Below are 170,448 nucleotides of genomic sequence, written 5' to 3' on the forward strand. Positions count from 1 at the left end.
TCCCACAGCGTGAGCATGGGCGGCACGCCGGCCGACACCACGTCCAGCGAACCGGCCAGCAGGGCCTCGTTCATCGCCGTGGCGCCCGAGATGGCGGCCCACTCCACCTGCACATCCAGGCCCTGTTGCTTGCCGTGCTTTTCGATGAGCTGCTGGTCGCGCACCACGTCCAGGATCAGGTAGCCGATGCCGAACTGCTGGGCAATGCGGATCTTGCCCTCGGCCTGCGCCATCAGCGGCACCAGGCCCAGCAGCGTTGCAGCCGCCAGGCTGCGCCAGCGCTGTCCCTTTTGACCATCCCGTCCTGCCATTCCTTTTTTCCCTTGCGTTCGTTGATCGTCACCGCAACCACCGGTGGTGGCGCAGTGCAGGGGACGAACTCTAGGGGGAAGGCCCGTGCGGGGGAACGAATCAATCGTGGGTTCCTAAGAACCAACTCATCTATGGGCGTGGCTGCGGGTGGTAGTGCAGGTGCAGCGCCCGCCAGCCCTGGGTTGAGCGCTGCCAGAGTTCGGTGAAAAGCACGGTGGGAAGTTCACCGCGCGGCGTGGCGATGCGGCCCAGGCCGCGCGCCGACACGATGCCGTCGCTGACCGCATGCAGCTCCAGTTGCGCGTCCAGTGTGCGGCTGCCCGCCGGGAACCAGCGGCCCGCACGGACGGCGCTGGCAATGCTGGCCAGGCGCTCAGCGCCGGCCTCAATGCCGGCTTCACTCACGACGAAGAAGGAGGCGTCTTCCAGTTCGGCCAGCCGCCTCGTGTCGCCGGCCACATAGGCTTCATACCATTGCGTGCGCGTTGCGCGCAGTTCTTCCAGATGCAGCACCGCTGTCCTCTCCCTTGGCCATTGTCCGGACGATGGTAGCGGTGAACATGGCACGCACCGCGCGCGTTACGTGGTGTTGCCGCTGGCGCCTTGCCGTGCGGCGGGGTGCACCGGCCGGGCCAGGCCCAGGTGCTCGCGCAGCGTGCGGCCCTGGTACGCGGTGCGGAACAGGCCGCGGCGCTGCAGTTCGGGGATCACCAGGTCGGCAAAGTCCGCAAGGCCATGCGGCAGGGTGGGCGCCAGCACGTTGAAGCCATCGGCGGCGCCGGTGGTGAACCAGTGCTCCAGCTCGTCGGCAATGGATTCGGGCGTGCCCACGAGGGTCCAGTGCCCGCGTGCGCCGGCGACCTTTTCATAGAGCTGGCGGATGGACAGGTTCTCGCGCCGGGCCATGCCTTCGAACAGCTCCTGGCGGCTTTTCCAGCCCTCGGTCACGGGAAGGTCCTGCGGAAACGGCCCGTCGATGTCGTAGCCCGACAGGTCCACGTTACCCAGGAAGGTGGAGAGCAGGCCCACGCCCAGCACCGGGTCGATCAGGCCCTGAAGCTGGTCGAACTTGTCCTGCGCCTCCTGCCGCGTGCGCCCCACGAAAGGCGAAATGCCGGGCAGGATCTTGAGCTGGTCGGGCGTGCGGCCGTGCGCGGGCAGCCGGGCCTTGAGGCCGCTGTAGAAGGCCCGCGCTTCGGCGGCACTCTGCTGCGCGGTGAACACCACCTCGGCCGTGGCGGCGGCCAGGTCCTGGCCATCGCCCGAAGATCCCGCCTGCACCAGCACCGGGTAGCCCTGCGGCGCGCGCGGCGTCTGCAGGCCTCCGTGCACCTGGTAGTGCTCGCCGGTGTGGGCCACGCGGTGCAGTCGGTCGGGGTCGAAGAAGCGGTTGGCAGCCTTGTCGTGGATGAAGGCCTCGTCCTCCCAGGTATCCCACAGGCCCTTGACGATCTTCACGTACTCGTGGGCGCGGGCATAGCGGTGGGCGTGCGCGAGCTGCTGTTCCAGCCCGAAAGCGCGTGCCTCGAAATCGCTGCCCGAGGTGACCAGGTTCCAGCCGCTGCGCCCGCCGCTCACCTGGTCCAGCGAGGCGTACTTGCGCGCCAGGTGGTAGGGCGGCAGGTAGGTCGACGACACCGTGGCCACCAGGCCGATGTGCGTGGTGGACTGCGACAGCGCCGCCAGGCTGATGAGTGGATCGAGCGGGTACCACAGGGCGTTCTTGGCCACCACCGCGTCCGGTGGGCCGGGCAGGCCCACGTTGTCGGCGAAGAAGATGGCATCGAACTTGGCGGCTTCGGCGATGCGTGTCCATTCCTTGAGCGATTCGATGCGGCTGGCGGCACCGGGGTCCACATCGGGGTGGCGCCAGGCGGCCAGGTGGTGGCCGACGCCGAAGAAAAAGGCACCGAGGTGCATCTGGGGGCGGGGAGAGGTCATGCGGATCGGAAGGCGGTGGGCGGTATCACCAGGAGTGCGCCAGCAGCGGGGTCGGCAACGGCACGCAGGCCCCCTGCAAGGCCCTGCGACGCACCCGTTGGCGCACGTAGCCGCGGGGCGCCCGCCGCACCAGGGCGGCCGGCGAGAGGGGGGTAATGCCCCAGGCCCTGGCCGTGCGTGCGAGGATGCGTTCGGCAGAGACCTTGTGCAGGGCGGTGGTGGCGGGGGTCTCTATCATGCGACCCCGCCCGCTGTGGCGGCCAGGAAACCTGCAATCAGTGCAATGGCGCAGGCCACGACCAGGCCCACGGCGAGCTTGCGCAGCACGGTCCAGAAAGCGCCATCGGGTGGGGCCAGGTCGAGGTCTTCGGTGGTCACGGGCAACAGCATGTCGGGGCTCCTTGGGATGTTCATGGGGCGGATCGCTGGATGGATGCCGGTGGCCGTGGAATGCCGCCATTGTCCCGAAGCAGGGGCTGGCGGAGAACGACTTTCGCGTCAGTTGCATATCACCAAAACAACCGAGGGTTCCGCAGGCCCCGTGGCGCATCCATCCATGACCGCGCCAGGCCATTGTGGGCAGGCGCTGCGCGCATTCCAACGAAGGAATGCGAGTTAGCAGATGCGCTTTCCGTCCGGACGGGCGCTGGCGCTCAGTGTGCGGCCGCAAGTGCCGGCAGGAACTCCACACCGGTGCGTTTGACCAGTTCCTGGTAGCTGATGGGCGGCCCGGCCCGCTCGTCCGGGCGGTTGGCCTGCCAGTGCGCCCAGGCGCGCTGGGTGGTGGCGTCGTACACCAGCTTGAACAGGTGCGTGGGCACATGGACCTGGTTGGCGCCGATGGTCGGGCCGCCTGCGGCGAAGACCGGGCCGGTGATCACGTACACATCACCGCGGGCGCGCTGCGCATAGCGCCGCGTGTCCTGCTCGATGCGGGCCCACGGGCCACCGTTCTGCCTGGGGTCTTGCGGCACCATGTTGGCCAGCGAGAAGCTTTGCGCCATGGCCGTGGGCGTGTCCATGTCCGCCGCCGGGGCCATGTGGCCGCGGCTGTAGCCCGAGCGCTTGTAGTCGTCGAGCTCGGCGCGCTCGCCGCGCGGCAGCCGTGCGTCGGCAAAGAACTTGTCGGAGCGCTTCTCGTTGGCCCCCTCCAGCACCTGGCGGTTCAGGCGCTGGGCCACGTAGACCGGGGTGCGCGTCTGGCCACTGTGCAGCACGGCAAAGGCTTCGTAGCACAGCTCGCGCTGCTGGGCGCGGCGCGGCACCGGCGGCGGCTTGCCGCCCACGAAGAACTGCGGGCAATGCACAAAGCCGGTGGGCGGTGTGCTGCGCAGGCCGGGCAGGCTGTCGAGAAAGGTGGAAGAGGGGTTGCGAGCGAAAGAGGGGGCGGCGCCCAGGGCCAATGCCATGGCCGCCGTGGCCACGCGCATGGCGCGCGGCCAGGAAGAATGCAGGTTCAAAACGCGGTGTCAAAAAGCGAAAAAAGGCGCTGATTGAACCACCGCTGCAGCCCTGTTTTGGCCTTACGGGCCACAATGCCGCAAGGTTTTTCTGCCGCTTGCAGCGTTTACGTTTGGAGGCAGGAAACCGGGCCCGTCAAAGCTCTTTCGCGTACACGATGAAGCCGTGGTGTTTTGCCACTTTGTCGTAGAGTACGCGCCCTGCGGCATTGCCCTCCTGCGTCTGCCAGTACACACGCGACGAGCCGGCCGCGCGCGCCTGCCCGTACACCGCTTCGATCAGCATGCGGCCCACGCCGCGGCCGCGTGCCGCTTCGCGGGTGAACAGGTCGCTCAGGTAGCACACGGGCTCGATGCGTGTCATGCTGCGGTGGTACAGGTAGTGGGTCAGGCCCAGCAAGGCGCCGCTGCCGTCGTCCTCCTCGGCCACCAGGCAGTGCACCGGCTCGGCAGGGTCGAGAAAGCGCTGCCAGGTGCTCGCGGTGATGTGCTCGGGCAGTGCGGTGGCGCCAAAGCGCCCGTAGAAGGCGTTGTAGCCGTCCCAGAGCGGGCGCCAGGCGGCATAGTCACTCGCTGTGACGGGACGGACGTTCACGGAGCTCACCATGCGGGATTCTCCTGTCAGTGCTTGAGCACGCGGCCGGGGTTCATGATGCCCTGCGGGTCCAGCGCCTGCTTGACGGCACGCATCATCGACAGGGCCACGGGCGATTGGTACTTTTCGAGCTTGTCGGCCTTGAGTTCGCCGATGCCATGCTCGGCCGAGAAGGAGCCGCCGAATTCGGCTACGGCGTCGTACACCAGCTGGTGCACATGCTCCTCGTGGTCGCGCAGAAAGGCCTTGGGGTCGCCCTGCTCGGGCGCCTGCACGTTGTAGTGCAGGTTGCCATCGCCCAGGTGGCCGAAGTTCACCAGGCGCACGCCCGGGATCTCGCGGCGCAGCACGGCGTCGGTGTGGGCCACGAAGGCGGGAATGCGCGAGATCTGCACCGAGATGTCGTGCTTGATGTTCAGGCCCTCTTCGGCCTGCGCGAGCGGAATGTTCTCGCGGATGTGCCACAGCTGCTGGGCCTGGGTGAGGTTCTCGGCCACCACGGCGTCGGTCACGCAGCTGGCTTCGAAGGCGGTCTCCAGCAGCGCCTCGAAGCGGCCGCGCGCATGCTCTTCGGATTCGCTGTCGGAGTTTTCGAGCAGCACGCACCAGGGCGCGTTCTCGTCGCCCAGGAAGGGCACGCGCAGCTGCGGCATGTGCTTGCCCACCAGGCTCAGCGCGAACTGGCCCATGACCTCGAAGCCCGTGAGCCCTGCGCCCAGGTGCTTGTGCGCCAGGCCCAGCAGGGCCACGGCATGCTCCATGGAGGGCACGGCGGCCCAGGCCGTGAGGCGCGCCGCAGGCTCGGGGTAGAGCTTGAGCGTGGCCGCGGTGATGATGCCCAGCGTGCCCTCGCTGCCGACGAACAGGTCGCGCAGGTCGTAGCCGGTGTTGTCCTTGCGCAGGCCCTTCAAGCCGTTCCACACCTCGCCCTGGGCGGTGACGACCTCCAGGCCCAGGCACAGGTCGCGTGCGTTGCCGTAGCGCACCACCTGCGTGCCGCCGGCATTGGTGCCCAGGTTGCCACCGATGGTGCAACTGCCTTCGGCCGCCAGCGACAAGGGGAACAGCAGGCCCGCGTTCTGCGCCACGTCCTGCAGGTTCTGCAGGATGCAGCCGGCCTCCACCGTCATGGTGAGGTTGTCGGTGTCGATGTTGCGCACCGCATTCAGGCGTGTGAGGCTGAGCACGATCTGCGTGCCGCTGTCGTCGGGCGTGGAGCCCACCGCCAGGCCGGTGTTGCCGCCCTGCGGCACGATGGCCGTGCCGGCCGCGGCGCAGGCCTTGATCACGGCGGCCACTTCCTGCGTGCTGGCCGGGCGCACCACGGCCAGGGCCTTGCCGCGCACGCGGCGGCGCCAGTCCTGCTCCCAGGCAGTCAGGTCGCCATCGGCCAGCACGTTGGCCGGGCCGACCAGGGTGCGCAGGGTATCGAGGAGGGTGTTGGTGGTCATGTCGGTGGCCTTTCGTCTACGGCGTCTGGGGCTGCCGCTGCTCTCGTCGGGGCAGCGCAGCGTGGAGGGTGGAGCGGTGGGCGTGGGGGAGAGGGCTTGTGGGTCGGCGTGCGCTATCGGTGTCGATCACGCCGCGGGGGCCTGTGCCGGCCCCTCGCTGGATGCTTGCGTGCGGGCCGCCATGGCCTTGGCGTTGCGCTGGCGCAGCCGCACGTGCAGCGTGCAGGCCGTGAAGAGCACCAGGCACAACAGGATCTCGATCCAGGCCAGCCATTGCGACGGGGGCTTGTCACCCCAGCCGCGCACCACGCCTTCGGTGAAGTACAGCCAGATCACCAGGCTGACCCAGCGGTAGGTGTACATGCGGTTCTTGAGCAGGCCGGCCAGCGGAATGCACAGCGGCAAGGCCTTCAGCGCAATCCACGAACCGCCGGGGCGCACGGGGGCCAGCACCAGCTCCCATGCCAGGCACAGCACGATCAGTGCCATCACGCTGCCGGTGGCGGCCCAGCGGGTGGCGGCAATGGCATGGTCGGAGACGGGAAGGGGAGCGGTCATCAGGGGCAGATCAGGTAACGAACGGAGGACATGGTGGCGCCGTGCATGCAAGAGGGGGGGCGCGGCCGTCCATTGTCGCTGCTGGCCCGTGCCGCGCTTGGGGCCACAATGCGTGCTGGATGCGCTGGGCGCATCCCTGCGATGCAGCCAGCGTTTTTACACCACCCTGTGGTCCTCTTGCGGACCTGGGATCATATCGGCCATGCCCTTGACCCTGCAGACTGTAGCCTTGCGCACCGAAGCGCTGATCACGCAGCTGTCGCATTTCCCCTGGAAAACGACGGCCCAGACCCTGCGCGAGCGCTTTCGCGAGGACCACCTGGGCCTGACGGCCAGCAGCCTGACCTTCACCACCACGCTGGCGCTGGTGCCCTTCTTCGTGGTGGCGCTGGCGGTGTTCACCGCGTTTCCCATCTTCGGCAAGGTGCAGGACGTGCTGCAGCGCTGGCTGGTGGACAGCCTGGTGCCTGACAGCATCTCGCGCCAGGTACTGGGCTACCTCACGCAGTTTGCGGCCAAGGCCAGCAGCCTGGGTGTGGCGGGATTCAGCATTCTGCTGGCCACGGCGCTGGCCCTGATCCTGACCATGGACCGCACGCTCAACGACATCTGGCGCGTGCGCCGCCTGCGCCCCCTGGGCCAGCGCGTGCTGATCTACTGGGCCGCCATCACCCTGGGCCCGTTGCTGCTGGGCGTGAGCCTGGCGGTGACTTCGTACGTCATGTCGGCCTCGGGCGGCCTGGTGCGGGCCCTGCCCAGCGGCGTGCAGCTGCTGTTCGATTCGATCCAGTTCTTCGTGCTGGCCGGCTGCATGGCAGCGCTCTACCACTATGTGCCCAACACCCCGGTGAAGTGGCGCCACGCCTGGGCCGGCGGCCTGTTCGTCTCGGTTTGCATCGAGCTGGCCAAGCGGGTGCTGGCGATCTACCTGAGCAACGTGCCCACCTACTCGGTGGTCTACGGCGCCTTCGCCACCCTGCCCATCCTGCTGGTCTGGATCTACGTGGCCTGGGTCATCGTGCTGCTGGGCGCGGTGGTGACTGCCTACCTGCCCAGCCTGCTGGCCGGTGTGGCGCGGCGCGGCACTGTGGCGGGCTGGCACTTCCAGCTGGCGGTGGAGGTGCTGCAGGAGCTGTACCTGGCGCGCCGCCATGCGCAAAAGGGGCTGCGCGCGAGCGAACTGGCACTGCTGCTGCGGCTTGACGTGCTGCAGCTGGAGCCGGTGCTCGATGCACTGGTTTCTCTGGATTGGGTGGGGCAGATCAACGACGCCACGAGCGACCCCGACGCGGCGGATGTGGCCGAGCCGCGGTACCTGCTGCTGGTGGATCCTCTGGCTACTCCGGCTGAGCCGTTGGTGGAGAAGTTGCTGTTGGAGCGGGTGGAGAGCCTGGGGTCGTTTTGGAGCAGTACGGGGTTGGAGAGGATGAAGGTGGCGGATTTGATTCGGGGGCGGTGATCTTTGGTTTTTTGGTGTGGTTGCTGCGTGCCTTGATTGAGGGCGGAGGCCGGGATGTGCGCCCGGCGGCGCAGTAACTTTCTCTTGCGTCGCCAAGAGAAAGTCACCAAAGAGAAGGCGACCCCGCTGCCCGTGTCCCCCTCGCCTGGGGCGAGGGGGCAGCCTGTGATGCTCGGTCCTGAGGTGTGCCGCAGAACTCGCTTCGTTCTTCGAACTCCGCTCAGACAGCTGCGGCAAGCCAGACAACGATGCGCGTGTCCTTCGGCACGCGCTCACCCCAGGCCCTGCGCTTCTCGGCACGGTCAGAAGGGGGTGGGAACGGGCCCCACACGGGCCATTGCTTCGCTCGGCCCGGTAGTCCTTCGCTGCGCTCGGCTCGCCAGGGCGATCGCGCCCAGCCCACCGGCAGCGCGCAGCGCGTAGCCGACACCCGGCGCGGCTGCCAAGGCAGCAGCCGAGTGGTACCCGCTCCCCACCCCAGTTCCGAGCACCGCAGGTTGCCCCCATCGCCCTCCGGGCGATGGGGGACGCAGACTGGGGGCCGCCTTCTCTTTGGTGACTTTCTCTTGGCGGCCCAAGAGAAAGTTACTGCGCCGCCGGGCGCACATCCCGGCTCCCGCACCGAACATAGGCATGTAGCTGAAACGACCCCGAAACTCAACGAGCCGGTGCCGCCACAGAAGCCGCCGGCCCCACTACGGCAGGAGCAGCCGCCGCACCACTGGCCCCAGCCGCCGGTGCCGCAACGGGCGGCGTCACCGTCACCTGCGGCACCCACCGATCCAACCAATGCGCCCGCCAGGCCACGAACCCCACCACCACAACAGCCACCAACACCCCCAGCGCCACCCATACAGGACTGCGCGACTCCGCAAACGGATCATCCAGCATGCGCCGCGCATTCACCGGCACCTTGGCCGTCTGCGACAGGGATCCGCCCAAACGCGTGTTCACCCGCATGCGCCCATTGATCGCCCAGCCGCTTGCATCGAGGATGGGCCCCAGGCTGCGCTGGCGCAGTTTGAGCCAGGCGATCAGCATGCTTGGCCCCGAGATCGCGAGCACGATGCCCAGGATCGCCAGGGGGATCCACATCCCCAGGTCCACGAACTTGCCGAAGATGCCCACCAGCACCGCGCTGATGCTGCCCAGCGCCACGCCGATGGCGGCCACGGTGCCCACGTCCGTGCGCCTCGCCGCGCCGGGGAGCGTGGTGAGGCTGCCGGCCGTGTTGCCCGCGGTCTTGGCGTCGGTGCCGGCCAGGGTGCCGGCCGTCGTGCCCAGGGATTTCTGCACGCGTGCGTCGCTGGCCGAGGCGCGCCTGGCGACCTGCTCTTCGATCATGCGCACAAACTTCTTGTACGGCGAAAAGAAGGCCTGGCGGATGCTCGTGGGGTTCTCGATGATGCGCGTGATGGTTGCGTCCCAGTCGTTGCCGTCGCGGTCGTAGAACACGCCGTTGCGGCCCACGAAGAGAAAATCCACGTCGCCCGCGGTGAAGGCCGCCACGATGCCCATCTTGTGGCCCTTGCGCGTGCAGTCGCAGTAGGCCAGGTAGGTCTTGGCCAGGCCGGCCAGCTTGGCGTGGCGCGCGGCGTCGGGTACCTGCACCACCAGGTCGCAGCTGCGCGCATCGAGGTACAGCGTGCCGGCCTGGAAGACGGCGCCGCGGCGCTGGTAGAAGGCGGAGAACGAGACGAAATTGTTGAGCAGCTCCAGCAGCCCTTGCTTGAAGCGCAGCAGCTTCTCCAGTGCCAGGGCCTGCTGGTTGTGCGCTTCCTCGGCTTCGTCCTCTGCGATCAGGGCCATCACGCGCTGCTCGGCATCCCCGGCGAGCAGGGCCTCGCGCACCTCTTCGTCCAGGGTGTCCAGGCGGGTGGCAGGCCGGTCGGCCAGCCACTGCTGGCAAGGGGCCAGGGCCTTCTGGATCAACTGCCATTCGTCCTGGGTCAGGCTCTCGGCATCGCTGCGGGCCAGCAGGGGCTCCACGGTGCGCTCGCGGAAATTGCGCAAGGCCTTGGCCCAGGCCGGGTTCACGCCGCGCGCGAGGGGCAGGGCGCCGCCGGGCGTGATGGGCGCCAGGGGCAGGGTGGTGATGGCGGGCGAGGCCAGGCCCAGGTTTTTGCCGGACATGGCGCTGTACTCCTCGAGCGAGGGGTTGAGTGCGGTGGCCGCGCGCGGGTCGTAGGTGGCCAGGCGCGTGCGGGCAAAAAAATCCTCGACCTTGGCGGCCACGGCATTCATGGCCTCGGTGGCGGCCAGCGTGCGCTCGCCCAGGGCCAGGCCCGTGGTGGCTTCGCGCGCTTTGGCGGCCCAGGCCTTGAGCTGGTTCAGGTCGGCAAAGAAGGCCTCGGCGCGCTGGCGGTCGATGCCGGGCAACTGTTTGTCGGTGGCGGGCGGAATGCTGCCGTGCACGGTGATGATGTGGCCGATGGCCTCGCGCGCCACGGTGTCGTCGCCGGCCGTCTCGGTGCTGATGATGCCGTCGCCATTGAAGCGCATCGCGCTGAGCTGCTTGCCACGCTCCACCACATCGGCCAGGGCAATCGCGGTCGCTTCGGGCCGGCCGGCCATGGCCAGCAGGCGCCGCGCCTCGGCGGCGAGGGCCGCGCCCTCCTCGGTGCCGCTGTCGATGGCGTCGATCTCCAGCACATCGCCGGGCCGGGCCAGTTCCCCGGGGTCGCGCAGGCGGGCACAGGCCCAGGCGCAGGCGGCGAGCAATTCGGGCGGGCGGATGCGGCCGTCCTGGTCGGTGTCGATCAGGTCCAGCGTGCGCTCGTCGAACTCGATGCCGCGCGTGGGGCAGGCCAGGGCCACCCAGAGCTTCTGGTCGAGTTCGGCGAGGTGGGCGATGTCGTCGCCGCTCTGGATGATGACCTGGTCCACGCCGCCGGCGCGAAAGAACTGCCAGGCGTGTTGCGGTGGGGGCTGCTCGGGTTGCAGGGGGGCTGGGTGGGCGGGAAGGGTTGCAGAGACGGTCGGGTGCGGCGGCTGGTCCATGCCCTTGATTGTCGGCAGGCGGCAGGGCGGGCCGCCCCGGACCTGGGCGAACGGCCCTGTAGGCCGCCTCCTACGATCTCTGGAGGCTCGCGCCCAGCCAGCGCAGCGGGTTGAAGCCCGTGACCAGCCCCGTGGCCACCAGCACCAGCAGGCCGCCCCAGAGCATGCCCGGGCCCAGTGCCTCGCCCAGGAACAAATGGCCCCAGGCCACGCCGAACAGCGGGATCATGAAGGCGCTGCTCATGGCGGCCACGGGCGACACCTGGGCCAGCAGGCGCAGGTTGAGCCAGTAGGCCAGGCCCGAGGTGACGATGCCCATCACCGCCACGGCCGCCAGCGCGCCGGGCGTGAACTGCGCCTCGGGCAGGCTCCAGGCGGCTCCTGGCGCCAGCATGAGCAGGGCTGTGCCGTGGATGCCGGCGGCAATCGCCAGCGGCGGCATGCGCGTGGTGGCGCGCTTCATCCAGGGCGTGGAGACGCCGTAGCAGGCCGAGGCCACCATGCAGGCCACGGCCGCGATGATGAGGGCTGGCGTGGGCGCGACCGGACCCAGTTGCACGATGAGCGCCACGCCCGCAAAGCCGCAGATGCAGCCCAGCCACTTGCGCGTGCTCAGCGTGTCCTCCTTGAGCCAGGCCGCGGCGATCACGCTGAAGGGCACGGCCATGGTGTTGAGCAGCGAGCTGTAGCCTGCGGGCAGGTGCAGCGCAGCCCAGGAATACAGCAGGAAGGGAATGGCCACCGTGAGCGCGCCCAGGCCCACCAGCTCGCGCCAGTGGCGCCAGGGCCAGCGCTCGCCAGCGAAGCGCATCAGCGCCATGAGCGTAAGCGTGGCCAGCCCGATGCGCAGGGCCGCCATGACATTGGGGCCGAGCACGGGGCTCGCGATGCGGATGAAAAGAAAGGAGGCGCCCCACAGGGCAGACAGCAGCACCAGCTGCAGGAAATGGCGGGTCTTCACCCGTGCATTGTCGGCCAGCCGCACAAAGTCTGCTGGCGGCTGCGCGGCGGCAGCCTGGCTACCTTACTTGCGCACCTCGTCCACCATGGCGCGGAAGTCGTCGATGTCCTCGAAGCTGCGGTACACGCTGGCAAAGCGGATGTAGGCGATCTTGTCGAGCTTCTTGAGCTCGCGCATCACCAGCTCGCCGATGCGGCTGGAGAGCACTTCGCGCTGGCCCAGGTTGAGCAGCTTTTCCTCGATGCGCTCGATGGCGCTGTCGATCTGCGTGGTGCTCACGGGGCGCTTTCGCAGCGCCAGGTTGAACGAGCCGAGCAGCTTGCCGCGTTCGTACTCGATGCGCCGGCCGTCCTTCTTGACGATGGCCGGGAAGTTCACTTCCGGCCGTTCGTAGGTGGTAAAGCGCTTGTCGCAGGCACCGCATTGGCGCCTGCGGCGGATGAAATCCCCTTCTTCAGACACCCGGGTCTCGACGACCTGCGTTTCCTGGTGGCTGCAAAAGGGGCATTTCATGGTCGTGCTGCGCCGCTGTCGATCAGCGGTAGACCGGGAAGCGGGCCGTCAGCGCATTGACCTTGGCACGCACGGCGGCGATGTTGGCCTCGTCGCGTGGGTTGTCCAGCACGTCGGCGATCAGGTTGGCCGTGGCGCGGGCTTCTTCTTCCTTGAAGCCGCGCGTGGTCATGGCGGGGGTGCCGATGCGCACGCCGCTGGTCACCATCGGCTTTTCAGGGTCGTTGGGGATGGCGTTCTTGTTGATGGTCATGTGGGCGGAGCCCAGCACGGCCTCGGCTTCCTTGCCGGTGATGCCCTTGGCGCGCAGGTCGACCAGCATGACGTGGCTTTGCGTGCCGCCGGAGACGATGCGCAGGCCGCGTGCGGTCAGCGTTTCGGCCACGACCTGGGCGTTCTTGATCACTTGTTCCTGGTAGGCCTTGAAGCTGGGCTCCAGCGCTTCCTTGAAGGCCACGGCCTTGGCTGCGATCACGTGCATCAGCGGGCCGCCTTGCAGGCCGGGGAAGATGGCGCTGTTGATGGCCTTCTCGTGCTCGGCCTTCATCAGGATGATGCCGCCGCGCGGGCCGCGCAGGCTCTTGTGCGTGGTGGAGGTGACCACGTCGGCATGGGGCACGGGGTTGGGGTACACGCCTGCGGCGATCAGGCCGGCGTAGTGGGCCATGTCCACCATGAAGATCGCGCCCACGTCCTTGGCCACCTTGGCAAAGCGAGCGAAGTCGATGTGCAGGCTGTAGGCCGAGGCACCGGCGATGATCAGCTTGGGCTTGGTCTCGTGCGCCTTCTTTTCCATGGCGTCGTAGTCCAGCACTTCGTTGGCGTCGAGGCCGTAGGAGACCACGTTGAACCACTTGCCCGACATGTTCAGCGGCATGCCATGCGTGAGGTGGCCGCCTTCGGCCAGGCTCATGCCCATGATGGTGTCGCCGGGCTTGAGGAAGGCCAGGAACACGGCCTCGTTGGCCGATGCGCCGCAGTGCGGCTGCACGTTGGCGGCTTCGGCGCCGAAGATCTTCTTGACGCGGTCGATGGCCAGCTGCTCGGCCACGTCCACATGCTCGCAGCCACCGTAGTAGCGCTTGCCGGGGTAGCCCTCGGCGTACTTGTTGGTCAGCTGGGTGCCCTGGGCCCACATCACAGCGGGCGAGGCGTAGTTCTCGCTGGCGATCAGCTCGATGTGGTGCTCTTGCCGGGCGTTCTCGGCCGTGATGGCGGCAAACAGTTCGGGGTCGGTCTGTTCGACAAGAATATTGCGGTCGTACATGGTGTGGCAGTCCTATGAACTTGTGTCCCTTGAAACAAGGGCTGCCCAGGCGAACGGCGGAACGCGGCAGGCATGGCACCCGCGCGGCACGCTCCCCAGTGGTTCACAAGGGGCCAGCCCTTGTCGGTTTCCACGTCAGCGGCAACCCGGTTGCGGGCTGCGCCTATCGCCAGTTGCGTACCCGCGTAGTGTATCCCAGGCAGCGCCCGGCTGCGCCGGGATGGCAGATCTCTCAGGAGGGCTGCGAGAGCAAGGCCACCTTGTCGCTGCCACCGCTGGCTGGCGAGGCGGATGCCGGCAGCTTGGCCGAGGCGGGCACCGATTGCACCGGGGCCTGCGTGGACAGGGTGGGCGGCGGGTTGGTGGGCATGGCGCGGCCGCCGGCCACCTGGCGCAGGCGGAAATGCTCGGCCAGCACCTTGGCGGTGTAGCCACCGTCGTCGGGCAGGTTGGCTGCGCCCACGTAGTAGCGCAGGCCGCCTTCGAGCGAGCCGGCGCGGGCAATGCATTCCTGCAGCACCTTCACGCCCACGCGCAGATTGGTCACGGGGTCGAAGGCCGCGAAGTGGCCGCCGAAGTTCTGGTACTTCTCGGTGTGCACGGTGGTCATCACCTGCATCAGGCCCTGGGCACCCACGGCGCTTTGTGCGAAGGGGTTGAAGTTCGACTCGATGGCCATGATGGCCAGGATCAGGGTCGGGTCGAGCCTGTTGCGCGCGCCCAGTTCATAGGCCTCGGCCACCAGCACGCTCAGGGGCTCGGGGGCCACGCGGTACTTCTTGCTCAGCCAGAAGGCCACGGCCGCCTGCTCCTTGGGCAGGTCCTTGGGGTTGCCTGCGGTGGCGCGTTCGCTCGCTTCGGGCTCGATGGGCATGCCCAGCACGGCGACCTGGCGCGCCTGCAGCCAGTTCATGAGTCTTTCTTCTCCAGCCTGGCGCAGGTCGGGCCGGGCGGTCAGTGCGATTGCGATGAATGCAACGGTCAGCCCGATGAGGGCGAAGCTGCTGTGGGTGATTTCAAGAAAACCTTCGGTCACGTCGGCGGCGAAGGTTCGCACGCCCGAGACCACTTTTCCTGACGCTGTCATAGCTCTTCCTTTCTGGGGCGCTTCCCTGAGGCCCTGCAACCACGGGTGGTTGGCAGGATCAGGCGTATCACCTGGATTGGTACGCCATCAATTTCAGGGCCTGCAAAAAGCAAGAGGGCCGTGAGTTGACTTAGCCGGGTTCGGCAGCGGGGTTGGGGTTTTTACTAGCCGTTTTTGAGGCTGGCGGATTCTAGGAGGTCACCAAATAGCTAGTCAATACTAACAAATTGCAATGTTAGATGAATTTGTAATGAAAAATCTGGTAATAAACACAGGTTTTGGGGTTTTTTCCCTCGGAAGGCCGGTGGTGTGCACCAGAGGGCCATGACACCGCTATGTCAAATTCAATCGGCTTTTTCCTACCCATTGCAAAACCGGCTTGAGGTCCCGAAGCGACTTTGGTAAGGTTCAGTGGCCTGTTGATTTCAGGCATCGCCAGACGAAGCGAACTCTCCCGCCGATGGGCATTCAGTGCCGCGGTGCAGCAGATGAAACTTCTATGGCACCCCCTGGAGGCAATACCTTGCCTCCTCGCTCAGCGGACCTTCATCTCCGCAGTGCGAAACGATGGCAAAAGACCGTTGTGTCAGCCGTCAAGCCCGGGAGACTGTCCACTTCGGAGAGTCCCCCGGGCTTTCTCGTTTGTGGGCGGGTGTTTTGCCTTGGGTGCTGGCGCCTGCCATGGCTGAAAGCTGCATGCCGGCGGCCTGCTGCCGTGCCTGTGGGCCGGCCTGGATGGGCCCGGGTTGAACTGCCTCAAGCCATTGAATGGGGGCTTGCCGCATATATATAGATAATGGGGGCAATTCCCAGAGCGGGCACAGGCCCCGGGGAGACACCGCAACCCTGCAAGGCAGGGTGCAGATGCCCGCGCACCGGGTGGCCCTGGACAGGACTTCCCCCGAGGAATCCCCTCGCCAGGACGGCTGGTGGCCCGCCTGCACGAACCCGGTGAAAATAGCCCGTTTTCTGCCATGCACCTGCTGGGGGTTGGCGCAAGCCCTGGGGGCTTTGCGCGTCCACCCGGATGCAGGGATGGCCGTTCGTAATCCTTTGGATCCATGTTTCCATTTTTTTCCCGCAGCAAAATGTCCGACGCACCTGAAGTGAATCCGGCCCCGGCCAAAACCCAAGAGGCGCATCCCCTGGATGCACTGACCGGCGGCGCCTTCTCTGCCGCCACCTCGGGTGAGCGCGCCTCCCGCATCCGCGACTGGCTGGCCACCCAGCCGGCGCCCGAGCAGCTGCAGGAAGTGTTCAAGGAGCTGAGCGGCCGCGACAAGGGCGCCGCCCGCGCCGTGCGCGAGCGCCTCGACGAAATCCGCCGCGCCAAGGGCCAGGAGGCCATTGCCGCCGAGTGGGCCGAAAAGGCCCAGGCCCTGCTGGCTGCGCCCAAGCTCAACATTGCCGATGCCCTGGCTTGGCAGCGCGACGCGGCCAAGGCCGGCGCGCCGCTGTCGCGCGAGCCGCTGTCCCTGCTCAAGGTGCAGGTAGCCGACCGCGTGAAGGTCATCGAGGACCTGCAGCACCGCGTGCAGGTGCAGCGCGAAGCCGCCGTGCTGCTGGCGCAGCGCATCGAAGTGCTGTCCACCAAGCCCTGGCGTGATGCACAGGCCGCACTGGAGCTGCTGCGCGGCGACGTGGCGCGCTGGCAGGAGCAGGCCCAGGAGCTGACCGGTGATGCCAGCTGGGCCAGCGTGGAGGCGCGCTTCCCGCCGCTGCTCGATGCCTCGCGCACCCAGCTGCTGGTGGTGTGGGACGCCTTCCAGCCCGCGGTGGCCCAGGCAGCCGCTGCGGCCGAAGACGCCAATGCCCCGCTGCCGCCCGTGCCCGTGTGGGCCGATGAGCTGCGCGTGGCGCGTGGTTTGCCCACCGAGGCAGCCGCCGCAGCCGCGGCGACTGCACCGGGTGCGGCGGCCAAGCCCGCTCGCGCGCAGAACAAGCCCAAGGTCGACCCCGAGGTGCGCGAAAAGGCCGTGCAGGCCGTGCGCGAGGCCCTGGTGGTGCTCGAGAAGGAAACCGCCGAAGGCCACGGCAAGGCCAGTGCCGGTGCAGCCGCCGCCCTGCGCGCCGTGCTCAAGAACCATGGCAAGCACATCGATGCCGCGCTGGAGCAGCAGGTGCACACGGCCCTGGTGGCCGCTGGCGAGCTCGAAGGCTGGCAGCGCTGGGGCGCCGACCAGGTGCGCGAAGACCTCGTGGCCAAGGCCGAGGGCCTGCTCAACCGCCCCGAGGGCCAGGCCCTGGGTGGTCGCAAGATGCAGGAAACCCTGCGTGCCCTGCGCGAGCAATGGAAGCAGGCCGACCAGGGCGGTGCGCCCAACCACGGCCTGTGGAAGAAATTCGACGAAGCCTGCAACGCCGCGCACAAGGTGGTGGAGGGCTGGCTCGACAAGATCCGCGCCGATGCCGCCGAGCACAAGGCCCAGCGCCTGGCACTGATCGAAGAGGTCAAGGCCTGGACGCAGGAGCACGCCAACTCGGGTGACTGGAAGGCCATCAACCGTGCGCTCTACCAGTTCGGCGACCGCTGGCGCGAAGGTGGCCATGTGGGCGAGAAGATCTTTGCCGAATTGCAGCCGCTGTGGAAGCAGGCCATCGCTGCGGCCGGTGCTCCGCTGGACGCCGCGCAGAAAGACAGCCTGGCGCGCCGCCACGCGATGATCGACGAGGCCGTGGCGCTGGGCGCTGCGCCCGCCTTGCGCATCGATGCCGTCAAGGCGCTGCAGCAGCGCTGGCAGGCCGAAGCGCAGACCGTGCCGCTGGACCGCAAGCACGAGCAAAAGCTCTGGGATGCCTTCCGCAAGCCCATCGACGAGGCCTTCAACCGCAAGTCGGCCGACCGCGAAAAGGCGGCGACCGAACTGAGCGCGCGCGACCGTGTGGTGCTCGACGCCTCCAAGGCGCTCGAAGCCGCCAACGCCACGGGCGATGCGCAGCAGATCCGCGCCGCCGTGCAGGCCCTTGAAGCGGCCCTGCGTGGCCAGGCCCAGGCGGCGGAGGCGGCTGCAGCATCGGCTCCGAAGAGCGAACCGGTCGCTGCCGCACAGGCTGCCGATGCCGGCAGCGAGGCGCCGGCCGATGGCACGGCCGCCGAGGGCGAGGCTGCTGCGGCGGCGCCCGCTCCCGTGGCCCCGCCCAAGCCGGCTCGCCCCGTGGTGGCCGTGCGCGGCGACGACCGCCCCGGCATGAAGAAGGATGCGCCTGCGGCCCCGGGCCGGGGTGCGCGTCCGGGTGAACGCCGCGACGGTGGCCGGGGCGATGCGGGCCGTGGTGGTCCGCGTGATGGCCGTCCCGGCGATCGTGGTGGTGAGCGCGGCGGCCGTTTTGGTGACCGCGAGCGTCCAGCCTACGAAGACCGCGGTCCGCGCCTGGGCGATACGGCCTTCCGTGCCCAGCGCGATGCCATGGAGCACGCCCAACTGGCGCTCAAGAAGCTGGCGGCCCAGGCCCATGGCGAGGCCCTCACGCAACTGCTCTCGGCCTGGGAAAAGCGCGATGCCGCGCAGGTTCCGAGCGCCCAGGAGCTGGGCGGCCGCGTGACACCGGCAGTGCGCACCGCGTGGACGCAGGCCCTGTCGGCTGCGCCCAAGGGCGATGCGGCCGAAGCGCTGCTGCGCCTGGAAATGGCGGCCGAGGTGCCCACGCCGGCCGAGCACATTGCTGCGCGCCGCCTGCTGCAGCTGCAGCTGCTCACGCGCCGCAACGACCCTGCGCCTGAGCAGACCTGGGGCCAGGATGCGGCCAAGGTGCTGGCCAGCGGCAGCGATGCGGCCACGGCCCGCCGTCTGCAGAACGTGCTGAAGAACCTGCTGCGCAAGTAAGGAGCGATGGGGTGCAGGGCTGCGGCCCTGTGCCGCATCTGCATGACAACGCGCCTTCGCGTGCGCGCCCCCGGGCGCGGCTGCGAAGGCGCGTTGTTTTTTGGGCGATGGGCGTGCAGGCTGTGTGTGCTGCAGTGGGCGCGGGCGCATGGCCGCACTGGCTGGTGGAGTCTGAGGGGAGGCCGAAAACAAAAAAGCCGTTGCGAATGCAACGGCTTTTTATGTGTTTGGTGCCCAGGAGAGGACTCGAACCTCCACGATGTTACTCGCTAGTACCTGAAACTAGTGCGTCTACCAATTCCGCCACCTGGGCTTTCAGATCAGATTTGAATTATAGAACGTTTTTTGGGGTCGCCAGGAAATTTGCCAACTTTTTTGAAAATTGTTGGAAGGCGGCACGGGATCGCCTGATGGCCGTGGCGCCGATCACGGGGATGCATGCGGTGCGTGGAGGGTGCCGGGAGGCAAGCGGTGTGGGGCGGTGTGTTGCCCGCTCCGGCGCACTGCGAAGATGTGGTGCGGCGCGTGTGCGGAAAACAAAAAAGCCGCTGTGGACACAGCGGCTTTTTCAATATTTCGAAAACCATCACTGGTTCTCGTTAAACTTGGTGCCCAGGAGAGGACTCGAACCTCCACGATGTTACTCGCTAGTACCTGAAACTAGTGCGTCTACCAATTCCGCCACCTGGGCATTTCAGGAAAGACTCAGATTGTATATCAAAAAAACCACCCCCAGCACTTCGTCTGCACATTTGTCGGATGAAATTGAAGGAAGCGTGCAGGGGCACCGTGATGGCCATGGTTTCGTCGTGCGTGATGACGGCGAAGGCGACATCTATATCCCCCCCAACGAAATGCGTGCCGTGCTGCACAAGGACCGTGTGCGCGTGCGCATCGTGCGCCAGGACCGCCGCGGCCGTCCCGAAGGCCGCGTGGTCGAGATCATCGAGCGCCCGCCCCAGCCCATCATCGGCCGGCTGCTGCAGGAAAGCGGTGTCTGGCTCGTCGCACCCGAAGACAAGCGCTACGGCCAGGACGTGCTGATCCCCAAGGGCGCCACCGGCGCTGCCAAGCCTGGCCAGGTGGTCGTGGTTGAACTCACCGAGCCGCCGGCCCTGTTCGGCCAGCCCGTGGGCCGCATCACCGAGGTGCTGGGCGAGGTCGACGACCCCGGCATGGAGATCGAGATCGCGGTGCGCAAGTACGGCGTGCCGCACGAGTTCTCGGCCGAGTGCCTGGCGCAGGCCAAGGCCCTGCCCGACAAGGTGCGTGCGCAGGACAAGAAGCGCCGCGTGGACTTGACCGACGTGCCCCTGGTCACCATCGATGGCGAGGACGCGCGCGACTTCGACGACGCCGTGTACTGCGAGCCCGCACGCGTGGGCCGCGGCAAGGGCTGGCGCCTGCTGGTGGCCATTGCCGACGTGAGCCACTATGTGGAGACTGGCAGCGCCATCGACATCGACGCCTACGACCGCGCCACCAGCGTGTACTTCCCGCGCCGCGTGATCCCCATGCTGCCCGAGAAGCTGTCCAACGGCCTGTGCTCGCTCAACCCCGAGGTGGAGCGCCTGTGCATGGTCTGCGACATGCTGGTCACGGCCAAGGGCGAGGTGCATGCCTACCAGTTCTACCCTGCCGTGATGTTCAGCCATGCGCGCTTCACCTACACCGAGGTGGCGGCCATCCTGGCCAATACGCGCGGGCCCGAGGCGAGCAAGCGCAAGGAGCGCGTCAAGGACCTGCTCAACCTGCACGACGTGTACCGCGCGCTGCTGGTGGCGCGCGGCCAGCGCGGCGCGGTGGACTTCGAGACCACCGAGACCCAGATCATCTGCGACGAGAACGGCCGCATCGAGAAGATCGTGCCGCGCACGCGCAACGACGCACACAAGCTCATCGAGGAGGCCATGCTGGCCGCCAACGTGTGCAGCGCCGACTTCATCGCCCAGGGCGGCCAGCCCGGCCTGTTCCGCGTGCACGAAGGCCCCACGCCCGAGAAACAGGAGATCCTGCGCAACTACCTCAAGGCCATGGGCGTGGGCATGAGCATTGGCGACGATCCCAAGCCCGGCGAGTTCCAGGCGATTGCCGAGGCCACCAAGGACCGGCCCGACGCCCAGCAGATCCACACCATGCTGCTGCGCTCCATGCAGCAGGCCATCTACACGCCCATCAACAGTGGCCACTTCGGCCTGGCGTTCGAAGCCTATACCCATTTCACCAGCCCCATCCGGCGCTATCCGGACCTGCTGGTGCACCGCGTGATCAAGGCCATCCTGGGTAAGACGCAGTACAAGCTGCCCTCGCTGCCCACGCCGGGCGAGGCCCACGCCAAGCTGGCCAAGCGCCTGGCCTCGCGCGTGGCGGCGCCCGGCATGAAGCCGCGCAAGGATGTCAAGCCGCCCAGCCGTGAGACCCAGGCCTGGGAGGCCGCAGGCCTGCACTGCAGCGCCAACGAACGCCGCGCCGACGAGGCCAGCCGCGACGTGGAGGCCTGGCTCAAGTGCAAGTACATGCGCGAACACCTGGGCGAGGAATACAGCGGCGTGGTCAGCGCTGCGACCAGCTTCGGCATCTTCGTCACGCTCGATGCCATGTACGTCGAGGGCCTGGTGCACATCACCGAACTGGGCGGCGAGTACTTCAAGTTTGACGAGGCGCGCCAGGAGCTGCGCGGCGAGCGCACGGGCATCCGCTACGCTATCGGCGCACGCGTGCGTGTGCAGGTGAGCCGCGTGGACCTCGACGGCCGCAGGATCGACTTCCGCCTGGTGCGCGAAGGCGAAGAGCTGGTGGGCCGGGCGCTCAAGGACAAGGGCGTGCCCCAGGATGGCCACGGGGGCTCCGGCAAGGGTCCGCGCAAAGGGGGCGGCGGCAGTGGCCGCTCCAAGGCGAAAGCGGCAGATGCATCGGCCACCGAGATGGCATCGCTCACGCGCGAGCGTGCGGCGCGCTCGCCGATCCAGGAGCTCAAGGCCTCGGTGAAAAAGGCCGCCGCCAAGGGCAAGGCGGGCAGCAAGGGGCGCAAGCCGCGCCGCGGCTGAGTCGTTCGCGGCCGAGCCCCGCCCTGGGGGGGGCTCGGCATGCCACCGCCGTCCGGTTGCGCGGGCGGGGTGGCTTTTCGCTTCATCCCGTGTGGGACCCTCCGACGGGTTCGAACGGCAAACCGGCATATTGCTCTGCCAGTGCCAGCTGTGCTGCGGGGCTGCTGCGCAGGTACTCCAGCTCGTGCTCCTGGGCCCGCTGGTCGAAGGCTGTGCTGTCGGGAAAACGGTGCAGCAGGTTGGTCAGGTACCAGGAGGTGCGCACCGAGGCCCAGACACGGCGCAAGGCCATGTCGCTGTAGCCATCGAGCAGGTCCGATGAGCCGGTGCCGTAGAAGTGGGCCAGCGCCCGCGAGAGGTAGAACACGTCCGACACGGCCAGGTTGAGCCCCTTGGCCCCGGTGGGCGGGACGATGTGCGCCGCATCGCCCGCGAGGAACAGCTGGCCGTGGCGCATCGGCTCGGCGACATAGCTGCGCAGGGGGGGCGAGCGATTTCTCGATCGACGGACCGGTGGCGATGCGCTCGGCCAGCTCGCGCGGGTAGCGGGCCTTGAGTTCGTTCCAGAAGCGCTCGTCCGGCCAGTCCTCGGTGCGCGTGTCCAGTGGCACCTGCAGGTAGTAGCGGCTCAGTGTGGGGCTGCGCATGGAGGCGAGCGCAAAACCGCGCGGATGGTTGGCGTAGACGATGTCCGGCAGCGGTGGTGTCTCCGAGAGAATGCCCAGCCAGCCAAAGGGATAGACCTTTTCGAATTCGCGCAGAACACTTGCCGGGATGGCCTTGCGCGATACGCCATGGAACCCGTCGCAACCCGCGATGAACTGGCAGTCCAGGCGCTGCGGTTGCCCCGCATGCACGAAGCTGACGTACGGGTGTGCGCTTGCCACGCCATGCAGTGCCACGTCCATCGCCTCGTGGACGACGCGGGCCGAACGGGCGTCGCAGGCCGCGTGCAGGTCTTCCTGGATCTGCGTCTGCCCATAGGCCACGAAGCGTTTGCCCAGGTGCTTGCGCACGTCGATGAAGAAGCTCTCACGGCCGGCCCAGGCGACCTGCATTCCGTCGTGCGCATGGCCCTCGCGGTCCATGCGTTCGCCCAGGCCGCAACGGCGCAGCAGATCGACCGTGCCCTGCTCCAGCACACCGGCGCGGATGCGCGACTGGACCTGCGCGCGGCTGCGGTGCTCCAGCACCACGCTGTCCACTCCCGCCTGGTGCAGCAGATGGGACAGGAGCAGGCCTGCGGGGCCGCCGCCGATGATGGCCACTTGTGTTTTCATGATGATTGGTTTTACAGAAGGGTTGCGGGGCGGCGACATGCACGCCTGCTGTGCAAATCTAAGAAAAGCACCGTCTGCGCAGAAGCCAGGGCAGGCTTATAGTGATCAGGATTTCTTATCAAATGACCCATGACGCTGCAGCAGTTGAAGGCCTTTTTGGCGGTGGTCGAATGCGGGAGCTTCCGGGCCGCGTCGCGCCGGCTCGGCATGTCCCAGGCGGGCTTGACCATGAGCCTGAAGGCGCTGGAGGCCGCGCTGGGCGTGCCCTTGCTGCGCCGGTCCGTGCAGGGCGCCGTGTTGACGGAGCAGGGCGAGCGGCTGCTGCCCCGCGCCCGGCTGATCACGCGCGAGGCCGGCAAGGCCCAGGAGGATGCCCTGCAGGCCCTGCATGCCGAGGCGGGCCACCTGGCGGTCGGCCTGGGGCCCACGCCGGCTGCCGTGCTGCTCCCCCTCGTGGTGCCGGAGTTCCATCGCCGGTTTCCGGCGGTGCAACTGCGCCTGTTCAGCGGCTTCTACGAGCAGTTGCTGCCCGAGCTGCAGCAGGCACGCATCCAGCTGGCGGTGACCGCTGTGCCCGATGGTGGCGTGGCTGCGGGCTTCGAAGTGCGACGGCTGTTCCGCAGTGCGCTGGTGGTGATCGCCCGGCGCGGCCATCCGCTGGCGCAGGCACGCAGCCTCCAGGCCCTGCAGGGGCAGGAGTGGGTGCTGCTGGGGCCGCCGGGCGGGCCCGGGGGCACCGTGCTGCGTTTCCATGCGGAGCAGGGCCTGCCCATGCCCCGGGTGGCGGCCACCTGCGAGTCCTTTTCGCACCTGGCGCCCTTGCTGGGCGGCACCAACTGGCTGGCCATGGTGCCCGCCGCCATGGTGGATGGCCAATTGCTGGGCGATGGCATGGTGGCCCTGGCCATTGACGAGCATCCCCCCAGCTTCGACAACTGCCTGATCTACCGCGCAGATACCCCGCTCGCGGGCGTGGCCGACACCTTTGCCGGGATGTGCCAGTCGTTCGCGCGCGTGCTGACCGGCGGTGCCAGCGATGCGGTCATCGGGCAGGCCAGGGGTGTGCGCCCCTGAGTCTGCTGCCGGCCCTTCTTCACGGCGCTGCCTGGGCCTGGGAGGCGCCCAGGGGCCTTTGCTGCGACAGGAAGCCCAGGTAGCGCTGTGCGGTATCGCCCGGGGCCTCCATCATGGGCAGGTGGCCGATGCCTGGCAGGGGCTCGATGCGTGCGCCCGGCAGCAGGCCGGCGAGCGTGCGGGCTCCCGAGATGTCGAAGACCCGGTCCTGTTCGCCCCACAGCGCCAGCGTGGGCTGCGGCAGGCCTTGGGCCAGGCGCCGCTGCAGCAGGTACCGGTCCTTGAGCTGCGCGTCCCACAGCCGCGCGTTGGAGGCCGCGTTGCGGGTGGCGGCCTGCTCGCTGGCGTGCAGGATGGGGTAGGGCAGGAACGGACGTTTCTCGAAGACCAGGCCCATCATGGCCTCGAACGCGGGGGCATCGGGGGCCACCAGCGGGCGCTGCCCGGCGTCGATGAGCTCGTCCATGCGGCTCGGCCGGGGCGAGCGCAGGCCGTGGGGCGCGCCAATGAAGGCCACGCTCGCCACCCGTTCGGGGTGCTCGCGCGCCAGCAGCGCGGCGATGGTGCCGCCCATGGAGTTGCCGGCCAGGTGGGCCTGCCCGATGCCCCAGGCGTCCATGAGTGCAAGCAGCCGCGCGGTATGGGCCGCATAGTCGTAGGGCAGGGAGTCGTCGCGCGTGCTCTCGCCAAAGCCGGGAATGTCCGGCACGATCACGCGGTGGGTGGCCGTGAGCGGGCGGGCAAAATCCGCCCAGTGGTCCTTCTCGGCAAAAATGCCGTGCAGCAGGATGACGGGAAGCCGGTTGCCGGCGGGCGCCGCGCTGTCCAGGTAGTGCACTTCGTGTCCGGGGATCCGGACCGTGTGGGCGGAGAGGCCCGACAACTGGCGGTTCAGTCCCAGCAGGGCTTGCTGGAACGGCTGGGGTGCAGCGTAGTAGAGGAGGGTGGTGGCCAAGGCGATGGCCGCTGCGGTGACAACAAGGATGCGCTTCAAGAACAGGTCTCCGGTGCGTGGGGATCGTTGAAGGCTACCGGGAGCATGGTGTGAAGACTTGCATGTTTGGGCTATGCCGGCGCACAGCAGGCTGACCCTGGGTGGGGACCGGGCCCTGTATGTCGGCAACCTGCCGCCCACGGGCTGGCATGGCCATGCGGCGCCGGTGCTGCTGATCGGCCTGTCGGGCCGCTTCGCCCTGCACCTTGCGGGCGGCCGGGTGGAACACTGCCACAGCGCCCTGGTCGATGCGGGCGTGCAGCACCTGCTGGACCCCTGTGGCGAACAGGTGGCGCTGATGTACCTGGAACCCGATTCGCGCGAGGCGCGCAGCCTGCGCCAGCCCTTTGCCGTGCACGGCGGCGTGATCCCGGACGTGGCCATCCCCGTGCGCGGGCGCAGCACCATGGAGGCCTACCTGCGCGAGTTCGATCTGCCCGCGCTGCTGCGGCTGCGCTGCGACCCCGGCAGGCCGCTTGATGCGCGTGTGCAGCGCAGCCTGCAACTGCTGCGCCAGCCGGGCGAGGCGCGGCTCGGGCGCGAGGCGCTGGCAGCGGGTGTGCAGTTGTCGGCCTCGCGCTTCAACCACCTGTTCAGCGCCGAGATGGGCGTCAGCCTGCGCAGCTACCGGGTCTGGTCGCAGGTGCGCTTGGCCATGGCCGGGCTGGCCACCAGCCCGCGCCTCACGGATGCGGCGCTGCATGGCGCGTTCTCGGATTCGGCCCACTTCAGCCGCATGTTCCGCCAGACCTTCGGCATGACGCCGTCGAGTGTGCTCAAGCCGCTGAAGGAGGTGGTGCTGGTGCGGTGAGCGTTCTGTCTCAGGCGCTCAGGCGCCGTGCCAGCGCACTGGCCGTGAGGGCCTGGCCCGCAGGCCAATGGTCCGCCGCCAGCCCGTGGGCGTAGACGGCTTCGCTGGCCGCACGCAGTGCGCTCGCGCCCGCGGCCAGGCGCGCGCCGACCATGCCGGCCAGCACATCGCCCGTGCCGGCCGTGGCCAGCAGGCCATTGCCCGTGGGGTTGATGGCGGGCACGCGGTCGGCGGCACTCACCACGGTGCCCGAGCCCTTGAGCACGGCCACACAGTTGAATTGCGCCGCCAGTTGCTGGGCCGCATCGAGCCGGTCGGCCTGCACCTCGGCGGTCGTCAGGCCCAGCAGGCGCGCCGCCTCCAGCGGGTGCGGTGTCAGCACCGTGGGCTGGCCATGCTGGCCACGCGCCACCACCAGCGCGTGCAGCGCGGCATCGCGCGCGATGAGGTTCAGGGCATCGGCATCGAGCACCAGGCGCGCGGCATGCGCGATCACCTCGCGCAGCACGCTGCCCACGGCTTCGCCGCCGCCGCAGCCGCACACCACGGTGAGCCCCTGCAGCTCCAGCGCGGCAAAGCGGCGCAGCATCAGCTCGGGTTGCTGCAGGTCCACCTCCAGGTGGCCGGCATCCAGCAGCGCCACCAGCACGCGGCCCGCGCCCTGGTGCAGCGCGGCCGAGGCCGCCAGCAGCGCCGCCCCGCCCATGCCCATGCCGCGCTGGGCCAGGCCTTCGCCGCCCACCACGGCCACATCGCCATGGCTGCCCTTGTGGCTGGCGTGCAGGCGCGCTGCAGCCAGGGGCGGGCCGCTGAGCCAGGCGTTCGGAGGCTCGTGGCCGGGCGACACGCCCAGGTCATCCAGCCAGACGCAGCCCGCCGCATCGCGGCCGGCAGCGGTGAACAGGCCGGGCTTGAGCGTGAGCAGGCTCAGCGTGTGGCGCGGCGAGGGGGCGAGGTGCAAAGGGGGCTCGGGCACCAGGCCTGCGCCGAACTGGCCGGTGTCCGCATCCAGGCCCGAGGGCAGGTCCACTGCCAGCACCGGGGCCGGGCTGGCCTGCAGCTGGCGCAGGCAGGCCAGCAGACGCTCGTTGGGTGCGCGCGGCGCTGTGCCTTGTGCCGCGGCGGTGATGCCGATGCCCAGCAGGGCATCGATGCACAGGTCCGCTGCGGTCAGGCCATCGGGCGCGGCGTCGGCCCATTCCACGCCAGCGGCCAGGGCCCGCTCCCACGACTGGCGCGCGTCGGGCGGCGCGCTCTCGGGCATGCCCAGCCAGGTCACCACCACGCGGCGCCCGGCCAGGCGCAGGTGCATGGCGGCCTCCAGCCCGTCGCCGCCGTTGTTGCCTGCGCCGCAGGCGATCCACACCGTGCGCGCATGGGGCGCCAGGGCCTGTGCTAACTGCGCCACGGCCAGGCCGGCGCGCCGCATCAGCGTGTGCGGCGGCAGGGCCGCGGCGGCCTCGCGCTCGATGCGGCGCGTGGCGGCGGTATGGTGCAGGGCATGGGGGCGCTCGGGGGTGATGCGGTGCATGCACCCATTGTGCGCCGTCAGCGCCTGCGCCGGGGGGCATGCGTGTCCGATGGCACCACGTGGCCGTACAGCTCCTCGCTGCGCTCGCGCAGCAGGCCGAGCACGCGCTGTGTGGCCGGTGACAGGTAGCCCGTGCGCCGGTGCGTCACGCCCAGCATGCGGCGCAGCGTGGTGGCGGGCAGGGCGACCTCGCGCAGCGCGGCGCCGCGCTCCAGTGCCAGGGTGTGGCGCGAGACGAAAGTCAGCAGTTCGGTGCGCGCCACCATGCGCGGCAGCAGCGCGATGGAGCCGCTTTCGAGCCGCACCTCGGGCGTGGGCAGCCCGCGTGCGCTGAAGGCCAGGTCCAGCCACTGGCGGCTGGGGATGTGGGCGCTGGGCAGGGCCCAGCCGTAGTCGAGCAGGGTGCGTTGCTCCAGTTTGCGCCGGCGGAACACCGGGTGCGTGCGTGCAGCGGCGACCACCACCACGTCTTCCACCAGGCCGTGCGATTCGAGCCCGGGGTCACCATCCACGGCCAGGCCCACCAGCAGGTCGAGCCGGCCCTGGCGCAGCTGGGCGCGCAGCTCGGCGCTCGGCCCCACCACCACGTCGATGCGCACGCGCGGCGCCTCGGCCAGCACGGCGCGGCACAGCTCGGGCACCAGGTGCTCGGCCGCGATAGGCCCGCTGCCCAGCGTGACCTGGCCGGCGGCGCCCTCGGCGAAATCGCGCACCTCGCGCACCAGCTCGTCGCTGGCCGAGCGCAGCAGGCTGCAGCGCGCCAGCAGCACCTCGCCCACGCGGGTGAGGCGGATGCCCCGGCCCGCGCGCTCGAACAGCGGGCTGCCGACCAGCTCTTCCAGCCGCTGGATGCATTTGGTCAGCGCGGGCTGCGAGCGGCCCACGGCCTCGGCCGCACGCCCCAGGTGGCCCAGCCGCGCCACGGTCTCGAAGAAGCGAAGGTCGCGCAGGTGCAGGTCCATCAATTCATATCCCAAAGTGATGATTCGATGATCATTATCGAATGGACGGAATGAATGGCGTTTTCCAGAATCGCGCTCCATGACCTTCCAGATCTTCGTGACCGCGCCCCGCCTGGCACCTGCCGGCCTGGCGCTGCTGCAGCAGCAGGGCTGCAGCGTGCACTTCCTCGACGACGCCAACAGCAGCGCCGAGGTACTGGCCCGCATGGCGGCCACGCCCTTCGATGCCGTGGTCTCGCGCACCGTGGACCTGCCGGCCGCCGCCATTGCCGCCTGCCCCAGCCTGCGCGTGATCTCCAAGCACGGCGTGGGCGTGAGCAACATCGCGGTGGAGGCGGCCACGCGCCAGGGCGTGCCGGTGTACGTGACCCCGGGCGCCAATGCCGCCTCGGTGGCGGAGCTCACCATCGGCCTCATGCTGTCCGCAGCCCGGCGCATCGTGCGTCTGGACGGCGAGCTGCGCGCCGGCCGCTGGACGCGCGCGCAGGACGGCCTGCAACTGGCCGGCCGCCGCCTGGGTCTGCTGGGCTTTGGCCAGGTGGGCCAGCGCGTGGCGCGCGTGGCCCAGGCCTTGGGCATGCAGGTGCATGCCTTCGACCCGGCGCTGCAGGGCCCATCGCCTGTGCCCGGCGTGCAATTGCATGGCGCGCTGGCGCCGCTGCTGGCGGTGAGCGATGTGCTCAGCCTGCATGTGCCTCTGAACGCTGCCACGCGCGGCCTGATCGATGGTGCGACGCTGGACCAACTGCCCCCTGGCGCGCTGCTGGTGAACACCGCGCGCGGCGAGGTGGTGGACGAGGCTGCCCTCATCGCCCGCCTGGCCGACGGCCGCCTGGCCGGGGCGGGCCTGGACACCATGGCCACCGAGCCGCTGCCTGCCGGCCACGCGCTGGCGCAATTGCCCACGGTGGTGCTCACCCCGCATGTGGGCGGCTCCACCGCCGCCGCGCTCGACGCCATGGCCGAAGGCGCTGCGCGCAACGTGCTGGGCTACCTGCAAGGCCAGCCGCCCGATGTGCGCAGCTGCGTCAATCCCCAAGTCCTTTCCACCCTTTCCCTTCCCGTGTGACCGACATGACTCTCGACTCCACCTCTCCCTGGCCTCCTGGCTATGCCGTGCGCCCCCGCGTCCAGGCCATCGACGCCGAACTCGTGGCCGCCTTCCGCTCCGTGCCCGCGGCCCATGCCAGCGACTGCCTGGGCCGCAGCGTGGGCGCGCTGGGCCTGGCGGCCTACCACGGCGACCTCAAGCTCACGCTGTGCGGGCCGGCCATCACGGTGCGCGTGCGCCCGGGTGACAACCTGATGATCCATGTGGCGCTGCAGATGGCGCAGCCCGGCGATGTGATCGTGATCGACGGCGCAGGCGACCCCACGCAGGCGCTGATCGGCGGGCTCATGCGCACCACGGCCGTGGCCCGCGGCATTGCCGGCTTCGTGGTGGATGGCGCCATCCGCGACCTGGTGGAGTGGGCCGAGGGCGGCTTGGCCGCCTATGCCCGCAGCCACACGCACCGCGGCCCCAGCAAGGACGGCCCGGGCGAGGTCAATGTGCCGATCGCCTGCGCGGGCATGAGCGTGGCGCCCGGCGACCTGATCCTGGGTGATGCCGACGGCGTGCTCTGCGTGCCCGCCGCCCAGGCCGTCGCCCTGCTGCCCCTGGTGCGTGCCCACGCGGCGCGCGAAGACAAGATCCGCGCCGGCAACCAGGCCGGAACGCCCGACCCCGAGCGCTTCAATGCCCTGCTGCGCCAGAAGGGTTGCCCGGTCTGAGATCCGATCCAACGACAACAAGGAGACAAAGCATGCAACGACGTGATTTCCTGGCAGCCACTGCGGCCGCCGCTGTTCTGGGCTCCGCCCGGGCCCAGGGCTACCCGGCGCGGCCGCTGCGCTTCGTGGTGCCGTTCCCGCCCGGAGGCGGCACCGACACCACGGCGCGCCTGATCGCCGAGAAATTCAGTTCCCTGTTGGGCTGGACGGTGGTGATCGACAACAAGCCCGGCGCGGGCGGCAACATCGGCCTGGACTTCGTGGCCAAAGCCCCCGCGGATGGCTACACCATTGGCATGGGACAGGCGGCCAATCTGGCCATCAACCCCTCGCTGTACCCGAAGATGCCGTTCGACCCGCTCAAGGACCTCACGCCCATTGTCTCGGTGGCCGACCAGCCCGTGGTGCTGGTAGTGCGCGCCGAGTCGCCGTTCAAGACCCTGGAGGACCTGGTGAAGGCTGCCAAGGCGCAGCCTGGCAAGGTCGGCGTGGCACAGGCCGGCAACGGCACGGTGGGCCATCTGGCCGGTGAACTGCTGGAGCGGCGCGCGGGCGTCGAGCTGCTGCAGGTGCCCTACAAGGGCGCGGGCCCGGCCATGACCGACCTGCTGGGCGGCCAGGTGCAGGCCTATTTCGGCAACACCGTCTCGGTGATGGGGCGGCTGGCGGACGGCAAGGCCCGCGCGCTGGCCGTGAGTTCGGCGCGTCGCATCGGCGCCTTGCCCAAGGTGCCGACGGTGGCCGAGCAGGGCTATGCGGGCTTTGACGCCACCACCTGGCTGGGCCTGGTGGGGCCGGCCGGCATGCCGGCCGATGCCGTGGCGCGCATCAATGCCGAGGCGCAGAAGATCCTGGCCCGCGCCGACGTGAAGGAAAAGCTCGCGCAGGAAGGCAGTGAACCCACGCCGGGCACGCCGCAGCAGTTTGCCGCCCACATCAAGGCCGAGCATGCCAAATGGGGCGCGTTGATCCGCGAAGCCAACATCCGCATCGAATGACGGGGCATCCATGACCGCCACCCAGACCCTGGCCGCGTCGGCGCCCTCGGGCGGTTCGCGCACGGTGGCGGCCGGCACGCCGCGCCGCCTGCGGCCCATTCTCTCGCTGGAGGATTTCGAGCCCGCTGCACGCTGTCTGCTGCCGCGCCCGGTGTTCGGCTACGTGGCCGGCGGATGCGAGACCGATGCCTCGCTGTCCGGCAACCGCAGCGCGTTTGCGGACTATGGCTTCGTGCCGCGCGTGCTGCAGGGCGTGGCCGGGCGCAGCCAGGCCACCACGCTGTGGGGGCACACCTGGGCCTCGCCCTTCGGCATCGCGCCCATGGGCATGTGCGCGCTGGCCGCCTACCAGGGCGACCTGGCACTGGCGCAGGCCGCGAAAGAGGCGGGCATTCCCATGGTCTGCAGCGGCACCGCGCTGACCACGCTGGAGGCGGTGCGCCAGGCCCATCCGGACGCCTGGTTCCAGGCCTATGTGCCGGGCGAGGTGGCGCGCATCGAGGCACTGCTCGAGCGCGTGGCGCGTGCGGGCTACGGCACGCTGGTGGTCACGGCCGATACCGCCGTGTCGGGCAACCGCGAGAACCATGTGCGTGTGGGCTTTTCCAGCCCGCTGCGGCCCAGCCTGTCGCTGGCCTGGCAGGGGGTGTCGCACCCGCGCTGGCTGTTGGGCAGCTTTGCGCGCACCTTGCTGCGCCACGGCATGCCGCATTTCGAGAACTCGCAGGCCACGCGCGGGGCTCCCATCCTCTCGCGCGATGCGGTGCGCGACTTCGGCGCGCGCGACCACCTGGGCTGGGAGCACCTGCGCCTGATCCGCCGGCGGTGGGCCGGGCGCCTGGTGGTCAAGGGCATCCTCAGCGTGCCCGATGCCCAGGCCGCGCGCGACTGCGGAGCCGATGGCATCATCGTCTCCAACCATGGTGGGCGCCAGCTCGATGGCGCGGTCTCGCCGCTGCGTGTGCTGCCGCAGATCGTGGCGGCCGTGCCCGAACTGCCGGTGATGATGGACAGCGGTGTGCGCCGGGGCAGCGATGTGCTCAAGGCCCTGGCTCTGGGCGCCCGCTTCGTGTTCGTGGGCCGGCCTTTTCTGTATGCGGCCGCGGTGGCAGGCCAGACCGGTGTGCGGCATGGCATCGACCTGCTGCAGCAGGAGATCCATCGCAACATGGCCTTGCTGGGTGCGCGGGGCCTGGAGGATCTGCGCGACGGGCGCGTGGTGCCGCTCTAGAACCTGCGCATGCCCAGCCCGGAAAGCTCCACGGCCGGGCTGCGTTGCGCCACCAGGTCGGCGATCACGCGCGCGCTGCCGCTGGCCAGTGCAAAGCCGCCGCTACCGTGGCCGGTGTTGAGCCACAGGCCCGGGATGCCGCTGGCGCCGATCATGGGCGCGCCATCGGGCAGCATGGTGCGCGCGCCGCGCCAGGCCTGAACGCCCGTGGAGAGCTGGGCACCGCCCGGGAACCAGTCGTTGAGCGTGCGGTACAGGCGTGCCAGCGTGGGGGCGTGGTGTTCGGCATCGGCGCTGCCCAGCTCGGCCCCGCCGGCCACGCGCACACGCAGGCCCAGGCGGGTGATGCTGATCTGCTGCTGCACGTCGACCACGCTGGCCTGCGGGGCGTGCGTGTCCTCGCGCAGCGGCGCGCTGATGGAGTAGCCGTACACCGCGGTCAGGGGCAGCGGCAGTCCGATGGCCGGCAGCAGTGCGGCCGAAGCCATGCCCGCGCACAGCACCACGGCATCGAAGCGGTGGGTGGCGGGGTCGCCCTGCAGCACCACACCCATGGGGCTGGCGGACAGGCGCTGCACGCGCGTGCCGAAGGCGAAGTGAACACCCCCGGCCTGCGTGCCCTGGCGCAGCAGTTGGGCGAACAGGCGGCAGTTGCCCGATGCGGCGCCGGGCAGCGCAATGGCGCCGGCCAGCGGCGTCTCGGGGCACAGGCCGGGTTCCATCTTCTGTGCGGCGGCGGCATCGATCTCTTGCACCGCCACGCCGGCATCGCGCAGGCATTGCAGCAGGGGCTGCAGCGGGGCGCGGTCTTGCTCGTTGCGCAGGAGCAGCAGGCGCCCGGGCGTGCCCTCGAAGTCGAGTTCGTGCTCGGCCGCGATCTCCAGCGTGCGCTCCAGGCTGTACTGGGCCAGGCGCTCCAGTGCGGTGGCGGGGCCGGGGCCGCGCCTGGCCAGGCGTTTCCAGTGCCACAGCCAGGCGACATCGGCCCGGCCGAAGCCCTGGGCCAGGCGCACGCTCGATTGGGCGCCCATGAGCCGCGGGGCGGGTGCCATGCCCGGCAGGGACCAGGGGGTGGGCAACACGGGGGCCAGCAGGCCGGCGGCGGCAAAGCTGGCATCTTCGGCGGCGGCGTTGCGCTGCTCGAAGACGGTGACCTCATGGCCGTCACGGGCCAGTTCATATGCAGTGGTGACGCCGATGATGCCGGCGCCCACGATGGCGATCTTCATGAATGGGAGTATGGATGGCGTTTGCTGCTTTGCAGCAAACGGCCACTGTTATTTTTCTTGCAGTGCCTTCTCGATGCACAGGCCGGCGTTCAGCACGCCATCGTCGTGCAGCGCTCCATGCCAGACCATCAGGCCGACCGGGAGTTCCCCTTGCACATGGCAGGGCAGTGACAGGGCGCAGCCGTCCAGCAGGTTCACCAGGCTGGTGTTGCGCAGCAGCAGGGTGTTGACGCGGAAGAATTCTTCATCGCGCTCGGCACCCGGCGCCACACTGGCGATGGTGGGTGCCGTGATCGGCACGGTGGGGGAGAGCAGGGCGTCGTAGCCGTCGATGGCCGCGTGCATGCGCTGCTGCCAGGCGCGGCGCATGCCGATGAGGGCGATGTACTCCCAGGCCGCGAGCGAGGCGCCCTTGTCGATGCGGGCGCGCACCCGGGGGTCGTACTGGGAGCCCTTGGCGGCCAGCAACTCGCGGTGCCAGGCATAGGCTTCGGGGGGCGAGAAGCCGTAGGACGGCTGCTCGGCCGCCTCGGGCAGGGCGATGGTGTCGATGCGCGCGCCGGCACGGCGCAAGCTCTCCACGGTACGCTCGAAGGCCTTGGCCACCGTGGCATCCATGCTATCCAGGAACAAGGTGGTGGGCACGGCGAGCCGGTAGCCGGCCAGCGGGGCGGGGCTGCGCGTGACGCGCGTGGCCGACAGCAGTTCGTGCACCACGATGGCATCGCGCACGCTGCGCGTCATGGCGCAGGCGGTGTCCAGGGTGGTCGACAGCGGCACGGCCCCCGTGGTGGGCACCAGGCGCTGGGTGCTCTTGAAGCCCACGATCCCATTGAGGGCCGCCGGGATGCGGATGGAGCCGCCCGTGTCCGAGCCCAGGCCCACGAAGGCGGCGCCTGTGGCCACCGAGACAGCTGCGCCCGACGAGGAGCCGCCCGGCACGCGGGCCTCCCCAGGCAGGGCGCCGAAGCGCCCGTCAAAGGCGGCGGGTGTGCCGAAGTGGGGGTTCACCCCCACGCCGGAGAAGGCGAACTCGACCATGTTCGTGCGGCCGATGAGGCTGGCGCCGGCCGCGCGCAGGCGGGCCACGGCCGGGCTGTCCTGCGCTGCCGGGGCGCTGCCGGCCAGCGCGGTGGAGCCCGCAGTGCTGGTCTGGCCCGCGATGTCGAACAGGTCCTTGACCGAGACCGCCAGGCCGGCCAGCGGGCTCTGGCCGATGCCGGGCTGCACCGCGGTGGTGCGCGCCTGGTCGAAATGGGTTTGCAGAAAAGCGTGGGTGTTCGCCGGCGCCTGGGCAGCAGCGATGCAGCGGTCGAGTTCTGCGGCCGGGGTGCTGGCGCCTGTCCGCACGGCCGAGCGGGTTTCCAGAAGGTCGGAGAGCATGGGTGTGCTAGAATCCTTGGGTTTTGCTGGGAGCAGTAGCGCTTTGTGCGTGGCCGCTTGGTGCAAAACCAATCGCAAACCAGCCCTGTCAAGGTGTTGCGGCGCTCGTGGGAAACACGGCGTTGCAAATTCAGGGGCTGATTTTAGACCTAACCTTTGGAGTATTTTTATGTCCGTTACCATGCGCGAAATGCTGGAAGCCGGTGTCCACTTCGGCCACCAAACCCGCTTCTGGAACCCCAAGATGGCCCCCTACATCTTCGGCCATCGCAACAAGATCCACATCATCAACCTGGAAAAGTCGCTGCCACTGTTCCAGGAAGCCCAGAAGTTCGCCAAGCAACTGGCTGCCAACCGCGGCACCATCCTGATGGTCGGCACGAAGCGCCAGGCCCGCGAAATCCTGGCCACCGAAGCGCAACGCGCTGGCGTGCCTTTCGTCGACCAGCGCTGGCTGGGCGGCATGCTGACGAACTTCAAGACCGTGAAGACCTCGATCAAGCGCCTGAAGGACATGAAGGCCCAGCTGGAAACCGGCCTGGACAGCCTGAGCAAGAAGGAACAGCTCACGTTCACCCGTGAGATCGAGAAGCTCGAGAAGGACATCGGCGGCATCCAGGACATGGCTGCCCTGCCCGACGCCATCTTCATCATCGACGTGGGCTTCCACAAGATCGCTGTTGCCGAAGCCAAGAAGCTCGGTATTCCGCTGATCGGCGTGGTCGACACGAACCACTCGCCCGAAGGCATCGACTACGTGATCCCCGGCAACGATGACTCGGCCAAGGCAGTGACGCTGTACGCCCGTGGCATCGCCGACGCGATCATCGAAGGCCGTGCCAACGCAGTGAACGAAGTCGTCAAGGCCGCCTCTGGCGAGAACAGCGACGAATTCGTGGAAGTGCAAGAAGCCGCTGCCTGATAGCCCGGCTGCGCGATCCGTCGCGAACAAAAGCGGGGCTCTGTTGGCCCCCTTTTTTTTAGCCCGAATCTGAACCACTGAACTGAACACCGAAGGAATAAAGATGGCTGCAATTACCGCAAGCATGGTTGCTGAACTGCGTGGCAAGACCGACGCTCCGATGATGGAATGCAAGAAGGCCCTGACGGAAGCCGACGGCGACATGGCCAAGGCCGAAGAGCTGCTGCGCGTCAAGCTGGGCACCAAGGCCGGCAAGGCCGCTTCGCGCATCACCGCCGAAGGCGTGGTTGCCAGCTTCATCAGCGGCACCACCGGCGCCCTGGTCGAAGTGAACAGCGAAACCGACTTCGTGAGCAAGAACGACAGCTTCATCGCACTGGCCAAGGCCGCTGCCGAGCTGGTCGCCAAGCACAACCCCGCCAGCGTGGAAGCCCTGGGTGCCCTGGCCTACGAGCAAGACGGCTTCGGCCCCACGCTGGAAGACGTGCGCAAGGGCCTGATCGGCAAGATCGGCGAGAACATGTCCTTCCGCCGCTTCAAGTACTTCGGCGGCAGCAACAAGCTGGCGGCCTACCTGCACGGCACGCGCATCGGCGTGGTCGTCGAGTTCGACGGCGACGAAACGGCTGCCAAGGACGTTGCCATGCACGTGGCCGCCATGAAGCCCGTGGCCCTGACCGCTGCCGACGTGCCTGCCGACCTGATCGAGAAGGAGCGTTCGGTCGCCGCTGCCAAGGCAGCCGAGGACAAGGCCAAGGCCGAAGCCGAAGGCAAGCCCGTGCAGTCCGACGAGATCGTGACCAAGCGCATCGAAGGCGGCGTGCAGAAGTACCTCAAGGAAGTCTCGCTGTTCAACCAGGTCTTCGTGAAGGCTGCAGACGGCAAGCAGACCGTCGAGCAGATGCTCAAGGCCACCAACACCACCGTCAAGGGCTTCACCCTGTACGTGGTGGGCGAAGGCATCGAGAAGAAGGTCGACGACTTCGCGGCCGAAGTGGCCGCCCAGGTGGCTGCCGCCAAGGCCGCCGCCTGATCGCCGCCGTTTCCTGCAACCACCCCACCAAAGCCCAGAACCACCTACCGGAGAAATTTCCCATGTCCCAAGCCGCACCAGCCCACAAGCGCATCCTGCTCAAGCTGTCTGGTGAGGCGCTGATGGGGGATGACGCCTTCGGTATCAACCGTGCCACCATCGTGCGCATGGTCGAGGAGATCGCCGAGGTCACGCGCCTGGGCGTGCAGGTGGCGGTGGTGATCGGTGGGGGCAATATTTTCCGTGGTGTCGCGGGCGGCTCGGTCGGCATGGACCGGGCCACCGCCGACTACATGGGCATGCTGGCCACCGTGATGAACGCCCTGGCCCTGGCCGATGCCATGGACAAGCAGGGCCTGGTGGCCCGCGTGATGTCCGCCATCGCCATCGAGCAGGTGGTCGAGCCCTATGTGCGCCCCAAGGCGCTGCAGTACCTCGAAGAGGGCAAGGTCGTGGTCTTCGCGGCCGGCACGGGCAACCCTTTCTTCACCACCGACACGGCCGCGGCCCTGCGCGGTGCCGAGATCGGTGCCGAGCTGGTGCTCAAGGCCACCAAGGTGGACGGCGTTTATACTGCCGACCCCCAGAAGGACCCCACGGCCACGCGCTACACGAAGCTCAGCTTCGACGAGGCCATGTCCCGCAACCTGGGCATCATGGACGCGACCGCGTTTGCCCTGTGCCGCGACCAGAAGCTGCCGGTGCGGGTGTTCTCCATCATCAAGCACGGCGCGCTCAAGCGCGTGGTGATGGGTGAGGACGAGGGCACGCTGGTTTACGCCTGACGACGAAGAAGCAGCGGGCTCTGTGCCTGCTGCTGCTGTTCTGCCCCGAGGAGAAAAACATGACGATTGCCGACATCAAGAAGAACGCAGAGACCAAGATGGACCAGTCCATCGCGGCCTTCAAGAACAACCTGCAGAAGATCCGCACCGGTCGCGCCAACCCTGCGTTGCTCGACTCCGTGCAGGTCGAGTACTACGGCTCCTTCGTGCCCCTCTCCCAGGTGGCCAATGTGGCGCTGATCGACTCGCGCACCATCAGCGTGCAGCCCTGGGAAAAGGGCATGGGCGCCAAGATCGAGAAGGCCATCCGCGAAAGCGACCTGGGCCTGAACCCGGCCTCCATGGGCGACCTGATCCGCGTGCCCATGCCTCCCATGAGCGAAGAGCGCCGCAAGGAAATGACCAAGCTGGCCCGTTCCGAGGGCGAGGGGGCCAAGATTGCCGTGCGCAACCTGCGCCGCGACGCCAATGAATCCGTGAAGAAGCTGGTCAAGGACAAGCTCGCTTCCGAGGACGACCAGAAGCGTGCCGAAACCGATGTGCAGAAGGTCACTGACCGCCACATCGCCGAGGTCGATGCGCTGGTGGCGGCCAAGGAACAGGAAATCATGGCGGTTTGAGCCCCCAGGGCTTGAACGTTTCCATGTCTGCATCTTTGGTGGTGCCACACCACATTGCCATCGTCATGGATGGCAACGGCCGCTGGGCCACGCGCCGCTTCCTGCCGCGCCTGGCCGGCCACAAGCAAGGGGTCGATTCGCTGCGCCGCTGCGCACGCGCCTGCGTGCAGCGCGGCGTGGGCGTGCTCACCGTCTTTGCCTTCTCTTCCGAAAACTGGAACCGCCCGGCCGAAGAGGTCTCGGGCCTCATGGAGCTCTTGGCCCTGGCGCTGGCGCGCGAGGTGCCCCAGCTCCTGAAGGACGGCGTGCGCCTGCATTTCGTGGGCGAGCGCGCAGGCCTGTCGGCCAAGGTGCAGGGTGGTCTGGCGCAGGCCGAGGTGGCCACCGCCCACAACACCCGCCTGGTGCTCAATGTCTGCTTCAACTATGGCGGGCGCTGGGACATTGCCCAGGCGGCGGCGGCGCTGGCCGCCAGGGGCGAGCCCATCACCGAAGCCAGCCTGAACGGGGCCATGGGCATGGCCCATGTGCCCGATCCGGATCTGGTCATCCGCACGGGCGGCGAGATGCGCATCAGCAACTTCCTGCTCTGGCAGATCGCCTATTCGGAGCTGGTCTTCAGCGACCGGCTGTGGCCCGACTTCGACGAATCCGCGCTGGACGAGGCGATTGCGGCTTACAGTGCGCGGGAGCGCCGCTTCGGTAAAACCTCTGAACAGATCACCCTGTCCGCGCATCCCGATCCGATGCCGGGCTGAAAGGCCCCATGCTCAAACAGCGCGTCATCACCGCACTCGTCCTGCTGGCCATCCTGCTGCCGGCCCTGTTCTACAGCTCGCCACTGCCCTTCACCGTGGTGGTGCTGGTGCTCATGGCGGGCGGCGCCTGGGAGTGGGGGCGGCTGTGTGGTTTCAAGCAGGCCGGCTCGCTGGCCGTGGGGGCTGTCTGTGTGGCACTGTGCCTGGGTTCCTGGGCGCTGGGCTGGCTCACGCAGCCGCTGACCATGCTGTGGACCGTGGGTGGCGCGCTCTGGGTGCTGGGCACGGCCTGGTTGCTGCGCGCCGGCGTGCCCGGTTGGCCGCGCATTCCCGCGGCCGTGCGCCTGGTCGCCGGTGTGCTGGCGCTGTGGCTGGCCTGGCTGGCCGTGGTGCAGGCGCGCCTTGTGGGCATCAACTTCCTGCTGTCGGTGCTGGTCCTCGTCTGGGTGGCCGACATCTTTGCCTACTTTGCGGGCCGCGCTTTCGGCCTGCGCTTCACCAAGGGCAAGCTGGCCCCCTCCATCAGCCCCGGCAAGAGCTGGGAGGGTGTCTGGGGCGGCTTGGCCGGCGTGCTGGTGCTGTCTTTCGCCTGGGTGGTGGCCGATGCCCACTGGCAGGCCGAGGTGCTCAGTTTCTACAGCCGCATGGCCCGCCAGGGCTGGTGGCTGCTGGTGGTGGCGGCGCTGTTCATGACGGCGATGAGTGTCAGCGGTGACCTGGTGGAATCGCTCATCAAGCGCAGCGCCGGCGTCAAGGACAGCAGCAACCTCTTGCCCGGCCATGGCGGCGTGCTCGACCGTGTCGATGCCCTGCTGCCCACCCTTCCCCTGGCGATGATGCTTACGAGCCTGACGACGATCCCTCTATGAAACAACGGCTTACCGTCCTCGGTTCCACCGGTTCCATCGGCACCAGCACCCTTGATGTGGTGGCGCGCCACCCGGAGCGCTACGAGATCTTTGCGCTGAGCGCGGCCACCCAGGTGGACCTGATGCTCGCGCAGTGCGCGCAGTTCAAGCCCCGCTTTGCCGTGATGGCCAGCGCGCCGCATGCGCGCCAGCTCGAAGACAGGCTGCGCCAGAGTGGCCTGGCCACGCGTGTGCTGTACGAGGCCGATGCGCTGGAAACCATTGCCGCCCACCCCGAGGTGGATGCCGTGATGGCGGCCATCGTCGGTGCGGCGGGCCTGGCCCCCTGCCTGGCCGCAGCACGCGCCGGCAAGCGCCTGCTGCTGGCCAACAAGGAGGCCCTGGTGGTGGGTGGCGAACTGTTCATGCAGACGGTGAAGGCCGGCGGGGCCACGCTGCTGCCCATCGACAGCGAGCACTCGGCCATCTTCCAGTGCCTGCCCGAAGACCCCGCCACCTGGCCCGACCGGGTGGACAGCATTCTGCTCACGGCCTCGGGCGGGCCTTTCCGCCAGCGCGACCCGGCCACGCTCTCGCAGATCACGCCCGAACAGGCCTGCGCGCACCCGAATTTTTCCATGGGGCGCAAGATCTCGGTCGACTCGGCCACCATGATGAACAAGGCGCTCGAGGTGATCGAGGCGCGCTGGCTGTTCGACCTGGCGCCCGACCAGATCAAGGTGGTGATCCACCCGCAGCAGATCATCCACTCCATGGTGCAGTTCAAGGACGCCTCCATCCTTGCGCAGCTGGGCACGCCCGACATGCGCGTGCCCATTGCCGTGGGCCTGGCCTGGCCCGAGCGCATCGCCAGCGGCGCCAGCCGGCTCGACTTCTCGACGCTGAGTGCGCTGGCCTTCGAGGATGCCGATGCGATCCGCTTCCCGGGTCTGCACCTGTCCTGGCAGGCGCTCAAGGCGGCCGAGGGCACGACGGCCGTGCTCAATGCCGCCAACGAGGTGGCGGTGGGGCAGTTCCTGTCGGGTCGATTGCGTTTCGACCACATTCATGCGGTCAATCTTGCAACTTTGGATGCGGTTTCGCCCTCCAAGCCGGATTCCCTGGCAGCGCTGCTCGATCTGGATGCCCAGTCGCGCAGGGCGGCAGAGCGGGCCGCGGGCCTGCTGGCCGCCTGAGGCGCGCAGCGTCGTTTTCTGGCGACTGCTGCAGCCACTGCCAAACCACGGAGCTTTCCATGCTGTTGACCGTCGTCGCGTTCATCGTTGCCCTGGGCCTCTTGATCGCCGTGCATGAATACGGCCACTACCGCGTGGCCGTGGCCTGCGGTGTCAAGGTGCTGCGCTTTTCGGTGGGTTTCGGCAAGCCCTTGTTCACCTGGCGGCCCAAGGGTTCGCCGACCGAGTTCGTGCTCGGCGCCTTTCCACTGGGCGGCTACGTGCGCATGCTCGATGAGCGCGAAGCGCCCGTGGCCCCCGAAGAGCGCCACCTGGCCTTCAACACCCAGCCGCTGCGCTCGCGCGCGGCCATCGTGGTCGCGGGCCCGCTGGCCAACCTGCTGCTGGCGGTGCTGCTGTACTCCATCGTCAACTGGAACGGTGTCGAGGAGCCCAAGGCCGTGCTGGCCAGCCCCGTGGCGGGCTCGGTGGCCCACAGCGCCGGCCTGCGCGGCGGCGAGCTGGTGCAGCGTGCGGCCCTGGGCTCCGAGGAGCTGGAGCCCGTGCGCTCATTCGAGGACCTGCGCTGGCTGCTGACCCGTGGCGCGCTGGAGGGCGAGTCCGTGCGCCTGGACGTGCAGCCGCAGACCGGTGCGCACCGCGAGATGGTGCTGGACATGTCGAAGATCGATTCGCGCGAGGCCGACGCCCAGCTGTTCCGCAAGATCGGCATCCTCGGGCCCTGGACGCGCCCGGTGCTGGGCGAGGTGATGCCCAAGGGCGCTGCAGAGCGCGCAGGCCTCCAGCAGGGCGATGTGGTGCTCAAGATCGGCACCACCGAGGTCGTCGATGGCCAGCAGCTGCGCGAGCTGATCCGCAAGTCCATGCAGGGCAACGAACCGCTGTCCCAGCCCTGGCTGATCGACCGTGCGGGGCACTCGCTCACGCTGGACGTGCTGCCCGATGCCCAGCCCGAGCTCGGTGCCACGGTCGGACGCATCGGTGCCTATGTGGGGGCTTCGCCCGAATTTGTAACCGTTGAATACGGCCTGTTCGAAGGTTTCTGGACCGGCGTGGTCAAGACCTGGGACGTTTCGCTGCTCACCCTGAAGATGATGGGGCGCATGGTGATCGGCGAGGCCTCGCTCAAGAACCTCAGCGGGCCCTTGACGATTGCGGACTATGCCGGCCGTTCGGCCAGCCTGGGGCTCACGCAGTACCTGGTGTTCCTGGCACTGATCAGCGTGAGCCTGGGCGTGCTGAACCTGCTGCCGCTGCCAGTTTTGGACGGTGGGCACCTGATGTATTATCTTTGGGAGGGCGTGACGGGCAAGCAAGTGTCGGACGCATGGCTGGAGCGTTTGCAGCGCGGTGGTGTCGCGGTGCTGCTTCTCATGATGTCCATTGCCCTGTTCAACGATATCACCCGGCTTTTTGGCTAACCATTTTTCTTTCCGCCCTTGCCCCGCAGGAGCGGCTCCAGTTCCATTCATGAAAAATCCAATCAATCGCCTGGGCGTGCGTACCGCATCGGCCATTGCAGCCATGGTCTTTGTCGCCAACGCGGCGTGGGCACTGGAGCCTTTCAAGGTGCAGGACATTCGCGTGGAGGGCCTGCAGCGCGTGGAGCCCGGCACCATCTTCGCATCCATGCCCCTGCGTGTGGGCGATGACTACAACGACGAGAAGGGCGCAGCCGCCATCCGCGCGCTGTTCGCTCTGGGCCTGTTCAAGGACGTGCGCCTGGAGGCTTCGGGCAATGTGCTGGTGGTGGTGGTCGAGGAGCGCCCCACCATTGCCGACGTGGACTTCGCGGGCACGCGCGAGTTCGACAAGGATGCGCTCAAGAAGAGCATGCGCGAAGTGGGCCTGACCGAGGGCCGCCCCTACGACAAGGCGCTGACCGACCGCGCCGAGCAGGAGCTCAAGCGCCAGTACATCAACAAGAGCCTGTACGGCGCCGAGGTGGTGACCACGGTGACGCCCATCGAGCGCAACCGTGTGAACCTCACGTTCTCGGTGGTCGAGGGCGAGCCTGCGCGCATCAACGAAGTGCGCATCGTCGGCAACAAGGCCTTCAGCGAATCCACGCTCAAGGGCCTGTTCGACCAGGACACGGGAGGCTGGCTCAGCTGGTACACCAAGTCCGACCGCTACTCGCGCGCCAAGCTCAATGCCGACCTGGAAACCCTGCGCACCTACTACCTGCAGCGCGGCTACCTGGAGTTCCGCGTGGAATCGACCCAGGTCGCGATTTCGCCCGACAAGCAGGGCATCTCGATCACGGTGAACGTGTTCGAGGGCGAGCGCTTCGTGGTCTCGGGCGTCAAGCTCGAAGGCAACTACCTGGAGCGCGAGGACGAATTCAAGTCGCTCATCACCATCCGCCCCGGCGAGCCCTACAACGCCGACCAGGTGACCGAGACCACCAAGGCCTTCTCCGAGTATTTCGGCCGCTTCGGCTTTGCCTTCGCGCGCGTGGAAGCCGTGCCCGAGATCGACCGCGAGAACAACCGCGTGGCGCTGGTGCTGCAGGTCGAGCCTTCGCGCCGCGCCTACGTGCGCCGCATCAACGTCAGCGGCAACAACCGCACGCGCGATGAAGTGATCCGCCGCGAGTTCCGCCAGTACGAAGCGTCCTGGTACGACGGCGAGCGCATCCGCCTGTCGCGCGACCGCGTGGACCGCCTGGGCTTTTTCACCGAGGTCAACGTCGAAACGCAGGAAGTGCCCGGCTCGCCCGACCAGGTGGACCTGGTGGTCAATGTGGCCGAAAAGCCCACGGGCTCGCTGCAGATGGGCGTGGGTTTCTCCAGCGCCGAGAAGGTGGCCCTGTCCTTCGGCATCAAGCAGGAGAACTTCTTCGGCTCCGGCAACTACCTGGGTGTGGACGTCAACACCAGCAAGTACCGCCGCACGCTGGTGTTCAGCACCACCAACCCGTATTTCACGGACGAAGGCATCTCGCGCACGCTGGACCTGTACTACCGCACTGACAAGCCTTACGAGGACCAGGGCGGCAACTACCAACTGGTGACCACCGGCGGCTCGGTGCGCTTTGGTGTGCCGTTCAGCGAGACCGACACGGTGTTCTTCGGTGGCGGCCTGGAGCAGACCACCATCAAGCCCGGCACCAACATCCCGGCCACCTACCTGGCCTATGCCGACAACTTCGGCTACAAGAGCACCTCGATCCCGCTGACCATCGGCTGGTCGCGCGACGACCGCGACAGCGCGCTGGCACCCAATTCGGGCCGCTACCAGCGCCTGAACTCCGAATGGTCGGTGGCCGGCGACGCCCGCTATGTGCGCGCCAACTACCAGTACCAGCAGTACGTGCCGCTGAACAAGCGCTTCACGCTGGCCTTCAACGGCGAACTGGGCATCGGCAAGGGCATGAACGGCCGCCCCTTCCCCGTGTTCAAGAACTACTATTCGGGCGGCCTGGGTTCGGTGCGTGGTTTCGACCAGGGCACCCTGGGTCCGCGCGATGTCACCGGCGCCTCGCTGGGCGGCCCGAAGAAGGTCACCCTCAATGCCGAGCTGATCGCTCCCTTCCCGGGGGCCGGCAACGACCGTACGCTGCGCGTCTTCACCTTCGTGGATGTAGGCAATGTGTATGGAGAGAATGAAAAGGTAACCGCCAGCACCATGCGCGCCTCCGCCGGGCTTGGTTTGAGCTGGATTTCCCCGCTGGGCCCCCTGCGCCTGGCCTTTGCACAACCGGTACGCAAGTTTGCTGGCGATAGAATCCAGAAACTGCAATTCCAGATTGGAACGTCTTTCTAATGAACTCCCTTTCCCGCCATTTCGCCCTGGTCATGTTGCTTGGCAGCTTTGCCATGGCGGTTCCCGCACAAGCGCAAGAGTCTTTCAAGGCCGGTTTCATCAATACCGACCGCATCTTGCGCGAGGCCAACTCGGCCAAGGCGGCATCGGCCAAGCTCGAGCAGGAATTCACGCGCCGCGAGAAGGACCTCGTGGACATGGGCAATGCCCTGAAGACCGCTTCCGAGAAGTTCGAGCGTGAAGCCCCTACGCTGGCCGAGAGCCAGCGCGCCATCCGCCAGCGCCAGCTGGTGGACCAGGACCGTGACTTCCAGCGCAAGCGCCGCGAGATCCAGGAAGACCTGAACGCCCGCCGCAACGAAGAGTACGCAGCCCTGCAGGAGCGCGCGAACCGTGTCGTCAAGCAGGTCGCCGAGGCCGAGAAGTACGACGTGATCCTGCAGGAAGTCGCCTACATCAACCCCAAGCACGACATCACCGACAAGGTGATCAAGGCGCTCAATGCAGCGCCTGCCAAGTAAGCCGCTGCACCAGCAGCGCGGAGCAGGTGGCCTGTGAGCTTGCGTCTCGGGCACATCGTCGATGCGCTGGGGGGCTCGCTGGAGGGGGGCACGGGTGATACCGTCATCTCCCGCATCGCGCCACTGGAGGTTGCAGGGCCGGGGGATCTCAGCTTCCTGAGCAACCCACGCTACCAGCAGCAACTGGCCGCCTCCCGGGCGGCCTGTGTCATTGTGGCCCCGGCGATGCGCGAGGCTGCGGTGGCGCGGGGCGCCTGCATCGTGGCGGACAACCCCTACGTCTACTTCGCGCGGGCCACCCAGCTGTGGCGCCAGCACACGGCGCCAGGAGGGCAGGGTGGGGTGCATGCCAGCGCGGTGGTCGATCCATCGGCACAGGTGCATCCTTCGGCCACCATTGGTCCGCTGTGCGTGGTCGAACGGGGCGCGCGCATTGGCGCGGGCACGGTGCTCAAGTCCCGCGTGACCGTGGGCGAAGATTGCTCCATCGGCGAGCGCTGCATCGTGCATGCCGGGGTGGTGATCGGTGCCGACGGCTTTGGCTTCGCGCCCGAGAAGGGCCAGTGGGTCAAGATCGAGCAGCTGGGTGCGGTGCGCATCGGCAACGACGTGGAAATCGGGGCCAACACCTGCATCGACCGCGGGGCGCTGGACGATACCGTCATCGAGGACGGCGTGAAGCTCGACAACCTGATCCAGATCGGCCACAACGTGCGCATCGGCAAGCATGCGGCCATGGCCGGCTGCGTCGGCGTGGCCGGCAGCGCGACCATCGGTGCCCACTGCACGGTGGGCGGCGGCGCCATCGTGCTGGGCCACCTCACGCTGGCCGACAACGTGCACATCTCGGCGGCCACCGTGGTCACCCGCTCATTGACCCAGCCGGGCCAGTACACCGGCATGTTCCCCATCGACGACAATGCGCGGTGGGAAAAAAACGCTGCAACACTCAAACAACTGCACAGCTTGCGCGAGCGCATCAAGGCGCTGGAGCAGGCTCTCAAGGCAGCATGAACGGAAGAACAACTCGATGATGGATATTCACGCGATTCTCAAGCAACTGCCGCACCGCTACCCCTTCCTGCTGGTGGACAAGGTGATCGAGTTGGAGAGCAACAAGCACATCAAGGCGATCAAGAACGTCACCTTCAACGAGCCGTACTTCATGGGGCACTTCCCGGGCCGCCCGGTGATGCCCGGTGTGCTGATCCTCGAAGCCCTGGCCCAGGCGGCCGGCTTGCTGGCCTTCGATGCCATGGGCAAGGTGCCTGATGAGAACAACATCTACTACTTCGTCGGCATCGACGGCGCGCGCTTCAAGCGCCCCGTGGAGCCGGGCGACCAGCTGGTGATGACCATCACCATCGACCGCGTGCGCGGCGGCATCTGGAAGTTCAAGGGCGTGGCCAGCGTGGGCGAGGAAGTCGCCTGCGAGGCCGAACTCATGTGCACCATGCGCCAGGTGGGCTGAACGCCGGCCTGCTGTCCAACGTGAGCAATATCCACCCCACCGCCCTTGTCGCCGACGGTGCCCGCCTGGACCCTTCGGTGCAGGTCGGGCCCTATGCCGTGATCGGCCCGAACGTGGCGATCGGTGCCGGCACCACGGTGGGTGCCCACTGCGTGATCGAGGGGCACACCACCATCGGCCAGGACAACCGCATCTTCCAGTTCGCCTCGCTGGGTGCCGACCCGCAGGACAAGAAGTACGCGGGCGAGGCCACGCGCCTGGTGATCGGCCACCGCAACACCATCCGCGAGTTCTGCACCTTCAACACCGGCACGGTGCAGGACCGTGGCGAGACCACGGTGGGCGACGACAACTGGATCATGGCCTACGTGCACGTCGCACACGACTGCGCCATCGGCGACCAGACCACCCTGGCCAACAACACCACGCTCGCGGGCCACGTCGAGGTGGGCGACTGGGCCACCGTGGGCGGGCTCACGGGCGTGCTGCAGCGCATGCGGGTGGGCGCTCACACCATGGTCGGCTTTTCCAGCCACGTCAACAAGGATGTGCCGCCCTACATGGTGGTGGACGGCAGTCCACTGGCCGTGCGCGGCGTGAACCTGGTGGGCCTGCGCCGGCGCGATTTCTCGGCCCCGCGCATCGCCGCGATCCGCGAGATGCACAAGCTGCTGTACCGCCAGGGCCTGTCGCTGGACGAGGCGCGCAAGGCCATTCTCGCACTGGCTGCCGATATGCCCGAGGCTGCTGCCGACGTGGCATTGATGGATGCTTTTCTGGAAAGCTCTGCCGCCGGCATTGCGCGGTGATCCCTTTTCGAGAGACGGCTGAATGACGGACAAGGCGCCCCGCGTGGCGATGGTCGCAGGCGAAGCCTCGGGCGACCTGCTGGCCGGCCTGCTGCTCGATGGCATGCAGGCCCGCTGGCCGGCCGCCACGGCGCATGGCATCGGCGGGCCACAGATGGCCCGGCGCGGCTTTGCCGCCTGGTGGCCCAGCGACAAGCTGGCCGTGCACGGCTACAGCGTGGAGGTGTTCCGCCGCCTGCGCGAGCTGCTTTCCATCCGCAAGCAGCTGCGCAACCGCTTGCTGGCCGACAGGCCCGATATCTTCATCGGGGTGGACGCGCCCGATTTCAACCTGGGGCTGGAGGCCGACCTGCGTGCCGCCGGCATCCGCACCGTGCACTTCGTCTGCCCATCGATCTGGGCCTGGCGCGCCGACCGCGTGGAGAAGATCCGCAAAAGCGCCGGCCATGTGCTGTGCATCTTCCCCTTCGAGCCCGAGCTGCTGGCGCGCCACGGCATCGCCGCCACCTACGTGGGCCACCCGCTGGCCAGCGTGATCCCCGAGGTGCCCGACCGCAGCGGCGCGCGGGCGCACCTGGGCCTGGCCGATGGCGACGAGGTGCTGGCCATTTTGCCGGGCAGCCGCTCGGCCGAGGTGCAGTACATCGCCCCAGCCTTTTTCCAGGCGGCGGCGCTGCTGCGCCAGGCGCGCCCGAATCTGCGCATGGTGGTGCCTGCCGTGCCTGCGCTGCAGGCGCGCATCGAGCAGGTGGCGCGCGAGCAGGGCGTGTCCGGCATGCTGCAGATCGTCACCGGCCAGTCGCACACCGTGCTGGCTGCCTGCGATGCCACGCTGATCGCCAGCGGCACCGCCACGCTGGAAGCCGCGCTGTTCAAGCGCCCCATGGTCATCGGCTACCACATGCACCCCTTGAGCTGGTGGCTCATGAAGCGCAAGCAGCTGCAGCCCTGGGTCGGGCTGCCCAACATCCTGTGTGGCGAATTTGTCGTGCCCGAACTGATACAGGGCGCGGCCACGCCGCAGGCCCTGTGCGACGCCACGCTGCAATGGCTGGATGCAAAAGTGCAGCATCCCGCTACCATCACGGCTTTGGAGCAGCGTTTTTCCGCGCTGCACGCGAGCCTGCGACGCGACACCTCCCAACTGGCTGCCGATGCGATCGAGAAAATCCTTGCCACCGCTGCTGTCTGAACAGGCGAGCCTGGACTGGCATCCGCCGGGCCTGGTGGCCGGTGTGGACGAGGCTGGCCGGGGCCCGCTGGCCGGGCCTGTGGTGGCGGCGGCCGTGATCCTCGACGACCTGCGGCCCATTGCCGGGCTCGATGATTCCAAGAAGCTCACCGCGCTGCGCCGCGAGGCGCTGTTCGATGAGATCCGTGCCAAGGCCCTGTGCTTTGCCATAGCCGAGGCCAGCGTGGAGGAGATCGACCAGCTCAACATCCTGCAGGCCACCCTGCTGGCCATGCGCCGTGCGGTGATGGGCCTGCGCCTCAAGCCCGTGCGCGTGCTGGTCGACGGCAACCAGCTGCCGCGCCTGGATGTGCCCGCCGAGGCCATCGTCAAGGGCGATGCGCTCGTCAAATCCATTTCTGCCGCCTCCATCCTCGCCAAGGTCCACCGCGACCGCTGGTGCGACGAAGTGCACACGCACTTTCCGCACTACGGCTTCTCGGCCCACAAGGGCTATGGCACGGCAGTGCACATGGAGGCCCTGCGCACCCATGGCGCCTGCATCCACCACCGCCGCTCCTTCGCCCCGGTAGCGCAGGCCCTGGTGGGGCAGCCTGCCATGCCCCGGGACATCCACATCGGCATCGGCGCATAGGGCGCCGCAGCCCTGGGGCTGTGTCTTTTTCCCTGCAGGCTTGCATCCCATGACCTCATCTTCGATCACCGCCATCCATTCGCGCGACAACGCCTGGGTCAAGGACCTGCGCCGCCTGGCGCAGGACAACGGCGCCTACCGCAAGCAGGGCCGTGTCTGGCTGGAGGGCGACCACCTGTGCCGCGCGGCGCTGGAGCGCGGCGTGCAGCCGGCCGTGGCCGTTTTTGCCGAATCGCTGTGGCCATCGGCCCAGGTCGAGTGGGGCCAGGCCGCGCCCAAGGTGGTGGTGCTGGCCGATGCACTGTTTGCCGACATCAGCGGCCTGGAGTCGCCCGCGAAGATGGGGTTTGTGCTCGGCCTGCCCGAGGGCCGGTCTCCGCAACCCGGCATGGCCGCCGTGGTGCTCGACAGGGTGCAGGACGCGGGCAATGTGGGCTCCATCCTGCGCAGTGCCTCGGCCTTCGGTTTCCGCCAGGTGCTGGCGCTCAAGGGCAGCGCCGCCCTGTGGTCACCCAAGGTGCTGCGCGCCGGCATGGGCGCACATTTCGCGCTGGACCTGGTCGAAGGCTTGGCGCCCGAGGATCTGGCGGGCCTCCACCTGCCCACGCTGGTCACCAGCTCCCACCAGGGCGACTACCTGCACCGCGCCGAGCTGCCCTGGCCCTGCGCCTGGGTCATGGGGCACGAAGGGCAGGGCGTGAGCGCCGTGCTGCAGGAGCGCGCCAGCCACCACATCCGCATTGCCCAGCCGGGTGGGGAAGAGTCGCTCAACGTGGGCGCGGCCGCCGCCATCTGTCTGCATGCGAGTGCGGCGCAGCGCGCGCTGCAGACGGGGCGCTGATCCAATTCCCTGTACGGGTTTGGATTCGGGCGTATAGCTAGGCGGGAAGCCGCAGACAGTGCTCTAGCACGGCAAGGCGAACCAACGACGCTAGACGCCCGAAGGCAAAGCCGTACTACTGGTTGCGCAGGAACTGCTGGACGAAGTCGCCCTGGTTGGGCGCATCCTGGTGCGTGGTGAACACCAGCTTCTGGCCTTCCACGCGCAGCTTCATCTCGGGGCCGAACTGGCACTGGATCTGGCCCAGGCTGGCGGCCTTGGCCTTGAAGCCGGCGTTGCTCCCGCACATGCTGCCCATCTGCGAGGCGACTTCGCCGCAGAAGCTGGCGATGCTGAGCTTCTTGAGCTTGTCATCGTCGATGGACTTCCAGTCCACCGCCGTCTTCACCGGGCTGCCGCAAGCGCTGCTGGCCGAGGTGTCGGTGCTGGAGAGATCCGCCTGTGCCGAGGCCAGGTGCTTGTCGCGGTCGAAGCGCGCCAGCTTTTCCTGCACGCCGTCCTTCTGCTGGCGCGCATAGGCCGTCTTGAGCTCGGCCGTGTTCAGGGCCTTGCTCTTCTTTTCGTCAAAGGCCAGGTCTACCGCGCCCTGGCGGCCCGGCAGGTAGGTCACGTAGCGCTCGCCACCGCCATAGCGGTTGGCCTGTTTTTGCACCAGACCCCAGTCGCGGCCGTCCAGGGTGGTCACATAGGCCTCGGTACCGCTGCCGCGCTGCTCCTGCTTGCCCAGAAAGACCACCTTGTCGATGGCGTGGTTGACGCCGCTCACGCGCATCAGGGCCGTCTTGCCGTCCGTGGTCGGGGCCAGCACCACCTCCAGGCCCTGCGGGCCGGTGAACACCTGCGGGTAGGCGGCCAGGTCCTGTGCACTGGCCAGGGTGGAAATGAGGGCGCACGCGAAAGCGATCGAAGTCTTGGTCATCCCATCTCTCTTGGTGGTGTCAAACGATGCGGGAAAGTCTAGCGGGAGGGGCCCGATCGGGCCTGTCCGTGAGGCTGCGAAGTTGTGTCGGTTCGTGAAAAGCTTCTCGAATCCGCGCCCGGTGCTGCGAACGTGCCCAAGCCGCGGTGCAGCCGGGTGGCTGCGGCGCAAGGGCATGCATCTGTTGTCGCTGCTTGTTACAATGAAATTTGCTATGCAAGTAATAGCGAGCTGCCCTGCTTGCGTGGCGGGATGGCGGCCGGCCCATGGCACGCAAGTTGCGGCAAATGCTGGGAAAGATGCCGGGTTAATACTTAAAGATGGGCCTCTCAGGCTACAATTGGAGGCTTTCCCGCAAACACGTCGCCCGGCCGCACCCAAAGCAAACTTCCCACAAACAGCAGTCCCAGGACCTCTTCCTGCGACTCCGGGCGACCGTAACCATTCGGAGAACCCAGTGCTTTTGTCTCTCAAGGGAACCTTCCCGCCCGCCATCCTGGCGCTCGCAGACGGCACGGTCTTTATCGGCAATTCGATCGGTGCCACCGGCACCACCGTCGGCGAGGTGGTGTTCAACACCTCCATCGTCGGCTACCAGGAAATCCTGACCGACCCGAGCTACTGCCAGCAGATCGTCACCCTGACGTATCCGCACATCGGCAACTACGGCGTCAATTCCGAGGACATCGAAGCCGACAAGGTCCATGCCGCAGGCCTGATCATCAAGGATCTGCCGCTCCTGGCCAGCAACTTCCGCTCCACCGAAACGCTGGCGCAGTACCTCGTGCGCGAGCGCACCGTGGCCATCGCCAACATCGACACCCGCAAGCTCACCCGCCTGCTGCGCGAAAAGGGCGCGCAGAACGGTGCCATCATCGGCCTCGCAGAAGGCCAGGATGTGACACAGGCGCTGATCGACCAGGCGCTGGCCGCTGCCAAGGCAGCTCCCAGCATGGCCGGGCTGGACCTGGCCAAGGTCGTCTCCACCAAGACCACCTACGAGTGGACCGAGACCGAGTGGGCCCTGGGCAAGGGCTACGGCAAGCTCGATGCCCCGCAGTTCCACGTGGTGGCCTACGACTACGGCGTGAAGAAGAACATCCTGCGCATGCTGGCCCAGCGCGGCTGCAAGGTCACCGTGGTGCCCGCGCAGACGCCTGCCGCCGACGTGCTGGCCATGAAGCCGGACGGTGTGTTCCTCTCCAATGGCCCTGGCGATCCAGAGCCTTGCGACTACGCGATCGCAGCCACGCGCACCATCGTCGAGAGCGGCGTGCCCACCTTCGGCATCTGCCTGGGCCACCAGATCATGGCCCTGGCCGCCGGCGCCAAGACCTTCAAGATGGCCAACAGCCACCACGGTGCCAACCACCCCGTGAAGGACCTCGATACCGGCCGTGTGAGCATCACCAGCCAGAACCACGGTTTTGCCGTGGAGATGGATTCGCTGCCCGCCAACCTGCGCGCCACGCACGTGAGCCTGTTCGACGGCACGCTGCAGGGCCTGGTGCACAAGGACAAGCCGGCGTTCTGCTTCCAGGGCCACCCCGAGGCATCGCCCGGTCCGCACGACATCGCCTACCTGTTCGACCGCTTCACCGACGCGATGCGGGCCGCGCGCACCCAATAAGCCCAGCCAAGGAACCGCGCCATGAAACTCTTCAGCTTCCCCCAGGCTTCCCTTGAAAAGGCCATCCACAAGCGTGTGCTGACCCTGCCGTCGCCGCACCGCGAGTGGTTCACCGAGCGATGGGCGCAAAAGCCTTACAAGAAGTCCTTCATCGAGAACAAGGCCATGCCGCTGGTCACCCTGGTGGCCAAGGGCAAGACCTGGGACGACGAGACCTTTGCGGAAGCCATGGCCGAGTGGGACGCGACGTTCTATGACGCGGAAACCGAAGTGCTGTTGCCCTTGGTGCAGGGCGATGGCCTGCTGCAGCTGATGCAGAAGAACCTGCCGCCCGAGCGCGCGCAGGCGCTCATCGCCAAGATCAACACGCGCCGCGATGCCGCAGCCGCCGCGCCCGCCAGCCTCAAGGCAGCCGAACCCACGATCGACTGATCGACGCAACATGCCAAAACGTACAGACATCAAAAGCATCCTCATCATTGGCGCTGGCCCGATCATCATCGGCCAGGCCTGCGAGTTCGACTACTCCGGCGTGCAGGCCTGCAAGGCCCTGCGCGAAGAGGGCTACAAGGTCATCCTGATCAACAGCAACCCCGCGACGATCATGACCGACCCGGCCACGGCCGACGTGACCTACATCGAGCCCATCACCTGGCAGACGGTCGAGAAGATCATCGCCAAGGAGCGTCCTGACGCCATCCTGCCCACCATGGGCGGCCAGACCGCGCTCAACTGCGCGCTGGACCTGTGGCACCAGGGCGTGCTCGACAAGTACAAGGTCGAGCTGATCGGTGCCACGCCCGAGGCCATCGACAAGGCCGAAGACCGCCTGAAGTTCAAGGACGCGATGACCAAGATCGGCCTGGGCTCGGCGCGATCGGGCATTGCCCACAGCATGGAAGAAGCCTGGGGCGTGCAAAAGCAGGTGGGCTTCCCCACCGTGATCCGCCCCAGCTTCACGCTGGGCGGCACGGGCGGCGGCATTGCCTACAACCCCGAAGAGTTCGAGACCATCTGCAAGCGCGGCCTGGAAGCCTCGCCCACCAACGAGTTGCTGATCGAGGAATCGCTGCTCGGCTGGAAGGAGTACGAGATGGAAGTGGTCCGCGACAAGGCGGACAACTGCATCATCATCTGCTCCATCGAGAACCTGGACCCGATGGGCGTGCACACCGGTGACTCCATCACCGTGGCCCCCGCGCAGACCCTGACCGACAAGGAATACCAGATCATGCGCAACGCCTCGCTGGCGGTGCTGCGCGAGATCGGTGTGGACACGGGCGGCTCCAACGTGCAGTTCTCGATCAACCCCAAGGACGGCCGCATGGTCGTGATCGAGATGAACCCGCGCGTCTCGCGTTCCTCGGCGCTGGCTTCCAAGGCCACAGGCTTCCCCATCGCCAAGGTCGCGGCCAAGCTGGCCGTGGGCTACACGCTCGATGAGCTGCGCAACGAGATCACGGGTGGCATCACGCCCGCCTCGTTCGAGCCCTCCATCGACTACGTGGTCACCAAGATCCCGCGTTTCGCGTTCGAGAAGTTCCCCACGGCCGACAGCCGCCTGACCACGCAGATGAAGTCCGTGGGCGAGGTCATGGCCATGGGCCGCACCTTCCAGGAGTCCTTCCAGAAGGCCTTGCGCGGCCTGGAAGTGGGCGTGGACGGCATGAACGAGAAGACCCAGGACCGTGAAGTGCTCGAGAAGGAACTGGGCGAGCCCGGCCCCGAGCGCATCTGGTACGTGGGCGATGCCTTCGCCATGGGCCTGTCGGTCGACGAGGTGTTCGAGCTGACCAAGATCGACAGGTGGTTCCTGGTGCAGATCGAGCAGATCGTGAAGATCGAGCTCGACATCGACCAGCTCGTCGCCGAGAAGGGCGAGGGCGCGCTGGCCGCCATCGATGCGACCACGCTGCGCACGCTCAAGCAAAAGGGCTTCTCCGACCGCCGCCTGGCCAAGCTGCTCAAGACCAGCGAGAAGGCGGTGCGCGAGGCGCGCCGCGCCCTCAACGTGCGCCCCGTGTACAAGCGCGTGGACACCTGCGCCGCTGAGTTCGCGACCAACACCGCCTACCTGTACTCCACCTATGACGAGGAGTGCGAGGCCGAGCCGACGAACAACAAGAAGATCATGGTGCTGGGCGGTGGCCCCAACCGCATCGGCCAGGGTATCGAGTTCGACTACTGCTGCGTGCACGCGGCGCTGGCGATGCGCGAGGACGGCTACGAGACCATCATGGTCAACTGCAACCCCGAGACCGTCTCCACCGACTACGACACCTCCGACCGCCTGTACTTCGAGCCCGTGACGCTCGAAGACGTGCTGGAGATCGTGGACAAGGAAAAGCCGGTCGGCGTGATCGTGCAGTACGGCGGCCAGACGCCTTTGAAGCTCGCCCTGGGCCTCGAAGCCGAAGGCGTGCCGATCATCGGCACCACGCCCGACATGATCGATGCGGCCGAAGACCGCGAGCGCTTCCAGAAGCTGCTGGGCGACCTGGGCCTGCGCCAGCCGCCCAACGCCACGGCCCGTACCGAGCCTGAAGCACTGGAAAAGGCTGCCGCCCTGGGCTACCCCCTGGTGGTGCGCCCCAGCTACGTGCTGGGCGGCCGTGCGATGGAAATCGTGCACGAGCAGCGCGACCTGGAGCGCTACATGCGCGAAGCCGTCAAGGTGAGCAACGACTCGCCTGTGCTGCTCGACCGCTTCCTGAGCAACGCCATCGAGTGCGACGTGGACTGCGTGCGCGACTCCACGGGCGTCACCTTCATCGGTGGCGTGATGGAGCACATCGAGCAGGCCGGCGTGCACAGCGGCGACTCCGCCTGCTCGCTGCCCCCGTACTACCTGTCGCAGGCCACGGTGGACGAGATCAAGCGCCAGACGGCGGCCATGGCCCAGGGCCTGAACGTGGTCGGCCTGATGAACGTGCAGTTCGCGATCCAGGAGACGGATGGCAAGGACGTGATCTACGTGCTCGAAGTGAACCCGCGCGCCTCGCGCACGGTGCCTTTCGTGAGCAAGGCCACGGGCATCCAGCTGGCCAAGGTGGCCGCGCGCTGCATGGCCGGCCAGACCCTGGCCTCTCAGGGCATCACCAAGGAGGTGACGCCGCCCTACTTCAGCGTGAAGGAGGCCGTTTTCCCCTTCGTGAAGTTCCCCGGTGTGGACACCATTCTCGGCCCCGAGATGAAGTCCACCGGCGAAGTCATGGGTGTGGGCAAGACCTTTGGCGAAGCCTTCGTGAAGAGCCAGATGGGTGCGGGCACCAAGCTGCCCACGGCCGGCAAGGTCTTCCTCACGGTGAAGAACGCCGACAAGCCCCGTGCCGTGGACATCGCGCGCCAGCTCGTGGCCATGGGCTTCGAGCTCATCGCCACCAAGGGCACGGCCGCGGCCATCGACGCGGCCGGCGTGCCGGTCCAGGTGGTCAACAAGGTGACCGAAGGCCGGCCGCACATCGTGGACATGATCAAGAACGACGAGATCGTGATGGTCATCAACACCGTGGAAGAGCGCCGCAACGCGATCGCCGACTCGCGCGCCATCCGCACCTCGTCGCTGCTGGCCCGTGTGACCACCTTCACCACCATCTTCGGCGCCGAAGCGGCCGTGGAGGGCATGAAGTACATGGACAAGCTGGACGTGTACTCGGTGCAGGAACTGCACGCGCAACTCGCGGCTGCCTGATCCTGTGGTTCGGGCCGGCAAACGGGCCGGCAATGGCTGCAAAGCCCCGTGGAGGTGACTCCACGGGGCTTTTTTCCTGGGGCGATGCGGAGTTGCCCTGTTGCCTGCCGCCAGGCCTTGGCGCTAGATTGGCGCCATGCCTGCAGCCCCTGCATCCGCCTCGCCCGCATTGCGCCAGTGGACCACCGATGTGGTCGCGCCTGCGGCGCGGCTGGACTACTGGGTGGGTGCCATCTGCGAGGCCTTCCTGGAGATGGACTGCAGCTCGCGCGAGGCCACCACCTTCGATGGCATGCTGCAAAGCCTGCCGGTGGCCAGCATCTCGGTCAACCAGGTGCGCGCCTCCACGCAGGATGTGTACCGCACGCCGGCCGGCATCGCCTGCAGCCGGCAACTGCCGTTCTACCTGATCGCCCAGGCCGAGGCCTCCTGGCATGTGCGCCAGGATGGCCGGGTGGCCCACCTGCGCCCCGGGGATGTGGCGCTGGTGGATTCGGCCCGGCCCTATGAGCTGCATTTCCCGGAGGGCGTGCACTGCGTCTCGCTGCAACTGCCGCGCGCCTGGGTGGGGCAGTGGTTGGCCCAGGCCGAGGCACTGGGGCCCCGAGTGGCCTGGCGCGACCAGGGCTGGGGCCAGAGCCTGGGTGCCCTGGCTGTGCAACTGGCGCGCGACCCGGGTTCGGCCCAGGCCTTGCCGCCCGCGCTGCTGTCGGACCATCTGGGGGCCTTGTTGTCGGCTGCGCTGGAGCAAACCCCGGCCGCTGCCCGTGCCACCCAGAGTCTGCATGCGCAGCTGGTGGCGCTGATGGCGGCGCGGATCGACCAGGGCGGCCTGTCAGCGCAGGCGCTGGCCGACGAAGCTGGTGTCTCGCTGCGCACCCTGCACCGCGCATTCGCGGCGCAGGGCGGCAGCTTTGCGGGCACGCTGCGCCAGATGCGCCTGGCGCGGGCCGGCGAGCTGCTGCGCCGCCCCCAACTGGCCCATGTCTCCGTGGCCGAGATCGGGAGGCGCTGCGGCTTTTCCGATGCCTCGCACTTTGCGCGTGCCTTCCAGCGCGCCATGGGCACCTCGCCGGCCGCATGGCGGCGGCGCTGAGGGCGCTGGCGCACACAGCACAGGGGCCTGGCACGCACAGGCCATCCAGGCACCCGCCCGCTTCTTAAGGTATTGCCAGGGCAGGGCATGACGCCTGGCCTGTCGCAACCACCCAAGGAGACAACGATGGCGGATACCTATGTCCTGGTCCATGGCGCATGGCACACCGGCGCCGAGATGGAGGCCACGGCCGGCCACCTGCGCGCACGCGGCCACACCGTGCACTGCCCCACACTGGCGGGCAACCGGCCCGGCGATGACCGTGCGGCCACGGGGCTGGCCCAGGCCGTGGACTCGCTCGCGGCCTTCATCGAAGCCCAGGACCTGCGCGACGTGCGCCTGGTGGGCCACAGCTACGGCGGCATGGTGATCAGCCACATGCCTGCCCGTGTGCCGGGGTGTATCCGCCGGCTGGTGTACTGGAATGCCTTCGTCCCGCAGGACGGGGAATGCCTCAACGACCTGGTGCCGCCGCACTACCGTGCGCTGTTCGACCAGGTCGCGGCGGCCAACGGCAATGCGGTGATGCTGCCCTACCCGATCTGGCGCGAGGCCTTCATCAACGACGCCGACGAGGCCTTGGCGAAAAGCAGCTATGCACTGCTCAACCCGCACCCCTACCGCACCTTCACCGAGCCCGCGCGCCTGCCCGTGCCGCTGGCCGCGCTGGAGATCGGCAAGAGCTACCTCAATGCCCAGCAGGACGTGGCCCTGCCCCACAGCCTGCCCTGGCACCCGCGCCTGTCGGAGCGGCTGGGCCTGTTCCGCCTCGTGGAGTGCCAGGGCAGCCACGAGATCTGTTTTTCTGATCCGGCGCTGGCCGCGGCCAGCATCGAGCGGGCGGGGCGGGACTGAGCCCCGGGGCCCTTGGGCCGGGTGGGGTTGGGCGCTTGGACCCGCGCCCAACACGCGGCATAATCATGTCCATGACACCGCCCGGCCCAGGCCCGGCGGTGTCGTTTTTTTGACAAACCCGAACGACAACGGACATGACCACCATTCCCATCACCAAGCGCGGCGCGGAGAAGCTGCGCGAAGAGCTGCACCGCCTGAAGACCGTGGACCGCCCCTGGGTGATCACGGCCATTTCCGACGCCCGCGCGCAGGGGGATCTGAGCGAAAACGCCGAGTACGAAGCCGCCAAGGACCGCCAGGGCTTCATCGAGGGCCGCATCCAGGAGGTGGAGGGCAAGCTGTCCGCAGCGCAGATCATCGATCCCAAGGAGCTGGATGCCGGCGGCCGCGTGGTCTTCGGCGCCACGGTGGAACTCGAGGACGAGGACACGGGCGATACCGTGACCTACCAGATCGTGGGCGAGGACGAGGCCGACCTCAAGCAGGGCCTGATCAACATCTCCAGCCCCATTGCGCGGGCACTGATCGGCAAGGAAGAGGGCGATACCGCCGAAGTCCAGGCGCCGGGCGGCATCCGCCGCTACGAGGTGGTGGCCGTCAGCTACATCTGAGGCCGGGGCCTGCCGATGCTGCCGCGCCTTCCGGCCCTGGCTGCTGCCCTGTGGTGGGGCAGCCTGACCACCGTGGGTTTCCTGGTGGTGCCCATGCTGTTCGCAAACCTGCCCTCGCCGGCGCTGGCCGGCCAGATGGCGGCGAAGCTGTTCGCCGCGCAGACCTGGGTCACGGTGGTCTGCTGCATGGTGCTGCTGCTGATTTCCCGGCGCCGGCACGAAGAGGTGCAGGAGCCCTGGGCCCAGGCGGCGCTGGGCTTCGTGCTGGGTGGCCTGTTGCTGGCCTTGCTGGTGCAGTACGGCGTGTCGCCGCGCATCGTGGCACGGCAGGACCTGCGCCTGTGGCACTCGGTGGGCACGGGCATGTACGTGCTGCAGTGGGTGTGCGCGCTGGTGGTGCTGTGGCGCACCGTGCAGGTCCAGGCTGCGCCCGGCGCACCGGTGGCAGCACCGCCCGCGCCCTGAGCGCGCTTACTCGTGCCAGTGCTCCGCCACCCAGGTGGCGGGGCGGATGTAGCGAAAACGCCGGTTGCGCCGGCCGGCCAGCGCATCGGGGGGATTGCATTCGCCGTGGAAGATCACGATGCGTGCATCCGCAGGCACGAAAGGCGCCTTCCAGTAGTTGCTGGGCCAGGCGGGGATGCCGTGGTACTTGAAGCTCGGGCACCAGGCCGCTGGCCAGTAGGTGAGCTTGCCCTGGCGGTGCAAAAAGTCCGACAGGTAGGCCTGCTCGTTGCGGAACTGCTCGCGGATCTCGGCAAAGTGGCCGCGAAAGTACTCCAGCACATCGGGGTGCGCGCCGAGCTCGAAGCGGTAGACCGACGAATTGCCGGTGATGCGCCAGGGCCGCTTGTAGTCGTGGATGATGAGAAATTCGCCCGGCTGGGTGAAGAAATCGTCCAGGGATCCGGTAACGACCACGTCCACGTCGAGAAAGAGCGCCGTGCCACGCAGGCCGTGCAGGTCGGCGCTGAAGGTCACGAGCTTGGTCCAGCCGCGCTCGGGAATGCCGGCCGGCAGGTCCAGGGGCGGGATGGGCAGGCACTGCACTTCGCGGCGGATGCCGGCACCGTTGTCCGTGAGGCAGACGAAATGGAAGTCGCCCGACAGGTGCCGGCGCACCATGGCATAGAGCCGGTTGACGTACTCGGGGCCGTATTTCGTGCCCCATTTCATGCAGATGACATGGCGCTGGCCCCCGGGGGCTGCAGCGCTGCCGGCAGGCGTGGCGGGGGCGACGACCATGCGGATCAGTCGGCCTGGCGCTTCTTGACGGACTTCTGCTTGGGCTTCTTGGCCCGCTTGATCTGGCCGCCGGGCGTCAGGCGCTGGTTGCCCAGCACGCGCAGCTGCTTGATCTCGGGGCGCTGGCCGCCGCGCTTGCTGAACTTGAGCACCTTGACATCGCGCGGGCCGGGCATGCGGTCTTCGTCAAGCACGCGCTCCTTCACCGGCTGCGGGCGCCACAGCACGAGGAGCTTGCCGATGTGCTGGATCGGGGCGGCGTTGAGGTCGGCCGTGAGCTGCTGGTACATCAGCTCGCGTGCGGCACGATCATCGCCGAAGACGCGCACCTTGATCAGCCCGTGGGCGTTCAGGGCAGCGTCGATTTCCTTCTGGACGGCGGGGGTAAGGCCGTCGCCGCCCACGAGGACCACGGGGTCGAGGTGGTGGGCGTTGGCGCGGTGTTCCCGGCGCTCAGCGGGAGTCAGTTGAATTTGGGGCATGGGCCGTATTATCGAGGCTGGAAGAAAATCGCAATGAAAGTTAAGACCCAAAGCAAGAAAGTCAACAAGGCGTGGCTCAACGACCACGTCAACGACACCTACGTCAAGTTGGCGCAAAAAGAGGGTTACCGGGCCCGTGCGGCCTACAAGCTCAAGGAGATCGACGAGCAGCTCGGCCTCATCAAGCCCGGCCATACCGTGGTGGACCTGGGCTCGACCCCGGGCGCCTGGAGCCAGTATGTGCGCCGGCGCCTGTCGCCCGGCGGCGCAGCCACCGGCGAGCTCAATGGCAACATCATCGCTCTCGATATCCTGCCCATGGAGCCCATCGAAGGCGTCACCTTCCTGAACGGCGATTTCCGCGAGGAATCGGTGCTGGCCCAGCTGGAGGCAGCGCTGGAGGGCCGGGTGGTGGACGTGGTGGTCTCCGACATGGCGCCCAATCTCTCGGGCATTGAATCGTCCGATGCCGCCCGCATTTCCCATCTGGTGGAGCTGGCGGTGGATTTCGCGACGGCCCATCTCAAGCCCGACGGGGCCCTGGTGGTCAAGCTGTTCCATGGCAGCGGCTACAGCGACCTGGTCACGCTGTTCAAGCAGACCTTCAAGGTGGTCAAGCCGCTCAAGCCCAAGGCCTCACGCGATAAATCCTCGGAAACCTTTCTGGTGGGCATGGGCCTCAAGAAGCCGGCCTGATGGGCCGAAACAGGGGAAAAGGCCGGGAAAACCCCGGCCAATGTGTGAAAAACCCCCGCAAATCCCGAGCGGTGCCCATGGCCGCTAGGGGGAATAGCCATGGCGCCCTGGCTTGAAAGACCTAAAATGCGCCACATATAGGCCGTGACGGCTCTGTGACCGTCGCCCTTCTCCCTTGCAACTGGAGCCCCGCTTGAACAATCAGTGGTTTTCAAAAATTGCCGTATGGCTGGTCATTGCCATGGTGCTGTTCACGGTATTCAAGCAGTTTGACACCCGTGGCGGCGCCAGCGCAGGACATATCGGGTACTCCGAATTCCTCGAGGAAGTTCGTAACAATCGTATCAAGAGCGCCACCATCCCCGAAGGTTTGTCTGGCGGCGAGATCGTGGCCGTCACCAACGACGACCGCAAGATCCGCACGAACGCTTCCGTGCTCGATCGTGGCCTCGTGGGCGACCTGATCAACCACAACGTCAAGTTCGACGTGAAGCCCCGCGAGGAAGGCTCCCTGCTCATGACCCTCTTGGTCAGCTGGGGCCCCATGCTGCTGCTCATCGGCGTGTGGGTGTACTTCATGCGCCAGATGCAGGGCGGCGGCAAGGGCGGCGCCTTCAGCTTCGGCAAGAGCAAGGCGCGCATGCTCGACGAGAACAACAACCAGGTCACGTTCGCGGACGTGGCCGGCTGCGACGAGGCCAAGGAAGAAGTCAAGGAAGTCGTGGACTTCCTGAAGGACCCGCAGAAGTTCCAGAAGCTCGGCGGCCGCATCCCGCGCGGCCTGCTGCTGGTCGGCCCGCCCGGTACCGGCAAGACCCTGCTGGCCAAGTCCATCGCGGGCGAAGCCAAGGTGCCGTTCTTCAGCATCTCGGGTTCGGACTTCGTGGAAATGTTCGTCGGCGTGGGCGCGGCCCGTGTGCGCGACATGTTCGACAACGCCAAGAAGAACGCCCCCTGCATCATCTTCATCGATGAAATCGACGCCGTGGGCCGCCAGCGTGGCGCAGGCCTGGGCGGCGGCAACGACGAGCGCGAGCAGACCTTGAACCAGATGCTGGTCGAGATGGACGGCTTCGAGACCAACCTGGGCGTGATCGTGGTGGCTGCCACCAACCGCCCCGACATCCTGGACGCCGCCCTGCTGCGCCCCGGCCGTTTCGACCGCCAGGTCTACGTGACGCTGCCCGACATCCGTGGCCGCGAGCAGATCCTGAACGTGCACATGCGCAAGATCCCGATCGGCCAGGACGTGGCCCCCGCGATCATCGCGCGCGGCACGCCCGGCATGAGCGGTGCCGACCTGGCCAACCTGTGCAACGAAGCGGCGCTGATGGCTGCGCGCCGCAACGCCCGCACCGTGGAGATGCAGGACTTCGAGAAGGCCAAGGACAAGATCCTCATGGGCCCCGAGCGCAAGAGCATGGTCATGCCCGAGGAAGAGCGCCGCAACACGGCCTACCACGAAGCCGGCCACGCCCTCATCGGCAAGCTGCTGCCCAAGTGCGACCCGGTGCACAAGGTCACCATCATCCCCCGTGGCCGTGCCCTGGGCGTGACCATGAGCCTGCCCGAGCAGGACCGCTACAGCTACGACCGCGAGTACATGCTCAACCAGATCAGCATGCTGTTCGGTGGCCGCATTGCCGAAGAAGTGTTCATGAACCAGATGACCACCGGCGCCAGCAACGACTTCGAGCGTGCAACGCACATCGCGCGCGACATGGTGACCCGCTATGGCATGACCACGGCCCTGGGCCCCATGGTCTACGCCGAGAACGAGGGCGAAGTGTTCCTGGGCCGCTCGGTCACCAAGACCACGAACATGAGCGAACAGACCATGGAGAAGGTCGACAGCGAAGTGCGCCGCATCATCGACGAGCAGTATGACCTGGCGCGCCGCCTGATCGAAGAGAACAGCGACAAGATGCACGCCATGGCCAAGGCCCTGCTCGAATGGGAAACCATCGACATGGAACAGCTCGACGACATCATGGCGGGCAAGCCGCCCCGTCCTCCCAAGGACTGGACGCCGCGCACGCCTTCGTCGGGTGGCGACACGCCTGGCGGCGGTACACCTGCCGTGGCGACGGACGCATCGCCCGCCGCACCTTCGGCTGCCTGACCGGTCCTGCAGGACGGCAGGCCACGGGCCCAGCGAGGTTCGATCGGACAAACGGGGCCCAGTGCCCCGTTTTTCGTGGCCGGGCCGTCCACTCACCCCTTTTTTTCCATTCTTCCCCTGCTGCCACCGCCTTCTCCGGTGGGCTCCTTCTCCCATGCCCTGGCAGACCTCCCGTTTCGCGATCGACCTGGCCCGCCCGCAGGTCATGGGCATCGTCAACGTCACGCCCGACTCCTTTTCCGATGGCGGCCAGCACGCCAGCACGGCCGCCGCCCTGCGCCACTGCGAGCAGCTGCTGAAGGAGGGGGCGCACATCCTGGACATCGGCGGTGAGTCCACGCGGCCGGGCAGCCCAGCGGTGCCGCTCGCAGAGGAGCTGGCGCGCGTCGTGCCCGTCGTGCGGGGGGCGGTCTCCCTGGGCGTGCCGGTTTCCGTGGACACCTACAAGCCCGAAGTCATGCAGGCCGTGCTTGATCTGGGGGCCGATATCGTCAATGACGTGTGGGCGCTGCGCCGCCCGGGGGCCCAGGCCGTGGTGGCGGCCCACCCGGGCTGCGGGATCTGCCTGATGCACATGCACCGCGATCCGCAGACCATGCAGGTGGCGCCCATGGAGGGCGATGTGGTGCGCGAGGTGCGCGTGTTCCTGGAAGCCGCATCCAGCCAGTTGCAGGCCCTGGGCGTGGACCGCAGCCGCATTGTGCTCGACCCTGGCATCGGCTTCGGCAAGACGGTGGAACAGAACTTTGCCCTGCTGGCACGCCAGCAGGAACTCGTGGCCACAGGCCATGCCGTGCTGGCCGGCTGGTCGCGCAAATCGTCCCTGGGTGCCGTGACCGGGCTGGCCGTGGCCGGTGAGCGCATGCTGCCCAGCGTGGCCGCAGCGCTGCTGGCGGTGGTCCACGGTGCGCGCATCGTGCGCGTGCACGACGTCGCCGAGACCGTGACCGCCCTGGCCGTGTGGCAGGCGATGGAGCAGCAGCAGGTACAGCCCTGAAGGCGGTGCGCCGGCGGCTGGCGCATGGCACACCCACAAAAACGACAGAACCCGAGGAGATCTTTCCCCATGACACGCCAGTATTTCGGCACCGACGGCATCCGCGGTACCGTGGGCCAGGCCCCCATCACCCCCGACTTCGTGCTGCGCCTGGCCCATGCCGTGGGCCGCGTGCTGCGCCGCACCGAAGAGCGCCCCACCGTCCTCATCGGCAAGGACACGCGCATCTCGGGCTACATGCTCGAAAGCGCGCTGGAATCGGGCTTCAACTCCGCCGGGGTCGACGTGGTGCTGCTCGGCCCGCTGCCCACGCCGGGCGTGGCCTACCTCACGCGCGCCCAGCGCGCCAGCCTGGGTGTGGTGATCAGCGCCAGCCACAATGCCTTCCCCGACAATGGCATCAAGTTCTTCAGCGCCCAAGGCACCAAGCTGCCCGACGCCTGGGAGCTCGCGGTGGAAGCGGCCCTGGCCGAAGCCCCGGTGTGGGCCGACTCGGCCAGCCTGGGCAAGGCGCGCCGGCTCGACGATGCGGCAGGCCGCTACATCGAGTTCTGCAAGAGCACCTTCCCGCAGGACCTCACGCTCAAGGGCCTGAAGATCGTGGTGGACGGTGCCCATGGCGCGGCCTACCAGGTGGCGCCCAAGGTGTTCCATGAGCTTGGTGCCGAGGTGCTGTCCATCGGCTGCGCACCCGACGGCCTGAACATCAACCACGAAGTGGGCGCCACCCACCCCGAGGCCCTGGTGCGCTCGGTGCGTGCCAACCGCGCTGACTACGGCATTGCGCTCGATGGCGACGCCGACCGCCTGCAGATGGTCGATGCCACGGGCCGCCTGTACAACGGCGACGAGTTGCTTTACCTCATGGCCGCAGACCGCCTGGGCCGGGGCGAAGAGGTGCCCGGCGTGGTCGGCACCCTCATGACCAACATGGCCGTGGAGGTGGCGCTGCAGGAGCGCGGTGTGCAGTTCGTGCGCGCCAAGGTGGGTGACCGCTATGTGCTGGAAGAACTGGCCCGCCACGGCTGGAACCTGGGCGGCGAGGGCTCGGGCCACCTGCTCGCGCTGGACCGCCACACCACGGGCGATGGCCTGGTCAGCGCCCTGCAGGTGCTGCAGGCCTGCGTGCGCAGTGGCCGCAAGCTGCCGGAGCTGCTCAGCGAAGTGACCCTGTACCCGCAGGTGCTGCTCAACGTGCGCCTGGCGCCGGGCCAGGACTGGAAGACCAACCCGTTGCTGGCCCGCGAGACCGAGGCCGTGAAGCAGGAGCTGGGCAACACGGGCCGGGTGCTGATCCGCGCCAGCGGCACCGAACCCCTGCTGCGCGTGATGGTGGAGGCGCGCGAAGCGCAACTGGCCAGCCGCTGCGCCCAGCGCCTGGTCGATGCCGCACGTGCCGGTTGAACCCATGGCTGCGGCAACGATCGATGTGCGCCGTGTGGACTACGGCGAGCCTGGCGACGCCCAGGCACTGGTGCAACTGCTCGATGGCTATGCACGCGATGCCGCCGGTGGCGGCCAGCCGCTGGCCGCGCAGGTGCTGCAGGGCCTGCCCGCTGCGCTCCAGCAGCGCTCCCAGGCCTTCAGCGTGATCGCCTGGGCGCAGCAAGAGGGTGGGGCCGTGCCAGTGGGCCTGGTCAATTGCTTCGAGGGCTTTTCCACCTTTGCCTGCCTGCCGCTGGTCAATGTGCACGACGTGGTGGTGGCGCCGGGCTGGCGCGGCCAGCGCATCGCGCAGCGCATGCTGGCGCTGGTGGAGACCATCGCGCGCGAGCGCGGGGCCTGCAAGCTCACGCTCGAAGTGCTCTCCGGCAACACCAGCGCCATGGCGCTCTACCTGCGCGAGGGCTTCGCCCCCTACGCGCTGGACCCGGCCATGGGCCAGGCCCAGTTCCTGCAGAAGAAGCTGCTGCCCTGAGCTCCCGGCGGTAGCCTGCCGCCCCGATCTTTGTAAGCAGCTGTTTTGCCCTTGGATGCGGGGGCGCGATCCGTGTAGCCTGTTGGCTGTTGGCACCCGCGTAAATCCCGATGCAGGCGCATGGCAGCTATCGTCCAGAATCTCGCACCCACAAGGTGGCGGCGCGCGGTGCACACCCTGCACCGCAGCCGCCTTTTTCAAGGAGCACGCCTTTCATGACCCTCACCTCCCTGCGCGCTGCAGCCACCTGCCTGCTCCTTGCCGCCAGTGCCGCGGCCTCCTTGCCGGCCCATGCCGGCAAGACGCTGGATGGCATCAAGGCCCGGGGCCTGGTGGTCTGCGGGGTGAACACGGCGCTGGCCGGCTTTTCGGTGGCCGATACCGGGGGCAAGTGGTCGGGTCTCGATGTGGACATCTGCCGCGCCGTGGCGGCCGCGGTGCTGGGCGATGGCGAGAAGGTCAAGTTCGTGCCGCTGAGCACTTCGCAGCGCTTCACGGCCTTGCAGTCGGGGGAGATCGATGTGCTCTCGCGCAACACCACGTTCTCGCTCGCCCGCGATGCCTCCATGGGCCTGCACCAGACCGCCGTGACCTACTACGACGGCCAGGGTGTGCTGGTGCTCAAGAAGAGCGGCATCAAGAGCATGAAGCAGCTCAAGGGACAGACCGTGTGCCTGCAGTCGGGCACTACCACCGAGAAGAACCTGCTCGACTACTCCAAGACCCACAATCTGGCCATCAAGCCCGCCGTGTTCGAGAAGGTCGAGGCCGCCACCGCCGCCTACTTTGCCGGGCGCTGCGCGGGTTACACCACGGATGCCTCCGGCCTGGCCTCGGTGCGCAACAAGGAGGCCAAGGATCCCTCGGAACACGTGGTGCTGCCCGAGCTGATTTCCAAGGAGCCGCTGGGCCCCATGGTGCGCCGTGGCGATGACGAATGGTTTGCCATCGTCAAGTGGGTGGTCTACGGCCTGGTCGAGGCCGAGGAGTATGGCGTGACCCAGGCCTCGGTCGATCGCCTCAAGACCAGCAGCACCGATCCCGTCGTGCAGCGCCTGCTGGGCACCACCGAAGACACGGGCAAGCTGCTGGGCCTGGACCGCGACTGGCTGGCCCGCGCGGTCAGGACCACGGGCAACTATGGCGAGATCTTCGAGCGCAATGTGGGGCCCAAGTCCGCGCTGGGCCTGCAGCGCGGCCTGAACAACCTGTGGAACAAGGGCGGTCTGATGTACGCCTTCCCGGTGCGTTAAGAACCTGTTTACGGTCTCGCGGGGGAATCGTAAACAGGTTCTAAGAGGGTGTCGCCTCCGTTCAGTCCTGAAAGCGCGTCCCGGGCGTCAGGGGGGCATGGCGGTAGCTGGCGGGCGTGCGGCTGAGCTTCACCGGCGCACCGATGCCGCGGTAGCCGCCAGGCAGCTCCACCACCATTTCCCGGTGCGCCGTGTGCGGATGCGCCAGTGCCGCATCGACGGACAGCACCGGCGCGGCGGGCACGCCGGCGGCCATCAGGGTGTCCACCAGCGCGCTGCCGTCGCAGTCCTGCATCGCGTCTTCCAGCGCGGCCTTCAGTGCCATGCGGTGCACCGAGCGGTCACCGGCCCGCGCATAGCGGGGGTCGTCCGCCAGGGCGGGCACACCGATGCAGCGGCACAGGCTGGCGAACTGGCGGTCGTTGCCCACCGCGACGAACACGGGCTGCGTGCGCGTGGCCAGGGCGTCGTAGGGGTAGATGTTGGGGTGCGCGTTGCCCGTGCGCTGCGGGGTGCGGCCATCGACGAACCAGTTGGCGGCATGCGGGTGCAGCAGCGACAGGCCGCTGTCGTACAGTGCCGCCTCGACCAGTTGGCCGCGCCCGCTGCGCTGGCGCTCCTGCAGGGCCAGCAGCACCCCGATCACGGCGTTCAGCCCGGTCACCATGTCCACCACGGGCAAGCCCACGCGCAAGGGGCCGCCCTCGGCCTCGCCGTTGATGCTCATGATGCCCGCCATGGACTGCACGGCTGCGTCGTAGCCGGGCAGGGCGCCCAGCGGGCCGTCGGTGCCGAAACCCGTCACGCGGCACCACACCAGGCGCGGAAAGCGCGCGGACAGTTCTTCGTACCCCAGGCCCCAGCGTTCCATGGTGCCGGCCTTGAAGTTCTCGATCAGCACGTCGGCCTCGGCCAGCAGGGCCAGCAGCGCGTCGCGCCCTTCGGCGCTGACCAGGTCCAGGTGCATGTTGCGCTTGTTGCGGTTGAGCCCGTGGTAGTAGGAGGCCACGCCGTCCTTGAACGGCGGGCCCCAGGTGCGCGTGTCGTCGCCCTGCGGCGGCTCCACCTTGAGCACGTCGGCCCCATGGTCGCCCAGGATCTGGCCGCAGTAGGGGCCGCCCAGGATGCGAGAGATGTCCAGCACGCGCACGCCAGCGAGCGCGCCTGGGGAGGGGAGTGGGGATGCCATCGTGGTCCCCTCAGTCGAGCTGTGCGCCCGATTGCTTGACCACACCGCTCCATTTGCTGATCTGGGTGTCGATGAATTTGCCCAGTTGCTCTGGCTTGGAGGAGGGCGCCGATTCCAGGCCCTGGGATGCGAACAGCTGCTTGACCTTGTCGGTCGCCAGCACATCGACGAAGGCCTTGTTGAGCTTGGCGATGCGCTCGGGCGGTGTGCCCGCCGGGGCCACGATGCCGAAGAACACGCTCACGTCGTAGCCGGCCACCCCTTGCTCGGCCACGGTCGGCACATCCGGCAGGGCCTGGGAGCGCTCGGCCGTGGTGATGCCCAGTGCGCGCAGCTTGCCGCTCTTGACGTAGGGCAGGGCCGTGAGCACGTCGGTGAAGCTCATCGTCACCTGCCCGCCCAGCAGGTCGGTGAGCGCCGGCCCGGTGCCCTTGTAGGGAATGTGCTGCAGGTCCACGCCGGCCGAGGCATTGAACAGCACGCCGGCCAGGTGCGACGAGGCGCCGTTGCCCGACGAAGCGTAGCTCAGCTTGCCCGGCGAAGCCTTGGCGTAGGTGATCAGCTCCTTCACATTCCTGGCCGGCACCGCGGGGTTCACGACCAGGATGTTGGGCAGGTGGCCGACCTGGATCACGGGGGCGAAACTCCTGGCCGGGTCGTAGCCGATCTTGCGGTACAGGCTGGCGTTGATGGCCAGCGGCCCCGAGGTGCCGAACAGCAAGGTCTGGCCATCGGGCGCGGCGCGGGCCACGTACTCCGCGCCGATGTTGCCGCCCGCGCCGGGGCGGTTTTCCACCACCATGGGTTGGCCCAGGCGGTCTTTCATCTCGGCCGCCAGGGTGCGCGCCATGGCATCCGTGGGGCCGCCCGGCGGGAAGGGGATCACCAGGATGACGGGGCGGTCCGGAAAGCCCTGGGCCTGGGCCGCGGGCAGCAGGGGGAGCGCTGCCGCCGTGGCGAGCGCGAGGGTGGCCAGAAGTCGCATGGTCTGTCTCCGTTGTTGTCGTTGAAGGTCTCAGGCGGTTGGCGCCTGTGCTGCGGCCCTGGCGGTCCAGGCCTCGGGGATGTCCGTGGCGCCCAGCGGGTCGCGCGGCAGCACGCGGTGCAGCAGCACCCACTGGGCCCATTCGACGCGCTGCGCACTGCCGCCGCGGGCGCCCTCCCAGGCCATGGCGACCGCGCTGGCCACGTGGTAGAGGGCCGACGCGCACTGCCGCGCCAGCGTGTCATCGCCGCTGTCTGCGGCACGCAGGGCCAGTGCCGCGGCCCGGGCCAGGGCGCCGCGCAGGGCCTCTGCAAAGCCTGGGGCGATGGGCGCATCGTCGATCAGCGCTTCGCAATGGGCCTGCAGCACGGGCAGCGAGCCTTCGCGCCGGATGGCGCGCAGCACGTCCAGCGCGACGATGTTGCTCGTGCCCTCCCAGATCGAGCCGAGGTGGGCATCGCGCACCAGGCGTGGGTCGCTCCACTCCTCGATGTAGCCGCAGCCACCGCGCACCTCCATCGCGTCGCCGGTCACCTTGCGCGCATCGCGGCAGGCGCGGAACTTGATGAGCGGCGTGAGGATGCGCAGCAGCGCATAGGCCCCCGGCTCGCCCGCGTCGGAGCGGGCCAGCGCCTGGGCCGTCTGGAACACCATGCTGCGCGCCTGCTCGGCCGGCAGCAGCAGCTTGCACAACTGGCGCTGCATGAGGGGCATGTCCTGCAGGCGCTGGCCGAAGGCGCGGCGCTCGCCGGCGATGTACTGGGCTTCGGCCACGGCGCGGCGCATCAGCCCGGCCGCGCGCACGCCGTTGGACAGGCGCGAGTTGTTCACCATGTCGGCCATCTGCACGAATCCGCGCCCTTGTTCACCCACCAGGTGGGCGAGCGCGCCCTCCAGGCGGATCTCACCGCTGGCCATGGAGCGCGTTCCCAGCTTGTCTTTGAGCCTGAGGATGCGGTAGTGGTTGGGCGTACCGTCGTCGAGCTGGCGCGGCAGCAGGAACAGCGACACCCCCTTGAGGCCCGGGGCGCTGCCCTCGCAGCGCGCCAGCACCATCGCAAAATCGGCATCGGGGTTGGAGCAGAACCACTTGTCGCCGCTCAGCCGCCACTGGCCCTCGGCATCCTGGTGGGCGCGTGTCTCGGTGGCCGCGATGTCCGAACCCGCTGCCTGCTCGGTCATGAACATGGCCCCCTGGGCCACGCTGTCGAAGTCCAGGTTCTGCAGGCGCGGCAGGAAGCGCGCGACCAGTTCGGGGCTGCCGAATTTCTTCAGGGTGCGCGCCAGCGAATCGGTCATGGACACCGGGCAGCACAGCCCGAACTCGGCCTGCACGAAGAGGTAGGTCAGCACGTACTTCACCAGCGGCGGCATGCGGCCCTTCCACCCCAGCGTCTCCTCGCGGTGGGACATCGCGGCCAGGCCGAACTCGCTGTAGGCCAGCCGCTCCATTTCCACATAGGCCGGGTGCTTGTGCACCGTCTGCAGATCCAGGCCCGTGCGGGTGCGCACCGACAGCGTGGGCGGGTTCTGGTCGGCGGTGCGGGCCAGTTCGTCCAGCGGCCCGCCGGCCAGGGCACCCAGGCGCTCGAAGTGGGGGCGCATGTGGGCCAGCAGCTCGGCCGGCAGGTACAGCGCCAGCAGGCGGTGCAGTTCGGTGTCCGTGCCGTAGAGGCTGGTGCCGTGGCGGTCGGGCACGGGATGGCGGGCGGCTTCGTCGGTCGGCGAAGTGGGCATGGCGTGTTGTCTCCTTGTGCCGCCCATTCTTCGCCGCTCAATAATTCTTGTCTAATATTGATTTGGTCTTGTTTATTTTGATTTGAATATTGATGAGGGGCCCATCATGGAATTGCGCCACCTGCGCTACTTCACCGTTCTGGCCGAGGAGCTGCATTTCGGCCGTGCCGCGCGCCGCCTGGCGATATCGCAGCCGCCGCTGAGCGTGGCCATCCGGCAGCTCGAGGAGTCGGTGGGCGCGCAGCTGTTCGAGCGCAGCAGCAAGGCGGTGCGCCTCACGCCCGCAGGCCAGGCGCTGCAGGCCTCGGCGCAGAGCCTGCTGCAGGCGGCCCAGGAGGCCGCCACCGAGGCACGCCAGGTCGCCCAGGGAGCAGCAGGGCGGCTGCGCATCGGCTTCGTCGGCTCCATGCTGTACCGCGGCCTGCCGCAGGCACTGGTGCGCTTTCAGGCCGCCCACCCGGCCGTGCGGGTCACGCTGACCGAGCTCAATTCCGCCGAGCAGATGACCGAGCTGCTCCATGACCGGCTGGACATCGGTTTTGCCCACACCCACCAGGTGCCGGCCGAGCTCGATTGCCGCCTGCTGGTGTCCGAGCCCTTCGTGGCCTGCCTGCCCATGGGCCATGCGCTGGCCAGAAAGCGCACGGTGGCGGTGGGGCAGCTCAAGGACGAGCCCTTCGTGCTGTTCTCGCGCAGTGCATCGCCCGACTACCATGCGCGCATTCTTTCGGTCTGCGCCGACGCGGGCTTCTATCCGGAGGTGCGCATGCAGGTGCGGCACTGGCTGGCTGTGGTGTCCCTGGTGTCCCAGGGCATGGGGGTGGCCCTGGTGCCCGATGCGATGCGGCGCTGCGCGCTGCCGGGTGCGGTGTTCCGGCCGCTGGCAGGTTCGGGCAGGCAGTCCGAGGCCTACGCCGTCTGGCATGCGGCGTCGCGCAACGTGCTCGTGCCGCGCCTGCTCCAGGAATTGGCGGCGCAGGACTGAGTGGCTGGCGGTCCGTTCAGAGGCTGGGAATTTTTTGACCGTGCCCGAAAGGCGTGTCACAACGCCCAGGGTCTAGGCGCAAAGCGCAGCCATAGCTCGGGCTATGGCGAGCATTTGCAACGACGAGCCGGGGTGTTTTTTGGCGAGCAAGGCGGGCATGGGCAAAATCTTCTCAGTCTCTTAGCCCTGCACGGCCCGCACCAGGTCATCCACGTGCACCATCAGCGCGTGCACGCGGCGCAGCGTGGGGTACTGCTGCAGCACGGGCTCCCACTGCGGTGATGCCAGCAGGGCCTGCCAGACGGGCATGAGGTCCTGCACGTCGGCCTGCCGGCCCTCGGCCAGTGCGGTGGCAAAAGCCAGGCTCTGCGGCGCGCCGAGCAACTGCATGCGGCTTGCGGCGGCCAGCCACTGGGGCGCTGGCGGGGCTGGGGCATCGGTGCAGTAGAGCACGGTGTCCTCCAGTACGCAGTCCGGCCCGTCCAGCATGCCCAGGGAGGCGCCGCGCAGCAGCACCTCGCCCTCGCGGCAGAGGAAGGCGTAGTCCGTGCCGGGGTCGGCATGGCCGAGCAGGCGCAGGCCGCGCTGCAGGCGCGAGAAATCGTTCGCCACCGCATCCACCGAGGCCTTGGCCTCCAGCAGCAGGCAGACGTCCCAGGCGGGGAGCTGGCCGGTGCCGGCAGGGGCCTGCCGCAGCAGCACGGCATCCCACTCGCTCTTGGCGCGCTCGGCGCTGGCGGGGATGGAGGGCGGCACCCGCATCGAGGTCACCACGCGCCAAGCACCGCGGATGCCATCGGCCTGGTCGAGCCGCTGCGCCAGGGCCTCGAGGGCCTGGGTGGCCAGGGCTTCCATGGCCGCACCGCGCTGCTGCGCCCTGTCGCCGTAGGCACTGGCCTCGGCCGTGCCCGGGCGGGGGCCCTGGCGGTCGCGCAGGCGCTGGTAGGCCTGTACCTGCGGGTCGCCTTCGAGCGCGTCCGCGCGCTGCAGGCGCGCCAGCGCGGGCCCCTGCAGCAGCCGTGGCAGGCCGCGCTGCAGTGCCGGCATGTCGGCGGTCGCTTGGGCCATGGCCTGCAACAGGTGTGCCGTATCGCCCAGCGCCGCCCAGTGCGCCGAATCCGCCTGGGCGTGCAGGCGCTCCAGGGCCTCGCGCAGCGCGCCGGGGGCGACGTGCTGGCGCTTGGCCGGGTGGGCAATGGCGTTGGCGCCCGCGCGCAGTTGCCGGCGGTCCTGCTCGGCATGGGCCTGCAGGTCGAGGTATTCCTGCACCGTGGGGGCCCGGCGTGCGAGCACCGCGGCCTGGTAGGCCGCGTCCCCGTCGTCCACGCGCATGGCCTCCCGGATCAGGTGGGCCAGGGCCTCGATGAACGACTGCCGTGTGGCGTCCCCGGGGTGCCGCGCACCGGCCAGGTCCTGGCGCACCTGCTCGATGGCCAGGGCCATGGCGGCCGCGGGGCCGTCCTGGGAGCCCGCGCCGGGCGCTGCGGGCAGGCGGTAGCGGCGCGCGGCGGTGCGCAGCACCTGCGTGAGCAGGGGCGGGTGGGGCGGTCGGGGCAGGGCCCCCGAAGCAGGCATCAACCCTGGCCGCCGCTGCGCTCGGGCCCCGCGCCGCGATGGGACTTGGTCCAGTCGTAGGGCGAGCCATCGGGCAGAAGCCGGGCCTCCACCGTGCTCACCCCGGCACGCCCCACGCTCTCGGTGAGCTCGCTGGACAGGCTCACATGGCGTTTGCCGGCCTTGCGCTTTTCCTCGCAGAACTGCAGGGCCGGCATCAACTGGCCGGGGTCGAAGGTCTGCATGGCAGGTGTGCCGGGTGCTTCCAGCCAGTAAACGACGATGCTCATGGGTCGGGGCTTTCCTTCATGGGGTCTGCCCCGATTCTGACCGCTTGCGCGGCCCCTGCGACGCGGCCTCTACTTGGCCAGCGTCAGCGTGCCCTTCATAAGGCTGGAATGGCCCGGGAAGGAACAGAACCAGGCATAGGCCTCGCCGGCCTTGAGCTTGGCCACGTCGAAGCCCACGCTGTCGGCCTCACCGCCGCCGATGAGCTTGGTGTGCGCGATCACGCGGGCATCACCCGCCTTGACATAGGCCTTGTCCGCGCCCGCCGCAATCCCGTCCGTGGCCACGGCCTGGGCGTCGGCTGCCTTGGTCAGCACCCAGTTGTGGCCCATGGCCGTCTTGGGCAGCTTGCCCGCATGCTTGAGCTTCACGGTGAACTGCTTGCAACTGGCCGGAACGGCGATGCTCTGCTTGTTGAACTGCATCGCGTCATTGCCCTCGATCTCCACGTCACAGGTGGCTGCCAGCGCGGGGCCGGCGAGCAGGGCGGTCAGCAGCACGGCGGCGGTGTTTCTCAAGGTGGTGTGCATGTCGAATTTCTCCAGGGGGTAAAAAGGGGCCGGGCATCTCCGGGATGGCCGTGAGTGGACCACCGCCCTGGCAAAACGCCCTTGAGGTGCATCAAAGGCCGGTGCGCTGCAGGCCACGGCCTCCGGGCAAGGCAGGATGTTCCGGGGGCGGGGCTTCAGCTAGCATTGCCCATGGCCGAGATTTCCCCACCCCTGCCCGCGCGCGCCTACCGGCCCGGCCACCGGCTGCGCACGCTGCTGGTCACGGCCAATGTGCTGCTGGGCGTGCTGCTCGGGGCGCTGGTGCTGTGGGTGCTGTCCTCCTCGCGGCAGAACCACGAAGAACGGGCCCGCGCCACGGCGGACAGCATGGCCGCCATGGGCGGTGCCAACGTGGGGTCCGAGCTGGGCCTGGTCGATGCGGTGCTGCGCATGACGATCAACGATTTGCAGCGCTCGGGCCTCGGTGCCGGATCCCGGGACCAGGAGGTCCAGGACCTGCTCGCTGCGCGCCACCGGCTGCTGCCGGGGGCGGAGGGGTTTCGCCTGACCGATGACAGCGGGGCCGTGCGCTGGGGCAACCTCGTGGGCCATGCCAACATCCCCAACGTGGCGGACCGCGATTTCTTCCGGCAGGCGCGCGAATCCACGGCAGACGGCCCGGTCATCGCCAGCCCCGTGGTGTCCCGCGTCTCGGGCAATTGGGTCGTCTCCATTTCCCGTCCCCTGGTGCGGGAGGGGCGGTTTGAGGGGGTGCTGTATGCCACCATCCGGGTCGACCATTTCGCGCAGCTGTTCCAGCGCTACGACCTGGGCAGCCGGGACACCATCACGCTGCGCATGCGCGACCTGCGATTTGTGGCCTGGCTCTCTCCCGGCAATGCGGCGCAGGTCCCGATGGGATCGACCCAGGTCTCCAGGGAGCTGCGCGAATCCCTCGCGGCGAACCCTTCTGCAGGGGTCTTCACGGCGGTGTCACCGATCGACGGGCTGGAGCGCACCGTGGCCTACCGGGAGGTGGAGGGCTGGCCATTCATCGTGCTGGCCGGGCTCAACAACGAGAAATTCTTCGAGCCCCTGGCCATGCAGGCGCGCATGCTGTCGCTGATGGCAGCCTGCATGTGGCTGCTCAGCTGCGCCGCCGCCTTTGCGATCTACCGCGTGGGCCGGCGTGAACTGGGTGCCGTGCGGGCGCTGGAGGCGCAGAGCCGGCGCACGCAGATCCTGCTGCGCGTGGCGGGCGATGGCATCCACATCATCGACCGCCAGGGGCACCTGGTGGAGATGAGCGACTCGTTCGCGCAAATGCACCGCTCGCAGCGTGAGGCCTTGCTGGGCCGCCATGTCTCCAGCTGGGACGTGAACCAGGACGCAGCGGCCATCGGCGCCTGGCTGGGCCGGATCCGCGACGGTGACCGCCAGCGTGTCGAGGTGCAGCACCGGCTGGCCGATGGCCATGTCATCGATGTGGACCTGCACTGGCATGCGGTCGATATCGACGGGCAGTTGCTGGTCTTCGGCTCGGCCCGCGACATCACCGACAGGAAGCGCCTGCTCCATAGCCTCGAAGAGTCTGCCGCGCGCGTGCGCGACCTCTACGACCATGCACCATGCGGCTATTTCTCGCTCGATGCCGAGGGCTGCCTCGTGCACGTCAACGCCACCTTGCAGCAGTGGCTGGGCAGCGCAGCGGTCGAATCCCACTCCCGCTTCAGCGATCTGCTGCAGGGCGAGAGCCGCCGGCGTTTCCATGACCACTTCATCGAACTCACCCTGCAGGAGCGCGCACCGGAAATCGAGATCGAGCTCGCGCCACCGGGCGCGCCGCGCCGTGTCGTGCGCATCAATGCCACGGCCGTGCGCGACGGGCGCGGCGACTTCCTGATGAGCCGCACCGTCGCGGTCGACGTGACTGCGCAGCACGAGGCGCTGCAGCAGGTGCGCGGCCTGCTGCACGACCAATCGGCCATGCTCAACAGCGACCTGGTGGGCATGGTCAAGCTCGCCAGCCGCACCGTCATCTGGAAGAACACCGCGATGGAGCGCATGCTGGGCTATGGGCCGGGTGAGCTCGAAGGGGCCGACGTGCGCTCCCTGTATGCGCGTGGCGAGGACTACCGCCACGTGGAGGAATCCGCCGCGCTACGCCTGGGCCGGGGCCAGAACTTCCGCACCGACGTGCGCCTGCAGCACAGGAACGGCGAGGCCATCTGGGTGGACCTGAGCGGCGTGCGCCTGTCGGACCACGAAACCTTCTGGATGGCAGTGGACATCTCGGCGGCCAAGCAGGCGCACGAGCAGATCACGCACGTGGCCTTCCACGACGCGCTCACGCAGTTGCCCAACCGCCTGCTGCTGCTGGACCGCCTGCGCCAGGCCCTGGCGGCCGCGCAACGGGCGGGGCACGATGTGGCGGTGTGCTTTGCCGACCTCGACGGCTTCAAGGCCGTGAACGACGACCTGGGGCACGAAGCGGGCGACCAGCTCCTGGTGGAGCTGGCCCGGCGCATCGCAGGCAGCATCCGCGCGTCGGACACGGCCGCGCGCCTGGGAGGCGATGAATTCGTGCTGGTCCTGACCCCGGTGGCGGGCGAGGAGTGGCGTGCCGTGCTCGATCGCCTGATGCAGGCCGTGTGCCAGCCCGTGCAGCTGCCTGCCTCCGATGTCCCGGTGCGGGTCGGCATGAGCATCGGCGTTGCCTTGTCGCAGGGCCGGCTTGACGCGCAGGAACTGTTGGCCGAGGCGGACGAGGCCATGCTGCAGGCCAAGCGCTCGGGAAAACACCGCGTGCAGTTGGCTGCGGCGGTGCAAGCGCTTTCCTGAAGTCCAGGCGCGCAGCCTTCGGTCGGTGCTACGAGGGCAGGTACTGGCGCAGGAAAAGCTCCAGCTCATCGGCCGGCAGCGGCCGGCTGAACAGGTAGCCCTGGGCCTCGTCGCAGCCCTGCTCGCGCAGGAAGGCCAGCTGCTCCGGTGTCTCCACGCCCTCGGCCGTGGTGCGCATGCCCAGGGCCTGGGCCATGCGGATGATGGCGCTCACGATGGCGCGGTCGTTGCCATCCTCGCCCAGGTCGCGCACGAAGGACTGGTCAATCTTGAGCTTGAAGATCTGGAAGCGCTTGAGCTGGCTCAGCGAGGAGTAGCCGGTGCCGAAGTCGTCCATGGACATGCGCACCCCGCGCGAGTGCAGGCTGTCCATGGTCTCCACGGCCGAATGTGGGTCGTCCACGGCCACGCCCTCGGTCAGCTCCAGCTCCAGGCAGTCGGGCGGCAGCTCGAAGATGGTCAGGATGCGGCTCACCAGCTCGGGCAGCTGGGGCTGGCGGAACTGGATCGCCGAGAGGTTGACCGCCATGGTCAGCCCCGGAAAACCGTTGGCGTGCCAGTCCTTGAGTTGCGTGAGCGCGGTGCGCAGCACCCATTCGCCGATCTGCAGGATCTGGCCGCTGTCTTCGGCGATCGGGATGAACTCCGTGGGCGAGATGTTGCCCATCTGCGGGTGGTCCCAGCGCAGCAAGGCCTCCACGCTGTGCACCTGGCCCGTGGCCAGGTGGATCTGGGGCTGGTAGTGCAGGTACAGCTGGCCGCGCTCCAGCGCCCGGCGCAGCGCGTTCTCGACCTGCAGCGCACGCACCGACTGGGCCTGCATCTCGGGGGTGAAGAAGCGGAAGGTGTTGCGCCCATCGAGCTTGGCGCGGTACATGGCCACGTCGGCCGATTGGGTCAGCGTATCGAAGTCGGCACCGTCCTGCGGGAACAGGGCCACGCCCATGGACGGCGCCATGGTCAGCTCGTGGTGGTCGATCTGGTAGTGCTGGCGCGAGGCCTCCTGCAGCTTGCCGGCCACCCGGGCCGCCCCATGGGCATTGGCGCCCGGCAGCAGCAGGATGAACTCGTCGCCGCCCAGGCGCGAGACCGTGTCCTTGTCGCGCACCACGGCACGCAGGCGCTTGGCGATCTCCACCAGCAGGGCGTCGCCCACGCGGTGGCCCAGCGAGTCGTTGACGTGCTTGAAGTGGTCCAGGTCCAGGAAGATCAGCGCCAGCGGCGTATTGCCCTCCTGCGCCACGCGGATGGCTTCCTGGGCGCGTTCGGACAGCAGGGCGCGGTTGGGCAGTCCCGTGAGCGGGTCGTAGTGGGCCAGCCAGTAGATGCGGTCCTGGTCGGCCTTGCGGTCGCTGATCTCGCGGTGCAGGTTGTCCACCGTCTCGCGCAGCTCGCGCGTGCGGTCCTCGACCTGTTGCTCAAGCTGCTCGTGCACCCGGGCCAGGGCCGCCTGGGCCTGCTTGCGCTCCGAGATGTCCATGGTGATCCAGATCGACCCCTGGTCGGGGTCGTCGGGGTCGATGAACTTGGCGCGCACCTCGCAGGTCAGCGGTGTGCCGTCCCGGCGGCACAGCACCACCTCGCCCTCGTAGGACTGGCCGGCGGCAAGCACGGGGTAGCAGCGGTGGCCCACGTCCTCCCAGTCCTCGTCGCTGGCGTACCAGCGGCGCGAGGGGCTGCCCGCCAGCTCGCCCGGGCCATAGCCCAGCATGTGCTCGAAATGGCGGTTGCAGCGCGTCAGGTGCCGGTCGCGCAGGAAGACGATGCCCACCATGGCCTGGTCGAACAGCACCTGCTTCTCGCGCACCGCGGCGCTCAGCAGGGCCTGGGCCTGTTTCTGTTCGTCGATGTCGTCGAGGATCCAGATCGAGCCCTCGCTCGTGTCGCGCGGGTTGATCAGCCGCCCCGTGAGGCTGCCCCAGAACAGCCGCCCGTTGCGCCGGCGCATCTGGCGTTCGACGCGGTAGGCCTGCCCGCTGGCGAGCACCGGGTAGGCTTCGCGCCCGAGGGTGCGGAAGGCCTCGCGATCGGGGTAGAAGGCCTCGCTGCTCAGGCCCATCAGGCGCTGCGCCGACTCGTAGCCGAAGATTTCCGCATAGCGCTGGTTGCAGCGCACCACCACGCGCTGGCGGATGAACACGATGCCCACGCCTGCGCTCTCCAGCAGCATCTGCTGCTCGCGCAGCGTACGCTCCAAAGACGCGTCGGAAGACTCCCCAGACGGCAGGCGTTCTGGGGCAATGGACAGCAAGGACATGGCGGCCGGACCCGGAGGGAGAGGCGCAATGCCCCAGAAAAATGTACCAAAGTGTAGCAGCCCAAGCTTACAGCGGTAACCGCCTGGTAACCGGGGCCTGTCCAGCCTGCGCTGGCGCCTTTCCCGCACTCTGGCGGAGCCCTTGCCTCGGCCTGTCACGGCATTGACATCCGTTGGACATGCAGGCGTCACCTGCGGCTTCCAAACTCCAGTGCATTGAAAGCACACCACCCGGTGATCCGGGGCACCAGCGGCCATGGGGCCGCCCTGTACCAAGGAGTTGATCCATGAGCGATTTGCCCAACCCGATTTTGCCGCTGTCTCCCCTCACCGCCCCCGGGGCTGCCCTCCAGCGCCCAGAGTCCGCGGTGGCGGGCGCGATGGCGCGGGGTGGGGTCGAAGTCGCCTGGGCGCGCCACACCGACGAGGTGCGCCAGGCACAAAAGCTCCGGTTCGATGTGTTTGCCGGGGAGATGGGCGCTCGATTGACGACCCCCGTTCCCGGCCACGACGTGGACCTGTTCGACGACTACTGCGAGCACCTGCTGGTGCGCGATGCGGGCACCCAGCAGGTGATTGGCACCTACCGGGTCCTGACTCCCGCCCAGGCACGCCGCGTGGGCAGCACCTACAGCGACACCGAGTTCGACCTGACCCGCCTGCGCACCCTGCGCCCGCGCATGGTGGAGCTGGGCCGCAGCTGCGTGCACCCCGAGCACCGCCACGGCGGCGTGATCATGGCACTGTGGAGCGCCCTGGCCGACTTCATGGTGCGCAACCAGCTCGATACCATGATCGGCTGCGCCAGCATTCCCATGCTGCACAACGGCGTGATCAGCGGCGACGCGGCCGCCAGCATCTGGAACCAGGTGCGCCAGACGCACCTGGCCCCCATCGAATACCACGTGCTGCCGCGCCTGCCGCTGCCCGTCGAACGCCTCGACGGCTCGGTCTTCGTGGAGCCGCCGGCCCTGATCAAGGGCTACCTGCGCCTGGGGGCGCGGGTGCTGGGAGCCCCGGCCTGGGACCCGGACTTCAACACCGCAGACCTGCCCATGCTGATGCGCCTGGCAGACCTGCACCCCCGCTACCGCAAGCACTTTCTGGGGGCCTGATGCGTGCCGCGTTCGACGCGCTCGGCGACTGGACTGCGCACATGGCAGGTGGGCAGGACACTGCCGCCGACGCCGACGACGCACATCCCCCCGGCCACCGCCAGCTGCGCGCGGTGTTCATCTCCGACCTGCATCTGGGCACGCCCGGTTGCCAGGCCGAGGGCCTGCTCGACTTCCTGAAGCACCACCCGAGCGAGCACCTGTACCTGGTGGGCGACATCGTGGACGGCTGGCAGCTGCGCCGCCGCTGGTTCTGGCCCCAGGCCCACAACGATGTGGTGCAGAAGCTGCTGCGCCGCGCGCGCAAGGGCTGCCGTGTGGTCTTCGTGCCCGGCAACCACGACGAGTTCGCGCGCGCCTTCGTCGGCCACTCCTTCGGCGGCATCGAGGTGGTGGAGGACGCGGTGCACAAGACGGCCGATGGCCGCACCCTGTGGGTGACGCATGGCGACTACTTCGACGGCGTGATCCAGTGCGCCAAGTGGCTCGCCTATGTGGGCGACAACCTCTACGAGTTCACGCTCAAGCTCAACCGGCACCTGAACACCTTGCGCGCGCGCATGGGCCTGCCGTACTGGTCGCTCTCGGCCTACCTCAAGGGCAAGGTGAAGACGGCGCTCAATTACGTGACCGACTTCGAGGTGGCCGTGGCCGCCGAGGCGCGCCGCCGCGGCCATGATGGCGTGGTCTGTGGCCACATCCACCGTGCCGAGATGCGCGAGATCGACGGCACCCTGTACTGCAACGACGGCGACTGGGTGGAAAGCCACACCGCCCTGGTCGAGCACATGGATGGCCGCCTGGAACTGGTGCAGTGGCACACCGTGCCCGGCCACCAGGCGGCCGGCAAGCAACCCCACAGCAGCGAGATGCTCGTATGAAAATCGCCTTGTTGTCCGATGCCTGGGCGCCGCAGATCAACGGCGTGGTCACCACCCTGGTGGAACTGGTGCGCCACATGGAGGGGGCCGGCCACCAGGTGCAGGTGATCCAGCCCGGCCTGTTCAAGACGCGTCCCTGCCCGGGCTACCCGGGGATCGACCTGGCCGTTCGTCCCGGGCGCGAAATAGAGCGCATGCTGGACGAACTCCAGCCCGATGCCATCCATCTGGCGACCGAGGGCCCCATCGGCTGGGCCGGGCGCAGCTACTGCCTGCGCAGGAAGCTGGCCTTCACCACGGCCTTCCATACCCGCTTTCCCGAGATCCTGCAGGCGGCAATGCACCTTCCGCTGGGCCTGGGCTATGCACTGTTCCGCCATTTCCACCGGCCTTCCTCGGGCGTGATAGTGCCCACGGTGGGCGTGCTCAAGATGCTAGAGCGGCGCGGTTTCCGCAATCTGCGGCAATGGACACACGGGGTCGACACGGCGGCCTTCAGCTACCGGGGCGAGACCACGCCGCACCCGCTCGTGGGGGCCCTGGCCCACCCGGTGGCCCTGTACGTGGGGCGTGTCTCGTACGAGAAGAACATCGAAGCCTTCCTGCAACTGGACATGCCCGGCAGCAAGGTGATCTGCGGCGTGGGGCCGCTGGAGGAGCGGCTCAAGGCCCGCTACCCCCAGGCGCGCTGGCTGGGCATCCTGGACCGGGCCACTCTGGCGGGCGTGTACGCGGCGGCCGACGTGTTCGTCTTTCCCAGCCGTTCCGAGACCTTTGGCCTGGTGATGCTGGAGGCCATGGCCTGCGGTACGCCCGTGGCCGCCTACTTCGAGGACGGCCCCATGGAGGTGCTGGGCGCCCATGCGGGCGGCCAGGCGCGCGGCGGGGTGCTGCACGCGGACCTGATGACTGCCGCCCAGAACGCGCTGGCCGTGCCGCGCCACGAGGCACGCAACCGGGCGCTGGAGTTCACCTGGGCCCATGCGGCCCGGCTGTTCCAGCAATTCCTGGTTCCGGCGCGCCCGCGCGGAGATGACGAAGCGGTTTCTGTCACAAAAACTGTCACATCACTGTCATCTGGCCGTTAAATACTGCAGGCACCCGCTCCCGCGGCTTTCGAGTGCCCATGCCTTCCTTTTTCTCCAGAACGCCTGTGATTTCGCCATGTGACAGCCCCGATGACCGCCAGGAAAACGCCAGCGCCGCAGCGGCGGGGGGCGAGCCTGCGCCTGCGGCCGTGGCGCCGGTGGCGGTGCCCGGGGCGCCCATGTTCCTGGACCGGGACCACAGCATCCTGGGCTTCAACGAGCGTGTCTTCGATTGGGCCGTGCGCACCGACGTGCCCCTGCTGGAGCGCCTGCGCTACCTGTGCATCGTTTCGTCCAACCTCGACGAGTTCTTCGAGGTGCGCGCTGCCGCCCACCTGACGGCCGCCAAGAGCGGTGAGGGCAAGGGGGTCTATACCGAGGCCTCCTTCGTGGCCCTGTCGTCCAAGGCCCATGACCTGGTGGCGCGCCAGTACTCGCTGTACAACGACTCCCTGGTGCCCGAGTTCGCGCGGCATGGCATCCGCATCGTCTCGCACGGCGAGCGCTCGGCGGCGCAGCGGACCTGGGTGCACGAGTATTTCATGCGCGAGGTGCGCCCGCTGCTGATCCCGGTGGGGCTCGACCCGGCCCACCCGTTTCCGCAGGTGGCCAACAAGTCGCTCAACTTCATCGTGCGCCTGCATGGGCACGATGCCTTCGGCCGCAAGAACGAGGTGGCCATCGTCAAGGTGCCGCGTGCGCTGCCGCGCTTGGTGCGCATGCCGCCGCGCCTGGCCGCCAAGGGCGAATCGCTGTTCGTGAGCCTGTCGAGCATCATCCGTGCGCACCTGGCCGACCTGTTCCCGGGGCGCGAGGTCACGGAGTTCTCGCAGTTCCGCGTCACGCGCCACTCCGACCTGGCGCTCGACGAGGAAGATGTGCGCAACCTGCGCACGGCACTGCGCCAGGGCCTGCAGCACCGCCATTACGGCCAGGCCGTGCGGCTGGAGGTCTCGGCCGGCTGCTCGCAGTTCCTCTCGCGCTTCCTGCTCGAACAGTTCGATCTGCCCGAGCCGGCGCTGTACCGTGTGCACGGCCCGGTGAACCTGGTGCGCCTGACCCAGCTGGTGGACCTGGTGAACGACCCTGCGCTGCTGTTCCCGGCCTGGCGCTCGGCCTGGCCGCGCCAACTGGTGCCCGGGGTGTCGATCATGGAGCAGCTGAACAAGCGCGACGTGCTCATGCACCAGCCATTCGAGAGCTTCGACGGGCTGCTGGCCTTTTTGCGCGAGGCGGTCAACGACCCCCAGGTGCTGGTCATCAAGCAGACCATCTACCGCACGGGCGCCGACTCTGCGCTCATGGACCTGCTGACCGAGGCCGTGCGCCGCGGCAAGGAGGTCATGGCCGTGGTGGAGCTCAAGGCGCGCTTCGACGAAGAGGCCAACATCAACTGGGCCGAGGCGCTCGAATCCATCGGCGCCCAGGTGGTGTATGGCGTGGTGGGGCTCAAGACCCATGCCAAGATGCTGCTGGTGACACGCCGCGAGGGGCGCCAGCTGCGCCGCTACGGGCACCTCTCGACCGGCAACTACAACCCGCGCACGGCGCGCCTGTACACCGACCTGAGCTACCTCACGGCCGATGAGGACACGACCGCCGACATGGACGGCGTGTTCAACCACCTGGCGAGCCAGAACCGGCCCCCCAAGCTGCGCAAGCTGCTGCTCGCGCCCTTCCACCTGCAGCGGCGCATGATCGAGAAGATCGAGCAGGTGGGCCTGGCGGCCAGCCGGGGAGAGGATGCGCGCATCGTCGCCAAGATGAACGCGCTGACCGATGAGGCGCTGATGCGCGCCCTGATCCTGGCCGGCCAACGCGGCGCGCGCATCGACCTGATCGTGCGCGGTGCCTGCATGCTCGCAGCCCAGGTGCCGGGCGTGACCGACAATATCCGCGTGCGCTCGGTGATCGGGCGCTTCCTGGAACACACGCGCGTGTTCTATTTCCGCGCTGGCGCCGAGGAAGACCTGTACCTGTCCAGCGCCGACTGGATGAACCGCAACATGATGCGCCGCGTGGAACTGGCCTGGCCCGTGACCGAGCCGCGCCTGCGCCGCCAGATCGTGGACGAGTGCCTGGTGGCCTACCTGCACGATGACCGCGATGCGTGGACACTGGGCCCCGATGGCACCTATGCCCGGGCCCCCCATCCCGAAGACGGGCAGGGCGCACAGGCGGCGCTCATGGTGCGCTATGGGCCGCCCGCGCCCGTGGCGCGGGTGGAGCAGCAGCAAGGAACGTGATGATGGATTTGATCCTGTGGCGCCATGCCGAGGCCGAAGAAGCCGAGGACGGCTCGGACGACCTGACCCGTGCGCTCACGCCGCGCGGCGAAAAGCAGGCGGCACGCATGGCCGCCTGGCTGGACCGCCAGTTGCCCGAGGGCCTGCGCGTGCTGGCCAGCCCTGCACGGCGCACCGAACAGACGGCCGATGCACTGGGGCGCAAGTTCAAGATGCGTGCCGAGTTGCTGCCCGGCGGCACCACCGAGGATCTGCTGGAGCTGGCCCAGTGGCCGCGCGCGCGTGGCGCCGTGCTGATCATCGGCCACCAGCCCGTGCTCGGCCAGACCATTGCGCAGCTGCTGGGCATGCAGGCGCCCGAGTGCGCGGTGCGCAAAGGCGCCGTGTGGTGGCTGCGCCAGCGCCAGCGCCTGGATGCAAGCCAGACGGTGCTGATGGCCGTGCAGTCGCCCGAATTCGTCTGACCCGGGCCGCGGCACTTTCATCACCATCCCGCAGCGGCCCGAGGGCCGCTTTCTTATTTACGGCCGTTCTTGGCGGCAGGCTTGGCTGCTGGTTCCTCGGCCTTGGGGCGGCCGGTCTTGATCGACGGCACCGCCTGCAGGGCGCTGCGCAGGGCGGTATCGGACAGGCCGGCCAGCAGCTTGAGGCCGGCGCGCAGCAGTTCGCTCTTCTTGGCGGGCTGGGCCAGCGTGGCGGCGCGCTGCTTGAGCGTCTCGACCACGGCGTACTCGTCCTTGGGAATGGTGAAGCTGTCGCGCACCAGCTTGGGCTTCTTGGCCTTGGTTTCCTTGGCGGGGGCCACGGCGGCAGCGGGCTTGCTGCTTGCGGCGGGGGCGGCTGCGGCCTTGGTCTTGGTGGCCGGTTTGGCGGCGGGGGCTTTGGGGGCAGCCTTCTTGGGGGCTGCGGCAGCAGGCTTGGCCGCTGCAGACTTCTTGGGCGCCTTGGCGGCCTTGGCGGTGCTCTTTGCGGCGGCAGGTGCCTTGGCCGCAGGGGCTGCGGCCGGGGCGGCAGCAGCGGTGGGGGTGACGGGGGCGGACGCGGGTGCAGTGGTGGTCATGATTGCGGAAAATAAAACGGTATAAACAGTTTATACCGTTTTCATTCCGGCGTCACGGCAGCTCTGCCACCAGCTCCCACGGGGTCTTCTGCCAGGCCAGCATTTCCTCGCGCAGCAGGTGGGCCGATTGCGGGTAGCCGGCCGCCCAGCCGCGGCGCGCTGCCAGCAGGAATCGGTTGCCCTTGAGTTGCAGTTGCAGGCCTTCGGTGTCGGGGTCGCGGCGCGCGTGGCACAAGGCCACGGCCAGGCGCAGGCACAGCAGTTGCAATGCAAAGCCTGCGTCGGTCAGGTCCACATCGAGCTTGCGCACCTTGCCGCGCTGGCCCAGCACCAGTTGGCCCAGGCGGTGCAGCTCGGGCATGGCAAAGCCTGCGGCATCGGTGTGGTCCAGGATGTAGGCGCCGTGGCGGTGGTAGTCGCTGTGCGAGATGCGGCAGCCGATTTCGTGCAGGCGCGCAGCCCAGTCGAGCTTGCGCGATGCGCGTTCGCTGCCGGCGGGCGCGGCCTGGTCGAAGAGCTGGCAGGCGATGCGTGCCACGCGCTCGGCATGCTCCACCTCCACGCCAAAGCGCTGCATGAGACCGTGGACCGTGGTGCTGCGCAGGTCGGTACCGGGCTGCTCGCGGTCGAGCAGGTCGTACAGCGCGCCCTGGCGCAGCGCGCCCTGGGCCACCTGCATCTGCTCGATCTGCAGCAGGTCGAACACGGCACGCAGCACGCTGATGCCGCCACCGATCACGGCGCGGCGCTCGTCCTTGAGGCCGTCCAGGCGGATGCGGTCGGCGCTCTGCGCGCGCAGCAGCCGCTCCTGCAGCCAATCGAGGCCCTCGCGCGTGATCAGGCCTTCGGGGCCGCCCGCGGCGGTGAGGATGTCGCCCACGGCACCGGCCGTGCCCGAGGAGCCATAGGCCACGTCCCAGCCATCGGGCCGGAAGGTGGCCAGGGCCTCGTCGAGCACCGCCTTGGCGGCAATCTCGGCGGCCATGAAGGCCTGGGGCGTGAAGGCGCCGTTGGCGAAGTAGCGCGTGGACCAGGCCACGCTGCCCACGCGGAACGAGGCCACGGCATGGGGCGTGAACTGCTGGCCCAGGATGAGCTCGGTGGAGCGTCCGCCGATGTCCACCACCAGGCGCCGTTCGTCGGACTGGGGCAGCAGGCGCGCCACGCCCTGGTAGATCAGGCGGGCCTCTTCGGGGCCCGAAACCACGTCGATGGGGTAGCCCAGCACCTGGCTACCGCGCGCGATGAACTCCTCGCGGTTGCGCGCCTCGCGCAGGGTCTGGGTGGCCACGGCACGCACCTGCGTGCGCGAAAAACCCGCCAGGCGCTCGCCGAAGCGGGCCAGGCAGTCCCAGCCGCGCTGCATGGCCTCGGTGCTCAGGTTGCGGTTCTCGTCCAGGCCATTGCCCTGGCGCACGGTCTCCTTGAGGTATTCGACGCGCTGGATGTGGCCGTGCTCGTAGCGGCCGATTTCAAGGCGAAAGCTGTTGGATCCCAGATCCACGGCAGCGAGCAGTGTTCCGTTGTGCATGGTGGTGCGCGGCGTGCGCTGTTTTCCTTTCGGCCCAGCATAGCACCCGGGCCGGCGTCTGGCGCCGAGTTCAGCCAATGATGCGTCCCGCCGTGGTGAGCATGGCCTGGGTCACGTAGGCGCCGGCGCGCTGGCGCCCCTGGTAGCTGACCGTATAGCCGCCGATGTTCAGTGCGGCGCGCTTTTGCAGCGCGGCCAGCATGCCGGCACGGGTGATGGGGCCGCTGATGCCGGCCATGACCTCGGCGGTGTAGCGCGCGGCGATGTAGCCCGCCAGACCCAGCGGGGAGGGGGGCTCGTCGTAGAGGCGGGCCAGCGCATCGCGGTAGCTGCGCACCACGGGCAGGCTGGCATTCACCATGGGCACGGCCTGGGTGACGATGACCGAGGCCTTGGCCGCCGTGGGGCCCATCTGCGCCAGCACCTGCAGATTCACATCGGCCAGCGCCACCACATAACACTGGCGGCCCTGGGGCACGGTGAGCTGGTCCAGAAAGGAGAACAGCTCCGGCGTGCCGCCGATGAACAGGATGATGGTCTGCTCCACGCGGTGGCCTGCGCCGGGTTTCGCGCTGGCAGCGGGCAGGGGGATGGTCTGCACCTTGAGCGACATGGCCTTTGCCGCATGCGCCACCATGGCCTGTGACTGGCGCTGGACGCCGGGGCTGGCGTAGGTGACGCCCACGGTCTGAACCCCCATGGTTGCCAGGTTCTTGATGGCATGGGTGATCTGTGCCTCCTGCCCGGCAAAGATGTCGAACACGGAGTCTGCGGGGCCTGTGGCGCTGGCCACTGCCGTGGTGTCGTGCAGCCAGGGGGCGACGATGGGCAGCGGGGAGTCCGGCGCCGCCTTGGCCTGCAGGGCGATGAGGCCGCTGGCCGCTGCATTGCCCACGCAGCCCGACAGGGCGATGCAGGCGGACTGCTTGTGCGCGGTCTGCCAGACGGCCTGCAGGCTGGCCGGGGTGCCATCGGTCTCCAGCGTGAGGTGCTGCACGGGGCGGCCGTGGACACCCCCCCTGGCATTGATCTCCTGCCAGGCGGTGCGCGAGCCCACGAGGAAGTCGCGGCTCACGTCCTGCTGGTCGGGGGACAGGTCGGCCACCTGGGCCACCACGTGGGGACGCTCGCCATCCGTCTTTTTGGCGGAGGGCTCCGTCCCCTGGGCCCAGGTGCGGCCGGCCAGGCCCATGGCCGCCACCCCTTGCAGCCAGTGGCGGCGCAGGACGCCGGGCTGGCTGGTGCGGGGTGTGCGTGTCATGTGCGGTGCTGCGGGCGGCAGTGCGTTTTACTTCTTGGGGGGCATCAGCACGCGGTCGACCACGTGCACCACGCCATTGGTGGCCACGATGTCGGCCTTTTCCACCATGGCTTCTTCCACCGTGACGAAGGTGCCGGCGCGCGCCAGGGCCACGTCGGAGCCGTTCAGGGTCTTGGTGGCGCCGGGCTTGACGGCGGCGGCGGTCACGTTGCCCGCCACGATGTGGTGGTTGAGCACGGCCTTGAGCTGGGCCGGGTTGGCCTGCAGGTCGGCCAGGGTCTTGGCCGGGATGGCCTTGAAGGCATCGTCCGAAGGCGCGAACACGGTATAGGGGCCGGCGGCCTTGAGGGTGTCGGCCAGGCCGGCCTGGGCCGCCAGCTTGTTGAAAGTGCTCAGCGACGGCGTCTTTGCAATCGTGCTGTCCAGGGATGCGGGGGCGGAACCGGTGCTGGCGCAGCCGGCCAGGGCGGCGGCCGCAGCCAGGGCGAGGGCGGATTGCAGTGCGTAACGGCGGAACATGTGATTCTCCAGGTAGGTGGCCGATTCATCTCGGTGGCGGGAGACTAAGCAGGCACCGTGACAGCTGGATGACAAACGTAAACGCCTGTACGGAGGAAACGGATGTGTGACAACCGATCTGTGTGTCACGACAATGTCACATACGGGTCCTAGAGTCGCCTCATCCCAATTCATTCATCCCAAGAGGTATCTCCATGAAAATGTCCGCGATTCGGGTCCTTGTTGCTGGTGTGGTCGCTGCTGGTGCGTTCTCTCAGGCCATGGCGCAGCAGGAAGCCACCGGCGCAGGCGCCAGTTTTCCGGCGCCTCTGTATTCCAAGTGGGCGGCTGACTACAACAAGGCCACGGGCGTCAAGATCAACTACCAGTCGGTGGGCTCGGGCGCCGGCATGCGCCAGATCGAAGCCAAGACAGTGGACTTCGGTGCTTCGGACGCTCCCCTGAAGGACGAAGACCTGGCCAAGAAGGGCCTGGTGCAGTTCCCCACCGTGATCGGCGGCATCGTTCCCGTGGTCAACATCAAGGGCATCGCTCCCGGCCAGATGAAGCTGAGCGGCCAGGTCCTGGGCGACATCTACCTGGGCAAGATCACCAAGTGGAACGACGAGGCCATCAAGGCCCTGAACCCCGGTGTGAACCTGCCTGACGCGGCCATCGCCCCGGTGAACCGCGCCGACGGCTCGGGCACCACCTTCGGTTTCACCAACTACCTGAGCAAGGTCAACGCCGAGTGGAAGTCCAAGGTCGGTGAAGGCACGGCCGTGAAGTGGCCCACCGGTGCGGGTGGCAAGGGCAATGAAGGCGTTGCCGCCTTCGTGGGCCGCCTGCCCAACTCCATCGGCTACGTCGAGTACGCCTACGTCAAGCAGAACAAGCTGACCTATGTGCAGTTGCAGAACTCCGCTGGCAACTATGTCTCGCCCGACGATGCGACCTTCAAGGCCGCTGCCGCCGGTGCCGACTGGGCCAAGAGCTTCTACCAGATCCTGACCAACCAGCCTGGCAAGGATTCGTGGCCCATCACGTCCGCGACCTTCATCATGATGCAGAAGTCGCAGGACAAGCCTGCCCAGGCCACCACGGCCCTGAAGTTCTTCGACTGGGTCTATGCCCAGGGCGACAAGACCGCCGCCGACCTGGACTACGTGCCCATGCCCGACAGCGTCAAGGCCATCATCCAGAAGTCCTGGGGTGACATCAAGGACACCTCCGGCAAGGCCGTAGCGTTCAAGTAATTTGACAGGGCCGGCGATAAGCCGGCCCTTCAACTTCAAATCCATTGAATTCAAGGCAAACAACGTGTCCACAACGATGCCGGTCCGCGACAATCCGTCCCTTGTGACGGCTCCCTTGCGTACTGAGAAAATGCCCCCTTCCCCACACCGACCCCTCATTTCCGGCGTGGTGGCCGACAAGCTGTTCGGCTTCCTGGCGCGCGGTGCGGCCGTGCTGACCCTGCTCCTGCTGCTGGGCATCCTGGCCTCGCTGGTGGTTGGTGCCTGGCCGTCCATCGCCAAGTACGGCCTGGGCTTTCTCACCAGCAGCGTCTGGGACCCCGTGCAGAACGAGTACGGCGGCCTGGTGATGATCTATGGCACGCTGACGACCTCTGCGATCGCGCTGCTGATCGCCGTGCCGGTGAGCTTCGGCATTGCGCTGTTCCTGACCGAGCTGTCGCCCTCCTGGCTCAAGCGCCCCCTGGGCACGGCCATCGAGCTGTTGGCTGCGGTTCCCTCCATCGTCTACGGCATGTGGGGCCTGATGGTGTTCGGCCCCATCCTCGCGACCTATGTGCAGCAGCCGCTGCAGGCCCTGTTCAACGGCGTTCCCTTCCTGGGCGCACTGGTGTCCGGCCCCCCGGTGGGCATCGGCATCCTGTCGGCCGGCATCATCCTGGCCATCATGATCATCCCGTTCATCGCCTCGGTGATGCGCGACGTGTTCGAAGTCACGCCGGCCCTGCTCAAGGAGTCGGCCTACGGCCTGGGCTCCACGACCTGGGAAGTGGTGTGGAAGGTGGTGCTGCCCTATACCAAGACCGGCGTGCTGGGCGGCATCATGCTCGGCCTGGGCCGTGCGCTGGGCGAGACCATGGCCGTGACCTTCGTCATCGGCAACATGAACCAGCTGTCTTCGCTGTCGGTCTTCGAGGCGGCCAACAGCATCACCTCGGCGCTGGCCAACGAGTTCGCCGAAGCCGGCGAGGGCCTGCACCAGGCCTCGCTGATCTACCTGGGCCTGGTCCTGTTCTTCATCACCTTCGTCGTGCTGTCGTGCTCCAAGATCCTGCTGTCCCGCCTGCAAAAGAGTGAAGGAGCCCGTTCATGAGCACCGCGCAGCAACTGATCTCTGCGGCCGACCTGGCCCAGCAGCGCCAGGCGCGCTACAACAGCCGCAAGCGCGTCAACCAGATCGCCCTGGTGCTGTCGCTGGCCGCCATGGCCTTCGGCGTGTTCTGGCTGATCTGGATCCTGTGGGAAACCATCCGCCTGGGCCTGGGTGGCCTGAGCGTGGCCTTGTTCACGCAGATGACGCCACCACCCAACGAGGCCGGCGGCATCTCCAACGCCATCTTCGGTTCGTTCGTGATGGTGATGCTGGCCACCTTCGTGGGCACGCCCATCGGCATCATGGCCGGCATCTACCTGGCCGAGTACGAGACCAAGAGCCTGCTGGCCTCGGTGACGCGCTTCGTCAACGACATCCTGCTTTCGGCGCCCTCCATCGTGATCGGCCTGTTCGTGTATGCCGTGGTGGTGGCGCGCTTCAAGAGCTTCTCGGCCTATGCCGGCATCCTGGCGCTGGCGCTGATCGTGATTCCGGTGGTCATCCGCACCACCGAGAACATGCTGGTGCTGGTGCCGGCCAGCCTGCGCGAAGCCGCCTACGCCCTGGGCACGCCCAAGTGGAAGGTCATCACCATGGTGACCCTGCGCGCTGCGCGTGCCGGCGTGATCACCGGTGTGCTGCTGGCCGTGGCCCGCATCGCCGGCGAAACCGCTCCGCTGCTGTTCACCGCGCTGAACAACCAGTTCTGGAACGCTGACCTCTCCAAGCCCATGGCCAGCCTGCCGGTGACCATCTTCAAGTTCGCCATGAGCCCGTATGAGAACTGGCAGCAACTGGCATGGGCCGGTGTGTTCCTCATCACCATCGCCGTCCTTGGCCTGAACATCCTGGCGCGGGTCCTGACCCGCCACAAGTAAGCCCTGCAAGAAAGACAAGCATGTCCGCCATTCTCAAGACCGATGCGCCCGCCAAGTCCAAGATCACGGTGCGTGATCTGAACTTCTACTACGGCAAGTTCCATGCCTTGAAGGGCATCAACCTCGATATTCCCGAGAACAAGGTCACGGCCTTCATTGGCCCCTCGGGCTGCGGCAAGTCGACGCTGCTGCGCACCTTCAACCGCATGTTCGAGCTCTATCCCGAGCAGCGCGCCGAAGGCCAGATCGTGCTGGACGGTGAAAACCTGTTGACCAGCAAGCAGGACGTGGCCCTGGTGCGTGCCAAGGTCGGCATGGTGTTCCAGAAGCCCACGCCCTTCCCGATGTCGATCTACGACAACATCGCTTTCGGCGTGAAGCTGTTCGAGAACCTGAGCGCCACCGACATGGACGACCGTGTCGAATGGGCCCTGCGCAAGGCCGCCCTGTGGAACGAGGTCAAGGACAAGCTCAACCAGACCGGCTCGGGCCTGTCCGGCGGCCAGCAGCAACGCCTGTGCATTGCCCGCGGCATTGCCATCAAGCCCGAAGTGCTGCTGCTCGACGAGCCCTGCTCGGCGCTGGACCCGATCTCGACCGCCAAGGTCGAAGAGCTGATTGCCGAGCTCAAGAACGACTACACCGTGGTCATCGTGACCCACAACATGCAGCAGGCCGCGCGCTGCAGCGACTACACCGCCTACATGTACCTGGGCGACCTGGTCGAGTTCGGTGAGACGGAACAGATGTTCTTCAAGCCGCAGCGCAAGGAAACCGAAGACTACATCACCGGCCGTTTCGGCTAAGGAGACAGCAATGCCCGACAAGCACCTTTCGTCGCAGTTCGACTCCGAACTCAACAGCGTCTCCGCCCGCGTCATGGAGATGGGCGGGCTCGTGGAGTCGCAGATCCGCCAGGCGGTCTACGCCCTGTCGCAGTTCAGCATCGAGGCCGTGGAACAGGTGGCCGCCATCGAAGTGCGCGTGAACGCCATGGAAGTGGAGATCGACCACGAACTGTCGTCCATCATCGCGCGCCGCCAGCCCACCGCGCGCGACCTGCGCCTGCTGCTGGCCTTTTCCAAGGCCACGGCCAACCTCGAGCGCATGGGCGACGAGGCCAACAAGATGGCGCGCATGGTGCGCTCCATCATCGAGAGCGGCGCCGCCCGCTCGCTGCCCTCGAGCGACCTGCGCATGGCGGCCGACCTGGCTTCGGGCCTGCTGCGCAAGACGCTCGACGCCTTCGCCCGCCTGGACACCGCGATGGCCGTCTCCATCCTCAAGGAAGACGACCTGATCGACAAGGAGTTCGACGGCTTCGTGCGCAAGCTGGTCACCTACATGATGGAAGACCCGCGCACCATCTCTCCCAGCCTGGATCTCTTGTTCCTGGCCAAGGCCATCGAGCGCATCGGCGACCATTCGAAGAATGTGGCCGAACTCATCATCTACCTGGTCAAGGGCAAGGACGTGCGCCATACGGCCCTTGATGAAATCGAATCGGCCGTGCTGTAGGCCCGTGAACGCTGTATGAGAAAGTTACCCCGAGTTCTGATTGTCGAAGACGAACCCGCGATCGCCGAGCTGATCGCGGTCAACCTGCGGCACAACGGATTCCAGCCCTTCTGGGCCGAAGATGGCGATTCGGCCCAGCGCGAGCTCGATGCCGTGCTGCCCGACGTGATCCTGCTCGACTGGATGCTGCCCGGCCAGAGCGGCCTGTCGCTGGCGCGCAAGTGGCGTGCCGACGCGCGCACCAAGGCCATCCCCATCCTCATGCTCACGGCCCGTGGCGACGAGCCGGACAAGGTGGCGGGCCTGGACGCTGGTGCCGACGACTACGTCACCAAGCCCTTTTCCACGCAGGAGCTGCTGGCGCGCATCCGCGCCGTGCTGCGCCGCCGCGCGCCCGAACAGGTCAGCGACAGCGTGACCATCGGCGAGCTGGTGCTCGATGCCGGCACCTACCGCGTGGCCTTCCAGGGCCAGCAGCTCAAGGTGGGGCCCACCGAGTTCAAGCTGCTGCACTACCTCATGAAGCATGCCGAGCGCGTGCACAGCCGCTCGCAGCTGCTGGACAAGGTCTGGGGCGACCATGTCTTCATCGAGGAGCGCACCGTGGACGTGCACGTCAAGCGCCTGCGCGAGGCGCTGGGCGCCGCGTCGGTGATGGTCGAGACGGTGCGCGGCGCCGGCTACCGGCTCACGGCGCAATCGCAACCTCAGGTGCAGCCACTGCAAGCCTGACGGTTCACGGGGCGCCGCAGGGCGCCCCTGGTTTTCAGAAAAAAGGCTTTGCACGCTGCATGCTTTGGCGATTCACGTATTTTCTGCTCTGGCAAATCGCCGGCGGCGGACTCGGTTGGTGGCAGGGAGGGCCCTGGGGGGCGGCCCTGGGTGCGGCGATTGCGGCCTGGGCCTGGTTTGTGTGGGATCTGCTGCGTGGCGCACGCGTGCTGCGCTGGCTGCGCACGGGAGAGCTGTCGCGCGCCCCGGTGATGCGCGGCATGTGGGGCGAGGCGGCCGACCGGGCGCGGCGCCTGCTGCGCCTGCAGGCCCAGGAGGTGCAAAGCAGCCAGAACCGCCTGCAGGAGATCCTGGCGGCGCTGCAGGCCACGCCCAACGGTGTGGTGCTGCTCGATGCGCAGGGCCATATCGAATGGTGCAACCAGATGGCGGCCAGCCAGTTCGGCTTCGATGCGCAGCGCGACGTCATGCAGTCCATCGGCAACCTGGTGCGCGACCCCGAATTCACCGCCTACTACACGGCCCAGGACTTCACGCACGATGTGGTGCTGGAGGGGCGTTTCAGCACGTCCTCGCGCCCGGTGCGCATCTCGGTGCAGCTGCATCCCTACGGCGACGGGCGCACCCTGCTGCTCTCGCGCGACGTGACGGCGCTGGAGCAGGCCGAGGCCATGCGCCGCGACTTCGTGGCCAACGTCTCGCACGAGATCCGCACACCGCTCACGGTGCTCATGGGCTTTGTCGAAACCCTGCAGACCCTGCCGCTGGCGCAGGATGAGCGCGCGCGCTACCTGGGCATGATGTCCCAGCAGGCGGCGCGCATGCAGAGCGTGGTGCAGGACCTGCTCACGCTGTCGCGCCTGGAGGGCAGCCCGCCGCCCGGCATGGCCGAATGGACGCCGGTGCAGGGCCTGGTGCAGCGCTGTGAGGAAGAAAGCCGTGCATTGTCAGCCCTGCTCGCCCAGACCCAGCAGCGCCCCCATACCCTGCTGTTCCCCGGCAAGGCCGAGCTGCTGGCCCAGGGCGACATTGCCGGCGTGCCGGCCGAGCTGCAGAGCGCCCTGTCCAACATCATCAATAACGCCGTGCGCTACACGCCGGCGGGTGGCACGATCACGGTCAGCTGGGTGCGCAAGGACGATGGCTCGGCCACGTTCTCGGTCCAGGACACGGGGCCTGGCATTGCGCCCGAGCACATCCCGCGGCTGACCGAGCGCTTCTACCGGGTGGACCGCAGCCGCTCGCGCGAGACCGGAGGCACGGGCCTGGGCCTGGCCATCGTCAAGCATGTGCTGCAGCGCCATGGCGCGACGCTCAACATCCAGAGCACCCTGGGCAAGGGCTCGACCTTTTGCGTGACCTTTCCGGTCAACCGGCTGCGCGCGCCAGCGCCGCAGGCACTGGCAGCCTGATCGCGCGCCAGAGCATGGCCGCGAACAGGGCCGCCGTCACGGCCAGGGCAACGGCGCTGGCGGCCCAGAAGGTGGCCGGTGTGGCCATGGCGGCCCAGGGCCCCAGGCCCTGGTAGGCCAGCAGGTAGCCGCCGCCCAGGCCGGCACCCCACAGCAGGGTGCAATAGACCACCAGCGGCGCCACCGTGATGCGGTAGCAGCGCAGCACGAACACGCACAGGGTCTGCAGCGCATCGGCCACATGGTAGGCCGCCACCCAGGCCAGCAAGCCGCCCGTGACCGCCACCACCTGCGTGTTTGACGAATACAGTACACCCAGGTGGTTGCGCCCGAGAAACATCAGCGCTGCCAGGGCCAGGCCCATGGTGCAGGCCAGGCGCAGCCCCAGCAATCCGACCTGGCGTGCGCGCAGCGGCTCGCCCGCGCCCAGCCAGTAGCTCACACGCGCGCTGGTGGCAATGGACAGCGACAAGGGCACCATGTAGAGCACCGCCGCCAGGTTGGACGCGATCTGGTGCGCAGCCGAAGCCACGGTGCCCTGGCGCGCGATGAACAGGGCCATGAGGGTGAAGGAGGTCACCTCCACCATCACCGCCAGGCCGGCCGGCACGCCCAGGCGCGCAAAGCCTGCGATGGTGGGCCAGTGCGGGCGCTCCAGCGGCTGCCAGAGGGCCAGTGGCCGGTACAGCGACTGGGTGCGCAGCAGCCACAGCGCCAGGGCGAGCATGCTGCAGTTGACCACCAGCGTGGCCCAGGCGCAGCCCACGGCGCCCTGCGCGGGCAGGCCGGCGCCGCCAAAGGTGAACCAGATCGACAGTGGTACCTTGATGAACAGCGAGCCCACCTGCAGCCAGGTCACCAACTGGGGCCGGCCCAGGGCCTGGTTGAGTGTGCTGTAGATGCGGAACAGCAGCGCTGGCGGCAGTGCCAGGGCCAGCACGGCCAGGTAGTTCTCGACCTCGCCGCGCAGGGTGTCGGGCACCTCGGTCCAGCGCAGCAGGGCGCCGGGCGAGAGCAGCACGGCCATGCCCAGGGCACTGGCCACGGCGCACAGGTAGAGCGACTGGCGCAGTGATGCGCCCATCTGCGCCTGCTGCCCGGCGCCGCGCAGTTCGGCCCAGACCGGCATCAGCGCCTGCAGCACCCCGATCAGCGCCACATAGACGCTGATGAAGATGGCCGAGCCCACCGAGAGCGCAGCCAGCGAGGCTTCGCTGTAGCGGCCGGCGACGATGGTGTCGGCCACGCCGAAGGCCATCACGGCCAGTTGCCCGGCCAGCACCGTCACGGCGTGGCGGGAAATGGTCGACAGCTCGCTCATCAGGGTTTGGCTTCGGTCTCGATGCGGCGGAACAGGACCAGGAAGTCGGTCTTGTCGGTGGGGCGCGCCACGGTGGCCACGCGCTCCCATTGCAGCGCGTCGACCGTGGATGCCGGGGCGGGCCAGGAGGCGATGTCCGAGACCAGCCACTCGCAGCCCGTCACCGCCAGGTTGGCAGGGTGCAGCGTGAGGCCGGCGTGGTACTGCAGGGCCGCGACCTGGGCGCGGCTCAGGCCCACGGTCTGCACGCAGCCGGGGCTGGGGCCGAGGACGGCGCTAACGGCCCGCATCTGTGGCACATAGCTGCGCGCGAAGTCCAGCAGCGGCAGCCACAGGCTCATGAGCAGCAGCCAGCTCAGGGCCGCGCCGCTGGCCGGCAGCACCAGGCTCTTCCAGATCGGCGCGCGGTTGCGCGAGGCGCGCCACCACACCAGGGCGCACCAGCCCACCGAGGCGGCCAGCGCCACCGCCAGGGCCAGCGCCGAGAACTGGGGCACGAAGCCCGGCGCCAGCTTGGCCACGTTGGCGGCCGGCTTGGCGGGCACGCCGGTCTGCATGGCGATCCAGATCACCCAGATGGCCAGTGCCGAGACACTGAAGAACAGCAGCGTGAACCAGTCGATCAGGGCCCCCATGCTGCGGCTGAGCGTGGGCAAGGCGAATGCGGCCAGCGCCGCCAGCGCAGGCAGGCCCAGCAACAGGGCGCGGTCGGCCGGCTGCGTGGTGATGGTGGCCGCCACGGAGACGGCGGTGAACCACAGCGGCAGCAGCAGGTGGCGGTGCCACTGGCGGCTGGCGATCTGCTTGCGCCAGCGCCACAGCGTCCACAGCGCCAGGGGCCAGGCGGGCCAGCCGAACCAGATCAGCAGGCGCGCCAGGCTCGCCCATTCCTTGCCGCCGCCCTCGGTGCTGACAATGCGCCAGCGCCACAGGTCGAGCTGCCAGGCCAGCGCCGCTGCAGCCACAATGACCAGGACGGTGACCACCGCCCAGGCCTTGCACTGGCGCTCGTCCTTGCCCGGCAGGTGCAGGGCCAGCAGCACGCCGCTGGCACCCAGCAGCGCTGTAAGCGCCGGTGCCCCGGCAAGCGTGAGGCCGAACGCCCCCACGAACATGGCCGCCCACGCCTTGCCGGCGTGGTAGGGCAGGGCTGCGAAGGCGAAGAACAGGAAGGCGGTGCAGCTCAACTGCACCAGGTAGCTCGTGACCTCGTGCGAGAGCTGGGCCAGCCCCAGGCAGGCGATGAGGGCGAGCAGGGCGCCATCGGCAATGGCGCGCGCATAGTCGAGCGGGTTGGCCTCACCGCCGAAGGCAAAGGCCACGGGCTGCGCGCCCGGGCTGCGTGCCAGGTAGTACACGCCATACCAGGTGGCCATGAAGGTCAGCGCCAGCAGTGCGGCGAAAGGCAGGCGCACAGCCATCTCGGGCGAGAGCCAGGCCGGTGCCCACTGGATGGCCAGGGCGCCGATCCAGTAGGGCAGCAGGCCCTCGGTCTCGGGTGCCATGCCACCCAGCAGCGGGTTGAGCCAGCTGGTGCGCCCCTGCGCCAGCTCCAGCATGTAGCCATAGGCGGTGATATCGGCGCTCTTCCACGGCGCGCGGCCCACGAAGCCGGGGATCACATAGGCAATGCACAGCAGCATCAAAGCCCAGCGCGGCAGCGGCCGCACGGCATTCTGGGTAACGATGGCCGGGGTGGGTGGGTTCACGCGTTGGTCGGGGGCTTCAGGGAGCCGCCAAGAATAAGGGATAAGCGCACAGGTTCCGTCAGCAGGCGGTAGCGGTCAGGGTAAATCTGGTAACCCGGGTCACAGTGCATGGCGCGGGCATGAAAAAAGGCAGCTCGGTTGCCCGGGCTGCCTTTCTGTCGGCGCACTGCCTGCGAAGATTTACTTGGCAGCAGCGGTCTTGCCGAAGCGGTTGCGGAACTTTTCCACGCGGCCGCCCATGTTGTCCACGGACTTTTGCGTGCCCGTGTAGAAGGGATGCGATTCGCTGGAGGTATCGAGCTTGAACAGGGGCAGCTCACGGCCGTCGTCGGTCTTGCCGGTTTCCTTGGTGTTCACGCAGGAACGGGTCACGAACTTGAAACCGTTGGACAGGTCCACGAACAGCACTTCGCGGTAGTTGGGGTGAATGCCTTCTTTCATGATCAATCCTTGTCAAGTGCGGGAGCCGTGCAGGACCCGGTGCAACCTCTGCGCCGTGGAGCATCCAGCGTACTTTCCGCAATAAAAGCCCTCCATTATAACCTGCCAACCAAATTTTTCAAGGCGGGCGCGGGCCGGTGTAGGCGGCGCGGGGGCGTATCAGCGCCTGGCCGCTGCGCTGCTCCAGCGCATGGGCGATCCAGCCGAGCGAGCGGCCCAGGGCAAACAGCCCGTAGGCGCTGCCCGGCGGCAGCCCCAGGTGCCTGCGTACGGCCACCAGCGCCAGGTCGAGCGATGGGTGTTGGCCCACCAGGCCCCGGGCGTCGTCGATCCAGCCGGCCCAGTCGGGTTGCGCAGGCAGGATGCGGCCGAGCAGCATCCGGGCGCGCGCATCGCCCTCGGGATACAGGTGGTGCCCGAAGCCGGGCAGCGCCTCGCCGCGCGCCAGGCGCTGGCGCAGGGCCTGGGCCGGCGCATGGCCCAGTTCGTCCCACAGGGCCTCCACGCGCGCCGTGGCGCCGCCGTGCAGGCCCCCGGTCAGTGCCGCCAGGCCTCCCACCACGGCCGCGCGCAGGCTGGCGCCTGTGGAGGCCACGCAGCGCGCGGTGAAGCCCGAGGCATTGAGCTCATGGTCGGCGCACAGCACCAGCGCCATGCGCACCAGGTCGGCCCCCTGGTCGTCCAGCCCCCAGGCGGCCGCGCACTGCTCATGCAGCGGTGCCGAGGCGGGCGCCGTGCCCAGCAGGCAGGCCGCCAGCAGGCGCACCAGGGCGCCGCAGCCCTCGGCCAGGCGTTCGGGCGAGGTCTGCCAGGAGGCGGTGGGTCCATCCTCGCTGGCCATGGTGAACAGGGGCAGCAGCGATTCCTCGGGGCGCACGCTGGCCAGGTGGGCCTGGCCCTGGGCCAGCAGCGGCGGCGAAGGCGGCGGTTGTGCGGTGAATGCGCTGGCTTCGCTGCACTGCCACAGCAGGGCCGCCACGGCCTCCACGCTGCCCGATGCGGCCAGGGTGTCGATGCGGGCGCCGCGCAGGTACAACTGCCCATCCTCGATCAGCGTGATGGCCGACTCGAGCACCGGCAGCCCCCAGCTGAGCGTGGCCTTGGCCACCTCGCGCGGCTTGCGGCCACGCTTGCGCTGGCCCGCGAGCATCTCCACATCGGCTAGGGCATAGCGGCTCTCGCGCGGCGTGGGGCCGGGGTGGGCGTGCAGCAGGCCGCGGCTCACATAGGCGTACAGCGTGGCGCGCGAGACGCCCAGGCGCTCGGCAGTCTGGGCAGCGGTGAGGTAGCTGGGCATGGGCGGCAGGCAAAATAATGTTGAAAATATAAATCAATATTGACAATAAATTCTGTCTGCCTAATCTGGGAAGCCTTTTCAAGGAGCTTGGCCATGGTCGAACACAGAGTCACACCGGAAAGCGCCCTGGCGCTGGCGGCCGAGGCCTGGGCCGCCCTGCAGGGGGATGCATCGGAGTGCCGCCATCTGTCCCTGGCCGGCCATGGCGACCTGCCCTCGGTCTTCCCGGTCACCGACCTGGCGGCCGCCTCGGTCGGCGTGGCGGGCCTGGCGGTGGCCGGACTCATCGCTCAGACAGCGGGCACCTGGCCCGCTGTGCAGGTGGACCGGCGCCTTGCTTCTTTCTGGTTCGGCATGTCGCTTCGCCCCGAGGGCTGGTCCCTGCCGCCGGTGTGGGATGCCGTGGCAGGCGACTACCGCGCGGCCGATGGCTGGGTGCGCCTGCACACCAATGCGCCGCACCACCGCGAGGCGGCCCTGGCCGTGCTCGGTGTGGCGGCCGACCGGGAAGCCGTGGCGCGCGCCGTGGCCCGCTGGGATGCCGATGCGCTGGAGTCGGCCTTGGTGGAGCGGGGCGGCTGCGCCGCCGCCATGCGCAGCACCGACGGCTGGGCGCAGCATGCGCAGGGGCTGGCCGTGCGGGCTGAGCCCCTGGTGCATTGGCAGGCCTTTGCGCCGGCGATGCCGCTGCCCGCCTGGCGTGCCGATCCCGCGCGGCCTCTGCGCGGCGTGCGCGTGCTGGACCTCACGCGCATCCTCGCGGGCCCCACGGCCACCCGTTTCCTCGCAGGCTTTGGCGCGGAGGTGTTGCGCATCGACCCGCCCGGCTGGGACGAGCCCGTCACCGTGCCCGAGGTCGTGCTGGGCAAGCGCTGTGCGCGGCTCGATCTGCGCCAGCGCGAGGGGCGCCAGGTGCTCGAGGCGCTGCTGGGCCAGGCCGATGTGCTGGTGCACGGCCTGCGGCCCGGCGCGCTCGATGCCCTGGGGCTGGGGGCCGAGCGGCGGCGTGCACTCAACCCAGGCCTGGTGGACGTGTCGCTCAGTGCCTACGGCTGGAGCGGCCCCTGGCAGCAGCGGCGCGGCTTTGACAGCCTAGTGCAGATGAGCACCGGCATCGCCGATGCCGGCATGCGCGAAGGCGGCCACGACCGGCCCATGCCCCTGCCGGTGCAGGCCATCGACCATGCCACGGGCTACCTGATGGCGGCGGCTGTGGTGCAGGGCCTGGCGCGCCGCCGGGCCACGGGCGCGGGCTGCGCCGCGCAGCTGTCCCTGGCGCGCACGGCGCACTGGCTGGTGTTTGCCGCGCGCCACCCGGTGGAGCCGCTGGCGCCCGAGCAGGCGGACGATGTGGGTGGTGCGCTGGAGGCCACTGCTTGGGGCCCGGCCCGGCGGGTGCGTGCACCGCTCGTGGTGCAGGGTGCCCTCATGCACTGGGAGCGGGCAGCGCTGGCATTGGGCTCTGCGCAGCCGCATTGGTAGACAGGCCCGGATGCGGCAACGCCCCGCAGGCCGTTGGGCCTGCGGGGCGTTGAGCTGTGGTGCCGGGCCTGCCTCAGCCGCCGCGGCGCATCATGTCGAAGAAGTCGACGTTGGTCTTGGTGGCCTTCATGTTCTTGATCATGAGCTCCATGGACTCGATCTCGTCCATGTTGTACATGAACTGGCGCAGGATGCGCGTCTTCTGCAGGATCTCGGGCACCAGCAGCAGCTCTTCGCGGCGCGTGCCGCTCTTGTTGAGCTCGATGGCGGGGAACACGCGCTTTTCGTACAGGCGGCGGTTCAGGTGGATTTCGCAGTTGCCCGTGCCCTTGAACTCTTCAAAGATCACTTCGTCCATGCGGCTGCCGGTGTCGACCAGGGCCGTGGCGATGATGGTCAGCGAGCCGCCTTCCTCGACCTTGCGGGCGGCGCCGAAGAAGCGCTTGGGGCGCTGCAGTGCGGCCGCGTCCACACCGCCGGACAGCACCTTGCCGCTGGAGGGCACGACGTTGTTGTAGGCGCGGGCCAGGCGGGTGATGGAGTCCAGCAGGATCACCACGTCCTTCTTGAGTTCGACCAGGCGCTTGGCGCGCTCGATCACCATCTCGGCCACGTGCACGTGGCGTGCGGCGGGTTCGTCGAAGGTGGAGGCGATGATCTCGCCCTTGACCGTGCGCTGCATTTCGGTCACTTCTTCAGGGCGCTCGTCCACCAGCAGCACCATCAGGTGCACGTCGGGGTTGTTGGCCGTGATGGCGTGGGCGATGTGCTGCATCATCACCGTCTTGCCGCTCTTGGGCGGGGCGACGATCAGCGCGCGCTGGCCGCGGCCGATGGGCGCGATGATGTCGATGATGCGGCCGGTGATGTTCTCGTCGCTCTTGACATCGCGCTCCAGGCGCATCTGCTCCTTGGGGAACAGCGGCGTCAGGTTTTCGAACATCACCTTGTGCTTGTTCTGCTCTGGCGGGCCGTCGTTGACCTTGTCGAGCTTGGTCAGGGCAAAGTAGCGCTCGCCGTCCTTGGGTGTGCGCACTTCGCCTTCGATCATGTCGCCGGTGTGCAGGTTGAAGCGGCGCACCTGGCTGGGGGAGATGTAGATGTCGTCCGTGCTTGCGGTGAAGCTCGTGTCCGGGCTGCGCAGAAAGCCGAAGCCGTCGGGCAAGATTTCCAGCACCCCGTCCGCAAACACCTGCTCGCCTGCCTTGGCGCGCTTCTTGATGATGGCAAACATCAGCTCCTGTTTGCGCATCCGGCCCGTGTTTTCGATTTCGAGTTCTTCGGCCTGCTTCAGGACTTCAGACACGTGCAGTGCCTTGAGTTCGTTTAAGTGCATGGAATGACTCCTTGGCGGAGTAGGTAGGTGTCTCGGGGGAGTGGGGCTGTTCGCCGGTGGTCTGCTGATGGCAGTCACGGCGCGCCTGAGGATCTCTCGAACCGGCTGCCAATGCGTGCAAGCCGGTGATCTGCTGGAATTATGACAGGAAAAAATCCGGGAAGGCCGGGCCGCTGCCTGCGGGCATGTGAAGAGATGCAAGCAGCGGTGAAAGGAGGGGGGAAGGCTGCGGCGCCCCGGCCCGGGGAGCCGCAGCCAGAAAGGCCTCAGGCCAGTTGCTGGTCGACGAAGGCCGTCAGCTGTTCCTTGCGCATGGAACCGATCTTGGTGGCAGCCAGTTGGCCGTCCTTGAAGAACATCAGCGTGGGGATGCCGCGAATGCCGAACTTGGCGGGGGTCTCGCGGTTTTCGTCGATGTTCAGCTTGGCGACCTGCAGCTTGCCTTCGTAGGTCTTGGCGAGGTCGTCGAGGTGGGGGGCGATGTCCTTGCAGGGGCCGCACCACTCGGCCCAGTAGTCCACCAGCACGGGGGTGGTGGACTGCAGTACGTCGGCTTCAAAGCTGGCGTCGGTGAGGTGCTTGATGAGTTCGCTGGCCATGGCGTATTCCTTGTATCTGGGCGGGTTGGGACCGGGGTACGTATAAAGTTGGGTCATTGTGACAGAAACCAATCCCACGTTCACCGGTGTGGCCGGGCCCTCCGATGCTATGACTGTCATAGCTAAAACCGATCAGGCAGCGCCCTGCTGGGCCCGGGTGCTGGGTGCGGTGGCGCGGCACCTGGCAGCCTGCGGCGCGCATCCGGCGCGCACCGTGGTGCTGGTGCCCTATGCGCAGCTCATGCCCTGGGGCCAGCAGCTGTGGGCGCGCCAGCAGCCGGACAGCTTCGTTCCGCGCTTCGAGACCACGCGCAACTGGGCCCACCAGCTGGCGGTCTTTGTGCCCGAAGGCCGGGACCTGGCGGGCGATGTGGCGCGCGATACGCTCACCGCGCGCACCCTGCTCGACCAGGCGGGCCTGTCGGCGCAGCGCGAGGTGCTGGCCACACCGCTGCAGGAAGCGGCGGCCCAGCTGGCGCTGGCCGTGGCGGCCGTGCCCCCCGCGCAGCGCGATGCCTGGGGCCTGCAGGCGCGCAGCCTGCTGCCGGTGGCGGACGAGGGCAGTGCCCTGCGCTTCGAGGCCGTGGTGGCGCGCATTGCGCTCGAATGGGCGCTGGCCTCGCGCTATGCCACCGATGTGCTGTTCGAGCCGGGCGTGTGCGCCGCCACCGATGCCTTGGTGGTGCTCGAAGGCTTCCAGGCCGAACCCCTGGCCGCTGCGCTGCAGACCCAATGGGGCGAGCGCGCCCTGGTGCTGCCGCTCTATGCGCCCGGCGAGGACGGTGGTGCACAGGGCCAGATCGCCCTGCATGCGGCCAGCGACGCCGAGGACGAGGCGCAGCGCGCCGCCGCCTGCGTGCTGGCCCACCTGGCGGCAGGCCGCACACCCGTGGTGCTGGCAGCGACCGACCGGGCCCTGACCCGCCGCGTGCGGGCCCACCTGGGCAGCAGCGGCGTGGATGTGCGCGACGAAAGCGGCTGGACCCTGTCGACTACGCGCGCGGCCGCCCAGGTCATGGCCGGCCTCAAGGCCTGCGCCTGGGACGCTGACGCCGACGCCGTGCTCGCCTGGCTCAAGCAGGTGCCGGCCTGGCCGGCGGACATGCTCAACCGGCTGGAGAAGGCGCTGCGCAAGGGCGCGCTCGCGCGCTGGGATGCCGCGGCCGGGCGCGACTGGAGCGCACACCCGGCGCTGGCCGAGGCCGTGGCGCAGACCGAGGCCTGGCGCGCCGGCCTGCGTGCAGCGCGCCCGCTGGCGCAGTGGCTGGCGGCCCTGCGCGGGCTGCTGGAGGCCACGGGCCAATGGGCCGAGCTCGAGGCCGACGAAGCGGGCGAGTGCGTGCTGGCCTTGCTTCGCCTGCCCGAGGGCCTGCAGGCCGGGCTCGAGGCCTGGGAGGGCGCGGGCCGGCGCATGGCGCTGGCCGAGTTCACGCGCTGGGTCGACGAGGTGCTGGAGGCCGCGCGTTTCGTGCCCCCGCCGCCGCCCGGCGCGCCGGTCGTGATCCTGCCACTGCCGCAGCTGCTGGCGCGGACCTTTGCCGCGCTGGTGCTGCCAGGCTGCGACGAAAAGCGCCTGCAGCCCGCGCCCGAGCCGCCCGGAGAATGGACGCAGGCCCAGCGCGAGGCCTTTGGCCTGCCCACGCGCGAATCGCTGGAGGCCGCGCAGCGCCTGGCCTGGCGCAGTGCGCTGCAGACCCCCGTGGTGGATGTGCTGTGGCGCACGGGCGATGAGGGCGGCGAGCCGCTGCTGGCCAGCGCCTTGGTGCTGGCGCTGCATCTCGATGGTACGGCGCATGCGGGCGAAGACCTGCGCCTTGCGCGCAGTGTGGCCAGTGCGCCCACGGCCCGGCCGCAGCCCAGCGGCCAAGCCTTGCCGCTGCACCAGCTGTCGTCCACCGCGTACTCCGACCTGCGCCACTGCCCCTACCGCTTCTTCGCGCTGCGCCAGCTGGGCCTGCAGGAGGCCGAGGAACTGGGCGGCGAGGTCGACAAGCGCGATTTCGGCAACTGGCTGCACGAGGTGCTGCAGCATTTCCATGAGGGCCTGCTGGCGTCGCCGCTCGGTGCGGGGCCCGCGCGCGCGCGCCGCCTCGACGAGTCGGCCCAGGCCGTGACCGTGCGCCAGGGCCTGCAAGGCGGCGATTTCCTGCCGTTCGCCGCGGGCTGGCCGCAGGTGCGCGATGGTTACCTGCGCTGGCTGGCGCAGCACGAGCAGGCGGGCGCCGCCTTTCGACAGGCCGAACTCCGGACCACACAGCCGCTGGGGGCGCTGGAGCTGATCGGCACCATCGACCGCCTCGATGCGGTCTCGGGCATCGGCGAAGTGCAGACCCTGGTGATCGACTACAAGACCGAGAGCGATGCCGTCACGCGCCAGCGCATCGGTGCAGGCAGCGAAGACACGCAGCTGGCCTTCTACGCCGCGCTGCTGAGCCACGACACGCTGCGCGCCGCCTATGTGAACGTGGGCGAGCGTGGCGAGACGCAGATGCACGAGCAGGAAGACGTGGTGGCGCTGCGCGACCTGCTGGTCGAAGGCATACAGCACGACTTCGAACGCATCGCGGCCGGCGACCCGATGCCTGCGCTGGGCGAGGGCATGGTCTGCGACTACTGCGCGGCACGCGGCCTGTGCCGCAAGGACTTCTGGGCATGAACAAGGCCGCTTACGAACACAATGGACAGCCCATCTCGCGCGAGGGCTTCTACGCTATTGCCTGCGACCCGCAGCGCAGTGTGGCGGTCGAGGCCTGCGCGGGCGCGGGCAAGACCTGGATGCTGGTTTCGCGCATGCTGCGCGCCCTGCTCGATGGCGCCGCGCCGCACGAGATCCTGGCCATCACCTTCACCAAAAAGGCGGCGGGCGAAATGCGCCAGCGCCTGCAGGAATGGCTGGGGCAGTTTGCCGATGCGCCGCTGGACCAGCTCACGGGCGAGCTGGTGGCCCGCGGCATGGCCCCCGAGCGCGCACTGGAGCAGCGCGAGGCCCTGCGCGGCCTGTACCGCCGGATGCTGGAGAGCGGCCGTCCGGTGCAGATCCGCACCTTCCACAGCTGGTTTGCCGCACTGCTCGGCACGGCACCGCTGGCGCTGCTGCAGGCCCAGGGCCTGCCCGCCAACTTCGACCTGCTGGAGGACGATGCCGAGGCCGTGCGCGAAGTCTGGCCGCCGTTTCTGCAGGCGGTGGACGGCCACGCCGGCCTGCGCGCCGACTACGAGGCCGCGGTGTTCCGCCACGGCCGCTCGCAGACGCACAAGGCGCTGGCGGCGGCGCTGGCCAAGCGCGTGGAGTTCGACCTGGCCGACGCGGCCGGGGTGGTCGATGCCTCGGTGCCCTCGTTCCAGCACCATTGCCCCGAGCTGGCGGGCATGGACCGCCCGGCCGACGCACTGCAGGGCGAGCCGGTGCGCCGCCGCTGGCTCGACCGCGCCCAGGCCCTGGGCGCCGAGTCCGCCAAGACGCCCCAGAAGGCGGCCGATGCCATCGTCGACGCCTTTGCCTGCGAGGACCTGGACCTGCGCCTGGACTTGCTGCGCAAGGCCCTGTTCGTCGCCAAGGAAGACCGGCTGTCGAAGAACCTGGAGAAGTTCGCCGCCGCCCAGGAGGCAGAGCCCGAGCTGCAGCGCCTGCTGCTGGCGCGCCGCCAGCACGATGCCTGGCAGCACCAGCAGCGCATGGCGCGCCTGGCGCGCTGCCTGATCGCCGAGTTCGCGGCCGTGAAGCACCAGCGTGGCTGGGTGGACATGAACGACGTGGAGCGCACGGCCCTGGTCATGCTGGCCGACCCGGTGCTCAGCGGCTGGGTGCAGGAGCGGCTGGACGCGCGCGTGCGCCACCTGCTGGTCGACGAGTTCCAGGACACCAACCCCCTGCAATGGCAGGCCCTGCACGCCTGGCTGTCGGGCTACGTGGGCTCGGGTGGCGGTGCCACGGCACCCAGCGTGTTCATCGTGGGCGACCCCAAGCAGAGCATCTACCGCTTTCGCCGGGCCGAGCCGCAGGTCTTCATCGCGGCGCAGGCCTTTGTGCGCAACGGCTTGGCAGGCGATCTGCTCAGCTGCGACCACACGCGCCGCAATGCCACGGGCGTGATCGCGGCCGTGAACGATGCCCTGGGCAATGCCCAGGCGCAGGGCGAGACCAGCGGCTTTCGCGACCACACCACGGAATCGCGTGACCCCGGCGAGCTGCTGCGCCTGCCCGCCATCGGTCCGCTGGACGAAGAAGGGGGGGCAGGCCGCCGCGGCCTGGTGGCCTGGCGCGACAGCCTGACCGAGCCGCGCCACGAGGCCGAGGAAACGCAGCGCATGCGCGAATGCGAGCAGGCCGCGCACTGGGTCGCGCAGCAGATCGCGCAGGGCCTTGCCCCGAAGGAGGTGCTGGTGCTGGCGCGCAAGCGCGACCGCCTGGCCTCCATGCAGGATGCGCTGCGCGCCTTGCACCTGCCCTGCGTGCAGCCCGAGAAGGCCGACCTGTTCGACGCCCCCGAGGTGCAGGACATGGTGGCCCTGCTCGATGCGCTGGTCTCCACCGGGCACGACCTGTCGCTGGCGCGCGCCCTGCGTTCGCCGCTGTTCGGCCTGGGCGACGATGCGCTGGTGGCCCTGGCCCTGCTGCGCCGCCAGCCCGAGCATGCCGGGGCGAGCTGGTTTGAACTGCTGCAGCGACCCGAACTGGTGGGCGCAACGCCAGCCGGCCCTGCCGGCCCCGTGCTCGCGCAGTACAAGGCCTGGGTGGACACGCTGCCGCCGCACGATGCCCTGCATGCCATCTATGCCCATGGCGATGTGCTGGCCCGCTTTGCTGCGGCGGCGCCGGCCACCCAGCGCGCGGCCGTGCAGGCCAACCTGCGCGCCCTGCTCGCGTCGGCGCTGCAGCACGACGGCGGGCGCTACCTCACGCCCTATGCCTTTGTGCGCGCCATGAAGAAGGGCGGGGTGCGCGCGCCTGGCCGCGTGGACGCACAGGCCATCCGCCTGCTCACGGTGCACGGCGCCAAGGGGCTGGAGGCCGAGTGCGTGCTGCTGCTCGACACCGACACCCGGCCCCAGAAGGCCGAGACCATGGGCGTGCTGGTGGACTGGCCGGGCGAGCAGGCGGTGCCCGCGGGCTTTGTCTTTCTGGCCAGTGAATCGAATCCGCCGCCCAGCGCCGTCGATGCCCTGGCCGTGGAGCAGCAGGCGCGCCAGCGCGAAGAGCTCAACATGCTCTACGTGGCCATGACGCGGGCCAAGCACTGCCTGGCCCTGTCGTCCGTGCAGCCCACCAGCTCCGCCCCTGGCAGCTGGTGGAACCGCCTGGCCAGCCTGGTGCACGAGGTGCCGGTGCCCGGAGATGCGGGCACCGAGGCCCTGGCGGGTGAGGCCGGCGAGGCGCAGGCCTTTGCCGTGGCCGGCCTGCCCGTGCTGCCCCCCGAGCTGGGCCGGGGGCGCAAGGGTGGGTTGGGCGCGGGCCTGGTCGAGGGGTTCGCGGCGGTGGGCCGTGCCGATGGCCAGGCCGAGCGGCAGGCGAGCGAATCCACCCCGGAGTCCCGCCTGGGCGAGGCCATGCACCAGCTGCTGGAGCAGGCCGGTGTGGCGGGCATGGCGCTGGCCGAGCTGCGCCACCATGGCTGGCCACCCGCGCGCCTGGCCCGCCTGGCGCTGGACCACGAGATCAGCGCCGCGGCCGCCACGCGCGCGGCGCAGCTGGCCCAGCGCATCCTGGCCGGCGAGGGTGCCTGGGCCTGGGACCCGGCCGAGATGGACAGCGCCATGAACGAGGCACCCCTGAACCACCGGGGCCAGAGCCTGCGGCTCGACCGGCTGGTGCATCGGCCGGCCGTGGCAGGCGGCACGGGCCCCGCGCCGGGCTGGTGGGTGCTGGATTACAAGAGCGCTGCCCGGCCCGAGCGCCAGCCCGGCCTGATGGCGCAGCTGCAGCGCTACCGCGAGGCGGTGCGCGCGCTGATGCCTGGCGAGCCTGTGCATGCGGCCTTTCTGACCGGCGACGGGCGCATGGTTGTCGTGCCTGCGGATCCCGGTGCCGGCGGCGGGGCGGACGCCATGGGGCATACTCTCGCCCCCGCCGCGCCTCCAGCGCCAGCGGCGGGCAAGCCCCGCCGCGCGTTTCCGGCCGCGGACGATTCCCCCCAGGGGTCGCTGTTCTGACCCTTGCCGTTGCCCCGACTTCCGAAAGCCCCGACCATGAATGCAAGCACTTCCCCCACCCCGGACGCGGTCGACCCGGGCCTGGACTGCGATGTCGCCATCGTGGGCGGTGGCCCGGCCGGCCTGATGGCGGCCGAGGTGCTGGCGCAGGCGGGCGTGGCGGTGCACGTGTTCGATGCCATGCCCTCGGTGGGGCGCAAATTCCTTCTGGCCGGCAAGGGGGGACTCAACCTCACGCACTCCGAGCCGCACGAGGCCTTCGCCACGCGCTTTGCCGGCCGCGAGAAGCAGGTCGAACCGCTGCTCGCGGCCTTCGGCGGGCCCGCCATCCGCGAGTGGGCCCAAGGCCTGGGCGTGGAGACCTTCGTGGGGACCTCGGGCCGCGTGTTCCCGACCGACATGAAGGCCGCCCCGTTGCTGCGCGCCTGGCTGCAGCGCCTGCGCGGCCAGGGCGTGCAGTTCCACATGCGCCACCGCTGGCTGGGCTGGGCCGACGCCGGGCAGGGCGGGGCGTTGCGCTTTGCCACGCCAGCGGGTGAGCTGGCCGTGAACGCGCGCGCCACGGTGCTGGCGCTGGGCGGCGGCAGCTGGGCACGCCTGGGGTCGGACGGCGCCTGGGTGCCCCTGCTGGCCGCACGCGGTGTGGCCGTGGCGCCGCTGCGCCCGGCCAACAGTGGTTTCGACGTGCTGCGTGCCGATGCGCCGGCGGGCGAGACGCGGCGCGACTTCCTGCGCGAGCTGATCGGCCGCACGCCAGCGCCGACCGTGGGCTGGACGGCGCACTTCACCGAGCGCTTTGCCGGTCAGCCGTTCAAGACCGTGGCCCTGGCGTTCACCGACAGCCAGGGCCGCAACTTCCAGCGCCGCGGCGAGTTCGTGGCCACCGCCACGGGGGTGGAGGGCAGCCTGGTGTACGCCGCCTCGCACCTGCTGCGCGACGAGGTCGAGGCCCATGGCCATGCCACCTTCCATCTCGACCTTCTGCCCGACCACACACCCGAGCGCGTGCTGGTGGAGGTGCGCCACCCGCGCGGCTCGCGCTCGCTGTCCAGCCACCTCAAAAGCCGCCTGGGGCTCGATGGCATCAAGGCCGGCATGCTCTATGAGCACCTGGGCAAGGACGGCGTGGCCGACCCCGTGGCCCTGGCCCATGCCATCAAGGCCCTGCCCGTCACCGTGGTGGCGGCGCGGCCGCTGGACGAGGCCATCAGCACGGCTGGGGGCGTCGCCTTCGAGGCACTGGATGCCCGGCTCATGGCCACGGCCGCCCCGGGCGTGTTCTGCGCCGGCGAAATGCTCGACTGGGAGGCCCCGACCGGCGGCTACCTGCTCACCGTGAGCATGGCCAGTGGCCGGGTGGCGGGTGAGGGGGTGTTGCGTTGGCTGGGGCGGACCGGCAACGCGTGACTGTGTGCCCCGCCAGACCAAGGGCTCAGAATTTCGAGCGGTAGTACAGCATGGGGCCGCCCTTGCGCGCGCGCAGCACCAGGCGCGATCCGCCCTCCAGCTGCACGCCGACGGCACCGAACTCGGGCGTGAGCCCGCCGGTTTTGGCGGTCGCCCACTGCACCTCCACACGCGTGCCATACAGGGGCTGCTGCGCCTGCCGGATCATGCCCAAGGCATCCGAGGTCTGTGCCCCCTGCGGCGTGCGTGCCCAGGCCGTGACGTCGAGTTGGCGCCCGCTCTCCAGCCGCGACCTCCAGCGCACGCCCAGGTCCAGGCTGGCGGGGGAGGCGGCTTCGGGCGCCAGCGGCAGGGCGCCAGGTGCGGGAGCGCTCAGCCCCAGGGACAGGCCGAAGCGTGCCGGGGCGTCTGGTGTGAGCCAGCGCGTGAAGTCCAGGTACTGGGTGTTGGGGGCGTTGCCGCCACCTGCGAGGGCCGGGTTGCGCACGGCGTAGTCGCCCAACTCGGGCAGCACGGCACTGCGGACTTCATAGGCAGAGGCCCACGGTGCGGATTCCTCCTGCAGTCCGGCCATGGCCTCATCGCCGAACGAGGGGGTATCGGCCGCGACCGCCCAGCCGGTTCCGAAGAGGACCAAGCCCAGGGTGCACGCGGGCCGTATCCAGAGGGATGCCGCAGGGCCTGTCGCCGCAACCGCACCCTGGAAGTACGCAGTGGCGCCGTGGCGGGTTGGGGACACTTGCACGGTCATGGCGGTGGACATGGCAGCACCCGAAAAAGGGGAGAAGCGATGCCACAAAGTGTGCGCCTGTGCCGCCCTGGAGGGAAGTGCCGAGCGCCGCAAAACTGTGTCGGACAGCACCGACACAGGCAAAATCGGAAATGGGGGGAGGCTGCGCGCCGGGCGCGCTCCGCGCTGCGCAAGCACGGCAGCAAGAAGAGAAGTTGACGAGCCTTACCCCCGGCACTGACTCCACAGTTAGGGCTGCTTGGTTCCCCACCTGACCCGGTTGGCCACTTCGCCATGCGGGGAGGCCCGTCAGCCGCCATTGTAGCCGGTGTGCGCAAGGCCGATGGCTTCGAGGGCTTGTTTATCCCTGCCGGGGAGGGCTTTTTTGCAAGGCCGGGCCCGCACCTCCGGCATGGCCATCCCTTGCCGCCACCTGGCGCTGCCAGGCGATGAAGGCCGGTGCCCCCAGCAGTTCCAGCGCCGTGAAGCCGATGAACGGTGCCGGCGGCAGGCCCAGCCAGGCCATCGACAGGGCCCGGCCCACACCGCCGAGGAACACGGCCCCCCAGAGCACGGCGAACAGGCGCCCCTCGCGCTCGATCTGCGGCACCAGCGACAGCATGGCCAGCCCGAGCGCAAGCCAGACGCCCCCGAAAAAGCGCAGGTTGCCGTCGAGCAGCGCGTCCCGTGGCAAGCCGCTGGCGTGGTAGAGCGGATCGTCGATTCCCATCATGGTCAGCACGCCGGTGGCCACCGGAATGAGTGCCATCGCCGCGGTGGCGGCCTGGAGCAGGCGTCGTGTCATGGGCTTATCTTTACATCGTCAAGATAGATGCATTGTCCGGGCTGATCTTGACTGTGTCAAGATCGCAGCCATGACCTCTCCGCAAGCTTCCCGTGCGCCCTACCACCATGGCGACCTGCGCGCCGCCCTGCTGGCCGCCGCCGAGGCATTGCTGGCTGCGGGGGCCACGCTCAGCCTGCGCGCCGTGGCCAAGGCGGCAGGCGTCTCGCATGCGGCCCCCTACCACCACTTTGCCAACCTGGACGCCTTGCTGGCGGCCGTGTCTGCGCGGGGGTTTGGCGATCTGGCCGCAGCCATGCGGGGCGCGCAGGCGGGGCAGGGCACGGCAGCCGCCCTGGTCGGGCACTGCACGGCCTATGTGGCGTTTGCGCTGGCACGCCCGGCCGTGTTCCGGCTCATGTTCAGCCCCCTGCTGCAGCACAAGGCCGAGCACCCGGAACTGCAGGCAGCCGCGGACGAAGCCTTCCATGTGCTGCTGCGCGCCGCACGGGCCCATGCCCCCGAGGGCGGTGACGAACTGGCCCTGGCGGGCTGGAGCCTGGCGCACGGGCTGGCCAGCCTGGCCATCGATGGTGCCCTGGCCACGGCACCGGGCGTGGTGGTGCCCCCGGCGCAGCACCTGGCCTCGGTGCTGGCCGCACGCCTGCTCGCCCTGGGGTGAGCGCTGGCCCGCGCCGGCGCTAAGCCAGCCGGAACACGCTGACCAGTTGCTCCAGCTTGGCGGCCTGCACGTTCAGCGACTCGGCGGCCGAGGCGGCCTGCTCGACCAGGGCGGCGTTCTGCTGGGTGACCTGGTCCATGTTGGAGATGGCCACGTTCACCTGGTCGATGCCCGAGGACTGCTCCTGGCTCGCCGAGGCGATCTCGCTGATGATCTGTGTGACCTGCTGAACGCTTTTCACCACCTCGGTCATGGTGCTGCCGGCCTCGTCCACGAGGCGGGTGCTTTCCCCGACCTTGTTGACCGAGGCGTCGATCAACTGCTTGATCTCCTTGGCCGCTTCGGCGCTGCGCTGGGCCAGGCCGCGCACCTCGCTGGCCACCACGGCGAAACCGCGGCCCTGCTCACCTGCGCGCGCGGCCTCGACGGCGGCATTCAGGGCCAGGATGTTGGTCTGGAAGGCGATGCCGTCGATCACGCCGATGATGTCCACGATCTTTTTGGACGAGGTGTTCACCTCGCCCATGGTGCTCACCACCTGGTCCACCACGGTGCCGCCGCGCACGGCCACCTGGGATGCCGTGTTGGCCAACTGGCTGGCGTGGCGCGCGTTGTCAGCGTTCTGGCGCACCGTGCTGGTCAGCTCCTCCATGGAGGCAGCTGTCTGCTGCAATGAGCTGGCCTGCTGCTCGGTGCGCGCCGAGAGGTCGTTGTTGCCCGCCGCGATCTCGGTCGATGCCGTGGCGATGGACTGCGTGCCCGAACGCACCTCGCTCACGATGTTGGCGATGCTGGTGCGCATGGCCTGCATGCCATGCAGCAGGCTGGACTGGTCGCCCGGTTGCAGGGCGATGTCCATCGACAGGTCGCCCTGGGCCATCTGCTCGGTGATGCGGGCCGCATAGTCGGGCTCGCCGCCCAGCTGGCGCAGGATGCCGCGCGAGATCAGCATGCCCACGCCCAGCAGCAGCACGGCCAGGGCCACGGCACCCAGGCCGAACTTGACGATGCGCTCGTTGACGGTCGAAGTCACCGTGTCCACGTACACGCCCGAGCCCACCACCCAGCCCCAGGGCGCAAAGCCTTTGACGTACGAGGCCTTGAGCACCGGATCGGTGCTGCCCGGCTTGGGCCACAGGTAGAGCACGAAGCCCGCCTCGCGCGCCTTGACCACGTTCACGAACTCCACGAACAGCCGCATGCCCGTGGGGTCCTTGTTGTCCGTGAGGTCCTTGCCTTCGAGCTCGGGGCGGATCGGGTGCATCACCATCACGGGGTGCATGTCGTTGATCCAGAAGTATTCGTTGCCGCTGTAGCGCATGGCGCGCAGGCTGTCCTTGGCCAGTTGCTGGGCCTCTTTCTCTGGCATTTTTCCGGCCTTGGCCTGGGCATGGAAGTGCACGATGAGGCTGTGCGCCGACTCGACGTTCTGGCGCACGCTGCTCTTTCGCTCCTCCATGATGAGGCTGCGCTCCGAGCCGAGCAGGATGGCGGTGATGAGCGCGATGCCGGCAAGTGCGCAGGCAATCAGAAGGCCCATGCGCCTGGCGATCCCCATGGGCCGCCGCTGGGAGGTATCCACCATATACAGCCACCTTCCGTCGTGCGTTGCTGGCAGGCCACCTGCGGGCCCGGCCTGCCACGGAGCGTGAATGCGCCCCTGGCCCATGCTAGGCAGGGTGTTGCAGGATGTACAGAGGAACAGCCCGCAGTGTTTTCCCGGGTTGCCAGCCTGGGGTTTTGCGAGGTGTAAGCGGGCGCCGCTCGCGGCGAGCTCTGCGCAGGGGCATGCGCAGACCCCCTTAGAATCAGCCCATGTCCTATCTCGTGCTCGCCCGCAAGTACCGCCCCCGCAATTTCACGGAAATGGTGGGGCAGGAGCATGTCGTGCAGGCGCTCACCAATGCGCTCACCCAGCAGCGCCTGCACCACGCCTACCTGTTCACGGGCACGCGCGGCGTGGGCAAGACGACCGTCTCGCGCATCCTGGCCAAGTCGCTCAACTGCCAGGGGCCTGATGGGAACGGCGGCATCACCGCCACGCCCTGCGGCGTGTGCCAGGCCTGCACCGACATCGACAGCGGCCGTTTCGTCGACTACACCGAGCTCGACGCCGCCTCCAACCGCGGCGTGGACGAGGTGCAGAGCCTGCTCGAGCAGGCCGTCTACAAGCCGGTGCAGGGGCGCTTCAAGGTCTTCATGATCGACGAGGTGCACATGCTCACGAACACGGCCTTCAACGCCATGCTCAAGACGCTGGAGGAGCCGCCCGAGTACCTGAAGTTCGTGCTCGCCACGACCGACCCGCAGAAGGTGCCGGTCACCGTGCTCAGCCGCTGCCTGCAGTTCAACCTGCGGCCCATGGCGCCCGAGACGGTGCTCAGCCACCTGACCCAGGTGCTGGCCGCCGAGAACGTGCCGGCCGAACCCCAGGCGCTGCGCCTGCTGTCGCGCGCTGCGCGCGGCTCCATGCGCGACGCGCTGTCGCTCACCGACCAGGCCATCGCCTTCGGCAGCGGCCAACTGCAGGAAGCCGGTGTGCGCCAGATGCTGGGTGCGGTGGACCGCTCCTATGTGTTCCGCCTCATCGAGGCCCTGGCCCTGGGCGATGGCAAGACGGTGGTGGAGACCGCCGATGCACTGCGCATGAACGGCCTGTCCGCTGCCTCCACGCTGGAGGAGATGAGCGCCGTGCTGCAGCGCATGGCCGTGTTCCAGGCCGTGCCGCAAATGGCGGGCGCCATCGATGCCGATGACCCCGAGGCCGCCGAGACCGCACGCCTGTCGACCGCCATGCCGGCCGACGAGACGCAGCTGCTGTACAGCCTGTGCCTGCACGGCCGCGGCGAACTGGGCCTGGCGCCCGATGAATACGCGGCCCTGACCATGGTGCTGCTGCGCCTGCTGGCCTTCAAACCCTCGGCCGGCGACGGCCCGGCGGAAAAAAAAACTCTGACGCGCGCTGAGCCGGTCGTCTCCCCGGCACCCGCGCCAGCCCCGGTCCAGGCCCCCGCGGCGGCCCCTGCGCCGGTGGCAGCGCCCCTGGCGTCCCCCGCTGTGGCATCCCGGCCAGTCGTCCCCGTGCCGGCGGCCCCTGCTGTGGCGGAGGCGGTGGCTGCCGTGCCTGCCATTGCCCCTGCCCCCGTGGCCGACCCGGAGCCGACCCCGGCGCCCGCACCCGTTGCTGTGCAGCAACCTCGGGAGGCCACGGCCCTGCCGGTGCGTACGCTGGACGACTTCGACCGCCAGCATGGCGGCGGCGATGAGGAAGGCGGCGAGGGTGCGGGCGGTGCCGACAGCAGCCAGGCACCCGCCGTGACCGTGCGGCCCGCGGTGGCCGGGGTGATGTCCATCCCCGTGCGCACCATGTCCGCCGAGCCGGGTGAGCGCCTGCAACCGACCCCCGCAGGTGCCTCTTCGCCCACGGCGGCGCGCCCGCCTTCGGCCCGCTACACGCCCACCGAGGAGGGCGATGTCTGGTACACCACCGTGCAGGCCCTGGTGGCGGCCGAGGCCGTCACCGCCCTGGTGCGCGAGCTGGCCCTGCAGTCGCAGCTGGTGGCGCGCGATGGCACCCACTGGCTGCTGCGCGTGGAGCGCGAGTCGCTGAACCAGCCCACGGCGCGAGAGCGCCTACGCAGCGCCCTGGAGGCGGCTGGCCATGCCACGCAGATCAGCGTCGAGGTGGGTGTCGTGATCGACAGCCCTGCGCGCCGCAATGCCGCCGCTGCCGCCGAACGCCAGCGCGTGGCCGAAGAGATCGTGATGAACGACCCCTATGTGCAGACTCTGCTGCGCGACCACGGCGCCAAGATCGTGCCGGGCAGCATCAAGCCCGCCTGAGGCGGGCCGGCAGGCCGCACGACCAACCACTCAATCAACCAACAAACAGACAACCTCCAACCAAGGAACCACCACCATGTTCAACAAAGGACAACTCGCCGGCCTGATGAAGCAGGCCCAGGCCATGCAGGACAACCTCAAGAAGGCCCAGGACGAACTGGCCTTCATCGAGGTGGAGGGCGAGTCCGGCGCCGGCCTCGTGAAGGTGCTCATGACCTGCAAGCACGACGTCAAGCGCATCACCATCGACCCCAGCCTGCTGGCCGAGGACAAGGACATGCTCGAAGACCTGGTGGCTGCCGCGTTCAATGCGGCCGTGCGCAAGGCCGAAGAGACTTCGGCGGAGAAGATGGGCAAGCTCACGGCAGGAATGCCAGGCCTCCCCCCCGGCATGAAATTCCCTTTCTGAGGCGGGCTACCGAGCGGGCAATCTGCGTCGTTGGGCGGTGCTCGGAATCCTCACGTACTTCAAGTACGTTCCGGTTCCTGCGCTCCGTCCGCCTAGCAGCTTATCCCGCTCGCTACGCCCTGGAGGGCGGGGTGTGAAGGCAGGGTTTTTGGCGGCTCGTTTCGCTGCGCTCACTCGCTGTTGCGTACATTAGGCCTATGGCTTCTTCATCGTCTATCAATTCCCTTGACGTTCTGATCCAGGCGCTGCGGCGGCTGCCGGGGGTGGGGGTGAAGTCGGCTTCGCGCATGGCGTTCCATCTGCTGCAGCATGACCGCGAGGGGGCCGAGGTGCTGTCGCGGGCGCTGCATGAGGCGGTGGCGTCGGTACACCATTGCGAGCGCTGCCATACCTTCACCGAAGCCCCGGTGTGCAGCACCTGCCTGGACCCGGAGCGCGATGCCACGCGGCTGTGCGTGGTGGAGACGCCGGCGGACCAGTCGGCGCTGGAGCGCACGGGCGCGTTCAAGGGGCTGTACTTTGTGCTCATGGGGCGGCTCAGCCCGCTCGATGGCATTGGCCCCAAGGAGATCGGTCTGCACAAGCTCATGGACCGGGCCAGCGATGGCACGGTGCAGGAGGTGATCCTGGCGACCAACTTCAATGCCGAAGGCGAGGCGACGGCGCATGTGATCAGCGAGGCGCTCAAGGCCCGGGGCCTGCATGTCACGCGGCTGGCGCGCGGCGTGCCGGTGGGCAGCGAACTCGAGTACGTGGACCTGGGCACCATTGCCCATGCGCTGGTGGACCGGCGCTAAGAACTTGTTCAAGAAGAGGGTGGCGCGGCTCTTGCGCGCAGGGCCGCTTAGAATCCTTCCCTACTATCAAATCAATAGCTTGCCAGGCAAGATTGGCGAGCAATACCAAGAAAGTGCAATTCCAATGAACTCCATGCACATGGCGCGCTTCACCGCGGCCTACTGGTGCGTGCTGGTGGCCGTGCTGCTGCCCATGGCGTGTTCCTACCTGGCCAAGAGCGGCGGGCGGGGCAAGTCGCGCAAGGAAGGGGGCTTTGACAACCGCGACCCGCGCGGCTGGCTGGCCCGGCAGACGGGCTGGCAGGCACGTGCCAATGCGGCGCAGACCAACAGTTTCGAGGCGCTGCCCTTTTTTATCGGCGCCGTGATCATTGCGCACCAGCTCGGTGCCGCGCAGACGTTGCTCGACCTGGCGGCCCTGCTGTGGGTGTTTCTGCGCATCTTCTACATCATGATGTATGTGGCGGACATGCCTACCGCGCGCAGCGCGCTGTGGTCGGGCGCCTTCCTGGTGAACATCGGCATCCTGTTCCTCGGATACCACCGCTGATCGGCAGGGCGCGGGCCCTTGGCGGGCCTGGCCGCATGCCTGTGCGTGGCATCGTTTTCGGGGCACTTTTCGGCCTTGGCAGGTGTCACCTACGTAGTAGTCCTCAGGGGTAGTCCCTGATGCCTGACGGGCCTTGCTGAGGCACGATTGTTGCAGTGCAACAATGGGCTTTTTCGCCTTTCTTTTTCCATGCCACCACCCATGCTCAGCCGCCGCGCATTTGGCGCCGTATCCGCCCTCTCGGCGGCTGCGGTGTTCGCGCCTGCCGTGCTGTCGCAGCAGGCCACCGCTCCGGGGCTGGGCCGTGTCACGGTGGCCGTGGGCGGGCAGAGCGTGCTCTACCACCTGCCGCTGGCGCTGGCCGACCTGCTGGGCTATTTTGAGAGCGAGGGCCTGCAGGTCGTGGTGTCCGACTTTGCCGGCGGTGCCATGGCGCTGCAGGCGGTGCTCAACGGCACGGCCGATGTGGGGTCGGGGGCCTACGAGTACACCATCCGCCAGCAGGTGCGTGGCAACCACCTGCGTGCGATGGCCTTGCATGGCCGCGCGCCGCAGATTGCCATGGGGGTGTCGCGCAAGGCGCTGCCGCGCTATGACGAACTCTCGGACCTGGCAGGCCGGCGCATCGGCGTCTCGGCCCTGGGCTCGTCCACGCACCTCATGGCCGTGCACCTGCTGGCGCGCGCCGGCATGCGCGAGCGCGACGTCAACTTCATCGGGGTGGGATCGGGCGCGCCGGCCGTGGCGGCGCTGCGCACGGGCCAGGTGCATGCGCTGTGCCATGCCGACCCCATCATGACCCTGCTCGAACAGAAGATGGATGTGCACATCGTGGGCGACATGCGCACCCTGAAGGGGGCCCACGAGCTGTTCGGCGGCAACATGCCCGCAGGCTGCCTGTACGCTCCCCATGCCTTCGTGCAAAAGCAGCCGGCGCAGGTGCAGGCGCTCACCAATGCCATTGTGCATGCGCTCAAATGGCTGCAGACTGCGGCGCCCGCCGATCTGATCAAGCTGGTGCCGCCGAGCTACCTGCTGGGCGACCGGGGCCTGTACCTGGCCGCATTCAGCCGCGTGCGCGAGACCTTCTCGCCCAACGGCCTGATGCCCGACGACGGGCCCGCCACCGCACTGCGCGTGCTGGGCCGCACCGGCTCTGACGTGGCGGGCGCCAAGGTCGATCTGGCCCGCACCTTCAGCAACGAGTGGGTGCGCAAGGCACGCTTGAAGTACAACGTCTGAGCCTGCGCAGCGCACCGAGGGTGCGGGTGGCACGATTGTCCGAAAAATGCGCTTTCGGGTCGGGAAGATGGCTTACATTGGTCGGCGCTCCGGATGCGTAACCTCCGGATACCCAACCCCAGCCAACAAGGACTGCCTCACCATGTCGTTCACCCTCAGCATCGGCCCGCTCGTCTCCCTGATTGCGGGCATCCTCATCCTCGTCATGCCGCGCCTGCTCAGCACCATCGTGGCGATCTACCTCATCGTCATGGGTGTACTAGGACTCATGGGCATGCATTCGCTGAAGCTTTGACAGTGCGGAGCGACTGAGAAAACTCCCCTGGCGTCGTTGCTCCGTCTTGCCGTACTTTCAGTACTGTCTGCGACGAGGCGCCTAGCCAGGAAAGTTTTTCAGCCGCTCTTGAGTGCAGGGTCTGTCCGTTCAAGACGCAGCAGACCCTTGGGATTCAACGCTTTTTGACTTTGGACGGCGTGCCGCCGCGCTTGACGGGGGCGGACGGCGGGGCCTTGGCGGTACTTTGCTTGTTGTTGCCGCGGGCCTGCACCACGTTGCGCACGTTCGATGAACGCACCTGCGTGCTGGCTGCGGCGACGGCGGCGCGCACGGGCAGGTAGACCACGATCTGCTGGCCCAGCTTGAAGGCGGCGCTGGCCTTCACGTCGTTCCAGTCGGCCACGTTGCTGGCGCTCAGGTTGTAGCGCTTGGCCACGCTGGCCACGGTTTCGCCCTTGCGGGCGCGCACCGTGGTGCGGCGCGTGACGATCTCGGGGGCGAAGGCCAGCTGGCCGTTGTCCGCCAGGTGCGAGGACACGTCCTCGCGCGTGGTCACCGAGCGCGGCACCATCAGTGCCGAGCCCGCCTTGATCAGCATGCGCGGCGGAATGTTGTTCATGCTGCGCAGGTCGGCCTCGCTCATGCCGGTGCGCTGGGCTGCGTCGGCCACCGTCATGGTGGTGGGCACGGACCACACGGTCCAGCTGGCGTACTGGCCTTCGCGGCGCGCTTCGAGGTTGCGCTGGAAGACTTTGGCGTTGTCCCAGGGCAGCAGGATCTGCGGCGTGCCGGCCGCCAGGATCACCGGGCGCTTGTACGAGGGGTTGAGCGCGCGGAAATCGTCCTCGCGGATGCCCGACAGGCTGGCCACCAGCGCCACATCGATGTCGTGCGTGATGTCCACCGTCTGGAAGTAGGGGTGGTTCTCGATCAGCGGCAACTCGGTCTTGAAGGCATCGGGGTTGGCCACGATGTTCTTCACCGCCTGCAGCTTGGGCACGTACAGCCGGGTTTCGGCCGGCATGTTCAGGTCGGTGTAGCCCGTGCCAAGGCCCGCCTTCTGGTTCTTTGCAATGGCGCGGCCCACGCTGCCTTCGCCCCAGTTGTAGGCGGCCAGGGCCAGGTGCCAGTCGCCAAACATGCCGTAGAGTTTTTGCAGGTAGTCGAGCGCCGCACGGGTCGAGGCCAGCACGTCGCGCCGGTCATCGCGAAAGGCGTTCTGCTTGAGGTCGAAATAACTGCCCGTGGCCGGCATGAACTGCCACATGCCCGCGGCCTTGGCGCTGGAGACGGCCTGCGGGTTGAACGCGCTTTCGATGTAGGGCAGCAGCGCCAGCTCGGTGGGCATGCCGCGGCGCTCCAGCTCCTCGACGATGTGGAACAGGTACTTGCTCGAGCGCTCCGTCATGCGCTGGATGTAGTCGGGCCGCGTGGCATACCACTGCTCGCGGTCCTGCACCAGCTCGTGCTGCAGGTCGGGCATGGCAAAGCCGCGGCGTATGCGGTCCCACAGGTCGGCCGGGGCCGACAGCGAGGCCACGCCGCCACCATTGAAGGCGTTCACCGCCATGATGGGCTGCAGCGGCCCATTGGGGATGAGTGGCGTGTGCGCGGGGCGGGCAGGGGTCTTGTTGTTGGTGGGGATGGCGGGGCCGTCGGATGCGCCGCCCGCCACGGTGGTGTCGGTTCCGGTGGTGGCGCAGCCAGTCAGCCAGAGCATGCCAGCCAGGCATGCGATGTGCACAATTTTCATCGAAACTCGTTCTTCCATTGGCGCAGGGCAGCCAGCACTGCCACCGCGTCGTGTTGATCGGTCTGCTGGTGGAACCGCTGTGCCGCCTCGCGCACCCCGGACTCGCGCACGCGCAGAAAAGGGTTCACCGCGCGCTCCTGCGCAATGGTCGACGGCAAGGTGGGCACCTTGCGTGCCCGCTGTGCCTCGCACCAGCCGAGGTAGTGGACCAGATCCTGGTTGCCAGGTTCCACCGCGCGCGCGAATTTCAGGTTCGATAGTGTGTATTCGTGCGCACAGCACACCCGTGTGTTGCCGGGCAGGGCCGCCAGCTGGTCGAGCGAATCGAGCATCTGCGCCGGTGTGCCCTCGAACAGCCGACCGCAGCCGGCCGAGAACAGGGTATCGCCACAGAACAGCGCCGGCGTGCCGTCGCCCAGGTCCGCGCAGTAAAAGGCGATGTGCCCTGCCGTATGGCCCGGTACGTCCAGCACGGTGAAATGCAGGCCCGCCACATCCACCGTGTCACCGGCGGACAGGCGCACCAGCGGCTCGGGGATCTTCTCGCGTGCCGGGCCGTACACGGTGGCCCCGGTGGCCTCACGCAGCACGTCCACTCCACCCACGTGGTCGTTGTGGTGGTGCGTGACTAGAATGGCCTGCAATCGCAGTCCCTGGTCGTGCAAAGCCTTCTGAACCGGTGCGGGATCTCCCGGGTCCACGACAATGGCCTGGCGTGCGTCGTGCAGCATCCAGATGTAGTTGTCGGCAAAGGCGGGCAGCGGTAGCAGGTTCATGAGCGATCAAATTATAGGTTTGCACCATTGGTTCGATTCCCCGCCCGGCCGTTACCTGCTGGCCTGGGAGCAGACCCGCCTGGACGAAGCGGTGGCCGACCTCTTTGGCTACCACGCCGTGCAGCTGGGCATGCCGCTGCTGGACGGCCTGCGCACCAACCGCATGCCCAACCAGTGGCTGGTGCTGGGCCAGGAGGCCGCGGACGCCGAAGGCCTGCTACCGGATGCTTCCCCCCTGCGCGCAGATGGCACGCCGCGCCAGGCCATCGCCCTGCTGGCCGAACCCGTGGCATTGCCCTTTGCCGAAGCCAGCCTCGACCTGGTGGTGCTGCCGCACACGCTGGAGCTGAGCATCGACCCCCACACCGCGCTGCGCGAGGTGGAGCGCGTGCTGGTGCCCGAGGGGCGCGTGGTCATCAGCGGCCTCAACCCCATGAGCCTGTGGGGCCTGCGCCAGCGCCGCGCACGGCTGTACCAGCGTTTTGGCCGCGGCAGCCTCTACCTGCCCGATGTGGGCGAATTCATCGGCTACCGCCGCCTGCGCGACTGGCTGCGGCTGCTCAGCTTCGAAGTGGAGTCGGCGCAGTTCGGCTGCTACCGCCCTGCGGTGCGCAGCAGCCAGTGGATCGAGCGCTTTGGCTGGATGGACCCGCTGGGCGAGCGCTGGTGGCCCATCTTCGGCGCAGGCTACTTCATCGTGGCCGTCAAGCGCGTGCACGGCATGCGCCTGCTCGGCCCCGCCTGGCGCACGGCAAAGCAGCGCAACGCCGCCACCGTGCCGGTGGCCCACCGCACGCCATCGCCCCCGGCCCATCGGCGCTGACGCGACGCTGTCGCCCTTAGACTCCTGGGTAGTGAAGAACAGGAATCGATCTTGAACGAAGTAGTCATTTACACCGATGGCGCCTGCAAGGGCAATCCCGGCCCGGGCGGCTGGGGCGTGCTGCTGCGCGCGGGCACGTCGGAGAAGGAATTGTTCGGCGGCGAGCTGGGCACCACCAACAACCGCATGGAGCTGCTGGCCGTGATCGAGGCGCTGGCCGCCCTGAAGCGCCCCTGCGCCGTCACCCTGTACCTGGACAGCGAATACGTGCGCAAAGGCATCACCGAATGGATCCACGGCTGGAAGGCCCGGGGCTGGCGCACGGCCACCAAGGCCCCGGTGAAGAATGTGGAGCTCTGGCAGCGCCTCGATGCCCTGGTCTCGGGCGGCGGCCACCGCATCGACTGGCGCTGGGTCAAGGGCCATTCGGGCGACCCCGGCAACGAGCGCGCCGACCAACTGGCCAACAAGGGCGTGGACAAGGCCCTGGGCAGGATCTGACAGGCGGCCAAGGGTTTACCAGCAGCCATCTGTCTCCAAAGCCCCACCGCTGAAATCGCCGGAAGCTGCGGTTTTGGACACACACTGATACATTGGTGGATGGCCCGCAGTTCCGGGCCATTCCACCGATTTCACTGCTGTTGCTGGTCCATCCATGGCGTCCAAAACCCGATATCTCGTTGTTGCTGTCGTCGGCATCGCTGCCGCATCGGGGGCCGCATGGTGGCTTCAGCGCCCGGCCGCGCCAGCGAAGACGGACGCTGCCGCCGCACCTGCGGGTGGCGCACGCGGCCCGGGCGGGCAGGGCGGGCAGGGCGGCGCGGGCCGTGTGGTGGCCGTGGAGGCCACGCCCGTGCGCCAGATGGCCCTGCGCGACGACGCCGAGGCCGTGGGCAGCCTGCGCTCGCGCCGCAGCGTGGTGCTGCGCCCCGAGGTCAGCGGGCGCATCACGGCGCTGCATTTCACCGATGGCCAGCGCGTGCGCCAGGGCCAGGTGCTGGTGCAGTTCGACGACCAGTTGCCCCGGGCCCAGGTGCAGCAAAGCCAGGCCGAGCTGTCCATCGCCCAGGCCAACCACAAGCGCAACCAGGAGCTGGTGGCCCAGGGTTTCATCAGCCAGCGCTCGGTCGACGAGAGTGCGGCCAACCTCGAAGTTGCCCAGGCCAAGCTCGCGCTGGCCCAGGCCACGGCCTCGCGCCTGCGCATCCTGGCACCGTTCGACGGCATTGCCGGTATCCGCGGCGTGAATGTGGGTGACTACCTCAAGGACGGCGCCGACATCGTCAACGTGGAAGACCTGGACGCCGTGTACGTGGACTTCCGCCTGCCCGAGCGCCTGCAGGCCAAGGTGCGCACCGGCCAGACGGCGCGCGTGGCCTTCGATGCACTGCCCGGCGTGCGTTATGCGGCCGTCGTCCAGGCCATCAACCCGCAGATCGACGCCGATGGCCGCGCCGTGGCCGTGCGCGGCTGCATCGACAACCGCCGCCTGCAGCTGCGCCCGGGCATGTTCGCGCGCGTGACCACGGTGTTCTCCGAGCGTGCCAACGCGCGCGTGGTGCCCGAGGAGGCCATCGTGCCCGAGGGCAGCAACGCCTTTGTCTTCAAGGTGATCGACGGCAAGGAGCCCGGCACCCGCGTGAGCCAGCGCACCGCCGTGAAGCTGGGCGTGCGCGCCCCCGGCTTCGTCGAGGTGGTGGACGGCCTGGCCGCCGATGACCTGGTTGTCACGGCAGGCCAGCAGCGCATCCAGCGCGACGGCACGGCCGTGCGCGTGGTGGTGCTGGGCCAGCCCGAGGCCGGCAAGGCCAAGGGCAGCGCCGGCCCAGCCCGGGCTGCCTCGGGTGCGGCATCGGGCGCGGCCACCGCAGCCGATGCCCCCGCATCGGCCGCACCGGCCGTGCCCGCAGCCGCCCCTGCGCCGGCCCCCGTGGTGGTGGCCGCCGCCCCCCAGCCCGCACTGGTGGAGCCGCTGCCCGGCCCCAACCCCTGCCAGGCCGCAGTGGCCACCCCGGGCCGCCCGGCCCCTGCCGCCGCGCGCCAGCCCGCCTGAGCAACCTGGCACCCTTTCACCGCACCCTGCTGGGCCACCGCCATGCAACTCGCTGAACTCTCGATCCGCCGGCCGGTGTTTGCCACCGTGCTGTCGCTGCTGGTGCTGCTGATCGGCGCCGTGAGCTTCACGCGCCTGTCAGTGCGCGAGTACCCCAAGATCGACGAGCCGGTGGTCACCGTGAGTGTGCGCTACGCAGGGGCCTCGGCCGAGGTGATCGAATCGCAGGTCACCAAGCCACTCGAAGACTCGATCGCCGGCATCGACGCGGTGGACGTGATCACCTCCATCAGCCGAGCCGAGCAAAGCCAGATCAGCGTGCGCTTTCGCCTGGAGAAGGACGCCGACAACGCCGCCGCCGAGGTGCGCGACCGCACGGCGCGTGTGCGCAACCGCCTGCCCGATGCGGTGGACGAGCCCGTGATCGCCAAGGTCGAGGCCGATGCCTCGCCCGTGATGTGGCTGGCCTTCAGCAGCGACACGCGCACCCCGCTGGAGATCAACGACCTGCTCAACCGCATCGTCAAGCCGCGCCTGCAGACCGTGACCGGTGTGGCCGACGTGCCCATCTACGGTGAGCGCCGCTACGCCATGCGCGTGTGGCTCGACCCCGAGCGCATGGCCGGCTACCGCCTGACCACGCAGGACGTGGAAGACGCCATCCGCCGCAACAACCTGGAGCTGCCCGCCGGCCGCATCGAGTCGCAGCAGCGCGAGTTCAGCGTCACCTCGCAGACCGACCTGGCCAGCCCGGCGCAGTTTTCCAACGTGGTGATCCGCACCGTCAACGGCTTTCCGGTGCGCATCCGCGACGTGGCGCGCGTGGAGGAGGGCGCCGCCAGCGACCGCAGCCGTGTGCGCCTGAACGGGCGCGAAGCCATCTCCCTGGGCGTGATCCGCCAGGCCACGGCCAACCCGCTGGAGCTGTCGGCCGGCGTGCGCGCCATGCTGCCCACGCTCAAGGCCGACCTGCCGCCCGACATCGCCATCGACATCGCCAACGACAACTCGCTGTTCATCGACCGCTCGGTGAAAAGCGTCTACACCACCATCGCCGAGGCCGTGGTGCTGGTGGCCCTGGTGATCTTCGTCTTCTTGCGCACGGCGCGCGCCTCCATCATTCCCATCGTCACCATCCCGGTGAGCCTGGTGGGCAGCTTCGCGCTGATGTCGCTGGCGGGCTTTTCGATCAACACGCTCACCCTGCTGGCCCTGGTGCTGGCCATCGGCCTGGTGGTGGACGACGCCATCGTGATGCTGGAGAACATCTACCGGCACATCGAGGAGGGGCTCGACCCGTTCTCGGCCGCGATCAAGGGGGCGCGTGAAATCGGCTTTGCCATCGTCGCCATGACGCTGACCCTGGTGGCCGTGTATGCGCCGCTGGCCTTCACGCCGGGCCGAACGGGGCGGCTGTTTGTGGAGTTCGCGCTGGCGCTGGCCGGTGCCGTGGTGGTCTCGGGCTTCGTGGCGCTCACGCTCTCGCCCATGATGTGCTCGCTGCTGCTCAAGCACAACCCCAACCCCAACTGGTTCGACCGCTCCATGGAGCGCTGGCTCACGGCCCTGTCGGATGCCTATGGCCGCCTGCTGCGTTGGGTCGTCACCGCGCGCTGGGGTGGCCGCTCGGGTGGTGGTGGCGTGCGCGGCGCGCTGTTCCAGGCGCGCTGGCTGGTGGTTCTGGCCATGGTGGCCAGCGGCGCCGCGCTGGTGCTGGTCTACCCCGGCATGCGCCAGGAGCTCTCGCCGCTGGAAGACCGCGGCACCATCCTGGTCAACGTCACCGCACCCGACGGCGCCACGCTGGAGTACACCAACCGCTATGCGCTGGAGCTCGAAAAGGTGGGCCGCGATTACCCCGAGTTCGACCGCATCTTCGCCAACATCGGCAACCCCACGGTGGCGCAGGGCAGCGTGATCTACCGCACGGTGGACTGGGAGAACCGCTCGCGCAGCACGCTCAACATGGTGCGCGAGCTGCAGCCCAAGGTGGTGGGTCTGCCGGGGGTCAACGCCTTTTTGATCACGCCGCCCTCGCTGGGCCAGCCGTTCCGCGCGCGCCCGCTGACCTATGTGATCCAGACCTCCGACAGCTACGAGAACCTCAACGCCGTGTCCAACGCCATGATGGCCGAGATCGCCAAGAACCCCGGCATCATCTCCCCCGAGGCCGATCTGCGCCTGAACAAGCCCGAGCTGCGCATCGCCGTCAACCGCGACCGCGCCGCCGACCTGGGCGTGAGCGTGGACGTGGTGGCCCGGGCCATCGAGACCATGCTGGGCGGGCGCACCGTGACGCGCTACAAGCGCGACTCCGAGCAGTACGACGTGATCGTGCAGACCCAGGCCAGCGGCCGCACCACGCCCGAGAACATCGACAGCATCTACGTGCGCGGCCGCAACGATGCGATGATCCCGCTCTCGAGCCTGGTCAACGTCAAGGAAAGCGTAAGCCCGCGCGAGCTCAACCACTTCGGCCAGCGCCGCTCGGTCACCATCACAGCCAACCTGTCGCCCGAATACTCGCTGGGCGAGGCCCTGGGCTTCATGGACGCCACGGCCGCCAAGGTGCTCAAGCCCGGCTACACCACCGACCTCAACGGCACCTCGCGCGAATTCCGCAGCTCGCAGGGCGCGCTGGGCATTGTCTTCCTGCTGGCGCTGGTGTTCATCTTCCTGGTGCTGGCGGCGCAGTTCGAAAGCTTCATCGACCCGCTGGTGATCATGGTCTCGGTGCCGCTGTCCATGATCGGTGCGCTGCTGGCGCTCAAGTGGAGCGGGGGCTCGCTCAACGTGTACTCGCAGATCGGCCTGATCACCCTGGTGGGGCTGATCACCAAGCACGGCATCCTGATCGTGGAATTCACCAACCAGCTGCGCGAGCAGGGCCTGGAGATGGTGGATGCGCTGGTCAAGGCCTCGGCCCAGCGCCTGCGCCCCATCCTTATGACCACGGGCGCCATGGTGCTCGGCGCCATCCCGCTGGCCCTGGCCACGGGCGCCGGTGCCGAAACGCGCTCGCAGATCGGCTGGGTGATCGTGGGCGGCATGTCGCTGGGCACGCTGCTCACCATCTTCGTCGTGCCCACCATGTACACCCTGTTCGCGCGCAAGGCCGTGCCCGGGGCCAACACCGCCGTGGCCGCGGAGGAGCCCGCCGAGCCCTTGCACCCGCCGCACGACTACGTGGCGAAGTAGGCACGGGTTCTTGCCTGTCAGGCCAGCGGCCGCTCCAGCGCAATGCCGTGCAGGCGCAGCTTGGCATACAGCGTGGGCTTGGCAATGCCCAGGGCCTGCGCGGTGCGGGTCACATTGAAGCGGTGGGCGCGCAGGGCCTGCGCGATGGCTTCGCGCTCTGCCTCGCGCAAACTGCGCACCCCGGCAGGGGCTGACTCCGCGGCTGCCGGCAGGCTGGCCGCCGTCGGCATCAGACCCAGCGCCGCGGCATCCAGCGTGCCGCCCTCGCTCAGGTTCACCAGCCGCTCCATTGCATTCTCCAGCTCGCGCACATTGCCGGGCCAGGGGTGTTGCAGCAGCGCGGCCAGCACGGCGGCGGGCAGTTCGTGCACCGGCTTGCCCAGCGCCGCGCCGTAGCGCGCGAGGAAGTGCGTGGCCAGCAGCGCCACGTCGGCCGGGCGCTCGCGCAGCGGCGGCAGGGCCAGTGCGATCACATGGCAGCGGTAGTACAGGTCTTCGCGGAACTCCTTGCGCGCCACCATGGCATGCAGGTCGCGGTTGCTGGCGGTGACCACGCGCGCATCCACGCGCACGGCGCGCGTGCTGCCCAGGCGCACCACCTCGCGCTCCTGCAAAACACGCAAGAGCTTGGCCTGCACGTCCAGTGGCAGCTCCGATACCTCGTCCAGAAAGATGGTGCCCCCGCTGGCCGCCTCGAACTTGCCCGGCCGGCCCTCGCGCTGCGCGCCCGTGAAGGCGCCCGGCGCATGGCCGAACAGCTCGCTTTCGATCAGGTCGCGCGGCAGCGCCGCGCAGTTCACCGCGATGAAGGGCCCGTCGCGCCGCGCGCTTGCGTTGTGGATGGCCTGGGCCAGCACCTCCTTGCCCGTGCCGCTCTCGCCGCTGAGCAGCACATTGGCCTGACCCGCAGCGGCCTTGCGTGCCGCGGCGATGGTGGCCCGCAGCGCCGGGCTCTGGCCGATCATGGTGTCGAAGGTGTGGCGCGCCTGGCTGCCCGCCAGCCGGCCGGCCAGCCGGTGCACCCCGCTGATCTCGCGGAAGGTGTTCACCACCGACAGCACGCGCCCGTCCGCCGCCTTCACGGGCACCGCCGTGTCCAGCACATGCAGTTGAAAACGCGGGGTGGAGATCACGCGCTCGCGGTCGGTATAGCCCTCGCCCGTCAGGAACACCTGCTCCACCATGGTGTCGAAGTCGAGCAGCGAACCCAGCGTGCGCCCCTGCGCCAGATGGCGCGGCAGGCGTAGCTGGCGTGCGGCCTCGGCATTGAGGTGGCGCACCACACCGCCGGGCTCCAGCACCATCAGCCCATAGGGCACATGGTTCACCAGGGTCTGCAATTCCTCGATGAGCTGGCCCTGGCGCTCCAGCAGGTCGTCCTGGCTGCTGGCGAGGGTGGTCAAGGCGGCGGGCGGTTTCTTGGCAGGCATGGTGTTGCAATATACAACGTTCAATAATTGAACGTTTGTAGCAAATCGGTTCGCTTCCTGCCGAGGTTCTGGCGTGCCCGCAGGGGAGAGAAGGCCCGCATCGCCGATGGCATGGTCCTTGCCCTTTGGCATGGCAATTCCTATCCTGCATCCGCCATGGCCAACGCCCTTCTTCCCCTTGCCCCTTCCCTCGGTGCCGAACTGCGCCGTGCCGCCGCCGAGGTGCCGCAGCAGCCCTTCATCCGCATGGCCGCGGGCGAGTGGTCCTACCGCCAGATCGACGAGGCCAGCGACCGCCTGGCCACCGGCCTGCACGCCCAGGGCGTGCGCGCGGGCCACCATGTCAGCCTGATGCTGCCCAACTGCATCGAGATGGCGATCCTGTGGTTCGCCCTGGCCAAGCTGGGCGCGGTGGCGGCGCCGGTCAACACCTCGTTCCGCGGCGCGGCGCTGGCCGCCGCCGTCAACCTGGTGGAAAGCCGGCTGGCCGTGGTGCATGCCACCCTGCATGCCCAGTGGGCCGAGGTGCAGCCCGAATTGGCGACCGCCACCCAGGTCTTTTTGGTGGGCGAGGGTGGCGCACTGCCCGATGGTTGCCAGCCTTACAGCCTGCTGTGCAGCGTGGAGCCCACCGCGCTGGCCCTGCCGCGCCCCGAGGTCGCGCCCGATGCCCTGTGCCTGCTGCTCTACACCTCGGGTACCACCGGCCGCTCCAAGGCCGCCATGATCGCGCACCGCTTCGTGCTGGCCCAGGCGCGGCTCTTCATCGCGGGGCTGGAACTGCGGCCCGACGACGTGCTGTACTGCCCCTACCCGATGTTCCATCTGGACGCCACGGTCATGACCATCGTGCCCGCGCTGCTGCTGCGCGGCGTGGCCGCCATCGGCGAGCGCTTCAGCGTCTCGCGCTACTGGGACGAGGTGCGCGCCCTGCAGGCCACCGTGTTCGACTTCATGGGCGCCACGGTCACCATGCTGTGGAAGCAGCCTCCGTCACCGCGCGACCGCGACCACCGCGCCCGCCTGGGCTGGGGCGTGCCCCTGCCGGCCTTTGCGCCAGCGTTCGAGCAACGCTTCGGCTGCCGCCTGGTGGAGCTCTACGGCTCCACCGAGGCCGGCGGCGTGATGTACACGCCCCTGCATGAGCCGCGGCGCACGGGCTCGTGCGGCAAGGTGGACCCTGCTTTCAGCGCACGCCTGGCAGACCCGCAGGGCGCCGCAGTGCCCGTGGGCCAGCCCGGCGAACTGCTCATCCGCCCCGAGCAGACCGGCCTGCTGATGCAGGGCTACTACGGCATGCCCGAGGCCACGCTCACCGCGTTCAAGGACCTGTGGTTCCACACCGGCGACCTGCTGCGCCAGGATGCCGACGGCTACATGTACTTCGTCGGCCGCACCAAGGACATCGTGCGCCGCCGCGGCGAGAACATCTCGGCCGCCGAGGTCGAGATGGGCATCGAGACCCACCCCGACGTGCTCGAAAGCGCCGTGTTCGGCGTGCCCAGCGACATGACCGAGGAAGAGGTCATGGCCTGCGTGGTGCTGCGCCCTGGCAGCCGCCTCACGCCGGCCGACCTTGCGCAGCACTGCAGCGAACGCATGGCCCGCTTCATGGTGCCACGCTATGTGCGCCTGCTGTCCGCACTGCCTAAGACCCCCACCGACAAGGTCGAGAAATTCCGCCTGCAGGCCGAAGGCATTGCGCCGGGAACGTGGGACCGCGAGACCGACACGCAGCGCACCGCCAATTGACCATCCAACAAACGAAGAAAGCGAGACCCACCATGAGCTTTGCCACCCATACGATCGAGGGCGCCGTCAGCATCGTCACCCTGCAGCGCCCCGAGCGCCTCAACGCCATCAGCGGCACCCTGCTGGTGGACCTGCACGCCGCCTTGCAGGCTGCGCAGAACGAGCCCGCCACGCGGGCTATCGTCTTCACCGGCGCGGGTCGCGCCTTCTGCGCGGGCGACGACCTCAAGGAGTTCGGCGAGCAGTCCGAAAGCCCCGCCGCCATCGCCGAGCACTGCGAGCGCATCCAGCAGATCACGCGCGACATCATGTTCGGCCCCAAGCTCGTCATTGGCGCCGTGCATGGCTATGCCGTGGGTGGCGGCTTCGAGTGGGTACTCAACTGCGACATGGTGGTGGCGGCAGACACCCTGGTCTGCTTCTTCCCCGAAATGGCGCTGGGCCACTTCGTCACCGGCGGTGTTACGCACCTGCTGCCCCAGGCCCTGGGCCACCAGCGCACCATGGAACTCATCGTGCTGGGCGAACGCCAGAGCGCCGCAGACCTCAAGGCCCTGGGCCTGGTCAACCGCGTGGTGCCCGCCGACCAGATGCTGCCCACCGCCCTGGCCCTGGCCGCCGAGGTCGCCACCCGCTCGGCCGGCGCCACCGCACGCCTCAAGCGCGTGCTGACCTCGGGCCTGGGGCCGCGCATCGAAGAGGCGCTGGCGGCAGAGGGCAAAGCGGCGAATGCCTGCTTTGCAGACCCGGATACGGCAGAGCGGATCGGGGTGTTCACCCAAGGTCGGCTGTAAGCGGGGGAGTCTGCTGGCGAGCGCCGGTCTTCAGTGACTGCTGGAGGGACTGGAGGCCGTGAGGACCATGCAGTCCCTGAAAACGGGTTCGGCACCGTCGAATCGGGTGCCTCGGATGTCGCATTCGTCGAAGAGGCATCCATCGAAAGTGCAGCCCTCAAAGCGGCTCGCCCTGAAAGCGACCCGGCGCAGATGGGCGTTGGAAAAATCGCAGTTCACGAACCGGGCCCGCAGCGCGCCCCCGGACCACCAGTGGCTCACGAACTTGGACGACTGGAAGTTGCAGGAGGTGAATACCGCGTCATCGGCCACAAAACCCACCTTGGCAGAGACGAAGCTGCAGTCGGTGAAGGTGGATGACTTGGCGTAGGCCTGCTCCAGCCATCCATGGTCGAACTGCACGCGAACGAAGTTCGAGCTGGCGATCGACGTTGCCACGTGGCAGTAGGACAGGTCCACTTCCGTCAGCTGGGCGTTGTAGAGATTCTGTTGCTGCAATGGGGGGATCGCGTTCGGTGTGGCCATGGCCATGCCCCTGAGGTCTGCCGCATGGAACTGGCGGGTTCGCAGCATGTGTTCGATGGCAGGCAGGGCTTCTGCGAGAAAGACCGGGTCGCCCCAGCGCTCGCGCAAGGCGCGTCCGCTGGGGCGGGCTGATTTTTTGGCGGCTGGTGGCATGTAGCGGCAGGCGGAAGACGGGGTGGGCGATTATTGTGGAAACACGATCGGCAGCCACCATGGCGGATCATCGGCGTCCTGTGGGCAGGGGTTCACCCCAGCAACGGCACCAGATCCGGATCCCCCTTCGCCATCGCACGCCGGTACGCAGGTCGCGCCCCGATGCGCTGCAGATAGGCGCGGATGTTCGGGTGGGGTGTAAGGTCCAGCGGCTGGAACAGCCGCATGGTGGTCAGCGGGAACACGCTCATCACATCGGCGGCAGTGAACTCCTGGCCCGCGAGCCAGATCGCCTCGCCCAGGCGGGCCTCCACCAGTGCCAGCACCCGGTCCAGCCGCAGCTGCGCGTTCTGCTGCACCGGGTGGTCCGCTGGCAGCTGGGAGCGGCTCACCGACATCATGCGGCCGATCACGGGCATCAGGTTGCCGTTGGCGAAGTGGAACCAGTACAGGTACTGCGCGTAGTCGGCATGCTCAGGCCCCAGCTTCAGGCGGCCACCGCCGTGCTTGACGATGATGTACTCGACGATGGCGGCCGACTCGGCCAGCAGCAGGTCGCCGTCTTCGATGAGCGGCGCCGCGCCCAGTGGGTGCAAAGCCTTGAGCTCGGGCGGCGAAAGTCGCGTGGTGGCATCGCGTGTGTAGTGCACCAGGTCATAGGGCAGGCCCAGCTCTTCGCAGAGCCAGACGATGCGTTCGGACTGGGAATGGCCCAGGTGGTGGATCTTGAGCATGGGGTGTCGTGGGCGTGAGATGGAGGAATAGAAAGATCACGCGGCGCCGCGCTCATGGCCGCGTACCGCTGTGGGTGCAAAACCGAAGCGCTGTCGAAAGCGCACCGCAAAGCGCGAGGGTGATTCGTAGCCCACCGACAGCGCGATGGACGACACCGGCTGCGTGGTGGCCTGCAGCAGCGTGAGCGCGGTGGCCATGCGCGTGTCCACCAGCAGTTGGGTCAGCGAAGCGCCTTCGGCCACCAGGCGGCGGCGCAGTGTGGCCTCGGACACGGCGAGCGCGCTGGCGATGCGGCCGGCGGTCCATTCGGTGTCGAGCCGGCCCGTGATGAGGGCGCGCACCTTGGCGGACACATCGGCATGCGCTTGCGGCACACGCAAGGCCACGCCGTGCTGCTCCAGCAGCCAGTGCAGCACCTCCAGCACGCGCAGGCGCGCAATGGATTCGGGCAAGGCCGCATCGGGTGCCAGGGCCTGGGCAGCGCGCTCGAAGGCGCTGGCCAATGGCGCTGCGACCTTGGGCAGCAGGCGCACGCTGGCATGCTGCTGCTCCAACCGTGCCGCGCGTGCCTGGTAGCCGGGGTCTTCGAGCAGCGCGGTGTCGAACACCAGCCAGCGGGCCTCGTAGTGCGCCACGCCCTCGGGCACGGTATTGGTGAAGTCCACCGTCTGCTGCCCGTCGACCACGATGGCCTGCCCGGGCTTGGCGCGGGCCGATGCACCGCGCTCGGAGCGCACGGTCTTGGTTCCCTGGTCGACCAGGATCAGCGCGGGCTGGTCCATGCGCATGCGCAGGATCTCCAGCCCGCGCCCCTGCAGCACATGGGCGGCCATGCCCACGCCGGGCAGGGCGTGGATGCTGCGGGCCAGGTGGGCTCCGTCCGGTACGGCATGGCGTGGGCGCATGGTGGGGTTGTGCTCCGTGCTGGCGCGCTCAGCGTGCACCCATGGCGGTGAAGCTGGCCTTGCCCACCGTGTGGGCCCCGGCCATGAAGGCCAGCAGTGCCGGCGTGGCCGTGGGCGGCAGGTCCAGCCGCGGCACATCGAGCGCGGTCACGGTGAGCACGTAGCGGTGCGTTTCGCCGGGAGGGGGCAGGGGGCCTACATAGCCGGGCACACCCATGTCGGTGTTGATCTCCACCGCTCCCGATGGCAGAGCGCTGGTGCCTGCCACGCCTGCGCCACGCGGCAGCGCGCGGGCACTGCCAGGGATGTTGGCCACGGCCCAGTGCCACCAGCCCGAGCCGGTGGGCGCATCGGGGTCGTACATCGTGACGATGAAGCTTTGCGCACTGGCCGGTGCGCCCTGCCATTCGATCTGCGGCGACAGGTTGTCGCCCGGGCCGCCCATGGCGCCGGCGGCAAACTGCGCGCGGGCCACACGGCCATCGGCCATGTCGGGGCTGTGCATGGTGAAGGAGGGTGGGGTGCTGAAAGGCATGTCGGTTCCTGGTAGTGGGTGTGGGGAAAGTCTAGGTTCCGAGGTACTTTCAAAGGGTGCCGCGCCAATCGCATTCTGTGCCAATCCGATCAAGCTCGCGTCCTACAGCGCGTGGGTTGCAGGCAGGCCTTGGACGCGACACACTGGCCGTTTTCCACACCGGAGACCTGCATGCCCGCCGCCAAGAACACCGTCTGCATCTGGTACGACAGCGAGGCCGAGGCCGCTGCCAACTTCTACGCCCAGACCTTTCCCGACACCAAGGTGACGGCCGTGCACCAGGCACCGTCGGACTACCCCGGCGGCGGCAAGAAGGGCAAGGTGCTCACCGTGGAATTCACCGTCGCGGGCATCCCCTGCATTGGCCTGAACGGCGGCCCGCAGTTTAAGCACAGCGAGGCCTTCTCGTTCCAGATCGCCACCGACGACCAGGCCGAGACCGACCGCCTGTGGAATGCCATCGTCGGTAACGGCGGGCAGGAGAGCCATTGCGGCTGGTGCAAGGACCGCTGGGGCATCAACTGGCAGATCACGCCGCGCGTGCTGACCGATGCCATGGCCCAGGGCGGCGACGTGGCCCAGCGTGCGTTCCAGGCCATGATGCCGATGAAGAAGATCGATGTGGCCGCGATCGAAAAGGCGGTTCGCGGCTGACCCCGCATGCGCGGCTTGCCCGTAGTCGCATCGGAAAATTTTTTATCCGATGCGGTTGACGGGCAGCGAAACCGCACGCCATAATCCGCCCCGCAGCCGCTTGCCGGCCTGTCGTAAGCGTTACCGTCATCCAACGCGTCCTTTGTCGAGAGGAGCCCAGTAAGGGCGTGTCTCGGCGTTCTAAAGGCGCGCTTTCATGACGTCACGTATCCCGCATTCTTCTTCGTCTTCTCTCTCTTCCGTTTCTTCCGTCCGCCTGCCAGGTGCGGCGCCAGCATCCTCGTCCGTGTTCGCGGGGCTGGCCCCCGTGGTGCTGGCGGTCTTTCTCGGCTTTCTGTCCATCAGCGTTCCGCTCGGCGCCCTGGCGCTGGAAGTGGGCCACCACCTGGGTTTCGGCGCGGCCACCGTCGGCTGGGCCATCGGCCTGCAGTCGCTGGCCACCTTGCTCACGCGCCACCAGGCAGGCACCTTGAGCGACCAGCGCGGGCCGCGCTTTGCCGTGCTGCTGGGCCTGCCGCTCACGGCCTGCGCGGGCCTGGCCTATGTGCTGGCCAGCCTGCTGCCCCTGGCGCCTGTGGCCAGCCTGGCGCTGGTCCTGCTTGGCCGGCTGGTGGCGGGCCTCGGTGAAAGCCTGTTCCTCACCGGCCTCATGAGCTGGGGCATTGCGCGCGTGGGGCCGGCGCGCACCGGCGCCGTCATGTCCTGGGTGGGCATTGCCATCTATGCCGCGCTGGGCCTGGGCGCACCGCTGGGGCTGGCGGTGCAGCCATCCTTCGGCTTTGCCGGTGTGGGGGCGCTCGCATGCCTCACGCCCGTCGTGGCCTGGGCCATTGCGCTGCGGCTGCCGGCCGTGCCCGGCTCGGGCGGCCAGCAGCGCGTGCCCTTCCACCGCGTGCTGGGCCTCATCTGGCGGCCGGGTCTGGTGCTGGCACTGGCCACCGTGCCTTATGCGGCCATGGCGGCCTTTCTCACGCTGGCCTACGCGGCCCATGGCTGGCCGCATGCGGGCACCGCGCTGCTGGGCTTCAGTGCGGCCTACATCCTGGTGCGCCTGGTCGGCTCGGGCCTGCCGGACCGTTTTGGCGCCACGGCCGTGGCGGTGGGCTCGCTCGCCTTCGAGGCCGTGGGCCAGGTGCTGATCTGGCAGGCCACCAGCCCCACCATCGCCGTGCTGGGCGCCACGCTCACGGGGCTGGGCTTCTCGCTCGTGTTCCCGGCCATGGGGGTGCTCGCCACGCGCTCGGTACCACCCGATCAGCGCGGCCGCGCGGTGGGCAACTTCATCGCGTTTGCCGACATTGCGCTGGGCGTGACGGGGCCGGTGGTGGGGGTGGCCACGCAGTGGTTTGGCATCACCACGGCCTTTCTGGTGGGGGCGGGTGCCACCTGCGTGGCGCTGGCTTTGCTGGCTACCGTGCGCTTGGGGCGCAGTGAGTGACTACGCAGCGTCCACTGACGTGGAGCGCCGCTCGATCAGCCGGAACCCCAGGTCCACGATGGGCTGCTCCACCGTCTCGCCGTTGCAGCGTGCCAGGATGAGCTGGGCGGCCAGGCTGCCGATCCCGGGCCCGTCCACATGCACCGTGGTGATCGACGGCACCATGTGCGCGCCGAACTCGGCATTGCCAAAGCCCACCACGGCCAGGTCCTCGGGCACGCGCAGGCCGCGCGCCTGGGCCTCCACCAGCACGCCGTGGGCCAGCGTGTCGGAACTGCAGCACACGGCCTCCAGACCCGGCTCCTGGTCCAGCAATTCGGCCAGCGCACGCCGGCCCAGGGCCAGGCTGCTGGGCGCGGGCACCACGGCGGTGGGCACATCGCTGCGGCCCAGGGTGGCCAGAAAGCCCTCGCGGCGCAGCATGGCGCGGTGGTCGCTGCCGGTGGCAACGCCCACCTTCTTCCACCCGCGCGAGAGGAAATAGCCGCCCACCGCACCGCCCACCTTGAGGTGCGAGAAGCCGATCACCATGTCCACCGGCCGGTCGCTCAGGTCCCAGGTCTCGACCACGGGAATGCCCGATCGCACCAGGCGCTCGCGCGCCTTCTGCGACTGCACCAGGCCGGTCATCACGATGCCGTCGGGCTGGCGGCTGATCATGGTGTTGAGCACGGCCTCCTCGCGCTCGGCGTCGTAGTTGGTCTGGCCCACGATGACCTGGTAGCCCCCGGCGGCCAGGGCCGAGGTGAGCGTTTGCACGGTGGGCAGAAACTGCGACACCGACAGCGCCGGCACGATGGCTGCCACCATGCGGCTGCGCTTGGATTTCAGGCCCCCGGCCAGCAGGTTGGGGATGTAGCCCGTGGCCTCCACGGCTTCGCGCACCTTGGCAATCGTCTTGTCCGACACCACGCCGGGGTTGCTCAGCGCGCGCGATGCGGTGATGAGCGACACGCCCGCGACCTTGGCCACATCGTGCAGGGTGACGGGTTTGTGGTGAGGGGAGGGGGTGCTCATGGACGGGTACGGCAAAGCCAGGGCCGCGCTGGCGCAAAAGATGGAGAAGAAGCGAAGCCCGTACCCTACCAAAATTCCGGGCGCCTTCCGGTGTTGGCAACCTGGGCGGCATTCCCCGTGGCGGGTCTGCAGATTCCGCGCATTTTTCCGGTTGACTGCACAAAATGACAACGATATCATTCGCGCCGAACGGTAGCAAAGGCACTTTCACGAAGGCTGAAGCTTTCGGAAGAATGAGGCACCCGACGGGGCTGCTTCATTTGCCAAAAATGACAACGTTACCATTTTGTGGGGAAGTGCAGCTTTCCCTCCCGGCCAAGCTGCCCGCCCCTGGGTGATGGGCTGCAAGGCCGTTTACCAACAAGGAGACAACGCATGAAAAAGACATTCACCGCCCTGTGCCTGGGCCTGGCCGCACTTGCATCGCATGCCCAGGCCTGGCCCGACAAGGCCGTCACCCTGGTGGTGCCGTTCCCGCCCGGTGGCTCCACCGACCAGGTGGCGCGCGCCGTGGGCCCGCTGCTGACCAACAAGCTCAAGCAGTCTTTCCTGGTGGACAACAAGGCCGGGGCCACCGGCACCATCGGCGCCACCTTCGTCAAGCGTGCGCCGGCCGATGGCTACACCTTCCTGGTCACCTCGCTCGGCCCGCTGGTCATCACGCCGCATCTGCTCAAGGGCATGCAGTACGACGCGCTCAAGGACTTCGACCTGATCACGGTGGCCGTGCAGTCGCCCAATGTGCTGGTGGTGCCCACCAACTCACCGTTCAAATCAGTGGCCGACGTGATCGCGAACCTCAAGGCCCACCCCGGCAAGATGACCTTTGCCTCGGCCGGCAACGGCTCCAGCGACCACCTCACGGCTGAGCTGTTCTGGCAGCAGACGGGCACCACCGCCATCCATGTGCCCTACAAGGGCGGCGCCCCGGCGCACACCGACATCATGGGCGGGCAGGTCGATGCCTCGTTCCAGAACGTCAACTCGGTGGTGCAGTACATCAAGGGCGGCAAGATGCGCGCCCTGGCCGTCACCAGCGCCGCGCGTTCGCCCGTGCTGCCCGATGTGCCCACCCTGACCGAAGCCGGCGTGAAGAACGTCGAGGTCACGTCCTGGCAGGCCATCGTCGCCCCCAAGGGCCTGCCGCCCGCCGTGCGCGAAAAGGCCCACGCGGCCTTTGCAGAAGCGCTCAACGACCCCAAGGTCAAGGACCAGTTCGTCGGCATCGGCTTCGAGATGGTCGTCAACACGCCGGCCCAGTTCGCGGAATTCCAGAAGAAGGAATACGCACGCTGGAAGACGGTGATCGAGACCGGAAAAATCTCCATCGACTGATGCGTCACTTGCCCCAAGGCACAGCCTTGGGGCTCCTGCTTTCCTGTTCGTTTTCAGCTCCCTCCTATGACAGCCTCCACCTCCTCCGCCGCTGGCGATTCCATCGCCTGGGTCCGCATCTCTTCGTGCTACCTGCCGCTGGCCAACCCGATCAGCGATGCCAAGGTGCTCACCGGCCGCCAGAAGCCCATGACGGAGATCGCGATGCTGTTCGCCGAGATCGAGACCAAGGACGGCCACAAGGGCCTGGGGCTGAGCTATTCCAAGCGCGCGGGTGGGCCCGGGCAGTTCGCCCATGCCAAGGAGATCGCGCCCGCGCTGATCGGCGAAGACCCGAGCGACATCTCGCGGCTGTGGACCAAGCTGTGCTGGGCCGGCGCCTCGGTGGGGCGCAGCGGCATGTCCACCCAGGCCATCGGTGCCTTCGACGTGGCGCTGTACGACCTCAAGGCGCGCCGTGCGGGGCTCTCACTGTCCAAGCTGCTGGGCTCGCAGCGCGACTCGGTGCAGTGCTACAACACCTCGGGCGGCTTTCTGCACACGCCCATCGAGCAACTGGTGGTGAACGCGGGCGCCTCCATCGAGCGCGGCATCGGCGGCATCAAGCTCAAGGTCGGCCAGCCCGACCGGGCACTGGACATCCAGCGCGTGGAAACCGTGCGCAAGCACCTGGGCGAGCAGGTGCCGCTGATGGTGGACGCCAACCAGCAGTGGGACCGCCCCACGGCCCAGCGCATGTGCCGCATCTTCGAAGAATTCAACCTGGTGTGGATCGAGGAGCCGCTCGACGCCTACGACTTCGAGGGCCACGCTGCCCTGGCCGCGACCTTTGACACCCCCATCGCCACCGGCGAGATGCTGACCAGCGCCGCCGAACACGGCGAGCTGATCCGCCACCGCGCGGCCGACTACCTGATGCCCGATGCCCCGCGCGTGGGCGGCATCACGCCCTTCCTCAAGATCGCCGGGCAGGCCGAGCATGCGGGCCTGAGCCTGGGCCCGCATTTCGCGATGGAGCTGCACGTGCACCTGGCCGCCGTGTACGCCACCGAACCCTGGGTAGAGCATTTCGACTGGCTGGAGCCGCTGTTCAACGAGCGCCTGGAGATCAAGAACGGCCGCATGCTCGTGCCCACGCGCCCCGGCCTGGGCCTGAGCCTGAGCGAGCAGGCACGTGCCTGGACGCGCGAAGTGGCCGAGGTCGGAACGCGGCCCTGATGCGCCAGCGTTGGATTGAGAAAAACAGCACAGAGAAACCCCCCATGACCGATAGCACCGCATCCACCACGACCCCGGCGCGGCCGCCCCTGCACATCAAGATGGACGAGCGCGACAACGTCGCCATCGTCGCCAACGATGGGGGCTTGCCTGCGGGCACCGTGTTCCCCTCGGGCTTGACCCTGGTGGACAAGGTGCCCCAGGCGCACAAGGTGGCGCTGGTGGACATTCCCGAAGGCGGCGAGGTGCGCCGCTACAACGTGCCCATCGGCTATGCCTTAAAGCCCATCCCTGCGGGCAGCTGGGTGCACGAGCGCCTGCTGCGCATGCCCGAGGCGCGCGAACTCGAAGGCCTGCCCATCGCCACGGTCAAGCCCGAGCCGCAGCCGCCCCTCACGGGCTACACCTTCGAGGGCTACCGCAATGCCGATGGCTCGGTGGGTACGCGCAACATCCTGGCCATCACGCAGACCGTGCAGTGCGTGGCGGGCGTCACCGACTTCGCCGTGCAGCGCATCAAGAGCGAGCTGCTGCCGCGCTTTCCGAACGTGGACGACGTGGTGGCGCTGGAGCACACCTACGGCTGTGGCGTGGCCATCGACGCGCCCGACGCGGTGATCCCCATCCGCACGCTGCGCAACATCTCGCTCAACCCCAACTTCGGCGGCGAGGTCATGGTGGTGAGCCTGGGCTGCGAGAAGCTGCAGCCCGAGCGCCTGCTGCCGCCCGGCAGCATTCCCCTGGTGGATGAACGCAACGCGGCCGACACCGGCGCCAGCGCGGAGACCCCGCTCGACGTGGTTTGCTTGCAGGACGATGCGCATGTGGGCTTCATGTCCATGGTCGATTCCATCCTGCGCCAGGCCGAGCTGCACCTGGAGCGCCTGAACGCGCGCCGCCGCGAAACCGTGCCCGCCAGCGAGCTCGTGGTGGGCGTGCAGTGCGGCGGCAGCGACGCCTTTTCGGGCGTCACCGCCAACCCCGCCGTGGGCTACTGCACCGACCTGCTGGTGCGCGCCGGCGCCACCGTGATGTTCTCGGAGGTGACCGAGGTGCGCGACGGCATCGACCAGCTCACCTCGCGTGCCTCCTCGCCCGAGGTGGCCGACGCCATGATCCGCGAGATGGCCTGGTACGACGCCTACCTGCAGCGCGGCCGTGTGGACCGCAGTGCCAACACCACGCCCGGCAACAAGAAGGGCGGCCTGTCCAACATCGTGGAAAAGGCCATGGGCTCCATCGTCAAGTCGGGCAGCTCGCCGATTTCGGGCGTGATCTCTCCGGGCGAAAAGCTCAAGCAGAAGGGCCTGATCTACGCCGCCACGCCCGCCAGCGACTTCATCTGCGGCACGCTGCAGCTGGCTGCCGGCATGAACCTGCACGTCTTCACCACCGGCCGCGGCACGCCCTACGGCCTGGCCGAAGTGCCCGTCATCAAGGTGGCCACGCGCGACGACCTGGCGCGCCGCTGGCACGACCTGATGGACATCAACGCCGGCACCATCACCACGGGCGAGAAGACCATCGCCGACGTGGGCTGGGAGATGTTCGAGCTCATGCTCGATGTGGCCAGTGGCCGCAAGAAGACCTGGGCCGAGCAGTGGAAGCTGCACAACGCCCTTGTGCTCTTCAATCCCGCACCAGTGACCTGAAGATCAACTCAATTCCGATTCCTTTCATTCAAAACCACAACAGGAGACAAGAGAGATGACGACAACCCAGAACCAGGCCCGCCGCCAGTTCCTCAAAACGGCGGCCGGCACCGGCGTGGCCGCGCTCAGCGGCCTGGCCGGCGCACAGGCCTTCGACTTCAAGCCCAACCAGCGCTACCCCGACCCGTCGGTGTTCATCCTGGACCCGAGCTTCACCAAGTACCGCATCTACAGCAGCACGGTGGAGCAACTGGGCACGGGCATGCGCTGGGCCGAGGGGCCGGCCTACTTCCCCCAGGGCGGCTACCTGCTGCTCAGCGACATCCCGAACAACCGGCTGATGAAGTACGACGAGAAGACCGGCCAGTTCTCGGTGCACAAGACCAACGTCAACTACGCCAACGGCAATGTCTGTGACCGCCAGGGTCGGCTCATCACCTGCGAGCATTCGGTCACGCGCCGCGTGACCCGCACCGAGAAGGATGGGCGCATCACCGTGCTGGCCGACCGCTTCGAGGGCAAGCGCCTGAACGCACCCAATGACGTTGTCGTCAAGTCGGACGACAGCGTCTGGTTCACCGACCCCACCTTCGGCATCAACGGCGAATGGGAGGGCTCGCGCGCCACGCCCGAGCAGGCCACGACCAACGTCTACCGCATCGCGCCCGACGGCAAGCTCACCGCGGTGATCACCGACCTGGTCAACCCCAACGGCATCGCCTTCTCGCCCGACGAGAAGAAGCTCTACGTGGTGGAGTGGAAGGGCACGCCCCACCGCAGCATCTGGGCGTATGACGTGTCGGCCGACGGCGCCACGGTGTCCAACAAGACCAAGCTCATCGATGCCGCCGGCCCCGGCGCCTTCGACGGCTTCAAGGTCGACCGCGACGGCAACCTGTGGTGCGGCTGGGGCTACACCGGCGCCGTGGCGGCCGAGCCCACCGACATCGGCGGCGGCATGAAGGCCCACCTGCCCACGGGCAAGTCCGAAGAGATGGATGGCGTGAAGATCTTCAACCCCGAGGGCAAGCCCATCGGCTTCATCCGCCTGCCCGAGCGCTGCGCCAACCTGGCCTTCGGTGGGCCCAAGCGCAACCGGCTCTACATGGCCAGCAGCCATTCGCTGTACGCTCTTTACGTGGAATCGCATGGCGCCGTGTAAGGTGGTGCCTTCGCTCTCGTTTTTCCACCCATCAGGAGTTATTGCGTGTCCTCTCTTCCCGCCCAGAAAGTCGCTCTCGTCACCGGCGCCGGCAGCGGCATCGGCCTGGCCGTGGCCCGGCAGCTCGCCAAGGATGGCTTCTTCGTCGTGGCCACCGGCCGCCGCACCGAACTGCTCGACGCCCTGGTGGCCGAAGTGCAGGCGGCGGGCGGCAAGGCCCTGGCCGTGACCTCCGATGTGCGCGACCCGGCCAGCGTCGATGCGCTGTTCCAGACCGTCGAGAAGGAGTGCGGCCGCCTGGACGTGCTGTTCAACAATGCCGGCATCGGCGCGCCCGCCGTGCCCATGGACGAACTGCCCGTGGAGAAATGGCTGGACGTGGTGAACACCAACATCACCGGCGTATTCCTGTGCGCGCGCGCAGCCTTCGGCCTCATGCGCCGCCAGTCGCCGCAGGGTGGGCGCATCATCAACAACGGCTCGATTTCGGCCCACACGCCGCGGCCCTACAGCAGCCCCTACACGGCCAGCAAGCACGCCGTGCTGGGCCTGACCAAGTGCCTGGCGCTCGATGGCCGCCCATTCAACATCGTGGGCTGCCAGATCGACATCGGCAATGCGCTGACCGACCTGGCCGCCCGCATGGGCAAGGGCGAAGGCGTGCGCCAGGCCAACGGCACCATGTCTACCGAGCCGCTGATGGACGTCAAGCACGTGGCCGAGGCCGTGAGCTACATGGCCGGCCTGCCGTTGTCTGCGAACGTGCTCAATATGACCGTCATGGCATCGAACATGCCATTTGCTGGACGGGGTTGAACGGCTATTCCTCGGCGGGCTTGGTCTTCGATGCCGCCGCCTTGGCCTTGCTCTGGGCCAGGGCGCGGCTTTCCTTCTTGAGCCCCGTGGACACGGGGCACACGCTCTGCATGAAGCCCGTGAGGGTGTGGGCCAGGTTGTCGCGCAGCAGGCTGTAGTAGACAAACTGGCCGCGCTTTTCCGAGGTGACGAGGCCCGCGTTCTCCAGCACCTTGAGGTGCTGCGAGAGCGAGGGCTTGCTCATCTCGAAGCGCGCGGCGATCTCACCCGCGGACAGCTCGGTCTCGGACAGGTAGGCCAGAATCTTGCGCCGGGGGGTGGACGCAAGCGCTTCGAAGATCTTTTCCATCCGCGCATTCTAGCCAGTTGGGTGGTGAAATTATTTAATTAAATATTTAGGTATTTAACTAAATATAAGTATGATGATGGCAAAGGAGAAGGCCATGGCCCCCACCCCCCGTTCCCCCGCCACCGTCTACTACAACAGTGCTTGCCCGGTCTGCGATGCCGGCATATGCGCCCTGCGGGAGCGTCTTGCCGCTGACAAAGAGCTGCAGTGGGTGGATGTGCACCAGCACCCCGAGGTGCTCGGCGCCCTGGGGCTGGAGCTCGAAGCGGTGCGCGAGCGCCTGCACGTGGCCGATGGCGATGGGCGCATGCAGGTGGGCGCCGACGCCGTGGCCTCGGCCCTGCGGCGCGTGCCGCGCTGGGGCTGGCTGTCTGCACCGCTGCGTTGGTGGCGTGTGCGCCGCCTCACCGACCTTGCCTATAACGCCTTTGCCCGCCGGCTCTACCGCTGGAACCGGGCCCAAGGCCATTGGTAAGCCGATCGATCTTTCCCATTTATCCAAGGAGCAGCACCATGGCCCATAGCAATTTCGATGCCGCCGAGCTCGCCAAATTCCAGCAACTGGCCGAACGCTGGTGGGATCCGCAGTCCGAGTTCCGACCGCTGCACGAGATCAACCCGCTGCGCCTGCAGTGGATCGACGAGGCGGTGTCGCTCGCCGGCAAGCGCGTGCTCGATGTGGGCTGCGGGGGCGGCATCCTGGCCGAGTCCATGGCCCGGCGCGGGGCTGATGTGCTGGGCATCGACCTGGCCGACAAGCTGCTCCAGGTGGCCACGTTGCACGCCCGCAAGACCGGTGCGAGTGTGGCCTACCGCCACGTATCGGCCGAGGAGCTGGCGGCAGAGCAGCCCGGCAGCTACGACGTGGTGACTTGCATGGAGATGCTGGAGCATGTGCCCGATCCGCGTCAGGTGATCGAGGCCTGTGCGCGGCTGGTCAAGCCCGGTGGCTGGGTGTTCTTCTCGACCATCAACCGCACGCCCTTTGCATGGCTGATTGCGGTGTTTGGGGCCGAGCGCGTGCTGCGTCTGCTGCCCGTGGGCACGCATGACTGGCGCAAGTTCATCCGTCCGCATGAACTCACCGCCCATGCCCACGGGGCCGGCCTGGTCCTTCAGGATGCGCGTGGCCTGGGCTACAACCCGCTCGCCCGCAGGTTCCGCCTGCACCGCGCGCTGCGCGTGGGCTACCTGCTGGCCATGAAGAAGAACAAGAAAGAAGGGGGCTGAAGAGGGTCAGCCGGCAAGGGCCTGCAGGGCCTGCTGCACATCGGCCGCCTGCTGCGGGCGCACCAGGCGCTCCACTTCCTTGCCATCCTTGAGGAAGACCAGGGTGGGCCAGAGCTTCACGCCGAAGGTGCGGCCCAGGCGCTGGCCCGGGCCATCCTCGACCTTGATGTGGGCGATATCGGCCCGGTCCTTCAGCGCCCCTTCGATCAGCGGCTGGGCACGCTGGCAGTGGCCGCACCAGGGCGTGCCGAACTCGACGACGGTGGTACCGGCCAACTGGTCCACTTCATCGCGCGACGGGGGTTGTACAAGGTGTTGGGCTGCGTAGGGCATAGGGGGTCTTGTCCAGATGGGGCTTGGCCTAGCGTAGGCCACCATGGCAAGGGTAAGCGAGAGGCGATCACCGCATGGGCGTGTCAGTTATTGATGACACTGTGACTTTCCAACCGCCAATGCAACTGGCGCTCCGTAGGCCAGTGCCACCGTGGAACTGGCTTTGCCAGGCCACGGGTGGCGTCCCCCTCAGGGGGAAGGCGCGAAGCGACTCAGGGGGGCTACACCACCCCGTCAAACACCATGACATCCACCGCCTCGCCGACCGCCACATCGCCCTGGCCATGGTGCAGCACGATGAGGCCGTTGGCCTGCACCATGGAGCTGAGCACGCCCGAGCCCTGGTTGCCGGTGGTGCAGACCTGCAGGCTGCCATCGGGCGCCGTGCTCACGGTGCCGCGCTGGTATTCGGTGCGGCCGGGCTTCTTGCGCAGGGCCTCGGTGCTGGTGGCGCGCATCAGGGGCACGGGGCTGTGGCTGCTGCCCATCATGCGCAGCAGGGCGGGGCGCACAAAGGCCAGGAAGGTGACCATCACTGCCACGGGGTTGCCGGGCAGGCCGAAGAGCACGGCATTGCGGCCGCCCGGCGCGTCGCTGGCCAGGCGCCCCACGGCCATGGGGCGGCCCGGGCGCATGGCGATGCGCCAGAAGGCCACGTCGCCCAACTGCTTCATCATGGTGCGCGTGTGGTCGGCCTCGCCCACGCTCACACCGCCGCTGGTGATGATGGCATCGGCCTGCCGGGCCGCCTGGCGGAAGGCCGCCTCCAGCAGGGCGGGTTCGTCGCGCACCACGCCGAGGTCGATCACCTCCGCACCTAGCCGCGTGAGCAGGCCGAACACGGTGTAGCGGTTGCTGTCGTACACCGCGCCTTCGCGCGGGGCCTCGCCCAGGCTCAGGATCTCGTCGCCGGTGGAAAAGTAGGCCACGCGCAGGCGGCGGTACACCGCCACCGTGGGCAGGCCCAGGCTGGCCAGCAGGCCCAGCGCGGCCGGCGTGAGCGGCTCGCCCTGCGCGAGCGCCACGCTGCCCTCCCGGATGTCCTCGCCCTTGAAGCGGCGGTTGTCACCCGGGCGCAGCACGTCGGCGGCAATGGTGATGTGGCCGTCTGCCCCGGTGGTGGTGAATTCCTGCGGCACCACGGTGTCCAGGCCGGCCGGCATGATGGCGCCGGTCATGATCTTCACGCACTCGCCTGTGGCCACCGTGCCTGCCCAGGCCTTGCCGGCCAGGGCCGTGCCCACGGGGCGCAGCGTGAGCGGCTGGCCCGGCACGAGCTGGGCACCGGCCAGGGCATAGCCGTCCATGGCCGAGTTGTCGTGCGGCGGCACGCTCACGGGCGAGACCACGTCGCTGGCCAGCACGCGCCCCAGTGCATTGAACAGGGGCAGGGTTTCGGTGCCCTGCACCGGCTGCACCAGGCGCGCGAGGAAGGCGTTGGCGTCGCCCACGCTCAGGGCCTTGGGGTCGTAGCCCTGCAGTTCAGCGGCAATCTGGGCGAGGGTCTTCATGGGCGCTCATGGGGTGTGCCGGCCTCCAGCGCATGCAGCTCGGCCAGGGTATTGGCATTGAAGAAGGCCTGCGGGTCGTCGCCCGGCGCGTTGAACGGCACGATGGCGCAGGCATGCTGGCCGGTCCACGCATCGATCTTGCGGCCACCGGCCTGGGTGAAGGCCGTGAGGCTCTCCAGCAGCTCCACGCGCAGAAGGCAGAACACGGGCTGGGGGCGTACGGCCACGTGGCCGCTGCCATCGGCCTCGGGGGCCGCCGCCATGGCGATGCTGGTACCCGCCTGCTCGGCCGCAGCGGCCAGGCGTGCCGCCAGGTCCAGCGGAAACAGGGGCGTGTCGCAGGGCACCGTCAGCATCCACGGCGTCTCGCAGCGCTCCAGCCCGGTCATGAAGCCGGCCAGCGGGCCGGCGTAGTCGGCCAGCCCATCGGGCCACACCGGGGCCCCGAATGATTCGTAGGCCGCCAGGTTGCGGTTGGCGTTGACCATGGTGGCGCCGGTCTGCAACTGTAGCCGCATCAGCGTGTGCAGCGCCAGCGGCATGCCGCGAAAGCCCTGCAGGCCCTTGTCGACCCCGCCCATGCGGGAGCCGCGGCCGCCGGCCAGCACAAGGCCGGTGATGTCCTGGATGTCAATCATGGAGGAGGGTGGGCGCGGGCAGCCTCGGCCCCGCGCATGCAAGCAAATGAAAGAAAGGCCGGCGCCGCATCATCCGCCGATGTAGCTCATCTCCACCCGGCGCGGCCCGGGTGCGGTGTCGGCGGGCAGGCTGCTGCGCAGCTCGGAGTAGCGGTCGCCGCGCTGTTGCCAGATGGGGGCGATGGCCGAGGCAATGGCCTCGTCGCTCGCGCCGCCGCGCAGCAGGCTGCGCAGGTCGTGGCCCTGGGTGGCGAACAGGCACAGGTAGAGCTGGCCCTCGGTGGACAGGCGTGCGCGGTTGCAGTCGTGGCAGAAGGCCTGCGTGACGCTGCTGATCACGCCGATCTCACCCAGCGCCGGGTCGTGCCGGCCGCTGGCGTCGGCATAGCCCCAGCGCTCGGCAGTTTCGCCGGGGCTGGCCGGGTCGAGCGGTACCAGGGGCAGGTGGGCGCGCAGGCGCGCGATCAGCTCGGCCGAAGGCAGCACCTCGTCCATGCGCCAGCCATTGGTGGCGCCCACGTCCATGTACTCGATGAAGCGCAGCGTGGTGCCCGTGCCGCGAAAGTGCCGCGCCATGGGCAATATTTCGTGGTCGTTGGTGCCGCGCTTGACCACCATGTTGACCTTGATCTGCGACAGGCCGGCCGCATGCGCGGCTTCGATGCCCGCGAGCACGTCGGCCACGGGAAAGTCCACGTCGTTCATGCGCCGGAACACCGTGTCGTCCAGGCCATCGAGGCTCACCGTCACGCGGTTCAGCCCGGCCTCCTTGAGTGCACGGGCCTTGCGCACCAGCAGCGATCCGTTGGTGGTGAGTGTGAGGTCGGGCGCCGTGCCGTCCACCGTGCGCAGCGCCGCGAGCTGCGCCACCAGCGCTTCGAGGTTCTTGCGCAGCAGGGGCTCGCCCCCCGTGAGGCGGATCTTGCGCACGCCATGCGCCAGGAACAGCCGCGCCAGGCGCGTGATCTCCTCGAAGCTCAGCAGCGCGCTGTGCGGCAGGTAGGGGTAGTCCTTGTCGAAGACTTCCTTGGGCATGCAGTAGCTGCAGCGGAAGTTGCAGCGATCCGTCACGCTGATGCGCAGGTCGCGCAGCGGGCGCCCGCGCGTGTCCACCAGGTGGCCCGTGGGCGCCTGGGCATGCAGCGGCACCACCGCCTTCAGGGCGGCGATGCGCTGGTCCACCAGGGGGATCACACGTTCGGCCATGGGGCCGATTTTGCCGCAGTTGCGGCTGGGGGCATGCTGCACCGCAGCTTGCCCCCGAAATCCGTAGGGGGCTGTTGCCGGATTAGACGCAGCGGCCGCCGTCCACTTCGATGCACACGCCATTGATGAACGAGGCCTCGTCGCTGGCAAGGTACAGCGCGGCGTTCGCCACGTCCAGCGCGGTGGAGAAGCGGCCCAGCGGGATGGTGGCCAGGAACTTGGCGCGGCGCGCATCGTCCACCGGGCCACCCGCGAACTCCGCGGCCAGGCCGGTGTCGGGGTTGAACACCGGGTTGATGCAGTTCACGCGGATGTTGTCGGGGCCCAGCTCGGCCGCCATGGATTTGCTGGTGATGATCACGGCGCCCTTGGAGCCGTTGTACCAGGTCAGGCCCGGGCGCGGGCGCAGGCCGGCGGTGGAAGCGATGTTGATGATGCTGCCGCCGCCCACCTTGCGCAGCGCCGGCACGGCGTGGATGGCCGAGAGGTAGATGCTCTTCATGTTGATGGCATAGACCTTGTCGAACTCTTCCTCGCTCACTTCGAGCATGGGGCGGTTGCGGTGCGTCCAGCCGGCGTTGTTGACCATCACGTCGAGCCGGCCGTACAGGCGCACGGCTTCATCGACCAGGGCCTTGACCTGGGCCGAGTGGGTCACGTCGGCCTTGAAGAAGGCGGCCGTGCCGCCGGCTGCGGTGATCTCGGCCACGACACGCTGGCCGCCGGCTTCGTTGATGTCATTGACGATGACTTGGGCGCCTTCGGCCGCGAGGCGCTTCGCGATGCCCTCACCAATGCCGTTGCCGGCGCCGGTGACGATGACGGACTTGTTCTGTGCACGCATGGAGTGTCTCCCTGTCTTTGGAAAATGGGGCGGTAAAAAGGGGGCGGATAAGGTCAGCGCTCGGCAGGCGGGGTTGCGGTCTCGGCCTTGAGGGCGGGCACAGGCTCGCGGCCATAGAACTGCGGAAAGTGTTCCTTCACGCCATTGCCGTTGAAGTCCCAGCCCGTGCACTGGCCCAGGTGGCGCGGCGGGTCGCCGTTGGCGGGCGGCGCGAACACGGCCGTGACGGACTGGAAGGCGGCTGTGGCCAGGTTGAACAGCAGCTCGCGCAGGTGGGTGCAACTGGCCACGCCGCCCAGGTGCTTCTGGATGGACTGGCGCCAGCCCCGGGTCATGCTGCAGCCCACCATCTGCTGCAGTGCGGCCTGGGCCAGCGGGCAGTCCTTGAGGGGGTGGGCATCCATGGCCACCTCGATGGCCTGCACCACGAGCTGGCGGTCCACCGTCACGCGCAGCAGCATGTGGTGGATGGGCTCGCCCGCACGGCGCATGCCCTGGCCGCGGTGCACGGGGGCATCGTAGGCCTTGCTGTCGTGCAGCTCGCCTTCGATGTCCCACAGGCCATCGTCGCGTTCGAAGCCCTGGTAGGTCACACGCCGGACATGCCGGGCGGTGCGGGGGGCGGGGGGGCTCAGGGGCATGGGAGAAAAAAGAATCTTCGCAAATCGCACTGTCCCGCGGCCAGCGCGGGGCAGGGGACTGGTCAACCGTGCTTGATGGCCACGGTCTTGAGCGTGGTGAAGCCGTACAGCGCCTCGAAGCCCTTCTCGCGCCCGTAGCCGCTGGACTTCACGCCGCCGAAGGGCAGCTCCACGCCGCCACCGGCGCCGTAGTTGTTGATGAACACCTGGCCGCTGTGCACGCGCTTGGCCATGCGGAACTGGCGCGCGCCGTCGCGTGTCCAGATGCCGGCCACCAGGCCGAACTGGGTGGCATTGGCCAGCTCCACGGCGTGGTCCTCGTCCTGGAAGGCCATGGCCGAGAGCACGGGGCCAAACACCTCTTCCTGTGCCAGGCGGTGCTGCACCGGCACGTCGCGCAGCAGCGTGGGGGCCTGGTAGAAGCCGCCTTCGGGCGATTCGTCCACCACCACGCCCTGGGCCACCATGGGGATGCCGGCCACCTGTGCGTCCGACAGGAAGTCCCACACGCGCTGCTGCTGGGTCTGGCGGATCAGCGGGCCCACGTCCAGGTCCATGGCCGCGGGGCCCACGCGCAGGGCCTCGAAGGCCTTGCCCAGGCGCTCGAGCAGGGATTCATAGATCAGCGAATCGATCAGCACGCGCGAGCCGGCGCTGCAGGTCTGGCCGGCGTTCTGCACGATGGCGTTGATCACCACCGGCACGGCGGCATCGAGGTCGGCATCGGCGAAGATGATCTGCGGGCTCTTGCCGCCCAGCTCCAGCGTCACGGGGCAGTGGCGCTCGGCCGCCACCTGCTGGATCAGCGTGCCGATCTTGGGGCTGCCGGTGAAGCTGATGTGGTCGATGCCCGGGTGGCGCGCCAGCGCGTCGCCCACCTCATGGCCGTAGCCGGTGACGATGTTGATCGCCCCCGCGGGGAAGCCCACCTCGGCCGCGAGCTGGGCCACGCGGATCAGCGACAGGCAGGCGTCCTCAGCCGGCTTGACCACGCAGACATTGCCGGCGGCCAGGGCACCGCCCACGCTGCGGCCGAAGATCTGCATCGGATAGTTCCAGGGGATCACATGGCCCGTCACGCCGTGCGGCTCGCGCCAGGTGAGCACGCTGTAGCCGTCCAGGTAGGGCAGGGTCTCGCCATGCAGCTTGTCGCAGGCCCCGGCGTAGAACTCGAAGTAGCGCGCCAGCGCCAGCGTGTCGGCACGCGCCTGCTTGGTGGGTTTGCCGCAGTCGCGCTGCTCCAGCGCGGTCAGCTCGTCGGCATGCTCGAGCACCTTGGCCGACAGGCGCTGCAGCAGGCGGCCACGCTCGGCCGGCGCCAGGCGCTGCCAGACGGCGTTGTAGCACTGGCGCGCCGCATGCACCGCCGCGTCGATGTCGTCGGCATTGCTGCGCTGGATTTCGTCGAAGGGTTGGCCGTCGGACGGGTCGATCACGGGCAGCGTGCGACCCGACGAAGACGGCACGGAGGCGTTGGCGATGTAGTTCAGTTGCATGGTGCGATTGTGCCCGGAAATGCAATGTGTGCTTAGTATTTTAATGGACAGCCAGACGGGTTGCTAACCCGCAGATGCTGGTCGCTATCGTTTCAGTAGCAGGTGGCGCGCAAGGCCGCCAGGTCCAGGATCTCCACCTCACCGCGGTGCACGCGCACCAGGGAACGGCCCTCCAGGTCCTTCAGGATCTGGTTGGTGGTCTGGCGCGAGATCGCCAGCATCAGCGACAGCTGCTCCTGCGAGATGCCGATCACCCGGCGCGACTGGCCCTCGGCCGTCCACTGGCCGTAGCCCTCGGCCATCATCACCAGGCGGCGCGCCAGGCGCTGGCCGGCGGGCAGCAGGGCCAGCTCCTCGATGGCCACGAAGGCCGTGCGCAGCTTGTCGGTGAGCAAGAGGGCCAGCGCGTGCCAGTGCTGCGGGTGGGCGGTGAGCCAGGCCTGCAGCGGCTCGTGCGGTATCTGCAGCAGGGTGCTGGCTTCGGCCGCATGGGCATCGTGCGTGCGGGCCGAATTGTCGAACACGGAGATCTCGCCAAACCAGTGCGGCGGCTCCAGCCGCGTGAGCATGGCGGCACGTGCCTCGTCGGCCCGCCCGCCCGTGCCCGAAATGTTGATCGCGCCACGCACCACGGCGTACAGGCCGCAGGGCGCATCGCCGCGTAGAAAGAGCACCTCCCCCGGCGCCAACTGGCGCAGGTGGGCCATGGCCAGCAGCGGCTGGGCGAAATCGGGGGGCAGGTGGGCGAACCAGCGGCCGGTCTGGAGCACGGGGAGGTGGGCGGCGGGGTCGGTCATGCAGGGCGGGACGGGACGAGGCGGGAAAGGGGGCAGGGCGTTGTGTCGGCTTTCCGACAGACTGTGGCCGGGCATCGGGCGAGTATGGATGCTGCTCAAAACAATACCAGGAGACACCCATGAAAACCCTGATCGACCACCTGGCCCAGTACGCCGACTACCACCGCGACCCGCGCAACATCCACACCCACTTCGTGGGCGTGCCCATGATCATGTTCGCCGTGGTGATCCTGCTCTCGCGCCCGGTGTGGCTGCTGGGCGGGCTGCCCGTGGGCCTGGCCCTGGTGGCGGCCATCGCGGCCAGCGTTTTCTACTTCCGGCTCGATACGCGCTACGGCCTGGTGATGGCCACGCTGCTGGCCGCCATGCTGGCCGGCGGCCAGTGGCTGGCGCAGCAAAGCACCACGCTGTGGCTGGCCACGGGCGTGGGCCTGTTCGCCGTGGGCTGGGTCATCCAGTTCGTGGGCCATTACTACGAAGGCCGCAAGCCCGCCTTCGTGGACGACCTGGTGGGTCTGATCATCGGGCCCTTGTTCGTGGTCGCCGAGCTGGGCTTCCTCATGGGCCTGCGCAAGGATGTGCAGCACGCCATCGAGCAGTGCAGCGGCCCCGTGCGTCTGCGCACCGGCCCCGCGGCCACCGTCTGATCCCGCGCTTCTCCGATCGTTGATTTCTTGCCCATGGCACTGCGTGGCGGTGCCGTGGGCTTTTTCACAGGAGCGCGGCCGACCCATGGCCGCGTGCATATCCCATGAGTTTTGTTTCCATCCTGCCCACGCTGCTGTTCATCGCGCTGGGCCTGGTCATGTTCGGCCTGGGCCTGTCGCTCACCGTGGCCGATTTCAGGCGCCTGCTGCAGTACCCGCGTGCCGTGCTGCTGGCCCTGGTGCTGCAGGTGCTGGTGCTGCCTGCGGCCTGCTATGGCCTCATCGTGCTGCTCGGTGTGCCGCCGCTCTACGCCGTGGGCCTGATGCTGCTGGCGGCCTCGCCGGGCGGGGTGTCGGCCAACCTCTTCAGCCACCTGTTCGGCGGCAATGTGGCGATGAACATCTCGCTCACGGCCATCAACACGCTGCTGTCCATCGTGAGCCTGCCGCTCATCACCAACTGGGCCATCGCCACCTTCGCCAAGACCGGCCAGGTGGTGCCGCTGCAGTTCGGCAAGGTGCTGGAGGTGATCGTGATCGTGCTCATCCCCGTGGTCGTGGGCATGTGGGTGCACCGGCGTGCGCCGGCCTTCAGCGCACGCATGGAAAAGCCCATGAAGCTCTTCAGCGCCCTGGTGCTGGCGGCCTTTGCGCTGATCGCCATCGCCAAGGAGTGGGCGGCGCTGTCGGCCTCGTTTGCCGACATCGGGCCGGCCGTGCTGCTGTTCAACGCGCTGAGCCTGGGCGTGGGCTATTTCCTGCCGCGTGCTTTGGGCATGGACAAGTCCATGGCCACGGCCATCGGCTTCGAGATCGGCATCCACAACTCCACGCTGGCGATCTTCATCGCGCTGTCGGTGCTGAACAACTTCCAGCTCGCGCTGCCGGCGGCCATCTACTCGGTCAGCATGTACATCATGGCGCCGCTGTTCGGCATGCTGGTGCTGCGCAGACAGGGGCAGAACGCCCCTGTGAACCCCTGACCTACTGCTTGCCTTCCACGCTGTTGCGCATGGCGGTCTGCGCGACGGCGTCCAGGGCCACGTCCACCACAGGCTGCTGGCTGAGCACCTGCAGGCTGCCCTGCTGGATGCACCGGTCAAGCAGCCGCAGCGTCATCGACTGGGTGCGGCCGGAGGCGTTGGTGAAGAGGAAGAAGGTGCCGTGCGAGCCGACCCAGGACAGCTGGGTGCGCTCCCACTGGCCTGCCACCAGCAGATTGACCCAGCTGCCGACGGCCAGCGCAGGCCTGGCGGGTGCATCCGCCGGGGTGGGGGTCGGCAGGGGTTCCAGATCCCCAGGCACGGAGGGCTGCAAGTCGTCCATGAAGCCGGAATCCTGGGCTTCCGATGGCGCGACCCATGGCTCTTCATCCAGAAGCAGGTCCGGTGGCTCCACAGACTCCGCGCCCGGTGGCGGCGCTGGAGAATGGGACGGAGCGGCGGGCTTGGGCCCGCCCTGGAAGGCCTGCTGGTGCAACTGCATCAATTGCTCGAAGACCGCTTCGGTCCTGTCCGCGGGGTAGTCGATCAGTGCCAGGCCATCGCGCAGCCGGGCCAGCAGTTGGGGAATCAGGCGCGCGAGTTCGCCGGTGTGCATGCGGGTCAGCTCGGGCTGCGCGCTCCAGACCAGGATGCCCACCAGCTCCTGGTAGCTGCCCGGGTCGGCGCTGCCGGTCTTGTCGGCCAGGCGTGCCTGGGCTATGACCTGGGCCCAGGGGCCGAGCAGGAACTGGGCAATCTCGCCGGGAATGTGGTCGATCTGCGGCAGCAGCCGGATTTCGCCGGATATCTGGGCCGCCAGCAGATGGCGCTGCTCCGCGTGCTGCAGCGCCTCGATGGCACGCTGGCGCTCCTGTTCGCGCGCCTGCTCGCCGCCTGCCCATTGCGCGTGCAACTGCTGGCGGACCTGCTCGAAGTCGTCGGCACTTTCGATGGTGGCCGAGGCCAGCGGGCCGGCCAAGTCCATGAGGGAGCGCATGAAGTGCTTGAAGCCGGGCGCCTCGGCCCCGTTGAAGGCCATGGCGTGGTCGGTGATGTCCTGCAGCAGACGGCGCGCGGGGTGTTCCTTGTTGCTGAAGAAACGTGGGTCGGCCAGCGCCAGCTGCATCAGGGCGGGCTCCAGGGCCCGCACGAACTGCTGCACGGGCCAGGGCAGCCGGCTGTCGCGCGCGATGTTGTCCACCATGAGCGCGACGACCTCCATGCTGAGGGCATCCCCCAGGCCCGCCGCGCGCCGCTGCCCCGGGCCGTTGCCCGGCTGGGCGCCCAGGCGCTCCATCATCTGGCCGACCTGGTTCATCTCCTGCAGCGCCTCGAAGGCGGCAGGCACGGTCATGGCGAAATCCGTGGCGGGCGGATCGATCTGGGGAAGCACGGCCGGGCTCTCGAATTCGCGTGCAAAACGTTCCGCGAAGGGCTCGTCCGCCGCCGGAGGCTGTGCCGGCGCGGCCTGGCTGCTGAACTCGCCAATCAGCAGGCGGCGCAGCCGGTCCAGCGTCAGCAGCGGGTCGCCGGAGCCTGCCGCTGCGGGTAGCCCCAAGTCCATGCCCATGCCTGTTTCGGCCCCGAACCCGGGGGATACGCCATCGCCGGCCGGTGCCACATACACCACCTGGCCGTCGGCCTGGCGCATGGCGTAGCCTGCGGGCTGCACGCCGCCCTGTTTGAGCTTGTCGATCTGGGCCAGGTAGAGCCCGCGCAGCTCGCTGCCCAAGGCCTTGGCCATGTGGGCCATCCAGTCCTGCCGCACCTGCGCCGGGGCCTGCATCTGCGATACCACGGCCTGCAGCGCCTGCAGGAAGACCTCGGGGCGCAGGGGGTTGTGCTCGGGCTGCACCCGGGGCAGGCCCCGGGCGGCGCACACCAGCGCGTCGAGGTCGGCCAGCGGCCCTTCCACGGCCGATGCCAGGACCTGCGTGGCGCGGGCGCGTTCGATGCTTTCGGTGACCTGCGACTCATCCATCAGTTCGAGCTCGTCGAAATGGATGGTGAACAGCGAGCGCGAGGGTTTTTCCTCCCCCGGTGCCGTGGTCTGCTGTTCGAGTGCCTTGCGCAGCGCGCCGGGGTAGCGTTCGCCCATCACCGAGGTGAGCCGCATGAGCTGCTGCTGGGCTTCGAGCATGCCCTGGTGCTCGCCCGGCGTGCGGGCCTGGTCCTGGCGCTGTTGCAGGGACATGCGCGTCGCCTCGGCGACGCGCTCCATCAACTGCCGGGAATCCGCCAGCACGCCCTGGACGAGGCGCTGGTAGTGTGGGGCGTTGCCGTCGCTGAAAGCCTTGTCGGGCGGTGCGGATTGTGTCAAGGCCATCTTCTCTGGGGAGTAGCAGGATACCTGCGATGGTACGCGGGCTTGCTGACCAGGTGGTGAAGATCCTCAGGCAGATGGCCTGGGCCTCGTCCAGGTCAGCAGCACCAACGTGCACACGGTGCCCAGCGCCACCAGGGCGCACAGCTGGGGCAAGGCGGCCACGAGCGGCGCACCCAACTGGTTCAGGCGCAGCGAGGCCTGCACGCCCGAGGTGCTGGGCAGCAGCCAGCGCAGCCACTGCAGTGCCTCGGGCAGGGCTTCCACGGGCCACGAGAAGCCGGCCACGAAGGCGATCGGCAGCGTGGTGAACAGCAGCACCTGCAGTGCGCGCTCGCGGTTGCCCACCCACAGGCCGACCAGGGCCCCCAGGGCCGCGATGGCCGGCACGTAGCAGGCCAGCAGCGCCAGGGCGCCCAGCGGGTTGCCGCCGCGCGGGTAGTCGTGCAGCAGGAAGATCCAGCCGAAGTAGAAGGCGCCGCTCGCCCAGCCCAGCGTGCACAGTGCCAGCAGTCGGCCCATCCAGGTGCGGGCACGGGCGCGGTGCCGGCCAGCCTCCACCCAGGTGCCGGTGAGCATGGCCGCGCCCATGAGCAGCGTCTGCTGCAGGATGAGCAGCGCCACGGCGGGTACGACGAAGCTGCCATAGCCCTCGGTCGGGTTGAACAGCGCCACCATCTGCAGCTGCACCGGGTTGCGGCTGGCGGCGGCCTGCTGGGCGCTCTGGCCCGCGGCCTGCAGCTTGCGCATCTCGATGCCGGCGGACACGGTGCCCACGGCCTCGGCAAAGCCGTACTGCACGGCCTTGTTGAGCAGTGCATAGGCGCCATTGCCTTCCACGCGCACCAGGGCTTCCTCGCCGCGCACCACGCTGCGCTTGAGGTCGCGCGGCAGCAGCGCATAGCCTTCCACCTCGCCGCGCCACAGCGCCTCCTGTGCCTCGCGCTCGCTGGCGGTCACCAGGCGCACCTCGATGCGCGGGTCGGCCTCGGCAAAGCGCGTGATCTGGCGCGACAGGCTGCTGCCGTCCAGGTCGACCACGGCCACGGGCACGCGTGTCAGCACCTCGTCGGTGTAGAACCAGGGGTAGAAAAAGCCGTACAGCACCGGCGCGGCCACGAGCAGCAGCAGCACGCCCTTGTCGCGGCAGATGGCGGTCAGCGCCTGCAGCCAGGCACCCAAGAGGTTCGATGGCTCGGCCAAAGGTTCGTAGCGTGCGTCCATCACCGTCCTCCCCAGCTCTGCGGCTTGCTGCGCGCCAGGTGCAGCGCCGCGCTGCCGGCCATGAGCAGCACGGCCGTGGCCAGCATCAGCGCCACCACGGTGGGGACACTGGTGCGCAGCGGCGCGCCCATCTGCAGCTGCTCGATCTGCAGGCGGATGTAGTGCGTGTAGGGCATGGCCTCGGCCCAGGCGCGCGCGCTGGCCGGCATGCCCGCCAGCGGAAAACCCACGCCGCTGAACGCAAAGGCCGGCGCCGCGAAGAAGCCCGCGCCCGACAGCGCCGTGCGCAGCGAGCGGGTGAGGCCCGCCAGCGCCGCGCCGGCCGCGACCGACACCGCCATCAGCAGCGCCAGGCCCACCGCCACCCAGGCCAGGTTGCCCGGCGGATGCCAGCCGCGCCCCCAGGTGATGCCCGCCAGCGCCATCAGCGCCACCAGCGTGAGCGAGGCCCAGGGCAGGGCCAGCTTGCCGAGCAAGGCGCTGGCGGTGTGCAGCAGGCCGCCTTCCGTGCCCAGCCAGTCGCCCAGCGAGCGGTCGCGCAACTCGCGGCCCACGGTCCAGGCGCCGGCCGTCATGGCCAGGATGTGCAGCAGCGCCGGGATCAGCGCCGCGCCCAGGAACTGCTCGTAGTTGGTGGACACGTTGAACAGCGCCAGCAGCTGCGTGTGGATGGGCTCCATGCTCACGCGCACGGCCTTCGCGGGCTCGCCGCGCTTGTTGCGCGCCGCCATCTCGATGCCGGCCGACAGCGTGCCCACTGCGGCGCGCACATCGCGCTGCAACACGCCCGAATGCGTGCCCAGCTGCGCGTTGTGCAGCAGCGTGACCTGGGCCGTGCGACCCTCTTTCACAGTGCGCGCAAAGTCGCGCGGGATGGTGACCACGGCATAGACCTCCACACTGCGCAGTGCGCGCTCGGCCTCGGCCGTGTTGGCGTGGTGCTGCACCACCTGCAGGCCGGGCGTGGCGTTGAGCATGCGCACCAACTGGCGCGACAGGGCCGAGTGGTCGTCGTCCAGCACGCCCACGGGCAGGTGGCGCGGAATGCCGGCCGAGAAGATCCAGCCCATGAGCAGCACCGCCAGCAGCGGCACCCAGGTGACCATGGCCAGGTCCCAGGGGCTGGCAAGCAGGCGTCGTGCCTCGCGGCGAAAGCTGTGGACCAGGGAATTCATGGCGTGGTCAAGAGGCAGGGCGTTGCGCGCTGGCTCATTGCACCAGCACCGTCATGCCGGGGCGGGCACCTTCGATGGGGGCGGCCGGGCGGGCGCGCACTTCGAAGGTGCGCACGTCGAAGCCCTGGCCGGCGCGCGTGGCGCGCCAGGTGGCAAAGTCGGGCAGGGCGGCCGTGTGGTAGACCTTGAAGCGCACGGGCTTTGCGGTGCTGCCCAGGGCGGGCAGCGTGGCCTCGAACTCCTGGCCGATGGCAAAGCGCTGCAGGCGGTCCTCGCGCACGTTCAGTACCACCCACTGGTCGGTCAGGTCCACCACGGTGACCACGGCCACGCCCTGGGGCGAGAGTTCGCCGCTGCGCGCCAGCACCTTGGCGACCTCGCCGGCCACAGGGCTCTTGAGTTCGGTCTCGGCCTGGGCGGCCTGCACTTCGGCCACCACGCCCGCCACCTGGCGTGCCTGGGCAATCGCGGCGCTGCGGTCTTCGGGCCGGGCACCGGCGCGCGCCAGCTCGTACTGCGCCTTGGCGGCCAGGGCCTGGTCGCGCGCGGCCTTGTGGTTGGCCTCGGCCTCGTCGCGCTTTTGCGCGGCCACCAGGCCCTCACGGGCCAGACCGTCCACGCGGCGGTAGGACGATTCGGCCAGCTCGGCCGCCGTCACGGCACGCTGCCAGGCCAGGCGGGCCATCTCCACCTCCTGCGGGCGGGCGCCATGCTGGGCCTTGTCGGCCACGGCCTGGGCGGCCTCCTGCGCCGCGGTGGCCTGGGCCAGCTTGGCCTGCACCTCGGGGCTGTCCATGCGGATCAGCGGAGCGCCCACGACGATCTGGTCGCCTTCCTTCACCAGGATCTGCGCGATGCGTGCCGTGACCTTGGGCGCGATGTCGGCCTCGCGCGCCTCCATCTGACCCTGGAAGACCTCGGGTGCCGGCTGCGAGGCCTTCCACAGGCCGTAGCCCACGAAGCCGGCCGCTGCCACCAGGGCCACCGCGCCCAGGGCCATGGCAGGCTTGCTGCCCCGGCCGTTGTTCTTGTTGTTGCTGCTGGTATCGCTCATGTTCAATCCACCTTCACATCGGCACGCGCCATGTATTTGCCAAATTCATCGGAGAGGCCGCAGGCCTCGAGCAGCTCGGCCAGGGCCTTCACGTAGTCATGGGCGGCCTGGGCCCGCTCGGTCTGCGCCTTGGCCTGGTTGACCTGGGCGTCGATCAGGTCCAGCGTGGTGCTGGTGCCGGCCCGCAGGCCCGAGCTGCGCAGGCGCAGCACCTCGTCGGCCAGCTCCAGCCCGGGTTGCAGGGCGAAGTAGGCGCGGCGCGCCTGCTCCAGCGCCTGCCAGCGTTTTTCCACCAGCAGCGCAATGTCGTTCTGCGCCTGGGCACCGGTGCGCTCGGCCTGTTCGATCTGGCGTGAGGACGAGGCCGCCAGCGCATCGCGGTCGATGGAGTCCCACAGCGTGAAGCGCACGCCGATGCCGGCTACCCAGTCGGCGTCCCGGCCGGTCTTGAGCTGGCGCTGGCCGAAGGCGAACACCTGGGGCTTGCGCAGGGCCTCCTGTGCGGCATGCAACTGCTCGGCCTGGCCCTTCTTGGCGGCCACCTTGGCCAGGCCCGGGTGGCGCTGCAGGGCGGCATCGACGAAATAGGGCAGGGGCTCCACCGGCTGGCCCAGCACGAACAGCGGGCTCGTGGGCGTCACGCGCTCGCTGGCCTTGACCGTGCGGGCCAGTGCCGTGGCGGCCAGGTCGGCATCGTCGCGCGCCTTGCGCGCGTTGCGGCGCGCCTCCTCCAGCGCGGCGCGCGCCTGCAGGCGCTCCACGCGGGCAATCACGCCGGCGTCCAGCATCTTCTGCGCCGCTGCGTCGTGCTGCTCGATGGTGGCCAGGGCCGATTCGCGCAGCCGGGCCGCCTGCTCGGCCAATTGGGCGCCAAAGTAGCGCTGCACCAGCACCGTGGTGACCTCATGGCCGGTCTTGTCGGCATCGGCACGTACCTCGGCGGCCTGCGCCTGCACCAGGCCGCGCGCCGCATCACCCGCGCCACCCATGTAGATCGGCCAGATGCCAGAGACCGAGGTGCTGGTGTCCGATTTGTGGCGGTTCAGGGTGTAGCTGGCCGGCAGGTGGGGCAATTGGGCCAGCGAGCCAGCCAATTGGGGCGGCAGCTGCTGCAGCACGCCGGGCAGGGCCTGGTTCACGGGGTTCAGGTCGAGGTCCAGGTTGGCGTTGTAGGCATACGCCGCGCCGCTCAGCGAGACCACCGGGCCGCCCAGGCGCGCCAGGGCCTGGCGGCGCAACTGGGCGCTTTCGACCGCGCTGCGCGATGCGGCGAGCTGGTCGGAGCGTGCCGTGAGCTGCTCCAGGGCGGCGTTGAAGGCCATGGGCTGGGCCTGTGCAGGCCCTTGCAGGGCGAGCAGGGACAGCACGGCTGCGGCGCGCAGCGTGGGCATGCGAAGGCAAAAGCGGGGCCTGCCGGCCGCCGTGTGCGGCCGGTTCGTGGTGTGCAAGGTCATGGTGTCGTCGGGTGGTCGGTGGGCTCAGCGTGCGCCCACCGGGGTGTAGGCATCGCGGTGGTCGGCGAGCCAGCGCTCGGAGCGGTCGCTGCCATGCTGGCTGGGGTGAAAGTCGCGCCGCAGGTAGGCGCGCCAGGGGCGCCAGCTCTCGCGCACCAGGCCGCCCCGGCCGAACAGCAAGCGCGCCGCACTGGTCCAGGTGCCCCAGCGCCACAGGGTGCCGTCGCGGCGCAGGTTGCCCACGGTCTGGCGCAGCACATCGCCCAGGAACACCAGCGTGATGCGGCGGAACCAGGTGATGCGCCAGGCATGGTCGCCGCCCAGGGCCTGGTAGATCTCGAAGGCCGTGCTCTTGTGCTCGGCCTCTTCGGCGCAGTGCCATTGCCACATGGTGGCCAGGCGGGGCTCGGCGCCTTCCAGCACCTGTGGATGGGCCAGCAGCCACTCGGCCAGCAGGGCGGTGAAGTGCTCGTTGGCGGCGGTCACCGCCAGGGGGTGGCGCACATCGGCACCGTCGAAGAGCTTCATGCGCTCGGCCGCGCGCGGCCCCCAGGTGTTGACCAGGCCCTGCGTGTCGAGATGGCCGTTGAACAGCGCATGGATGCGCCGGTGCGTGGCCTCCTGCCCGATGAAGCCGCGCACCTCGTCGGCGTACTGCGCCTGCCGCTCGGCGGGCAGGGCCTTGTGGCCATTGCGCACGGCGTCGATGAAGAACTGCTCGCCCACGGGGAAGCTCATCGACAGCGCATTGAAGAACGCCGTGCGAAAGGCGTCGCCACCGCACCAGTGGCGTTCGAAGGGCGCCGTGAGGTCGATGAGCAGGCGGCGGACGACGAGTTCGGTCATGGCAGGCTCCCGGGGTGAAAAGGCTTTGGTACGTTGTGGTACCAAGCGCCTATGATGCGACTGGAATGTGGTACTGTCAAGTACCTTTTCGGATATTCCCAGGAATTCCTTCCCGCCGCCATGACCGAAGCCCCGACCGTTGCCAGCCCCTCCACCGTGCACCGCTCCCGCCTGCTGGAAGGCATGGCGCGGGCCGTGGCCGCGCGCGGCTATGCCGACACCACCATCGCCGACATCGTGCGCGAGGCCAGCGTCTCGCGCCGCACCTTCTACGAGAACTTCGGCGACAAGGCCGAGTGCCTGATCGCGCTCTACGAGGTCGCCAGCGGCAATGCCATCACCGTGCTGCGCAATGCCATCGATCCGCACAGCGAGTGGCAGACGCAGGTAGAGCAGGCCCTCAAGGCCTACTTCGGCGTGCTCGAACGCAACCCCGTGCTGCTGCGCACGCTGTTCGTGGAGATGCTGGGCCTGGGCCCGGCGGGCCTGGCCGCGCGCCGCCGGGCCAACCAGCAGCTGGCCGACCTGATGCTCGACGTGGTGAACAACCGCCCGGGCGAACGCCTGCGCAAGGCCCCGCTGCAGCCCAAGATGGCCATGGCGGTGGTGGGTGGCATCAACGAAATGGTGCTGCAGTCCATCGAGGAGGGCCGCGCCAGCGACCTGCAGGAGCTGGTGGAGCCCGCAGCGATGCTGCTGCGCGCGGCGATCTCCGCGGAGTTCTGAGCCGAGGCCGCCAGGGGGCTCGATTTCAATGCTCCGTAGCGCTACGTGCGGCCCACAGCCGATGAGACTGGCGCGGCCCAAACCAGTACCCCCGTGCAAGGGCCGCCCCGCCGCACCGGGGGCGTCCCCCTCCCAGATTGCAAAGCAATATGAGAGAGGGGTGAAGGCGCGGAGCGCCTCAGGGGGGGCTTCATCTCACACCTCGTTGGCGATCTCGATCAGGTTCTCATCGGGGTCGTAGATATAGACCGAGCGCAGGCGGTGCTGCGCCCCTGTGGCGCCCACCGGCCCCTGCACCACGGCCACGCCTTCGGCGGCCAGGTGCACCAGCACCTCGTCGAGCGGCGTGCGCGTAAGAAAGCACAGGTCGCCCGATCCCGCCGTGGCGTGGCGCACGTTGGGGTCCACCACCGTGCCGACTTCGTGCAAATTGATCTTCTGCGCGCCGAAATGCAGGGCGTGGCGCCCCGGCTTGAACTCGCGCGCCTGCATGCCGAGCACGCGCTCGTAGAAGGCGATGGTGGCCGGGATGCTGGCGACGGTCAGGACCACATGGTCCAGCGATTGCACGGTGAGGGGCATGGTGGCGTAGGGGGCGTTTCGGCAAATAAAAAGGCCCGCCGAAGCGGGCCGTGGCTGCATGGGCAATGGCTGCAGGGTATCAGCCCTTGTGGAAGCTCACCACCAGCGGCACGATGAGCAAGGCCACGATGTTGATGATCTTGATCAGCGGGTTGATGGCCGGGCCGGCCGTGTCCTTGTAGGGGTCGCCCACGGTGTCGCCGGTCACGGCGGCCTTGTGCGCCTCGCTGCCCTTGCCGCCGTGGTGGCCGTCCTCGATGTACTTCTTGGCGTTGTCCCAGGCGCCGCCGCCCGTACACATGGAGATGGCGACGAACAGGCCGGTGACGATGGTGCCCATGAGCAGGCCGCCCAGGGCCTTGGGCCCCAGGGCCAGGCCCACCACGATGGGCACGACCACGGGCAGCAGGCTCGGGACCACCATCTCCTTGATGGCGGCGCTGGTCAGCATGTCCACGGCCTTGCCGTACTCGGGCTTGCCCGTGCCGTCCATGATGCCCTTGATGGTGCTGAACTGGCGGCGCACCTCCACCACCACGGCGCCGGCAGCGCGGCCCACGGCCTCCATGGCCATGGCGCCGAACAGGTAGGGGATGAGCCCGCCGATGAACAGGCCCACGATGACCAGCGGGTCCGACAGGTCGAACGAAATCGCCTTGCCATAGGTCTCCAGCTTGTGCGTGTAGTCGGCGAACAGCACCAGCGCGGCCAGGCCCGCCGAGCCGATGGCATAGCCCTTGGTCACCGCCTTGGTGGTATTGCCCACGGCGTCCAGCGGGTCGGTGATGTCGCGCACGCTGCTGGGCAGCTCGGCCATCTCGGCAATGCCGCCGGCGTTGTCGGTGATGGGGCCGTAGGCGTCCAGCGCCACCACGATGCCCGCCATGCTCAGCATGGACATGGCCGCCACGGCGATGCCGTACAGGCCTGCGAGCTGGTAGGCCGCCAGGATGGCGACGCAGACAAAGACCACGGGCCAGGCCGTGGAGCGCATGGACACGCCCAGCCCGGCGATGATGTTGGTGCCGTGGCCCGTGGTGGAGGCCTGCGCGATGTGCTTGACCGGCGAGTACTGCGTGCCGGTGTAGAACTCGGTGATCCACACCAGCACGGCGGTGAGCACCAGGCCCGTGGCGCAGGCGCCGAACAGGCGCATCTGGCTGCCGCTGGCCGTGATGGCGTTGTCCGGCATGATCCACACCGTGACGAAGTAGAACGCGACGAGCGAAAGCACGCCCGCGATCGCCAGGCCCTTGTACAGGGCAGGCATCACGTTCTTCATGCCCGGCGAGGCCTTCACGAAGAAGCAGCCGATGATGGAGGCCACGATGGACACGGCGCCCAGCGCCAGCGGGTAGACCACGGCGTGGCCGGGGGCCTTGGCCACCATCAGCGCGCCCAGCACCATGGTGGCGATCAGCGTCACCGCATAGGTCTCGAACAGGTCGGCCGCCATGCCGGCGCAGTCACCCACGTTGTCGCCCACGTTGTCGGCGATCACGGCGGGGTTGCGCGGATCGTCCTCGGGGATGCCGGCCTCCACCTTGCCCACCAGGTCGGCGCCCACGTCGGCGCCCTTGGTGAAGATGCCGCCGCCCAGGCGCGCGAAGATCGAAATCAGCGAGGAGCCGAAGGCAAAGCCGATCAGCGGGTTGAGCGCTTCGGCCAGCATGGGCCCCGTGGCCCCGCCGCGCGCCAGCGCCCAGTAAAAGCCCGTGACGCCGAGCAGGCCCAGGCCCACCACCAGCATGCCGGTGATGGCGCCGCCGCGGAAGGCCACGTCGAGCGCGGGGCCGATGCCCTGCGTGGCGGCCTGCGCCGTGCGCACATTGGCGCGCACCGAGACATTCATGCCGATGAAGCCGCAGGCGCCCGAGAGAAAGGCGCCCAGCACGAAGCCGAGCGCAGAGGTCAGGTCCAGAAAGGCGCCGATGAGGATGGCCAGCACCACGCCGACGATGGCAATGGTCTTGTACTGCCGGGCCAGGTAGGCCGCTGCGCCAGCCTGGATGGCGGCGGCAATTTCCTGCATGCGCGCGTTGCCTGCATCCTTGGCCAGAATCCAGCCGCGGGCCCAGATGCCATAGGCCACCGCAATCAATCCGCAAACCACTGCCAGTATCAGAGGGGACGTCAGCGCTGAGTTGTCAGCCATTCATTTCTCCTTGGTTTTTCAGTTGCACGGAAAGGAAACACAACGCAGGCCGGTAGTGCTTCCGCTGCGTTGCTTCCTCGTGCTCCTCCCGGAGTCGATTGGCCAACAGACCCAATTTACAGGCAAACAGGGGTTTGCAAGCGGGCAGAAAGGGGCATGCGCCTAAAATCAGGGTTAATCCCGACGCTCTGGGCCTTGAACCGGGCTCGCGGGTTATCGTTCCAAACCACTCTCCAAAGACATGTCCCTGAACCACGTACCCCCAGGCAAGAACGCCCCAGACGCCTTCAACGTCGTCATCGAGATCCCGATGAACGCCGACCCGATCAAGTACGAGGTGGACAAGGAATCGGGCGCGATCTTCGTGGACCGCTTCATGACCACCGCCATGCACTACCCCACCAACTACGGCTATGTGCCGCAGACCTTGTCGGGCGACGGCGACCCGGTGGACGTGCTGGTGATCACCCCCTACCCGTTGTTCCCTGGCGTGGTCGTGCCCTGCCGCCCCATCGGCATCCTGATGATGGAAGACGAAGCCGGCGTGGACGGCAAGGTGCTGGCCGTGCCCACCGACAAGGTGCTGCCCATCTACACCCACTGGCAGAAGGTGGAAGACGTGAACCCGATGCGCCTGAAGGCCATCAGCCACTTCTTCGAGCACTACAAGGACCTGGAAGCCGGCAAGTGGGTCAAGGTGCTGGGCTGGGAAGGCCTGGACGCCGCCAAGAAGGAAATCATGGACGGCATCGCCAACTTCAAGGCCAAGAACAACGCGGCCTGATCGCCTGCAGCGGCCGCCCCGTGGGTGGCCCACCGCGCACAAAGCATGCATGCCCTCGCGGGCATGCATGCTTTTTTTCATGGAAACCCCGCACTGTGCAGAGCCCCCGCCGTTGCTAGACTGGTTCCATCCAGGGTGGCGGTGCGCAATCCCGCGCCCGCCCCGGCAGGGATGGCCATGGCCAAGGGGTGATATGAAGATTTCCGACGTGCGTATCGGGCTCAAGCTGGGGGTGGGGTTCTGTGCCCTGGTGCTGCTCACGGCCCTGTTGGGGGCGGTCTCGCTGTTCCAGCTGTCCCGCATCCACCACAACGCGCAGGAGATCGCGAGCAACCTGCTGCCCAGCGTGGGCTACACGGGCGAACTGCGGGTGCTGATGAACCGCATGCGGCGTTCCGAAGCCGGCATGATCACCGCGCGCAGCACGGCCGAAGTCCAGGCCTTTGCCGAGCAGATGGTGGCGCGCGCCAAGGACCTGGAGCGCGTGGAAGCGCAGTACGAACCGCTGGTCAGCCCGGGTGAGGAACGCGAGGCCTTCCAGGCCTTTCGCACGCGCAAGGCCGCCTACTACAAGCTCCAGTCCAACCTGATCGAGGTCGCCAAGGCGGTGGACTTCAGCACCAACGACACCCTGGCCCTGAGTGCCGACGCCTTGTCCGGGCTGTTTGCCGGCGAATCCGAGACGGCTTTCGTGGCCGCCGCCGAAACCCTGGGCCAGTTGCAGAAGATCAACTCCGCGCAAGCCGACCAGGAGCAGGCCGAAGTGCAGTCGGTGTTCCAGGCGGCCCGCGTCTGGGTGCTGGGCACGCTGGCCGCCTGCGTGGCGCTGGCCCTGGTGCTGGGCGTGTCCATCACGCGCTCGGTCACGCGCCCTGCGGGCCAGGCCGTGTCTGCGGCACGCTCCATTGCCGAAGGCGACCTCACCGCGGCCATGCCGGCCCATGGCAAGGATGAAATGGGCCAGTTGCTCTCTGCACTCGAAGACATGCGGACCAACCTGGCCCGCGTGGTCACGGGCGTGCGAAGCAACGCCGAAAGCGTGGCCTCGGCCAGCGCGCAGATTGCCTCGGGCAACAACGACCTGAGCGCCCGCACCGAACAGCAGGCCTCGGCCCTGGAA

The 170,448-nt window shown here is 68.4% G+C and carries 150 protein-coding genes, 2 tRNA genes, 1 other RNA gene, 1 pseudogene and 1 riboswitch (1 of these 155 running past the window's edge); of the genes and pseudogenes, 83 read left to right on the plus strand and 71 right to left on the minus strand.

Annotated features, from left to right (window positions below):
- The 9 genes from HNP48_RS24905 to HNP48_RS24945 all read right to left on the minus strand — a co-directional run.
- Window positions 1–311, minus strand: partial view of an ABC transporter substrate-binding protein gene (locus tag HNP48_RS24905; RefSeq protein ID WP_184862190.1) — the 5' end (the start) only. It extends 712 nt beyond the left edge of the window; the window shows 311 of its 1,023 coding nt (coding positions 1–311); its start codon is at window positions 309–311; the stop codon falls past the left edge of the window.
- A 130-nt stretch (window positions 312–441) separates the two neighbouring features.
- Complete coding sequence (locus tag HNP48_RS24910) at window positions 442–825, minus strand: DUF4440 domain-containing protein (RefSeq protein WP_184862192.1); 384 nt, start codon at window positions 823–825, stop codon at window positions 442–444.
- 66 nt (window positions 826–891) lie between these two features.
- Entirely contained in the window at window positions 892–2,253 is a 1,362-nt protein-coding gene (locus HNP48_RS24915) for an LLM class flavin-dependent oxidoreductase (protein ID WP_184862194.1), read from the minus strand.
- Between the two features lie 25 nt (window positions 2,254–2,278).
- Window positions 2,279–2,491 (minus strand): hypothetical protein, encoded by a 213-nt coding sequence (locus HNP48_RS24920; protein WP_184862196.1) that lies wholly within the window; start codon window positions 2,489–2,491, stop codon window positions 2,279–2,281.
- On the minus strand, window positions 2,488–2,667 hold the full coding sequence (locus HNP48_RS24925) for a hypothetical protein (protein WP_221480340.1): 180 nt from the start codon (window positions 2,665–2,667) through the stop codon (window positions 2,488–2,490). The genes HNP48_RS24920 and HNP48_RS24925 overlap by 4 nt, the downstream gene beginning before the upstream one ends.
- A 239-nt stretch (window positions 2,668–2,906) precedes the next feature.
- Window positions 2,907–3,683, minus strand: a complete 777-nt coding sequence (locus HNP48_RS24930; RefSeq protein WP_184862504.1) for a DNA/RNA non-specific endonuclease — start codon at window positions 3,681–3,683, stop codon at window positions 2,907–2,909.
- Between the two features lie 166 nt (window positions 3,684–3,849).
- On the minus strand, window positions 3,850–4,320 hold the full coding sequence (locus HNP48_RS24935) for a GNAT family N-acetyltransferase (protein WP_184862199.1): 471 nt from the start codon (window positions 4,318–4,320) through the stop codon (window positions 3,850–3,852).
- A gap of 14 nt (window positions 4,321–4,334) precedes the next feature.
- The gene (locus HNP48_RS24940; protein WP_184862201.1) at window positions 4,335–5,759 is read right to left on the minus strand and encodes an FAD-binding oxidoreductase; all 1,425 of its coding nucleotides are present in this window, start codon (window positions 5,757–5,759) and stop codon (window positions 4,335–4,337) included.
- A gap of 126 nt (window positions 5,760–5,885) precedes the next feature.
- Window positions 5,886–6,317: a DUF2069 domain-containing protein gene (locus tag HNP48_RS24945; protein WP_184862203.1), complete on the minus strand. Its 432-nt coding sequence runs from the start codon at window positions 6,315–6,317 to the stop codon at window positions 5,886–5,888.
- Window positions 6,318–6,519: 202 nt separating this feature from the next.
- Here HNP48_RS24945 and HNP48_RS24950 point away from each other — a divergent pair, with 202 nt between their 5' ends.
- The gene (locus HNP48_RS24950) at window positions 6,520–7,776 is read left to right on the plus strand and encodes a YihY family inner membrane protein (protein ID WP_184862205.1); all 1,257 of its coding nucleotides are present in this window, start codon (window positions 6,520–6,522) and stop codon (window positions 7,774–7,776) included.
- 657 nt (window positions 7,777–8,433) lie between these two features.
- On the opposite strand, the gene HNP48_RS24955 is transcribed toward HNP48_RS24950, so the two are convergent.
- The 5 genes from HNP48_RS24955 to HNP48_RS24975 form a co-directional block, all read right to left on the minus strand.
- A complete protein-coding gene (locus tag HNP48_RS24955) occupies window positions 8,434–10,776 on the minus strand; it encodes a hypothetical protein (protein WP_260420377.1) in 2,343 nt (780 codons plus the stop codon).
- A gap of 70 nt (window positions 10,777–10,846) precedes the next feature.
- Window positions 10,847–11,737 (minus strand): DMT family transporter, encoded by an 891-nt coding sequence (locus HNP48_RS24960; protein WP_184862207.1) that lies wholly within the window; start codon window positions 11,735–11,737, stop codon window positions 10,847–10,849.
- 63 nt (window positions 11,738–11,800) lie between these two features.
- Entirely contained in the window at window positions 11,801–12,250 is a 450-nt protein-coding gene (gene nrdR, locus HNP48_RS24965) for a transcriptional regulator NrdR (RefSeq protein WP_007856647.1), read from the minus strand.
- A gap of 22 nt (window positions 12,251–12,272) precedes the next feature.
- The gene (gene glyA / locus HNP48_RS24970; protein WP_184862209.1) at window positions 12,273–13,517 is read right to left on the minus strand and encodes a serine hydroxymethyltransferase; all 1,245 of its coding nucleotides are present in this window, start codon (window positions 13,515–13,517) and stop codon (window positions 12,273–12,275) included.
- Between the two features lie 36 nt (window positions 13,518–13,553).
- A riboswitch (ZMP/ZTP riboswitch) is annotated at window positions 13,554–13,704 on the minus strand.
- A 45-nt stretch (window positions 13,705–13,749) separates the two neighbouring features.
- On the minus strand, window positions 13,750–14,604 hold the full coding sequence (locus tag HNP48_RS24975; RefSeq protein WP_184862211.1) for a lytic transglycosylase domain-containing protein: 855 nt from the start codon (window positions 14,602–14,604) through the stop codon (window positions 13,750–13,752).
- A 1,061-nt stretch (window positions 14,605–15,665) separates the two neighbouring features.
- On the opposite strand from HNP48_RS24975, the gene HNP48_RS24980 reads away from it, so the two are divergent.
- The gene (locus HNP48_RS24980) at window positions 15,666–18,428 is read left to right on the plus strand and encodes a DUF349 domain-containing protein (RefSeq protein WP_184862213.1); all 2,763 of its coding nucleotides are present in this window, start codon (window positions 15,666–15,668) and stop codon (window positions 18,426–18,428) included.
- A 228-nt stretch (window positions 18,429–18,656) separates the two neighbouring features.
- Here HNP48_RS24980 and HNP48_RS24985 read toward each other — a convergent pair.
- Together HNP48_RS24985 and HNP48_RS24990 are read right to left on the minus strand one after the other, a co-directional pair.
- Window positions 18,657–18,741 (minus strand) — tRNA-Leu (locus tag HNP48_RS24985).
- 293 nt (window positions 18,742–19,034) lie between these two features.
- Window positions 19,035–19,119 (minus strand) — tRNA-Leu (locus HNP48_RS24990).
- Window positions 19,120–19,138: 19 nt separating this feature from the next.
- Here HNP48_RS24990 and rnr point away from each other — a divergent pair.
- A complete protein-coding gene (gene rnr / locus HNP48_RS24995) occupies window positions 19,139–21,475 on the plus strand; it encodes a ribonuclease R (protein WP_184862215.1) in 2,337 nt (778 codons plus the stop codon).
- 82 nt (window positions 21,476–21,557) lie between these two features.
- Here rnr and pobA read toward each other — a convergent pair.
- Window positions 21,558–22,755 (minus strand): annotated as a pseudogene (pobA, locus tag HNP48_RS35855) (4-hydroxybenzoate 3-monooxygenase).
- Between the two features lie 129 nt (window positions 22,756–22,884).
- Here pobA and HNP48_RS25005 point away from each other — a divergent pair.
- On the plus strand, window positions 22,885–23,829 hold the full coding sequence (locus HNP48_RS25005) for a LysR substrate-binding domain-containing protein (protein ID WP_184862217.1): 945 nt from the start codon (window positions 22,885–22,887) through the stop codon (window positions 23,827–23,829).
- 19 nt (window positions 23,830–23,848) lie between these two features.
- Here HNP48_RS25005 and HNP48_RS25010 read toward each other — a convergent pair whose 3' ends face one another.
- The gene (locus tag HNP48_RS25010) at window positions 23,849–24,823 is read right to left on the minus strand and encodes an alpha/beta fold hydrolase (protein WP_184862219.1); all 975 of its coding nucleotides are present in this window, start codon (window positions 24,821–24,823) and stop codon (window positions 23,849–23,851) included.
- Between the two features lie 73 nt (window positions 24,824–24,896).
- On the opposite strand from HNP48_RS25010, the gene HNP48_RS25015 reads away from it, so the two are divergent.
- A complete protein-coding gene (locus HNP48_RS25015; RefSeq protein ID WP_184862221.1) occupies window positions 24,897–25,634 on the plus strand; it encodes an AraC family transcriptional regulator in 738 nt (245 codons plus the stop codon).
- A 10-nt stretch (window positions 25,635–25,644) separates the two neighbouring features.
- On the opposite strand, the gene HNP48_RS25020 is transcribed toward HNP48_RS25015, so the two are convergent.
- Both HNP48_RS25020 and HNP48_RS25025 read right to left on the minus strand, forming a co-directional pair.
- Window positions 25,645–27,165, minus strand: coding sequence for an NAD(P)H-hydrate dehydratase (locus HNP48_RS25020; protein WP_184862223.1), 1,521 nt, complete (start codon window positions 27,163–27,165; stop codon window positions 25,645–25,647).
- Window positions 27,166–27,182: 17 nt separating this feature from the next.
- Complete coding sequence (locus HNP48_RS25025) at window positions 27,183–28,127, minus strand: LysR substrate-binding domain-containing protein (RefSeq protein WP_184862225.1); 945 nt, start codon at window positions 28,125–28,127, stop codon at window positions 27,183–27,185.
- A 79-nt stretch (window positions 28,128–28,206) separates the two neighbouring features.
- Here HNP48_RS25025 and HNP48_RS25030 point away from each other — a divergent pair, with 79 nt between their 5' ends.
- From HNP48_RS25030 to HNP48_RS25045, 4 genes are read left to right on the plus strand one after another with little or no spacing between them, the layout of a single operon-like run.
- Entirely contained in the window at window positions 28,207–29,196 is a 990-nt protein-coding gene (locus tag HNP48_RS25030) for a hydroxyacid dehydrogenase (protein WP_184862227.1), read from the plus strand.
- Between the two features lie 5 nt (window positions 29,197–29,201).
- The gene (locus HNP48_RS25035; protein ID WP_184862229.1) at window positions 29,202–29,900 is read left to right on the plus strand and encodes an RraA family protein; all 699 of its coding nucleotides are present in this window, start codon (window positions 29,202–29,204) and stop codon (window positions 29,898–29,900) included.
- Window positions 29,901–29,932: 32 nt separating this feature from the next.
- A complete protein-coding gene (locus HNP48_RS25040) occupies window positions 29,933–30,898 on the plus strand; it encodes a tripartite tricarboxylate transporter substrate binding protein (protein WP_184862231.1) in 966 nt (321 codons plus the stop codon).
- Between the two features lie 10 nt (window positions 30,899–30,908).
- Window positions 30,909–32,129 (plus strand): alpha-hydroxy acid oxidase, encoded by a 1,221-nt coding sequence (locus HNP48_RS25045; protein WP_184862233.1) that lies wholly within the window; start codon window positions 30,909–30,911, stop codon window positions 32,127–32,129.
- Here the strand turns inward: HNP48_RS25045 and HNP48_RS25050 are convergent.
- Window positions 32,126–33,358 carry an FAD-dependent oxidoreductase gene (locus HNP48_RS25050; RefSeq protein ID WP_184862235.1) on the minus strand — a complete coding sequence of 411 codons (1,233 nt, stop codon included), beginning with the start codon at window positions 33,356–33,358 and terminating at the stop codon, window positions 32,126–32,128. The genes HNP48_RS25045 and HNP48_RS25050 overlap by 4 nt on opposite strands.
- Window positions 33,359–33,406: 48 nt before the next feature.
- Complete coding sequence (locus tag HNP48_RS25055) at window positions 33,407–34,741, minus strand: amidase (protein ID WP_184862237.1); 1,335 nt, start codon at window positions 34,739–34,741, stop codon at window positions 33,407–33,409.
- Between the two features lie 169 nt (window positions 34,742–34,910).
- Between HNP48_RS25055 and rpsB the strand changes: the two genes are divergently transcribed.
- The 16 genes from rpsB to HNP48_RS25135 all read left to right on the plus strand — a co-directional run bounded on the left by rpsB (window position 34,911) and on the right by HNP48_RS25135 (window position 50,139).
- On the plus strand, window positions 34,911–35,663 hold the full coding sequence (rpsB, locus tag HNP48_RS25060) for a 30S ribosomal protein S2 (protein ID WP_184862239.1): 753 nt from the start codon (window positions 34,911–34,913) through the stop codon (window positions 35,661–35,663).
- A gap of 103 nt (window positions 35,664–35,766) precedes the next feature.
- A complete protein-coding gene (gene tsf / locus HNP48_RS25065) occupies window positions 35,767–36,696 on the plus strand; it encodes a translation elongation factor Ts (protein ID WP_184862241.1) in 930 nt (309 codons plus the stop codon).
- Between the two features lie 62 nt (window positions 36,697–36,758).
- Window positions 36,759–37,481: a UMP kinase gene (gene pyrH, locus HNP48_RS25070; RefSeq protein ID WP_184862243.1), complete on the plus strand. Its 723-nt coding sequence runs from the start codon at window positions 36,759–36,761 to the stop codon at window positions 37,479–37,481.
- A gap of 59 nt (window positions 37,482–37,540) precedes the next feature.
- Window positions 37,541–38,101 (plus strand): ribosome recycling factor, encoded by a 561-nt coding sequence (gene frr, locus HNP48_RS25075; protein ID WP_184862245.1) that lies wholly within the window; start codon window positions 37,541–37,543, stop codon window positions 38,099–38,101.
- Between the two features lie 23 nt (window positions 38,102–38,124).
- On the plus strand, window positions 38,125–38,859 hold the full coding sequence (uppS, locus tag HNP48_RS25080; protein WP_184862247.1) for a polyprenyl diphosphate synthase: 735 nt from the start codon (window positions 38,125–38,127) through the stop codon (window positions 38,857–38,859).
- 8 nt (window positions 38,860–38,867) lie between these two features.
- Complete coding sequence (locus HNP48_RS25085) at window positions 38,868–39,728, plus strand: phosphatidate cytidylyltransferase (RefSeq protein WP_184862249.1); 861 nt, start codon at window positions 38,868–38,870, stop codon at window positions 39,726–39,728.
- Complete coding sequence (gene ispC, locus HNP48_RS25090; protein WP_184862251.1) at window positions 39,725–40,903, plus strand: 1-deoxy-D-xylulose-5-phosphate reductoisomerase; 1,179 nt, start codon at window positions 39,725–39,727, stop codon at window positions 40,901–40,903. The genes HNP48_RS25085 and ispC overlap by 4 nt, the downstream gene beginning before the upstream one ends.
- Window positions 40,904–40,962: 59 nt before the next feature.
- A complete protein-coding gene (gene rseP, locus HNP48_RS25095) occupies window positions 40,963–42,324 on the plus strand; it encodes an RIP metalloprotease RseP (protein WP_184862253.1) in 1,362 nt (453 codons plus the stop codon).
- 49 nt (window positions 42,325–42,373) lie between these two features.
- Window positions 42,374–44,671, plus strand: a complete 2,298-nt coding sequence (gene bamA / locus HNP48_RS25100) for an outer membrane protein assembly factor BamA (RefSeq protein ID WP_184862255.1) — start codon at window positions 42,374–42,376, stop codon at window positions 44,669–44,671.
- Window positions 44,671–45,192: an OmpH family outer membrane protein gene (locus HNP48_RS25105; RefSeq protein WP_184862257.1), complete on the plus strand. Its 522-nt coding sequence runs from the start codon at window positions 44,671–44,673 to the stop codon at window positions 45,190–45,192. The genes bamA and HNP48_RS25105 overlap by 1 nt, the downstream gene beginning before the upstream one ends.
- Window positions 45,193–45,225: 33 nt before the next feature.
- Window positions 45,226–46,206 (plus strand): UDP-3-O-(3-hydroxymyristoyl)glucosamine N-acyltransferase, encoded by a 981-nt coding sequence (lpxD, locus tag HNP48_RS25110; protein ID WP_184862259.1) that lies wholly within the window; start codon window positions 45,226–45,228, stop codon window positions 46,204–46,206.
- Between the two features lie 16 nt (window positions 46,207–46,222).
- Window positions 46,223–46,663, plus strand: coding sequence for a 3-hydroxyacyl-ACP dehydratase FabZ (gene fabZ, locus HNP48_RS25115; RefSeq protein WP_184862261.1), 441 nt, complete (start codon window positions 46,223–46,225; stop codon window positions 46,661–46,663).
- An 11-nt stretch (window positions 46,664–46,674) separates the two neighbouring features.
- Complete coding sequence (gene lpxA, locus HNP48_RS25120; protein WP_184862508.1) at window positions 46,675–47,472, plus strand: acyl-ACP--UDP-N-acetylglucosamine O-acyltransferase; 798 nt, start codon at window positions 46,675–46,677, stop codon at window positions 47,470–47,472.
- 22 nt (window positions 47,473–47,494) lie between these two features.
- Window positions 47,495–48,664, plus strand: a complete 1,170-nt coding sequence (lpxB, locus tag HNP48_RS25125; protein ID WP_184862262.1) for a lipid-A-disaccharide synthase — start codon at window positions 47,495–47,497, stop codon at window positions 48,662–48,664.
- A complete protein-coding gene (rnhB, locus tag HNP48_RS25130; protein ID WP_184862264.1) occupies window positions 48,627–49,298 on the plus strand; it encodes a ribonuclease HII in 672 nt (223 codons plus the stop codon). The genes lpxB and rnhB overlap by 38 nt, the downstream gene beginning before the upstream one ends.
- Window positions 49,299–49,347: 49 nt before the next feature.
- A complete protein-coding gene (locus HNP48_RS25135) occupies window positions 49,348–50,139 on the plus strand; it encodes an RNA methyltransferase (protein ID WP_184862266.1) in 792 nt (263 codons plus the stop codon).
- A 115-nt stretch (window positions 50,140–50,254) separates the two neighbouring features.
- Here HNP48_RS25135 and HNP48_RS25140 read toward each other — a convergent pair whose 3' ends face one another.
- Entirely contained in the window at window positions 50,255–51,058 is an 804-nt protein-coding gene (locus HNP48_RS25140) for a hypothetical protein (RefSeq protein ID WP_184862268.1), read from the minus strand.
- A gap of 457 nt (window positions 51,059–51,515) precedes the next feature.
- Between HNP48_RS25140 and carA the strand changes: the two genes are divergently transcribed.
- The 7 genes from carA to HNP48_RS25175 all read left to right on the plus strand — a co-directional run bounded on the left by carA (window position 51,516) and on the right by HNP48_RS25175 (window position 59,406).
- On the plus strand, window positions 51,516–52,688 hold the full coding sequence (gene carA / locus HNP48_RS25145; RefSeq protein ID WP_184862277.1) for a glutamine-hydrolyzing carbamoyl-phosphate synthase small subunit: 1,173 nt from the start codon (window positions 51,516–51,518) through the stop codon (window positions 52,686–52,688).
- A 21-nt stretch (window positions 52,689–52,709) separates the two neighbouring features.
- A complete protein-coding gene (locus HNP48_RS25150) occupies window positions 52,710–53,120 on the plus strand; it encodes a hypothetical protein (protein WP_184862279.1) in 411 nt (136 codons plus the stop codon).
- Window positions 53,121–53,130: 10 nt separating this feature from the next.
- Window positions 53,131–56,379, plus strand: a complete 3,249-nt coding sequence (gene carB, locus HNP48_RS25155; protein ID WP_184862287.1) for a carbamoyl-phosphate synthase large subunit — start codon at window positions 53,131–53,133, stop codon at window positions 56,377–56,379.
- Between the two features lie 136 nt (window positions 56,380–56,515).
- Complete coding sequence (locus HNP48_RS25160) at window positions 56,516–57,475, plus strand: helix-turn-helix domain-containing protein (RefSeq protein WP_184862289.1); 960 nt, start codon at window positions 56,516–56,518, stop codon at window positions 57,473–57,475.
- Between the two features lie 126 nt (window positions 57,476–57,601).
- Complete coding sequence (locus HNP48_RS25165) at window positions 57,602–58,330, plus strand: alpha/beta hydrolase (protein WP_184862291.1); 729 nt, start codon at window positions 57,602–57,604, stop codon at window positions 58,328–58,330.
- Between the two features lie 134 nt (window positions 58,331–58,464).
- Window positions 58,465–58,941: a transcription elongation factor GreA gene (greA, locus tag HNP48_RS25170; RefSeq protein ID WP_184862293.1), complete on the plus strand. Its 477-nt coding sequence runs from the start codon at window positions 58,465–58,467 to the stop codon at window positions 58,939–58,941.
- 15 nt (window positions 58,942–58,956) lie between these two features.
- Window positions 58,957–59,406: a DUF4149 domain-containing protein gene (locus HNP48_RS25175; RefSeq protein ID WP_184862295.1), complete on the plus strand. Its 450-nt coding sequence runs from the start codon at window positions 58,957–58,959 to the stop codon at window positions 59,404–59,406.
- A gap of 6 nt (window positions 59,407–59,412) precedes the next feature.
- Here the strand turns inward: HNP48_RS25175 and HNP48_RS25180 are convergent, their stop codons facing one another.
- Together HNP48_RS25180 and HNP48_RS25185 are read right to left on the minus strand one after the other, a co-directional pair.
- Window positions 59,413–60,186, minus strand: a complete 774-nt coding sequence (locus HNP48_RS25180; RefSeq protein ID WP_184862297.1) for a glycosyltransferase — start codon at window positions 60,184–60,186, stop codon at window positions 59,413–59,415.
- 5 nt (window positions 60,187–60,191) lie between these two features.
- Window positions 60,192–60,668: a YhbY family RNA-binding protein gene (locus HNP48_RS25185; protein ID WP_184862299.1), complete on the minus strand. Its 477-nt coding sequence runs from the start codon at window positions 60,666–60,668 to the stop codon at window positions 60,192–60,194.
- Between the two features lie 33 nt (window positions 60,669–60,701).
- Here HNP48_RS25185 and HNP48_RS25190 point away from each other — a divergent pair, with 33 nt between their 5' ends.
- The 6 genes from HNP48_RS25190 to HNP48_RS25215 all read left to right on the plus strand — a co-directional run bounded on the left by HNP48_RS25190 (window position 60,702) and on the right by HNP48_RS25215 (window position 67,654).
- Window positions 60,702–61,364 (plus strand): RlmE family RNA methyltransferase, encoded by a 663-nt coding sequence (locus HNP48_RS25190; RefSeq protein ID WP_184862301.1) that lies wholly within the window; start codon window positions 60,702–60,704, stop codon window positions 61,362–61,364.
- A 193-nt stretch (window positions 61,365–61,557) separates the two neighbouring features.
- Entirely contained in the window at window positions 61,558–63,486 is a 1,929-nt protein-coding gene (gene ftsH / locus HNP48_RS25195) for an ATP-dependent zinc metalloprotease FtsH (RefSeq protein ID WP_184862303.1), read from the plus strand.
- 154 nt (window positions 63,487–63,640) lie between these two features.
- Window positions 63,641–64,483: a dihydropteroate synthase gene (gene folP, locus HNP48_RS25200; protein WP_184862305.1), complete on the plus strand. Its 843-nt coding sequence runs from the start codon at window positions 63,641–63,643 to the stop codon at window positions 64,481–64,483.
- A 69-nt stretch (window positions 64,484–64,552) separates the two neighbouring features.
- Window positions 64,553–65,887 carry a phosphoglucosamine mutase gene (gene glmM / locus HNP48_RS25205; protein WP_184862307.1) on the plus strand — a complete coding sequence of 445 codons (1,335 nt, stop codon included), beginning with the start codon at window positions 64,553–64,555 and terminating at the stop codon, window positions 65,885–65,887.
- A 4-nt stretch (window positions 65,888–65,891) separates the two neighbouring features.
- Window positions 65,892–66,401, plus strand: coding sequence for a GNAT family N-acetyltransferase (locus HNP48_RS25210; protein ID WP_184862309.1), 510 nt, complete (start codon window positions 65,892–65,894; stop codon window positions 66,399–66,401).
- Window positions 66,402–66,616: 215 nt separating this feature from the next.
- A complete protein-coding gene (locus tag HNP48_RS25215) occupies window positions 66,617–67,654 on the plus strand; it encodes an amino acid ABC transporter substrate-binding protein (RefSeq protein ID WP_184862311.1) in 1,038 nt (345 codons plus the stop codon).
- 61 nt (window positions 67,655–67,715) lie between these two features.
- Here the strand turns inward: HNP48_RS25215 and HNP48_RS25220 are convergent, their stop codons facing one another.
- From HNP48_RS25220 to HNP48_RS25230, 3 genes are read right to left on the minus strand one after another with little or no spacing between them, the layout of a single operon-like run.
- Window positions 67,716–68,843 (minus strand): CaiB/BaiF CoA-transferase family protein, encoded by a 1,128-nt coding sequence (locus tag HNP48_RS25220; protein ID WP_184862313.1) that lies wholly within the window; start codon window positions 68,841–68,843, stop codon window positions 67,716–67,718.
- A 10-nt stretch (window positions 68,844–68,853) separates the two neighbouring features.
- Window positions 68,854–69,828, minus strand: coding sequence for a tripartite tricarboxylate transporter substrate binding protein (locus tag HNP48_RS25225; RefSeq protein ID WP_184862315.1), 975 nt, complete (start codon window positions 69,826–69,828; stop codon window positions 68,854–68,856).
- Between the two features lie 30 nt (window positions 69,829–69,858).
- Window positions 69,859–71,565, minus strand: coding sequence for an acyl-CoA dehydrogenase family protein (locus tag HNP48_RS25230; protein WP_184862317.1), 1,707 nt, complete (start codon window positions 71,563–71,565; stop codon window positions 69,859–69,861).
- 106 nt (window positions 71,566–71,671) lie between these two features.
- Here HNP48_RS25230 and HNP48_RS25235 point away from each other — a divergent pair, with 106 nt between their 5' ends.
- Window positions 71,672–72,550 (plus strand): LysR family transcriptional regulator, encoded by an 879-nt coding sequence (locus HNP48_RS25235; RefSeq protein WP_184862319.1) that lies wholly within the window; start codon window positions 71,672–71,674, stop codon window positions 72,548–72,550.
- Window positions 72,551–72,730: 180 nt separating this feature from the next.
- On the opposite strand, the gene HNP48_RS25240 is transcribed toward HNP48_RS25235, so the two are convergent.
- The 3 genes from HNP48_RS25240 to azu all read right to left on the minus strand — a co-directional run bounded on the left by HNP48_RS25240 (window position 72,731) and on the right by azu (window position 74,922).
- Complete coding sequence (locus HNP48_RS25240) at window positions 72,731–74,125, minus strand: 3-deoxy-D-arabino-heptulosonate 7-phosphate synthase (RefSeq protein WP_184862321.1); 1,395 nt, start codon at window positions 74,123–74,125, stop codon at window positions 72,731–72,733.
- Window positions 74,125–74,394 carry a hypothetical protein gene (locus HNP48_RS25245; protein WP_184862323.1) on the minus strand — a complete coding sequence of 90 codons (270 nt, stop codon included), beginning with the start codon at window positions 74,392–74,394 and terminating at the stop codon, window positions 74,125–74,127. The genes HNP48_RS25240 and HNP48_RS25245 overlap by 1 nt, the downstream gene beginning before the upstream one ends.
- Window positions 74,395–74,463: 69 nt before the next feature.
- A complete protein-coding gene (gene azu / locus HNP48_RS25250) occupies window positions 74,464–74,922 on the minus strand; it encodes an azurin (RefSeq protein WP_184862325.1) in 459 nt (152 codons plus the stop codon).
- Window positions 74,923–75,093: 171 nt separating this feature from the next.
- Here azu and HNP48_RS25255 point away from each other — a divergent pair, with 171 nt between their 5' ends.
- Window positions 75,094–77,724, plus strand: coding sequence for a diguanylate cyclase domain-containing protein (locus HNP48_RS25255; protein WP_184862333.1), 2,631 nt, complete (start codon window positions 75,094–75,096; stop codon window positions 77,722–77,724).
- Window positions 77,725–77,752: 28 nt separating this feature from the next.
- Here HNP48_RS25255 and HNP48_RS25260 read toward each other — a convergent pair whose 3' ends face one another.
- Entirely contained in the window at window positions 77,753–79,981 is a 2,229-nt protein-coding gene (locus tag HNP48_RS25260) for an EAL domain-containing protein (protein WP_184862335.1), read from the minus strand.
- A 287-nt stretch (window positions 79,982–80,268) separates the two neighbouring features.
- Here HNP48_RS25260 and HNP48_RS25265 point away from each other — a divergent pair, with 287 nt between their 5' ends.
- Genes HNP48_RS25265 through HNP48_RS25285 form a run of 5 tightly spaced genes read left to right on the plus strand, consistent with a single transcriptional unit; the run spans window position 80,269 to window position 85,775 of the window.
- On the plus strand, window positions 80,269–81,096 hold the full coding sequence (locus HNP48_RS25265) for a GNAT family N-acetyltransferase (RefSeq protein WP_184862337.1): 828 nt from the start codon (window positions 80,269–80,271) through the stop codon (window positions 81,094–81,096).
- Window positions 81,096–81,977, plus strand: coding sequence for a UDP-2,3-diacylglucosamine diphosphatase (locus HNP48_RS25270; RefSeq protein WP_184862339.1), 882 nt, complete (start codon window positions 81,096–81,098; stop codon window positions 81,975–81,977). The genes HNP48_RS25265 and HNP48_RS25270 overlap by 1 nt, the downstream gene beginning before the upstream one ends.
- Window positions 81,974–83,065 (plus strand): glycosyltransferase family 1 protein, encoded by a 1,092-nt coding sequence (locus HNP48_RS25275; protein WP_184862341.1) that lies wholly within the window; start codon window positions 81,974–81,976, stop codon window positions 83,063–83,065. The genes HNP48_RS25270 and HNP48_RS25275 overlap by 4 nt, the downstream gene beginning before the upstream one ends.
- Window positions 83,066–83,103: 38 nt before the next feature.
- Complete coding sequence (ppk1, locus tag HNP48_RS25280) at window positions 83,104–85,311, plus strand: polyphosphate kinase 1 (protein ID WP_184862343.1); 2,208 nt, start codon at window positions 83,104–83,106, stop codon at window positions 85,309–85,311.
- On the plus strand, window positions 85,311–85,775 hold the full coding sequence (locus HNP48_RS25285; protein WP_184862345.1) for a histidine phosphatase family protein: 465 nt from the start codon (window positions 85,311–85,313) through the stop codon (window positions 85,773–85,775). Before ppk1 ends, HNP48_RS25285 begins: the two co-directional genes overlap by 1 nt.
- Window positions 85,776–85,828: 53 nt before the next feature.
- On the opposite strand, the gene HNP48_RS25290 is transcribed toward HNP48_RS25285, so the two are convergent.
- From HNP48_RS25290 to HNP48_RS25305, 4 genes are all read right to left on the minus strand, one after another.
- The gene (locus HNP48_RS25290) at window positions 85,829–86,371 is read right to left on the minus strand and encodes a hypothetical protein (protein WP_184862348.1); all 543 of its coding nucleotides are present in this window, start codon (window positions 86,369–86,371) and stop codon (window positions 85,829–85,831) included.
- Window positions 86,372–86,423: 52 nt separating this feature from the next.
- Entirely contained in the window at window positions 86,424–87,902 is a 1,479-nt protein-coding gene (locus tag HNP48_RS25295) for a Ppx/GppA phosphatase family protein (protein ID WP_184862350.1), read from the minus strand.
- 70 nt (window positions 87,903–87,972) lie between these two features.
- A complete protein-coding gene (locus HNP48_RS25300) occupies window positions 87,973–89,163 on the minus strand; it encodes an ABC transporter substrate-binding protein (protein ID WP_184862353.1) in 1,191 nt (396 codons plus the stop codon).
- A gap of 27 nt (window positions 89,164–89,190) precedes the next feature.
- The gene (locus tag HNP48_RS25305; RefSeq protein WP_184862355.1) at window positions 89,191–89,682 is read right to left on the minus strand and encodes a fasciclin domain-containing protein; all 492 of its coding nucleotides are present in this window, start codon (window positions 89,680–89,682) and stop codon (window positions 89,191–89,193) included.
- A gap of 194 nt (window positions 89,683–89,876) precedes the next feature.
- Here HNP48_RS25305 and pstS point away from each other — a divergent pair, with 194 nt between their 5' ends.
- The 7 genes from pstS to phoR all read left to right on the plus strand — a co-directional run bounded on the left by pstS (window position 89,877) and on the right by phoR (window position 96,550).
- Window positions 89,877–90,917 (plus strand): phosphate ABC transporter substrate-binding protein PstS, encoded by a 1,041-nt coding sequence (gene pstS / locus HNP48_RS25310; RefSeq protein ID WP_184862357.1) that lies wholly within the window; start codon window positions 89,877–89,879, stop codon window positions 90,915–90,917.
- A gap of 130 nt (window positions 90,918–91,047) precedes the next feature.
- Complete coding sequence (gene pstC / locus HNP48_RS25315; protein WP_184862359.1) at window positions 91,048–92,010, plus strand: phosphate ABC transporter permease subunit PstC; 963 nt, start codon at window positions 91,048–91,050, stop codon at window positions 92,008–92,010.
- Entirely contained in the window at window positions 92,007–92,888 is an 882-nt protein-coding gene (pstA, locus tag HNP48_RS25320) for a phosphate ABC transporter permease PstA (protein ID WP_184862361.1), read from the plus strand. The genes pstC and pstA overlap by 4 nt, the downstream gene beginning before the upstream one ends.
- Before the next feature lie 20 nt (window positions 92,889–92,908).
- Window positions 92,909–93,694 (plus strand): phosphate ABC transporter ATP-binding protein PstB, encoded by a 786-nt coding sequence (gene pstB / locus HNP48_RS25325; RefSeq protein WP_184862363.1) that lies wholly within the window; start codon window positions 92,909–92,911, stop codon window positions 93,692–93,694.
- A 10-nt stretch (window positions 93,695–93,704) separates the two neighbouring features.
- Complete coding sequence (phoU, locus tag HNP48_RS25330; protein WP_184862365.1) at window positions 93,705–94,406, plus strand: phosphate signaling complex protein PhoU; 702 nt, start codon at window positions 93,705–93,707, stop codon at window positions 94,404–94,406.
- Window positions 94,407–94,421: 15 nt separating this feature from the next.
- Window positions 94,422–95,138, plus strand: a complete 717-nt coding sequence (phoB, locus tag HNP48_RS25335; protein WP_184862368.1) for a phosphate regulon transcriptional regulator PhoB — start codon at window positions 94,422–94,424, stop codon at window positions 95,136–95,138.
- A 59-nt stretch (window positions 95,139–95,197) separates the two neighbouring features.
- Entirely contained in the window at window positions 95,198–96,550 is a 1,353-nt protein-coding gene (gene phoR, locus HNP48_RS25340; protein ID WP_184862370.1) for a phosphate regulon sensor histidine kinase PhoR, read from the plus strand.
- Here phoR and HNP48_RS25345 read toward each other — a convergent pair.
- From HNP48_RS25345 to HNP48_RS25360, 4 genes are all read right to left on the minus strand, one after another.
- Window positions 96,507–97,871 carry an MATE family efflux transporter gene (locus HNP48_RS25345; protein WP_184862372.1) on the minus strand — a complete coding sequence of 455 codons (1,365 nt, stop codon included), beginning with the start codon at window positions 97,869–97,871 and terminating at the stop codon, window positions 96,507–96,509. The genes phoR and HNP48_RS25345 overlap by 44 nt on opposite strands.
- A complete protein-coding gene (locus tag HNP48_RS25350) occupies window positions 97,871–99,580 on the minus strand; it encodes a hypothetical protein (protein ID WP_184862374.1) in 1,710 nt (569 codons plus the stop codon). The genes HNP48_RS25345 and HNP48_RS25350 overlap by 1 nt, the downstream gene beginning before the upstream one ends.
- Window positions 99,581–99,760: 180 nt before the next feature.
- Complete coding sequence (locus tag HNP48_RS25355; protein WP_184862376.1) at window positions 99,761–100,021, minus strand: type B 50S ribosomal protein L31; 261 nt, start codon at window positions 100,019–100,021, stop codon at window positions 99,761–99,763.
- A 118-nt stretch (window positions 100,022–100,139) separates the two neighbouring features.
- Complete coding sequence (locus tag HNP48_RS25360) at window positions 100,140–101,318, minus strand: citrate synthase family protein (RefSeq protein WP_184862378.1); 1,179 nt, start codon at window positions 101,316–101,318, stop codon at window positions 100,140–100,142.
- A gap of 93 nt (window positions 101,319–101,411) precedes the next feature.
- Here HNP48_RS25360 and HNP48_RS25365 point away from each other — a divergent pair, with 93 nt between their 5' ends.
- Window positions 101,412–102,800: a CoA transferase gene (locus HNP48_RS25365; protein WP_184862380.1), complete on the plus strand. Its 1,389-nt coding sequence runs from the start codon at window positions 101,412–101,414 to the stop codon at window positions 102,798–102,800.
- Window positions 102,801–102,873: 73 nt separating this feature from the next.
- Here the strand turns inward: HNP48_RS25365 and rho are convergent, their stop codons facing one another.
- Both rho and trxA read right to left on the minus strand, forming a co-directional pair.
- Window positions 102,874–104,136, minus strand: coding sequence for a transcription termination factor Rho (rho, locus tag HNP48_RS25370; RefSeq protein ID WP_184862382.1), 1,263 nt, complete (start codon window positions 104,134–104,136; stop codon window positions 102,874–102,876).
- Between the two features lie 266 nt (window positions 104,137–104,402).
- On the minus strand, window positions 104,403–104,735 hold the full coding sequence (trxA, locus tag HNP48_RS25375; RefSeq protein ID WP_184862384.1) for a thioredoxin TrxA: 333 nt from the start codon (window positions 104,733–104,735) through the stop codon (window positions 104,403–104,405).
- Window positions 104,736–104,844: 109 nt separating this feature from the next.
- Between trxA and HNP48_RS25380 the strand changes: the two genes are divergently transcribed.
- From HNP48_RS25380 to HNP48_RS25390, 3 genes are read left to right on the plus strand one after another with little or no spacing between them, the layout of a single operon-like run.
- A complete protein-coding gene (locus HNP48_RS25380) occupies window positions 104,845–107,391 on the plus strand; it encodes a PD-(D/E)XK nuclease family protein (protein ID WP_184862386.1) in 2,547 nt (848 codons plus the stop codon).
- On the plus strand, window positions 107,388–110,885 hold the full coding sequence (locus HNP48_RS25385; protein ID WP_184862388.1) for an exodeoxyribonuclease V subunit beta: 3,498 nt from the start codon (window positions 107,388–107,390) through the stop codon (window positions 110,883–110,885). Before HNP48_RS25380 ends, HNP48_RS25385 begins: the two co-directional genes overlap by 4 nt.
- 36 nt (window positions 110,886–110,921) lie before the next feature.
- Window positions 110,922–112,292 (plus strand): TIGR03862 family flavoprotein, encoded by a 1,371-nt coding sequence (locus tag HNP48_RS25390; protein WP_184862390.1) that lies wholly within the window; start codon window positions 110,922–110,924, stop codon window positions 112,290–112,292.
- 25 nt (window positions 112,293–112,317) lie between these two features.
- Here the strand turns inward: HNP48_RS25390 and HNP48_RS25395 are convergent, their stop codons facing one another.
- The 3 genes from HNP48_RS25395 to HNP48_RS25405 all read right to left on the minus strand — a co-directional run bounded on the left by HNP48_RS25395 (window position 112,318) and on the right by HNP48_RS25405 (window position 113,827).
- Window positions 112,318–113,055, minus strand: a complete 738-nt coding sequence (locus tag HNP48_RS25395) for a hypothetical protein (RefSeq protein ID WP_260420378.1) — start codon at window positions 113,053–113,055, stop codon at window positions 112,318–112,320.
- 181 nt (window positions 113,056–113,236) lie between these two features.
- Window positions 113,237–113,333, minus strand: an RNA gene (ffs, locus tag HNP48_RS25400) — signal recognition particle sRNA small type.
- A 50-nt stretch (window positions 113,334–113,383) separates the two neighbouring features.
- Complete coding sequence (locus tag HNP48_RS25405; RefSeq protein WP_184862392.1) at window positions 113,384–113,827, minus strand: DUF4345 domain-containing protein; 444 nt, start codon at window positions 113,825–113,827, stop codon at window positions 113,384–113,386.
- Between the two features lie 70 nt (window positions 113,828–113,897).
- Between HNP48_RS25405 and HNP48_RS25410 the strand changes: the two genes are divergently transcribed.
- On the plus strand, window positions 113,898–114,488 hold the full coding sequence (locus tag HNP48_RS25410; protein ID WP_184862394.1) for a TetR/AcrR family transcriptional regulator: 591 nt from the start codon (window positions 113,898–113,900) through the stop codon (window positions 114,486–114,488).
- 19 nt (window positions 114,489–114,507) lie between these two features.
- Here HNP48_RS25410 and HNP48_RS25415 read toward each other — a convergent pair whose 3' ends face one another.
- Entirely contained in the window at window positions 114,508–116,073 is a 1,566-nt protein-coding gene (locus HNP48_RS25415; protein WP_184862396.1) for a methyl-accepting chemotaxis protein, read from the minus strand.
- A gap of 230 nt (window positions 116,074–116,303) precedes the next feature.
- Here HNP48_RS25415 and dnaX point away from each other — a divergent pair, with 230 nt between their 5' ends.
- The 6 genes from dnaX (at window position 116,304) to HNP48_RS25445 (ending at window position 121,624) form a co-directional block, all read left to right on the plus strand.
- Window positions 116,304–118,331 carry a DNA polymerase III subunit gamma/tau gene (gene dnaX, locus HNP48_RS25420; RefSeq protein WP_184862398.1) on the plus strand — a complete coding sequence of 676 codons (2,028 nt, stop codon included), beginning with the start codon at window positions 116,304–116,306 and terminating at the stop codon, window positions 118,329–118,331.
- Window positions 118,332–118,407: 76 nt separating this feature from the next.
- Entirely contained in the window at window positions 118,408–118,740 is a 333-nt protein-coding gene (locus HNP48_RS25425; protein WP_184862400.1) for a YbaB/EbfC family nucleoid-associated protein, read from the plus strand.
- Window positions 118,741–118,937: 197 nt separating this feature from the next.
- Complete coding sequence (recR, locus tag HNP48_RS25430; protein ID WP_184862402.1) at window positions 118,938–119,537, plus strand: recombination mediator RecR; 600 nt, start codon at window positions 118,938–118,940, stop codon at window positions 119,535–119,537.
- A 124-nt stretch (window positions 119,538–119,661) separates the two neighbouring features.
- Window positions 119,662–120,087 (plus strand): MAPEG family protein, encoded by a 426-nt coding sequence (locus HNP48_RS25435; protein ID WP_184862404.1) that lies wholly within the window; start codon window positions 119,662–119,664, stop codon window positions 120,085–120,087.
- Window positions 120,088–120,276: 189 nt separating this feature from the next.
- Window positions 120,277–121,329, plus strand: a complete 1,053-nt coding sequence (locus tag HNP48_RS25440) for an ABC transporter substrate-binding protein (protein ID WP_184862407.1) — start codon at window positions 120,277–120,279, stop codon at window positions 121,327–121,329.
- A 142-nt stretch (window positions 121,330–121,471) separates the two neighbouring features.
- Window positions 121,472–121,624: a DUF3096 domain-containing protein gene (locus tag HNP48_RS25445; protein WP_145698004.1), complete on the plus strand. Its 153-nt coding sequence runs from the start codon at window positions 121,472–121,474 to the stop codon at window positions 121,622–121,624.
- 154 nt (window positions 121,625–121,778) lie between these two features.
- Here HNP48_RS25445 and HNP48_RS25450 read toward each other — a convergent pair whose 3' ends face one another.
- Window positions 121,779–123,359, minus strand: a complete 1,581-nt coding sequence (locus HNP48_RS25450; RefSeq protein ID WP_184862409.1) for a transglycosylase SLT domain-containing protein — start codon at window positions 123,357–123,359, stop codon at window positions 121,779–121,781.
- Window positions 123,356–124,135 (minus strand): hydroxyacylglutathione hydrolase, encoded by a 780-nt coding sequence (gene gloB, locus HNP48_RS25455; RefSeq protein WP_184862411.1) that lies wholly within the window; start codon window positions 124,133–124,135, stop codon window positions 123,356–123,358. The genes HNP48_RS25450 and gloB overlap by 4 nt, the downstream gene beginning before the upstream one ends.
- Between gloB and HNP48_RS25460 the strand changes: the two genes are divergently transcribed.
- The 4 genes from HNP48_RS25460 to HNP48_RS25475 all read left to right on the plus strand — a co-directional run bounded on the left by HNP48_RS25460 (window position 124,134) and on the right by HNP48_RS25475 (window position 130,209).
- A complete protein-coding gene (locus tag HNP48_RS25460; RefSeq protein ID WP_260420380.1) occupies window positions 124,134–124,958 on the plus strand; it encodes a class I SAM-dependent methyltransferase in 825 nt (274 codons plus the stop codon). The genes gloB and HNP48_RS25460 overlap by 2 nt on opposite strands.
- A gap of 51 nt (window positions 124,959–125,009) precedes the next feature.
- Entirely contained in the window at window positions 125,010–125,459 is a 450-nt protein-coding gene (gene rnhA / locus HNP48_RS25465; RefSeq protein ID WP_184862413.1) for a ribonuclease HI, read from the plus strand.
- Between the two features lie 154 nt (window positions 125,460–125,613).
- Complete coding sequence (locus HNP48_RS25470) at window positions 125,614–127,011, plus strand: efflux RND transporter periplasmic adaptor subunit (protein WP_184862415.1); 1,398 nt, start codon at window positions 125,614–125,616, stop codon at window positions 127,009–127,011.
- A 42-nt stretch (window positions 127,012–127,053) separates the two neighbouring features.
- A complete protein-coding gene (locus HNP48_RS25475) occupies window positions 127,054–130,209 on the plus strand; it encodes an efflux RND transporter permease subunit (RefSeq protein WP_184862417.1) in 3,156 nt (1,051 codons plus the stop codon).
- A 17-nt stretch (window positions 130,210–130,226) separates the two neighbouring features.
- Here HNP48_RS25475 and HNP48_RS25480 read toward each other — a convergent pair whose 3' ends face one another.
- On the minus strand, window positions 130,227–131,639 hold the full coding sequence (locus HNP48_RS25480; protein WP_184862419.1) for a sigma-54-dependent Fis family transcriptional regulator: 1,413 nt from the start codon (window positions 131,637–131,639) through the stop codon (window positions 130,227–130,229).
- A gap of 156 nt (window positions 131,640–131,795) precedes the next feature.
- Here HNP48_RS25480 and HNP48_RS25485 point away from each other — a divergent pair, with 156 nt between their 5' ends.
- Window positions 131,796–133,391, plus strand: coding sequence for an AMP-binding protein (locus tag HNP48_RS25485; protein ID WP_184862421.1), 1,596 nt, complete (start codon window positions 131,796–131,798; stop codon window positions 133,389–133,391).
- Window positions 133,392–133,423: 32 nt separating this feature from the next.
- A complete protein-coding gene (locus tag HNP48_RS25490; protein ID WP_184862423.1) occupies window positions 133,424–134,185 on the plus strand; it encodes an enoyl-CoA hydratase/isomerase family protein in 762 nt (253 codons plus the stop codon).
- A gap of 30 nt (window positions 134,186–134,215) precedes the next feature.
- Here HNP48_RS25490 and HNP48_RS25495 read toward each other — a convergent pair whose 3' ends face one another.
- From HNP48_RS25495 to HNP48_RS25510, 4 genes are all read right to left on the minus strand, one after another.
- Window positions 134,216–134,863 (minus strand): pentapeptide repeat-containing protein, encoded by a 648-nt coding sequence (locus tag HNP48_RS25495; RefSeq protein ID WP_184862425.1) that lies wholly within the window; start codon window positions 134,861–134,863, stop codon window positions 134,216–134,218.
- Between the two features lie 92 nt (window positions 134,864–134,955).
- Window positions 134,956–135,597: a glutathione S-transferase family protein gene (locus HNP48_RS25500; RefSeq protein WP_184862427.1), complete on the minus strand. Its 642-nt coding sequence runs from the start codon at window positions 135,595–135,597 to the stop codon at window positions 134,956–134,958.
- Window positions 135,598–135,633: 36 nt separating this feature from the next.
- Window positions 135,634–136,503, minus strand: coding sequence for an AraC family transcriptional regulator (locus tag HNP48_RS25505; protein ID WP_184862429.1), 870 nt, complete (start codon window positions 136,501–136,503; stop codon window positions 135,634–135,636).
- Between the two features lie 28 nt (window positions 136,504–136,531).
- Window positions 136,532–137,038, minus strand: coding sequence for a YbhB/YbcL family Raf kinase inhibitor-like protein (locus HNP48_RS25510; RefSeq protein ID WP_260420381.1), 507 nt, complete (start codon window positions 137,036–137,038; stop codon window positions 136,532–136,534).
- A 171-nt stretch (window positions 137,039–137,209) separates the two neighbouring features.
- On the opposite strand from HNP48_RS25510, the gene HNP48_RS25515 reads away from it, so the two are divergent.
- Together HNP48_RS25515 and HNP48_RS25520 are read left to right on the plus strand one after the other, a co-directional pair.
- Entirely contained in the window at window positions 137,210–137,692 is a 483-nt protein-coding gene (locus HNP48_RS25515; protein ID WP_184862431.1) for a VOC family protein, read from the plus strand.
- Between the two features lie 196 nt (window positions 137,693–137,888).
- Complete coding sequence (locus tag HNP48_RS25520; protein WP_260420382.1) at window positions 137,889–139,130, plus strand: MFS transporter; 1,242 nt, start codon at window positions 137,889–137,891, stop codon at window positions 139,128–139,130.
- Here HNP48_RS25520 and HNP48_RS25525 read toward each other — a convergent pair whose 3' ends face one another.
- Window positions 139,131–140,147 carry a LacI family DNA-binding transcriptional regulator gene (locus HNP48_RS25525; RefSeq protein ID WP_184862434.1) on the minus strand — a complete coding sequence of 339 codons (1,017 nt, stop codon included), beginning with the start codon at window positions 140,145–140,147 and terminating at the stop codon, window positions 139,131–139,133.
- A 375-nt stretch (window positions 140,148–140,522) separates the two neighbouring features.
- Between HNP48_RS25525 and HNP48_RS25530 the strand changes: the two genes are divergently transcribed.
- From HNP48_RS25530 to HNP48_RS25550, 5 genes are all read left to right on the plus strand, one after another.
- Window positions 140,523–141,482 (plus strand): tripartite tricarboxylate transporter substrate binding protein, encoded by a 960-nt coding sequence (locus HNP48_RS25530; protein ID WP_184862436.1) that lies wholly within the window; start codon window positions 140,523–140,525, stop codon window positions 141,480–141,482.
- 66 nt (window positions 141,483–141,548) lie between these two features.
- Window positions 141,549–142,700, plus strand: a complete 1,152-nt coding sequence (locus HNP48_RS25535) for an L-talarate/galactarate dehydratase (protein WP_184862437.1) — start codon at window positions 141,549–141,551, stop codon at window positions 142,698–142,700.
- A 44-nt stretch (window positions 142,701–142,744) separates the two neighbouring features.
- On the plus strand, window positions 142,745–144,352 hold the full coding sequence (gene garD / locus HNP48_RS25540) for a galactarate dehydratase (RefSeq protein ID WP_409362582.1): 1,608 nt from the start codon (window positions 142,745–142,747) through the stop codon (window positions 144,350–144,352).
- Window positions 144,353–144,407: 55 nt separating this feature from the next.
- Window positions 144,408–145,514 carry an SMP-30/gluconolactonase/LRE family protein gene (locus tag HNP48_RS25545; protein ID WP_184862439.1) on the plus strand — a complete coding sequence of 369 codons (1,107 nt, stop codon included), beginning with the start codon at window positions 144,408–144,410 and terminating at the stop codon, window positions 145,512–145,514.
- A 45-nt stretch (window positions 145,515–145,559) separates the two neighbouring features.
- The gene (locus tag HNP48_RS25550; RefSeq protein WP_184862441.1) at window positions 145,560–146,330 is read left to right on the plus strand and encodes an SDR family oxidoreductase; all 771 of its coding nucleotides are present in this window, start codon (window positions 145,560–145,562) and stop codon (window positions 146,328–146,330) included.
- Window positions 146,331–146,334: 4 nt separating this feature from the next.
- Here HNP48_RS25550 and HNP48_RS25555 read toward each other — a convergent pair whose 3' ends face one another.
- Complete coding sequence (locus tag HNP48_RS25555; protein ID WP_184862443.1) at window positions 146,335–146,679, minus strand: metalloregulator ArsR/SmtB family transcription factor; 345 nt, start codon at window positions 146,677–146,679, stop codon at window positions 146,335–146,337.
- Between the two features lie 94 nt (window positions 146,680–146,773).
- On the opposite strand from HNP48_RS25555, the gene HNP48_RS25560 reads away from it, so the two are divergent.
- Window positions 146,774–147,154, plus strand: coding sequence for a thiol-disulfide oxidoreductase DCC family protein (locus HNP48_RS25560; RefSeq protein WP_184862445.1), 381 nt, complete (start codon window positions 146,774–146,776; stop codon window positions 147,152–147,154).
- Window positions 147,155–147,192: 38 nt separating this feature from the next.
- Entirely contained in the window at window positions 147,193–147,909 is a 717-nt protein-coding gene (gene ubiG, locus HNP48_RS25565; RefSeq protein ID WP_184862447.1) for a bifunctional 2-polyprenyl-6-hydroxyphenol methylase/3-demethylubiquinol 3-O-methyltransferase UbiG, read from the plus strand.
- Between the two features lie 6 nt (window positions 147,910–147,915).
- Here the strand turns inward: ubiG and HNP48_RS25570 are convergent, their stop codons facing one another.
- The 8 genes from HNP48_RS25570 to HNP48_RS25605 form a co-directional block, all read right to left on the minus strand.
- Complete coding sequence (locus HNP48_RS25570; protein ID WP_184862449.1) at window positions 147,916–148,242, minus strand: thioredoxin family protein; 327 nt, start codon at window positions 148,240–148,242, stop codon at window positions 147,916–147,918.
- A gap of 221 nt (window positions 148,243–148,463) precedes the next feature.
- Window positions 148,464–149,753: a gephyrin-like molybdotransferase Glp gene (gene glp / locus HNP48_RS25575; RefSeq protein WP_184862451.1), complete on the minus strand. Its 1,290-nt coding sequence runs from the start codon at window positions 149,751–149,753 to the stop codon at window positions 148,464–148,466.
- On the minus strand, window positions 149,750–150,391 hold the full coding sequence (mobA, locus tag HNP48_RS25580) for a molybdenum cofactor guanylyltransferase MobA (protein WP_184862453.1): 642 nt from the start codon (window positions 150,389–150,391) through the stop codon (window positions 149,750–149,752). Before mobA ends, glp begins: the two co-directional genes overlap by 4 nt.
- 69 nt (window positions 150,392–150,460) lie before the next feature.
- On the minus strand, window positions 150,461–151,597 hold the full coding sequence (moaA, locus tag HNP48_RS25585) for a GTP 3',8-cyclase MoaA (protein WP_184862455.1): 1,137 nt from the start codon (window positions 151,595–151,597) through the stop codon (window positions 150,461–150,463).
- An 82-nt stretch (window positions 151,598–151,679) separates the two neighbouring features.
- The gene (locus HNP48_RS25590) at window positions 151,680–152,441 is read right to left on the minus strand and encodes an SDR family oxidoreductase (RefSeq protein ID WP_184862457.1); all 762 of its coding nucleotides are present in this window, start codon (window positions 152,439–152,441) and stop codon (window positions 151,680–151,682) included.
- A 53-nt stretch (window positions 152,442–152,494) separates the two neighbouring features.
- Window positions 152,495–153,082, minus strand: coding sequence for a DUF2889 domain-containing protein (locus HNP48_RS25595; protein ID WP_184862459.1), 588 nt, complete (start codon window positions 153,080–153,082; stop codon window positions 152,495–152,497).
- A 62-nt stretch (window positions 153,083–153,144) separates the two neighbouring features.
- On the minus strand, window positions 153,145–154,578 hold the full coding sequence (locus HNP48_RS25600) for an aldehyde dehydrogenase family protein (protein ID WP_184862461.1): 1,434 nt from the start codon (window positions 154,576–154,578) through the stop codon (window positions 153,145–153,147).
- 92 nt (window positions 154,579–154,670) lie between these two features.
- A complete protein-coding gene (locus tag HNP48_RS25605; RefSeq protein ID WP_184862463.1) occupies window positions 154,671–155,375 on the minus strand; it encodes a Crp/Fnr family transcriptional regulator in 705 nt (234 codons plus the stop codon).
- Between the two features lie 119 nt (window positions 155,376–155,494).
- Here HNP48_RS25605 and HNP48_RS25610 point away from each other — a divergent pair, with 119 nt between their 5' ends.
- The gene (locus HNP48_RS25610) at window positions 155,495–156,022 is read left to right on the plus strand and encodes a DUF962 domain-containing protein (RefSeq protein WP_184862465.1); all 528 of its coding nucleotides are present in this window, start codon (window positions 155,495–155,497) and stop codon (window positions 156,020–156,022) included.
- 104 nt (window positions 156,023–156,126) lie between these two features.
- Window positions 156,127–157,005, plus strand: coding sequence for a bile acid:sodium symporter family protein (locus HNP48_RS25615; RefSeq protein WP_184862467.1), 879 nt, complete (start codon window positions 156,127–156,129; stop codon window positions 157,003–157,005).
- 1 nt (window position 157,006) lies between these two features.
- On the opposite strand, the gene HNP48_RS25620 is transcribed toward HNP48_RS25615, so the two are convergent.
- The 6 genes from HNP48_RS25620 to HNP48_RS25645 form a co-directional block, all read right to left on the minus strand.
- A complete protein-coding gene (locus tag HNP48_RS25620) occupies window positions 157,007–159,331 on the minus strand; it encodes a DUF1631 family protein (protein WP_184862469.1) in 2,325 nt (774 codons plus the stop codon).
- Between the two features lie 66 nt (window positions 159,332–159,397).
- The gene (locus HNP48_RS25625) at window positions 159,398–160,552 is read right to left on the minus strand and encodes an ABC transporter permease (protein ID WP_184862471.1); all 1,155 of its coding nucleotides are present in this window, start codon (window positions 160,550–160,552) and stop codon (window positions 159,398–159,400) included.
- On the minus strand, window positions 160,552–161,727 hold the full coding sequence (locus HNP48_RS25630) for an ABC transporter permease (protein WP_184862473.1): 1,176 nt from the start codon (window positions 161,725–161,727) through the stop codon (window positions 160,552–160,554). Before HNP48_RS25630 ends, HNP48_RS25625 begins: the two co-directional genes overlap by 1 nt.
- Before the next feature lie 34 nt (window positions 161,728–161,761).
- A complete protein-coding gene (locus HNP48_RS25635; RefSeq protein ID WP_184862475.1) occupies window positions 161,762–162,781 on the minus strand; it encodes an efflux RND transporter periplasmic adaptor subunit in 1,020 nt (339 codons plus the stop codon).
- A gap of 2 nt (window positions 162,782–162,783) precedes the next feature.
- Window positions 162,784–164,235, minus strand: a complete 1,452-nt coding sequence (locus tag HNP48_RS25640) for a TolC family protein (RefSeq protein ID WP_184862477.1) — start codon at window positions 164,233–164,235, stop codon at window positions 162,784–162,786.
- 24 nt (window positions 164,236–164,259) lie between these two features.
- Window positions 164,260–165,081: a metal-dependent hydrolase gene (locus HNP48_RS25645; RefSeq protein ID WP_184862479.1), complete on the minus strand. Its 822-nt coding sequence runs from the start codon at window positions 165,079–165,081 to the stop codon at window positions 164,260–164,262.
- A gap of 120 nt (window positions 165,082–165,201) precedes the next feature.
- Here HNP48_RS25645 and HNP48_RS25650 point away from each other — a divergent pair, with 120 nt between their 5' ends.
- Window positions 165,202–165,807, plus strand: a complete 606-nt coding sequence (locus HNP48_RS25650; protein ID WP_184862481.1) for a TetR/AcrR family transcriptional regulator — start codon at window positions 165,202–165,204, stop codon at window positions 165,805–165,807.
- A 195-nt stretch (window positions 165,808–166,002) separates the two neighbouring features.
- Here HNP48_RS25650 and HNP48_RS25655 read toward each other — a convergent pair whose 3' ends face one another.
- On the minus strand, window positions 166,003–166,389 hold the full coding sequence (locus tag HNP48_RS25655; protein WP_184862483.1) for a VOC family protein: 387 nt from the start codon (window positions 166,387–166,389) through the stop codon (window positions 166,003–166,005).
- Between the two features lie 79 nt (window positions 166,390–166,468).
- Complete coding sequence (locus HNP48_RS25660; protein WP_184862484.1) at window positions 166,469–168,544, minus strand: sodium-translocating pyrophosphatase; 2,076 nt, start codon at window positions 168,542–168,544, stop codon at window positions 166,469–166,471.
- Window positions 168,545–168,785: 241 nt separating this feature from the next.
- Between HNP48_RS25660 and ppa the strand changes: the two genes are divergently transcribed.
- Window positions 168,786–169,328 (plus strand): inorganic diphosphatase, encoded by a 543-nt coding sequence (gene ppa / locus HNP48_RS25665; protein WP_184862486.1) that lies wholly within the window; start codon window positions 168,786–168,788, stop codon window positions 169,326–169,328.
- A 193-nt stretch (window positions 169,329–169,521) separates the two neighbouring features.
- The coding region (locus HNP48_RS25670; protein WP_184862488.1) for an MCP four helix bundle domain-containing protein at window positions 169,522–170,448 on the plus strand (927 nt) is incomplete at its 3' end.

Origin of the sequence: Acidovorax soli, from assembly GCF_014207955.1 — a bacterium.
GTDB classification, from domain to species: Bacteria; Pseudomonadota; Gammaproteobacteria; order Burkholderiales; family Burkholderiaceae_C; genus Acidovorax; species Acidovorax soli_A.

Bases quoted from the DNA above. Each gene is read 5' to 3' on its own strand.
- HNP48_RS24915 (WP_184862194.1), bottom strand. From the start codon at position 2,253: ATGACCTCTCCCCGCCCCCAGATGCACCTCGGTGCCTTTTTCTTCGGC.
- HNP48_RS24920 (WP_184862196.1), bottom strand. From the start codon at position 2,491: ATGATAGAGACCCCCGCCACCACCGCCCTGCACAAGGTCTCTGCCGAA.
- HNP48_RS24925 (WP_221480340.1), bottom strand. From the start codon at position 2,667: ATGAACATCCCAAGGAGCCCCGACATGCTGTTGCCCGTGACCACCGAA.
- HNP48_RS24930 (WP_184862504.1), bottom strand. From the start codon at position 3,683: ATGCGCGTGGCCACGGCGGCCATGGCATTGGCCCTGGGCGCCGCCCCC.
- HNP48_RS24935 (WP_184862199.1), bottom strand. From the start codon at position 4,320: ATGGTGAGCTCCGTGAACGTCCGTCCCGTCACAGCGAGTGACTATGCC.
- HNP48_RS24940 (WP_184862201.1), bottom strand. From the start codon at position 5,759: ATGACCACCAACACCCTCCTCGATACCCTGCGCACCCTGGTCGGCCCG.
- HNP48_RS24945 (WP_184862203.1), bottom strand. From the start codon at position 6,317: ATGACCGCTCCCCTTCCCGTCTCCGACCATGCCATTGCCGCCACCCGC.
- HNP48_RS24950 (WP_184862205.1), top strand. From the start codon at position 6,520: ATGCCCTTGACCCTGCAGACTGTAGCCTTGCGCACCGAAGCGCTGATC.
- HNP48_RS24955 (WP_260420377.1), bottom strand. From the start codon at position 10,776: ATGGACCAGCCGCCGCACCCGACCGTCTCTGCAACCCTTCCCGCCCAC.
- nrdR (WP_007856647.1), bottom strand. From the start codon at position 12,250: ATGAAATGCCCCTTTTGCAGCCACCAGGAAACGCAGGTCGTCGAGACC.
- glyA (WP_184862209.1), bottom strand. From the start codon at position 13,517: ATGTACGACCGCAATATTCTTGTCGAACAGACCGACCCCGAACTGTTT.
- HNP48_RS24975 (WP_184862211.1), bottom strand. From the start codon at position 14,604: ATGACAGCGTCAGGAAAAGTGGTCTCGGGCGTGCGAACCTTCGCCGCC.
- HNP48_RS24980 (WP_184862213.1), top strand. From the start codon at position 15,666: ATGTTTCCATTTTTTTCCCGCAGCAAAATGTCCGACGCACCTGAAGTG.
- HNP48_RS25005 (WP_184862217.1), top strand. From the start codon at position 22,885: ATGACGCTGCAGCAGTTGAAGGCCTTTTTGGCGGTGGTCGAATGCGGG.
- HNP48_RS25015 (WP_184862221.1), top strand. From the start codon at position 24,897: ATGCCGGCGCACAGCAGGCTGACCCTGGGTGGGGACCGGGCCCTGTAT.
- HNP48_RS25020 (WP_184862223.1), bottom strand. From the start codon at position 27,165: ATGCACCGCATCACCCCCGAGCGCCCCCATGCCCTGCACCATACCGCC.
- HNP48_RS25025 (WP_184862225.1), bottom strand. From the start codon at position 28,127: ATGGACCTGCACCTGCGCGACCTTCGCTTCTTCGAGACCGTGGCGCGG.
- HNP48_RS25030 (WP_184862227.1), top strand. From the start codon at position 28,207: ATGACCTTCCAGATCTTCGTGACCGCGCCCCGCCTGGCACCTGCCGGC.
- HNP48_RS25035 (WP_184862229.1), top strand. From the start codon at position 29,202: ATGACTCTCGACTCCACCTCTCCCTGGCCTCCTGGCTATGCCGTGCGC.
- HNP48_RS25040 (WP_184862231.1), top strand. From the start codon at position 29,933: ATGCAACGACGTGATTTCCTGGCAGCCACTGCGGCCGCCGCTGTTCTG.
- HNP48_RS25045 (WP_184862233.1), top strand. From the start codon at position 30,909: ATGACCGCCACCCAGACCCTGGCCGCGTCGGCGCCCTCGGGCGGTTCG.
- HNP48_RS25050 (WP_184862235.1), bottom strand. From the start codon at position 33,358: ATGAAGATCGCCATCGTGGGCGCCGGCATCATCGGCGTCACCACTGCA.
- HNP48_RS25055 (WP_184862237.1), bottom strand. From the start codon at position 34,741: ATGCTCTCCGACCTTCTGGAAACCCGCTCGGCCGTGCGGACAGGCGCC.
- rpsB (WP_184862239.1), top strand. From the start codon at position 34,911: ATGTCCGTTACCATGCGCGAAATGCTGGAAGCCGGTGTCCACTTCGGC.
- tsf (WP_184862241.1), top strand. From the start codon at position 35,767: ATGGCTGCAATTACCGCAAGCATGGTTGCTGAACTGCGTGGCAAGACC.
- pyrH (WP_184862243.1), top strand. From the start codon at position 36,759: ATGTCCCAAGCCGCACCAGCCCACAAGCGCATCCTGCTCAAGCTGTCT.
- frr (WP_184862245.1), top strand. From the start codon at position 37,541: ATGACGATTGCCGACATCAAGAAGAACGCAGAGACCAAGATGGACCAG.
- uppS (WP_184862247.1), top strand. From the start codon at position 38,125: ATGTCTGCATCTTTGGTGGTGCCACACCACATTGCCATCGTCATGGAT.
- HNP48_RS25085 (WP_184862249.1), top strand. From the start codon at position 38,868: ATGCTCAAACAGCGCGTCATCACCGCACTCGTCCTGCTGGCCATCCTG.
- ispC (WP_184862251.1), top strand. From the start codon at position 39,725: ATGAAACAACGGCTTACCGTCCTCGGTTCCACCGGTTCCATCGGCACC.
- rseP (WP_184862253.1), top strand. From the start codon at position 40,963: ATGCTGTTGACCGTCGTCGCGTTCATCGTTGCCCTGGGCCTCTTGATC.
- bamA (WP_184862255.1), top strand. From the start codon at position 42,374: ATGAAAAATCCAATCAATCGCCTGGGCGTGCGTACCGCATCGGCCATT.
- HNP48_RS25105 (WP_184862257.1), top strand. From the start codon at position 44,671: ATGAACTCCCTTTCCCGCCATTTCGCCCTGGTCATGTTGCTTGGCAGC.
- fabZ (WP_184862261.1), top strand. From the start codon at position 46,223: ATGATGGATATTCACGCGATTCTCAAGCAACTGCCGCACCGCTACCCC.
- lpxB (WP_184862262.1), top strand. From the start codon at position 47,495: ATGACGGACAAGGCGCCCCGCGTGGCGATGGTCGCAGGCGAAGCCTCG.
- rnhB (WP_184862264.1), top strand. From the start codon at position 48,627: ATGCGATCGAGAAAATCCTTGCCACCGCTGCTGTCTGAACAGGCGAGC.
- HNP48_RS25135 (WP_184862266.1), top strand. From the start codon at position 49,348: ATGACCTCATCTTCGATCACCGCCATCCATTCGCGCGACAACGCCTGG.
- HNP48_RS25140 (WP_184862268.1), bottom strand. From the start codon at position 51,058: ATGACCAAGACTTCGATCGCTTTCGCGTGCGCCCTCATTTCCACCCTG.
- HNP48_RS25150 (WP_184862279.1), top strand. From the start codon at position 52,710: ATGAAACTCTTCAGCTTCCCCCAGGCTTCCCTTGAAAAGGCCATCCAC.
- carB (WP_184862287.1), top strand. From the start codon at position 53,131: ATGCCAAAACGTACAGACATCAAAAGCATCCTCATCATTGGCGCTGGC.
- HNP48_RS25160 (WP_184862289.1), top strand. From the start codon at position 56,516: ATGCCTGCAGCCCCTGCATCCGCCTCGCCCGCATTGCGCCAGTGGACC.
- HNP48_RS25165 (WP_184862291.1), top strand. From the start codon at position 57,602: ATGGCGGATACCTATGTCCTGGTCCATGGCGCATGGCACACCGGCGCC.
- greA (WP_184862293.1), top strand. From the start codon at position 58,465: ATGACCACCATTCCCATCACCAAGCGCGGCGCGGAGAAGCTGCGCGAA.
- HNP48_RS25175 (WP_184862295.1), top strand. From the start codon at position 58,957: ATGCTGCCGCGCCTTCCGGCCCTGGCTGCTGCCCTGTGGTGGGGCAGC.
- HNP48_RS25180 (WP_184862297.1), bottom strand. From the start codon at position 60,186: ATGGTCGTCGCCCCCGCCACGCCTGCCGGCAGCGCTGCAGCCCCCGGG.
- HNP48_RS25185 (WP_184862299.1), bottom strand. From the start codon at position 60,668: ATGCCCCAAATTCAACTGACTCCCGCTGAGCGCCGGGAACACCGCGCC.
- HNP48_RS25190 (WP_184862301.1), top strand. From the start codon at position 60,702: ATGAAAGTTAAGACCCAAAGCAAGAAAGTCAACAAGGCGTGGCTCAAC.
- folP (WP_184862305.1), top strand. From the start codon at position 63,641: ATGCCCTGGCAGACCTCCCGTTTCGCGATCGACCTGGCCCGCCCGCAG.
- glmM (WP_184862307.1), top strand. From the start codon at position 64,553: ATGACACGCCAGTATTTCGGCACCGACGGCATCCGCGGTACCGTGGGC.
- HNP48_RS25210 (WP_184862309.1), top strand. From the start codon at position 65,892: ATGGCTGCGGCAACGATCGATGTGCGCCGTGTGGACTACGGCGAGCCT.
- HNP48_RS25215 (WP_184862311.1), top strand. From the start codon at position 66,617: ATGACCCTCACCTCCCTGCGCGCTGCAGCCACCTGCCTGCTCCTTGCC.
- HNP48_RS25220 (WP_184862313.1), bottom strand. From the start codon at position 68,843: ATGGCATCCCCACTCCCCTCCCCAGGCGCGCTCGCTGGCGTGCGCGTG.
- HNP48_RS25225 (WP_184862315.1), bottom strand. From the start codon at position 69,828: ATGCGACTTCTGGCCACCCTCGCGCTCGCCACGGCGGCAGCGCTCCCC.
- HNP48_RS25230 (WP_184862317.1), bottom strand. From the start codon at position 71,565: ATGCCCACTTCGCCGACCGACGAAGCCGCCCGCCATCCCGTGCCCGAC.
- HNP48_RS25235 (WP_184862319.1), top strand. From the start codon at position 71,672: ATGGAATTGCGCCACCTGCGCTACTTCACCGTTCTGGCCGAGGAGCTG.
- HNP48_RS25240 (WP_184862321.1), bottom strand. From the start codon at position 74,125: ATGCCTGCTTCGGGGGCCCTGCCCCGACCGCCCCACCCGCCCCTGCTC.
- HNP48_RS25245 (WP_184862323.1), bottom strand. From the start codon at position 74,394: ATGAGCATCGTCGTTTACTGGCTGGAAGCACCCGGCACACCTGCCATG.
- azu (WP_184862325.1), bottom strand. From the start codon at position 74,922: ATGCACACCACCTTGAGAAACACCGCCGCCGTGCTGCTGACCGCCCTG.
- HNP48_RS25255 (WP_184862333.1), top strand. From the start codon at position 75,094: ATGGCCGAGATTTCCCCACCCCTGCCCGCGCGCGCCTACCGGCCCGGC.
- HNP48_RS25260 (WP_184862335.1), bottom strand. From the start codon at position 79,981: ATGTCCTTGCTGTCCATTGCCCCAGAACGCCTGCCGTCTGGGGAGTCT.
- HNP48_RS25265 (WP_184862337.1), top strand. From the start codon at position 80,269: ATGAGCGATTTGCCCAACCCGATTTTGCCGCTGTCTCCCCTCACCGCC.
- HNP48_RS25270 (WP_184862339.1), top strand. From the start codon at position 81,096: ATGCGTGCCGCGTTCGACGCGCTCGGCGACTGGACTGCGCACATGGCA.
- HNP48_RS25275 (WP_184862341.1), top strand. From the start codon at position 81,974: ATGAAAATCGCCTTGTTGTCCGATGCCTGGGCGCCGCAGATCAACGGC.
- ppk1 (WP_184862343.1), top strand. From the start codon at position 83,104: ATGCCTTCCTTTTTCTCCAGAACGCCTGTGATTTCGCCATGTGACAGC.
- HNP48_RS25285 (WP_184862345.1), top strand. From the start codon at position 85,311: ATGATGGATTTGATCCTGTGGCGCCATGCCGAGGCCGAAGAAGCCGAG.
- HNP48_RS25290 (WP_184862348.1), bottom strand. From the start codon at position 86,371: ATGACCACCACTGCACCCGCGTCCGCCCCCGTCACCCCCACCGCTGCT.
- HNP48_RS25295 (WP_184862350.1), bottom strand. From the start codon at position 87,902: ATGCACAACGGAACACTGCTCGCTGCCGTGGATCTGGGATCCAACAGC.
- HNP48_RS25300 (WP_184862353.1), bottom strand. From the start codon at position 89,163: ATGACACGCACACCCCGCACCAGCCAGCCCGGCGTCCTGCGCCGCCAC.
- HNP48_RS25305 (WP_184862355.1), bottom strand. From the start codon at position 89,682: ATGTTCCGCCGTTACGCACTGCAATCCGCCCTCGCCCTGGCTGCGGCC.
- pstS (WP_184862357.1), top strand. From the start codon at position 89,877: ATGAAAATGTCCGCGATTCGGGTCCTTGTTGCTGGTGTGGTCGCTGCT.
- pstC (WP_184862359.1), top strand. From the start codon at position 91,048: ATGCCCCCTTCCCCACACCGACCCCTCATTTCCGGCGTGGTGGCCGAC.
- pstA (WP_184862361.1), top strand. From the start codon at position 92,007: ATGAGCACCGCGCAGCAACTGATCTCTGCGGCCGACCTGGCCCAGCAG.
- pstB (WP_184862363.1), top strand. From the start codon at position 92,909: ATGTCCGCCATTCTCAAGACCGATGCGCCCGCCAAGTCCAAGATCACG.
- phoU (WP_184862365.1), top strand. From the start codon at position 93,705: ATGCCCGACAAGCACCTTTCGTCGCAGTTCGACTCCGAACTCAACAGC.
- phoB (WP_184862368.1), top strand. From the start codon at position 94,422: ATGAGAAAGTTACCCCGAGTTCTGATTGTCGAAGACGAACCCGCGATC.
- phoR (WP_184862370.1), top strand. From the start codon at position 95,198: ATGCTTTGGCGATTCACGTATTTTCTGCTCTGGCAAATCGCCGGCGGC.
- HNP48_RS25345 (WP_184862372.1), bottom strand. From the start codon at position 97,871: ATGAGCGAGCTGTCGACCATTTCCCGCCACGCCGTGACGGTGCTGGCC.
- HNP48_RS25355 (WP_184862376.1), bottom strand. From the start codon at position 100,021: ATGAAAGAAGGCATTCACCCCAACTACCGCGAAGTGCTGTTCGTGGAC.
- HNP48_RS25360 (WP_184862378.1), bottom strand. From the start codon at position 101,318: ATGCCCAGCTACCTCACCGCTGCCCAGACTGCCGAGCGCCTGGGCGTC.
- HNP48_RS25365 (WP_184862380.1), top strand. From the start codon at position 101,412: ATGGTCGAACACAGAGTCACACCGGAAAGCGCCCTGGCGCTGGCGGCC.
- rho (WP_184862382.1), bottom strand. From the start codon at position 104,136: ATGCACTTAAACGAACTCAAGGCACTGCACGTGTCTGAAGTCCTGAAG.
- trxA (WP_184862384.1), bottom strand. From the start codon at position 104,735: ATGGCCAGCGAACTCATCAAGCACCTCACCGACGCCAGCTTTGAAGCC.
- HNP48_RS25380 (WP_184862386.1), top strand. From the start codon at position 104,845: ATGACTGTCATAGCTAAAACCGATCAGGCAGCGCCCTGCTGGGCCCGG.
- HNP48_RS25385 (WP_184862388.1), top strand. From the start codon at position 107,388: ATGAACAAGGCCGCTTACGAACACAATGGACAGCCCATCTCGCGCGAG.
- HNP48_RS25390 (WP_184862390.1), top strand. From the start codon at position 110,922: ATGAATGCAAGCACTTCCCCCACCCCGGACGCGGTCGACCCGGGCCTG.
- HNP48_RS25395 (WP_260420378.1), bottom strand. From the start codon at position 113,055: ATGTCCACCGCCATGACCGTGCAAGTGTCCCCAACCCGCCACGGCGCC.
- HNP48_RS25405 (WP_184862392.1), bottom strand. From the start codon at position 113,827: ATGACACGACGCCTGCTCCAGGCCGCCACCGCGGCGATGGCACTCATT.
- HNP48_RS25410 (WP_184862394.1), top strand. From the start codon at position 113,898: ATGACCTCTCCGCAAGCTTCCCGTGCGCCCTACCACCATGGCGACCTG.
- HNP48_RS25415 (WP_184862396.1), bottom strand. From the start codon at position 116,073: ATGGTGGATACCTCCCAGCGGCGGCCCATGGGGATCGCCAGGCGCATG.
- dnaX (WP_184862398.1), top strand. From the start codon at position 116,304: ATGTCCTATCTCGTGCTCGCCCGCAAGTACCGCCCCCGCAATTTCACG.
- HNP48_RS25425 (WP_184862400.1), top strand. From the start codon at position 118,408: ATGTTCAACAAAGGACAACTCGCCGGCCTGATGAAGCAGGCCCAGGCC.
- recR (WP_184862402.1), top strand. From the start codon at position 118,938: ATGGCTTCTTCATCGTCTATCAATTCCCTTGACGTTCTGATCCAGGCG.
- HNP48_RS25435 (WP_184862404.1), top strand. From the start codon at position 119,662: ATGAACTCCATGCACATGGCGCGCTTCACCGCGGCCTACTGGTGCGTG.
- HNP48_RS25440 (WP_184862407.1), top strand. From the start codon at position 120,277: ATGCCACCACCCATGCTCAGCCGCCGCGCATTTGGCGCCGTATCCGCC.
- HNP48_RS25445 (WP_145698004.1), top strand. From the start codon at position 121,472: ATGTCGTTCACCCTCAGCATCGGCCCGCTCGTCTCCCTGATTGCGGGC.
- HNP48_RS25450 (WP_184862409.1), bottom strand. From the start codon at position 123,359: ATGAAAATTGTGCACATCGCATGCCTGGCTGGCATGCTCTGGCTGACT.
- HNP48_RS25460 (WP_260420380.1), top strand. From the start codon at position 124,134: ATGAGCGATCAAATTATAGGTTTGCACCATTGGTTCGATTCCCCGCCC.
- gloB (WP_184862411.1), bottom strand. From the start codon at position 124,135: ATGAACCTGCTACCGCTGCCCGCCTTTGCCGACAACTACATCTGGATG.
- HNP48_RS25470 (WP_184862415.1), top strand. From the start codon at position 125,614: ATGGCGTCCAAAACCCGATATCTCGTTGTTGCTGTCGTCGGCATCGCT.
- HNP48_RS25475 (WP_184862417.1), top strand. From the start codon at position 127,054: ATGCAACTCGCTGAACTCTCGATCCGCCGGCCGGTGTTTGCCACCGTG.
- HNP48_RS25480 (WP_184862419.1), bottom strand. From the start codon at position 131,639: ATGCCTGCCAAGAAACCGCCCGCCGCCTTGACCACCCTCGCCAGCAGC.
- HNP48_RS25485 (WP_184862421.1), top strand. From the start codon at position 131,796: ATGGCCAACGCCCTTCTTCCCCTTGCCCCTTCCCTCGGTGCCGAACTG.
- HNP48_RS25490 (WP_184862423.1), top strand. From the start codon at position 133,424: ATGAGCTTTGCCACCCATACGATCGAGGGCGCCGTCAGCATCGTCACC.
- HNP48_RS25495 (WP_184862425.1), bottom strand. From the start codon at position 134,863: ATGCCACCAGCCGCCAAAAAATCAGCCCGCCCCAGCGGACGCGCCTTG.
- HNP48_RS25500 (WP_184862427.1), bottom strand. From the start codon at position 135,597: ATGCTCAAGATCCACCACCTGGGCCATTCCCAGTCCGAACGCATCGTC.
- HNP48_RS25505 (WP_184862429.1), bottom strand. From the start codon at position 136,503: ATGCGCCCACGCCATGCCGTACCGGACGGAGCCCACCTGGCCCGCAGC.
- HNP48_RS25510 (WP_260420381.1), bottom strand. From the start codon at position 137,038: ATGCCTTTCAGCACCCCACCCTCCTTCACCATGCACAGCCCCGACATG.
- HNP48_RS25515 (WP_184862431.1), top strand. From the start codon at position 137,210: ATGCCCGCCGCCAAGAACACCGTCTGCATCTGGTACGACAGCGAGGCC.
- HNP48_RS25520 (WP_260420382.1), top strand. From the start codon at position 137,889: ATGACGTCACGTATCCCGCATTCTTCTTCGTCTTCTCTCTCTTCCGTT.
- HNP48_RS25525 (WP_184862434.1), bottom strand. From the start codon at position 140,147: ATGAGCACCCCCTCCCCTCACCACAAACCCGTCACCCTGCACGATGTG.
- HNP48_RS25530 (WP_184862436.1), top strand. From the start codon at position 140,523: ATGAAAAAGACATTCACCGCCCTGTGCCTGGGCCTGGCCGCACTTGCA.
- HNP48_RS25535 (WP_184862437.1), top strand. From the start codon at position 141,549: ATGACAGCCTCCACCTCCTCCGCCGCTGGCGATTCCATCGCCTGGGTC.
- garD (WP_409362582.1), top strand. From the start codon at position 142,745: ATGACCGATAGCACCGCATCCACCACGACCCCGGCGCGGCCGCCCCTG.
- HNP48_RS25545 (WP_184862439.1), top strand. From the start codon at position 144,408: ATGACGACAACCCAGAACCAGGCCCGCCGCCAGTTCCTCAAAACGGCG.
- HNP48_RS25555 (WP_184862443.1), bottom strand. From the start codon at position 146,679: ATGGAAAAGATCTTCGAAGCGCTTGCGTCCACCCCCCGGCGCAAGATT.
- HNP48_RS25560 (WP_184862445.1), top strand. From the start codon at position 146,774: ATGGCCCCCACCCCCCGTTCCCCCGCCACCGTCTACTACAACAGTGCT.
- ubiG (WP_184862447.1), top strand. From the start codon at position 147,193: ATGGCCCATAGCAATTTCGATGCCGCCGAGCTCGCCAAATTCCAGCAA.
- HNP48_RS25570 (WP_184862449.1), bottom strand. From the start codon at position 148,242: ATGCCCTACGCAGCCCAACACCTTGTACAACCCCCGTCGCGCGATGAA.
- glp (WP_184862451.1), bottom strand. From the start codon at position 149,753: ATGAAGACCCTCGCCCAGATTGCCGCTGAACTGCAGGGCTACGACCCC.
- mobA (WP_184862453.1), bottom strand. From the start codon at position 150,391: ATGATTGACATCCAGGACATCACCGGCCTTGTGCTGGCCGGCGGCCGC.
- moaA (WP_184862455.1), bottom strand. From the start codon at position 151,597: ATGGCCGAACGTGTGATCCCCCTGGTGGACCAGCGCATCGCCGCCCTG.
- HNP48_RS25590 (WP_184862457.1), bottom strand. From the start codon at position 152,441: ATGCGTGCACAGAACAAGTCCGTCATCGTCACCGGCGCCGGCAACGGC.
- HNP48_RS25595 (WP_184862459.1), bottom strand. From the start codon at position 153,082: ATGCCCCTGAGCCCCCCCGCCCCCCGCACCGCCCGGCATGTCCGGCGT.
- HNP48_RS25600 (WP_184862461.1), bottom strand. From the start codon at position 154,578: ATGCAACTGAACTACATCGCCAACGCCTCCGTGCCGTCTTCGTCGGGT.
- HNP48_RS25605 (WP_184862463.1), bottom strand. From the start codon at position 155,375: ATGACCGACCCCGCCGCCCACCTCCCCGTGCTCCAGACCGGCCGCTGG.
- HNP48_RS25610 (WP_184862465.1), top strand. From the start codon at position 155,495: ATGAAAACCCTGATCGACCACCTGGCCCAGTACGCCGACTACCACCGC.
- HNP48_RS25615 (WP_184862467.1), top strand. From the start codon at position 156,127: ATGAGTTTTGTTTCCATCCTGCCCACGCTGCTGTTCATCGCGCTGGGC.
- HNP48_RS25620 (WP_184862469.1), bottom strand. From the start codon at position 159,331: ATGGCCTTGACACAATCCGCACCGCCCGACAAGGCTTTCAGCGACGGC.
- HNP48_RS25625 (WP_184862471.1), bottom strand. From the start codon at position 160,552: ATGGACGCACGCTACGAACCTTTGGCCGAGCCATCGAACCTCTTGGGT.
- HNP48_RS25630 (WP_184862473.1), bottom strand. From the start codon at position 161,727: ATGAATTCCCTGGTCCACAGCTTTCGCCGCGAGGCACGACGCCTGCTT.
- HNP48_RS25635 (WP_184862475.1), bottom strand. From the start codon at position 162,781: ATGAGCGATACCAGCAGCAACAACAAGAACAACGGCCGGGGCAGCAAG.
- HNP48_RS25640 (WP_184862477.1), bottom strand. From the start codon at position 164,235: ATGACCTTGCACACCACGAACCGGCCGCACACGGCGGCCGGCAGGCCC.
- HNP48_RS25645 (WP_184862479.1), bottom strand. From the start codon at position 165,081: ATGACCGAACTCGTCGTCCGCCGCCTGCTCATCGACCTCACGGCGCCC.
- HNP48_RS25650 (WP_184862481.1), top strand. From the start codon at position 165,202: ATGACCGAAGCCCCGACCGTTGCCAGCCCCTCCACCGTGCACCGCTCC.
- HNP48_RS25655 (WP_184862483.1), bottom strand. From the start codon at position 166,389: ATGCCCCTCACCGTGCAATCGCTGGACCATGTGGTCCTGACCGTCGCC.
- HNP48_RS25660 (WP_184862484.1), bottom strand. From the start codon at position 168,544: ATGGCTGACAACTCAGCGCTGACGTCCCCTCTGATACTGGCAGTGGTT.
- ppa (WP_184862486.1), top strand. From the start codon at position 168,786: ATGTCCCTGAACCACGTACCCCCAGGCAAGAACGCCCCAGACGCCTTC.